The organism is Thiorhodovibrio litoralis, assembly GCF_033954455.1.
Lineage (GTDB): Bacteria > Pseudomonadota > Gammaproteobacteria > Chromatiales > Chromatiaceae > Thiorhodovibrio > Thiorhodovibrio litoralis.
In genome coordinates, this window is the sequence record NZ_CP121473.1 from 3526871 (window position 1) to 3753083 (window position 226213).

Sequence of the window (226213 nt, forward strand, 5' to 3'; positions counted from 1 at the left end):
AGCAGGATCGGGCGGAAACGTACCGCGCCGGCTTCAATCACTGCCTCGCGCACCCTGGCGCCAGCCTGCCGGCGTGACTCGATAAACTCGATCAAGAGCACGGAGTTGCGCACGACGATCCCGGCCAGAGCAATGAAGCCGATCATCGAGGTCGCGGTGAATTTGGCGCCGATGACCCAGTGACCGACCACGATGCCAAGCAGGGTCAAGGGCACGGGCAGCATGATCACCAGCGGCAGCTTGAACCGACCGAAGTGACCGACCACCAGGGCATAAATCAGCACAAAGGCGCCGAGGAAGGCCAGCCCCATATCGCGGAAGGTGGTGTAAGTGATCTCCCATTCGCCGTGCCAGAGCAGCACCGGACGCTCGGGCGACACCGGCTGGCCGCGCAGCCGGACCGCGATATCGACATCGGCCGCCCGCAGTGCCTGCTGCACCTGCAGCATGCCGTAGAGCGGCGCCTCGCGCTTGCCGGCCAGCGTCGCCTGCACCATCACCAGGCTGCGCCCGTTGCGCCGAAACACCGGCCGCTCGGTCTGCGCGGACTCCAGGTTGACCACCTGAGCGAGTTCGACCAGCCCCTCGGCCGCGGCAACCGGGGCGGATAGCAGCGTGTCCAACTGGCCCCGATCACGGCGCCCTAGTTCAATGATGACAGGCCAAGCGCCGTGGGCCGCGCGCTCGGTGGTCGGCTCCAACGCGCGGCCGCCGAGCAGCAGGTCGAGTTCACGCAAGACCGCTCGCTCGGAGACGCCGAGGCGCTCCAAGGCCGCCTGATCGGGCCGCAGGTGCAGGCGCTCACGCCGCACGCCGATGCTGTCGTCGATATCGACGATGAAATCGACCTCGTTAAAGGCCGCGCGCACCGCGCGCGCGGCCGTGCGCCGGCTCTGTGGATCGGGACCATAGACCTCGGCCAACAGGGTCGCAAACACCGGTGGTCCTGGCGGCACCTCGACCACCTGGATCGCCGTGCCCCGCGGCGCCGGCACATCAGCGATGCGCTCGCGGATCGCCAAGGCGATGGCGTGGCTGCTGCGCTTGCGCTCGGCGGCCGGTGACAGGTTGACCTTGATGTCGCCCTGAAACGGCAGCTCGCGCAGATAGTACTGCCGGATCAGGCCATTAAAGTTAAACGGCGCCGAGGTGGCCACATAGCGCTGCAGGCTGGTGATCTCCGGCATCGGCGCCAGGCGGTTGCCGATAGCGCGCAGGACGCGGTCGGTCTGCTCGGCGGTGGCGTTCTCCGGCAAATCGACCACCACCTGGATCTCACGCTTGTCATCGAACGGCAGCAGCTTGACCGTCACCGCGGATACGGCGAACAGCGCGAAGGAAGCCAGGGTGGCGAGCAGCACGACCAGCAGGAACAGCGCCGCGCGCCGGCGGGTGCGCAGCACGGGCGCCGCCATACGTCGGTAAAGGGCGCCTAAGGGATCGCCGTCACCACGACCGGGTTGAGACTGGCGCAGCGGCAGACGCAGCCCGCGCAAGCGCAGTAGTAGCCAGGGCGTGGCGGTTAATGCCACCGCCGTCGAGAAGATCACCGCCGCCGACGCATTGGCCGGGATCGGCGCCATATAGGGCCCCATCAGACCGGTTACCGCCAGCATCGGCAGCAGCGCCGCGATGATGGTCAGGGTCGAGATGAGGGTCGGGTTACCGACCTCATCGACAGCGCGCACCGCCATGGCCGCAGCCCGCGCGTGATCATCGGGGGGCTGTCCGCCCCAGTGCCGGGTGATGTTCTCCACCACCACGATGGCGTCGTCAACGAGGATGCCAATGGCAAAGATCAGCGCGAACAGACTGACCCGGTTGATGGTGTCGCCGAAGGCCCAGAGGGCGAAGAAGGTCAGCAAGATCGTGGTCGGGATCACCAGGGCGACAACAAGCGCCTCGCGCACCCCGACCGCCGCTGCGATCAGCACGACAATGGTTAGGGTCGCGCCGACCAGCTGCCACAGCAGCGCGCGGGCGTTGTCGCTGGCGCTTTGGCCATAGTTGCGGGTGATGCTCACCTCCATGCCGGCGGGGATGATGTCCTTGCGCGCGGTCTCCAAGACCTGCAGCGCCGCCTCGGCCACCGCGACACCATTGGCCCCCGGGCGCTTGCCGATCGCCAGCACCGCCGCCGGCCGCGCGGGCTGCAATGCGCCGTCCTCGGTGGTCTCCTGATGCCAAACCAGCGGTCCCGGCTGCGGCGGCGCGATCAGGGTCCGGGCCAGGTCGCGCACATAGACCGGGCGGCCGTCGCGGGTGGTGACCACCAGGTTGCCGAGGGTGCTGGGGTCGGCGAGTCCGCCGCCGAGCTTCAGTGCCTGACGCCCGGCCTGCGGCGAGAGCAGATCGCCGGGCGCCAGGGTCTCGTTGGCGGCGGCGATGCGCTCGACGAGTTCGCTGGCACTCACGCCCCAGCGGGCCAGTGCACTCGGGTCCGGTTCCACCCGCAGCTGCGTGCCGCCGGCGCCGACCAGGTAGGTCAGGCCCACGCGGTCGATGGTGGCCATGCGCCAGCGCAGCTCCTCGGCGATGTCCCAGGCATCGGCTCGGCTGTAACGCTCGGCGGCCGCTGCGGTTGGTGCGACGGTGAGCGTCACCACGGCCACGTCCTCAATGCCGCGAGCGACGATCAAGGGCTCGGGGATACCGGCCGGTCGGCGCTCGCCGTTGGCGCCGATGCGCTCGATCACGCGCAAGGCCGCATCATCGCTGCTGGTGCCGGGATAGAAGCGCAGCGAAATCACCGCCTGGCCTTCGCGGCTGCGCGAGTAGACGTGGTCCACGCCCGCGATTCCGGTGACGATGTCCTCGACCGGGCGCGTGATCGCCTCCACCACATCCTGCGCCGACAGTCCCGGCGCCGGCACGATCACCTCAACCAACGGCACCGGGATCTGCGGCTCCTCTTCGCGCGGCACCAGCGTGATACCCACGACACCGAGCACCACCGCAATCAGAATCAGGATCGGCGTCACCGGGTTGTCGATGAAAAAGGCGCTGATGCGCCCCGCCAGGCCCAAGGCGCCTGCCGACGGCTGCTCCTGATCCGATGGCTGAGGCTGGTCGCGTGCCGTCATGGCGCAACCAGACGGTCGCCGGTGCGCAGACCCGAGAGGACGGTCATCCGCGCACCCCGGCGCGCGCCGAGCTGGATCAAGGTTCGCCCGTGATCGGCACGCTCAACAAAGGTCAGACCATGGCGGACGCTGATCAGCCGCTCGGGCACCAGGAACCGCTCGACCTCCTCCAGTCTCAGCCGGACTGCCACCCGACGCCCAAGCGGCAGCGGGGGTTGATCCTCGGGCAAGCGCAGGTCAGCCTCGACCCGGCCTTGGTGCACTTGCGGATACAGGTGCACAAGTTCGGCCTCTTGCGGACCCGAGGCCGTCTCCAGGGTCAGCGCCATGGCTTCCTGAAGCCGGTCCAGGTGGCGCTCCGGCACGGCGACGCGAATCACCGCCGGCGCTGCGGCAATGCGCGCGATCAGAGCACCGGGCTGCATCTGACTGCCATTGGCGGGCATCACCTCCATGACCCAGCCGGTGGCCGGCGCCGGGATGTCGCCGCGCCGGCGGCGCGCAAGCAGGGTGTCGACCTCGGAGTCGGCGGCGTCGACCGCGTTGTCAGCCGAGACGGCTGCCTCGCGGGCGTCGTCGAGATCAGCCTGACTCATCACCTGGTCGGCGTGAAGCTCCTCGGCGCGGGCCAGCGCCCGACGCGTGCGGTTTTGCCGGGTTTCGGCTTGGGCACGCTTCGCCTTGGCCACGGCAAGGCGCGCGTCGAGCTTCACCGGCTCCACCCGCGCGATGATCTGGCCATCCTCAACCGGATCACCCTCATCGACAGCGAGATCGCGCAACAGACCGGCGATGCGCGCCCGCGCTTCCGGGCGCTCCACCGCACGCACCTGCGCATGCACGACACGGCTCACAGCGACCCGTTCCGCCGCGACGAGGTAGCCTGTTTGATCGCTCTTGTCACCGCCCGTGCCGGCTTCTCCGCCAGCTTCTCCGCCAGCTTCTCCGCCAGTTTCGCTCCCAGCTTCTCTCCCAATTTCTCTCGCAGCCCCACTGCCGGAACCAGCGCCGTCCGTCGCGTCCGCCATGGCGGGCGCGACCATGACCAAGCCGGTCAGCAGCAGCGCCAGCCCGAGTAGGCGACATCCTGTCGCGCAAGGCTGACCAGGCTGCCGCTGCCTGGCTTGAGGCGGTATGGTTCGCATTGGGGTTGCTCCTTGTCTTGATTGCGGATTGGGTCTTGACTCCGGATGGGTCGTGACTGCTGATGGGTCTTAAAGGCGGATAGCTCTCGACTTCCCCGTAATCACGGGGCTTGGTGCTGGCGTGATGCTAAAGGGTGTACGCATTCAGCGAGCCGAGACCCGATGATCCGAAGGCTTCGCCCGACTGCAAGCAGACACCGTGCCAGTTGACTATGCCGCCGGACGCCGAGCAGCCGGATCGTCGTGCGCCCGCGCTTGAGTAGTTCATAACAACCCGAATACGGTTTAAATCAACCGGGCTTTATCAACCCATTCGGCGCTGATTAACCAGCAACGCGAGACAGCGCGTGGTCGGATCGCTCGGCAAGCCGAACGGCGCCGTCTCAGATCAAAAATGATTCGCAAGAGGAGCCTAGGACGCAGACTGGGGGGTTTGAACCATCACCGGGGCATTTGCACCCGGTCGCTAGGAAGCAGCACCCGAACCCGGGCCGAGTGGATCGCTGCGGCGGCGACAGCCCATGCTAGCCTGGCTTGGCCTGAGCCGTGGCGCCGGCCTTTCTCACCACTGGCACCCGACGCGTTTTCGCCATCCGGCAACATCGGCATCCTCTTTGCAGAGACTGGGTCGGCGCGGGCGCGTCCGATCAATTAAGGGACGCCGCCCGCGCCGCGACAATCCATGCATTCCGCTAAAGAAGGAGCCGAATCCCATGGCCGATTCGACCAATGGTCTTCACGAAGACCCTGCTGAACTCAGCGCACTGACCCGCGATATGCACCGCGCCCTGGTCTCTCTGCAGGAGGAGCTCGAGGCAGTCGACTGGTATCGCCAGCGCGCCGAGGCCTGTCGCGACGGTGAGTTGCGCGAGGTCCTGCTGCACAACATGCGCGAGGAGATCGAGCACAGCGCCATGGTGCTGGAGTGGCTGCGCCGCCGCGATGGGGAGTTCGACAACCAGCTGCGCACCTATCTGTTTAGCCAGGTGCCGATCACCGAGGCCGAGGACGCCGCCACCGAAAGCGAAGCCCCAGCGGGCGAAGCACCGGCGGGCGACGACGCTGGCGCACCCGCGTCACTGACCCTTGGCAGCCTGAAATAACCCAACAGGGAGGAGCACTGATGAGCGATTTGAACCGCAACGCCGCCGGACTGCCCGAATCGGTGTGGGAACGCATTGACGCGAGCGCGCTTGAAGCCGCCTCCGAGGTGCTGACCGGGCGCCGTTTCCTTGATCTTGATGGTCCTTATGGCATTGGCCTCACCAGCCTGGAGATCGGCCCGGAAGCGCGGGTCGATGCCGATGATGACGTCGACCTGGCCGCCACAATCGGCAGCCGCGCGCTGCCGGTGCCCATGGTGCAGCGCGCTTTCCACCTGAGCCGCCGCCGCGTCGAGGGCCATCTTGGACTGGGCCTGCCGCTCGACCTTCGCGCCGCCGAGGACGCGGCCGAGGCAGTCGCGCGGCGCGAGGAGCACATTATCTATCAGGGTGTCCCGGAGCTGGGACTCGAGGGGCTGCTGACGGCCAAGGGCCGCGCCAGCGCCAACTGCGGCGACTGGGTGCAGGTCGAGCAGGCCATCGATGATGTCCTGGGCGCCGTGAATCAGCTCGATGCGAACGGCTTCGGTGGCCCCTATGCGCTGGCACTTTCCCCGGCGCGTTATAACGCACTCTTTCGCCGTTACCAGGGCAGCGACATGCTCCAGGTCGACCACCTGCGCCGCCTCTGCGAGGCCGGTGTCTACAAGGCCGCGATCAACGGCGCGGTGCTGGTCGACCCACGGGTCGGCGAGCTGAAGCTCGGCCAGGACCTGCGGGTCGGCTTCGCCGCCAGCGATGGAATTCACCTGCAATTGTTCATTTCCGAAAGCCTGGTCTTTCTGCTCGATGACCCGCAGGCCATTTGCACGCTGGAAGAGACGAGCTGACCGCCATGAGCCGCCGAGCGGCGGTGGCCCGGGCACCTTGATGGCTGCTGGCCTGGCCTCTGCTCGGGTCGCCAGTATCGGTTTTTAGTATCAATCCTTTGTATCCGGAGGCCAGTTGTGATGACCTCACTTCTCTCTTATCCCTGGATTCTGACGGCTTGGCTGTTACTCGCGGGTGCGTCGCTGGTCACGCTGGCCGTCGATCTGCGTCGTGCCAATCCCGAGATCGCCGGCTTGATGCAATGGGTCTGGCTGCTGACAGTGGCCTACTCCGGCCCGCTCGGCTTGGCCCTGTATTACTGGTCCGGGCGCAAACAGATCCCGCGCGATGATCTATGGCGACGCGCCTGCCGCTCCACCGCCCATTGCTATTCCGGCTGTGGAGGCGGGGAAATCGCCGGCGTTTTGATCGCCGCGGGTCTCCTGAGTCTTGGGAATCTGTGGGTCGCGGGGCTAAGCTTCCTGCTCGCCTATGTGGCCGGGTTCGCGCTCACCGCAGGCCCCTTGATCCAAGAGGGGGTGGCGACACGCCAAGCTCTGCGCGATGCCTTTATCACGGAAAGCGCCAGCATCACAGTGATGGAAATCACGGCAATCAGCGTCGATCTCGCCCTTGCCGGAAAGGCCACCATCGCCGAGCCCTTGTTCTGGAATTCCCTGATCATCTCGCTCAGTCTTGGCTTCGCTGCCGCCTATCCGGTCAACGCGCTGCTGATTCGCCTCGGCGTCAAGCAGGGGATGCATGATCCGAGGGCCATGGCGGCGCACGCCCATTGACCGGCGCCATAACCAGGAGCACCCCATTCGATGTCGCAGCAAGCCGTGAGTCTCTTCGCTGGTATCGGCGCGCTTTCCCTGGCGGCACACTGGCTCGCCTGGCGCCTGCGTCTGCCGGCCATTGTTTTTCTGCTCGCCGCCGGCATCGTCGCCGGCCCCCTCACGGGCTGGTTGAATCCGGATGCCCTGTTCGGCGAACTGTTGTTTCCCATCGTGTCCCTGGCGGTGGCGATCATCCTGTTCGAGGGCGGTCTGAGCCTGCATCTGCACGAGGTCCGCGGGCTGGAAGCGCCCGTGCGACGGCTGTTGACGCTCGGAGTGATAGTCACCTGGGCCAGCACCACGGCACTGGCCTGGTTCTTCGTCGATCTCTCACTCCCGCTGGCGGTGCTCTTCGGCGCCATGACCGTAGTCACCGGCCCCACCGTCATCGGGCCGCTGCTGCGCAGCGTGCGTCCGAGCCAAAAAGTCGCACGCGTGCTGCGTTGGGAGGGCATCGTCATCGACCCCATCGGGGCCTTGATCGCGGTGCTGGTGTTCGAGTTCGTGCTGAGCACCGGCGGCCAGGTCAGTCTGGGAGCTTCCCTGCTGACCTTCGGGCTGCTGCTGATGGTCGGCCTGCTGATCGGCGCCTTGGCCGGCTGGGTCACCGGGGAGGTGCTGCGGCGCTTCTGGCTGCCTGGCTATCTGCACATTCTCGCCACTCTGGTTGCGGCCATCGGCGTGTTTTATCTCGCCAACCAGATTCACGCCGAATCCGGGCTGCTGGCGGTCACGGTGATGGGCATCTGGCTGGCGAACATGCAAGGCGTTCCCCTGGACGACATCCTGCCGTTCAAGGAGAACCTCAGCCTGATGCTGATCTCCGGGCTCTTCGTGCTGCTGGCGGCGCGGCTGAACCCGGCGGCCATTCCGGCCCTGGGATGGGGTGTGGTCGGCTTGCTCTTCGGGATGCAGCTGCTCGGTCGGCCATTGGCGGTGCTGGCAAGCACCTGGGGCACGTCGCTATCCTGGCCGGAGCGCGGACTGCTCGCCTGGATCGCGCCGCGCGGTATCGTGGCCGCCGCGGTCTCGGCACTGTTCGCGCTGCGCCTCGACGAAGCGGGCCACGCGGGCGCCGAGGCATTGGTTCCCCTGACCTTCCTGGTAATTTTGTTCACGGTCATCCTGCAAAGCGCCACGGCCAAGCCGCTCGCGGCCTTGCTCGGCGTGCGCGAGCCTCCACCGCGTGGCGTCTTGATTGTGGGAGCCAACCTGGTCGCGCGCGCGATCGGAGACGCCTTGCAGCGGCTGAACATCCCGGTGTTGCTCACCGACCCCAACTGGGACCAGATCGCGGAGGCGCGACTACAGGGCTTGCCCGCCTATTATGGCAACCCGACCTCCGAGCACGCCGAGCTGAATCTGGAGCTGACCGGCCTGGGGCTGTTGTTCGCCCTCTCGCCGCGCGCTGATCTCAATACGCTGACCAGCCTGGAGTTCGGCAAGGTGTTCGGCCGCAACAAGGTCTATCGGCTGCCGCCGGGCGAGCGCGACCCGCGTTTGCCGGCGGAAATCCGCCGCCGCCATCGCCGCGACCAAACGCTGTTCGGAACCCAGATCACTTACGCCAAGCTCGCCAGCCTGCTAGGACAAGGGGCCGAGATCCGCATCACGACGCTCACCGCCATGTTCGCCTGGGAGGACTATCTCAAGGAACATCGGGGACAGGTGACCCCGTTGTTCGCGGTCAATCCACAGGGCAATATCCTGCCCTTTGATGGCAGTGACCAACCCCGACCGCACGCCGACTGGAAGGTGGTCGGGCTGGTTGGCTCGAGCGAGTCGGCAGATCAGGACGCTGACTGAATGATTGATGCCTGGCGAACAGCTGACCACAATCACCAGCTGACCAGGGTCACGACGCCAGCCAGGTAAAAGACAAGCACGGCGACACTCTCGAAACCGATATTGGCAATCCCACGGCGCTCGCGCCGGACCAGGCCCAGCAGCAGGAAGGCTGTGAGCAGGATGGTGAGGCTGATGATGAACAGCGGCTGATCGCTGACCGCGTGGTAGATTGAGCCGTCGCGATAGGCCAGGTCGGCAAACACCAGAAACAGCACGTCGAAGGTATTGCCGCCAATGATGCCGCCAACAGCGAGCGTCAGTGCGCCTTGACGCACCGCAGCCACTGCTGTCACCAGTTCCGGCAGCGAGGTCGCCACCGCCGTAAACAGGCTACCAACCACGGTCTGCGAGAGTCCTGTGTGACGCACCAGCCCGATACCAGAGGCGCCGACAGCCCAACCGGCCACGCCGATAATTGCGACCAGGACCAGAAACCATCGCCATGCCCGCCACGCCTCCCGCACGCCGGCCTGGGCTTCCTGGGGCGCATCCTCGCGCGTCTGTGCGGTCACTACCGGCTGCCACCCCGGCGCCGCGTTGGTGGCCGAGGCGAGCCTGAGCCCGAAGAGATAGATGACGAGGATTAGCACGGATGCGGGATGAACGCCCCACAGGGAAACGGCGGGTCCGGTCGCCGCCAGCAGGGGAAGTGCGAGCAAAGCGCACAGCAAGGCACCGTTGATCAGATTCGCCACCGAGGCCGCCGCATGCTCAAGATTCGCCGGCCGGTAGACCTTGTCGGCGATGACCAAGAAGGCCGTTTGCGCCGCGATGCCACCCACCGCGTTGCCCACCGCCAGGTCGGCACGACCGGCAAGGGCGGTGGTGATGGTTGCCACACTGCCGGGCAGCGAGGTCGCCGCGCCCAAGAGCACGGCGCCAAAGACCGCTTCGCCAAGGCCGGTGATATCAGCAAGTCGATCAGCGATGCGGGTGAGCCGCGTGCCAAGTAGCGCGATGACCAAGGTGCCGCCGCAGAACATCAGCAGCGTCAATGGCAGCGAAAACTGTTCTGGGTTCATGTCAATGGAATACGACGGAAGTAGTCACCCGGCCAGCGCCGCGCCGGGCAATGCCAACACCAGGTCCGGAATCGCGCATTGGTGCAACAATCGCTTGTCCGAGAACCGCATGGTCATATCCTTATGATGCTGGTGAAACAGTTGAGGTTTTTCGGGTGTCGTCGCCTTCACCGGCATCCCAACTCAGAGAGGCCGCAAGCCCGAAGTGGTCCGATGGAAACAGCGCCAGCTGATCCGCGTCGATCGGCCGGGTTCCGATGAGTCGGATCGACTCCGGCGCCCAGCCCGGACGCGAGGCGCGCAACAGAACGCGATCGAAGCGAACCTGTTTTTCCTTGTTCTTGTGCAGCAGGCGCATGCGGTTGACGTCTGTGTTCTCGGTATAGCCCGGGTCATCGCCTCGCAGCTCGGCCCACAGGTCGCGGAAGTGGGCCTCGACGCGCGACTGTTCGCGCCGTTGCAAAGGATCAAAGTTGAAATCCCCCATCAGCACGGCATGTTGAGCGTCGTGCAGACGGGGTAGCACGGTATCGAGTTGTTGCAGGCGCACCGGTGTCGCGCCTCCCGAGCTCTCGAGGTGCAGGTTGCCGATGCGCAGCGCCCGCTCGCCCGATCCGATCTCGGCGATCAGCAGCTTCCTCGCCTTCGCGCTGGGCAAGGGGTATAGGCCAAATCCGCGCACCGGCAGTCGCGACAGGGTCAGCACCCCGTGCGGCTGCAGCGTCTCACCAGCAACGTCGGAAACGCCGAACTCATCACGGACCCAATCCGCCCTCAGGATCCTCTCGAGGTGTCGCGGCATAACCTCTTGCAAGGTGATCACGTCCGCACGGCAGTCCCGAATGATGTCGAGCAGGGCGGCGAGGCGCTCGCGCCAGCGGAACTCCCCGAACCAGATGTTGAAGGTCACCAAGGTCAGGCGATCCGGGATCGCTGCTTGCTCATCCCGCTCCGGTTGCCAGGTGCCGCGGGCAGGATTGAAGCGGTAAGGCGCCAGGGTCTGAAACCGCGGCTCGGCCGGGTCCGCATCGGGCACGCCGGCAAGGCGCTTTATGATGCGCCTCCAGATCATGCGGGGGCCGCCGGCTCGCTCTGAGGCCGGTCGGGGTCAGGCCAGTCGAGATGGAAAAAGCGCCCGCGCGCCTGATCAACCCGCTCATAGGTGTGGGCACCGAAATAATCGCGCTGGGCCTGGAGCAGATTCTGCGGCAGGCGCGCGCAGCGGTAGCTGTCGTAATAGGCCAGCGAGGCGCTAAAGGTCGGCACCGGCACGCCGTGCTGAGCGGCCAAGGCGACCACCTTGCGCCAGTTGGATTGGGCGCGATCGATCGCGTCTTTGAAGTAGGGATCCAATAGCAGATTGGGCAGATCGGGGTCGCGCCGATAGGCCTCGGTGATCTTCTGCAGGAAGACCGCACGAATGATGCAGCCCCCGCGCCAGATCTGCGCGATCTCGCCAAAGTCGAGCGACCAGCCATACTCGGCCTGGGCCGCGCGCATCAGTTGGAAGCCCTGGGCGTAGGAGCAGATCTTAGCGCAGTAGAGTGCGTCCTGGATCGCCTCCAGCAAGGCGTTGCGATCATCCTCTGACACCTCGCTGAGCGGATGGCCAACTGGACCGGCGAGCCTCTCGGCGGCGGCGGTGCGCTCGTCCTTGAAAGCGCTGATGCAGCGAGCGAACACCGCCTCGGCAATGGTGGGTGCCGCTACGCCCAGATCCAGCGCATTGATGCTGGTCCACTTGCCGGTACCCTTCTGGCCGGCCGCGTCGAGCACGATATTGACCAAGGGCGCGCCTGTAACGGGGTCGGTTTGCTGGAGGATATCGGCGGTGATCTCCACGAGGTAGGAGTCGAGCACGCCTTTGTTCCAACGGGCGAAGGTCTCGCCGATCGCAGCCGGACGCATGCCAAGGAGGCGCTGCATCAGGTCATAAGCCTCGCAGATCATCTGCATGTCGCCATATTCGATGCCGTTGTGCACCATTTTGACGTAATGGCCGGCACCGTCTGGTCCGATGTAAGCGGCACAGGGCTCGCCCCCTGCGACCGGCTTGCCGGGTTGAGCGCCGAGCAGCGGCTTGCCGGTGTCGGGATCGACCTTGGCGGCGATCGCTCTCCAGATCGGCGCAATCTCGCGCCAGGCATCTTCCCGTCCGCCCGGCATCAGCGAGGGACCGAAACGCGCGCCCTCCTCGCCTCCGGAAACCCCGCTGCCGATGAAACGCAGATCGCGCTCGGCGAGCTGCTGCTCGCGTGCGATGGTATCGGTCCATTTGGAATTGCCGCCGTCGATGAGAATGTCGCCGTCCTCAAGCAATGGCGCGAGTTGGTCGATCACGGCATCGGTGCCGCTCCCCGCCTTGACCATCAGAATGATCTTGCGCGGCCGTGCGAGGGATTGCACCAGTGCCTCAAGCGTTGCGCAGCCGACCAGCCCTCCCGGGGTGTCCGGATGGGTGTCAACAAACGCCTGCATCTTCTCGGTGGTGCGGTTGTAGACCGAGACGCGAAAGCCATGATCGGCAATATTCAGGGCCAGATTCTGGCCCATGACGGCCAGGCCTACGAGGCCGATCGCGGAGGGTTGAGCGTTGACTGTCATCATGCGTTTGCCTGGAGGCTCTGCCTCGGTTGTTGATCCCTGAACGAACGCGCTTTCACACGGGGCCACGCCAATGCGAGCGCAGCACTTGAATCACACTCATGGCCTCACCCCTGTTTGGTTGGTGTCGGATGGGCTTCAGCGCCTGATCCCAGGCGCTCGAGCGCCTGCAGCACGGCGGCGAGCTGCTCGCTGGCCTGGCAGGGATCATCGGCCGCCAGGTCACTGGTCATGGATTCTTCATCCGCCACCAATTTTTCGCGCAGGTCGAGCTCCCATTGATGCAGATGGGTGATCTTGTCCTCCCGGCTCAAATCCTCGCGCGCCAACAGCACATCGGGATTCGGGCAGGGCATCGCATTTGTATCGCTTTGGGTGGCGTGCATCGCCGTCATAGGTCCTCCGTTGCGTTTTGGTTGAATCGACTTTCCGACACTCCGCCTTCGCTGCACTAGCCATCGCCCAGCAGACAATAGAGCCGGGCGTGGATACCGTCGCAGCGATTGGCCAGAGCCAGGCCATTGACGATGGACAGCCCCTGGCCGAGGGATCCTGTCAGAGCGGGCACCCAGGGGTTGCGCGGGTAAGAATGCCCTTCGATCGTGCTGTCGAGTTGGCGCAAGCTCTCGCGGGATTCGTCGAGGGCGCCGCTCTAACAGGTGGCCTGCAAGGATCAAAGGCAAAGGACATGCCAGCAAAAGCGCAAGCGGCAGAACAGTGCGATCAGGCGCAGCCAACACCCCGCTGAGGCAGCCCGTTGGGCTTCAACCACCGGGGCATCTCAACCGTCGCCGGGGGAAAAGCCCCGTCTGCTCCCTGCGGCGTGAACCGCCGAAGAAAGCCGCCGTGCCAGCGCCGCGCCGGTTTGCGTGACTCTGCGGTGCCTTCGCGGGGCAGTCCCGAGTCTCGGCATGGGGTTTGCTTAGTTCCCAGAAATCGTTGACTGCATCGCGCGCAGTCGTACATTCATCTGCTCTCGATGATCGCGCGACGGCGCCATGAACCACTCATTTCGATCGATTCATTTCATCTTTCAGGAGAAATCCTATGCGCGCACTCACCATCAGCGCCGACCAATTCGAAGATACCGAGCTCACCGCCCCGGTCTCCGCACTGCGGCTGGGAGGCGTTGAGGTGGATGTCGCCTGTCCTGGCGGCGGCACCATCACCGGCAAGGAGGGAACCGCCATCGCCAGCGATTTCGATATCACCGAGGTTGACCCGAACGACTACGCACTCCTACTGCTGCCCGGTGGACGAGCCCCGGCGGCCTTGCGTAAGGATCCGACAGTGCTCGATCTCGCTCGCCACTGGATGGATGCGGACAAACCCGTCGCCGCGATCTGTCACGGACCGCAGATCCTGATCTCGGCCGAACGTGTGCACAAACGTGAGATGACCTGCTATCCCGCCGTCGCCGACGAACTCCAGGCCGCCGGCGCGCATTATCGCGACGAGCCGGTGGTCACCGACGGCAAGCTCGTCACCTCGCGCGAGCCCGGCGATCTGCCGATGTTCATCACCCAAATGCTGCGCGTCCTGGATGTCCCCTCGACCGCCGCTTAGCGCCCGGGCAGCCACTCCGCCCATTCATTCCCCGGTCTCGTTTGCGACGCGATGGGGAGGATCAGCGCACCGCGTTCCCTAACCCGGAACGATCCCAAGACCCAAACAATCCCACGAACGGAGCATCACCATGACCCATCAACTTCCTGATCTACCCTACCCCACCGATGCCCTGGCGCCGCACATCTCGGCCGAAACCCTATCGCTGCACCACGGCAAGCATCATGCGACCTATGTCAACAAGCTCAATGGACTGATCGACGGCACCGAATGGGCTGATCGACCGCTGCACGAGATTGCGGCCACGGCCTCAGGCGGCATTTTCAACAACGGCGCCCAGGCGTGGAATCATGCCTTTTACTGGCAATGCCTGAGTCCAAACGGCGGCGGCGAGCCCGAAGGAGAACTGGCCGGCGCCATCACGCGCGACTTCGGCGATATCGGGAGTTTGCGCGAACAGTTCTCCAATGCCCTGACCACCCTGTTCGGCTCCGGCTGGGTCTGGCTCGCGCGCGATGCCGATGGCCGGCTGCACATTCAAGCCACCAGCAATGCCGGTAATCCGCTAACCGAGGGCCACCAGCCGATCCTGACCTGCGACATGTGGGAACACGCCTACTACGTCGATTACCGCAACGAGAAGGCGCGCTACGTCGAGGCATTCTGGAACCTGGTGAACTGGGAATTCGCTGCCAAGAACATGGGCGCCGACGAGCCTTTCAGTCCGTGATGCCCGCACGGTCGCCGGCGCCAGGCGCGATACTGATGGCGCCGGTGCCAGGCACTGAGATGGCGTTTGGAGTGGTGAATTGACACCAGCACCGGGGCATAAGCCCCAATCACCCCGGCGTTGCGCTTCCGCCTGCGCGCCGGCCTGCGCACCGAGCCGCCAACTCGTCATCTGGCGCGATCCCTGCATCCGCCGTTCCATCGGTCTTACTACAGGAGCGCGAATACGGTGTTCAGCGATCATTCCTTGCTTGGGCGTCGGCTTTTGTCGGCAGTCTTACTGACTCTGTTGGTACTGACTCTGTTGGCCTTCTCGCCAGCGGATATCTTTCAACTGGGCCCAAGCGGGGCGCGGGCCAGCCAGACCTCCGCTGACGAGTCCACTGACGGTGCCTTGGGCAAGCAGGCATCGCAGGGGCGCCCGCCGGCCCCAGTCGAGGTCGTCCCGGTCGAGCGCGCCCGGGTCGAAAGTCGCCTAGACGCGACTGGCACCCTGCGCGCACCGGAGGAGCTGATGCTCAAATCGCGCGGACGCGGCCGGGTCGCCGAGTTGCGCTTCCGCGAGGGCAAGCCGGTTTCAGCCGGCGACACCTTGCTGCGTCTGGAGCGTGATCGCGCCGAGGCGGCGGTGCGGGAAGCGGCCGCGACCCTGAGCCAGGCCGAGAACGCCCAGGCGCGGTTGCAGGAACTCAGCGGGCGCGACTTCGTCTCCACCCAGGAACAGGAGCAAGCTGCCGCGACCACCGCACAGGCGCTGGCGGCCTTACAGCTGGCGCGCGAGGATCTGCGCGACCGCACGCTGATCGCACCCTTCGACGGGGTGATGGGCGAGCGCCTGGTCAGCCCCGGGGAATTGCTTGAGCCAAGCACCCCGATCGCGCGCTTGCAGCAGCTTGATCCGCTCGACCTCGCGCTCGACCTGCCCGGCACCGTGTTGGGCCAAGTCGCCCATGGCGCCGAGGTGCGCGCGACCACGCCGGCCTTTCCTGACGAGACCTTCCGTGGCGCCGTGCGTTTCATCACCCCGCGCGTCGACCCAGATACCGGCACCCTCAGGCTCGAGGCGCGCTTTCCAAACCCAGAGCGCCGGCTGAAACCCGGGTTGTTCATGCGCGCACGCCTGATCACCGGGCGCCGAGACCTGTTGCGGGTGCCTGAGCAAGCCGTGGTCGCCGAGGGGCCAAGCGAGCATCTGTTCGTCCTCCAAGCCGGCGCGGGCGAATCGACCCGCGTCGCGCGTCGCACGGTCGCAACGGGTCTGCGCCGTGACGGCTGGGTGGAGATTCGCGACGGAGTCAATGAGGGTGAACGGGCGGTCGTCGCCGGTGTGCAAAGCCTGCGCGACGGGCGCGCGGTGCGCGTCGCCAAACCCGATGCGCCCATGCCGGCGGGAGCGGACCAATGAAACTCACCACCCTCGCCGTCACCCGTCCGGTGGTGGCCAGCGTGCTGTCGCTGCTGATTCTGTTGATCGGCACGGCGGCGGTGTTGAATCTGCCGGTGCGCGAATATCCGGATGTCGATGATCCCACGGTGACCGTCACTGTGCGCTACCCCGGGGCCTCGGCGGCGGTGGTGGAGCGCGAGGTCGGCGAGCCGATCGAGGAAGCGGTCAGCGGCATCGACGGCGTGCGCCAGCTTCGCGCCAATGCGCGTGACGGGCGCGCGCGCATCGAGGTGGAGTTCGCGCTCGATCGCGACCTGGATCTGGCCGCCGCCGATGTGCGCGAGCGGGTCAGCTCGGTGCGCAACAGCCTGCCGGATCAGGCCGAGGCGCCGCGCATCGCCCAGCGCTCGCTGAGCGCCCAGGTGGTGATGTGGCTGGTGCTGACCAGCGACAGCCTCGATCGGCTCCAGCTCTCGGATCTGGCCGAGCGCCACCTGGTCGACAGCCTTTCGACCGTTCCGGGCGTGGCGCGGGTGTTGTTCGGCGGGGAGCGCCGCTATGCGCTGCGCGTGCATTTGGATGTCAGCAAGCTGAACGCCCATGAGGTCACGGTGCTGGATGTCGAGCGCGCCCTGCGCGCGCGCAATCTGGAGCTGCCCGCCGGGCGGTTGATCTCCGAGGGACGGGAGATGACCCTGCGCACCCTGACCGAGCTGAAACGCCCCGAGGCCTTTCGCGATTTGATCCTGGCCGAGCGCGACGGCGCCGAGATCCGCCTCGGCGAGGTCGCCGAAATTGAGTACGGCCCCGAGACCGAGCGCACCGCCGTGCGCCTGAACGGCGAGCCGGGCATCGGGCTGGGCATTGTGCGCCAGTCGGGAGCCAACCTGGTGGCCGTTTCCCATGGCGTGCGCGCCAAGCTGGAAACGCTCAAGAACCGGCTCCCCGACGCGGTGGCGCTCGACATTCCCTATGATGCCGCGACCTTCGTCGAGGCATCCATCCGCCAGATTCTCTCGACCCTGCTGCTGACCATTGCGTTGGTCATCGCGGTGGTCTTTCTGACACTCGGCTCGTGGCGTGCGACCCTGGTGCCGGCAGTAACCCTGCCCGCCTCAGTGGTCGGTGCCTTCATCCTGCTGTGGGCGCTGGGCTTTTCCATCAATGTGCTGAGTCTGCTGGCGCTGATTCTGGCCATCGGCCTGCTGGTGGATGATGCCATTGTGGTCGGCGAGAATGTGTTTCGCTTCTCCGAGCAGGGCAAACCGCGGCTGCTGGCGGCCGATCTGGGCGCCGGCGAGGTGGCCTTCGCGGTCATCGCCACCACCACGGTGCTGCTGGCGGTGATCGCCCCGCTCGGCTTTCTCGGTGGCGATGCCGGGCGGCTGTTCGGGGAATTCGCGGCCGGACTGGGCGGCGCACTGGCGCTGTCCTCGCTGGTGGCCCTGACCGCTGGGGTCAGCGTAGCGGCGCGGCTAATCGATGCCGAGCGCATCGCCGCCAGCGGGTTGCGCATGCGGGTCGGCGGAGTAATCGAGCGGCTCGGCGGCGGCTATCAACGGATGCTGGGTGTCACGCTCAAGGCACGTTGGCTGGTGCTGGCCGTGGCTCTGGCACTAATCGCCGCGCTGGTTGGACTCTATCGCGAGCTGCCGCGAGAATTGTCGCCGCGCGAGGACCGCGGCACCATCTTTATCCCGGTCAGCGCGCCCGAGGGCACCACGCTGGATGGCATGCTGGAGGTGCTGCGCGAGATCGAGGGGCTGGTGCAACCGCTGCTCGGTCCCGATGGTCCCGGGCGCCATGTGATCTCCCTGGTCGCCCCGCGCAGCGCGGGTCAGGGACCGGTGAATTCCGGCATTGTCATCCTCAAGCTCAAGGACTGGAGCGAACGCGCGCTGAGCCAATTCGCGGTCACCGAGCAACTGCTGCCTAAGCTGGCGAGCGTGGCCGGCGCCCAGGCCTTCGCGATCAATCCACCCAGTCTGGGCGGCGGCAGTTTCGAGCAGCCGATTCAAATGGCGCTGACCGGCGCCGACCTCGATGAGGTCCATGCACTGGCCCAGCAGGTGCTGGCCGAAGCGCGGAAAATGCCCGAGATTGCCCAGGCGCGGCTGGATTATCAGCCGACCAATCCGCAACTGCGCATTCGCGTCGACCGTGACCGCGCGGCGGCGCTCGGGGTGTCGCTCGTCGACATCGGGCGCAGCCTGCAAATTCTGATCGGCGGTGAGGACATCACCGACTTTGCCATCGATGCCGAGACCTATGAGGTGATGGTGCGCGCGCGCGACGCCGACCGCGCGGTGCCGAACGACCTGGATCGGGTTGAGGTGCGCGCCGACGACGGCACCCTGGTGCGGCTGTCCGGGTTGATCGACACCGAGCTGGTCGGCCGTGCCGCCGAGCGACTGCGCATCGACCGGCGCGCGGCGGTGACCCTGAAGGCCTCGCTGGCGGGCGGCGCGGCCCTCGGCGATGTGCTCGATGAACTGCAAGCCCGGGCCAAGCCGCTGCTGCCGGCGGATGTGGAAATTCGCTGGCTGTCGGTCAGTCAGGACTATCAGCGCTCGGGCCGAACCTTCCTGCTCGCGTTCGCGCTGGCGCTGGGGATCGTCTACCTGGTGCTGGCGGCGCAGTTCGAGAGCTTCGTACAACCGCTGGTGTTGCTGGCCGGAGTGCCCCTGGCGCTGCTCGGCGCCCTGGTCGCGCTCTGGCTCGGCGGCGGCTCGATTAACCTCTATGCGCAGATCGGCTTCATTCTGGTGATCGGACTGATGGCGAAGAATGCCATCCTGCTGGTGGAGTTCGTCAATCAGCTGCGCGACCGCGGTGAATCCTTGGAACAGGCGCTGATGCAAGCCGCGCGGGTGCGCTTTCGGCCGATTTTAATGACCTCAGTGGCCACCCTGTTCGGCGCCCTGCCCTTGGCGCTGGCGGTGGGTCCGGGCGCCGAGAGCCGGCGCATCATTGGGCTGACCATTCTCGGCGGCATCCTGGCCGCGACACTGCTGACGCTCTTTCTGGTGCCGGTGCTCTATCGGCTGCTGGTTCGGCACAGCCGCCCGCGTGAGGCGCTGGCGCGGGAGCTGGCAGCACAGCGGCAGGCGGCGGAGGCGGACTGAATGGACATTGCCGTGATCGCGCCGGCGCTGCTGCTGACCTTTCTGGCCGGGCTGGCGACAGCAATCGGCATTGTCATTGCCTTCTTCGCGCCGCCAACCAACCTGCGGTTCCTGTCGGTGGCGCTGGGCTTTTCCGCCGGCGTGATGATCTATGTGTCCTTCGTGGAGCTCTTTCCCTCCGCCAGCACGGCGCTCGAAGGCCTGGTCAGTTCCGCGCACAGCATTGCCGTCGCCGCCCTCTTTGCCGGCATGCTGGTGGCCGCCGCCCTGGATCGTCTGGTGCCGCTCGGCTACAACCCGCACGAGATGCGCGTGCCCGACGCCAGCCCGACCCAGGCAGGCAAGGCCGACCAGTTGATGCGCGTTGGCCTGCTGAGCGCACTCAGCATCACGCTGCACAACCTACCCGAGGGGCTGGCCACCTTCCTGACCTCGCTTGAGGATCTGCATCTTGGCCTGCCGGTGGCGATCGCGGTGGGCATTCACAATATCCCCGAAGGCATCGCCATCTCGGTGCCGGTCTATTACGCGACCGCAAGCCGCGCGCAAGCCTTCGGGTGGTCTGCGCTCTCGGGATTGTCAGAACCGCTCGGCGCCTTGCTCGGCCTGCTGGTAGTCGCCACTGTCTGGTCGGATATCCTGCTTGGCTTGTCGTTGGCCGCAGTCGCCGGGATCATGATTTTCATCGCCTTCGATGTGCTGCTGCCGGCGGCCGAGACCTACGGCGAGCACCATCTGGCCGTCTACGCCCTGGTCGCCGGCATGGCTGTGATGGCGCTCAGTCTGCTGTTGCTATAGACAAAGAGCCGCCAACACGAAAGCTCGCCGATACCGACAGCCGAGCTTCCCGTGAAAGCTCCTCGGCTACTGCCGACCGGGTTGTTGTTGCTGTGTCTGCTCGGCGAGCCGATCGCTGCGGCTGACTCGGTCGGCCTAGCGCCGCCCGATCGCCGCGTTGCCCTTGGCGACTATCGCGATGGCGAGACGCCGCCGCGCGCGTGACCAGGCCGCCGCTGGGCAGCTGTTAGCGGCTGAACAAACCTGCGGATAAACGGGTTGGGTAGCCCAGTCAGGGTGTCGAAGTTGGCCTGGCGCCAGACCAGCTCCTCGGTTTTCTTGCGATCGGTGATATCGGAGAACACCGAGACGTATTGATTGAGCGCACCCTGGCTATCGTGAATGGCGTTGATGCTGAGCCATTTGGGGTACAGGGTACCGTCCTTGCGCCGATCCCAGATTTCGCCCTCCCAGTGTCAGGAACAATGCAAGGACGCCCACATGACGTCATAGAAGGTGCGATCATGACGCCCGGAGGCGAAGACCTTGGGGTCCTTTCCACGCACGTCTTCGACGGTGTAACCCGTGATCTGCACGGCGGCCGGGTTGATCGTAACGATGCGGTTGTCGGCATCCGTGACCACCACCGCCTGATCCATGGTGTCAAACACCTGGGCGGCCAACTCCAGGCGACTTTCCTGAATCACCCGCTCGCTGATATCTTCAACGAAGACAAATAATCGCCCTCCCTGCACGCGCGAGTAGCTGGTCACCACCTCCACCGACCACAGGCTGCCGTCCTTGCGACGATGTTTGCTGCGAAAGCGGTCGGAGCCATTGTGGATGATCCAGGCGATATGGCTGGCGGTTTCCCCCGGTTGCTCCGCAGCCTCGATAGCGGGGATACTCATCGTCAAAAACTCATCGCGACTGTAGCCGGACAGCTTCAGATAGGCCGCGTTGACTTCCAGGAAACGCCCGCCCATGTCCACCATCCAATACCCCAGAGTCGTGGTCTTGATGGCGGCCTCATAGGTCTCGACACCTTCGTGCAGCTGCGCCTCCAGCTGCTTGCGCTCGGTGATGTCGCGCACCACGCCGAAGAACATCAACTCGCCAGCGACTTGGAAGCAGCGGGAATTGAGTTCGACCGGCATGACCGAACCGTCCTTGCGATAGTGGGCGGTCTCAAAGGTGGCCTGCCCCTGTTGCTCGATCGCAGCCAACCGCTGCGGTACCTGAAGCGCGAATTGCGGAGAATCGAGCGCGGCGACCGACTGCCCAATGAGTTCGTCCTTGCGATAGCCCAGGCGGTGATGAAACACAGGATTGCAGTCGACAATCAGGCCCTGGCGATTCACCACCAGCACGCCATCGGTCATGGCTGAGCGTAATCACGATAATTGCGGGACCCATTTCCAAGCCATTTGAAGGACATGGAATGCGTGTGGGATCACGGGGGCCGTTACTGGCCGACAGCGGGAAGCCGGAATCGTGAACCACGCTCCCCCCCTGAGGGGGGAGAGACGCAGCGGGTTCAGTTGCCTCTAGCGCTCTGGCGAATGGCGCGAGCGAGGGTGTAGCGGGCATAGCGCTCGGCATCGGCTCCGCGACGCGGGGACGCGCGCTCGAGCAAGCGCTGGTAGACCGTGGTCGGTGCAAGGCCCGCCTCAAGAGCGCCGCAGACCCAGCCCCATTCGCGGGCGGATTCGGACGGATCCCCGGTGGATAAGCGCGCCCGTGGAGCGCAGTTGACGACTGGCGGCGGAGCCGGAGCCATCGTTGGCAAGGCCGGAGTTGGATCCCAGACGCGCTCCTGCGGGCTTGGTCGCCGAAGGACATTGACCCACTCCCCGCCACGCTTGGCATTCTTCATCCCGGCGAGCCGACCGAGGTGCTCACCGGAGACCGAGCCCGGATCGGCGCCAACGCGCGGGATCAGCCAACGCTGCACATCACAGCGCTGCGCCTCATCGAGCGCGCGGGTCAGCCGTAGCCACAGGTGGCAGCCCCCGAGCGTCGAAGTCTGCACCACCAGGGCCGCATAGTGCCGAGCGATGCGCTGCGCCATCGGCCGTGCGACATCATCGAGAAACACCATTGGCCAGGGATAGCCGCGGGCTGGACGGATATAAATATCGGCCTGTTGGACATTGCGCGCTCTGGCCAGCCCCAACGGAAGCTGATCCAAAGAGCGATCATGGAACCACAGCATCGTCGCCTTGGCGGTGCGCACCGCCAAATCGGCACGCACGATGCCAGCGTCGTGCCATGCCTCAAGCATCACGGCGGTGTGTCTTGCCGCTGTCATGGCCTGGTGCGGGCGCTCAGCGCTCAAGCGGCTCATCAGGCGCCCGCCCTGGCACTCGGGCGTTGGCGGGCGTTGCCCGCCGCTGAACCAAACACCTCAAGGTAGAGTTGTTCATCGAGCTGCGCGCGTTCGAGCCGAGCAGCCTGCGCCAGCAATTCTGCCGCCATGGTCGTGAGCACGCGATAATTGCCCAACGCATGCTCAGCGAGCGTCTTCATCAGCCCTGCGCTCATCAGACTCGCATTGCCGGCACTGTGTTGTAAATGCTCCAGGCAGGCGACCAGCGCCTCGCGACTGGCATACTCCATACTCAGGCGCGTACGGATACGACTGCCCAGCGGCAGCAACTCCTCACGGCGCAGCTTGGTCGCCAGGCGGCCATCGCCGGCCAGGATCACGCTCAACAACGTGCGCGAATCGAACTGCATGGAGGTCAGCAGACGCAGCTCATTGAGCACCGTCGGATGCATCTCCTGCGCCTCGTCGATGAGCAACACCGGGCGCAACAGCGTCGTCTCCAGATGCGCCAGCCAGCGCTCGCGCAGGATCTTGAAGCCACCCCAGCGGTTATGGGGCTTGAGGTCAACGGCGAACAGATCGCCCATCTCGCGGTAGAAGTCCGCCACCTTCGAGCTGGGATGCGTGAGCGCCCCAACGCTGATATCGGGCAGCTGGCGCAGACGCTCATCGAGCAGGCGCAGTACCGCACTCTTGCCGGTACCCGGATCACCTTGAATGAGCGCAAAACCGCCTTCGCGGATCAGGCTCTGCTCGATGCGCCAGCAAAACTGCTCCACCGGCGCGCTGCGATGCAGTGCCGCCGTCGGCAGCTCCGGGGAGAACGGATTGAACTTCAGTCCATAGAGGGCCAGCAGGGTCTTGTTCATCGACTGGATTCCAGGTCATCGTGTTTTGGCAGATAGGCCGGCGGCAGACCGGTGGCGGCATACTCGGCGAGCAAGTCGCGCAGCAACGGTGGCAGCGTCGTGGCGCGTTGTGATGGCGGTGGCGGTGCGCCGGCGGGCTCAAGGCGCCGACGCTGCCCGGAGGCATTGGCGGCTTTATCGAGGGGATAGAGGCGGCAGAGGATGGCGCCCGAGTGGGGATCAACCACGTCCACAGCACTCAGATCCCAGCGGGCATAAGCGATATGCAGTTGCTCAAGGTGACGCAAGCGCGCCGGCACCTCGAAGCGCTTGCCCGCCAGGCTGAGCGTCCCATCGCTGCGGCGCTGACGGCGTTGGACGCGACAACGAAAAGCGGCGCGGACCTGCTCGCTGTCCGGACAGGGGCGCCCCACGTTGGGCGCATCGAGAAGACGCGCAAGCGGCGTGGCGGCGGTCTCACTGTGGACCTTGCGGTGGTACTCCTGCTCCACCCACGCCTGAGTGAGGGTGTTGAGCCGCTGCAGGCTCAGCTCCTCCAGCCCCTTAAGCATCGCCATCAGGCGGCCTTCCAGCGTGGCCCAGAAGCGCTCCTGCTTGGCGTTCTGATACGGGCTGTACGGCAGGGTCGGCTCGTGGAGGATGCCCAGCGCATGCAATCCGGCGGTGAATTCCTCGGCCTGCATTGCCGCGCCGTTATCGCTCATCAGGGCGCGCGGCAGCCCGCGCTTGTGCAACGCCTGTCCCAGACCATGCACCAAGGTCTCGGTGGTCTCATCGAGGTACCACTGCAGATGGCAGATCAGGCGCGAGTGATCGTCGATGACCGCCAGCAGCAGGGGCTTGACCCAGACGCCACCCCGGGTGAGGACGTTGCGCGAGCCATGATGAAAGTCCAGATGCCACAAGGCATGGACATACTGGGCTTCATAGCTGCGCACCTCGCAGGCCTCCAGGCGCCGCGCGGCCTGCTCGGCCCCGGGTGTCTTGCGCGCCGGGACACGCCGGCGGTGCAGGCCCGCGCGCTTCATGAAGCGGCGCACGGTGGCATAGGAGGGCAGCGGCCCCAGGGTTTCATCGCCCGCGCACAAGGCGGCGAGGTTGTCGTAATGCAGCTGCACCGTCCAACCGGGGTAGTCGCGGTATTGCGCCTGTACGGCCTCCATCAGGCGCGGGCTCAGCGCGCGCTGCTCCCCGGCATCGCTGCGCCGGCGCGGGCGCAGTGCGGTCACCGGGTCTTGGGCATCGCGTGCGAGGTAATACCAGCGCTCCAAGGTCCCAAAGCTAAAACTGACCGCCCGCCCAGTCACCGGATGACGCCATGACTTGGCCGCCAGCGCCTTCAGCCGCGCGCCCAGCGCGTTCGCCGGCGCAGGATCAGCCAATAAAGGACCAATAATGGCAAAGCGCAACCGCGCCCAACCATCGGGATCACCGAGGCCGTTGTCATCGGACATTCGTCTTCACCTCCCAGTTGTTTCACACATCACCGGGAGTCTAGAAGGCGCCGCCCAGCGGCGCGATGAGGTCTTCTGCGGGTTGGCGTTGCCCTACAGCAAGCCTGTCGCTGTCGTGCTCGGGGCGATCAATATCAGCAGTTGCACGACGCGCTCGGACAACGCTTTTGCGCTCAATTTTTCCAGCAGGGATCCTGGCAGGTGCTCGGTGGCGATCGGCGGCATCAACAGACCAGCCAAGGATCGAAAGCAGCGGGTTTGCACAAACTGCTCACGCCACCAGTGCTGCCACCGCCGCAGGGTTTGGACGGTGACACCAAGCGTCTTGATCAAGCGCCGGCGACGCGATGCGCTCAGTCCGTCATGCAGGGCCGAAATCAGCACGACGATGACCCCGAGATAGACCTTGCGGCCCAGAAACCGAACGGAAGGCGGGGTGCTGCGCCGCCGGCACCCGTCCGCGGCACAGCAGAAACTCAGACGGCTCTGGTAGCTCTCATCCAAGACGCCACGCACAACACCTCGGGGCTTACGCGGATAACGGGCGCTGTGCAACGCACCACCGCAGTCACAGCCGCCCGCGCGGACTTCCTCGGCAATCGACTCGTCGATCCGGGTGAGCAGTTGGTAAAAGTTCGTGTCGGCAAGAAAGGCGTGACACACTGGGACTGTCTCCTGGTTTTTGGCGAAATTCGGAGACAGCCCTCTCGGACAACTTGCGTCAAGTTGTTTGAGGGGGTTTTTTGTTTTCCCTCACTGAATTTGCTCAGAATCGCGGCCGATTCCCGCAAATAGTCTGCTCAGGCTCATCATGGCATTGAACAAAATGGCATGGAGGTCGTGCGTTGAGTCCAGATTGAGAAGCGTTGTCGGAGTGAACAAGCAAGGGACTCCTTGGCTGACTGGAGTCACCGACGATCGACAGAAGCCATTCCAAGGGCAAGCAGCTGAGTGCCTCAAAAACCCTGCAAATCACCAGGGCTTAGGTTTACTGTTTGATCGACAGCCAAATTGAGTGGCAGCCGAAGGATCTTCCCGGCGTCTTTGCGCAAGCCTCACCGCTGCGAGATGTCTAGCACTCTTGCACCTGGTCACGAGCAGATGAAAGGCAGAAGTCAGGCCAGCCTGGAGAGACCTGCTGGCACCGGGCATCCGCAAGGTTCGAGGGCGCCCCCCCGGGGATGCTGGCGCCCAAGCGAGATCGGTTGTTCTGCCCCAATGCCCGGGGCATTTACACCAAGCCGAACGGCTGCCCCTTGACTGTCGAGAAGTTAGGCGAGCCGCCCATGCTTCATCTTCCGGCCTTTGATCCACTGCGCCATGAGGAATGCCGCGCGTCGGCCGGTGCGCAATCCATGCGGCGCGGCGATGTCGGAATCGAAAAAGAAACGGCATGGCGGTTGCTGAATCGGCATGGCGGTTGCTGAATCGGCATGGCGGTTGCTATAGGTTGCTCAGCACGCAGTCGCAACTGGCGACTGCACCGGCCTACTCTGGCCGACTCGCGCAATGTTCAACAGCCAATTTTCAACATCTTCCGGGAGTCCGAACGATGACCAAGCACAACCTTCACCATGACAAGACCAACGCCGTGCTCGCCACCGCCCTGCTCGCGGGGCTATCCCTGACCTCAACACTGCAGGCCGAAAGCCGGCTGCCGGAGACCGGCAAGCGCATTCCAGGCACGGACATCGCGCTGGAAGCGCGTCTGAGCACAGCCTACGCATTGAATGAATACCTCAATCCTTTCGACCTGCGCGTCGATGTGGAAAAAGGCCGCGTGACCTTGCGCGGCTCGGTGCCGAGCGATGTCCAGCGCTGGCTGGCTGAGCGCTTGGCGCAAAATTTTGGGCCCGCCGCAGGCGTCGACAGCCAACTCAAGGTGGAGCCGGTCATCGGCGACGCCACGCCGAGCGAACTCTATCGCCTCGTCGAGGACACCAATATCACCACACGTGTGCAGCTGCGACTGTTGTGGAATCAAACCACCGGGGATCAGCCGATTCGGGTCAGCACCTCGGATGGTCGCGTACAGTTGACCGGCAGCGCGAGCAGCGAGAAGGCACGCGCGAGTGCTGAGACTCTGGCGGCCATGACCACCGGGGTGCGCGCGGTGGAGAATGCCCTTGAGGTCAAGCCTGAAGCCGAGGCTTCGGCGTCAGACACCCAGGCGCACTTGACGCTCGACCGAACCGATGCCGGCATCGCCCAGCGCTTGCGCAACAGCCTGCACTTCGACACCCGCGTGCCAGCGCGCGACATTGACGCCGAGGTGCGCGACGGCGCCGCCATCCTCAAAGGTCAGGTCGAAAGCGAGGCCCAGCGCGCGCAGGCCGGCACCATCGCCAGCCGTCTGATTGGCGTCAACAGCGTGGATAATCGGCTGTTGGTGGAGACCCAGCGGGAGCAACAGGGCTAGATCAGGGCTTTTCATCGCCTATGCAAAGGTCCGGCGAGACCCTGCGGGTGCAGGCCGAAGAGGCCGATACCCGCTTCGCGCAGGTCGCTGGCTTGGACAACGCCAAGACCGATCTGCGCGAGATTGTCCACTATCTCGCCGAGCCAGAGCGCTTCAGCGTGCTCCTCGGCACTACCTTGCCTAAGGGGGTCATGCTGGTGTGGCCGCCCGGCACCGGCAAGACCTTGCTCGCGCGGGCGGTGGCTGGCGAGACGGGCGTGCCCTTCTTTAGCACCAGCGGCTCGGAGTTCGTGGAGATGTTCGTCGGTGTGGGCGCCTCGCGGGCGGGTGCGCGATCTACTCAAGGACGCCAAGGAGCAACGCCCGTGTGTAATCTTTATTTGAATTGAATCGCAGTGATTGACGCCCAGGAGAAACCGATGCCCTACGAAGACAAAACCGATCTGCCCGATACAGTGCGCGGCGCGAGGAGCTCGTCATTTACCAGGGTGTCCCGGAACAGGGACTGGAGGGGCTGCTGACGGCCCAGGGCCGCGCCAGCGCCAACTGCGGCGACTGGGTGCAGACTGCGGCGACTGGGTGCAGGTCGAGCAGGCCATTGATGATGTCCTGACCGCCGTGAATCGGCTCGACGCGAACGGCTTCGGTGGACCCTAAGCCCTGGCGCTTTCTCCGGTTCATGTGGAGGAATTCGATTCGCCGCCAGGGCGCGGGGGCTGTTCCGCGCGCCTCCCCGCGCGCCATAGGTCATGACAGCGCGCTGAGCAGAACGCCAGGGTGTAGTCAGCCCCTTCCGGGTGGAGCACTTCATCCGGGGGTATCTCGTGGCGGCAATGTGTGCAGGACAGCGTCTGCGGCCAGCGGGGCTGGTCGGGGCTGTGGTCGTCAGTCGGGATCATCATTTGTTCCTCTTCCCTCCTTTGCTTCATTGCCTCGCGCGTTCATCGGCAGGTCTTCGGCCTCCCATCCGGTCATGCCGCCCAGCACGTTGTAGACCTCCCGATGGCCGCGCGCCTTGAGCACGCTGGCCGCGACCGAGGAGCGAAAACCGCTGCCGCAGATGGCCGCGACCGGGCGGTCTTTGGGCAGTTCGCCGGCGCGGACGGTCAGTTCGGCACCGGTGAGGTGGTGGGCACCGGCGATATGACCGGCGCTCCATTCGCCCGGCTGGCGCACGTCGAGCACCAGCAGTTGCTTGTCCTGGGCTAACGCACGGGCCAGTTGGCGAACCGTCCACTGCGGTAGCACCTCAATGGATTTGCCGGCCGTGCGCCACGCCAACATCCCGCCGGCGAGCCAGCCGCGCGGCAGCGGGTAGCCGATGCGCAACAACTGCCAGCAAACCTCCCACAGATCCTCGGCGCGATCAAGCACCAACACGAGCTCGGACTCGGGTGCCAGGACGCTGCCCGCCCAGGTGGCAAAACTGTTACCGACCCCAACATTGATGGCCCTAGGAATGTGCGCCGAGAAGGCTTCGGGCGCGCGGCAATCGAGCACGGTGGCGCCCTGGGCGCGCGCCTGCTCGAACTCCTCGACGCCGAGCGGCGGCGGGTCGGCCAATACGCCGAGCAGCGGCGGCCCGGCGCTGTTGAGCTGACGCATCCGCGGCCAATAAGGTGGGACGGCGGGCAAGTCGGTGAGATCCATGCACTGATGCACGAAGTCGTCGGCGGACGACAGGTTACTCAGTAGTTGGTTCATGCGCCGCTCGTAGCCGATCGTAGTCGACAGTCGGCTGCCGATGTTGCCCCCGCACAGCGAGCCGGCCACATGGGTGGGGAATACCTCGACAAAATCAGGCAGCGGCAGGATTTTGTGCTGCAGGGTTTGGCAGAAGGCTTCGGCCCCACGGCGGGTTTCGTCTTCACCGCCGAGCAAATCGGGCCGCGCCAGATCCCCGACCAGCAAGGCGCCGCCGGAGAACAGCATGGCCGGTTCCTCGCCGCGCGAGCGGTCGGTGACCAGCAGACTGATATGCTCGGGCGTATGCCCTGGGGTGTGCATCAGCTCAAAGCGCACCTCGCCCATGTCGAGCCGCTCGCCGTCATCCATGGAACGCACCGGATAGCCGACCTCGGCACGGGCGCCGGCCAGCAGTTGCACCTCGCCGCGCTCGGGCAGCTCGCAAATGCCGCTCAGGTAGTCGTTGTGCTGATGGCTGTCGCAGGCATAGCGAATGCGCATGCCCTGCTCGCGTGCTGCGGCGAAATAGGTCTCAACGTCGCGGCGCACGTCGAGCACCAAGGCCTCACCGGTGTCCTCGGAACCCACCAGGTAGGAGGCATGGCCGAGACTGGGAAGATAGAACTGTTTGAAAAACATCGCAGGGCTCCCTGTGGTTGGACCAATTGCACCGGCAGCTGGGGCAAATACCCCAACTCGTTCGGTTGATCGCGTCAGCGGGCGACGCCAAAGCCCTCATCTTCGGTGTAGGGCGGAATCGGCAAACCAGCAATCTTCAGGCCCTGTAACACCGGCCCTTGAGGAAACAGGCGACGCAGATGCCGGCGCCCACCCTGCTCGGCGAATGCGGCGTCAAGGTGATCGGACAGATCCCGCCCGCTCGTGGGCATGCCCTGTTCGAGGTAATGGGCGCGCAAGATTTCAATCACCCGCCAATGGTCGTCGCTCATCGTGATCCCGAGCGACTCGGCGGTGCGCTGGCCGTCGGCGGGACTCCAGTGCGCAAGCTCGACCTCGCGGTCGGCGGGGCGCGGGCTTGAGGTATCCGGGTTGTCGATGACCTTATTCACATCTGTCATAGGTTGTCTCCTCAGTCTTTCTGGAACAATGGGTTGATCGACTTGCAAGAAGCAACCGCCGTGCCGTTCCCGGGACGCCCACCCGCGCAAGCTTGCGCTTGGGCGACCGGACAATCTTGGCATCTGAGTTGCAAAAACCGCTGAAGGAAACCGCTTCGTCCGTTTTTTCGTTGCCTTGTTCTCCGGCGGGCGCGCGTCCCGCACTCGCCGCTGATGCCTGCGCCGCTGATCCAACCGGGTCCGACCCCAAGGAGTTTCGCCGCTGCATGCCCCCTGCGTGCAGTTCCACCTCAGTGATATCCATTTCGGACTGGAGGGCCAGTGCGCATGATTGGCCCCGGCACCCTGTCGCGGCGGGTGCATTGAACCAGTGACGGTGGATATGCCCCGCCATCAGGGCGACGCGTGGCGTGGTTTGAGCCCTGACGGGTTCTGGCACGGCTTCTGCAGCGCTTTCCGCTATCTTTGGTCCATTCCGCATCGAGCGGTATTGCCTTCCATCCCACCGGGATGAGGTTCAAGGAAGGCTTTCAGGGCCTGTGGGGCTCGCCGCGCAACACACAAAATCGGGAGGTCGCTGATGAGTACCTATGTTCTCTCCACCGCTCACCTGCCTCAACGCAGGTTTCAGATTCACCACAAGCCCTGGCGCCAGCCCTTCCAATGGCTTGAGGACGGCTGGGCGGATCTCCGCGCCGCGCCGGTCATCAGCCTGGTCCATGGGCTGATCATCGGCTTGCTGGTGGCCGCACTCGGTCGTTGGTTGGGTGCGAGCGAGCCGTTTTATCTGGTGCCCTTCGCCTTTGGCGGATTCTTGATCATCGCGCCGGTGCTCGCGCTGAGTTTGTTGGCGCTGGCCAAACAACGCGAGGATGGCCCGGGCGAGGATGCCGCCAAACCACCACTGTCGGCGCTCGCGCTGCTCTCCCGCAATGCCTCGGCGCTTGGCCTCTTTGGCCTGTTTCTGCTGCTGGTGTTCATCAATTGGGTCATGCTGTCCAATCTGCTGTTCGGCGGTGTCTTTCATGAGCTGATGCCGACCTACGAACAGGTACGACCCTTGCCGGTGATGTTCGCCGAGAGTTGGCCTTTCGCGCTGGTCTTCGGCGGTTTGGCGCTGATCCTCGCGGCCTTGGTGTTTCGCGCCAGCGCCCTGGCGCTGCCGCTGATGGTGGACCACAAGATCGACCCGTTCAATGCCGCTTTCGCCAGTTGGCGGGCAGTGGGTGAGAACGCGGCCAGCATGGCCCTGTGGGCCTTGCTTCTGGCGCTGCTCACCGGCCTTGGTCTGCTGACGTTTGGCCTGGGATTCATTGTGCTCATGCCTTGGATGGCCAATGCATCCTGGCACGGGTACCGCGATATCATCAGGCTCCAGGCGGGCGAGGATGGGAACCAGCAGCGCGCTTCCGAGCCCAGTTAGCATGTCTGGCTTCTCTCCCTTGATGACGCGTGCCGGCAGGCTGCAAATGGAGCCGACTGCGAGCGGCTCTCACACAACAGCCTCGGCGGCTCGCTTTGGGCAAAAGCCCCACCCCCGGTGCAAGCGCCCCACTCCCTCGCCACTTCACCAGGTCGCGACCCTCCTTGGATCTGACCAATCACCATCACGGGCACCAGCAGCCAAGCCCGCCCTGACGGGCCTCTCGGCGCGCTTGGCGAAGGCGATCAGAGAAATTGGCACGCGTTCTGCTGCCAAGTCGGCGAGTGCCCCGACCCTTGCCGACGACCGTGCAAAGGTCGGGGGGAAACCGCAAAAACCAAACAGGAGCTGTTTTATGCCTAAGACGCGCCAGACACGCCTGCAATCACTCATCACCGCGACACTGACCACTAGCACCCTCGCCGCCGGTCTGCTCGGCGCGGCCGGGGCCGCACAGGCGATGAATCCCTACGCGCAGCCCGATGAGGCCTGGATCAGCCTGAGCGGCACGGTGGATTCGGTGTCCCCAGATATCTTCACGCTTGATTATGGCGACGGCAGCATCTTCGTTGAAATGGATGACGGTGACCGCGATGGCGATGCCTACAAGCTGATCCCGGGCGATAAGGTCACGGTGACCGGGCGCATCGACGATGATCTGTTCGAGTCGACCTCCATTGAGGCCAGCAGCGTCTATCTTGAAAAGCTCGGCTCCACCTTTTATGCCAGCGCGGCGGATGAAGAGGATCTGTTCATCACCGTCACCACGCCGATCGTGATTGCTCAAACCACGGTGGTCGGCACCGTCGAGAAGGTGGGCGACAATCAGTTCCGCGTCGATACCGGCCAGCAGGATGTCAATGTGATGACCGCTGGCATGGGCTATGACCCGCTTGATGATGAAGGCTATCAGAAGGTCGAGGCCGGCGATCGCGTGCATGTCACCGGCCAGCTGGACGAGGACTTCTTCACCGCGCCCGAACTGATGGCTGAGAGCATCGTGGTGCTGGAGGATGCCAGCAAGCAGCCGGGCCAGCAGAGCAAGCAGAAAGCGGACACGACCGATCAGGGCAGCGATCAAAGCTGATCGGCTGCTGGCTGGCGACGGCCAATAACAACAGGGGCGGCGCTGGCCACGGGCGCCGACCCGGATGCATCCGCATGCATTCCGCTACCTTCTCTTTGACAGGCTCCTTGACAGGCGCCCTGCTGTGGTTCGGTCTCGGCGAAGCGGTGTTCGGTGCTGTGCTGCTGGGCGCCACCACCCCTCTGCCGGGCAGTGTCGCCTCCCTGGCCGGTGATCCGGATCTGGCGGTGAGTAATACCGTCGGTGGCATTGCCGCCCAGACCGTTTTTTGTGCTGGTTGCGGATGTTGTCGACCGCCGGGCCAATCTTGAGCACGCCGCCGCCTAGGTGACTCTTGATGGACGGTGCATTTGCAGAGCCTATCCGGGTATTCGAACCAAGGTGCCGGCAGACGCTGAGGCTTTCGGCTCAAGGAAAGCGCTGGCATCTCCCTTGCTTTCGTTCAAGTGTACAAGGCGATCGCAGGCTCACGATTCAACCAGTCCAGCCACCCTCGGAGAAACAGGAGAACCACCCATGCAAGTCCAAGATGTCATGACCTCGAATGTTCGCGCCATCTCCCACAACGCCTCCATAGGCGAAGCCGCCACGCTGATGCGTGATCAAAATGTCGGCTTTCTGCCGGTGACCGATGAGAACCCCGATGGGAACCAGGTGGTCGGCACCCTGACCGACCGCGACATCACGGTACGCGGCCTCGCCGCCGGTTTTCCGCCGGAGACGGCCGTCGGCGAGGTGATGAGCGCCGGGGTGGATTTCCAATACGCCGATGCCGATCTGCAAGCCGCAGCTCAGTTGATGCAAGCGCGCCAGGTGCGCCGCTTGGTGGTCTTGGATCAGTCCAACCGCTGCGTCGGTGTGGTGTCGCTCGGTGATATCAGTGTTGGCAGCGGCGACCCGGTACTCGGCGGGGCCACGCTCAAGGGGATTTCCGAGGACAGTCCCACGTCCCCGGCGTCGGCGCAGCCCAGCCCGGCGGCCCCCGTGGCTTAGCGTAGCGGTCCACGCGCGGCTAGGCCACGACGCCCATCGCAGTCTCGCGCCACCGCCTCGCATCGCAGGCGGCGCGCGCCCCTTTCTCACCACCAGGAGTTCCCTATGTTTGTGAAGGACGCCCCCAGCGACAAGCTCGTCGAAGTACTCAGCTTGCGCGATCTGTTCAACCCACTGCACCCCCAGGTGATTGGCCGCTTTCACGTCGGCGAGGAAGCCCAGGATCCGGAGAAATTCAACAAGGAGACACTGTGTTTTCTCTCTGGCGAGCCATTCCCGCGCTGCTGGACCGACCCCCATTACCGCGATGCGGAGGTCGAGCGCGTCAGTCAGGCCACCAGCGTTTGATTCAGGAGGTCTTCCATGCTAAAGCGATTGACCAACCGTCTCTTTCTTTTCATTGCGCTGCTGCTCGTGCTGGTCCCTGCGGTGATGGCGCTCTCCTGGATCGGCACCGAGACGGTCTTACAGGAAACCGCCGATGCTGAGTTCTGCGGCAGCTGTCACAGTATGACGCCCTTTGTTGAAACCCATGCCGAGGATGTGCATGGCGGTAACAACGCCGGCGGCGTGGTCGCCAACTGCGCCGACTGTCATTTACCGCATACGCGAGCGCAGGATTATCTGCACGCTAAGATCCGCACCGGCGTGCATGATGTGCTTGCGCAAGGCACCGCCTGGCTGCACCCGGTCGATTGGCTCGCCAAGCGCGAGGAACGCGATCAGTTCGTCTATGATTCCGGCTGCCTGACCTGCCATAGCGCACTGAAGAATGCCTCCAAGGGCGATCCAGCCGCGCTCGCTGCGCACAAAGGTTATTTTTCCGACCAAGCGCTCGGCAGTTGCGTGAGCTGCCATGCCCAGGTTGGCCACAAGGATCTGCGCGCCGCCCTCGCGGAGCATTTCGATCATGTACCGCCCGCCCGCGCTTTTGCTGAACAATGACCCAGACCGAATCCAACAAGGACAAGATGAGGGCGCACCCGCCCGCACCGGAGCGCCGCAGTGCAACCGCGACTGAAGAATCCGGGTTTTGGTCCCAGTGGACCAGCGGCGATTCTCGATCCGGGCGGGTGCTGGCGATCTTCAATCCGACCGCCGGCGACACCCCGGCCGCACGCGACGCGCAGACCGCCCTGCTCGAGCGCCTGCGAACCGATCTGTCCACCCATGGCCTGGGACTCGAGCCCATGGCCTTCGAGCCCACGCATTTGCGCCACGCCATGCAAGCGCGCTTGTGCGGCGATCTGCGCGCCATCTTCGTCTTCGGTGGCGATGGCACCGTGCTGGCCGTTGTCGAGGCACTGGAAGGTGCCCAAGTTCCGCTGGCCATCCTGCCGCAGGGCACCATGAACTGGCTTGCACGCGACCTCGGGCTCCCTCCCGATCCCGAACAGGCGTTGGCGGCACTAATGAACCCTACCCAGCGCCAGATTGACATCGGTCAGGTCAATGGCCACCCCTTCCTCTGTGCCTGCATGGTAGGCGTTGCCGCGCTACTGGCGCGTTATCGCGAGCAACGCCGGCAACAATCCCGCTGGCGGCGTTGGCCGGCACTCTTCGTCAAGGCACTCAGGCTGTGGGGGCGTTATCCGCACTTGCGCCTGAACCTGGTCGCGGAAGGCAAGAGCCAGCGGCTGCGCTCGCGCACCCTGGTGGTGGTGAACAACCGCCTGGAGCCGGCCTTGCGTCTGTTGCCGGCTCGCCCTCACCTGGACGAAGGCGTTCTTGCGCTTTATGCCATGCGCCGTGCCACTCTGAAGCGCCTGCGCTTGTTGCTCGCGCGTTTGATGACCGGAGCCTGGAGCATGGAGGATGTGCTCCTGAGCGAGACGGGCAAGACGCTGTGCGTTGAGTTGCCCGGCATCACCCGTCTGCCGGTGCTCTTGGATGGTGAAATTCGGCGGCTCAACCCACCCTTAAACTTCAACATCAAGGCCCGCGCGATACCCGTGCTCGTGCCCGCCTGTCCAAACTCGACCAATCCTCTCGCGTGACTCTCAGTCCGGCGCATTTATAAACCCGAGCAGCCGGTACGCGGTCGGCTCACAGCTCGCTTTGCCGAAAGACAGAACTGTTGAAGTCGGCACGCCAACGCCGTATTACTCCGCTTCGCCCCCCAAAATTTCGACAGGGTTGAACATGACGACGGTCTGCTTGTTGCCGCCAGTCCGATGGCCTGAGGCGGGTCACACCCTCCAAGCGTTCTCGCATGGCGGCGCGACCCTGGTCGAGGCATTCCCCGCTAAGGCGCCAGGCCTTGGTGGAGAGCACCCGGGGTATTTGCACCGCTACCGGGGCATTTGCACCGCCTCGGGCGGATTGAACCGACCGGGACGACTGCGCTTGCAGCAGGAGACGACTGAGGTTGCAGCAGAACCTGTGTCAGTTGCTGGCGCGCATTGCTCTTCACGCTGTCGCGTCACGCTTTAACCCGGCTTTGGCGCGATGCTTGCTTTTCCCTTCGACATGGACTTGCCCATCGCCAGTCGCCACGCAGGGATTCTCGGATGCGCGATTCCTCCAATCAGCTCTCGCGACTGCTCGCGCACATGCAGCCGACCGTCTTCCTCGGCTCGGCGGCGCTGGTGTTGGGCTTTGTCATTTTTGGCACTGCCTGGCCGCAGGCGGCGCAAAGCGCCTTCGGCGCCGTTCAGCGCGGAATCATCACCAACTTTGGCTGGCTCTATATTCTCGGTGCCACGGGGTTGTTGGTCTTTGTACTGGAGCTGTTGATCAGTCCCTATCGCCACATTCGCCTCGGCGGCGACCAGACCGAGCCGGAGTTCGGCAATCTGGCCTGGTTCGCCATGCTGTTTAGCGCCGGCATGGGCACCGGGTTGGTGTTCGGCCCGACCGTGTTTCAGATCAAGCTGCTCATTTCATCCACCGGTGCCTACTTGGAGGAGCTGATCGACACCAGCCTATGGCTGGAGCTGCGCCCGGACACCAACCCGGACAGTCGCTGGCAGGCGGATTGGACGCTGTTCTATTGGAGCTGGTGGATGATATGGTCACCTCGGGGCTGCCGATGACGGTATTGCTCTTGGTGACGGCCTGGGGCCTGCTCCGTGCCTTGCGCGCGGATGCCGCGGCGCATGGGGTTCCGAGAAAATCCGCGCTGCGCGGGGAGTAATGCAATGCGCTATGCGTATTTATTGCACTCACGCCTCGGCCACCGAGGCGCGCGAGACAATGACCAAGTTCTTGGTCATCATCGTGATCGCGGTGAGTCTGGAAGCGCTGGTGTTCATCCTCGGCGCGGCCAATGATCATCTCAGCCTGTTGGTTTACCCGGCCATCTTGCTGACGACAGCAGCTGGGCTGGTGGCCGCTTTAGCGCTGTATCTGCGCCTGAGCAGTTCCGCGGAGCAACGCTTGCCACGGCGATGATGGTCGCAATGCAGGGCTTGCCCCGTTGACCTTGACCAACGCCTGACTGTGTCGATACGCCAGCAAAGGTGGGAAGCCAATTGCTGGTCCCCGGCCGGCTCATCAACCAATTCCGCACCACAAGCAGACTTGCAGGAGGAAGCGATGTTTGAGATCAGATCAGCAGCTAAGGGCTGGCTGCTTGCGCTCCTCGTATCGGCGCCGTTTGGTGCCGCAGCGGCCGCGGATGCCCCCTGGGGACCGGCCGCTCGCGCGAGCAAAGCAAACTATGCGCCGCAGAAGGTTGTCTACGACGTCGCGGTCTCCGATAGAGATGCGCTCGAGGGCGTGATCGACCGGGTCAGCTATCTGAACAACCTCTACGGCGCCGACCCATTCAATGCCTCGATCGTGGTCATTCTCCACGGTGACGAAATCCCGTTCTTTGCGATCGCGAACTTTCCCAAAAATGAAGAGTTGGTGCGCCGGGCGCAGAGCCTCACGCTCGCCGCGCAGGCACATGGGTTCAAGCCCAAAGACATCCATGGGTTCGTCAAGATGGTGCCCATGGCAGACGCGGAACTGATCACACTGCAGCAGGAGGATGGCTATGCCTACATGCGTTGACCCAATTCGAAGCGCCACCCTGGCACTGGCCACCGCGGCGGTGACCACCGCGCCAATGCCGATGGCCGAGGCGGTTGAGACCCCGTACGGTGCCGTCAGTCTGCCATTTGAGCTGCGCCGGGTTCCAGACAGCCCGGTCTACTATGTTGTTGGCCGCTCTGGCGTGCCGGATACCGTCAATGAGGGCCATACCTCGAATGCCGGATTCGTCGTCACCGACGACGGAGTTGTGGTGTTCGACGCCCTCGGCACGCCCGCGCTCGGCTATCGACTGCTCCAGCGAATTCAGGCGATCACGGACCAACCTATTGCGCGCATCATCGTCAGCCATTACCACGCAGATCATATTTACGGCCTGCAGGCATTCGCGGAGCACGCCGGCGATCCAGAAGTCTGGGCCCAACTTCACGCGCTCGACTACCTCGGCGGCACCCGCGCCAGTCAGGGCGAAGCCGCGCAGCGCCGGCTCGCGCAGCGCCGGGAGGCGCTGTTTCCCTGGGTGGATGAGACGACCCACATCGTCGCACCGGATGTTGTCTTCGAACAGGCAGTCCGGTTCGAGCTCGGCGGAGTCAACTTCGAGGTTCGGCACATGGGCCCAGCGCATGCGCCGGGTGACTCGGCGATGTTCGTCGAGGATTACGGTGTTTTCTTTAGCGGCGACGTCATCTACGACGGGCGTATTCCGTTTCTCGACAGTCCCGAAACGGATATCGAGCAGTGGGTCGCAGGATTGGACGCCATCGCGGCGCTCGACGACGAGGTCCGCGCGATCATTCCGGGCCATGGCTCCTTATCCAAAAAGCCGCAGGAAGCAGTTGCCTTTACCCGTGGGTATATCACCGACGTTAAGGACGCGATGCGATCAGCCGTCGAGGATTTCGTGCCGTTCGACCAGGCCTACTCAGACACTGACTGGTCAAAGTACGCCGACATGCCCGCGTTCGACGCGAGTCACCGTGGGAATGCCTATCGCGTTTACCTGGAGCAAGAAGCAGAATTGCTTCAGTAACGTCATCCGGTCTTGGCGTGCTTCCCTGCCCGCTACGCGAGCGCTAACCACATCTGGCGAGAAGGCCCCTTCTGCCCGTGGTCACACTTGCGCACCCGATAGCGCAGCGTCTCGCGGGTAGTGCCGAGCATGCGCGCGGCAGCGGTAACGTTGCGCGCGCTGCGCTCGAGCGCGGTCTGGATGATATACCGATCCATGTCCTCGAGCGCCATGGAGCCGTTGAGCGGGATGATCAGTCGGTCACCTTCCACGCCGGGTCCGGAGCTCGCCCGTGAGCTTGGCGCTGGCACGCAGAATCACCTGCAAGCGCTCGGCGATCTCGGAATCCGGCTGTTCCAGGACCAGGCTTTCACAGACCAGATCAATGGCACCAAGGGGGCTGCGCTGTCGGTGTGCTAACTCCCGTGCCTGCTCGGTCACCAGTGCCAGGCATTCGAGATCGGCGAGACAGCCATGCGAGCGCCGCCAGTCACGATCAGGGCCCGCGCCAGCGACTTGCCCTTGGGTTTGTTCGCAACGCACCGATTCGCGCCCCGGGCCTCGCCTTGGATCGCGCCCTACCGGCGCCGACCGCTCGGCGGTACCGTCTCCTCTCATGTGTGTTTTGGGCTCCATCGGTTCAATTTCATCAAGACTGATCTGCTCCTGTAGGTGATCTTAGAGCCCAGTTTTCCGCGCGCTTTCATGGTGGTTTGCCATCTGCTGAGCCACTTCGAGTTGACCGCCATTTCTGAGGTATTCGGTGATTCCTGTCACGCGAACGCGGCACTTAAACACCGGCGTAGTCGGCAGGCTCCTGGAACTCGCGCTTCTGCCCGCAAAAGCTGTTGTACAGCTGCCGATGTCGCGCGAGTCCATACTCATCCTCCCTTGTCTCATAGGCGCGAACCCAGTCGATCAGGTTGTCCAGGTTCGCGTTCTGCGCCGCTGGAGAGGGATATTTTTCCGGCTCCCAAGGACGCGAGCGGCAATGCGCGACACAGACCTCGATACCGGGGTTAAGGAAAATCAGTTCCTCGCATTCAGCCAAGATGGGCGCGAGAATATCGGCGTAGCAGCCTTCGATAATCCAGCTCTCATGCGTGGCGATAAAGCGGCGCACGTCCGCGATACTGTCCGCGAGCGGACGCCGTGCCGGGCCATCCGCGAAGGCGACGGTATCGAGCGACAGGCAAGCAGCCGGCTCGCGGGCGAGTCGTTTCCTGGAGAAGGTGCTCTTGCCGGAACCGGCATTACCCAGAAGAATGATTTTCACGTTTATCCTCAACAGCTAAGGTCCGCGAGACAGCGGCGCTGATGCGGTCTCGTCGACATCGGGAAGCAATCATGGCGGTTATTCTCTGGCTTGTCATCGCCGCCTGGTCCTTTCACTGCATGGATCTGGTTTCGAGTGATTGGCTCAGGTGCGCCTTCTGTCCAATTCTGTTCGGAATAGCCATCCTTGCGCTGCTGGTCAAGCTCGTCTCCCGCTTGGGGCCGGGAGCTGGCGACGGATTCGGCGGCGATGGTGGGGATTGGTTCGACGGCGGCGGTGATGGAGGCGATGGCGGCGGTGATTGAGAACCCATCCACCTCACCGCCTTGCTTGGCTCATCCCTTCACGCACACCACCTGCTTCAAGGTATGCACCACCTCGACCAGGTCGCTCTGGTTTGCCATGACCTGGTCGATGTCCTTGTAGGCGCCAGGGATTTCATCGAGCACGCCTTTGTCCTTGCGGCAGACCACGCCTTGGGTTTGGGCTTCCAGGTCGGCTGGCTTGAACTGTTTTTCGGCGGCGGTCCGGCTCATCCGCCGCCCCGCTCCGTGGGCACAGGAGCAGAAGCTCTCGGGGTTGCCCTTGCCGCGCACGATGTAGCTCTTCGCGCCCATGCTGCCGGGGATGATGCCAAGATCGCCTTCGCGCGCACGGATGGCGCCCTTGCGGGTGACCCAGACATTGGCGCCGAAGTGGTTCTCGCGATCCACATAGTTGTGGTGGCAGTTGACCACTTCCTCGGTCACGCGAAACTCGGGCAGATGCCGCGCCAGCGCAGCGAGTACCAGGCGCATCATCTGGTCGCGATTCTCGCGCGCATAGGCCTGCGCCCAGGAGACCGCCTCGACATAGTCGTCGAAGTGCTCGGTGCCCTCGGGCAGATAGGCCAGGTCCCGGTCCGGCAGCTGAATCATCCAGCGCTCCATGTCGCGCCGGGCCAGCTCGATGAAGTAATGGCCGATGGCGTTGCCAATCCCGCGACTGCCAGAATGCAGCATCACCCAGACGCGGTTGGACTCATCCAGACAGACCTCGATGAAGTGATTGCCCCCACCCAGGGTCCCGATCTGGTTGACCCAGTTGGAGAAGCGCCCGAAGGCCTTGAGCAGTTGCGGGTGCTTGTCGGTCATCGCCTTGAGCGGCGCGGCGAAGGGCTCGGCGGCGTCGTTCAGCGCGCGGTCGTCTTTGTGCTGCGCGCGCCCGACCGGCACATCGCGGCTGATCTGGTCGAAGAGCTTCTTTAGTCCCTTCTCGTCGATCTGCTCGGCGGTCAACGAGGTGCGTGCGGCGGCCATGCCGCAGCCGATATCGACACCGACGGCGGCTGGGATGATGGCCTTGTCGGTCGCGATGACGCTACCGATGGTGGCGCCGATACCCAGATGCACATCGGGCATGGCGGCGACATGATGGTGGATGAAGGGCAGGGTCGAGATATTGACGAGCTGCGCTTGCGAGCGCGCATCGATATCGTCGGTCCAGACCTTGACGGGCTTCTCGCCCTCGGTGAATACCTGCCGGATGGGCATATTGTCCTCCTCGCCGCCTGTGAACGGCCTGGTTGATCCGGCGCATCTTGGAACAAGATCGACGCCGAGATCACATGACCGCCATTGGCTATGATGGGCCAAGACAGCCAAACCAAGGCGGGGATGGCGTTGCGAACAGCAGGTTTCGGGATGGAAGCCTGGACACTCCGGTGTTGCTCAACCCCGCCAGATCGGCTGACGGGGTGACCGGTCAGGCGATCAGCACGTGCGCGCTGGTGTTTTGCCGAAGGATCGGCGGTTGAATGGGCAGCGACGCCGTGATGTGCGGGGGTGATGGACAGGGAAGGCGCCGGACACATCATGCGCGCGCCGGAGCACCGCGCCGCCTGATATCGAATCGGTGACGGTCGATGGGATGGCGACGGTGAGCATGGTGAGACGCAAGGCGTTATCCTGACATCGGAGCATCATGTAAACGGCTGCCTGGAGACATCCGCGAGAGCGGAAGTCTAGACCCGATGTCTTTGCCCCGCAAGCGGCGAAGAACCGGGAGCATCAGGCTCTTATTCATCGATAGGATTTGGCTCGCGCGCATCCGCCTGTGATGGGGATAAGGAGACACAGCCATGACCGACCCGCGACTGATTCTTTATCACACCCAAGCAATCAGCGCGCGCACGCGCTTTGTGCGCTTCGATCATGGCGGCATCTGCGGGTTTCGCGTCCTGCCCGTGGGAATCAGCCTGGCCGATCCCGGCAACCAAGCCTCGCGGACGCTGGTCTCGCATCCAGCCTTCTTGCTGCGCGCGGCTGAGAAACAACTGCGCTTGCCCAGGGATACTGTAGAAGTGCATCCCCGTTTTCGTGCCGAGTTGCCGTCACCGCACGGCACCATCGAGGTCATGCTGGCCCGGTTTACCACCCTGGACCCACCCTTCGCGGAGGTTGAGGCCATCGGCGGCACCTTCATCGCTTTGACCGAAGCGCGCGGACTGCCGCCGGTGGAGTTGGAATTGCTGCGACGGGCCTATGAACAGGTTCTCGGTTAGCGGGCAATGTGCGCCGGATTTTGCAAACGGCTGCCAAACGCGGGGTAAGGCGCCATCTCAGTCGCACGCCTGTCGGCGCGCATAGTCATGCAAGGCCACCTCAATCGGCTCGTTGGCATAATCGGATACCGCCCGAACCCCCATCGCCGCCAGCTTCGCCCGAGGGGGCTCGCCGATCATGGCGACCAGCACTGCCTGACAGTCGGCGAGCGCATTGAGAATGCCTCCAAGGGCTGACTTCATGGATTGGCCGGCCACACAGTATTGCTCGATGCCGCGCCTTTCCAGGAAGGTTGTCGTCTCGCCGCTGAGGTCGTAGACCCAAAATTCCCTGGCATGGCCAAAATGCGTATCAATGGTCAGGCCATCGTTGGTGGCAATAGCAACTTTCATTGGTTTCTCTGCATCTTCATGCCCTTTTCAGTCGACCCGGCCGATACGCGGAACGGCTGCCATGCAAGGTCTCGACCCGACGACGAGCAACCGTGCAGGCGGTTCCTCAGCGCCGTAGAAGTCGCCCGTCGACTCCGGCATTCAACGTATCTTGCTGGCGGAAGGCCTCGGTCACCATATCCAACACAAGACGTCCGGTCGCGGTGGCATCCGAGAGATCCTTGAGCTCGGCATAGCCGTCGCCGCCGGCGGCAAGGAAATCCGGCATCACCAGTCGATACTTGGCCGTGATGTCCAGCGGCTCACCACCGACCTGCACCGATTGGGCCTGGCCGTCTGCGATCACCAGACGGATTCCGGAAACCTGGAGAAAGCCTCCTGGGTCATCCTGCGGATCGAGCGCGGCGGAACGGTTCAGCACCTGCTGGAGCGTGGCACCGCTGAGGGTGGCGGTGACCAGTTCGTTGCCGAACGGGAAAGCCTCATGGATGTCGCGAATGCGGACCTCACCGGCCGGGAGGCTAGCACGGAAGGTACCAGCGTTGAACAAGGCCACGTCGGCCCCGGTCAGGGCGCGGGCCAGGTCGCCCACCCAATCGCCAAAGTTGCTCTCGGTGCGGCGAATGACCGCACGGCTGGCGTCGAGCACCTGGGCGTTGTGCCCAACGACCACCTCGATCTCCTCGGCCAGGCGCGCATTCAGTTCAGCCACGCCGGTGGCGATCCTGGCGTCCTCCGGGATGCTGTTGTCGACCGGGATTACCCGGTAGTCTTGGATGTCGATCTGTCCGTCTTGAACCACGAGGTCCATCCGACCCAGATACTGTCCGCGCGAACCGGCTTGGACAATCGCCACCCCATGTTCAATTTCCGGCTGCCTGAGCAGGCGATGATTGTGGCCACCAACGATGAGGTCGATCCCGGGGACGCTGTGGGCGAGTTGGCGGTCTGCTTTGAGACCCAGATGCGACAACACGACCACCAGATCGGCGCGCGCGCGCAGCCAGGGCAGCCAGCCGGCGGCGATGTCGGCGGGCGGCATCATGCGAATCCCGCTGGTGTTGCGCGGATGGGTGGTGGTGGTCAATTCCTCCGTCACCAAGCCAAGGATGCCGATGCGCGGGCCGCCAGCTGGGTGCAGCACCACAGTCGCGGGCGTCGGAAAAGGCACTGGGGAGGCATCGAGGTTGGCGGCCAGGATCGGAAAGCCGGCGGTGTCTAGGCGCTCGCGGAATACTGCCTGACCGTAGTCCAGTTCATGATTGCCCATAACGGCGGCATCCACGCCCATGTCGGTCAGGAACTCGATGTCTGGCGCGCCGAGGAAGATCGTCGAGGTGACCGTCCCCTGGAGTAGGTCACCGCCAAACAGCAGGATCACCGGCCGGGTCGGTTCCTCGGCGCGGATGGACTGCACCAGCCAGGCAAGACGCGCGATGCCTCCCAGTTGCTTGCGGCTGGCCCCATCCCCTGTCGGATCGTCCACCGGATCCAGCTGACCGTGGAAGTCATTGAAATGCAGAATGGTCAGTGGCAACGCCTCATCGGCCCAGGTTGGTCTCGCGGCCAGCGTGAGCGCGACGATCAGGGCAATGATGAGATGCCGGGGCATTGGGTTTCGGGCGGTTGACAGGATCATGGGTTCATTCAGTGACAGCTTCGATCTGAGCCGAACGCAATTTCCGATAGGCGCCGAGCGCAATGAGAAAATTGCTGACTGACAGCAGACTTTCGCTCGCCCCGTGCAGCGCGTCAGCGTGGGACAGGCTCGGCAGGCCGAGTTGGACGGTCGCCAGCCGCATTGCGGCAATCGCCCCGGCGACGAACACCAGCAGGAACCAGAAGCCCGCGATGCTCAATGGCGAGAACAGACCGGGCGTTTGGCGGTGCACCACCACCAGCAGCGCCAGAAAGCCGAGATAGGCCAGGTTCGCGCCGGGTAGCAAGGCGGTCATGCCATCAGCCACCCACAGCCGGCTGACGCCCCACATCATACCAATCACGAACACCATAGCGGCGAACCAACCCACCCGGACTCGTTCGGTGCGCACCATCAGAAAGGTTGCCGATAGCAGCGCAAGACTGCCGAGGAAGGTCATCAGACGCGCCCCTTCCAGCAGCCAATGGGCACGATCGCCACTGGCATGGAAACTTAGGACCATGAGCCCTGCGGCCAGGTGCGGGAGCATGGCGTAGGCAAAGCGCCGAACCTGCGGAAAGCCTGCCACGACCGCATAGCGATGAAAGAACAGCAGGGCCGCCAGCCATTCGCTGACCGTCAGCAGATGAATGATGGCCGTGGGCAGTGACAGCAGCATGATTGCGCATTAAGGTCGCTGATCAGACGCGCCAGTCTAGCATCCACGTTGCACGCCGAATGGGACCGTCAGCATGCGATGGGCGAATGCAGCCACCTTCTCCTGAGCACGGATGAATCCATGATCGACCCGCATCGCTCTGCGCCCTCCCCCGCCGAACGCTCCCTCGCCGCTGGCGACAACCGCCGCTTCCTCGGTCATCCGAGCGGGCTGGCGATGCTGTTCAATGTCGAGTTGTGGGAGCGTTTCTCCTACTACGGCATGCGGGCCATTTTGGCCTACTACCTCTATGCCGCCATGGCCGAAGGCGGGCTGGGGCTGGATCAGACCACCGCCGCCGTGGTGGTGGCCACCTATGGCGCGTCGGTCTATCTGCTGGCGGTGGTCGGCGGCTTTCTCGCCGATCGCCTGCTCGGCGCGCGGCGCACGACGCTCTATGGCGGCATTGTCATCATGGCCGGCCACCTGTGCATGGCGGTGCCGGGCATTCCGGCCTTCTCCTGGCTCGGACTTGCCCTGATCGCGCTGGGCACTGGGTTTCTCAAGCCGAACATCTCGACCATGGTCGGTGCGCTCTATACCGCCTCTGACCCGCGTCGTGACGCCGGCTTTCAGTTGTTCTACATGGCAATCAACATCGGCGGCCTGCTGGCGCCGCTGGTGGTGGCCTTTTTGCGGCACCGCTGGGGCTTTCATGCCGGTTTTGCCACCGCAGCGGCTGGGATGGGCGTGGCCTTGCTGGTCTATGTCCTGTTTACTCGCACTCTACATGGTGCGGGGAACGCCGTGCCCAATCCACTCCCGCCCGCCGCGCGGCGACGCTTGCCTTGGCTGGCCGGGGCGCTCTTGCTGGGGACCGGGCTGCTCTACCTGCTGACCGGCCTCTGGCATGGCGGGGAGGCGAGCGCCCAGGCCGCGCGCGTCAATGATGTGGTCTTCGTGATGGCGATTGCGGCCTCCCTTTACTATTTCCGTGCGATGCTGCGCCATCCCCTGTCCAGCGCGACGGATCGGCGGCATGTGCGGGCCTATCTCCCGCTGTTCATTGGCGCCTGCTTCTTCTGGATGGTCTTTGAGCAAGCCGCCGGCTACATGGCGCTCTTTGCCGAGGCCAATACAAAGTTGGCGCTCGGTTCCTTCCAGATTGATCCCGAGTGGTACCAGTCGGTCAATCCGGTCAGCATCCTGCTGCTCGCGCCGTTGTTTGGCTGGCTCTTCACCCGCCGCGCCGGGCGTTTTCCCTCGACGCCGATGAAGTTCGCCAGCGCGGTGCTGTTGATCGGGCTCTCAGCGGGGATCATGTCTTGGCTGTTTGCCGCTTACCCCGCCGATGGGCCGGTGAAAGCCGCCTTTTGGATGCTGGCCGGGGTCTTCGTGCTGCAAACGCTGGCGGAGTTGATGCTCTCCCCGGTCGGGCTTTCGGCGACCACCGCCCTGGCCCCGGCGCATTTCGCCAGCCAGGTGATGAGTCTGTGGTTTCTGACTCTGGCGGTCGGTCAAGGACTGGCCGGGCAGATTATCCAGTTCACCCATGGCCAATCGCCGGCGCAGTCCTATCTGATCAATGCGGTGCTGACCCTCGGCATCGCCCTGGTGCTCTTTGCCGTTGTGCCCTGGACGCGCCGGCAGATGCAGGATATCGAGGAGGCGCGGCGGTTGGTGGTGCGGGGTTGACCAATCAGGGGACTGGCAGGCGTCGGTGGAGCGCTTGATCTTGCCGGACGCTTGATCCTAGCGATGCCAAATGAATTGGAGTGCCTTGGTCGTGGTCGAAAATCTTGCCACTGTGAGTTCTTTTTGGTTCGAGATCGCCAGAAGGAGACGTTTCGTACATCCCCCATTGGGGGATATACGCTCTGTCTGCATCTACTTAGCGAGTGGATACCGAGGTTGCATCAGGCCGACCGGGCGGCTCAAGGATGGCGCGCCCTAGGTTGAGAATCCAAGGGGGACGGTTTCGCCGTACCCCTACAGCTCGGCGTCTCAATCTTGGGCACGGCTCATTGCGATGTCACTTGCAGGCTGGCGGTGACTGAGTCGTCGATGGCTACCCAATCCCTCGGCCATAATTCAATCAGGCCGGTGAAGGAGGCGGGAAGCCCGCTGTTCGAAGAACGGACCAAGCTGTCGTCCGCAACGAAGGTACTCAGGGATGGCCACGGTTTCGCCGTGGGCATGGCCGGGGGATGGGCGAAGCGCCGGTCTTCTAACAAGGCGTAATCGACAAGCTTGACGCACATTGGTGAAACATCAGATCGAGCGCAGAGCCTCTATCGTTGCTTCTCTCGATAAGGCATTGAAGTTAAATATGATTCATTATTGGATCATCTCGACGTCCGCGAAGAACCTCAGGCTGGCGTCGTTCGAGATTAACGCACGGAGCTTTGATTTTTTTGGCCAACCCCGTGAGTCACCGCCAGCGAAGCTCCTTGTTCCCGGCAAAACGGCCAGGGCGCAGAATGCGCCGCTGCGTAGAAGGTGACCGGCAGCGGCAGGAAATGATTGTCTGGCCGCACGGTTGCCCCCGAGCGATACCAGACCATGTAGTGCCAGAGTGGACGCGCCATGGTCTTGATCATGCAAGGTCCATGCAAGGACAGCCTTCTTGGCTGCGAATCGGCGCACAGCTTTCGCGCCTCTCGATCAAAGCGCGCCCGACGACAGATCAGCGCGCAAGCGGCCCCTCATGCGGGGTAGACGTGAGTAACCAATCGAAGTGGTTGTCCTCGGCGATCCGACACAGTGCCATGTTTCCGGCGCTGTCGATCCGCAAACCAGCGGAGTTGATGGCCCCTCTGGCGGCCGCCGTGATCGCGGGATTGAGCGATTTCCTCGCCGCTTGCGCGCGGCGCTGTCACAATTCTGACAGGCAGGCGTTAGCCCGCAAGCGAGAACACCTCATCCAGCACATCGATGGGGTAACTGTTGACCGAACCAAAGCGCTCGTCTGGAATACTGCCGATACGCTCACCGCGCTCCCGCGCGAGTTTGGCGGCGACAATCCCTTTCTGGCGCGATTCCGAGATCGGCAGCCGAATACCCTGTTGCTTCATGTAGGCGGTGATGGTCCGATAGCCCGTATCGCTGCCCATCAAATCGACCCGCTGTTCGAGTCTCGCGATCCGCTCCGCTTGTTCGGCTTGCTCGCGCTCCACTGCCAACATGGCCTCACCGTGCGCAATGAGGATCTCGGCTGGCGAGCGCGGGCCGGCCTGCTGCTGCTCAAGCTCCTGCCAGCGATCCACCAGACGGCCAGTAAACTCGGGAGAGAGTTGCGCGACGACGACAAAGCTATCACGCTTCTGTTCGGTCGTGAAAATGTAGGCGCGACTCTTTCGTTGGTGTCCAGCGGCATTCACAAAGGGGACTTCCCCCAATGGGGGAAGTCGAATTACACCCCGCTTGGCGATGCGTTCAATGCTCTGCATCACCTTGTCATGTCGGGATTCGACCAGGGCGGCGATCTCACGGCTATTCATGGATGGACCCTGGACGTGCAGAATCGAGAGTGGCTGATTCATGTTGGTATCTCGTTCGTTTCTCAATCGTCGACTATTCGCCAAGGATGTTTCGATTCCAGAGTGGGCCGCTGCGGTGAACGGGTTCGACGCAGATCCATGCGCTTACTGAAGCTTCAGCCCCACGCCCCGGTTCAAAATGACCTCCACCCCGCGCCCGGCATCGACCTCAAGCACCGGGAAGATGGTCTCGGCCAGATCCAGGTAATACTCGGCCAGGCGATCCAGCGCCTTGCCGGTCCCTGAAATGGCCGCGCCTTGCAGGGCCTGTCCGGAGAAGACTTGCTGGTAGGGCATGGTGGTTCCACCAGTGGCGACCGAGGCGACCGGCACGGTGCTGAACAGTTGGCTGAAGCCCTGCATGAAACTCACCTGCATGGCCCGTCCGATGACCTGGCCTTGCTTGTTGACCAGTCGCCCGCGCACGCCGACCTTGCCGTCCTCGCCGACGGCATAGCCATCGATGGCGACCTCAATGGTTCGCCCGTCGCGGCGCACGCAGTTGATCGACTCGGCGCGCAGATAAACCCGTTCGGAGCCCAGATCCCCGTAGCCGCCGACCAGCAGGAAGCATTCGCGGATATCGGCGCGGAAGCGGTTGGGCAGGATGGCGTTGTCTTTCAGCCGCAGCAGCGCTGGATAGGGATCCTGACGCGCGGTGCGACCGTTGGGGGCATCCATGCCGGAGAGCAAGACGCCTTGCAGAATGCTGCCGGCGGGAATGCGCACCTCGGGGATGGCGTCCTCGGGGGTGTTGGCCTTGCCGGCAGCGGCTTCAGCCCTGACGCATAACCACTCGCCCCCACAGGTGGCAAGGCCTGAGGGGCGGGCGGAAAAAATGTTTTCGCAAAAGCGGCTAGACAAAGCCCGCGCGTGATGCCAGAATCGATCCTGAGTCACTCCCGCGAAGAGATTGTCAGCGCATGCACGATGAAGCTCGAACAACTTGGCGGCAAGGAGGTCGGGACATCACGCCCGAGGATCTGGCCTACATTCGCACCTTCGCCGAACGTTTCCCCGGATTATCGCGCACGGAGCTCACTGCCACCCTGTGCGAACACCTCGATTGGCTCACGCCCGCGGGCCGGCCAAAGTTTCAGGCCTGCTCCAAGCTGCTCGCGCGTCTGGAAGCGGCCGGGCAGTTGCGCCGCCCGGCTCTGGATGAACGCTTCAGTCATCCCGGCCCGCACGCGCGGGCCGCACCGGTCGCTCGCGCTCCCCGGCAGCGCCGATCCGTGGTGAGTTCCCTGTCGGCGCTTGCACCGGTGCACCTGCGCCTGGTCAGTGACCGAGCCGATGAGCACCGCTTCAATGACGCCCTCGCGCAGTGTCATCCTCTGGGCTATAAAAAACCCTTCGGCTATTGGGCACGCTACTTGATCGAATCCAGCGAGCATTGGCTGGGCTGCGTGCTTCTGAGCGGTGCCGCCAAAGCCCTGACGGCGCGCGACCATTGGATTGGGTGGAGCGAGCGCCAGCGCCTGGCGAATCTGCCCTGGGTGGTCAACAACAGCCGTTTTCTCATCTTCCCAGGCGTTGAGGTGCCCCATCTTGCCAGTCATGTGCTTGGGCAACTGGCTCGGCAGATCGGTGAGGACTGGCACGCCTGTTGGGGCTACCGCCCGCTGCTGCTGGAGACCTTCGTCGACCCCGAGCGCTTTCGCGGCAGCTGTTACCGCGCCGCCGGTTGGACGCTGCTGGGACACACCAGCGGCAGAGGCCTGGTGCGGCCGGGGAAAACCTACCACACCCGCCCCAAGCTGATGTTTGCCAAGCCCTTGCAGGCGGAGTTTCGAACCCTGTTGTGCTCCCATCAACTGCGAGGTCAAAGCGCGCCATGAGCAAACCCAGCCGGCGTCCGGGACGCGAGGAAATCAAAGCGCACGCGAGAAAAAAAAAGACCAACACAAGCGCTTGCGCCAACAGCAGCGTGAAGCGGGACTGAGTCCGCCGCCGAGCGCTACCCCGTCCAATCGCACCTGCCCTTTCCGCGACAACACCGAGGAACGCGCGGCGCGCACCGAGGCGGTGACGACACTGATCTTGATCATGCGCCAGATGCTGCCGATCCTGCTCAAACGCTTCGGCAAGATCCCCGATCCACGTCACCCCAAGAAGGTCAAACACAAACTCACCGTCCTGATGCTCTATGGGATCCTGGTGTTTGTGTTTCAGTATGGCTCACGACGCGCGAGCAATGGGGAGCTTACCCGGCCGATGTTCGAGGCCAACCTGCGGTTGCTCTTCCCGCAACTCGACGCCCTTCCTCACGCCGATACGCTGTTTCGCCTGCTCGCGCGCATCGATGTCAACGCCATCGCCCACGCGCATCTTGAGCTCATCCAGCGCCTGATCCGCAACAAGACCTTCTCGCGCTACCTGATCAATAATTGTTACCCCATCGGGATCGATGGCTCGCAGAAACTCGCTTTTCCCACGCTGTGGGATGAGCATTTATCCCAACGCCGTGTCGGTCCCAAGGTGGACCCCGACAGCGACGAGGAGCAGGACTATCAGTACTACGTCTATGTGCTGGAGGCGAGCCTGTGCTTCCGTAACGGGATGGTGATTCCGTTGATGAGCGAGTTCCTTGAGTTTGCCCCAGAGCAGGGCGAGCAGCGCAAGCAGGACTGCGAGACCAAGGCCTTTCACCGTCTGGCCGAACGCATCAAAAACGCCTTTCCCCGTCTGCCGGTGATGGTGTTGCTCGATGGGCTCTATGCCAATGGCCCGATCATGGAACGCTGTCGTTCCTACCACTGGGATTTTATGATCGTGCTTAAGGATGGCTCGCTGCCAACTGTCTGGGAAGAGTATCGCAGCTTGGCCCACGAGCACCCGGAGCATCGCTGCGAACAGACATGGGGCGAGCGCCAGCAGCAATTTCAGTGGGTCAACGCGATTCGCTACGAGTATGGACCCAATGGCAAGAAGTTCCTTGAGGTCCATGTGGTGAGTTGCCACGAACACTGGCAGGTGGTGGACCCCAAGACTGCGGAGATCATCACCAAGCACGCCTGCCATGTCTGGCTCTCCTCGCGCCCCCTCAGCCGGCTCAATGTGCATACCCGCTGCAACCTCGGGGCGCGCTACCGCTGGGGCATCGAAGGGGCGTTTTTGGTCGAAAAGCACCAGGGCTACGGCTACGAACATGCCTTCGCCAAGCAGTGGAACGCGATGAAGGGCTATCATTTGCTGATGCGTCTGGCGCATCTGATCAACACCCTGGCACGCTTCTCCAAGGCGCTCGCGGCGCTATTCGTGGAGCTTGGGGTGCAGGCCACCATCGGCTTCATCCGCAATACCCTCACCGGCCCTTGGCTCGATCCCCAAGAGGTGGAGCAGCGCCTGCAACGACCGTTTCGATTACGCTTGCTCTGAGCTCAATATCGCCAGGAGTCTACCGCTTGCTCACAGCGCAGGCGGCGGCCCCCTATGGCCAAGAGGTCCTGCGGCAGCGATTTTTTCTCCGGCAGGCTCCGTCACACGGGCGCCAATGTTCGGTTTTCACCCCACTCGGCGCGAAATCTTCTCGAAATTCCTGGTCCAGCGCCTTGGTCTGGTAAGTCGTGCGTCAGGGCTGTCCCGGTGCTCGCAAACTTGACTGAGGCGTCTTTTGTTCCGCCCCTGTCTCTGGGACATGCCGGTTTTGTCCACAGACATAGCATCTCAGCATTTTGCCGCGCATTCGCATGACCGGGGACGGTTGCTCGAATGCGGCTTCCTCGACCTCTAGCCAGCCGGCCAGTGTGGGGAGATCGCTACATCGCACAAAACCTCCACACATGAATCAGACGCCTTCCGTTTACTGTTGACGCACGAGCTTACCAGCGCCGCACCCGTGCTATTGTGGCGGCCCGCAATACCGCGACTGACTGGTTAGGAGGGTCGATTTCATGCGTATTGCTCTGTTTGGTGCAACCGGCGGGACCGGGCGCGAGGTACTTTCACAGGCCCTAGCGCAGGGCCATAGCATCCAAGCCTTGGTGCGCGATCCAACCCGCGTGCCTGCGCCGAGTGGTCTCACGCTGATTCCCGGTGATGTCCTGGATGCGACCGCGACCCGGCAGTGCATTACGGGGACAGATGCTGTGATTTGCGTGCTGGGCTCCAAGCCGAAACAGCCGCCGATCGAGGCGCGCGGCACGGCGGTCATTCTCGAGGCCATGAAAGCGAGTGCTGTTCGCCGGCTGATTGCCGTCACATCCATGGGCGTCGGCGACAGTCGTCGTCAGCTCAATCCGCTGTTTCGCTGGATCATGGACCTGAGTCTCAAGGCCATCATGCAGGCGAAAGCGGAGCAGGAGCAGCTGATCCGCGCCAGTGGTCTTGACTGGACCATTGTGCGCCCAGGCGGGCTCACCAATGGTCCGCGCACCGGGACCTATCGCCATGGTCTGGATAAATCCATCAAGGGTAGGCGTATCAGTCGCGCGGATGTCGCCGAGTTCGTCCTCGCCCAGCTAGATGATCGCCACTACTGGCAGAAGACGCCGGCAGTGACTTGAATCCCCGGTGGGCGATCGACCAACTTGGAGCGGGTTAACCAGTGTTTCCTCAGGACCGTCCTGGCGTTAAAGCCTGACAGTGCAGGTGTTGCCAGTGCTCGGGCGCGCCGGGTCACGCAGAGGGTTAACCATTTCGCCAGATCACCAATAGGCTCCCGGCGTCCTTGCTCATAGTCTTGCGTAATTACATAATCACCCCGCTCACGATCCCCCTGTCTCTGGCCAGTTCTCCACTAGGCGCTCAAGCTCGGCTGGCGTAACGGCTGGTGCGTACAGATACCCCTGGCATTCGTCGCAGCCGGCGGCGCGGAGGAACTGGCGCTGGCCTTCGTTCTCCACGCCTTCGGCGATGACCCGCAGGTTGAGTGAATGGGCTAGGTTGATGACGGCTGTGGCGATGGCGGCATCGCTTTCATCCTCCGGAATATCGCGCACGAAGGATTGGTCGATCTTGAGCCGGTGGATGGGAAAACGCTTGAGATAGCCAAGGCTGGAGTAGCCGGTGCCGAAATCGTCGATCGCGAGCTTGATGCCAAGCTCCGCGAGGGCGTTGAGTCTGAGCAGGGTATCGTCGGCATGCTGGATGAGAATCGACTCGGTAAGCTCAAGCTCGAGTTGTTCCGGCGGCAGTGTGCTGGTCTCGAGCAGTTCCATCAGTGACTCGACGAAGCCAGCCTGATGGAACTGTAGCGCTGACACATTCACGGACAAGGTCAGCTTGAGTCCGAGTGCGTTCCAGTGCTCGCCCTGGCGAATGGCCTCGCGCAGCACCCAGGCCCCGAGTGGGATGATGAAACCGGTTTCTTCGGCAATTGGGATGAACTGATCGGGCGGGACCACCCCCATCACCGGATCGGTCCAGCGCAGCAGGGCCTCGGCACCGATGACCTCGCCGTTGCGCAGATCAATCTGCGGCTGATAGGCCAGGTGAATCCGCTGCTGACCGAGCGCCTCGCGCAGCGCATGCTCGACCTTCACCCGAGTGAGCAGATCAAGGTTCATCTGCCGCCGGTAGAAGCGGAAATCCCCGCGCCCGCGCTCTTTGACGTGGTACATGGCGCTGTCGGCGTTCTTGATCAGGTCATCCAGGGTTTCGCCGTCCTCCGGGTAGATTGCCACGCCAATGCTGCACCCCATGGAGAATTCCATGCCGTCGATCGCGAACGGCCGTGCCATGACTTCCAACAGCCGCCGCGCGGTGCGCTCTGCACCATAGCTGTCGGTCTGATGCAACAGCAGGACGAATTCATCGCCACCAATGCGCGCGGTGGTATCGACCCGGCGCAGGCAGCTGGTGATGCGCTGCGCGACTTCGATCAGCACCTGATCACCAAACATGTGCCCGAGCGAGTCGTTGATCTGCTTGAAGCGGTCGAGGTCGATGAAAAGCACCGCGAAGCGCGAGCTATCGCGGCGGGCGAGACTGATGGCGAACTCGATGCGCTCGCTCAGGCGCACGCGGTTGGGCAGACCGGTGAGCGCATCGTTGTAGGCCAGTTGCTCAATGCGCTCGCGCGCGGCGACTGTTTCTGACAAATCTTTCGCGAAGCTGACGTAATTCGCCGGCCTGCCCTGGCTGTCCGGTACCCGCACAATGGACACCAGACAGGGAAGGGTCTTGCCATCCTTGCGCTGCAGTAGGTTCTCTCCCTGCCAGTATCCTTCTTGAGCGAGCGCGCGCGAGACGGTATTGGAGGAATCCTGATCGCGCCACAACGGCAGGATGCGGTTCAGCGGCTGTCCGATCAGTTCGTTCGCGCCGAAGCCGCTGGAATGTGCACAGACCGGGTTCACCGCTTCGATCACCAAGCCGGGGTTGGTGACAAAAATGGCATCCAGGCTGGCATCAAACACCCGCGCGGCAAGCTTTAGCCGCTTCTCATCCGCCAACTGCTGGGTAATATCGCGGAAGGAGTACACCCGGCCAATGGGATTGCCACGCGCGAACTGCGGCAAGGTCACGCGCTCAAGCACGCGCTCCTGCGACAGCGCGATGATGTCGGTCGCCTCAAGCAGCGGGTCTTCGTTGATGGCAAGGATGCGCGCGGTATAGGTCGCGGCGTCCTGCACCATGCGCGCCATCCAGTCGTAGATGCCGGCGTCGTTGCGCTCGGTCAACAACGCCTCGGGCAGGCGCCACAGTTCGGCAAAGCGCTGGTTGAAACTGCGGATACCGCCTTGAAGGTCAGTGACCAGAATGCCGTCGGCGGTGGACTCAAGCGTTGCGCGCAGTTCCGCGACCAGCTTTTCGAGCTCGGTCTCGACGGCCTGACGCTCGCTTTGATCGGTCATGCCGACAAAATAATGCGTCGCCTGCTCGCGGCAGCGTACCTGACTCACGCGCCGCAGCACTGTCACCACAGCGCCATCCGCGCGCCGCACCAAGGTCTCCGAAAGCAGATCCTGGGGTCGGCCGGCGGCCACGTCCTCCCAGAAAAAGACGTCTTCCGGCGTCGCGGCCAGATCGATGATGGGTCGCCCGATCAGCTGCTGGACAGCACTACCGAACAAGCGCGCAGCGGCCTCATTGGCAGCAACAATCCGCAGCGCGAACGGGCTGACCACCAGGACGGCTTCGATCAGACCATCGATCGCGCTTTGCCACATGGCGACACAATCCATCGAACTGGCGTCGTCTGGCGGCGAAGGCACGGCGGGCGGCATCATGCGCCCTTGGTGCCTTGTTCTGGCTGGCGCGCGCGCTCGAAAAAGTAGCACATGCGCTGGCGGGGAGAGAGATAATCAAACACATTTCGCGGCAACTGCACCGGCTTAATGCTAGCGCGAATGCCAAGCTCGGGCTGGTCCTCGAGGTCAACCGCCAGCGCTACTTCTGGCGGCACCCGCGACTCGTAGATGATCACCCTCGGCTTGAGCGGCCTGGCGGCATTGACCGACACTACCAGGGCATAGCGATCATCGGTCAGCTGGACCACGGACCCGGGCGGATACACGCCCATCATGCGAACAAAAACACCCAGGATGGCCGGGTCGAATTTCTCCCGCGCCTGCGCGAACATCAACGACAGCGCCCGGTGCGGTGTCATCGCCGCAACCGGGTTCGCCGGATTGCACAAGGCATCGTAATGATTCACCAGACTGACGATGCGCGCAGAGTAAAGCAAGGCGTCACCTTGCAGGCGTTTGGGGTAGCCGCTCCCATCCATGTATTCGTGATGTTGGGCGATGATGGCGCGTGCCTGCGTGCCCACTTGCATCCGCGCGGCCAGATCGGCGCCGAATTCAACGTGCTGCTGCAGCAGGCTGCGCTCGGTCGGCGTCAGGTGCTCGTCACGCCAACGAATGCGCGGCGGGAGTTCCATCTTGCCGATATCGTGCAGCAACGCCCCGACTCCCAGGCATTGCAGCGCCTTGGCATCGAGGCCAAGCCGCTGGCCGAGCAGCAACGAGATCACCATGACATTGACGGCATGCAGGGACGAGCTCTCGCCGGCATTTTCCGACAGCAGGCGAATCATCGACTCACCCTGATCGAGCAGATTCTCCACCAGGCCACCGACCATGGCCTCGGTTTGCGCTTTCGCCTCCTGAGGCCGGTCTTTGGCCTGCTTGAGAATGTCCCGATAGGCGCGCGAGGCCTGGCTGAACTCCCGGTCGCAGCGCGCCAGACTGGCGCGCTCGGCAAGCAGCAACTCTCGTTCCGGATCATGTGCCGGCTCCGCTGCCGCTGCCGGCTGCACCGCGGCTTCGGCCAGTTCACTGTGCTCCGGCGACCAGCGCAGGCGCTTCAGCCCCAGGCCCTGAATAGTCTCGATCTGGCTCTGTGAGATAATTTTGAAGTTGTTCAGCGCGAAAGGATGGCCCATCCATCCGAGATCGAGATAGACGTACATCCCGACGCGCAACTGATCAACCTCGATGAATTTTGCCTGTTGCTCGCTCACAGCGCGGGTGGGTCTCCCAAATTTTTCGTGAATCTCACAATGACGAACCCGCATCAGGCGATCGGGACCAATCGACCCAAAAAACGTCCTACCGGTATTTTATGATATCAGCCAAAACCCGCACTGGACTACATGCGCGGCGGCAAGCCCGGTTTCACCTGACCTCAGGTAAACTGGCGCTGATGCGGGCGACTTGCAGGAACTTCACCTATGAATCTTTTTGATGTTATCGCGGTACTGATTTCCCTGTCGGCGGTTTTCAGCTGGTTCAATGCGCGATTTTTGAAACTGCCAACCGCCATCGGTTTGATGATGATGGCACTGGCGCTATCGCTCGTTTTGCTGCTGCCGTTGCCACTGAGCGAATATATCGCGCTGGACGCGCGGGCACTCCTTGCAAGCGTGGATTTCAATGCAACCTTGTTGCATGGCATGCTGAGTTTTCTGCTTTTTGCCGGCGCGCTGCATGTTGATATCCACGACCTGACCCAATACCGCAGATCCATTGCCACCTTAGCCACGCTTGGCGTTTTTTTGGCCACCCTGATCATTGGCGTATCTGCTTATCTGGTCTTCCTGCTGCTCGGCTTCGACATCCCCTTCATCTACTGCCTCTTGTTCGGCGCGCTCATTTCTCCAACGGACCCGATCGCCGTGCTCGGCGTACTCAAAAGCGCTGGGGCACCGAAAAGCCTTGAGACCAAGATTACCGGGGAGTCCTTGTTCAACGACGGTGTCGCCGTCGTGCTTTTCATGGTGCTGTTCGAGATCGCCATCGGCGGCCAGGAGATGCGAGCGCGTGACGTCCTGGCACTCTTCGCCCAGGAGGCAGTCGGTGGCGCGCTCTTCGGCTTGATCGTCGGTCAAGTTGCGTTCGAAATGCTCAAGCGCATCGACAGTTACCAAGTAGAGGTTTTGGTGACACTCGCCGTCGCCAGTGGCGGCTATGCACTTGCCGAGCATGTCCATCTGTCCGCTCCCATCGCGGTCGTGGTGGCCGGACTGATGATCGGCAACAAAGGCCGCAGCGGGGCCATGTCGAGCAAGACACGAGAGCACATGGATTCGTTCTGGGAACTCGTGGATGAATCCCTGAACGCCGTCCTCTTCGTGCTCATCGGACTCGAGGTTTTGGCGCTGACGCTCAGCGAAAACTTCCTGATTGCTGGCGCCCTTTTGATTCCGCTGGTCTTATTGGCGCGGGCGGTCAGCGTGGGTGTTCCGCTTGGCGTTTACCGCGGTTTTCGCAACCTCTCGGCGGGCACCGTCACGGTGCTGACCTGGGGAGGAATTCGCGGCGGCATATCGGTTGCCCTGGCCCTATCCTTCCCCCCCGGAGCCACCCGCGACCTGATTGTCACAGTCACCTATATAATCGTGGTGTTCTCGATCATGGTGCAGGGACTGACTCTCGCCCCAGTGATTCGCGCATTCGATCAAAGTACAAACCGCGAGTTCGGTACGCCACCACCCGACGACGACACCTTGTCACCATAACAGCGCGCCTTGCGAGGATGAAGGAGCATGAGTTGGGCTTTGCCCTATTTTTATTCTCAAACTGTTAGCAATAATGGCTTGTAAATATTCGGCCAACCCTTTCTTTTAATCATCTAAAGAACGACTCCTGATCATCAGTGCCGACGGTAAGACCATCGTGATGCACCCCGGCGCCCTGCTCGAGGCGACCCGCAAGGCGCGCCCGAACGTGGTGGTGGATGCCCTGCATCAGCTTTTGTCAGCGCATCTTACGGCCAGCGACAAATGCGCCAACAAGGCCAACAATGGTTGTACCACCAACGGTGCCGGCCGCCCCAGGGTGCCCAAGGTAAGCAAGCCAAGCGACCGTTCCGAAAGCGGCAATGGTGGCAATCAGCCCGAACAACTGCCCCAGGAATGCCTCGCGCGCGTCTTGACGCTGTAGCTTCGCAGTCACCTCGCGCCGGTGGGCTGACTCCCGCTCGGTTTCCGCCACCAGTCGATCAAAAAAGCCCGGGGAAATCGCTTCAAACCGCTCGACCTCGGCCGGCGGTGGAAAGGGACTTGAGCGGTATTCTGTGTGCTGCTGAATTATCGCGCCACTTTGCGATTGTGGTGCGTGGCGGCGGTTATCGCGACGTCTGGCTGGTGTTTTTGGCATCTTGGCCGCGTCGCTCATAGACGCGCATCATATCGGCCCCGATGCGCTCGGCATCGGCGCGTAAGCGCTCGCCGTCTGATTCTTGAAAATAGTCGCGATGGCGTGGTGCTGGCGCGATATCAATCACACTGCCGACACCGCGCAGAAATTGCTTGATGTGTCGAGTCATAGCCTCGCTTCCAAGTGCCGCCTATCACTAGATGTTGTGATTCAAGCGCGTATAAAAACAATATGTTGTATTAAGACGTTGCGCTAACAGGCAGATTCTTATCGGCCTTTTACGTCAGTCTAGCACACGCGCTTGCCGCACAAAAAACCGACACCTACCCTGCCTGCTTCACCTTACTGCCCTTCAACCCCAAGGCAGTTGCGGGTGCTTCAGTCAGATACCCCTTAAGGCCAATCCAAACTGGAGCAGCTGTCGTTCGTCCGGAATTTCTGCGCAGCCAAGACCCGAACAAAACCGCTCGGATTTTTGCGCGAGTTTCACCCAAAGAAAAACGGGCTAGCCCACTTCTGAGCTAACCCGTTGTCTTTATTGGCGTCCCCACGGGGATTCGAACCCCGGTTGCCGCCGTGAAAGGGCGGTGTCCTAGGCCTCTAGACGATGGGGACCTGACTTGGTATTGCGCGGTGCTAGGGTAGAGGATTGCGCCGCAATTAGCAGGCCGGTGCAAGGTGACCGGTCGCAGCTGATTGATGGAAATTTAAAGCTCATTGGTGGAGCCAGGCGGGATCGAACCGCCGACCTCAACACTGCCAGTGTTGCGCTCTCCCAGCTGAGCTATGGCCCCGTCGAAAGCCCGCTACTATATAACGCACGCTGAACCTTGTCCAGACCATTTTTTCCTCATCGCGGGCGTGTCGGCCTCTGCTAGGGCTTGTCGAGCGGCCCTCTCAGTCCTATCTTGATACGGTGGAAAATCCATTTGAATTTTGGAGTTATTAACCATGATGCGAATTTTGCTTTTTCTTGGGACCAACCTGGCCGTACTGGTGGTGCTGAGTATTGTCTTCAGCCTGTTCGGGCTCGGTAATGTTCAAACCGAGACCGGGGGTCTGGATCTCGGGGCGCTGCTGGTGATGGCCGCGGTGATTGGTTTCAGCGGGTCGCTGATCTCGCTGTTTCTGTCGAAGTGGATGGCCAAGCGATCCATGGGCGTGCGGATCATCGACCAACCGAGAACGCCCTTTGAGCGCTGGCTGGTGGAACTTGTGCGCCAGCAGTCGCAGCGCGCCGGTATAGGGATGCCCGAGGTCGGGATTTTCGACCAGCCGGACCCGAACGCCTTTGCGACAGGGTGGAATCGGAACAATGCGTTGGTGGCGGTGAGCACCGGACTGCTCGAGCGCATGACCAAGGACGAGGTGGAAGCCGTGGTTGGGCATGAGATCAGCCACGTGGCCAATGGGGACATGGTCACCCTGTCGCTGATCCAGGGGGTGGTGAATACTTTTGTGGTCTTCCTCGCCCGGGTGATCGGCCATTTTGTCGACCGTGTCATTCTGAAGAACGAGCGGGGTTATGGCTTGGGCTATTTCGTGGTGACCATCATCGCGGAAATCTGTCTGTCCATCCTGGCCAGCATGATTGTGATGTGGTTCTCGCGCTATCGTGAGTACCGCGCGGATGCTGGTGGTGCCAACCTGGCCGGACGCCAGAATATGATCGGCGCGCTGCGCGCTCTGCAGCGGGTGCATGAGCCCCAGGATCTGCCGGCCGGTGAATTTGCTGCTTTTGGCATCTCGGGCAAAATCGCCGATGGCTTCAAGGCGGCATTCGCCAGCCACCCGCCGCTCGAACGCCGCATCGCCGCTCTCGAGCAGGCGCGCGGTTAATCAGCCTTGCCAGACAAGCCGGGTGCGGGAGCAGGGGCTGCCCTCTCCTTCCCGCACCCGTCTATCTAATAGAGCGGCAATCCTGGTGAGAAAACCGCACTGCCGGCGCAAATTATTCCGTTGTCGCTTCGGACTCAGCCGGGGCCGAGCTGAATTCCGAAATATCGACGCCCTTCCCTTTGAAGACCATGCGCAGCGTCATGTTCTGCAGCTTTGACAGCACCGTTGGGTCTTCATCGACATCAAACACCCACGAGGCTTCGCGGCCATCGCTCTCGGTGGCGTTGGACTCGATAACTTCGCTCGGCGCAACCACAGTGGTAGCGATGCGCATGCCAGCAAACATGGCAGCCATCTGCTGCATCATGGCGTTCTGCGCGGCGTCACTTCCATCGGGCGGGGTTGGCGGCATTGCCTCGCCGGCACCGGTCGACTGCACCAGCACATAGTTCCCATCGGCGTTCTTGGTGAGGCTCAGCTCGCTGTCGGAGAAGAAATCAGTCTGCTGCAGCGCCGCCAGGTCATCGAAGGTCAGTTTCAGGTTCATGTACTTCCAGCCGTCGACGCTTTCCGAACTCAGACTGACCAGCTCGATGCCTTCCGGAGCTTCGGTCTCGAACTGCTCGCGCACTTCGGCCTCATCGAAGTCAAACGGGGGCTCGGAGCCCGAGTCCTCAGCAGCTTCCTGCCCCATGCTCTCGGTCATCTGCTGCATGGCTTCCATCTGCGCGATGGTCTGTTCGGACATGCCGTAGCGCACGTCCAGCGTGCCAGAGCCGTCCTTTTCCAAGGTCAGGGTTTGCTCCACCTTGACGCAGCCGCCAAGAACCAGCGCAGCGACCAGGACAAGCATCCAGCGCGATGGGTTTTTCATTCGCTTCATTTCGCGTTACCTCAGGTGTCATCAGTCAAAAATGACTGGCATTCGGGCCAAAAACGAAGGTCGCCTGATGGCGGACGGCGCTCACCTTGTCTTGTTCGCCCCGGAAAAGCAAGCCTGAGGTCTAGTGGCGATAGTGCAAAAGCGGGGCCTGTTTCAAGGCGGGCTTTGTGAAATGCAAACCAGTTCACAGTCAGGTAGGGAAGCATCCGCTAGCCTTATAAGTGTGCGAAGGGATCATTCAACACCGCCAACATAGGGCGGAGAACAGTGGACGTTTCGGCAGCCAAGGATGGCCGCCATGGAGTCGACACCAAAGGGATTTCGGTCATTTAGGTGCTTTTTCTGGGGGTTTAGCTTGCGGTTTTTTCAAGCTCTTGGGCGGGCTTGAAGCGGGTTTATGACATTTCCCGACCCAATTACCGGGTGAGAGCCGACGGCTCGATACCCGGTTTTTTTTGCCCGAGCAGAACGCATCGAGAACTCCCTGCCCGTCGCTTGGCTGGCGTCAATCTTCCTCCAACTGCAGCCGCAACGCGACTTTCTGTGTCAGTGCTAGCGCCAAAGGTGCTTGCCGAGCCTCCTCGCACAAGATGGTGCGTTGATGCTCGCTCAGGTCACCGGTCAGGCGCAGACGACACCGCATCTCCTGCTCTGGCTCTGGCTCTGGCTCTGGATCTGACCTTGACTCTGGCCGCGACCGCACGTGCCCCTTGGCTGCGTCGGCCTCCGGCAAATTGAGCGGGACATCAACGCGCACTTCGACATCGTCGAGGGCATAGCCCGCTTGCGCGGCATGCCCCCGCAGCCATCGGCACAGATCCGCGGCCAGCGCCATCCGCAACAGCGTGGCGGGCGTCGGCGCCAGTGCTTGGTGCGGCGGATCATCCGCGCAGGGCAGGCCCGCCGCTGCGAGTTGGTGGTGGTCACTATAGAGCCCGAGCAGCCCGGAGTCGCCAAGCTCGCGGGCCAGCACCTCGTCTGTGGCAAGCTGCGGTATGGTTCCCATACTCGGCTCGCTCGGGCTTTGCGGCAGGCGCAGATAGCGGCTCGCCCAGGCGACCAGGGTGTCGGCCACATAGACGGCGTCGGCTGGATCGGTCAGCAGGTGGTCGGCTTGATCAAGCGAGATGAAGCTCTTCGGATGCTTGGCGGCTTGATAGATGCTAAAGGCCTCGGAGATGGCCACCACCGCATCGAGCGGCGAATGAAACAGCAGCAGCGGCCGGCGCAGGCGCCCGATATGCTCAGGGGTCGCATGCTGCTCAAGGTCATCGAGAAACTGCTTTTTGATGCGGAAACGGCGCCGGGCAATGCGCACTTCGGCCTCGCCGCGCGCGCTGAGTTCGGACTCGGCTCCGCTGAACAGGTGGCGCACATGGGTCGCGGTGGCCGGCGCGGCGATGGTCACCAGCGCATCGACCTTGGGTAACCGATGGGCGGCCACCAGAATGGCCGCGCCGCCCAGGCTGTGCCCGATCAGCAGACGCGGCGCCGCGTAGTCCCGCCCCAGCATCTCCGCCGCGGCAAGTAGATCGGCCACATTGGACGAGAAACTGGTGTTGGCAAAGTCGCCATCGCTGTTACCCAGCCCGGTGAAATCAAACCGCAGCACTGCGATGCCCCGGGCCGCCAGCGCGCGACTAATGCGGCTTGCGGCGGCAATATCCTTACCGCAGGTAAAGCAGTGCGCGAACAGCGCATAGGCCAAAGTGCTAGTGCCAGCTGACGGCGTCTCGAGCAAACCGGCCAGGAGCTCGCCGCGTTGATTGGGAAATTCGAGCCGAATGCGGGCCATGCGAAAACGCTTATCCCTGGTTCGTTGAATGCACTGACTGTCGCATTATTGCAGCATGGGTGGCTAAACTGGTAGCTCGGCTGGTAGCTAGGCTGGCGGCTGGGCACCCAAGACTGCCTGGCGCTCGCGTTCATGCAGCTGCAGCTCCCACATGGCGGCATAGGCGCCGCCGGCGTCGAGCAGCCCGTGGTGATCGCCCTGCTCAATGATACGCCCACCGTCCATCACCAGAATGCGATCAGCATCGACAATGGTCGAGAGCCGATGGGCGATGACCAGGGTGCTGTGATTCTCGGCGACTTCGGCCAGCGTTTGCTGAATGGCCTGCTCGGTGCGGCTGTCGAGTGATGAGGTTGCCTCGTCGAAAATCAGGATGCGCGGGCGCTTGAGAATGGCGCGGGCGATGGCGACGCGCTGCTTCTCCCCACCGGAGAGCTTGAGCCCGCGCTCGCCGACGACCGTCTGCCAGCCATTCGGCAGACTCTCGATGAAGGCACGGATGTGGGCCAGCTCGGCGGCGCGCTCGATCTCCTCGCGGGTGGCTTGCGGGCGACCATAGTTCAGATTGTACAAAATACTGTCATTGAACAGCACCGTATCCTGGGGCACGATACCAATGGCCGCGCGCAGGCTCTGCTGGGTGACCTCACGGACATCCTGCCCGTCGACCAGGATGCGCCCGTCTGTCACCTCATAAAAGCGGCACAGCAGCCGCGCAAGGGTCGACTTGCCGGCGCCGCTGTGCCCAACCACGGCGACCTTCTCGCCCGGGGCGATGGTGAAATCCACCGCACGCAAAATCGGCCGCTCCCGCTGATAATCGAAGCTCACCTGCTCAAAGCGCACGCCACCGGCGCTCAGCCTCAGCGACTGAGCGCTCGGGGCATCCTGCACCTCCGGCACGCGCGCGAGCAGCTTGACCACCAAATCCATGTCGGCCAGGGCGTATTTGATCTGCCGATAGACGATACCGAGAAAGCCGAGCGGAATGAACAACTGCAGCATCAGCGCATTGACCAGCACCAGATCGCCGATGCTCATGCGCCCGGAGACCACGCCCTGGGCGGCGAAGAACATGATCCCCGTCACCCCGAGCGCGATAATGCTGCCCTGGCCAAAGTTCAGCAGCGACATGGAGCTCTGGCTTTTCACCGCATAGTCTTCCCACTCCGACAGGGTGCCGTCGTAGCGCTCCAACTCCATGCGCTCGTTGCCGAAATACTTGACGGTCTCGTAGTTCAGCAGGCTGTCGAACGCTTGGGAATTGGCATGGGAATCGAGCCTGTTCATCTGGTGGCGATAGTCCATGCGCCATTCGGTGATCGCAAAGGTGAAGGCCACGTAGACCAGCACGGTGCCAAAAGTTACCAGGGTGAACACCAGCTCGTATTTGGTCAGCAGCACAGCGGCGACCAAGGAGAATTCCACCAGCACCGGGATGACGCTGAAGACCATGTAGTTCAGAATGGTCGACACCGAGCGGGTGCCTCGCTCCAGGTCGCGGCTGATGGCGCCGCTCTGGCGCTCGAGGTGATAGCGCAGCGACAAACGGTGCAGGTGCTCCAGCACCCGGGTCGAAAGCCGACGCATGGCTCGAAAGCGCACCCGCGCGAAGACCACATCGCGCAGCTCATTGAACAGGGCGCTCGAGAGCTTGAGCGACCCATAAAGCAGCAGCAGGCTGACCGGCAACACCAGCAGTTGCGCCTGCGGCCCCTCGAAGGCATCGACGATGTCCTTGAACACCATGGGCACGCCGACATTGGCGAACTTCGCCAGCACCAACGCGCCCAGCGCCAGCAGCGCGCGCCCACGAAACTCCAACAGATAGGGCAGCATCTGGCGCAGGTTCTGCCAGTCGCGGCGGTCGCCGTGGATGCGTTCGGTAGCCATGATTCGTCCCGGACCTAACATGAGCGATTGAGTCTCAACGGTAGTGGTCCCATCTCAAGGGACTTTAAACGGGCATGCTTTGGCTGAACGGGCTTTGGAGAATGGACGCCATCATGATGGACCCCCTATGAAATATCTGGTCCTGGCAGACTCCGCAGTGCAAAGCAGCCGCCCAGAAGTGGATCAACGATGCGCGAACAGGGGGCAACAGCGATGTCGGACATGGATATGGGAATGGACAACGGTGGCTGCGCCCTGCAGGAGCCATTTGCCCTGCAAGTCCTGGGCCCGGACATGGAGCCGGAATTCCCGGATCGCTGCGTGGTGGTCATCGAGCCCGTCAATCGGGCCGAGGATGGTATGTATGTCTTTGTCGAGGTCGAAGGCGTGCGTTGGTTAAGGCAATACAAACGCGACCCACAGGGCCAACAATGGCTTGTCGCCCTGGACCCAAATTTCCCCGCTATCGCACTCGACGGACTGCAGTGGCAAGTGCTCGGCGTGGTGATTCAGCGCAACATCCGGCGCAAGGTCAAGCATTATGAGTATGACCAGGGAAATCACGACAAGGACGCCGCACCAGAGCTAGGTGGTGATCCTGCACCCTCGCCCGCCTCGCCCCTCATTACCGACCTGACTGGGACCTGACCGGGACTTAAGACGCGCGCGCACCCAGACGGCTTGCAAAGGCCCGCGCTGAAATATGGAAGCAAAAACTGCTGCCGGACAGCGCCCGGACGCACTATGGAATGCCTCTAGGGCGTTCGGGCGACCCGCCTCGCGGCGAGCCGCCCGTGCCTGACGCCGGATTCAGTTACCGGTATGGATACTGGCGCGGAGGCATGGGGACGTTCTGCTGCATCCATCCGGGCATGACCGGGCGCTGCGGCATCCGCGGGCGCATCGGCGGTTGCGCCTGATGGGCCGGGGCTGGAGTTGGGGCCTGAGCAGGGGCGGCAGGTGCTGCCTGCTTGGGTGCGCTCGGCGCTGGCGCTTTAGCCGCTGGTGCAGGCTTAGCGACCGGTGCGGGCTTGGCTGCCGGTGCAGGCTTAGCCGCTGGCGCCGGTGCCGGCTTTGGAGCTGCGGCCCGAGCAGTCTGCCCTGGCTTCGGCGCAAATGGCTTGGCCGGCTCTGGCGCGGCCGCCGGTTTGGGCGCGGAGCTTGGTGATTTGGACGCCGCAGCGGCGCTTGCGGCAGCGGCAGATCCGGCTGCGGCCTTGTCGCCGGCGCCAGCTTGCGCGTCCCCACCCTCGCTTGCGCTAGGCGCTGAGCTGCTTGAGGGGCTAGCAGACGCGCTGGTCGACCCGCTGGTCGATCCACTGGCGGAGGCAGCAGCATCCGAGCCCTCCTCAGGAGCCGCTTCTGCCACCACGACCCGACCGATGGGGCTTAGGCGCTGATCGACGGATTCCTCGCTATGGTGGCCGGCACTTTGGTGCGGACCATAGGGGTCGCCGAGCATGAAAATAGAACCGAATATCAACGCGAGGGCGGCGCTAACAGTCGCAACCTTGTTGACGCCAAGGGTTGCTAACATGCCTCCGGACTTTTTTGTGGTTTGATCTGCGTCCACGGACTTACTCATTCATATCTCCTGTTGTTCCGTTGCACAGTGGCGAGAAATTATTAGGGTCAATTGGTGCGCTAATTGATCAAAGTTGGGTCACCGGTGTCAATCAGGGAAGCTGGCCCAGTGATGCCTGACCCACTGATGCTGGACCCAGTCCTGCTGGACCCGTTCACGCTGGGCCCAGCGGTGCATGGCCAAACAGCCATTGGTGCACCCAGAACAGGAACAGCACATAGACCACCACGCCGGCGATCACGGCAATCCAGTCGTTCCTGCTGCTTCCAACCGGGCTCCCAAGGGCTCCCGCCGGTGCGGAATCTGCTCCCTGGGGACGGCGCTTGAGCGAAATGCGGTCAGCAACTGCCCAGGCAAGAAAACTGCCGAATAAAAGCACATCGGCCAGGGACCCATTCGCGAGAAGATGCGCGAAGGCCCAGATCTTGACCGCTGCCAGCATCGGATGCTTGGTAGCGCGCTGGATGCGCCCAGGCAAATAAGTCGCGAACAGCAGCGGAAAAACCGGCAGCATCAACAGCAGCACCAGGTGACGCAACCAGGTCGGCGGCTGATACAAGACAATCGGATCGATACTCGCGCGGGCATCGCCATACCCCTGAACGATCAGCCACAGACCGAGCACCGACAAGAGCGCATAGCCCAGCTTCCACGCCGGCTCCCCCAGACGATCAATGGTGCGGGAGCGCCAGGCTGGACGCACCATGGCGAAGGAATGCGTTCCCAGAAACAACAGCAGGCCGGCGATCAGTTGAAGCATGGCAATCGAGGCAGCAAACACTCGTGAGGCGATAAAATTGTTGCGGCAGTGAGATTGGTTCGATCAGGCAAATGGCAAGCGCTCGCACCGGGGCTAGAACGTGCACTTTCAGCCCGTCATTCTAACCCATCCAATCCGTTCATGTGCGGCGGCATTCAGGCGTCAGAGTTGGTTGGACCCTGGGACTGCATCCTTTCCGGCGGCCAGGCACAGAGCACGGCCTGCACCAGGGTTGCGAGCGGAATTGCAAAGAAAACACCCCAAAAACCCCAGATCCCGCCGAACACCAGGATGGCCACAATGATGGCGACCGGATGCAGATCAACAACCTCGGAAAATAGCAGTGGAACCAGCACGTTGCCGTCAATCGCCTGAATGACCAGGTACACGCTCAACAGCCACAGCAACTGCGGCGCCCATCCCCACTGAAACCAGGCGATCAGCACCACCGGTATGGTAACGACCGACGCCCCGATGTAGGGCACGATGACCGACACCCCAACCAGCACCGCCAGCAGCAGCGCGTAATTGAGCCCGAAGGCCCAAAAAGCCGCGAAGCTGACGGCCCAGACGATCAGAATCTCCCATACCTTGCCACGCACATAGTTGTAGATCTGGCGGTCCACCTCGCGCCAGACGGTGCTGGCGACACCACGATGCTTGGGAAGATAGCGTTTGAACCAGCTGAGGATCAGATCTTTGTCCTTGAGGAAAAAGAACACCAACAGCGGCATCAAAATGACGTAGACGATGACTGTGATCACGCCCACCACGGATGACATCGACAGCGACAGTAACTTCTGGCCGAAGTAACCGATCTCGTTGCGGATGGCGGTGATCAGCGCGCGAATCTGCTCGCTGGTGATCAACTCGGGGTAGCGCTCCGGCAGCCGCATCAGTGCCTGTTGCCACATGGTCAGCATGCCCGGCAGTTGCTGCAGCAGGTCGGTGGCCTGACGCCACAGCAACGGCATTACCAGCAACAAAAGCGATGCCAGAAACAGCATAAAAACCAGCAGCACCATCAGCGAACCGATCAGCCGCGGCCAGCCCCTGCGCTCGAGAAACCCCACCATGCCCTCAAGCAAATAGGCGATCACAATGCTCGCCAGCACGGGCGTGAGCATGTTGCCGAGGGTGACCACAACCACCAGAAGCGACAACAGGAAAAACGCCAGAAAAAGAATCTGGGGATCGGAGAAGTTGCGGCGGAACCAGTTGCTGAGGACTTGCATGGGCGGGGGTCTCAAGCGCGCTCGCGCGCATGGCGCGCGAACAGATCCTCGAGCTCGTCGATCACCTCGCCGGCCGGGCGCCCCTGTAACATATGTGACGACGTCAGCAATGAGACTTCATTGAGTAGCTCGCTGGCATCGAGCTGGGGATAATTGCGCCGCAGGCGCTTGATCGCGGCGATGACGCTTTCCTGCGCTGGTCGTGGCTCGTGCGCAGCCACTTCGCTCTGGCCAGTGGCACTCTCGCGCGCGGACTTGGCAGACGTGCGCCGCTTAACGAGAAATTCCGCAAAAGACTCCAGGGTCTCGCGCTCTGAGGCGTCAAGCGCGCGAAAATGCTTGATCAAACGCCTCTCGCGGGCGTCTTTACGATCGGGGACTAACATCAGAGACCCGCTGATCCAGCCGCTCGATCGGCGCCGGACGCAAGTGCGCCAGATGCCAGATCGAAGACAACTGGATCTCTAGGGGCTTGATATGGGGCAAGGTAGAGGGGCTAGATATACAGGCAGATGTCGCTCTCGCCAGCAAACTCAAAGAAAGCGGCCGCGCCGGCATAGTCAACGCCGTCGATGAAGGCGCTCGTGTCCATGTCGAACAGGTCCACTGTCATCTGGCAGGCGATCAACCTGACCTCTGCCTCCTGGCACAGATCGCGCAATTCCTCGACACTGGCCACGCCCTTGTCCTTCATTTTCTTCTTCATCATGGCGGTCATCATCGCCTGCATGCCGGGCAGGGTCATGCCGAGAATCGGGAACCACTTATCCATCCCCATCGGCATCGGCATGCCCGGATTACCGAGCGGTGTGACCTCAAGCGAGAGCTTCTTTTTCAGCAACTGCAGGCCGTAGAAGGTGAAAAACACCTGTACCTCATACCCCAGGGCGGAGGCGGTGGATGCCAGGATGAAGGGCGGATAGGCCCAGTCGAGTGAGCCCTTGGTGGCGATGATCGCGAGTTTCTTTTGTTCCATCGGTTCCTCTCAAGCGGTTCCTGATCAGTCGGTTCCTGTCAATGGGTTCATCGCAGTCGGCTCGCCTCCTCTGGATGCAAGGGCATGCCAGGGATGTCGGCCGCTGCATGGAGTGCGCTCGGCGTAACGCGCGTGGCGCTCGTTCAGATTCCGGCGCCCCTCGGGACGCGCCGCTTAAAGTCAGGATTTCTTGATGAGAAACAGAAACTTACCGCCCTCTTCTTGAGAATCCATCAGCTCGTTACCGGTCTGTTTGGCGAAGGCGTCGAAGTCCTTGACGGAGCCTGGGTCCGTGGCGATGACGTGCAGCACCTGGCCCGACTCCATGCCAGCAAGGGTTTTTTTCGCGCGCAGAATCGGCAGTGGGCAATTGAGTCCGCTCGCGTCCAGTTCTTGATCAAAATCGGCCATCTTCAACCTCCGAGATTGTGGCCAACCCCCGAGCCCGGCCCGGGGATTGAGTTTAGTATTTAACAAAACGCAAAGATGCTGATTTATATGCGAAGCGGGCGCAAAACGCAAGTCGCGAGACCCGCGTGCGGGTCTTGCAGGCACGTCAAAAACAAACCCAGTCAGGCGCTTGCACGCAAAAAACCGAGTCCTTTAGTGCGCCATCGTGAGGCGCGCTGCTTAGCATTAGCCGAGTCAATCGGATCTCGCGAGGGTCCCGATCTCGAACCCTTGCCGCGCCCAGTCGATGATGCCGCCACGCAGGTTGATGGCGTTTTCAAAGCCCTGCCCGATCAAAAACTGGCAGGCGTGGTAGGAGCGCGCGCCACTGCGACAGTAGATCACCAGATCGCGATCGCGCGGCAACTCCGCATGGCGCAGTGGCAAAAGATGCATCGGCAGATGGGTCGCGTCCGGAATAATGCCCTGCGCCACCTCCTCCGGCGTGCGAATATCCACTAGCACCAAGTCGTTGGACGACTCAAGACGCGTCTTGAGGGAATCGGAATCGATTTCTTGAACCACTGTTTCTCCTACCCGTCGAGCTCAATTCTTCGTACTATTGTTGTAGCTTGCCAGCCACAGCTCAAGCGGCCGGTGTCTTTCGGGGTCTCTCAGCGCTCCGGTTCCGGGTCGTGAATACCGGTTCATGAGTCCCAAGTGTCATTCCCTCCATCGGCCAAGTTTCTCTAGCATTGCACCTCACCAAGCAACAACCACCCGCATCCAGTCAGTACCCAAACCCGCACCCGATATGGAACAACTGCCCATTTTTCTTGATGTCAAAACCCGCCCCTGCCTGGTGGTCGGCGGCGGTCGCGTGGCACTGCGCAAGCTTGGCCACCTGCTAAACGCAGCCGCCAGCGTGCGCGTGATCGCGCTTGAAGTGGTCGACGAAATTCAGGCTCTGGCGGATGCGGGGGACATTCAGCTCGACAGACGCTCTTTTTACGCCGGCGACCTTGATGGCGTGGCAGTGGTGATCGCCGCCACCGACAGCCGGGAGCTGAACCGCCAGATTGCCGAGCAGGCCAAGGCACGCCAGCTGTTGGTTAATGTGGCCGACCAGCCCGACGACTGCAATTTTCTGATGCCTGCCATCATCGACCGCTCACCAGTGGTGGTCGCAGTCTCCACCGGCAGTGCTTCCCCAGTGCTGGCGCGCATGATCCGCGCGCGGCTCGAATCCCTGGTGCCGGCCGGCTATGGGCGCCTCGCCGAGCTCTGCGCGCGTTATCGCAACCGGGTCAAGGAGCACTTTGGCGAGCAGCGCGACCGACGCCGGTTCTGGGACCGGGTGCTTCAGGGTGGGGTGGCGGAGCGTGTGTTCTCGGGTCACATGGATGAGGCCGATCAAGCCATGGAACGCGAGTTTGCCATCGGCGCGAGAGACTCTGGCATGGGCGAGGTCTACCTGGTGGGTGCCGGCCCCGGCGACCCCGATCTGCTCACATTTCGCGCGCTGCGCCTGCTCCAGCAAGCCGATGTCGTGGTCTACGACAGATTGGTCGCCAAGCCAATCCTTGCCATGGCGCGACGCGACGCCCACCATATCTACGTTGGCAAGCAACGCAACCACCATGCCATGCGCCAGGAGGAGATCAACGCCTTGCTGGCAAAACTGGCACGCGAAGGACATCGGGTACTGCGCCTGAAAGGCGGCGACCCCTTCATCTTTGGCCGCGGCGGCGAGGAGATCGACACACTCGCGGCTCAGGGCGTGCCCTTTCAAGTCGTTCCCGGCATCACCGCCGCATCCGGCTGCGCCAGCTATGCTGGCATTCCACTCACGCACCGCGATCATGCGCAATCAGTCACCTTTGTGACCGGGCACCTAAAGGATGGCAGCATCGATCTCAATTGGCCACAGCTTGCGCAACCGCGTCAGACAATCGTGTTCTATATGGGACTGGTAGGGCTGCCCGTCATTGTCGCCAAGCTGGTCGAGCATGGCGTCTCGCCTGAGATGCCGGTGGCACTGGTGCAGCAAGGCACCACTCACATGCAAAAGGTGTATGTCGGCACCCTGGCCAACATTCTCAGCAAGGTCGAGCAGGACCCGCCCGAGCCGCCAACCCTGGTGATTGTCGGCGAAGTGGTTGAGCTGCGCGAACAATTGGCCTGGTTCGACGCGACGCCCGATCCCGAGCGCGGCGCCACCACACCGATTCTGCCGGACGACTGAGTTGCACCGGCCCGCCGTTAGTTTCGCCGTTAGTGTCTGGCTAGCCACGCTTCTGAGTCTTTCCGTCACACCGGCGGTCGCGGGCAACGATCTCGAGCTGCATGTCGGTATCGCCCGCGAGTCCTCCCTGCCAATGGCAACCGCCAACAATGGCGTACTCATCGGCTTGGCTGTCGATCTCTCCCGCCTGCTAACGGAGCAGTTGGGCATGGAGCTCAGACTGAGTGAATTACCGGAACGCGACCTGATCCCGGCACTCAAGGGGGGGCGCATCGATGTAATGCTCAGCACCCTGCCCGAGCCAGAACTGCGGGCTCTGCGACTGCTGCCAAGTCAACCGCTGTTGCAGACCGGTCAGCTGGCGCTGATTCAAGAGAAAGACATGGACCGCTACCCGCGCCAGGTTGACGTGCTCTCAACTAGCGGAAAGGTCGGCTACGAGCGTGGAACCACCGCCGCCCGCGTGGTGCATCAACGCATACCACAGGCCGAGCGCATCCCCTTCCCAGATGCTTGGCAGGCGCTGTCGGCGCTCAAGCGCGGGGAAATCGACCTGCTGGTGCTCGATGCGCTGCGCGCCTGGAATCTGCTCGCGGACCCGGCGGAGTCCAAGCTCACGGCCCTGCTTGATCCGCTGCTCAGCGAGCGTCTGGTGTGGGCCGTGCGGGAGAAGGATGTCCATCTGCTCGCCCGCATCAATACCGCCATCGCCCAATGGCAGTCGGACGGCACCCTCGCCCGCCAGATCGGCCGGTGGATTCCACTGCGGATTGAAGCGACCCGCTGAAAGCCACCGACGATCGGAGTCAGTCGCCAGCCCAGTTATCCGCCCAAGTGACCCGCCCAAAGTTGTTCGGCAGTCTCCGCCTGCTGGGGTTGCCAACGTCCATCCGGCACGCGCCGGGCCTGGCTCAGGTCGCGAGCGTACCGATAACACCAGGCTAGCACCTCGCCACCTGCGCGAGATCTCGCCCGCAGCAGCACCCGGTGGTAATGCGAGTCTGCGCCGTAACCGACGAAATCCTCGGCGGCGTCCGTGCGCTCTAGCACAGAGGCTGGCGCGGTGAAACGCAGTAGTTCGCCGCTGACGCGCTCATGCGGCGCCTGCGCGGGCTGCCAGGCAGGGTATGCTCCAAGGTCGTAAACGCGTCCTGGCGCGGTTGCTGGCTCGCGCCGGCATTGACCGTCGAGAAAGCGGCCAAATACGTAGCCGGACTGCAACAGGCCATAGACAAACAGGTGTTGCACCAGCGGTGCAGGCACATCGCCCGCTGCGGCTTGCTTATGTGCCTCGCCCGTTAGATCCCATTGCGCCAGCGCATCCCGCACCAGCGCCAGGTATTCAGATGTCGGCGGCACAAAGTCTGATTCCCGCCGTTCTGGTACGACTTGATAGGTAAACGCTGAGCACACCCCGCCGTCTTCCGTCAGCAGAGCGATCGGCGTGCGCTGGTAATACCCAGGCGCGCCTTCCTTGCGATCGAGCAGCTCCCAGCCGGGTTCGCTCACCTGAAAGAGCATCCCCGGCGTAACCTGTCCCAGATCCCCCACGACATCTAGCGCGCCACCCTCGCGCGACACGGAATAATAGTGATAGACCGGACGATGGTCCGGCAGCCAGGCCGGTCCAAGGGGCGTCAACGGATCATCGGCTTGGCCATGGCGCCGACAAAATTTTCGCCAATCGGCACGGTGCAGGTTTGAGCCGTAGGCGAAATACAGCATCGCCTGATTACTGCTCATCATCACCGCTCAAATCTTGCCTTCCAGCCATTGCTGACATTTCCGTTCGATAGCAATTCGTCCTGGCGCTTGGCTGTCGATTGCTGGGCACCGGTCTGCACGGGGGGATTAGACGTCGAGCCTGCAGCCCGCTCTGCGATCGCCGCGCGGGAGGCCAGCGAGGCGGTGGCCCTGCTTGCGCAGTCCGCCGGCGGGGAAAAGTCCCGGCAGCCAGCGCGGCTGGCCACAGGCGCGCGGCCAGCAGGCACGAAAATGCAGAATGGTGTCCAGGTCGGCGCAGCTCACCGGAACACTGTGCTCGGTGACATAATCACGCAGGTAGCGAATGACCGCCCAGTGCCGCGGGGTGAGCCTCAAGCCTTCCTGCTCGGCGACCGCGCAGGCGTAATCCTCAGACCAATCCGCAGGGTTGCGCAGATAGCCTTGTTCGTCGGTGGGCACCACCCGACCTCTGACAGCGACGCCGGCAGGGGCAGCCTTGCGCTGGATTGGATGTTGGGATGGCTTTGGGAATGACTGCTGGCGCCTCGAGGAAGCGTTACCAGGCATGGCGAACCTCCGTATCCGATGGTCCAGATCGATGTCTTGCGAACGCTGAATCATCCGGCTAAGAACAGATGACGAATAATGCGTTATGAACGATCAGCTCAGGGCGAACCGGGGAGACATCCTTAACTTTTCATCCAGCCGCCGCGTGTTTCGTTCCTGATCGCGAACCACAAGTTTACCCCTCGTAGCAAAGGAAACAAGCCTTGATCTGTCCGGACCGTGACCTTCATCGCATTTGATTGATAGATCAGGTCCCGACTTCGGCATGCAACTGCGGACCTCCCGACTCACTTTAGGAATTGATCAAGACCGCAGTTTGGGCTTCGCGATGATTCAGGTATGCTGACAACAAACAACTGGAGCCCTCGGAGCCCTTTCATGTGCCTCGCAATTCCCGCCCAGGTGCTGGACATCGACAGCGCCACAGACATGGCCAGCGTCTCACTCGATGGCGTGCGCAAGGACATCTCCCTCGCCTTGGTCGAAAATGTCCAGATTGGCGACTATGTGCTCGTCCACGTCGGCTATGCGCTCAACCGCATCAGCCCCGAGGAGGCCGAAGAAACCCTGCGGCTTATGCGAAGCTTTAGCGAATTCACCGAGAACCCGCCCGGCCAGCCAGCTACCAGCCGAGCAACCGCAGCAATAGCTGCCGAAACAACCACTGGGGAAACCGACGGACCCCAACGATGAAATTCGTCGACGAATACCGCGACAGCGGCCTTGCCCGCGATCTCGCCCGCGCCATCCGCGACGAGATCAGTGAAGATCGCGACTACCGGCTAATGGAATTCTGCGGCGGCCATACCCACGCCATTTTCCGCTATGGCGTGCAGGACCTGATGCCCGAGAACCTGCGCTTCGTCCATGGACCCGGCTGCCCCGTCTGCGTGCTCCCCATGGCGCGCATCGACCAGGCCATCGCCATGGCCACCGAGCACCAGGTAACCCTCTGCACCTACGGCGACCTGATGCGGGTGCCCGCCAGCGAGCGCCAAAGCCTGCTCAAGGCCAAGGCCGCCGGCGCCGACATCCGCATGGTCTACTCCACTCAAGACGCACTCCGCCTAGCCCGAGAAGATGCCGCACGCCAGGTGGTTTTCTTCGCCATCGGCTTCGAAACCACCACGCCGCCCACCGCGGTCGCCTTAAAGGCCGCCCGCGCCGAAGGACTCCGCAATTTTTCGGTCTTCTGCAACCATGTGCTCACCCCGCCCGCACTGCGCGCTATTCTGGGCAGCGGCAGCGGCAACGGCCAAGGTGGCGACGCCGGCAGTACTTACAGTGGCAACGGCAGTGACGATGAAAGAGTCCAGATCGACGGCATCCTCGGCCCTTCCCATGTCAGCACGGTGATCGGCAGCGACGCCTATGCCTTCGTCGCCAAGGATCACGGCATCCCGCTGGTCATCGCCGGCTTCGAACCGCTCGACGTAATGCAAAGCGCGCTCATGCTGGTGCGCTTGATCAACCAGGGGAAAAGCGATCTGCAAAACCAGTACAGCCGCGCCGTCAGCCCAGAGGGCAACACCAAAGCCCAAGCCCTGATGCGTGAGACCCTGGCCCCGCGCGACACCTTCGAGTGGCGCGGTCTCGGTTGGCTACCCAACAGCGCTCTGCGGGTCGCCGATGCCTATGCCGACTGGGACGCCGAGCGACGCTTCCCGGTCACGGCCGGTCCAAGCCGCGAGATCAAAGGCTGCGAATGCCCCAAGGTCCTGCGGGGACTGATGGAACCGACCGACTGCAAGCTGTTCGGCACCGTCTGTTCACCAGAAAACCCCATGGGCGCCTGCATGGTCTCCTCCGAAGGCGCCTGCGCCGCCTACTGGAGCTATGGCCGCTCGCGCCAGCCAAGTAGACCGATATCCCAACCATGACTGACTCCGCCGCACTACACAGAGGCTTCAGCAGCCGGCTCGACTTGCGCACCGGCCGGGTCGATCTCAGCCACGGCGGCGGCGGGCGCGCCATGGCGCAGCTCATCACAGAGCTCTTTCACCGCCATCTGGATAACGATCTGCTGCGCCAGGGCAACGACCAGGCCCTGTTCGGTCCGCTCAGCGGCCGGCTGGTCATGAGCACCGACGGCCATGTCATTTCCCCGCTCTTTTTCAACGGCGGCAACATTGGCAGCCTGGCGGTGCATGGCACCATCAACGATGTCGCCATGGCCGGCGCCCGACCGCTCTATCTGGCCGCTGGTTTCATTCTTGAGGAAGGCCTGCCGCTGGCTGACCTTGAGCGCATCGTCATCGCCATGGCCGAGGCTGCCACAGCCGCCGGCGTGCCCATCGTTACCGGCGACACCAAAGTAGTCGAGCGCGGCAAGGCCGACGGCTGCTTTATCACCACCACAGGCATCGGCGAGGTGCCGGATGGCATTGAGATATCAGGCGACCGCGCCCAGCCCGGCGATGCGGTGCTGGTCAGCGGCACCCTAGGCGACCATGGCGTTGCGATCATGTCGCAGCGCGAGAATCTGGGCTTCGGCACCGAGCTTGCCTCCGACAGCGCTGCCCTGCATGGATTGGTCGCGGACATGATCGCCGCCGTTGAGGACATCCACTGCCTGCGCGACCCAACCCGCGGCGGCCTGGCCGCGACCCTGAACGAGCTCGCCGTCCAGTCAGGCGTCGGCATGCTAATCCGCGAGGCGGACATTCCGCTCAAGCCCGAAGTGCGCGGCGCCTGCGAGCTGCTCGGCCTCGACCCGCTGCACATCGCTAACGAGGGCAAGCTGATCGCCATCTGCCCCGCCGAGCATGCCGACTCCCTGCTGAAGGCCATGCACGGCCACCCGCTAGGCCGCGATGCCGCCATCATCGGCGCGGTGACCGAAGATGCTGATCAACTGATCGAGCTGGAAACGCCCTTTGGCGGCCGCCGCCTGCTCGACTGGCTGACCGGCGAGCAATTGCCTCGCATCTGCTAACAAGGCATAGCTCAACCACCTGCTTTGGCTACCGAAAACCAAGTAGCAAGCGCGTCAGGTGACTGATACCGCCCAGATAACCAGCACCCCGAGCGTCACGCTCAGCGTCCAGGGCGCGATGCGCCGACTGGTTAGCAGGCCTGGGACCGCGGCCAGCACATCCATCAGCCAGGCGACTAGGGGCTGCAGCTTTGGCATGCGCAAGCCATCAACGCGGTCCCTGGGCTTTGGTTGAATCAAAGCCCGGCCGGCTCGCGAGCTTTCGACAACCCGCCAAAAGCCGGCGCTAGCGCCCTGCCCCTGCGCACGCCCCTGGCGCCACACCCACCAGAGCACGGCCAGGGCCGGCACCAGCACCAGCAGTTGCCCAAAGGTTAGCCACAACATATCGAAGCGGCCGTCGACACCGCCCAGAGTCCAGTTGAGCGCCGGCACGCCGATCGCCTGCTGCATGGCGGCGACCCAGCCCATGGCGGGCCCGGGCACAATACCCGCGAGCAGGGTCAGACTGCTCAGCCCCAGCACGGGCGCCATAATCCCATAAGGCCGTCCGTGGCAGCCGGGCACCGGGGAGGCGCGCATGATGGCAGCCAAACGCATGAGTGCGAGCAGCGCGAGCAGACTGCCGATCAGGGCCAGCAACAGCATGGGCCAGCGTCCCCAGCCCAGCATTGGCGCTGTCCAGATCGCATCGTAGAGCACCCACTTGGAGACGAAGCCGAGCGTCGGCGGCAGCCCCACCACACTGGCCCCGGCAAGCAGCGCCGCGCCCAGCGCCAGCCGGCGCAAGCCAACCTCAACACGATTGGTTGCCGTCATGATGGGAGTGGCGACCAGGCAGAGCCCGGCCAAAACCGCCTCAGCCAAGCCAAGACTGAACAGCTGCAACAAGCCACTGGCGGTGCCGAAAACGCCGCCTACCATCAAAGCCAAGAGCACGAAACCGGTCTGGCTCAGCGCCAGCCAGCCCAGCACGGCATCCGCCCGCGTCTGTCGCCAGGCCCGCCAGCCGGCGTAAAGCACCAGGGCCAGCGCCATCCAACACAGCGCCCCACGCGGATTGAGCCAGCCGCCGCTCTGCGCCAAGCCCATCGGTGTCAGCCAGTCCACGCCGATCATTCGCGACAGCATCAACAAGAGCGCGAAAAACCCGATCCGCGCCGCGATGCCATGCCAGAACACCGCTACCGGCGGACGACCAGATTCAGCCTGCCAGGCAAACAGCGGCAAGGCTCCCAGTCTCAGCCCCAGCGCGACCAGCAACAGCACGCCCAATAGCGACTCTTGAACCAGCCCCAGCGCCGGCAGAAAGGCGCTGACCCGCTCGAAGTCGAACGAGCCGGCGGCGCGAAACAGCAGCACCAGCGCGCCGAGCAAAAACATACCCCCGGCAAAAGAGTAAGCGGCATAGCGGATCGCCGTGCTCAGCACCAAACCGCCGCCAAGCCCGAGCAACAGGAACAGCGCCCAGACTGTCAGCTCCCAGCTCATGTAAAGCGCGAGCAGATTGCCGCTGCCAAAAAGGCACAGACTGCTCAGCACCGAGAGGGCCAGCGCGACATGAAACAAATGCCAGATACCGGGTCCGGCGCCGGTCATAGCAGCCGCTGGGGAACCGGTTCCTTGGACCAAAGCCCGTCGCCGCGGGCCAGGGAGCCCCAGCGCAAAAAGGCTGCACACGAAGGCCGCACCGATGGTGAGCATCGCGAAGAACCAAGACAGGCTGTCATAGCGCCAGATGACGGGCTGGCGCAGCACCCGCAACACCAGGGACGCAACCAGCGGTTTTCCGGTAAGCAAATCTGTATGCGCCAATGCCCAGAATTGCACTCCATAACCAACCGCGAACAAAGGCGTGAACAGGCGCCAGCGCCCAAGCGCCAGCGCAAGCAGCAAGGTCACGAGACTTGCCAGAAACATCAAGTCCAGCGGCGACAGCGCTTGCCACGACCAAGTGCGGATCACCACCGCAATGGGCGCCGTGGGCCAGGGCAGGTTGAGGATTGACGCCGTCATGCAATCGCCTCCGGACTCACGCAATCTCGAACTCCGACTGCGCCCTTTGCTGGCGTGGCCCTCTGGTCAAGCGCCGCAAGCTGCGGGCCGGCTGCGAGCGGCCGCTGCGGCCGTGGTATCACCAATTGGTTCAGGTGCTCGGCCACGGGCACAACAGCCAGGGTCACAATCAGCAGCAGCGACGCCACCAGCAACAAATAGGCCCGCGCCAGGCGGCCTGGCACCAGCAAACGCGGCAATAGGTCGGCGCGCAAAGGGGGAGCCTGGCCAGCAGAGTTAGGCTGCTCAGTTGACGCCAACTCATCCTGAGGTCGCACATAGAGCTCACGGATCAGCCGCAGCCAGGCCGCAGCCTCCACCGCCGCGGCCAACAGAACAGCAAAGAGCGCCACCATCACCAAGCTGCCCTCTTGTTCGGCAAGACTCAGCACCAGCATCAGCTTTGCCCAAAAGCCCGGCAGAGGCGGCACGCCCACCATGGATGCAGCTAGCAGCAGCAAAACTGCGGAGGTCAACGGCAGGCGCCAGCCAATGCCGGCTAGGTCTGCGATACGACCACGCCAGCGATGCGCGAGAACGAAAAGCGCCGAATGGATCAGCAGGAAATGCAGCAGCAACGCCAGCGCCGAAAACACACCGGCCGGTCCAGGCAAGGAGAATCCAATTGCCATGGAACCGATGGCAGCCAGGCTGAGCGACACCAGAAAAGCTGGAAACTCAAGCGCACGCCACATGCCGAAAGCACCAGCAAGCACCGACAGCATGCCGAGCGCCATCAGCACATCGGCGTCGGGTCTCGGCATGTCCCCCAACCACAGCAATCTGGCCAGGCTCGCCAGGGCAAGCGCCGGCAAGGCGCCGGTCATCACGGCCAGCAACCGTGGCTGAGCGGCCCGCGCCGCGCCCGCGACCCAGGCATTCAGCGGGAACAGGCCGATTTTCACGCCAAAGCCAAGGACCACAAGTCCATATCCCAGTCGACTCGCCATGCCCCAGCCCGCATCCGCAGCCGCCTGCAGCTCGCCTGGCGCCAGCGAATCGACAGACACCATCGCCAGCCCCAGACCAAAGACCGCGATTGCAGAGCCCAAAGCGCCCCAACGCAAGAAGCCGACAACTGCGGTCAGCGAGCGCAGCGTGCCCCCAAACAGCAGCAGCACCGCGGCTGACATCGCGCTCAACTCCAGAAACAGCCAGCTTGTGAGCAGATCCCCGGCGAACGCGAGCCCGGTCAGCCCGCCCGCCAGCAGCAGCATGGCCGTATCCTGACGCGCCGGGTCGGGATGATCCTCGCCGCGCGTCCAGCTCAGCAACACTAGCACGGTACCCGCGAGAGCAAGCACCAACGCGAGGCCATCCACTCTGAGAATGAGCCCGAGCGGGGCGCCCGCAGCGCCGAGTCTGATCAGTTCAGGAGCCGCGTCCGGGCGAAAGAGGAGAGCCAGCCCGAGGCCTATGCAGGCCGCCAGCACAACAGGCCCGATCAGCCGCGCCGCGCGAAGCGAGATCGCCGCAACTGGCCGGACGCCAAGCGCAGCGAGCATGGGCAATACCAGCATCGCCAGTTCAGGGGCGTGGGAGCCGCCGGCCGCTTGAGGCAGCAAGTTCACTTCTTTTGCCCTCCGCTTGCGCTGGATTTCCCCGCGCTTGCGCTGGATTTCCCTTCGCTTGCGCTGCCCTTCCCTCCGCTTGTGCTGGCATTCCCGCCGGCTGCCCTGGATTTCTCGCCGGTTTCCCTGGGGTTCCCTGCGCTTGCACTGGGACGCCGTGAAACAGCCGGATCATCACCCAGCGCTGTCCGCCACTCGGCCGCCGACAGCTCTTCGAGATCAGCTGGCTGCACTGACCCGGCGCGCTGTTTGAGCGCGATCAAGGTCGCGGCCAAGGCGACCTGAAAGGCAAAACCCAGCACCAGCACAGCCAGAGCCAGGCCATACAGACGAGCGGTTGCATCCCCGTGTAGGCCCACGAGAGCAGTGACATGCAGACGCGCCGCGACATCGCCGCGCAGTCCTTCCGCGACCTTGCCACCGTCGGCATCGCCAAGAGTCCAGGCCAAAACCACCAGTAACAGAATAATTCCGCCATACAGCAGCGCCAGACCATTGAGCTCTAGAGCGGGACGCGGCATCGATAAGCCCACAAACTGCCCGGCGATCTCGATGAGGCTCGCACCCAAGAGCAAGCCAGCCAGCCATCCCGCAAGGGGGCTGGACAGCATCCATCGGCTGACCGGGCCGAGCAGGCCGCTCAGGGTCCCGGCGCCCATCGGCATGGCCGCCGCGAGCGCCAGCGACGCGGCAGCCGCGGCAGCCACAAGCACTAGCGCCTGCACCCAAAGCCCTGGCATCGCCGTCAAGCGTGCGCGCCAATTCGCCCCGCCCCAGAGCACCCAGGCGAGCGCCACTAGAGCTCCGCCCAGCAATCCGGCGACAAAAAACTTGGCCGTCAGCGCCAGAGAAAGAATTCCGAGCATCCCCACCAGCAGGGCTGCCTTGCGATTGCCAAGGAAGCGAGCGCTGCCAAGAGGGCTCTTGGCAAGGGAACCATCGAGATTTGAATCCTCGCCACGCAAACTGGCCTGCCAGCCTTGCAGCATCAACGCAACGGCCAGACCTGCCGCGCAGACCAGCAGCACCAGCACCCAGATACCGTCAATCCCTTCCATCATCAATCGCAAGAACGCCGCATGGCAGCCATCAAAATAGCCAAGAGTGAATCACCCGGGCAATGCTAACCCGAAAAATACTGAGATGTCTTAACCGGACACCTTGGCAGCGCGCTGGAACTCAGTTCAAATAGCGTCGGACTCGAGCAAGCCGGCAGGCGCTCCGGGGCGCGTTACGCCAAAGCTCAACCGGGCCCAACGAGACAGCGAGGCACCGGACACAATAATGGGCGCGACGCTGGCGCGGCACTACAATCACAAACATCACCATCACCACTATGATCGGGGAGAACCACATGTCAACAACTAACAAATGGGTCTTTGCCTTTGAAGACGGCGACGGCAAGAACAAAAAGCTGCTCGGCGGCAAGGGCGCGAATCTGTGCGAGATGACCCAGATTGGCCTGAATGTGCCGCCCGGCTTCGTGATTTCCACCGATGCCTGCCTGGCCTATCTCGACGACGAGAAGCATGCGCTGCCCGCCGGGGTAATGGACCAGGTGCGCGCCGAGATGACAGCTCTGGAGCAGAAAACCGGCAAGGGCTTTGGCAATCCTGAAAAACCTCTGCTGGTCTCGGTACGCTCGGGCTCGGCCATGTCCATGCCTGGCATGATGGATACCATTCTGAATCTGGGCCTGAACCAGGACACCCTGCAGGGCGAAATTCGGGCGACCGGCGATGCGCGCTTTGGCTATGACGCTTATCGGCGCTTCATTCAGCTATTCGGCAAGGTCGCGCTCGGAGTGTCGGATGAAAAGTTTGACCAAGAATTCAACCAAGTCAAACAGGCTGCGCACGCCAAGCATGATGTGGATCTCACGGCGGCGGATCTGAAAGACATTAGCGAGCGCTTTTTGAAGGTGGTCGAGGAGGCCACCGGCCACCCCTTCCCGAGCGACCCCTACCAGCAACTCGAGATCGCCATCAAGGCCGTCTTCAACTCCTGGTCAGGCAAGCGCGCGGTCGATTATCGCACCCAGTTCAAGATCACCCCGGACATGGCCAATGGCACCGCAGTGAACGTGGTCACCATGGTCTTTGGCAACCGCGGCGATGATTCCGCCACCGGCGTGGGCTTCACCCGCAACCCGGGCACGGGCGAGAACAAACTGTTTGGTGAGTATCTTGTCAACGCCCAGGGCGAGGACGTGGTCGCCGGCATTCGCACGCCCAAGCCGCTCGATCGTCTGCGCGTCGAGATGCCACAAATGGCCACGGAGCTTGACGAACTGCGCGACAAACTCGAGAGCCATTACAAAGAGATCCAGGACTTCGAGTTCACTATTGAGCGCGGTCAGCTCTACTGCCTGCAAACCCGCAACGGCAAAATGAACGCCGTCTCCCTGGTGCGCACTTCAGTCGAGATGGAGCAGGAAGGACTGATCACCAAGGATCAGGCGCTGCTGCGTATCGACCCCACCGCGCTCGAGCAAATGCTCTTCCCCCGGCTCGACCCGGCATTCAAGGCGGATGCCGTGGCCACCGGCCTGCCCGCCTCACCGGGTGCTGCTTCCGGTATCGCAGTGTTCGACGCCGACCGCGCCGAGCAGATGGGCCGTGACATGGGCCAGAAAGTCATCCTGGTGCGCGAGGAGACCAAACCCGAGGACATTCATGGCTTCTTCGCCGCCCAAGGCATTCTCACCTCGCGCGGTGGTAAGACCTCCCACGCTGCTGTGGTCGCACGCGGCATGGGCAAGCCCTGCGTGGCGGGAGCCGAGGGCATCAGCGTCGATGTCAGCCGGCGCGAGGCCATCGTCGGCGACACCCATTTCAAGGAAGGCGACACCATCACCATCGACGGCTCCACCGGTCGGGTCTATCTCGGCGCCATTCCTACAGTCGAGCCCGAGTTCACCGAGGAACTATCCGTGCTGCTGTCCTGGGCGGATGAGAAAGCGCGCCTGAAGGTCATGGCCAATGCCGACACCCCGGACGATGCCCGCACTGCGCTCAAATACGGCGCCGTCGGCATCGGCCTGGCGCGCACCGAACGGATGTTCAACGCGATTGATCGCCTGCCCATCGTCATCGAAATGATCGTCGCCGAAACACCCGACACCCGCCAGGCCGCGCTCGACCGGCTGCTACCCTTGCAGCGCGAGGACTTCCGGCAGCTGTTCGAGGTCATGGCCCCGCATCCGGTCACCATCCGCCTGCTCGACCCGCCAATCCATGAATTCCTGCCCGACGAGCATCAGCTCGAACAGGACATCGCCGATCTGCGCGGCCTCGCCCAGTCCACCCGCGGCATGACGGCGCTGGCCGGCGCCATGGGCCTGCTGCATGCGGCTGAAGAAACCCGCCGGGAGTTCGATACGCTGCGCCACACCCTCGATCCCATGCTGGTCGAGGAGGCCATCGTCAAGAAAGAGGCCATGCTGCGAAAGGTTCGTGTGCTCTACGAAACCAACCCCATGCTCGGCCATCGCGGCGTGCGCTTAGGCATCACCTTCCCCGAAATCTACCAGATGCAAATTCGCGCCATCCTCGAAGCCGCCGCAGAATGCCAGAAAGCCGGCCTGGACGCGCACCCGCAGATCAAAGTCCCCCAGGTCTGCACCGTGCAGGAATTGCTCAAAGTCAAAGCCTATGTGGACGAACTGCACGAACAGGTTAAGGCCGATTATGGCTTCCCGGTCCAATTCAAGTTCGGCACCATGATCGAAGTCGTCCGCGCCTGCATGCGCGCCGAATCCCTGGCCGAAGAAGCCGAGTTCTTCTCCTTCGGCACCAACGACCTGACCCAAGCGGCCTTCTCCTTCTCGCGCGAGGACGCCGAAAACAAGTTCCTGCCGCTCTACAACCAGAGCAACGTCCTGCATGACAACCCCTTCGAGGTGTTGGATGTCAAAGGCGTTGGCAAACTCATGGAACTGGCCGTTGAATGGGGCCGCAAAGTCAAGCCGGACCTACACGTCGGCATCTGCGGCGAACACGGCGGCCACCCCGCATCCATCGCCTTCTGCGACCAGGCCGGGCTTGATTATGTGAGCTGCTCGGGACCGCGCGTGCCGGTGGCGCGTCTGGCCGCAGCGCAGGCAGCGCTGCAGCAGGCGGGGCGCAAGGATCTCTAAGCCGCGCCTGCCTGACCCGCTGATCCTGACGTGCCGTCAGGATCAGCGCATTGCCCGTATTTCAGCCTGATCCACCAAACTCGAAAGGGTTGAAAAGGGGAACACCGAATGAGGCGAAATCGGCTAGGTTTCGGGTCACAACCGTGAGGCCCTTTACTGTTGCAATCGCGGCGATCATGGCGTCCTCATACAAGGTATCTGATCTCCGATGCATCAGCTTCGCCCAGCAGCGGAATGCTGGACCATCCATCGGCAACAGGTTGTAAGTGTCGGCCACGAGGTTCAGCCAAGCTTCGATTTCCTTGGCTTTCTCGGCATCCTGTTCACGGGTCAGTTCGATGCCGGCCTGAATTTCGCCGAGCGTGACAGTAGCCAGGTGGAGCTTGGCGTCATCAATGGACTCGATCCATTCAATGACAGCGCCATGCGGTCGTCGCTTGCGTAGCTCGGAGACAACATTGGTATCGATCAAGTACACGGAGGTTAGCGCAGAGTAGTGGCTTGACGGCGCTGGGCCTTGCCGCGCTCGGGCACCAGTGTGTCAATGCGGGCGGTGTCGGTTAGGAGCAATTGCTTGAGAGAAGGACGGGCTTCGACCTTGAGTCGCCGCCACTCGTCGATAGGCACCAGCACAGCGGTTTCGGTGCCGCGACGGGTCACCACCTGCGGACCCTCGCTCACACAAGCGTCCAGCAGCTCGCTAAATCGCGCTTTGGCATCTTGAACGGGCCAACGAAGCATGGGTTGCCTCCCAAATTATGACTAGGTATCTGACTAGTCTATTGGTGGAGTGAGCTTAAATCAAGATGGACATTCTGTTTCTAGATGAGGTACTGATCGCGGTGCACAAACCAGCCGGCTTGCTGGTGCACCGCAGCCTGATCGACAAGGGCGCGAAGACCTTTGCGTTGCAGTTGGTGCGCGATCTGATCGGCCAGCGGGTTTACCCGGTGCATCGCCTTGATCGGCCGACCTCCGGCGTCCTGCTGTTCGCGCGCGACCCGGCGACGGCGCGCGCCCTGGTCGCCCAGTTCACTGCCGGCCGGGTGAGCAAGACCTACCAGGCCATTGTGCGCGGACACACCGATGCCGCCGGAACCATCGACCATGCCTTGCCCGAGGAAGTCGACCGCATCGCCGATCCGCTAGCTGATCCGCACAAGCCCCCGCAGCCAGCGGTGACCGGCTATCGGCGCCTCGCCACCGTGGAATTGCCATTTCCGGTGGGCCGCTACCGCACGGCGCGCTATTCCCTGCTCGAACTCTCGCCACAGACCGGCCGCCGCCACCAGCTGCGCCGGCACCTGAAACATATTTTTCATCCCATCATCGGCGATACCACCCATGGCGACGGACGGCACAATTGCTTCTTTCGCGAGCAATTCGGCAATGCACGCCTGCTTTTGGTCGCAACCCGGGTCTGCCTGGATCACCCAACGACAGGTCAGCGCCTGCGCATCGAGGCACCGCCGGCGGAGGATTTTGCCAGCACGGCGCGGGCGCTGGGGTGGAATCTCGCAACGCAATCGCTGCGCGAATCGCCGAGTTTAATGTGCTGCAACCCTGATCCCAATGCCGCGTCATAAGCGCCGCATGATTTCCCTGGTGGGCTCGAGTTTCATCCGCAAACGCTGGCAGCGATGCTCACGCGCCGGGTGAGCCGGTAGGCGGGTGGCGTAGCCGAGGGCGCGGTGCGGGTCGTGCGCGATGTGCTCGTGAAACTTGGCCAGCGCCTCCAGTGCGTCGGGATGGTTGTCCCGCGCTAGCGTCTCCCACAGCTGCACCGCCCGCGGCCAATTGCGGGCGCGGCGATGCAGATGCGCGAGTAGCCAGATCGCCTCGGGTTCGGCTGATTGCCCGTGGACGCAAGACTCCAGCAGCGCGAGCGCCTGTTCCACCTCTCCCCGCTTGATCCAATGCGCGGCCACGCCGGCGCTGTCGGCACCATGGCGCAGCGGTTGCCGATAAGCGCTGGCCAAGGCCGGAATCAGCGCCGCAAGAGACAACAGGTCCTTGCGATTGTGCTCGACCACGCCCGGCAGTCGGGTCAAATCGCCCTGGCGCAGCCAGTCGAGCCAGGCGGCGGGGGCTTCGCTGCCGGGCAGGTCGTGACCGCGGTCGAAGGCCAGTAGGCGGGCTTCCACGGTCGCCAGACGGCAGTCGGGCCAGCGTCGGGCATAGGCGCGGCGCACCGGGTGCAGCAGATCGAGATGCGCCAGGCTCTCGAGTCGCCGGCCCAGGTTGCGGATAGTCGGCGAGCCGCCCATCCCCGCCAACCGGCAACGGGTCGCGAGCAAGGGAACGTCGAAGGATTTGCCGTTGTAGCTGACCAGCTGCGAAGTATCCGCCAGGGACGCGGCAATCTGCTCGAGCATCAGGGCTTCGGCGTCCAGGCGGGTCAGCAGATACTGCTCCAGTTCCAGGACACCCTCGCCTGGCCTGGATGAGAAACGGGCGGCGCCAAACAGAAACACCCAGGTGCCGGTGCCGCCGGCCAGGCCGCTGGTTTCGGTGTCCAGAAAGCACCAGCTCTCGGGTGGGCCTGGCGCCAGGTCGGTCAGCTCGCTCAGTTGGTCCGAAGCACCGGCCGCGGCCTGCGCCGGCGCAAACCGGCCATGCTGCCGCGTCGCGTCCAGCCTTTGATGCAAACGCAAGAGTCCGGGCGCCACTTGCTCGGCTCCCAGAGCATCAGCCAGGGTTTGTTCATCGCCATGGCGGGCGGCTGGCAGGGGTTGATGGGGACGCAGCCGCGCGAGCCGCTCGGCAAGACCTTGCTCGCGTCCTTCCTTCTTGCCAGGGTCATCCAAGGATTCCGGCTGCTGGGATGGGACGCTTTGGGCCGAACCAAGCTGATCCTGGTCAGTCGGATTCGAATCCACCGTATCCGAATCAACCGTATCCGAATCGACCGGTGATGAGCTGGCTGGCATCAGCGCCGAGCGCTGGCGCAGCCGGCCAAGCCGGGATTTAAGGCTCATGCCCTGCATTGCCATTGGTTCCGATCAGCGCCCAGGGCCAGTCGACTCACTCGGGTCGCCACACAGAAAATCGAGTCCTTCATCCGACCCGAGTGACTCGGAAAACGCTTCTCGCACACGAAGACAGATTTCTCGTTCCATCCTGACACCAGCGTCGGCTTGCTCGAGAGCTGCACGCTGATCCTTCTCGAGAGGAACGACCACGCTGTGCCGGTCCGGCGCAGCGATGGCAACCCCAAAACCCAAGCCCGTCGCAAAACCGAGCATGTACCAAGCCGAACCGTCGTCGTCCATTGCTCACTCCACAAATCCGAAAGTCCGCCGCCCAAGCGCCCGGCTTGGCAAAACCCAGCAACGGTCGTAGACTACATTTGTCGCAGATCGCCACAGGATTATCACGATGAGCGTCTCCATCCGCATTGACGAGAGGCTGTATGCCGCTGCCAAGTCACAAGCAAGCGCCGAAATGCGCTCGATCCCAAAACAGATCGCTTACTGGGCCAAGGTGGGCCGCGCCGCGCTCGACAATCCAGACCTGCCCATTGAGTTTGTGCGCGATACGCTGCAGGCGCTTGAGGAACCCTCCGAGCCCTTCGACTTGCCGGAGCAATGACCGCGCGACTCGCCCAACGACCTGCCTTCAAGCGCGCGTATAAGCGGCTTCATCCCAATCAACGTGAGGCCGTGAATGACGCCATTCGCACCATCCTTGCCGACCCGACCAGTGGCGAGGAGAAGAAGGGCGACCTCGCTGGGGTTCGCGTATTCAAATTCGATTGTATCCATCAAAGCTTCCTTCTTGCCTACACCCAGGATGACGCCCGGTGCACCTTGCTGAGCCTGGGGCCGCATGAGAATTTCTACCGCGACTTAAAGCGCTAAGCGCCTGTCGCTTTATTCGGTCTCCCGGCACTCATTGGTTTTCTCCTGCCAGCGCGTCACAAGAGGCGACAACTCAAGACGCCAGCACCCGATCCGGCCACTTGGCATCGTCGGTCCCGCCAAGCAAATCCAACACCAACAAGGCAACGGCCTTGGGATGCTGCTCGCGTTCTTCATCCCCCGGCAGGATGGGGCCGACGCAGGCTGGGCAGCCGCCGGCGCAGTCGCAGGCGGCGACCAGGGCGCGCGCGTCGGCGACCAGCATGGCCGCATCGCGATAGAGGGGCTCGGACAGACCGACGCCGCCGGGGAAGTTGTCGTAGAGAAAGAGCGTCGGCTCGAAGCGACCGCCGGGGGCCAGCTCGACCGGCTCGTTGTCGGGGCCGCGCAGCTGACCGCGACCGTCGTTGCCGACGGCGGCGAACCAAGTGCCCTGCCCGTCTCCGACCGCGCGGCCGAGATCGCTGACCTCTGCCATGGCTCGCAGCGCGGCGACATGGTGCAACGCATGGGCGGCGCCGAGGAAGCCCTCGATGGCGCGCTCGCGCTGAGGTAGGGCTTGGGCTAGCGCCTCGGGATGCACCTGCCACCAGACCGAGGTGGTGTGCATTTCCTGATCCGGCAGGTTGATGTTGCCGTAGCCGATGTTGTCGTGGCTGTAGTAGCGAATTTTCTTGTAGCCGGGATAGCGGCGCACCAGATGCACTTCGCCATTGGAGCTGGCGGCTTGGTCAAGGCGCTGCTGATCGAAGCGGTCGAGAATTTTCAGGCGCGTATAGTCAATCGCATCGGTGTAATAATCCGCGCGGGTCTTGCGCACGAAGGCCTTGCGCCCGGTCCAGTCGAGTTTTTCGACCTGATAGGGCTGGGACTGCACCATGTAGATGGCGCCTTCATAAATCGTACCTGGCGCGCTGCTGTAGTCGACCTCGGCGATGATGGTCTGCTTGCCGGCGTCGATGTCGATGACCACGAAATTGCCCTCGGCGACCGATCGCAGTGAGACCGCATTGGCCGGATAGCTGTCGGCGATCCAATACCAGCGCCCGCTCTGGTATTGCAGCAGGCCCTGGTCGCGCAGATAGCCGAGCATTTCGGCGAGGTCTTCATTGCCGAAGCTCTCGCCCTCCTGAAACGGCAATTCAAAGGCCGCGCAGCGCACATGGTCCATCAAAATCAATAACTGATCGGGATGGATGCGCGCCTGCTCGGGCGAACGGCCGAGAAAAAACTCAGGATGGCGCACAATGTACTGATCGATGGGCGCGCTGCTCGCGACCAGCACGCCGAGGCTGGGGCGATTGCGCCGCCCTGCCCGTCCGAGCCGCTGCCAGGTCGCGGCCACGGTGCCGGGATAGCCATTGAGCACTGAGACATCCAGACTGCCGATGTCCACGCCCAGCTCCAGCGCCGAGGTACTGACCACCACATCCACCCGGCTCGCGCGCAGGTCGCGCTCGATGCCGCGGCGCTCGCTCGGCAGATAGCCGCCGCGATAGGCGCGCACCCGCGGCGGGCGGCGTGGATCGCGGTCGAAGACGTCTTTCAGATACTTGGTGATCACCTCAACCATCAGCCGCGAGCGCGCGAAGACAATGGTCTTGAACCCGGCCTTGATCGCCGAGCGCGCGACCCTGGTGGTCTGGGAGCGCGCCGAGGCGCGAATGCCGAGATCCGGGTTGATGACGGGCGGATTCCACAGCAGCAGATGCCCGGCCCCGCGCGGCGCGCCGCTCTCGGTCACCGCAGCGACCGGCGCGCCGATCAGCCGCTCGGCGAGTTCTTGCGGATTTCCGATAGTGGCCGAGGCCATGATGAATTGCGGCTGCACGCCGTAGAAGGCACAGACGCGATTCAGACGGCGGAACACATTCGCCACATGAGCACCGAAGACGCCTCGGTAGCTGTGCAGCTCATCGACCACGATAAAGGCGAGCGACTCGAAGAACTGCGCCCATTTGGTGTGGTGCGGCAGGATGGCCTGGTGCAGCATGTCCGGGTTCGACAGCACGATGTCGCCGCGGGTGCGTACCGCCTTGCGCGCGTCGCCCGGGGTGTCGCCGTCGAAGGTGAAGGCTTTGATGCCAAGCGTTGTGCCCTCGCCGCTAGCGCCGATGGTCTCGGCACGGGCGTTTTGATTCCCACCGCGCTGATCACCGCGGGTTTGGGCTCCCTTGCTGCCGTGCGCACCAGCCCCATTGGGGTCGAACTGGCCAAGCCCGCCCTTGAGCCCAGCTTGATTAAGCTCAGAAAGCTCCGCCACCTGGTCCTGCGCCAGCGCCTTGGTCGGGAACAGATAGAGCGCCTTGGCCTGGCGCGAAAGCACGGCATCAATGACCGGCAGGTTGTAGCACAGGGTCTTGCCGGAGGCCGTTGGCGTGGCGATGACCAGATGCTGGCCGGCGCGCGCCAAGTCCCAGGCCTCGCGCTGGTGGGTGTAGAGTGCGTTGAGACCGCGCGCATTGAGTGAATCGCGCAGGCGCGGATGCACATCTGGCGGCAGATCGGCCATCCGCGCACGCGCCGCCGGCAACGCCAGTTCGCCGGTGATGCGATCCTGGTAGCGGCGCTTCAGGCCGTTGAGAAAGCGCGCGAAATCCGCTGCTTGATGCGACGCATGGGGTGCGGCTTTGGCTGCGGCTTCCGGTGCAGATTGTGGCGCCAAGCTTTGCGTGAATTCAGGCATGGTTTGCGGCAGGGGCGAAGTCTCTATGATGCGTGCCCATCTGATCGCAGCGCATGAATCCGAGGCATTAGTAAACGACTGACGCGCCGGGAACCAGAATCTCGAACACCTCCACCACTTGCAGACTGATATCGCCAGGCAATTCGCTCAAGGCATCCGATGACAGGGCAAGCCGCTCGGCGAGCGCGGACAGATAATCCGAGGCGCTGGTGGCCAGGGCCTCACCGCCGTCGATGGCGGTGGACTGCACGATACCGGCAACCTGCTCCGCTCCCTGCACAATGGCGGCCTCGAGCTTAAAATCCGGTGCCGCATCCGGATTGAGTTGATAGGCCACGGCTTTCCAGATCGACTCGGGAAATCTCCAGGTGCGCAACAATTCGGCGCCAAGTTCTGCGTAGTTGAACCCGAAAACCTTCTCCTCGGCAGCAACAACCGGCTGTCGGTCCTCGTCCACCAGTCGCAACACCTCGGTGTAGTCTTCCGCGCACTGGCTAAAGAACACCAGCTTGCCGATGCTGTGCAGAAGACCGGCCAGAAACAAGCGCTCGCCCTCGCGCACGCCGCGGCGCTTGGCCAGCTCGCGCGCGGCGAGTCCGGTGGCAACACCATGAAACCAAAAGCGCTCCATATTGACGCGCTCCGGCGGTAAACCGCGAAACCGCTCCACCGCGAAAGTGGCGATCACCAAATCGCGCAGCGGCCGAAAACCAATCATCGAAATCGCCTGGGTGACCGTCTCGATCGCTCGTGGACGCGCGTAGTAAGCACTGTTGACCAGGCGCAGCAGGCGCGCGGACAGCGCGGCATCGTACAAAATCACCTCGGCCAGGTCCGCGGGACGCGTGCTTGGCTCGTCAATGAGCTGATTCACCCGCAACGCCACGTCCGGCAGCGAGAACAAATGTTCAGTTTCTTTGATCAGGGCTTCTGGTGTCATGGCTTCAGTATCATCAAGACTGCCGAGGTTTGAGCGCGGCCCGAGTGTGGGGATCCGGATGGGGCTTTCCCCTCTCCATTCTTAATGACTATCATAGTGCAGTCACAATGGCGTTGATGGAATCCCTTAGCAAAAAACGCCGCCAATCCACGCTCGCGATCACCAGAGCCGAGCCGTTTTCCGCATCCGAGCTGTTATCAGAGGCACCCGCATGGCCTACTGGCTAATGAAATCCGAGCCCGAAGTCTTCGGCATTGAGCATCTTCTTGCCCGTCCCGACCGCACCGAGCCCTGGGATGGGGTCAGGAACTACCAGGCGCGCAACATGATGCGCGACCAGATGCAGCCCGGCGATCAGGCGTTCTTTTATCACTCCAACTGCAAGGAGCCGGGTATCGTCGGGCTGATGGAGATCGTCACCGCCGGCTACCCAGACCCCACAGCGTTCGACCCGCAGCACAGATACTTCGACCCCAAAAGCGACCCGGAAAATCCGCGCTGGTTTCTCGTCGATGTGCGCTACATCCGGCATTTGACGCGGACCATCACTTTGGCCGAACTGAAAAGCGAACCGCACGCCGCCGCGCTCGGAGACTTTCCGCTCATCCGCAAAGGCAGCCGGCTTTCGATCATGCCGGTAACGGCTGATCAATGGAAGCTGATTCTGTCGCTTGAGAACTGATTGAAGCCTCGCGCTGAAGCCTACAGCAGCTTCACAATCTGCTGCTTCGACAGCCCAAGCGCCTGGACGCCCAGCTCCAGCGCCTGCTCGGCGAAAAGATCGGCATCCGCCCAACGCTCGCTGCTGTCGACCACCTCCGAGAGCGCCTCGCTAACCACCCGCAGTTCGCACAGCCGCGGGTTGGCCGGGTCTGCCGACGACTCGCAGCAGACATAAAATCGCGGCTCGCGCTGACCATCGGCAACGAAAGCCAGAATGTAGCGATAGCGGCGCGCATCCGGGCTTTGGACCTCCGTCAGCAAGGTCGCGGAAAAATCACCAATCTGATAGCGCCCCTTGGGGATCGCGGTGGTAATGGTTGGTCGATCCTGCATCTGTCCCTCCTGAATCGAAAGCCGGTTGAGCCTGATTCACAATCGGCATTCGCAATCTGCATTCACAATCGTTGCTCACACGGGCTAGCCCAGCGCCGAATCAGCGCGTGCGCACATAGCGCATCACGGGCAAGATCAGATAACTCGCCAGCGCGGTGAATAGCGCCATTGCGACCACGACTCGTCCCGGCCAGAGCGCCTCCGGATAGCCGCGCCCGACCAAGGCCAGGGCCACCGCCATGATCGCCGCCAATGTGACCAGTGCAAGATGGATACTGCTCTCTGTCATGCCCCAGGACAAGCGCCGGGCCAGAGCCGCCCCCAGCCAGGCTGCCAGCAGACCGCCCGCCAAGCCTGCCGCCACATCCACTGGCCAATGCACGCCCAAGGCCACCCGGCTCAGGCCCGCAAGCAGCGCGAGCAGCAGGAACAACAGCCGCCACTCACCCCTGCGAGCGTAATAGATCAGCACGCCAAAAAAAACGGCAGCCGTCACACTATGCCCGGACGGGAAGCTGTGATGCCGGTGGCCAGGCCCGATCAGATTGAAGCTCCCTGCCTCCAGCACCCCCGGTGGGCGGAGCGCATCCACCAGCGGCTTAAGCCCGCTCGCATAGGCCGCACCGACCAGGGCCGCGCACATCAACGCCCAGAACACCCGTGGATGACGACGCGAGAAAAATAGCGCCAGCGTAAAGGCCAGATGCTCATCGCCCAAGAGGGTCAGGTTCTGCCACAGCCAGGACGGATAATCTCGCGTCCAGGTATTCACCGCGAGAAAACCGGTGTGATAGCCAGCGGAGAGAAACATCCCCATTGCCAGCAAGCCGAGCAACAGCGAGGCCAGCAGCAGCTCCCGGGCCGCAGCGGGATTGGACGGCGAATCGCGCTCCAGCCCGCGCGTCAGCGCGGCCTGGAGATCTCTGCGCAAAAAACCGAGCAGTCCTTCAGTCATGATCAGGCAAGTCTTTCACCCAAGTCTTTCACCATGGCATCAGCCATGATCAGGCACCACAGCTGGCGTTGATGGACGTCCGCCAACCCGCAACAAGGCAACAGCGCCACGTTGGTAAAGGGTCTCGAGCTGCTCTGGTGGATAAAGCTCATGCAGGCGCGCGAGTTTGTCGATGCGCAAAAACACCAGTTCGCCTGGCTCGGGCTCACGCTCCGGCGTGATGGCCTGCCGGTAGACGCTGAAGCTCGGCATGCTGGTACGATACACCACTGTGGGCGCATCAAGCTGGCGCGCAAGCAACGCGGCTTCCTTGACCGGCGCCTGCATCACATCGAACACGCGCGGCACCAGGAGCCCGAAGACCACCAGGGTTTGAATCACACCTGCCAGCATCAGGCGCTGCCAGACCGCGACCCGCTGAGCCAGAAACAGGCTGACCAGCAGGACGAGAGCTGACAGCACGCCCAGCAGATAATAGCCATCAAGCACCTGCCCGCCCAGCTCAAAAAGCGCGATTTCATGCTCCTTCTCGGTTTGCTCGGCCAGCGGCCCCAGCGCCAACGGCAGTGCCAGCAAGAGCAGCAGGAACAGCAGCGGTGGTAACAGCGCCAGCCAGCGGTTAGTCAGGCGCTCGCGATAGCGCGCCAGCAAAATAAACAGCGGCGTCAACCCATAAACCAGGTAATGCGGCAGCTTGGTGCTGGAGAACGAAAACACCACCAGCACGGTGAAAAACCACAGCAGCAGGAAACGATCGAGCGGATCGGCCCAGATGCGCCGCGCTGCCGGAATCACAGCCAGCAGCCAACCACTGAAGGGCAGCATGATCAGCGGCAGCATGGCCAGATAGTAGCCTGGAAAGCCCTCATGACCATGGATCACCCCGCCAAAGCGCCCAAGGTTATGTTTTAAGAAAAAGCTCTGAAAAAATCCCAGGCCGTTGTCGAGATAAATCGCCAGATACCAGGGCGCCGCCACGGCCAAAAACACCAGCCAGCCGCGCGGCTCGAACACCGCGCCCAGCCAGAGTTTGATCTCGCGCCAGCCCATGGTGAGCGCATAGAGCAGGCTGACCAACAGCGGAAAGAACACCGCCACCGGACCCTTGGTGAGAAACCCAATCCCCAGCCACAGATAAACCCGCCAAAGCAGTCCACGCGCCCGCGGAGAATCCTCAGCGCGCGCGAGCCGATAGCGATAGGTATCGAAAAAGGCGAGCGCGATGAAAAGATTGAGCACCGCATCAGCCACCGCCGCCTTGCCGATCAGGCCAATCTCCAGCGATAGCGCCATCACCAGCGCGGCCACAGTGGCCGTCGCCCGATCGAGTCGCTGGCGCACGAACACCCAGAGCGCGAACAACCAGAGGCTCGCGGCGATGGCCGAGGGCAAACGCAGCGCGAATTCATTCAGGCCGAGCAACGCCACCGAGCCGGCCTGCAGCCAGTAGATCAGCACCGGCTTGTCGTAACGCGGCTCGCCATCCTTATAGGGAGTGATGAAATTCCCGCTCGCCAGCATCTCGCGGGTCGCCTCGGTAAAGGCGCCCTCGTCGAGATCGTAGAGCGGCGGCCCGCCAAGCTGCCAGAAAAACGCAAGCCACAGGATCAGTGGCAGGACCCAGGGCGAGACCAGCAAGCCCTCGGGCAGACGCAGTCGCAATGCCAAGGCTGATCCGCTCATATCAGCATCAATCCGGGCGCTAGCAATCCGCTCAGCATCCATCTGACCGCTATCAAACGCACCGACTCCCATTTGGCCAGCATCAATCCAAACACCGTCATTTGGGCCGCCATCAATCCGCCCTCTTCCAGCCAGGCCGAGCATGGGAATCGTCCGGCAGGACGCCATAGTGCGTGCGCCTGGAGGAGGCAAAAAAGGTCCGCACCAGCATCTCCGCCAGCACACCGGTGGTCAGCAACTGCACCGAGGCGACGAGCAGCAGGATGGCGACAAACAACAGCGGACGCTGACCGATGTCCTCGCCGAAAGAAAACTTGACCACCAGCAGATGCGCCATCAACAACGAGCCCAGCGCGCCAAAGGAAAGCCCGATGGAACCAAAAAAATGCCCCGGCCGCCCACCAAAGCGCAGAAAGAAAAACGCCACCAGAAGATCGAGCAGCACCCGGAAAGTGCGCGAAATGCCATACTTCGACTCGCCAAACTGCCGCGCCTGATGCCCAACCGCGGTTTCACCAATGCGCGCAGGCGATGTCACGGACGCGACCCACACCGGAATGAACCGATGCATCTCCCCATACAGCCGCACATCTTTGATCACCTCCGCGCGATAGACCTTGAGCGAGCAGCCATAGTCGTGCAGTCGCACGCCGGTCACTTTCCCGATCAGCCGATTGGCGATGCGCGAGGGAATTTTGCGAATAAGCAGCGCATCCTGCCGGTGCTGGCGCCAGCCTTGCAGCAGATCAAGATCACGTTCGACCAGTTCATCAAGCAAGCGCGGAATTTCGGCCGGATCGTTCTGAAGATCGCCGTCCAGCGTCGCAATAAAGGTCCCACGCGCGGCATCGAAGCCCGCCTGCATCGCCGCCGTCTGACCAAAATTGCGCCGCAAGCGAATCACGCGGACATGCTCCCCATAATGCGCTCTACCCTCTTCAAGCCGCGCTGGCGTCGCGTCCCGACTGCCGTCATCGACCAGAATCAGTTCCCAGGGGTTGGGATAGCTGGCCAGCCCCTCGTGCACACGCTCAAGCAACGGTGCCACATTCTCGGCTTCCTGATACAGCGGGATGACAACAGACAGCGAGCGATGAGACGTTGGACTGCCGGTTGGCAATTGTGCAACGGGTAACTGGGCGGCCGCTGACTGGCTGCCTACAGATTGGGCAACTGCGGACTGGGCGGTTGGGGATTGGGATGGCATCATTCGAGCCTGTGCGAAAACATCGGGTCCGGCACAAAGCCGAGGCGCGGATTATAGCGCAAGTGCCGGGAGCAACTGTCGACGGGGCCAAGATTCACAGGCCCGGCCCGGGAACGGAATGCATAAGCGCGATTTCCCTTGCGACGAACACCCCGACCTAGCGACAATGACGGGTTTTCCGATGTGCCGGCTAGATTGATGATTGATCGTCATCTTGTCAGGCAGGCAGAACAAACTGAGGACGGCTCCAGGGGAGAAGCTCCATGACAGGCGCGATGAAAAGAGACATTCTGCTAGGCGTGGTCGCGGCGACCGCTGGGCTGCTATCCGGCTCCTTGATTCAACCCGCCATTGTCGGCACTCTGCCGGCGATTGGCTGGAGCACCATTGTCACCATGTTTGTAATCGCCGCGCTGGCATTACCCGGCACACTGGTATTGTTATCGATGGGTGAGCGTTATGAGGCCATGGCGCTCAGCTGGACAGTGTTTTTCCTGATCGGCGTGTTTTTCCTCAGCGCCGGCGCCGGGGCCTTGGCCTTGGCGGCGAGCCCGCCGTGGGCGATTCCGTCCTCCTACCTGCTGCTCGCCTGGGGAGCTGGCGCGCTCTCGAGTCTGACGCTGCTAAAGCTCTGGCTGGCTCGCCTCGGTGCGAAAAAGGCCGCGCGAGCGGCCGCGTCATCTGATGAAGCGGACTGAGGGGCTTTTCCACCACCCGCGCGCATTCAAGCAAACCCGAACGGATTCGGTCCCGCCGTCCCAAGACGCTTGCCGCGGACCCTGTGCCGATTTTATGGACCCTAACTCATCATGCTGCGTCGCATTCTGATTGTTTTCATCGTGGTCGCTGTCATCGTCGGCGGCTTGGGCTTTTTGAAATATCGCCAGATTCAGGGCGAGATTGCCATGTTCTCCAAGCCGCAGCCGCCGGCGACGGTCGAGGCCGCGCGGGTTGAGACAGCGTCCTGGCAGCCGGAGCTGCGCGCGGTCGGCTCGTTGCAGGCTGTGCAGGGTGTGATGGTGGCCAACCAGGTGCCCGGGCAAGTGGAACAGATTCTGTTTGAATCCGGCGACATGGTCGAACAAGGCCAGGCGTTGGTGCAGCTCGACACCGAGGTGGACGAGGCCGATCTGGCCGGTTTGGAAGCCGCACGCGACCTGGCCAAGACGCAGCTTGAGCGCAACCGCCGTCTGCTGAAGGATCGCGCCGTGTCTCAGGGCGATTTCGACGAGGCCAGCGCCAGCTTGCAGCAGACCGAGGCTGAGGTCGCATCAAAGCGCGCGGTCATCGAGAAAAAAACCATCCGCGCGCCCTTTGCCGGGCAGCTCGGCATTCGCCAGGTCAATCTTGGGCAATATCTGGCCGCCGGATCGAGCATCGCAGCCTTGGAAGCGCTTGATCCGGTCTATGTCGACTATGCTCTGCCGGAGCGCGAACTGGCCAAAATCGCGACGGGTCAGCCGGTGGAAATCCAGGTTGCCGCTTATCCGCAGCAGCGCTTCAGCGGCACCATTCAGGCCATCAGCCCCGCGGTCGATCAGGCCACGCGCAACGTGCGGGTGCGCGGGTTGCTGAAAAATTCCGAGCATCTGCTGCGACCCGGCATGTTCGCCAAGGTCACCACCCTGCTGCCGCAGCAGGATAAGGTGCTGACACTGCCGCGCTCGGCCATTACCTTTAATACCTATGGCGATTCGGTTTTTCTGATCACCGATGGCGAGGGCGAGCAGGCGGGGCAGAAAGTCGTGCAACGGCGCCAGGTGCAAACCGGCGCGGTGCGCAGCGAGCGGGTGTCGGTGGTGTCCGGCCTCAAGGATGGCGATGTGGTCGTCGCCGCCGGTCAGGTCAAACTGCGCAATGGCGTCGCTGTCAGCATTGCCGCAGGCGGTGACAACAGCGAACAAGAGCCAGCTGAACCAAACACCGATGAGGCAGCGGCTCAGACCAGTAAGCAGGCGAGCGACAAGAATGCCGAGCAGCCCGCACCGGCAGCCAACAACGGCGCCAAGGACTAGAGGCGCAGCACCGTGAAATTCACCGACATATTCGTCTACCGCCCGGTGCTGGCCAGCGTCGTGAGCCTGCTGATTCTGGTGCTTGGGTTGCGTGCCATCGTCGAGATGGAAGTGCGCCAGTTCCCCAAGACGCAGAACACCGTGGTCACTGTGACCACCGCTTACCCGGGTGCCAGCGCGGAGTTGGTCAAGGGCTTTATCACCACACCGCTGCAACAGGCCATTGCCCAGGCCGAGGGGATCGATTTCCTCTCTGCCACCAGCAGCCAGGGCGTGTCGGTGATTGAGGCCAACATGGAGCTCAACTACCCGGCCAATGATGCCGTCTCGGAGATCCAGGCCAAGGTCGCGAGCCAGCTGAATGTGCTGCCGGATTCGGCGCAGAATCCGGTGATTGACTCCACCACCGGCAGCACCACGGCACTGATGTATCTGGCGCTCTACAGCCGCGAGATGTCGCTGTCGCAGATTACCGACTACCTCATCCGGGTGGTACAGCCACAGCTGCAGGCACTTGAGGGCGTCGCTCAGGCGGAAATCATCGGCAACCAGACCTTTGCCATGCGCGTGTGGCTCGACCCGGATCGCATGGCCGCGCTCGGCATTTCCGGTCAGCAGGTTGAGGCCGCGCTGCGCCGCAACAATTACCTGGCCGGCATCGGCCAGCTGCGCGGCGAGATGGTGCAGATCGACCTCAGCACCACCACGGATCTCAGCGATGTCGAGGACTTCCGCAAGCTGGTCATCCGCCAGGATGGCGGCACCCTGGTGCGGCTCAACGACATCGCCCGCGTGGAACTCGGCCCCGCCGACGACAACTCACGCACGCTCTACAAGGGCATCCCGGCCATTTTTATTGGCATTGAGCAGTCGCCGGGCGCCAACCCGCTGACGGTCGCGAATCGAGTGCATGAGCTCATGCCCAGCCTGGAGGCCCAGTTCCCGGAAGGGCTCGAGGCGCACATCCCCTACGACGCGAGCGAGTTCATCGAGGAGTCTATCAAGGAGGTCTTCACCACCCTGGCCGAGGCGGTGCTGATCGTGCTCTTCGTGATCTTCATGTCGCTGGGCTCGATCCGCGCGGCGCTGATCCCGTCGGTGGTGGTGCCGCTTGCCATCATCGGCGGCGCCTTTCTGATGCTGCTGATGGGCTTCTCCATCAATCTGCTGACGCTGCTCGCCATGGTACTCGCCATCGGCTTGGTGGTGGATGACGCTATCGTGGTGGTGGAGAACGTCCATCGCCATCTGGAGATGGGCAAGGACGGCATCACCGCCGCGGTGGATGCCGCGCGCGAGCTTGGCCTGCCAATTCTCGCCATGACCACCACCCTGGTCGCGGTCTATGCACCGATTGGCTTCATGGGCGGGCTGGTCGGCTCGCTCTTCACCGAGTTTGCCTTCACTCTGGCCGGCGCGGTGCTGATCTCCGGCGTCGTGGCGCTCACCCTGTCGCCGATGATCGCCGGGCGGGTGCTGCATTCAAGCAAGGATTCCTCGCGCTTCGAGCATCTGGTCGAGCGGTTCTTTACGTCTCTGGCGAACATCTACGGTCGCGCACTGGCGAATTGGCTCAAATATCCGACGGTCACCATACTGGTCGCCATTGTCGTGGTCGGCGCCATTTACGCCATGTACGGCATGACCAAGAAAGAGCTGGCCCCGACCGAGGACCAGAGCATTCTGTTTGTGATGGGCACCGCCCCCCAGACCGCCACCATCGACTATGACGTGGGCTATGTGCGCCAGATACAGGGCATCTTCGAGACCTTCCCGGAATACCAGGAAAGCTTCCTGCTCGCGGGCATGGGTGGCGACACCACCACCAGCTTCGGCGGTTTCAAGATGGCGCCTCCCTCGCAACGTGAGCGCTCGCAGATGGACGTCCAGCCCCAACTGCAGGGCGCGCTCGGGCAGATCGCCGGCCTGCAAACCGTGGCTTTCCCGCGCCCGAGTCTGCCAACGCCAGGCCGTGGCATTCCGATTGAGTTCGTGATCCTGTCCGACAGCGAGATCGAACAAATCAACAGCTTTGCCGATCAACTCCTCGGCGCGGCCATGGCCAGCGGCAAGTTCATGTTCTTGAAAAAAGAAGTGGAATACACCCGTCCGCGCACCGTGATTGAGATCGACCGTGACCTGGCCGGGGATCTCGGCATCGGCATGCAGGAGCTCGGCCGCAGCCTGTCGGTGATGCTCAATCAGGACTATGTGAACTGGTTCAGCCTGGAGGGACGCAGCTATAAGGTCATCCCGCAGGTGGAGCAAAACACCCGTGCCACCACCGAGTTGATCGAGAATTACCACATTCCCACTGCCAGCGGCAAACTTGTGCCCCTGTCCACGCTGGTGACCCTGAGCAATCAAGTGGTGCCGTCCAAGCGCACCCAGTTCCAGCAGTTGAACTCCATCGCATTGTCCGGAGTGATGATGCCCGGTGTTTCACTTGGCGAAGCGCTGAACTTCCTGGACGAGAAAGCCGCTGAGATCTTCCCGCGCAATCTGCGCTGGGACTACAAGGGTGAGTCGCGCCAATTCAAGACCGAGGGCGGCGCGCTGGAGGCGACCTTCTTCCTGTCGCTGCTGATCATCTACCTGGTGCTGGCCGCGCAGTTCGAGAGCTGGCGTGATCCTTTTGTTATCCTGATGTCGGTGCCTCTGTCCATCGCCGGAGCCATGGTGTTTCTGTTCCTGGGTTTTGCCAGCATTAACATCTACACCCAGGTGGGGCTTATCACCCTGATCGGCCTGATCGCCAAGAACGGCATTTTGATCGTGGAGTTCGCCAACCAACTGCGTGAAAACGAGGGCCTGGACAAGTCCGCCGCCGTTCAGCGCGCCTCGGCCATTCGCCTGCGTCCCATTCTGATGACCACGGTCGCCATGCTGGTGGCCATGATTCCGCTGCTCACCGCCAGCGGCCCGGGCGCGGTCAGCCGCTTCGACATTGGGCTGGTGATTGCCACAGGTCTTGGCATCGGCACCCTGTTCACGCTCTTTGTGGTGCCGGCGGTCTATGTGCTGGTCGCGGCACCGGATGCCCACCTACGCCATGCGCCCGGCGGGCCGGCACCGTCAGGCAAGGGGGCGATCAGTCCCGCCACCTAGCCGTTGCTCGCCGAGCTCTTGCTCTCAGGGACATGGCATGCTTGGGTAACATCGGAAACTGATTGGATTCCGGCCTGTAAATTCGAACTTTCGCCATGAGTGCCTTTCGCGATTTCATTCTGCAGGCAGAGACCTTGGAGTTCTGGTTGCTTGCCGGCGGCGCAATGGCCGTTGCGCTCGCGGCCTTCGTCTACGGGCTGCGCAGCTTCTGGAAGATGCGCATCATTCTCGACACACCGACGGCAAAAATTCGCTCAGCCGCTCAGGGTTATGTCGAGCTATTCGGCTTCGCCCGCGTGCGCCGTGAGCCGCTCATCGCGCCGCTGACCCAAATCCCCTGCGTCTGGTACCGCTTCACAGTGGAGGAAGAACGCGGCAGCAGCCGCAACCAGAAATGGCAAACCGTCGACCGAGGCGAAAGCGAGCTGCCATTCCTGCTTGATGATAGCACCGGCGAGTGCTTGGTCGACCCGACCGGCGCCGCACTCAAATTGCGCAACAAACAAGTCTGGCGCACCCGCAAGCCGGCCGGCCATTACGGCTCGCGCACCTCCCCAACCCAATCGATTAGTTCATTCTTCGGCTTTGAGCACAATTACCGTCTGACCGAGGAGCGCATCCACGCCGACGAGCCGGTCTATCTGCTCGGCCACTTCGAGACGCCCAGACGCGGCGAGCAGGAACGCCGCCGCCTAGCCAACCAGTTGCTGCGCCAATGGAAGCGCGACCCGGAGCGGATGCAGCAGTTCGATCACAACCAGGACGGCGAAATCGACCTGCAGGAATGGCAGGCAGCACAGGCGCAAGCTGACAGGCTCGCCGAACAGGCCGAGGAACGTCTGGCCGCCAAACCGCCGCTGCCGCGCTTGGGCAACACCAACACCATGAGTCAGCCGTTCATCATCTCAACCCTGGGCGAGGACGCGCTGGCTTCTGGCCTGCGCTGGCAGACCATCGGCGCCACCGCCGCGACCCTGATTCTCGGCGTGCTCTCAGGCGCCGCCATCGCCATCCGGCTCGGCTGAAGCAGCAACTCCCTCTGTATATTCCCTTATCTGATGCTTTTTCGATCCGTTGTAATCATTGTTTTCGCCACACTTCTCGGCCGCACCGAGTCAGCGTTTGCCGCCACGCCGCCGGCAGACTCTTCTGACGACGCTCGAGAATCAGTTTCCTTTCCACTTCCACCAAAGTACGCGAAAGAGCCCAATGGCTCAGTCAGGCTGCGCATCTGCTTTAACTGGTCATGTTCTAGCAGAGCGAATGTCACTTTTACGCCCGAGGACATGGCGCTTTTAACAGAGCGCATGACGGCTTGTTCGGGCCAAAGTCTTAACGATCGATTGCAGCGCCTGCGTATCGGAATCTGGCAAATGGAATTGCTGGCACAAAAATATCTGCCGATCTTGGCAAACGACCGTGCAATCAATGATTTTGAGGTAGGAGTCAAGGGGCGGATGGATTGCATCGACAACTCCACCAACACCACCAATTATTTGCATGTTCTCAAGGATATGGGAGCACTGACAGGTTGGATCGTCTCATCACCAAAGGTGCGCAACCGTTTCGATCTCAACGGGGTTCACTGGACAGCCGTCATCATGGACACCAAAACCGGACTCCTTTGGAGCCTGGACTCCTGGTACCGTCCGAACGGCCATCTGCCAATGGTCATGCCCTTAGAGAGTTGGATTCAGGGGAAGAAGGGCTGGGAACCGCCCTTCGAGCGCCTCAATGCAACCCCGCACTCAGTCGATGATCTATGTGACACGCCGTCCCCCTTAGAGCCTCTTCCGCCCACTGGGAAGAAAGTACTTGAACCCTAGTGCAAGCGGCGAAAATCTATGGTTAAGGTCGCCGCGAGATGTCAAGTCTTGCGCGTTGCTGCTTTCGCTTTTCCGAACTCGCTCGTTTCCGGCAATACATAAACAATCCCGCCGCTTCCCGAAAACTTTTCTTTCACTATATCCTTGAAGAAATCCCGTGGAACATTGATGCACCCAAAGGAAATGCGGTTATCACTCGATGTCAGGCTGGCTAAGCGTTCTGCCCGGCGATCCCGGGGTATGCCCTTGACGACCGCGTGCATGGAGAGGGCTTGGTCGTAGTCCAGCCAAAGTATGTCCGTACCCTTGTGATTCTGACCCATCGCTGAGACGAAACGACCGGCCGGTGTGATGCGATCCCCGGGCGGGATGCGTGACAAAGGCTTATCGCCGATGCCGGGAGGGGAGTAATCACCTTTCGCAAGTCCAAGCAGCACGGGCGCTGCCCCGTAAAATTCTCCATCCGCGCCGAACATGTAGAGTCTAGCGTTGACTTTATCGACAATAGCAAAGGGCATATTCAGATTGTCTTTGGAAGTAACAATCCAGTGCGCCATGTCCCTTGTCCGACGCGATGCGCTCTCTGACCCAAATTTGACCTTCCCGGACAGATGGGCGACGGCCATTTTCGGCTCCAAAACGACGGCGACATCCGCGTCTTCAGAGTAGCTGGCATTGAGCATTGGGTTCGTTGCACCAGCACCGTCTGACCTGGTCGCTTGAATCGGGACGCAGCCGACGCCCAACACCCCGAGCGCGAGACAAAGTGCCAGGCCAGCTACATTGAACCGCGAGGAAGCTGCAGGTCGGCCCTGCGCGCAGTCCGGGTTGGCTAGGTCGCCCCGGTTGTCTAGGCAGTCCGGATTGTCTAGAAGGTTCCGGCTCCCGCTGATGGCTGCGGTTTTGCTCGGCTCCAGGCAATGTTTGCCTCTTGTCAAATTACAGTTAGTCACCGGCTTGTTCATCGTGTACATGGCAGTCATGGATTTAGGTCAAACCAAGGGTAGGCATAATGCTAGCAAATTCAAATGTCTGTAACAAAGCATTTATCGACGCGAGAGCGCTTCCCCAAGCGCAGCATGCAGAAGCAAGGGTCAAAGCGAGGGACCGAGCGCGGTAACATATCGTGGAATATCGCCACGGTAGAGCGCAAGTGCAGGATAGAGGAAACTTTTTGGTCTTGACAGCAAACGCCAGAAAGTGGATATTTCCAAGGTGACCGCTAAACAAGTCTGTTTTGATGATGTTCGGCGTCGCAAATTACAATGGATGCCGTGCCATCGGCAGCGTTAATTTCTGAACCAACAAGCAGGCCACGAAAATGATGAACAAAACAAACCGATCTATTCTCGCCATCCTTGCTGTGATGATGGTGCTTGGGCTTTCAGCTTGCAGCACCACCAAGCACGAGCCAGCGCCAGCAGCCCCAGCGCCAATGGCCCCGAAACCAGACCGCGGTTAACCAGTTACGGTTCCTCCACCCCCTCCCTAACAGCTTCTCCCCTGCTATCTTCACGTCCGGGTTCTGTAGCTCCTCCGGATTCTATAGCCCGTCCGGATTCCATAGCTCAGGCGAGTTCGATAGCACCCCAAACCGCGCAATCCCATCCGTTTGCGCCGATTGGGCTAAGGATCGGGTGAGAGGAACCAACTATCCGGCCAGCCAGCGGAGGTCACCCGCCCTGGCTCGCTGGGTTGCACACGCGCATCACTTCGCTGAAGAACCCCTACCCGCTGGGCATCGGGCGCACTGCACTAGCATCCAGTGTTACCACGACACGTCCTTATTGTTACTGACGACTCTCCGCCGAATGAACCTTGGCGCGCACGGCGGACAGGCTGGCTGCCCGTCCCCTGACCAAGCTTCCAAGCCAGCGGCGGACTGAGCCCGAGTTTGCTTGGGTCCAGCTCCAGCTGGTACCTGTTCCATCGTGCCAGCGCATTGTCAGCTTCTCGGCCTGATGGTCTCGGTGATTGAGTATCCAGTCCATCATGGGCTGAAGTTTCCGGTCGAGTTGCTGCAGCGCCTCGGACCATGCCGTCAGATCGCGCCGTCGCAATGCATCGCCTAGATGCTGTTCAACTAACAGGACACGCCCGGCAGGGATACCAGCAAGCTGCTTGGTTAAATCACTGGTCTCCAGGCTAGCCGTTGGCAGGTCGCCGGCGTGAGCTAGGCCGAGTGCGAGCGGGTCTTCGGAAATCACCAGTCTTAGGTCCGGCGCCAGCTTGAGCGGTGCATGGGCCCCTGCCCCGGACAACCACAGCCCATTGATCGCCGCTCGGCCGGCCTCGGCGCGCGCATGATTGACGGCGGACTGATGCATCAGCATCTGCGCTTCGTTCATCAGCGCATTCCAGCGCTTGGCATCCGCACCGCTTGGCATGGCCTCCGCCAGGGTCGCCCCTATGACCGAGCGCAGCGACCGGGTGCGCAAATCGACCGGCTCGGGAGCGCGCAGATACCAGCGTTCCGGCACGGTTGCGTGCAGTCGGATGCCATCGGCGGAAAAATGCGCGTTCAGCTCAGCGACCAGCTCCCGCGCTTCTTCTGGGCTGATTGCGAGCATGCCGCCATCAAACAAGCGCAGCTGGTCCCGATCCGCACGCAGATGGACCGGATCTGCATGCAGCCAGAAGCCGCTGCGGTCCCAGGCGGGATCATCGACGCTTAGACAATACGCAGCGGTTGGCCAGTGCTCGGCAGAAGCCGCGTCCAGTCCGAACGAATCGGCCAAAGCCTCAGTGCCCGCGCGTTGCTGCGGATTGTCAGCACCGGAAGCAGCAACAGAGTTTGGCTGAGAAATTCTCCCCCGCGCGGCCGAAAAGAACCGATCAAACGCCGGTGTGGGGAGCTCAGCGGGCAATTCCACCCCCTTCAGCCCGAGCAACCCGGGGATGAACAGCTCGATCTCGAGCCCCTTTGACGTGGTCATTTACAAGCCATCTGAAATACTGCCTGTTCTCTGCCGGAAATCCGTCCCCGCCGGAACTCGTCTCGGCAAGGGAGATGCGGCCCCATGCAGATTAAGAGGAACCGAGACGGTTAAACCCCGGCACAATGGCAGGCAGATTCAGCGAACAAAGGCTGCGGTGCAGATCCCAAGCAGGGATGCGGGGAAAATGCCGAAAAAGAGCACCGCGAGGCCATTGACGGAGATGGCGATTCTGGCATCGCCGGCGAGCTGAAGGGGCGTGCTGTCTTCGGCAGGCTTGTCGAAGTAGATGAACTTCACCACGCGCAGGTAGTAGAAGGCGCCGATGATGGAGAAGACCACGGCGACCACCGCGAGCCAGGTGAGCCCGATGCTGACCACGGCATCAAGTACCAGCAGCTTGGCGAAGAAGCCCACCGCCGGCGGCACACCGGCCATGGAGAACATCATCAGCGCCAGCATGGCGGCGAGCCAGGCGTCGCGGTCATTCAACCCTTTCAGGTCATCGAGGTTCTCGATCTCGACCCCGTTGACTGAGATCATCGCCAGCACGCCGAAGGCGCCGGCAGCCATCAAGGCATAGACCACGGTGTAGAACATGGCCGCAGCATAGCCCTCCTGAGTGCCGGCGAGCAGCCCGAGGAAGATGAAACCGACATGGGAGATGGTGGAGTACGCCAACATGCGCTTGATGTTGGTCTGGGCGATGGCGACGATATTCCCCAAGCCCATCGAAAGGATGGAGAGGATGATCAGTATCTCGCCCCAATCCGACTGCAAGGCACCAAGACTGTCGATCAGAATGCGGCTGGCCATGGCGAAGGCGGCGATCTTGGGCGCGCTCGACAGGAATAGCACAATGGGCATGGGTGCGCCCTGGTAGACGTCGGGCAGCCACATGTGAAAAGGCACAGCGCCGAACTTGAAAGCCACGCCGATGAGCACGAACACCAGGCCAAAGACCAGGATTTTGTTATCCATGCCCTGACTCGCGACTGCCTCGGCCACCTGCGCGAAGTTGAAGCTGCCGGTTGCGCCGTAAAGCATGGAGATTCCATAGAGCAGCATACCTGAGCCCAGGGCGCCAAGGACGAAGTATTTCATCGCCGCCTCGGCACCCGGCTTGGAGTCCCGATCCATGGCCACCAGCGGATACAGGCACAGCGCCAGCAGCTCGAGCCCGAGGTAGAGCGTCAGGAAGCTGTGAGCTGAGACCATGATCAGCATGCCCAGGGCGGCAAAGAGCACGAGAACATGGTATTCGCCCACCCAAAGTCCGCGCTCACGCATGTAATCGCGCGAATAGACGAAGGTCAAAATGGTCAGAATCAGGATGACGCCTTTTAGCAGGTCGCCGAAAGGATCGCGGATGAAGCTGTCGCTGAAGGCGAAGGTCACATCATTCCCGCCGAGCATTCCGACGCAACCGAGGGTGGCGGCCAGGCCAAGGATGGCCAGATTATGGTTCCAACCGCGCTGCTCCTCATTGATGTAAAGATCGACGATCAGCACCGTGCAGGCCGTCGACAGTAGAATCAGCTCGGGCAGAATGGTCGCGAGAAAGGCGGGTTCGAACGGCATAATCGAAAATCCGTTGGGACGGCGGTAACGGGCGAAGCGTCAGTCAGCCCGATGTTGATTGGTTTGGGCTTGATCGGCCAGGGCAGGATCGGCACCCGGCAGCTTGCTGACCTGAATCTGGGTCACCAGCTTCTCGATGGTCGGCTCCATCACGTCGATCAGCGGCTTGGGCCAGATGCCGAGCGCCAGCACGACAACCGCCAGCGCGCCGAGGTTGAAGGTCTCGCGCCGGTTGAGGTCTTTGAGCTCGGCGACGCGTTCGTTACCGACCTCGCCAAAGATCACTCGCTTGACCATCCACAAAGTAAAGGCGGCCGCCAGAATCAGCGTGGTCGCGGCCAGGAATGCGTACCAGAAATCGGCGCGGAAGGCGGCCAGGATGACCATCAGCTCGCCGACAAAGCCGGAGGTCCCGGGCAAACCGGCATTGGCCATCGCGAAAAACACCATGAAACCGCCAAACCAGGGCATGACGTTGATCACGCCACCATAGTCGCCAATCTCGCGGCTATGCAAGCGGTCATAGAGCACGCCCACGCAGAGGAAGAGCGCCCCCGAGATGAAGCCATGGGAGATCATCTGCACCATGCCGCCCTCGATGCCCATCACGGCGCCACTGGCGACCTCCGGCTGGCGGAAAATGGCAAACACCAGGAAAAACCCGAGCGTAACGAAGCCCATGTGCGCGATGGACGAGTAAGCGATGAGCTTTTTCATGTCTTTCTGCACCAGGGCAACAAAGCCGATATAGACAATCGCGATCAGAGACAGCGCGATAATGAACCCATCGAGCGCGGCGCTGGCATCCGGCGTGATCGGCAAACTGAAGCGCAGGAAGCCATAGCCGCCAATCTTCAGCATGATCGCGGCCAGGATCACCGAGCCACCGGTCGGCGCCTCGACATGCGCGTCCGGCAGCCAGGTATGCACCGGAAACATCGGCACCTTGACCGCAAACGCCAGCAGGAAGGCGATGAAGATCAGAACCTGGGCGGTCATGCCAAGCGGCAGCGTGTGGTAGTCGAGAATGCTGAAGCTGCCGGACTGGAAGTACATGTAGATCAGCGCCACCAGCATGAACACTGACCCAAAGAAGGTGTAGAGAAAGAACTTAATGGTGGCGTAAACCCGGTTTGGCCCGCCCCAGATGCCGATCACGATGAACATCGGGATCAGCATGGCCTCCCAGAAGACGTAGAACAGAATGGCATCTAGCGCCGAGAACACCCCGACCATAATGCCCTCCATAATCAGGAAGGCAGCCATGTAAAGCGACGGCTTGTAGGTAATCACATCCCAGCCAGCGACCACCACGAAAATGGTGATGAAGGTGGTAAGGATGATCAGCGGCATCGAAATGCCATCGACGCCCAGCGAGTAGAAAACGTCAAAAGCCGGCACCCAAGGCACATGCTCGACGAACTGCATGCTGGTGTCGGCCGAATTGAACCCAAACCACAGCGGCAGGCTGACCAGGAAGGTCGCAACCGACACGCCCAGGGCCAGCTTCTTACTCGACTCGGGCGCCTTGTCGCCACTGACGATGACGCCAATGCCACCCAGAATGGGCAGCCAGATCGTCAAGCTCAGCCAGGGAAAATCAGTCATCGTCCTTCATTCTCCAATTTCGCGATCGCCGCGGCGCCGCGAGCCAATTCTTGCAAGTGTCAGAAGGCAACATAAGCGGTCAGCATGCCCACCAGGCCGATAATCATGGCGATGGCGTAATGGTAAAGCATGCCGGATTGCAGCCAGCGCATCTGCCCTGCCAGTCGACCGACCAAGCCCGCCGAGCCATTGACCACGGCGCCGTCGATCAGGGCTCGATCGCCGGTATTCCATAGCAGACGACCAATATTGAGCCCACCGCCAGCGAAGACCCGCTGGTTGAAGTCATCGAAGCCGTATTTATTCTCAAGCAGCCGGGTCAGCGGCCCACCGGCGCGGAGCAGCAGTAGATCGAGGTTCGGCAGCAGTTTGACACCGAACCACCAGAGCAAGGTCGCAAGCCCAAGACCGGTCATGGCCAGCTTAAAGGGCCAGCCGTGCATCCCGTGCTCGATAAAGGCCATCTGCCCATGCCAGTGCTCGGCCAGCGCATGCAGGCTATCATGCTCGTGCGCCACATGGATGGCATCGCCCAGCCAGTTGCTGACCAGCAGCGGCTCGACCGCCAGCCAGCCGATGAACATAGACGGCACCGCCAGCGCGATCAGCGGCCCGGTCACCACCCAGGGCGTCTCGTGCAGGTGTGAGCGGGTATGCTCATCCATGCGCGGCTTGCCATGGAACACCAGGTAATACATGCGGAAGCTGTAAAGCGCGGTAACCAAGGCACCACAGGTGAGCAGCACCCAGGCGACATTGGCGCCGAAAACATGGGAATGGCCTACCGCCTCGATGATCGCATCCTTGGAGAAAAAGCCTGAAAAACCGGGGAAGGCGATCAACGCCAGCGAGCCGATCAGCGCCGTTAGCCAGGTGATGGGCATCTTTTTCCACAGGCCACCCATGTTGCGGATGTCCTGGTCATGGTGCATGGCGATGATCACCGAGCCCGCGGCCAGGAACAGCAGCGCCTTGAAGAATGCGTGCGTCATGAGATGGAAAATGCCGGCGGCATAGGCCGAAGCTCCGAGCGCGGCCACCATGTAGCCAAGCTGCGACAGAGTCGAATACGCCACCACGCGCTTAATGTCGTTCTGCACTAGGCCAATCAGCCCCATAAAGAAGGCCGTCACCGCCCCAACCAAGAGCACAAAGGACAGCGCCGTGGTGGAGAGCTCATAGAGCGGCGACATGCGCGCCACCATGAAGATACCTGCGGTAACCATGGTCGCGGCATGGATGAGCGCGGAGATGGGAGTCGGGCCTTCCATTGAGTCCGGCAGCCACACATGCAGCGGCACCTGCGCCGATTTGCCCATGGCGCCGATGAACAGCAGGATGCAGATCAGAGTCATCAGCGACACACCGCCGAAGAGCGCGACCTCAATGTCCGCAAGCTCCGGGGCCTGGGCGAAGACCTCGGTGTAATTCATGGAACCGAAGTACATGCCGATGGCGGCGATGCCGAGCAAAAACCCGAAGTCCCCCACCCGGTTGACCAGAAAGGCCTTGAGGTTGGCATAAACGGCCGACTCGCGCGTAGCCCAGAAGCCGATCAGCAGATAGGACACCAGGCCGACCGCCTCCCAGCCGAAAAACAGCTGGATGAAGTTATTCGACATGACCAGCATCAGCATCGAGAAGGTAAAGAGCGAGATGTAGCTGAAGAAGCGCTGGTAGCTGTTCTTGCCGGCGAGCGAGCCATCGGGCCAGTTGTGCTCGTCATCGGCCATGTAGCCGATGGTATAGACATGCACCATGAGCGACACGAAGGTCACCGTGGCCATCATCAGCGAGGTCAGGCGGTCGACCAGAAAGCCGATCTCGAAGCGAATGCCATCGGCGATCATCCAGGTGTAGACCGTGTCGTTAAAAGCGGCCAGATCGCCCCAGATAAAGCCGGCCAGCACCCCCAGCGACAGAGCACAAGAGATTCCGACACCGATGATGGTGGCCCGGTGTGCCCCGACACGACCGATGCGCGCGCCGAAAAAGCCCGCGATGATGGCACCCGCGAGCGGGGCGAGAACAATGAGCAGATAGACCAGTGCCATGCGTCAGCCTTTGAGCAGATCGAGATCGTCGACGTTAATGGTCTGGCGCCCGCGGAAGAGCACGACCAGGATAGCCAGGCCGATGGCGGCCTCGGCCGCCGCCACCGTCAGGATGAAAAAGACGAACACCTGCCCCGCCGTATCACCAAGGAAATGCGAGAAGGCGACGAAGTTGATGTTCACCGCCAAGAGCATCAGCTCGATGCACATCAGCAGGATGATGACATTCTTGCGATTGATAAAAATACCGGCCACGGCAATCGCGAACATCAGGCCGGCGAGCAGCAGGTAATCGGATAACGCGATCATCACTCTTCTCCCTTGTCGCTCGAGCCTTTGTTCGCGTTCTGTTGCGGGCTCTGACTGGAATCCGCCTGCGGTACCGGCTCAGACGCCATCTTGACGATGCGAATCCGGTCCGGCCCCTTGCGCACGCGCACCTGCGCCGAGGGGTCGAGATACTTGGTCTCGGGCCGCCGCCGCAGCGTCAGGCGAATGGCCGCGACAATGGCCACCAGCAGAATCACCGCCGCGATCTCAAACTGATACAGGTAGGTTGTGTAGAGCTCGAGGCCCAGCTCAGCGGTGTTGTTGTAGCCGATTGCCTTAGCCGCCGGCTTGGCGAATTCATCCAGCCCGAAATTCCCCGGCCCCAGCACCAGAATCATGTTGAACACCATCAGGCCGACAACCACCAGCCCGAGCGGCAAATAGCGGATGAACTGCGCGCGCATGGCGGCGATATCGACGTCCAGCATCATCACCACGAACAAGAACAGCACCATGACCGCGCCGACATAGACCAGCACCAGAACGATGCCGAGGAATTCCGCCTCGATCAGCAGCCACAGCGCCGCGGTTGCCACGAAGGTGAGCACCAGATACAGCGCGGCATGCACCGGATTGCGTCGCGTGACGACCATCCCTGCACTGAACAGGGTTATCGCTGCGAAAACAAAGAAAAAAAACTTCTCAAAGCCCATGAATTCTCTATCCGGTCGTTGAGTGCAGCCGAAAGCTTGCCAGCGCCGTCCCTAAGGGTCCAACGCAGCCCCTAGCGATAGGGCGCGTCCGCCGCCCGTGCTGCGGCAATACGCTGCTCGTATTGATCTCCAATCGCGAGCAACTTCTCTTTGGTCATGATGTTATCGCCGCGATTCTCGAAGTGATATTCATAGATATCCGTCTCGACGATGGAATCGACCGGACAGGACTCCTCGCAAAAACCGCAGTAAATGCATTTGAACAAATCGATGTCATAGCGGGTTGTGCGCCGCGAGCCATCCGCGCGCGGCTCGGCCTCGATGGTGATGGCCAATGCCGGGCACACCGCCTCGCACAGTTTGCAGGCAATGCAACGCTCCTCACCGTTCGGGTAGCGGCGCAGCGCATGCAGACCACGAAAGCGCGGCGAAATCGGCGCCTTCTCCTCCGGGTACTGTATGGTGAACTTGCGCTTGAACAGATAGCCGCCGGTCAGTCGCAGGCCTTTTAGCACCTCGACCAGCATCAGGCTGTTCAGGTATTCGCGCGCACGTTGCAGCATGTCGGTTCTCGAGATCTCGTTCAGTCAGTGCTGTTGCAGGTTTAAGTTTGGTGCAGGTTTAAGTTTGGTGCAGGTTTGAATTCAGCTCTCAGGTCGCGGACCACCAGGGCGGAACCTCCAGCACCACGCCAAGTGCCACCACCAGAATCCAGACGATGGTAATCGGAATGAACACCTTCCACCCCAGGCGCATGATCTGGTCGTATCTGTAGCGCGGCAGGGTCGCGCGCAGCCACAGGAAGACGAACATAAAGAAAAACGTCTTGAGCACCAGCCAGATAGTGCCAGGAATCCAGGCAAACAGGGGCTCCAGCACCGGGATGCCCTGGAAGGGCGACAGCCAACCGCCGAAGAACAAGAGTGCGGTCAGCATCGCGATCAGCACCATGTTGGCATATTCAGCGAGGAAAAAGACCGCGAATCCCATACCGGAATACTCGACATGGAAACCGGCGACGATCTCCGACTCGCCCTCGGCGACGTCGAAGGGCGCCCGGTTGGTCTCGGCCACGCCGGAGATGTAATAGACGCCGAACAGCGGCAGCAGCGGCAGCCAGAACCAGGTCAGGAGATTGCCGCTTTGGGACTCGACGATGGCGCTCAGATTCAAACTACCGGCGGCAACCAGCACCCCAACCAGCGCAAAGCCCATGGCGATTTCATAGGCGACGATCTGCGCGGCCGCGCGCAGCGCGCCCAAGAACGCGTACTTGGAGTTGGACGCCCAGCCGGCGATGATCACTCCATAGACCCCGAGCGAGGTCAACGCCAGCACGTAGAGCAAGCCGGCGTTGATATCCGCCAGCACCAGCCCGGCATCGAAGGGCACCACGGCCCAGGCAGCGAGTGCCGGCACGATGGCAATCAGCGGCGCGGCCAGGAACAGTACCTTGTTGGCTTGCGTCGGTACGATGATCTCCTTCACCATCAACTTGAGCGCATCGGCGATGGGCTGCAACAAGCCGCGCCAGCCAACCCGGTTGGGCCCGATGCGCACCTGGATGTAACCAATCACCTTGCGCTCGGCGTAGGTGTACCAGGCCACGACCACCAACAACGGGACCAGAATCGCCAGCGTTGCCGTCAGGCTCCGAAGCAGCAGCGGCAATTGCGACCAGAGTTCTGTCATTCGGGCTGTCCTCGTGCCTTGTTCAGCATGGCTTGCTCATAGTGATTGGCTCATAGTGATTGGCTCATAGTGATTGGCTCATAGTGATTGGCTCATAGTGATTGGCTCATAGTGATTGGCTCATCATAATGGGGCCAAATTGACGGGCTCAGACTCTCGGCTCACAGTCAAAGGCTCAGACTCGCGAACTCAGACTTAGGCGCACAAAACTCAAGAGTTCAGACTCACGGGTCCAATCTGGGCGCCCAGAGTTTCGCTGCCCGGCACCGCGGCTGGAATACGCGCGCAGCCGGGCGGAACGGCATCCGTCACGCTGACCTTGGCCGTGGCCGTTGCATCTCCCTGGCGGATGGTGACCTTGTCGCCGTCCGCGAGCCCGAGTTTCTCGACCTGCTCAGGATGCAAACCCACGCTCAAGGACTCCGCCAGCGGCGTGTGTTGCAACGCCGGGGCATGACGGACGATCGAATCGCTCGCATAAATGGGCACCGAGCCAACACGCATCAGCGTCTGCCCGATTTTCGGAACATCAAGACCGGCGCGCTGAGCGCGGGCGGCGTTATCGAAGCCAGCGTCCTTGCACAAGGTCTCGAGCTCGTTGGAAATCTCGCGCGCGCTGTTATAGCCAAAGCCATCCAACTCCAACAGATTACCCAGCACCCGCAGCACCTTCCAGCCCGGCCGCGCATCTCCCGGAGGTGCCACTGCACCTTGAAAGCGTTGCCAGAGCCCGCCTGCGTTGATGAAGGTGCCGGCAGTCTCGGTGAAAGCCCCGATCGGCAGCAAGAGGTTTGCGTATTGCTCGAGCGCCGGCGTAAGAAAGGGCGAACAGGCGATGACCAGCTGCGCTGACGACAGCGCCTGTCGCGCCAAGGCCAGATCGATCAGGTCAACTGAAGGGTCCAGATCCCAGAGCACATAAGCCTGGCGCGGGGTCACGAGCATCTCGCGGGCATTCAGACCGGACTCAGCCAGTGCCATGCCGCCCGGGCCGACATGCGGCAGCGCCCCGGCGAGCGCGGACGCTGTGGCGTTCGCTGCAGGCAAATAGCCGAGCTTGGCGCCACAGCCGCTCGTGATCGTCTCGGCAAGCGCCTTGATCAGGGCGTAATCGGGGTCGGCCGCGGCGAGTGCACCGAGCAGAAGGACGGCGCCGCTCAGATGCGCGTTCGCATCGGATGTCGAACTGGCAGAGGAATGCGCGGCGCGCAATTGCTCGGCGAGTTCCCGATGCCGGTCCTCCGGCTCGGCCATGCCGATCACTTCCTGCACCGCGCTGGCGCCGCGCAGATCGAGCGCCTTGGCCAGCGCCGCCAGTTCCACCAGCAGACAGCCGGGCGGAGCAACGAACTGCCGACTCGGATGGGTCAGTTCCTGGTGGTAGTAATTGAACGCCGCCACGCGCGCGCCCTTGAGTGCGGCCTTGCGGATGCGATGCGCCAGCAATGGCTGCTCGGCGCGGATATCGCTGCCAATCAAGACAATGGTTTGCTGCTGTTCAAGTTCGGCAATTGCCAGCCCGAGCCATGGCCGCAGCGGGTCAGAGGCATCGCCGCGAAAATCCTGCTGACGCAGACGACTATCGATGTGGCCGCTGCCAAGCCCGCGCAGCAGCTTTTGCAGCAGATGCTGTTCCTCGAGCGTGGCCTGTGGCGAAACCAGACAGCCGATGCTATCGGCGTCGATCGCGCGCAGTCCATCGACGGCCAGCTTGAGCGCCGACTCCCAATCGATCTCATGCCAGCTGCCGTCGCGCTTGACCAGTGGACGTTCGAGCCGGGCGTCGCTGTTCAGCCCCTGATAGCCAAAGCGATCACGGTCGGAAATCCAGGTCTCGTTGACGGCCTCGTTGGCGCGCGGATGCACTCGCATCACCTTCTGACCACGCACATGCAGGTGCAAATTGGCGCCGACTGAATCATGTGGCGAAATGCTGTCGCGATCCGTCAGTTCCCAGGCGCGCGCGGTGAACCGATAGGGCTTGGAGGTCAGCGCGCCGACGGGACAGAGGTCGATAATGTTGCCCGAGAGTTCATGGCTGACCGTATGCGCCACAAAGGTGCCGATACGCATATCTTCGCCGCGCCCGGTGGCACCAAGCTCGCGCACACCCGCAATTTCGGCGCCGAAGCGCACGCATCTGGTGCAATGAATACAGCGCGTCATTTCGGTCGCGATCAGCGGGCCGAGGTCTTCGTCCTGCACCACGCGCTTGCGCTCGCTGAAGCGCGAGACGTCCTCACCATAGCCCATGGACACGTCTTGCAACTCGCACTCCCCGCCCTGATCGCAGATCGGGCAGTCGAGCGGATGGTTGATCAGCAGGAACTCCATGGTGCCGCGCTGCGCCTCGAGCGCCTTGTGTGAGCGTGTCAGCACCTTCATGCCATCGCCCACCGGCGTTGCGCAAGCCGGCACCGGCTTGGGGAAAGCCCGTCCGCCCTGCTCCGCCTCGACCAGGCACATGCGGCAGTTGGCCGCGATGGACAGCTTGGGGTGATAGCAAAAACGCGGGATGGCGATGCCCTCGCGGTCGGCGACCGCGATGATCATCTCGCCCGGCGTCGCCTCACAGGAGCGACCATCGATTTCCAGTGTGATCTTCTCGGACATCGCGCCCTTGCTATCTCGCTCGCTGGTCAGTTAATTCGTTCGCCAGTTGGGTCTGCGACCCGGGTTCGCTGGCCCAATTTGCCAGTTCAAGTCGCTGGCCCAATTCGCTGGCCGGTCTTGTTGGCCGAATCGCCCTTTCCTGCTCGCCCGCGCGCATGAGCCTATGTGCGCGCGGGCAAGACTTTGACGGCCAGCTTGCCGCCTCAGGCCGCCTCGACCATCGGTGTGCCATGGTCGATCAGATGCTCGAACTCATGGCGATAATGTTTCAGAAAGCTTTGTACCGGCATGGCGGCTGCATCGCCTAGCGCACAAATGGTGCGCCCGCCGATGCGGCCCGCCACGCTGTCGAGCAGCGCCAGATCCTGCATGCGTCCCTGCCCGTGCAGGATGCGATCGAGCACCCGCGCCAGCCAGCCGGTTCCTTCCCGGCAGGGCGTGCATTGACCGCAGGACTCATGGGCATAAAAGTGCGCCAGATTGGCCAGCACCTTGACCATGCAGGTTCCCTTGGCGATGACAATCACCGCGCCCGAGCCCAGCATGGAGCCGGCCTTGGCGATGGAGTCATAGTCCAGGTCGACGCCCATCATGATATGACCGGGCACCACGGGAACAGAGGAGCCACCGGGGATCACCGCTTTTAGCTCGCGCCCGTCTTTCACGCCACCGGCCAGCGCTAGCAGTTCGCTGAAAGGCGTGCCCAGCGGCACCTCGAAGTTCCCCGGCTTTTCGACATGCCCGGAAACCGAAAACAGTTTGGGTCCGCCATTGTTCGGACGCCCCTGCTCGAGAAACCACTTCCCACCCTTCTCGAGGATGACCGGCACCGAGGCCAATGACTCGGTGTTGTTAATCGTGGTCGGCCGCCCAAACAAGCCGGCCTGGGCCGGGAACGGCGGTTTGTAGCGCGGCTGGCCCTTCTTGCCCTCAATCGACTCGAGCAGCGCAGTCTCCTCGCCGCAGATGTAGGCCCCGGCGCCGAGATGGCTGTAGAGATCGAAATCCACGCCCGAGTCGAGCACATTCTTGCCGAGCAGCCCGGCGGCATAGGCTTCTTCGAGTGCTCCCTCGAAGCGCGCGATGGGCTCGTAGAATTCGCCGCGAGTATAGTTGTAGCCAACGGTTGCGCCGATGCAATAGCCGGCGATGGCCATGCCCTCGATCAGCTGATGCGGGTTGTAGCGCAAAATATCACGGTCCTTGCAGGTACCGGGCTCGCCCTCGTCGGAATTGCACACGATGTATTTCTGCCCGGGCGCCTGGCGCGGCATGAAGCTCCACTTGAGTCCGGTCGGAAAGCCCGCCCCGCCGCGCCCGCGCAGGGCCGAAAGCTTCAACTCCTCGATCAGGTCGTGCGCACTGATTTTTTCGCGCAGAATCCGTTCCCACTGCTGATAGCCGCCCAGCGCGCGGTATTCCTCCAAGCGGTAGCGCCGCTCGGCCGGCAGGTGCATGGTGCGGAAGCAGACAGTGTTCTGGTTTTCAACCATGTTTTACAACCTTCACCGGATCGATACGTCGTGGTCGCTGCTTTAGGGTTCGCTGCTTTGTTTTGGCTGTTCCAGCGATGCCCTAGTCGAGGCCATCGATCAGTTTCTCAAGCGTCGAGGGCGTCAGGCACTCGTGGTAGACCTTGTCGACCAGCACGGCGGGCGCATCCTTGCATGCCCCAAGGCACTCGAATTCTTTCAGGGTGAACTTGCCATCCTCGCTGGTCTGCCCGGGTGCGACGCCAAAACGCTCGCGGACATGTTCAATCAGCTCTTCGCTGCCGTTGAGCATGCAGGAGATGCTGTTGCACACACAGACCTTATGACGTCCGACCGGCTCGAGATCGTACATGCCATAGAAACTGGCCACCTCGTAGACCGCCACCTCGGGCATGTCGAGGTAGGCCGCCACGTCGTCCATCAGCTCGCGCGTCAGCGAGCCGCCGTTGGCATCCTGCACCAGGGTCAGCGCCGGCATGACCGCAGATTGTTTCCATTCCGGCGGATACTTGGCGACCTCCCGATCGATCGCGGCGCGAATGTCGTCGGTGAACAGACTGGATTTGTCGCGCTCATGCATGACCGCCAGCGGAGCATTGCGAAAGCCCATTAGCGGTCGACCTCCCCGAAGACGATATCCATGGTACCGATGATGGCCACCACGTCGGCCAGCATGTGGCCCCGGGACATTTCATCCAACGCCGACAAATGGACGAAGCCGGGCGCGCGCACCTTCAGCCGATAGGGCTTGTTGGCGCCGTCGGCGATGATGTAACAACCGAACTCCCCCTTGGGCGCCTCGACCGCGGCATAGACCTCACCCGGCGGCGGACAGTAGCCCTCGGTGAAGAGCTTGAAGTGGTGAATCAGGGCTTCCATGTCGTCTTTCATGTCGACACGCGCGGGTGGGGTCACCTTGTGATTTTCCACCATCACTGGGCCGGGATTGGCGCGCAGCCAGTCGATGCACTGCTTGATGATGCGATTGGACTGACGCATCTCCTCCACCCGCACCAGATAGCGGTCGTAGCAGTCGCCATTGACGCCGACCGGGATGTCGAAATCCATCTTGTCGTAGGCCGCATAGGGCTGCTTCTTGCGCAAGTCCCACTCAACCCCGGAGCCGCGCAGCATCGGACCGGTGAAGCCCAGCGCCTGCGCACGCTCGCCGTCCACCACGCCGATACCGACGGTGCGCTGCTTCCAGATGCGGTTGTCGGTCAACAGCGTTTCATACTCATCGACCAGCCCTGGGAAGCGCGTTGTGAAATCTTCGATGAAGTCCAGCAGCGAGCCCTCGCGCGCCTTGTTCAGGCTGTGAAAATCGCGCTTGCTGTGCCACTTGGTGCTTTCTTCAGAGAACCGCGGCATCTTGCCGGGCAGATCCCGATAAAGACCACCGGGGCGGTAATAGGTCGCGTGCAGGCGCGCGCCCGAGACTGCCTCGTAGCAGTCCATCAGGTCCTCACGCTCGCGGAAGCAGTACAGAAACACACTCATGGCGCCGACATCAAGCGCATGGGCGCCAAGCCACATCAGATGATTGAGTATCCGCGTGATCTCATCGAACATGGTGCGGATGTACTGTGCCCGCTCCGGCGCCTGAATGCCGAGCAGCTTTTCGATGGCGCGCACATAGCCATGCTCGTTGCACATCATGGACACATAATCGAGGCGGTCCATGTAGCCGATGCTTTGATTGAAAGGCTTGGTCTCGGCCAGTTTTTCAGTGCCACGGTGCAGCAGGCCGATGTGCGGATCAGCCCGCTCGATCACCTCACCCGACATTTCGAGCACTAGGCGCAGCACGCCATGCGCGGCCGGATGCTGGGGGCCGAAATTCAGCGTGTAATTGCGAATCTCAGGCATTGCCGCCTCCGTTACTGCCCGGGCCCTCAGCAAGGTAGCGGCTGTCATCGCGGATCACGCGCGGCACGAGCACGCGCGGATCGATCTTGACCGGCTCATAGACCACGCGCTGCTGTTCTGGATCGTAGCGCATCTCCACCTGGCCGCTGAGCGGGAAATCCTTGCGGAACGGATGACCGACGAAGCCGTAGTCGGTCAGAATCCGGCGCAGATCCGGGTGGCCCTTGAACAGGATGCCGAACAGATCGAACGCCTCGCGTTCGAACCAGTCCGCCACCGGCCAGACTGGCACCACGGAGTCAACCATCGGCTGTGCTCCGGGCGCGAACACTCGCAGCCGCAATCGACGGTTGTGCGTTAGCGACAGCAGGTGGTAGACCACGGCGAAACGCTGGGGGGAATCCAGTTCCAAGTCGGGCTCGCGGTCGACGCCGCGACCGAAGCCGTCCGCCGATGCCAGCTCGGTGTCCCACTCCGAGCGACCGAAGGCGGCGTAATCCACCCCGCACAGATCAATGATCTGCGCGAAAGCAAACTCGGGGCGATCGCGCAATTCGCCACACACCGCCAGCAGATCGGCGGCAGTGACCACCATGGTCACTTCGCCCGATGCAATCAGCACCTCGACAGCGCGCGAGGCGAAAACCTCAGTCAGCGACGCGGCGAGCGCGTCGAGTCGCGCATCACCAGTGCTTGTGCCGGTATGTGTAGAGGGTGCGGTAACAGCAGGCTGATTCACGGCAAATTCAGGACTGATCAACGAGCGATGGTATTGGTGCGACGGATTTTGTTCTGCAGTTGCAGCACACCGTAGAGCAACGCCTCCGCGGTCGGCGGACACCCAGGCACATAGATGTCGACCGGCACGATGCGGTCGCAGCCGCGCACCACAGAATAGGAATAATGGTAGTAACCGCCACCGTTGGCGCAGGAGCCCATGGAGATGACCCAGCGCGGCTCCGCCATCTGGTCATAGACCTTGCGAAGCGCAGGCGCCATCTTGTTCACCAGGGTGCCGGCGACGATCATCACATCCGACTGCCGCGGGCTGGGACGGAAAATCACGCCGTAGCGGTCCAGGTCATAGCGCGCGGCACCAGCGTGCATCATCTCCACCGCGCAGCAGGCGAGCCCGAATGTCATGGGCCACAAGGAACCTGTACGCGCCCAATTGATGAGCTGATCCGCCGTGGTGGTGACGAAGCCTTCTTCGAGGAGGCCTTCTATGCTCATGCCATGCTCCCGTCGTTCAACATCCGGCTCATTCCCATTCGAGCGCGCCCTTCTTCCACTCGTAAATGAAGCCGACCACCAGAATGCCCAGGAAGATCGCCATGGCGACAAAGCCAGTCATTCCGAGCTGATCAAGCACCACTGCCCAGGGAAACAGGAAGGCAATCTCCAGATCGAAAACGATGAAGAGAATGGCGACCAGGTAGTAACGCACGTCGAACTTAATGCGCGCGCTTTCGAACGCATCGAAGCCGCACTCGTAGGGAGAATCCTTTTCAGCATCCGGCTTACGCGGGCCAAGAATACCGCCCAACAGCAACGGACCCACACCGATTGCAAGCGCAACCGCGATAAAGACCAGAATGTGCAGATAGCCCTCGAGCATGCGAGTGCTTCCCTCCCCGGCGCGACAGCGGGCACCGTCACGACTGAGCCGATCCGAAACCCGGACCGCCGATCAGCCGCCAGCGCTCAGACGCTGAGATGATCGAATAAAGAACAGCCTGGCTGTTCCTCCTGTGATGCACCCGGCAGATGGGCCGCCATTCGGCGTCGCGCCACCTAACTACCCGGTGCTCTCTGGCAGTGATGTGCCAGGATATGGTGCCGACGGCCGGACTCGAACCGGCACGGCTTGCGCCACTGCCCCCTCAAGACAGCGTGTCTACCAATTCCACCACGTCGGCGTAACAGTTATTGTTCTTTAGTCTCCGAGCCGGTCGCCCCGGATTGACTCTCCGAGCCGCCATCTTCCCCAGTTGTCCCATCGCCGGCATCCGCGCTCGCCGGCATATCGCCACCCCCAACATCGCCCATGCTCACAGGCGGCATGTCACCGGCGCCATCGGAGGATTCCGACTCGCCGTTGATCGCGTCAGTCGGCGGGCCCGCGGGTGGTAGATCGTCGATTGCATTTTGCCCCGCGTGCTGCTCGCCCGCATCGCTGCCGGCACCGCCATCGGGCTCGGCGACAAAGGGCAGTGCGGAATCGCTCGCAGGCGCATCGGCCGCAGGCAACGAGGCGTCCATCAGTCCAGCGGGCTCCCCAACCTGAGTCGCGTAGTAGGCCAGCGCGATACTAGTCAGGAAGAAGGCCGTGGCGAGAATGGCCGTCGAGCGCGACAGGAAATTGCCCGACCCTTGCGCGCCGAACACGGTCGCAGAAGCACCGCTGCCAAATGCCGCACCGGCATCCGCACCCTTGCCATGCTGGATCAGGACCAGCGCGATCAGCCCGATCGCCAGCAACAGATGAATAATGGTCAGAATCGTTTGCATGAAATACTCACGGCCTTGTGCTTATGAAAGGCGTTATCCTTCTGAAAGATTTTATCCTTCTGAAAGATTTGATCCTTCAGGCGTTCGCCTCAGCGGCCGCGCAGATGGCAAGGAAATCGCTCGCCTTCAGTGCCGCGCCACCAATCAAGCCACCGTCGATGTCGGCCTGACCGATCAGCTCCATCGCGTTGCCAGGCTTCATGCTGCCGCCGTAGAGAATGCGCACCGCATCCGCCTGTGCCTGGCTCTTGGCCGCGATCCGCTGGCGCAGAAAGGCGTGAACCTCTTGGGCCTGCTCCGGGGTGGCTGTCACGCCGGTGCCGATCGCCCAGACCGGCTCATAGGCGATCACACCACGACCGATGGCATCGGCGCCAGCGCCTTCGAGTACGGCGTCGAGATGGCGCGCCACGACCTCTTCGGTCTTGCCATGCTCGCGCTCTTCCAACGACTCACCCACGCACAGGATGGGGGTGAGCCCGACAGCGAGCGCCTGAGCGTACTTCTTGGCAATGACGGCGTCGCTCTCGGCATTGAACATGCGCCGCTCCGAGTGGCCGATGATCGCGTAGGTGCAGCCGAAGTCCTTGAGCATGCGCGCGGAAACCTGCCCGGTGAAGGCGCCATCGGTCTCGTTGGAGACGTCTTGCGAGCCCCAGCGGATGGCTGATCCGGTAAGCAGCTCCTCGGAAATGTGCAGATAAGGAAATGGCGGGCAGACGGCAATTTCCGCCTTCTGGATATTACTGGCTCCGGCCTTGATGCCGTTAACCAAATCAGCAGCGTCTGCCTTGCTGCCGTTCATTTTCCAATTACCCGCGACCAGTGGCTGGCGCATGTTCAACCCCTCCAAAAAAGAGCCGTGCATGTTAGCGATATCGCGCGAGCCGCGCAACCCGGCGCGACACCTGCACCACGATAAAGCCGTAGCGCGCCCGCCGAGCCCAGCCAACGCCCAGATCAATCACAAGCTGATTCAATCATTTGAGCAAGATTACCAATGTTTTGCCACAATTGAGATAATCGTTTGCCAAACGCGCCGCCGCCCAGGAAGTCCGCTCCAATGACCTCGTCATCGAATGCATCCGCTGACCAATCCGCCACGCAGCCCGCCTCCCGGTCTGCCGCCCATTCTGACAGCCAGTCCGCCGGCCAGACTCGGATCACCCTGCGACGCAAAGAAGCCGGCAACCAGGTGCTGGCGCGCGTCATCCCTGGCCAGCAGCCGCTGACCATGGACCAGAGTTGGCTCACGGCCGAGCTTCACCGTGCGCAACTCAGGGGAGCGGTCATCGGCAAAAGCGGCATTATGCAATTGCAGCGGATGCTCGCAAGCGGCGAAGGCGGCGAGATCGAGATCGGCGAATACCATGATGCCACGGTCGGGCTACAACTGAGCGACGACCACCTGGTCGCCAAACTGATTCTGAAAACCGCGCGCGGCGGACAGCCCGCATCCATCGAGCACGTAAAGGAAGTGGTTGAGCACGCTAAAATCGCCGACAATCTTCTCGACCACAAAGCCATCGAGCGGTTGCTCGCCGCGGAGGCCAGCGCCACACCCGGCGCCACGCTGCAAATCGTCATCGCCCGCGGCAAGCCGGCCGTCGACGGCAAGGACAGTCAGTTCGAACCCATCGTCCAGGTCAGTCAAAGACGCCCGGCCGAGCGCGCCGACGGATCATTGGACTATCGCGACCTCGGCGCCATTCCCACCGTCAAGCCCGGCGATATGCTGATGCGTCGCCTTCCACCAACCAAAGGAGTCGATGGCATCAACCTCCAGGGAGAGCCCATCAAAGCCAGGGAGGGCCGCCAACTGCAGTTCAAGCGCCACAAAGGTGTGGCGGTCTCCGAGACCGACCCCGACGTGCTTGTCGCCACCATCAGTGGCCAACCCGTACTGGAGCAGGCGGGCGCATCGGTCGACCCCATCCTCAACGTCAATGAGGTCGACATGCGCTCAGGCCACATCGATTATGACGGTACCCTGGTCGTCAAAGGCAGCGTCAGCCAAGGCATGCGCATTAAGGTCTCAGGCGATGTTCTGATCATGGGCATGATCGAATGCGCCGATGTGGAGGTGGGCGGTAACCTGGACGTCAAAATGGGCATCACCGGACCGAACGACGACGCGCGCGACGAAGGGTTGCGCATGCGCGTTCACTGCGGCGGCAACCTGAGCGCCGGGCACATCGAGAAGGCCGAGCTCGACGTCAAGGGCGACATCACCGTCAAAAGCCAAATCACCCACAGTCAGGTCAGTTGCGACAATCAGGTTATCGTCGGCTCAAGCAACCAGCCACGCAGCGGCATCGTCGGTGGCCATGTGCGCGCCACCAAGCTGATTCGCGCCCAGACCCTAGGCGCGCATGCCGGCATCACCACTGAGGCGACGATTCAGTGCTCGGAAGATGTTATAAACAACCTGCATGATCACAACGACAACGTGGCCTGCAAACAAGCCGATCTCGGGCGCCTGCTCAAGATGATGGTAGATCTGTCCAAATCCAGAGCACCCGACAACGAAGGGCGCCTGAAAAAGATCAACACCACCTGCAACACCTTAAAGGCCGAGCTCAGCACCCTAACCGTCGAACGCGATCAGCTCCAAGCGAGCGTCGATGCCATCGCCGAGAGCTTCATCGAAGTCCCCGGCACTGTCTATCCGCGCGTGATCATCGCCATCGGCAACAAAACCCAGGAAATCACCCAAGCCGCGCAAGCAATCAGCTTCCAACGCATCGAAGATCGGCTGATTCAGCGACCGCTGCAACAGGACGCCAAGAAAAAATAGCCAAAGACGCCGCATCCGCGCCGGCAGAGCACAAAGAATGCCCCAAACGGCGGCGATCTAACGCGGGCAATCTCTGCTCCTGCTCAGGCGGTTGCCTTGAGCGGATGGACTTCCGCAGTACTGGCGTCGGCGGTATTCGCAGCGGCACTAGCACTTTCTTCCCCCCCGTCTTCATTCGCCGATGCTTGAGTGCCCGTCGAGCGCCGGGTGCTTGGCTCCGCTTCCTTGCCCTTGAGGATGCGCTCGACCGCGCGCGCATTGCGTGCGAGGTGAATGGTCAGCTCCTCGAGGTCTTCGTCGGGCAAATTGGGCACCACCTGCTCGTCGCGCAGCCACTGTGAAAGGCGGTCGGCGACTTCCAGCGCCTTGTCATAGGCATCGGCTTCTTTCTTATCAGCGGTCCGCAAGCGTTCAACCCCCTGGTTATCCTTGACGATGTATTCGATTTCAATCACGTTCGATACTCCCGGTCGATGCTGTTTGGGTGTCGGTTGGCGTCAGCGCTTGGAGATCGGCACATAGTCGCGTACCTGGGGACCGTGATAAATCTGCCGCGGCCGGCCGATGCGCATGCTCGGCTCGCTCATCATCTCGGCCCAGTGCGAGACCCAGCCGACGGTGCGCGCCAGTGCGAACATCACGGTAAACATGTTGCGCGGAATCCCCAAGGCCTGGTAAATAATACCCGAGTAGAAATCCACGTTTGGGTAGAGCTTGCGCTCAACAAAGTATTCATCCTCAAGCGCAATGCGCTCCAGCTCGAGCGCAAGATCGAACAGCGGATTTTTCACGTCCGCCAGTTCCTCAAGCACCTGATGGCACACCTCGCGAATGATCTTGGCGCGCGGATCGTAGTTCTTATAGACCCGATGTCCGAAGCCCATGAGCCGGAAGGGATCGTCCTTGTCCTTGGCCTTCTCGATGAATTTGGCTACGTTCTCCACGCTGCCGATCTCGGCGAGCATGTCCAGCACCGCCTCGTTCGCGCCGCCATGAGCCGGTCCCCACAGAGAGGCGACACCGGCGGCAATACAGGCAAAGGGATTGGCCCCCGAGCTGCCGGCTAGCCGCACGGTCGAGGTGCTCGCGTTTTGCTCGTGATCGGCATGCAGGATAAACAGCAGGTTGAGCGCCTTCTCGGCGATCAACCGGGGCTCGTAATCCGCGCAGGGTGTCGCAAACATCATGTAGAGAAAGTTCGCGCAATAGCGCAGATCATTGCGCGGATACATTATGGGCTCGCCAACATTGTGCTTGTAGGTCGCCGCTGCGATGGACGGGATCTTCGCAATCAGCCGATGCGCGGAAATCTCGCGATAGCGCGGATCATGCACATCGATAGAGTCATGATAAAAGGCCGACAGTGAGCCAACCACCCCGCAAAGCACCGCCATGGGGTGGGCGTCGTAGCGGAAGCCGTCGAGAAAGCTCTTGAGGTTTTCATTCAGCATAGTGTGCTGCATGATCACCCCTTCGAATTGATCAAGCTCCTGCTCGCTGGGCAAGTCGCCGTAAAACAGCAGGTAGGCAACCTCAAGAAAACTCGCCTTGGTTGCCAGTTGCTCGATCGGATAGCCGCGATACAGCAGCACGCCCTCCTCGCCGTCGATGAAGGTTATGGCGCTGTGGCAACTTGCGGTTGCCATAAATCCAGGGTCGTAAGTAAAAAAACCGGCGTCGCGATAGAGCGAGGAGATATCTACTGCGGGCGGCCCGAGTGTGCCCTGCTTGAGCGGATACTCGTGGCTGGTGCCATCGATATTATTGGTGACGGTAATGGTCTCGTTGGTCATGACTGACTCCTGGGGGCGGTCTGCTCGTGTGCGAAAAACGGGAGGACACAAGAAGGAGACGACGCTGAGGGCGCGGGACCACAGGCGCAGCACCGCACAATATCGGGGCGCGCTGAGAGGATAGGGCAAGCAAGCAGCACGCACCAGAGCTGGAACGCTCAAGAGCAATGCTAAGCGATAAACGCAATGCTAGGCGATAAACGTATTAGTCAAATGCCGCGTTGGTCAAACGCGATGAGCCTGCGCTCAAGCGAAAACGGCCCCACTTAGAGCGATAACCTCTGGTGCAGCCTCAAAGCGCAATCTAAGCTTAGGATGCTCCAGGGGTCGCTCGCCAGGGGCTGCTCGCAAGAACGCAAACTCCGAACGCCGCCTCAGCGACCGTATTTCCGCCGGAACTTATCGACCCGACCTGCGGTATCAAGGATCTTTTGCTTGCCGGTGTAGAACGGATGACACGCCGAGCAAACCTCGACATGCAATTCCTTGCCGAGAGTCGAGCGCGTGGCAAACTCGTTCCCACAACTGCAGACAACCTTAATGTCTTGATATTCTGGATGGATTCCCGCCTTCATGGAGCACCTTAGCTAGAGAGACAATAAAAGACCACCGGCCGGCTCATGTGCCGGAAAACCGGTAAGTATAACGGGCCTGCAGCCTGAAGAGAATAGCAAAATTTTTCCCACGGACAACCTGTTCAACAAGCGCGCAAAAAAAATGTCATCAAGCAGGCCTCTTCGCGACACCACAACAACCGGCGAGGCCGATGCAGAAAACTGCCACCAGGCCCTGCATCAAGGTGCATGATTCAACCCAATCCAACCGCAAGCCGCATCCGTAAATCACCATGCCTGAAGCAGACAGCCACGCCATCGCACGGGTGATCGATGAGATCACCAGCACCATAACGACGGAGTTCACCAACGAGCCACTTAGCGTCCAAGGCGAGTTGCCTGCGGCGCTCGACGGGGTCTATTTCCGCAACGGTCCCGGGCGCTTCGAGCGCGGCGGGCGCCGCTACGGGCATCCGTTCGACGGCGATGGTCATATCACCCGCCTGGACATCGGGCCAAACGGGGTTCGCTACAGCAACAGGTTTGTGCACACGCAGGAGTTTTTAGCCGAGGAACACAGCGGGCGCATGCGCTACCGGGCGTTCGGCACCAATCGGCCTGGCGGTCTGCTGGGTAACTTCATGCGCATGCGGTTCAAGAACGCGGCCAACACCAGCGTGCGCTGGCACGCAGGGCGCCTGCTCGCGCTTTGGGAAGGCGGCCCGCCCCACCGGCTCAACCCGCGCACGCTCGAGACCCTGGGCATCGAGACCTTCGACGGCGGGCTGCGTAACCCTCATCCACCACCATGGTCGTGGCTGAGCCCTCACCTGCCCTTCTCGGCGCATCTGCGCATTGACCCCGCCACCGGCGCCATGGTGAATTTCGGCGTGGTCGCCGGCTCGCCCAACCGACTGCTGATCTACCATGTCAATGGCGACGGGCGGTTGGCCATAGCCCGCGACCTCGCGTTGCCGCGCTTTAGCTTCATTCACGACTTTGCCGTCACCCAGAAATGGTATGCATTCTTGCTGCCGCGGGCGGATTTTCGCCTGGCGGGCGCCATGCTCGGGTTCACGACACCTGTTGGCTCGCTGCGCATCGACCATCGCCAGCCGATGCAGGCGCTCCTAATCCCGCGCAACCAGAGCACCAGCCAACCGCTACTCATTGATGTCGACCGCGGCGGCTTTGTGTTTCACGTCGCCCAGGCATTCGACCGCGATGACGGCGCCCTGGTGCTAGATGTAATCCGTTTTGCCAAGTATCCGGATTTCACCCGCTTCGACGCCCTGTTTGAAAAAAACGATTCGGACATCATGCCACGCATCGAGCGCATGACCATCGACCCCGCTCGCTCGCGCGCCGAGACCAGTCCTTGGAGCGAACATGCTTTCGAAATGCCGGTCGCTGCCCCAGCTCCGTTCGGGGCACCCAGGCGCTTTCTCTACGGCATTGGCGCGCCGCCGCAACGCCAGGTCCCCTTCCTGACTGCCATTCAGCGTCTGGACACCGAAACGGGCGAGTTACGCGTGCGTGACTTCAACCTCGATGTGCCAAGCGAGCCGATGTGGGTAGCGAACAAAGCCGGCGGCGAAGGCTGGCTGCTGACGCTCGTCGATCGCGCCGGCCAAGCGCACACCGAGTTACTGGTGCTGCGCGCAGAGGATCTGAGCACAGTGGCCACGGCACGGCTGCCGCATCGGCTCCCAATCGGTTTTCATGGCTGCTGGGTGCCGCGCGCTGAGAGCTGATCCGTCGTCCTATTCCCAATGGCGAACAGACAATTGCACCGGCGCTGCTCGAGTGCTCCTCAAGCAGCCTCACCGCGTCTTGACCGACATTCCCGACCTCGTTACCCTCCATGCAGCCAGCTCGACTTGCACGCACAGGGTCGCTCAGATTCCCTATCCCTCATCGAGCAGACGAAAAGAGGACGTCCTTTGCAATACGTGATGGAAGAATTCGCGAACCAGATCCGCGACTACTACGAGGACCCTCTCGACCCGCTGGCAGAACAGTTCCTGTTCCGACGTCCGCCCACTGTGGGCGAGTTGCGTCGCCCGCCGCAGGTCTTGCTCTTGGGCAATCACTCATCTGGGAAGTCCACTTTTGTGAACTATCTCCTGGGCGAAGATGTTCAGAACACCGGGGTTGCCCCCACGGATGACGGGTTCACGATCATCACGTATGGCGCGACCGCGACCGAGCGAGATGGACCTGCTGTCGTGAGCAATCCGGACTTACCCTATGAGGGGCTGCGGCACTTTGGTGACCAATTGGTCTCGCATGTGCGCCTCAAGCTGCGCCCCGCTGAACTTTTGCAAACGGTGACGCTGATCGACAGCCCGGGCATGATCGATCAGGCCAAAGCCGAGAACGGGCGCGGTTTTGACTTCCCCGGCGTGGTGCGTTGGTTCGCCGAACGCGCCGACCTTGTGATGGTCTTCTTTGATCCGGATAAGCCTGGGACGACGGGCGAAACACTTCAAGTCTTCCGCGAGTCCTTGGCAGGCATCGACCATAAGATGTTGATCGTCTTGAACAAGGTGGATCAGTTCCAGAGCTTGCACGACTTCGCGCGGGCCTATGGGGCCCTGTGCTGGAACCTCGGCAAGGTTATCCCGCGCAAAGACTTACCGATGATCTATAACACCTTCGTACCGCTGGCCGACAAGCCGAAGTCGCGCCTGCCGATGGAGGACTTTGATAAGGCGCGCAACGATCTGATCGGTGAGTTACGCCGCACACCGACCCGACGGATGGACAACCAGATCACACAGATCCAGGCCTATGCCGAGAGGCTCCGGATGCACGCGATGGTGATCGACAAGGCTGCCGACACGTTCAAATCGATCCGCGCGCGCTGGCGAGGTCTCTGGTTGCTGCTCTTCGGCGGACTGGGCGCTGCCGCCTTTGGCACGGGCATGCTTGTGGCGTTGCCAGTGATTGCATTGGCTGCAGTCCTGGCTTTCGTTTTCATCGAGTACGTTATTCTCCCGCGGACCAAACGGCGGCTGATTTCTCGCTTCGACCAGATCTTTGAAAAACTGCATGATCGAGAGTTGCTGTTGCGCGATCGGGCCGATGGCTTGCGCATGATGTGGGAAGAGATCAGCCCACGCGCCCGCGAGATTGCTGAAAAGAGCGGCCTCCAGTCGTTCGAGAAGATGCGTTGGCACAAGCGCGAGCATCTTGACGAACTGACCGGCGAACTGATCCCGCAGCTTCGGAGCAAACTCTACGACGCCATGCGTGATAGCGACGCGCCCCCACCCGCGTTGGAGCAGGATCGCCCTGCGACCTTCCCTGCATCAGAGCCGCGCCGCCCGCTGGTCGAAGGTGGCAGGCCCGCGAAACCTAAGCGCAAAACGTTCTTCTGATTTGTGTAGGCTGGGGCGGATTGGCCTGGCCCAAGCCGCGAATGCCTGGACGCGCACGTTCAGCCTATACGCTTGCCAGGCGCATAGCCAATGCAGGGTCGATCCCATAGCGCTCGGCATAGACCGACACCACCGTCTGGGAGCAGTTGCAGCCAGGCACCCGTCATCTGGACGCCGACGGCCAGCCCCGCTTCATCAACCGGCTGATCCACGAGGATGCGCCCTACCTGCTGCAGCACGCGCATAACTCGGTGGACTGGTACCCCTGGGGAGAAGAGGCATTCGCCAAGGCGCGTGCCGAGAACAAACCGGTGTTCCTGTCCATCGGCTATGCCACCTGCCACTGGTGTCATGTGATGGAGCACGAAAGCTTCGAGGATTTAGGCCTAGCCGAGCGGCTCAACCAGGATTTCGTCGCCATCAAAGTCGACCGCGAGATGCGCCCGGATGTCGATGAGACCTACATGCGCGCCGTCTTGCTGATTAACAGCCTGAGCGATGGGTGCCCCTCTGGCAGTCCTCAGTCCGCCGTCGACGCAAGCAGAGAACCACCGGCTGCGAGCAAAAGCGCGCCAGCGCCCCGTTGGACACCCGTTCGCACTCCTGCGCACTGGATTCTCGCAACCAACTCCTGCGCGGCGAGGGCGTAATGACCAGCGCGACGCTGGTGCTAGGCAACGCGGCCAGCGCCAGCATTGCCAAGAAGAGGGTCAAGAGGTCGCCAGGGTTCATGGCCGGTAGCAAAGCTTTCTGTCGCGTTCAGTCATAGCCCTCGCAGGCCTGAAACGGGACATCAACTGCCTGAAGATCAGCGCCGAACCGACAAGTGCCCGGACGCTGATGCTCGAAATATCGACCGGTTTCCTCCACTCCAACAGGCGTGGTGGCCAGCCACACGGGGGTGGCGCCCTGCCCCGAACTCTCGTGCCCGCCGAAGCCGAGTTTTATTGGAGCGACCTGTTAGCCGCCAGTTGGCTTCTCGAAGTGAATGACATAAGCCAATCTGTGGCCATAAAACGCTCGCTCACGAAGGCCAGTGGAAATTGCCAAGCTCGTGACAGAACTTCGGGACTGAAAGTGCGGATCGAAAATGACCTCAACGATCGCTAGAAAACCGCCGGGCTTGAGGGCGTCGAATAATTCAGCAAGAGCGGCAGCTCGATGGGGAATCTCCCCGAGGACGGTGACCAAGACCATACGATCAAAGTGATTCGAGGGAAGCTTACCGTCACCAATCGCCGCAGCGACAAAATCGACGTTTGTGTGACCGGCGGCATCAGTTTTGGTCTTGGCTCGGGCAAGCATTCCCAGTTGAATATCGACCGCAACAACACGACCAACTGAGCCAACACTCTGGGCCAGCGGGACTGTTAGACGTCCAGGGCCGCACCCAGCATCTAGGACCGTCATTCCGCGCGTAATTGCAAGAGTCTCGACAATGAACGCAGCTCGGTTTGTCTTCGTGAATGGGTTGTCTAATTCCACGAGCCAACGCAACCAAACTGGACAGGGAAGGCTGTGGCGACGGGAAGCAAGGCGCCATATGGTTACCACAAGAACAGCCACAACGACGGCCATAAGAACGATGATTGATGCAGTCATGAGTTCCAAAGGTTGATAGCGCTGCTAATCAGTCGCGCGTCTTTATGCGTCGGCCAACGGTGTCCGGTTCAAATTTCCACCATGACGCATAATTCCACCATACAGAAGCGCCATGCAGTCCTGTGCAAGCGTGTTGCAGTTGGAATGCGTTTTTTGTCTCGTTGGACGGGGCCGCTGTAGCGGTCCGCGAAATAGAAAACCGCTGGGAAAAACTGAAAAAAAGACTTGACAAGCACATTGAGCGTGCGAAAGACGTGGGTGTCTCAAAGATACCACACTGGAGTGCTTGTCATGATCCCCAACCGACTCGATGCCCTGATGAATGGCCTGCTTAATGACACTGTTTTCGCCGACCTGGTGGCGCCCGTGCAGCACGCACTGGCGTTTGTGCGCCGGGCAGCCTCGGTGGGGCGGGTGTTGAGCATGGAGCGCTTTATTGCCTTGGGCGTGTGGCGCCAGTTGCAGGGGATGGGGGTGCTGCGCGAGCAGGTGCAAGCGCTCGATCATCTGCGTGATCAGCTGGCCCCGCAGGCAGAGTCGGTGGTGCCCTTGGCGCGCTCGACCTGGTCCGATGCCTTGGCCTCCACTGAACGCCGCGCAGTGCTGCAAGCGATGATTCCGGTGCTGATGCGCGAGGTGGGGGCGGTGCTGCCTGATCGTCTGGCGGGAGTTCCTGGACTGGATGGCCGCCCGGTGCGGGCGATGGATGGCACCTATCAGGAAGAAAGTGCGCATTATCGCCGCTGCACGCCCAAGCAAGGCGGGGAGGATAATCCCAAGGGACATGGCGAACTGGTGTTCTACAACCTGCGCCTGGGGTTGGCCGAGGATGCGTTGGTGGAGACGCGTAGCCGCCATGAGATCAACCTATTGCGGGACTACGATGCGCGCCCGGGCGCGCTGACACAGGAGGCGCGAACGCTGTGGGTGGTTGATCGCGCCTTCATTGATGCCGCCTTCTGGGACCGGAAGAAACGCACCCAGGGCAGTACCCTGATCACGCGCATGAAGTCCAATCTGGTGGTGGGCTCGCGTGCCGCCATGCCCATTGCCAAGACGCCGGAGAACGCCGGGGTGCTGCGCGATGAGCGCATCACCTTGTTGAGTTCCTCCCAGGAGTGGCGGTTGATCACCTTGCGCACCCGCCAGGGCCGGCGCTTGGAGTTTCTGACCAATGATTTCAGTCTCTTGCCCGGTGTTGTCGCGTTTCTTTATGCCCGCAGATGGGATGAGGAAAAATGCTTTGACACCTGGAAAAATGATTTCGCCCATGCCAAAGCCTGGGGCAAAAGCCCGGTGGCCATCGACAATCAGGTCTGCCTGGCGATCATCACCCATGCGTTAGTGACGCTGTTGCTGCACCGCCAGTTCGGTGCCGAGGGCGCGCGTGATCACAAAGCCTTGCGCAAACAGGAGCAACGTCAGCGCAAAGCCCCCAGTGCGCCAGATGGCACCGAGCGACCAGACTGGACGGTCCCGCTGTTCCGCTATACGTCGAAAATCAGCCGTCAGGTGCTGAGGTTTTTCAAACACTCGCTTCTCTCGCCGGCGTCTCCTGCGCTATATGAGGCCAAATTGCGGCCATTATTGGAGGCGTACCTCTGAAAATGAGCCGGACACCGTTGTCTGAGCCTTGGATGCGAAGCTCCACAAACCATCAGGTACCGGAATCAACCACCCTTCCTCTCGAAGGGATCGAAGATACCTAGCTGTTGATCTCTTCGGTTGGTCTGGGTCAGTATTCAGGTCTCCCATGAACGCAATTCGTTGTCCCTTCGTGCTACGGATAATTTGTAGCAGCTTGTTCCAGTAGTCGTGGAGCGCGACTCCGCTGTAGGCCGGCGCACGAACGCCGACAAAGTCGAGGTTCATTGTTGGAATCTGCACATGGAGAAAGTTTGATGCGCCTCCGTGCCCATCAGTAGCTGTTCCAACGATGGACCCAGGCGCAAGGGAATAGCGACTAGCGACAAGTACTTGATTGTGACCATTTAGACGCTGCGATACGGCTAAGTGAGATAGGCCAACACTCTTTAATCGCCCCACCATATTAGCACGCGTTGAGCCGTGGACATACTCGTTCAACGAGAGTACATCAGGTGAGAGAGCTTCGATTGCCGCAAAGAACGTGTTCGGAATTGAATCTTCGCGACACTGATGCCCGAGATTCCAGCTAACAAGACGCATAACGGTACCTGTACTGCCTAACGCCCTGCTCAGCCGCGCGCGCCTTTGGCGCGTCGACTGGTTTTGCCTTGTTAGGGCTGGAATTATAGATATTGCTCATAGTTAGCTATTTTATTAGACAATCTGTCCGCAAGAAATGGACTGGCTTCGCCAAGCCGATCCAAGATGAAACCTGCTTCATTTTTGTAATTTTCTATCTTGATCTTATCCCAGTGCCTTGGGGGTGGCTGCAAATTTGTGATTCGATCACATAACTTGACCATCCAGACCTCTAATGGCTGACTCCGTATTCTTTTAATACTATCTGTCATCTGTTCCAATTTTGATGGTAACATCGTGTTTTTAGTAAGCGACAAGACTCCATCGGCAATTTCTATACCAAATAACTCCTCTATATCTTCATAAGTGGTTGTGGTATCTTCAATTGAGTCATGCAGCAATGCACAAGAAACGAGAAGATCTGCGTTATTAACATTCTCATGAGCTACCGTTGCAGTTGCCTCCATTGCAACTAAGCCAAGATGATTTATGTAGTGCCTGACCGAAAACTCGATTTTTTGACAATCCCTTGCCGGAGCCAGCAGCAGAAAGCACGGTTGGTCTACGACTTTTCTTTGCTGGCAGCGGCGCGGACGCGCTTATTGCGAATAATTCGCATAAAGGTCAAGCTCCAGACAGACAACCCCTTGGGACCGCTTGGCAGCGCCCCGCGGAATCGCTTCAGGCGGCGCGTTTTAGGCGCTCGCGTTTGCGTCGCTGGCGCTCAGCTTCCGCATCGCGGGCAATCAGGACGGCCCCAAGGCGATGGATGTTGCGCCCCAGCACCGCAAGAGCGACATAGCGCTCGAAGCCCTCTTCGCCATGGTCGGGACAGCGATCAAGACCATGGGCTTCCAAGGCGTTGATCGCCGATTCGACCGCCGAGTGCTGGCGTTTGCGCCGGCGGAATTCGGGATCCTGTTCGCGTTCAAGCTCGGCGGCGTTGCACTTGCCTTTCTTGGGCAACACCGGGAAGTCGATGACCTCGGCGAGCTGCTTTTGGTTGCTGGGACTGTGGAAGCCTTTGTCGAAACTGAGGCTTTTGATGCGCGGGTAGCAGGCGCTCAAACGGGTGGCGATGGGCACCGCGACTTGATCGTCGGTTTCGCCGAACATCACCCGATGGTGAAGGATAAAGCCGAACTGATCCTCGCTGATGGCCACACGCACGCCGAGCTCCACCGGGGTGCCGGCCTTGCCTTTAGCGATCCATTCGGTATGGGGCTCAAAGATGGAGAAGACTTTCTCCTCATGAGGAATGCGCTCGCCCTGCAGGACGCGACGCTCGATCTGGTCAATGAGCAGCTCGGCATAGGCGATGCAGTCATCGAGCAGGGTGAATTGTTCAGCCGGGACATGGCAAAACACCGCGAGCTTGTAGCGGGTGTCCTTGGCGCGCGCGAGGAACTGCTCGGCCTGCTCGAGATACGCACGATAGGCGGCGTGAATGTCCTCCAGACGCGCGGCGCGCTTGGCTTCATCCTTGGAGGTGGAGCGCTTGAGTTGCTGCAGGCGCCGATATAGCTTTCTCAGACAACGGATGTTGTAGGCGCTTTGGCGCCAGTCGGTGAGGCCATGGTCTTGGCACAACGATGCCGAGATCTCGATGGCCTTGCGCACGGCGTCCAGCAGCAGATTGATGTCGGTGGGGAAATGTACGTTGGTCTCGACGACAACGGAGTCGCAGCGCGCTTCCAGCGGGGCGTCAGGATGGGGTTTGACTAAATCATGCCCAGCCTTGACCACCACGGCATTGATGCGCTCAAGCACTTCCGGGGTGAACAGGCGCAGGTTGTCTTTGATGGTCTGAAGGCCGTAGCGATACTCATCGGCCCAGTCGCTGTGCCCCAGCATCTGGCGCACCAGGCGGTGCTGGTTGGCCAGTTCCTGCGCCCGGTCGAAGTCAGCATTCAAGCCCAGGCGCAAGGTGCCCAGCACCAGAATGCGCCACTGTGACATGCCAGGACGCCCGGTATCGGCGCTGACGAATTCTTCCCCGTCGGCGCGCACTGGCAGCACATCGGCGAGGATGGCAAAGACCTCTTCGCGCAGCGCCTCGGTGGTGTAGATGTGTTGCAGGCCCCGAAGCAGCCGGGGGATGTCGTCGCGGGAGAAGCAGTCGAACTCAATGGCGGCGATGTCACACTCGCCAAGTTGCATCTGGGCACGGATGATGTCGCGCATGGGAGAAGCTGGAATGAACGAAGTTTGGATTGAACAAGCCCGATGCGCGGAAGGTCCTTGATCCGGCGCTTTCCGATAGTTGCTGAATGTTCAGTGGGTTACAGGATTCCTGGGAGCGTCTTCCGCACAATCTTGAGACGGGGCGATCACGAAATCCACTAAACTTTGGCAATGCCTCTGTATTCTAACGCATTGTCTTTTCAGTTGAAAATCACTTTTCGGCCAGGCACTATGTAAGGAATGTCGCTTCCTGGCAATTTCTGACCATTGTGAATTTTGGAAGCAAAATTCCAGGCTTTCAGATATTTATCCTGGTTCCAAATATTCATTTTTCTCATGTTTTCACGTCCTAACAGCTAACTAGAAGAATCTCGGTCCACCTTCTTCTTTGAGCCTTCGGGAGTTTACCCATCCTTGTTCGAGAAAACCTGAGTCTCCGCGCCCAAACGAAGCCAGCAGGTCGATGCGTCGCCCGTCTCAGCCAGGTCGCTGCCCTTTTCCCTCACGCCGACTGGCTGAAGACTTCGCGGAATGGCCCAAGTGTGGTCCGCTCCGGTGACCAGTCAGTGATGGCAAAGACCACCTGGTCGAAGGCGCGGGGAAAGGCTTGCTCCAGATGCGTGCGGAAGGACTGGGCGGTGCGTCGCGGGTCATTGCCGAAAGCGCCGCAGCCCCAGGCGCCCAGCACCAGGGCATCCGGGTTTTGCATGCTTGTTTAGCCGTTTCCGGCACTGACGCACTTGGCATCTCACCTCCATCGGTTTGGCCTTCTCGGATCAACCTTCCTGATAATCCTCTAGCCGCCTCCTGAATCCGGTGGTACACGTTGGTTTCGACCGACCAACCCACCCGACCAGGAGACGACGATGACACTGTATTGCGGAATCGACCTGCATGCGAACAACAGCGTACTGGCCATCCTTGATGAGCACGATCAGGTGCACTTTGAAAAACGCCTGCCCAACGACCTTGGCATCCTTGTTGGCGCGCTGGAGCCCTTCCGGGAGGCACTGGCGGGATGCGTGGTGGAATCCACCTACAACTGGTACTGGCTCGTGGATGGGTTGATGGAGGCCGGCTTTCGGGTCCATCTGGCGCATACCGGCGGTATCGTCCAGTATGCTGGGCTTAAGCACACCAATGACGAAAGCGATGCGCGCCATCTGGCGCATCTGTTGCGCTTGGGCATCTTGGCGGAAGGTTACATCATGCCCAAGGAGCCACGAGCACTGCGAGATTTGCTGCGCCGGCGCATGTTGTTGGTGCACCAGCGCACCCTCAACCTGTTGAGCTTGCAAAGCCTGATCACGCGCCACACCGGCGAACGCTTGTCGGCGAATCAGATCAAGACCTTGGATGTCGACACCTACCGCGATCGCTTGCCCGAGCCCATTGTCGTTGGTGCACTTGTCACGGCCCAGAGCATGCGCGTGCTCGATCATCTGATCGACCTGCTTGAGCAGGATGTCCACCGGCGCTTGCATGACCAAGAGGACTTTCGGCTGCTGACCACCATTCCCGGGGTCGGCAAAATCCTCGGCGCGACCATCGCCTTGGAGACGGGCACGATCAAACGCTTTCCCGGCCCCGGACAATACGCCTCCTATGCGCGCTGCACCAATACCCAGAAAATCAGCAATGGCAAGACCAAGGGCCGGGGCAACAAAAAGAACGGCAACAAGTATCTCGCTTGGGCGTTCATGGAGGCCGCCCACCATGCGGCCATTTGGAGCCCACGGATCAAACAGTTCTACCACAAGCGTCGGGCCAAGCGGCATATCCTGGTGGCCAAGAAGACGGTGGCCAACAAGCTCGCTCGGGCCTGCTATCACATGTTGAGCAAACAGGAGGCGTTCGACGTGACACGCGCGTTTGGATAAGTTTCGGCCGTGAGCGATGGCGGGAAAGGGGTTGGCGTACAGCCCGGAACGCCTGATTGCTGCGCTCACGGCCACCTGAGTTCACGACCGAGTTGACTGAAACGCCTGCCACATGAGCCCTAACGAGGTTGGCATCCGTCTTGGATAGCCCGGGTTCTGTACAAATGAACTGGCCATGTGTCGGCACTGTGGGTTTTCTGGAGCAACAACGCTTGCTTGGGGCGGGCATGCAGTATCGCCACGCCTAGATCCTGATGGGTGACTGGTGCGTTTCATCTTCCATGAAACAGCACAACCATTGAAGACAACAGGTGCGTATCGGAGCTTGGTGGTTTTTTTTCATGGGCGAGTTGCTCAGAGTCTTACTCGACTGTTGACCCCGAGGCGGCTAATGAACGCCGCTTACAATCTTGCATACTTGAAGCTCCATTGGATTGCTCCGATGGTTTTTCCGGGGTGCCGTTGTCATCCGGGTCGCCGATGTTTGGATCGGGATCAACCCGAAAAACCACCAGGATTTCCTCATGGTAAATCTCGATACGCTTGACAAGCGCGCGAATGATGCCGCGCTTGGTCTCGAAATCCAGGCCGGTTAAACGTTCCTGAATCGCGGCGGCAAATTCCTCCAGCCGATTGATCACCAGAAACAGTTCGGCCTGGCCAGCATCTTGTTGGCGAGCTGTCTCAATCTGAATGTGAAGTTGCTCGAGTTTACTATTGAGCTGCGCCATTTTGGGGTCGAAGTCGCTTTTATCGATTAACCCCTCGGTATAGCTATCGATCAGCCGCGATTTCCCTTGTTTCAGGTGCTGGTGCTGTTTTTCCAGCACATCTGTATCGGTGTGCGACGCATGAGCCTGCTGCAGGCGATTGAGGCGCTGTTCATATTCCTGCTGCAAGCGCTCAGGCTGTTGTAACAACGCCAGGACTTGCTCCCACACCAGGTCATCGAGCCGGCTGGTGCGCACTTGCTTGTTGTCGCAAATACGCTCACCGCCAAAGCGATAGGCATCGGTGCCGACGCAGCGATAATAGGCATAGCATTGTCCACCTTTGGCCGCGCTTTTGCTGACAGGCTTGCCATAATACGCATAGCGGCAGTGCCCGCAAACGATGAGCCCTTGCAGGAGATGGCGCGCGCCGCGCCGGCGTTGTCGGGCGAGGCGGCGATTCTCCTCCAATTGCTCCCCCACGGCGAGAAACAGCGCTTCGCTGACCAACGGCGGGACCGGGATCTCGATCCAGTCCGCGCGCGGGGTGCGCACCACGGAAGTGGCTTTCTTGGGTGTCTCGGCGCTGTGACGGGCTGGGCGCACGCGCGGGCGGTGTGCCGTCGCTTGGGTCTTGCCGAAGGCGGCACGCCCCATATAGGCCGGATTCTGCAGCATTCCCCACACCACACTGCGATCCCAATGCGCTTTGCCGGTGGCGGTGGGAATGCCCTCGGCATCGAGCCGGCGAGTCACCTCGCCGATGCTCAGGCGCTCGACGCCAATCCAATGAAAGATTTGCCGCACGGTGGCGGCTTGGGACAGATCAATCACATACTGCGCCGGTGCGCCATCGAGCTGCTTGCGCTGATAGCGGTAGCCGTAAGGCGCGCCGCCAAGCACATTGACGCGCCCATGACGCGCGCCATGCAATTTCCCGCGACGGTTGCGCTCCATGATCTTCGCCCGTTCGTATTCGGCGATCATGCCTTGCATCTGTAATAACAGGTCTTCTTCCGGGCTGACACCGCCGGCATGATTGAGAAAGACAACGGTGACACCGGTTTGCTGGAACTCTTCCAGCAGCAGGGCCTGATGGGCGTATTTCCGCGCCAGGCGATCCGGGGCCAGCACATAGAGCCGATCAATCAGGCCCATGGCCGCGCGATCGCGCAACCGCTCCAGTTGCGGGCGAATGAGGGTCGCGCCGCTGACACCGGCGTCGATGAAACACTGTTCCTCGGGAAGTTGTTCGCCATCACTGGCGATGCGTGCTTTCAGCGCGGCAACCTGGCTGTCGATGGTGCCGGCCTTGGCCTGACGCTCGGAGGAGACACGGGCATAGAGGGCGACGTTCAGGGGCTGGCTCATCGCGCACCTCGGCGCTGTTTGCGCTGTGGTAGAGCGGTCTTTGCCGCAGCAGGAGCCGTTTCGATTGGGCGTGATTCCGTCGGCTTGAGCTGGGCGTAGATCTCGCTCAAGCGTTCGGCTGAAAACCGGTTCGGTTCAAAGGCAATGCGCACCGACAACGCCCGCTGTGGTCGCTTCATCACTGAGCCTCCCGCGTCGTGGGGACGTCAATGACCAGCCGAATCTCGGCATCCACCGTCCCCTGAAAGCCCCACGAGAGACAGGCTCGCGCGACCCGTAGGCCCCATTGTACGCGGGAGTTTGCTACGTTGTTGGTGGCGTTTGGGTGCTCCCCTTCGCTCACCGCAGTTTTGCTCTCCGCGCCTCTCGTCTGCCCCAGTTTACCCCTCGGCAGGGAATCCTCCCCAGTTCTTCGGATGCGCCGCCTCCACCGCATCGGCCCTAGGGTGCCCGCTGACAAACCTGCACTACTATGAGGGCTCTGACTCCTGTCAGCGCTCACCGGCGCCGACAGGTCTCCCCGCTTCTCTCGCTTCACCTTCTTGTCGTTCAGCCCCCAACCACGTGATATCGCCCTGAAATCGCTTTCCACGCCGTTCGCAGCGTTCCAGGTGGGTTTCAGACTTCGCCGTCTCCGTGCAGGCTCGTCGCCATATCCCGCCGAATCGGGTTCGTTATCCTACGGACTGACCTTTCGCCTCCGGTTGCTCCCCACCCCGCCTCACGGCGACGCAGTTTCCTTTGGCTACGGAGTCTCGGCATACTCCGACACGGACTTTCACCGTGCTGATGAAGCGCCTTTGCGGGCGCACACGGAGCCGCTTCGCAGAGACCCCGGCGGCGAGTCCCGGCTTAAAATATCACCTCACGCCCTCGCGTTGGAGGGGTTGTCTGTCAACAACCATGAGGTGATACCCACATGTCAACAACCTGTCAGGAGCAGTTCACGCGCCAGTACGCGGCGCATCTCAAGCAGTTGCGACTCAAGGGCAGATGTAGTTCGCTGATCGCTTACGGATCTCCGGCGAGTGGGTTGAATGCCGGTCCGCGCTGAATGGCCTCGGCACCGAAACGGTGGCGGATGGCGTCGAGTGTCTCTGTCAAGGTGTTTTCCGCTGGATTTGGTCTAGCATCGGCCGTCTCGAACAGATCAAGCTGCGCAGAGCTGCTGGTTTGCGACCAGCCGGACAGTCCCACGCCGATTAGGCGCACGGGACGGCCAGCCCAGGTGGCTTCAGCGGCAAGCATTGACCGGGCGACGCGAAACACATCTTGCTCGTCCGCCGTCGGCACCTTCAGGGAATGCGAGCGGGTATGGGTCTCGAATGGGAAGAAACGCATCTTCAAGGTCACCACCCGCCCAAAGTGACCCGTCTGCCGCGCTGTCCAAGCGACCTCGCGCGCGGCCCAGTGCTAATGTCGCTTCCAGCACTTGGGGATCAGTCACATCCTCGGGAAAGGTTGTTTCCTTAGAAATAGACTGGCGCGGCCGGTCGGGATGAATCTGGTCGTCGGCGATTCCGCGTGCCTGACATTAGCACTGAGTGCCAGCACGCGCGCCGAGCTGACGGCGCAGGGTCTCGAGCGAGAGTTGGCGCACATCGCCGATCGTTCTGACACCCATACGCGCCAGCCGGGGCGCGGTCTTGGGGCCGATGCCACGCAAGGCATCAAAGGGCATGGGGGCGAGAAACGCGTCCACCTGATCATCGAGCACTACAGTCAAGCCATCCGGCTTGCGACAGTCGGAAGCCAGCTTGGCGATGAGCCGGTTCGGTCCGATGCCGACCGAGGCGCCGCACCGCTTGCGCGATGGGCATGGCCGAATGCACGCCGAACCGACGTGCTTCGTAGGAACAGGTCGCGACCACGCCGCGCCGACCGGGCTGGGCGCCGACCACCACCGGGCGAGCGCGCCACTCGGGATGGTCGCGTTGCTCGATGGCCGCGAAGAAGGCATCGAGATCGACATGCAGGATCAGGCGCGACATCGGGCGGTTGGTCTCTGGTGTTTGGCTGAGCGTTGCGGAGCAAACCATTGGCCTGGCAACTGGAACGACGTTGCCCGCCAGCACCCGTTTCCGAGGAAATTACCAATGCCCGGTGCCTGGCTCGCCTTTGAATGGACCCACGACATCGTCGGTGATCCAGCCGCCGTAATAGCCGCCAGCCTGTGGTCGCACCCGTTCACTGCCGACAACGCAGTCAAGCCGCGCCGGATAGCAGGAAAAATAGCCGGCGATGACGGCTGCGTCATCCCAGGCATGCGGATAGCGCCAGAGCGCATCGCGGATCAGGCCCTTGGGGCCTTTGATGTGAAAATACTCAGCCTCGCCTTTCCATTCGCACAGGGTGCGGCGATCAGAGGGCTCCAGCAACGACTGATCGACGGCTTCTGGCGGCAGGTAGAAACTCGGTGGGCTGCCGGTCTCCAGGGCGCGAATGGCGGATTCGGTGGCAGCAATGCGCAGATCGCCGGCAACAACAGCCACTGGCCGATGATCGTGCTGATAGGTTGGTGGGCGCGGGTAATCCCAAACGGATTCTTGATCTGGCCCCGGACTCTGTGCGAAGAGTGGTCGAGTCTGGCCGCGGTACTGCCAGGCTTCTCGGGCCGCTTGGAGGTTGGGTCGGTTGCTAGGCATGCTACGGAGAGTTTGCTCTAATTGGTGGCCCACTGCCTGCGGATATTGGGGGGATTCTCTGAATGAGCAACACCGAGAGCGAGAAGACTGCACGACCCTGACCAAAGCTGAGGTTCGCGATGGCTAAACCACAAACACCGCTCCTAACAGCGGACATTATCATCGAACTGGCCGACCGGCCCCTCCGGCCCATCGTGCTGATTGAAAGGCGCTTCCCCCCGCCGGGCTGGGCCATACCCGGTGGTTTTGTCGACATTGGCGAGCACATCGAAGCCGCAGCGGTGCGCGAAGCCTTTGAGGAAACGGCGTTGCGCGTGACACTGCGAGCGCTGCTGGGGCTTTACTCCGACCCACAACGCGACCCGCGCGGCCATACCGCCAGCGCGGTCTATGTGGCAGAAGCGAGCGGTGAACCACGGGCGCAAGATGATGCGCGCAATCTGGCAATCTTCCCACCTGATGCGCTGCCCGCGCCGCTGGCATTCGATCATGCACAGATTCTCGAGGACTATCGGCGCTACCGGGAGACGGGCCAAATCAAACCGCTTTGGTCGCCGGACGTTCAAGTGTTGCCTGGTGCTTGATGGCGAAAACGCACATGCGAACTTTGGATGACGTGTTGCAATCGGCTTCGGACGTGTTATTTCCTGCGGAATTGGGCAAGCGGAAAATCAGCGTAACAAGCACCAATAGCGATGGTGATACGCCTCTGCATGTCATGGTGTGGCGCAAGGACCAACAGGCGATCGTGTTTCTGATCAACGCCGGCGCGGACGTGAGAAGGATTAGCGCGGGTTCTACCCGCGGGTATCGATGACCTGCCGCTGGCGGAAGGGTGCTTGCAGCAGTCGCATAAGCATGCGTCGCGGCGGCAGCCACTGAATGCGGGCGCCATGGCATTGGTTTTTGAGCACCCGCTCGGCAAGTCCGGGAGCGACGGTCTCGACCCTGTCGCCGAAGATATTGATGAAACGCCGGATCTGCTTCGCTTGTTCCGGTCGCATGCTGAGCGCGAGCAGGTCGGTCGGCACCACGCCTGGGTTGAGGCTGCTGAGCTTCACCGGTGTGCCGCGCAGTTCGGCGGCGAGTGACTTGGTGAAATACCGCAGCGCCGCCTTGCTGGTGCCGTAGAGGGTGCTACCGTGGCGGCGCTCTCCGCTGCTCCCCCAGCCTTCAAGCGTATAGATATGGCCATGGCCCTGCGCCAACATGCCGCGCGCGGCGGTGCGGCAGCCTTGCATGGTGCCGAGCAAATTGATGCGGATCAGGGTCTCGATGGTGGCCGGGTCGTGCTGCCAGAAGTCGACTTCATGCGAGCCGATGGCGGCATTGTTGATCCAGATATCGATGCGTCCGAAATGACCGACGGCCGCGTCCCAGAGCGCCTGGACCATAGTTGCATCGGCGACATCACAAAGCCGTCCATGCAGCCGGCCTTCGGCTGCGGGGATGGACGCCATGAACTCGGCCAGGGTCTGATCGAGGCGACCGGCATCCCGACCGCAGATCATCACCCGACACTGGCGTTGCAGAAAGTCGCGCGCGAGCCCGCGACCAATGCCACGCGTCCCGCCAGTGATGACGATGACGGATTGATCCAACTCTGACCTCCTGGGTGGTGCCATGTCGGGCTGTAGGCGTGACGCCAACAGATTGACCCGTTTCAGCTAAGATTTCCAGTGACTTTGCCAGGAACATGGACCGGGACTGTAATTACTCCAAGCCTTCGTCTGCAAATCCTGATCATTGCAGATGATCGGTCCCCCGGTCATCCTTCCGGCCGGTCAAGGTCGCCAGCACCACTGGGTAACTCTGCGCCTCCTTGGCCCCCACGCCCTCGGTCAAGCTATCGCCAAAGGCGAGGATGACCGCGTCGGGCGACAATGGACTCAGCGCCGGTTGATCACTGCAAGCCGCGAGCACCAGCAGCAGGACAGCGCTTAGCAGCGTGCGAGTGCGATAGCCCATATTTAACAACTGGTCACAGAATTATCTTGATTTTCAGCAGGATAAGTGTACACAGATATCCGTTACGGCACTACATTTGCGATTTTGCCGCCGGTGCTGCTCATTCAGATCAAAGTCAGCTGTTGTCCACCCGGGCGATCACTCACGCCCAAGGCATCGTAAATGGCTTGCTGGCGCGGCTCCGCCCTTGTGGCTTTGCGAATATGCAGGGTGCGCCCATCGTCGCGCTTGAGCTCAACCGTGACGCGATCTTGCCCATCGAGCTCACGGCGGATGCCCTCCCAGCTCAGATGAATGCCAGCGGCTTTCAGCTGCAAGCGCAGGGTATGAACCAGATGGTAGGCTAGTACCGAGATGAACAGGTGCGCGCTAACCCGGTCGGTTTTATGGTGATAGACTGGGCGCAGGCCGAGTTCCGACTTCAGGGAGCGAAACACCGCTTCCAGATCGGTGAGCATGACAAAGGTGTGCCATAGGCGCGCTTCATCCCATTCGGTTTGATTCGTGCGTAGGCAATAGACACCGGGCAAGGTGTCATCGACCGGGGTGATCCGCGACCATCGGATGGCCTTGGCCTTTTTCCCTTTCTCATCGGGGTCGACGCTGATCTCGTAGTAGCGCGCGGCACGCGGATATTTCTGCTTCAGCCGCCCGATGCGCTCGATGACTTTCTCAAAGCGCTTGACGGTGCCTGGCTTGTGCAACCCATCGGCGAGTTGCTGCAGGGCCTGCTCGAAGCGTTGCGCGAAGCGATCGGCAATGCCGCGATCTTTGAGCTCACGTTGGCTGGAGTGACAATACAGCTCGACTTCGTTGGTTTCTTTCTTGACTACCCGCTGGGCGCGGATGGTCAGTGGGCCGTCTTCTTTGATCAAACAGGCCGCCTCGGGATCGAACTGCAGATGTCGCTTTCGGCTGACCACGACATAGCGGTAGCCCTGCGCCACCAGCCAGGCGATGTTCTCCTCGGTGGCAATGCCGGCATCGAGCACCACCGTCGGTGGGGTGCGTTGTTGCTCGGGCGTCAAGGCACGCAGCATTTTTGCCAGCGTCTCGGCTTCCACGGCGTTCCCAGCGAACACCTCGCTGCGTTTGGGAAAGCCACTGGCATCGAGCGTCAGCGCCAGGGTGACCAGCGGGCAGTCGCTGCGCTTTTCTTTCGAACGGCCAAAGGCGGCGTTGGCGTTATGCTTGGCGCTGCCCTCGAAATAGGTATTGGTCAGGTCGTAGAGCGTAATCACTTCATCAAGTTCGAACAGATCGCGCTCGCGGGCATACAGGAAGGACTCCAATGCCGGTTTGTGGGCGAGCAGCCGATCGGTGATGCGGTAGAGCGCCATCAGATCCAGGTCGGCGAAATCAACGTCGATCAACTCGCCCAGGGCGCTGCGCTGTTGCAACCACTGATGGGTCGCCAACTCGCTACCCGGCACCACCATGCGACCGATCACATTGCCGATGGCCGCCGCGCGTTGCGGGCCGCTGAAGCCCAAAGCCGTGAGTTTTTCATCCAAGCCCATCTGCCCCCAGGCGGCCAAGGCGACATGCTCGACCGCGACACTGCGCGGGCGCACCACATCGACTGTCTCGACATCGACCCGTTGGAAGTTGGGCGCGCTCCCCTCGGAGGGATCCTCCCCCGCGCGGGCGCGAATCACCTGCGCCGCCAACTGTTGCGCCAGCGGCTCCCAACGGGCATCGAGGTCAATGAACAGCTCCGACTGCCCGCCCACCAAGGCCTCAATGCGCCGTGCCAAGGCCGGCCATTGCCCGCGCGGGACCTCGAAGTGACGGCCGAGATTCAGCACCGTGCGCTGGCGCACCCGCCCGGCTTCGCGCACCGACTCCACCAGCCGATAGGTGAAGTACGGCTGACCAGTGCGTCGGCTCTTGATGGTGGTGCGGCGAATGTACATGCACGCATGCTCCGCTGCGCGGGCGCGCGCGTCAATGGGGCTCCGTAATATTATGGCACTACATTTGGGTCGCCAGTTTCAAGTCACTGATCCGGCGGGATATTATTTTCTCTCCAGAGAAAACTTCAATGACTTACGCCGATTTTCGGCGTGGAAATGTTAAATATGGGATAGAGGTTCGTATTGCGCATAATTGGCTTCCGCTTCATCCTTTTGGCCCTGATGCGATGAGCATGACACAAGGCAATCGGATCTGCCTGCGTCGGGTTTCGCAATTCGGGCCTAACGATCCAGGGTTGCTGGCTATGTTGCCGCCAAGCTGCCGCATCTGCCTTTTCCCGCCGGTCGTTTTGATCTGGCCCTGGTGTCCCACCTATTGTTCACCTATTCGGAGCACATCGATGCCGCTGCGCATCGCGAGGCGATCACAGAGCTGATGCGCGTCAGTCGCGAGGTTCGCGTCTTTCCCCTGCTCACGCTCGCAGGCGCGGAATCGGCGCATCTGCCCGCTGTCATCGACCAAGCCGAAGCCAGCGGCTGGATAGCGGAGATCCTGACGGTGGATTATCAGTTTCAGCGCGGTGGCAATCGGATGCTGCGGCTGTCCGCGCCACCGATGTCCGACCTGATTCCGCCGGAGGAAAGTTTGAGCAGCATGCCAATTGATTTCCTCCATGGGCTTCTCCGCATTGCTGCTGAGAGCGTCGCTGGAGGATTAACCATCGACGCGGGGGGGGCATGTCATGCCACCCGATGATGCGCTGCTCTCCTGCCATGGTGCTTTAGGTTCCGTTGCGCCTGCTGGTCTCTTGCTTGTGCGACCAGGCGCCTCGTTGCCCCCCAGCAAAAGAGCAGGCCTTCAGCTAAGTGAACCTAGATGTAGCCTCGCAAACATAGGTTGGAGACGCCGACCTTGTTTCCAGGTTGGGAAGGCCGTTGATTCCGATCCCGGTCCAGTTGCAGGCTTGCACCGATCAGCCTGGCCGCCTGACCCGCTTGACTCGGATCAAGGCCATCTCCCCGAGCCTGGTTGCAGACTGTACTCCGCTGTCGCGCAGCGAAGGCCAATTGCTGGCCTGCGCCGCGCGCGATTGTTCCTGTCTCTCCTCACTGCCACCGGAGTGCGTCCATGTTCTGTAATCAATGCGAGCAAACCTTTCGTCAATCTGCCTGTGTGACCAGCCCCGGCGTCTGCGGCAAGAGCGAAGATGTGCAGTCCTTGCAGGAACTGCTGATTTTCGGCCTCAAAGGCATGGCCGCCTATGCCCACCATGCGCGCCGGCTTGGACAGTCCGATGAGACGGTCTCAGCCTTCATCGAAGAAGCCCTGTTCGCGACCATGACCAACGTGAATTTCGATGAAGACACCCTGCTGCACTATTGTCTGGAATGCGGCGAAAAGAATCTGCGTGTCATGCAACTGCTCGATGAGGGCCATATCGCCACCTTCGGCGCGCCCCGCCCGACCCGGGTCCGCGAGGGCACCTTAGCCGGCCCGGGCATCCTGATCACCGGCCATGATCTGCTCGATCTGTGGCAACTGCTCGAACAGCTCGAAGACACCGACATCAAGGTCTACACCCATGGCGAGATGCTGCCGGCGCACATGTACAGCAAATTTCAGGCGCATCCCAATCTCGCCGGCCACTATGGTGGCGCCTGGCAGGATCAGAAAAAAGAATTCGCCGATTTTCCCGGTCCCATCGTCGGCACCACCAATTGCGTGCTGATCCCCCCCGAGAGCTATCGCGAGCGGCTGTTCACCACCAATGCGGTGGCGGTCCCGGACGGTCAGCACATCAAAAACGGCGATTTCTCCGCCGTAATCGCCGCTGCGCGTACCTGCCCGCCATGCGAACAGCGACTCGGCGTGGAGCAGCCGGTGGGCTACCATCGCCAGGTGCTGCTCGAGCAGGCCGGTACGATTCTCGACGCCATCAAAGCCGGACAGATCAGCCATTTCTTCGTCATCGGCGGCTGTGACGGTGCCGAGAAGGGGCGCAACTATTTCACCGATTATGCCGCCGCCACGCCAGCCGACTCCTTCATTCTCACACTCGGCTGCGGCAAGTATCGCATTCGCGATCACGCCTACGGCGAGCATCTCGGCCTACCGCGGTTACTGGACATGGGCCAGTGCAACGATGCCTATGGCGCCATCATGGTGGCGGTAGCCCTGGCCGAGGCGCTGAAGTGCACGGTCAATGATCTGCCTCTGACTCTGGTCATCAGCTGGTTTGAACAAAAAGCCGTGGCGGTGCTGCTAACGCTGTTGCATCTGGGCGTGAAAGGCATCAACCTCGGCCCTCAGCCGCCGGCATTCATCACCCCGGGCGTATTTGCCCGTCTGCAAGCCGCTTATGATCTGCGCTTGACCAATGGCGATCCGCACGCGGATCTCAAACTCGCACTCGCCGCCTGAACCCAGGCCGAGGAGTTGCCCCATGAACAGCGTCAGCCTGCGCGAACAGCTCATTTCCGCACTGGGCGGTGGTGTTGGCATTTTGGCCACGGCGGCGCTTGCGCTTTGGCTGTTCCCGGCGGTTGACCCCGCCCTGCCCTGGCTGATTGCCTCCATGGGCTCCTCTGCGGTGCTGTTGTTCGCGGTTCCGCACGGGCCACTCTCCCAACCCTGGCCGCTGCTTGGCGGCCATCTTGTTTCGGCGCTGATCGGGGTGGCCTGTGCGCGTTGGCTCGGCACCGATCTCTGGAGCGCGGCCACCGCGGCGGGACTCTCCATCGGCGCCATGCATGCACTGCGCTGTCTTCATCCGCCCGGCGGTGCCACCGCGCTGACGGCCGTCATCGGCGGGCCGTCCATCACGTCGCTCGGCTTTGGCTTTGTGCTGATGCCTGTTGCGGTCAATGCACTCACCTTGCTGTTGCTCGCCGTGGTCTGGAATGCGCCCTGGCACTGGCGGCGTTATCCAGCCAACTGGCCCGCACGTTGGCGGCGAGACCAGGACAGCGGCGCCCCAGTTGCAGAGCCGGCCGCGCCCATGCCGCTGGAACATCGGCATCTTGCCGCCGCGCTGCGCGCGATGGACTCCTTCATCGATGTCTCGGAGCCGGATTTGCAGCGCATTTTTGCTTTGGCGACTGAGGAAGCGCGCCACACCCGCGCCGCAACGCCGCCGATTCGGGTGGGTCAAGCCTACAGTAATGGCAGCTTTGGCCAAGACTGGGAAATCCGCGAAGTCCTGGCGCTCGAGCAAGCTGCAAACGAACCCGTCACCCAGGTGCGCTTCCGCCGCTTGGCGGGCCAAGGCCGTCGCTGCGAGGGGGGATGCAGTCTGGAGACGTTTCGCGCTTGGGCGGTCCATGCGGTCGAGCGCGACGAGAACTCCTGGCGACCGATTGATCGCACGGAGCCGGAAGATTGAGCATCAAGGTGCACGGAGGATGTCATGCCACCCGATGAGGCACTGCGCCAGGCGCCGCTGCTCGCGCAACTGAGCGACCAACAACTCGAGCGTCTGCGCGCGAAGGCGCAGATTGTCCAGGTGCAGGCCGGGCAGTGGCTGTTTACCCAGGATGATCCGGCCGAATGCTTTTATTTTGTTCATTCGGGCCAGATCCGACTGTTTCGCCTCTCGGCCGAGGGCGAAGAGAAGATCATCGAACTGATCAGCGCCGGCCAGACCTTTGCCGAGGCGCTGATGTTCATGGGCACCGGCCGCTACCCTGTCTGCGCGGCCGCGCTGGTGCCGACGGAGCTCGTCGCCATTGACGCGGCGGACTTCACCGCCATGCTGCGCGAGTCGCCCGAGACCTGCTTTGCCTTGCTCGGCAGCTTGAGCCAACGCCTGCACGCGCTGATCGCCGAGATCGACAATCTGGCGCTGCATTCTGCGAGCGTGCGCTTTGCGCGCTGGTTGATTGCAGAATTGCCAATAGACACGGATCAGCTGACGCTCGCCTGGCCAAAATCGACGCTTGCCTCGCGCCTGACGATCAAACCTGAGACCTGGTCGCGCATTACCCGCCGGCTGTCCGAGCAGCAAGTGATCGCGGTCCATGGGCAGGTCATTCGCGTGCTTGATCGCAAGGCCCTGCAGCAACTTGGCGATTCGGGTGACCCGGTGCTGATACCAAGGCGTCAGGCCCGCAAAACCGGTTAGCAGCCAAAAATCATCAGCCGATCTCCAGCCTCACTGCCAGCGATGGCAAGGCAAGCGCCCCCAAACAGGTCAAATTCTGACAATGAATCCGACCGGATACTTGTTCATTCGATTCAACCATCACGGTGATACTCAACCCGCGCATGGCCGGGTCGAAGATATCAAAGACCCGGATGACTCGGTGGCTTCCAGAAAGCCGCGCAGGATGTCGATCAAACACGGCATACAGGCCATCCTGATGGCCTATTTGCTGTCAACGGGACCGGTGTTCGCGCAGGATGCGGCCTGCCATTGGATCCGGCTGACCGGTCTTGAGGTCGGGCAGACAGCAGATTTCCTCAGCTGGGGCGATTACCTGCCACTGATCGCCCTGGAGCCCGGCGAGTTTTACAGTCTGCTGCACGGAACAGAGCCTTCCGTCGAATTGGCGGCCGGACGCCAACACGTCATTGATGGCCATTGGTACTACGTTCCAGAGCACCTGATCAATGTCGGGACCATGACGCTAAGATTCATGCTGTTGGATCGTGACCAGGGCACCGATGACGATCTGGTGCTACCGATGCGCAGCCATGTGGTCCGACTGGATCAGAGCTTCTCCAAATCGGGACCTTTGCAGTTCGAGATACCAGAACTCTTTGTAGTGGATGATCAGCTCAAGAAATCCAACGCAATGCGGTTCCGCTTCGAATTACGGCGCGTGCCGGGCCATTGCGGCAGTGGAGCCGATGCCGCAGCTGAAAACACCCGGTACCGGCGGGAAAACCGCGTCCATCATCTGCGCACCAGGACTTTCAGCTACTTCGACGATCCAGTGATCGCCGGCCGCGAGACGAAGCTTTTCGTGGATGAGAAAACCACGGATGCGGCAGCAGCCTTCGAGATCGCTCGTCGCAATCTGCATGAGTTGCTGACCCTGGGTCGGGAGATCGAGCGGCTGGAAGGGACGCAGGGCTTCGATGAGCTGCGTTTTGAGTTCGCTAGACTGATCGCAACACTAAAGGAAAGGCGTCTGCAATTCAGCCGCGTCGAGCAGGACGGCGATGAGAGGACGACGGTTTGGGTCAGTGTGCCTGCCCTGGCCTCCGAGCCTGAGTGGAAGCAGGTCCTCACGGATGCCGTCATCGAGTCGATCCCCGCGTCATGGCAAGTCGACTGAGCCAGCGATCAGCGGCTAGGCGTTTGCTGCGCTAATCGGCCCACCACGCTTCAGCCAAGGATTTCGGATTCTGAAATTTTCACTGACGACCAGAATGAAAGCAATGATAAAGATCGCCAGCAATTCCCGCTGCTCCCCATTCGGTCGCGCGCCCGTCGATTGAGCGAGCGTTGCGAAACCCCTGGGCAGAGGAAAACCTCACGGGTAAGCCGTGATGGTGCAAGCTGGCTGTTGGTTATCCCCTGAACATCATCACACGAGCGCTCGGTCACGGCGGTCGTCTAGGAAGTATCCCAGGTCAGGACGAGTTTGGGCGGATCGAAGATGGAGCGATACAGGGCCTCCCAATTTGGGATCAGGCAGAGATTGAAGCGATGGCGTAGCTGATCCCACAACCGGATCTTGCTCTGCGCCGCTGTCATTGCGGTTTGAAACAGCCGACAACAGCGTTGTTGGATCTGGTCGATGAGAAACGCCAGCATCATCAGATGCATCAGCACGGTGCTTAAGTGTTGATCGCCGTGACCGAAGTTGTGCTCGAAGTGATAGCCTTGATTTTTCAGGGTGTTAAAGGTTTCGTTCTCGATTTTCCAGCGGGCGCGGGCTCCTCGCATCAAAGTCATCAGGTTGGTGTCGTCGATGGGAATGTCGGTGACCCAGGAGAAATGGGTCACCTTGCCATCCGGGGCGTGCTCCCAGTACTCGAGGAAATTGACCTCCAGGTCAAAATTGGACTCATTCAATGGGGCACCGTTGAGAGAGCGAAAGCGGTGGCGCGTGCCGTCTTCGTCCTTGTACTCGCGCACGATCGTCGTTGGGGTGTTGGCCACCCAGTCGAACAGAAAGCCATGGTCGCTTTCCTTGGCACCGAGGATGAAGCGCATGTTCAACGCCTGAAGATGGCGGATGTGCGGGGCGTTGGACGCCAAGGCATCCTCAATGACGATGAGTTTCAGGTGCGGATGCTCGCGACGCACATCGCTTAACAACCGCTTGCTGGCGTTGCGCTCGCAGTCGTTTTTCTTCGCCCCATCGGCGCGCATAATGGGCTCTGGTGCCAAGGGAAAGACCTCGCGCTGATCGGGGTGGACCAACACCGCCGCCAGCGCCTGATGGTAGTAGGTGATGGTGCCGTCGCGGTGGTGTTTCTCGGCGCAGTGCTGGCAATGGATGCTCTGTGAGGAGAAGTACCCGGTGCCGTCGAGCGAGAGCAGGTAGTGCCCGTGCAGATAGGCAAACCCTTCCAAGCCCTTGCCCCGCTGCAAGGCGGCCAACAACGCCTTGTACAAGGGGCGCAGATGCTTGGGGTCCATCACATCGAGACGTTGGCGAAACCAGGTATCGCTCGGGGCGCGCTCAATGCCGTAGAGCGTGCGCAGATTCGCTCGCTTGGTTGCATCCTTGCGGTCTTGGTCGAATTGCAGCAAGGAGGGGTATTTCAGTCCGAACAGCGCCAGACCGGACATCAGGTGATCGACCAGCGGGATGTCGCTCGCCGCTTCATCCGGGATTTTCCCGAAGACCGATCGCGCGGTGCGCAGCAGTCCGGCGGCACTCAGCGATTGACGACCAAAAGGCGCACTCATCAGTTCTTACCTCGCAACCTGAGCTTTGCGAGATAATACCCTGATTCTGTGAGAAAGTTTACGAAAACATTTTTCCCACAATCATGCAGTGCATTGTTTTTAAAGCAAATAATTCTTCAACGGGAATTGCTGAAAGATCGCCAGGAATCCCTCCAGGAACCAGCCGGGAGCCCCCTTCTAGCACGCTTCACCACCCTTGATACGCCCCTTGCTGAGGTTGAATCGGTCGGTGACACCTTCATCGGCTTCAATTGGTAGTTTGTCACAAGTTTCCAAGATTCCCACCCGATTCCCGGCTAGAATTCACCATTGCGATTCAGGCCGAGTTGCGGTGCGAAGATCCGAACCCCTTGCTGATGCCCAAAACTGATGAAGAATGGCAACAAGCCTGTTCCAGTTTCTAAGGGTGGAGCTTTGCCGTTGCTGTCCTCAGTCGAGTTGATATCCGACGCTCGCCCTGTGCATGAGTTACGTACCATCGCGGCGATGAGGGCCATCGCCAATAAGATCAGCATGATCGAGGAGATTGCGTATAAAACCAACTTGCTGTCACTCAATGCAGCCATTGAGGCCGCACGCGCTGGTGAGCACGGGAAAGGTTTCTCGGTGGTTGCCGCAGAAGTGCAAAAGCTGGCGGAGAACAGTCGGTTAACCGCGCAAGAGATCAATCAATTAGCGACCAACAGTGTGGGCATCGCAGAAGAAGCCGGCAGATTACTGGAACAGATGGTGCCCAATATTCAGAAAACAGCCAGTCTGGTGCAAGAGATCACGGCAGCATCCGAGGAACAACACGGCGGAATCGGCCAAATTAACGACTCGATGACACAGTTGGAGAAGGCAACCCAGCAGAGCGCCGCATCCTCGGAAGAGTTAGCGGCGACCGCCGAAGAATTGAACGGCCAGGCAGATCAGCTGCAGCAGGCCGTTGCCTACTTCACCTTATCCGGGCAAGTAAGTTGATCAGTTTACAGCTTGGTCGCGGTCAGCAGAATATTGCCGTGATCAGGCCGCGTTCCCATAGAAGGTGGCTGGAAACGGCAACAAATGATTGCCTGGCCCGAGGGTGACGGCAGAGCAATACCAGACCATGTAATCTCGGGTTTCACCGGCCAAAGTGCCGCAGCAACGACGCCATTCTGACTGCTCCCAGATGGACGGAAAACCGCACAGATTCTCGAACGCCTTACCAGCAGGGGGTTGCCAGACTAGACGCCAGGCCCATGACGTCCCAGGGCGATGGCATCGGCATCCCGGCCGGGAAGCCACCCGCTTTGAGGCGGATGATCGACTCGGCCCATTGCAACGGACGCGGCAGGCCGCCATGCATCGCCGCCAGCGCATGCAACTCACCCACAAAGGCTCGATCACACGGGGTATCGGAGCGGGGATCTGCGGTGCAAAGATCATGACGCATGCAGGCCGCATCAAAGTCGTCGATCGGCGGCGGGAAGTGGCCGGCTTGGGGCCAGTCGATCCCGCACCAGTTGCCGTAAATGGGCATGCACTTAAATGCCAGGACGCTCTCGCAGCCGCCGGCAAGGCCCACAGCCATGAGTGCAGCCAGAACCGTCTGTCGGGTCATCGAATACCTCCAATCTTTAACCTAGCCTGCTAGAGAGTGTAGCAGTTGCAAGCATTGAATCCGATGGAAGCGGCCAACCGACAACTCGGGGCAACTCCAGGCTCGCCAGCCGAACCATAGCAACCGGCTGCAAATGGCGCATTTCAAAATCGCCCATAGTAACCCGATGCCCAAGGTCATGCAGCGGATGGGGTTCGCCCCAGCAGGGCGGAACCGTTCCAGGCTAAATTAACTGGCTGTAGAAAAACTTACCCTCGATTCTGGACATTTCCTTCCGTCTGGTTCAAACTGCTGGCCATTGCTAACTGGCGAGGCGGCGCGATGAACCTGCACGAGATCACCCTGCGTCTGGTCGCCGCGGATGAAGAGCCGCGCTTCAACGCCCTGCTTGAGGAGCATCACTACCTGGGGGCTTCGGCAAAGATCGGTCACACCCTCTGGTATGTCGCCACCTGGCAGGAGCAGTGGCTGGCGTTGCTGGTGTTCAGCGCGGCCGCATGGAAGTGCGGCGCGCGCGATCGCTGGATCGGCTGGGATCGGCGCTATCAATTCGACCGGCTGCATCTGATCGCCAACAACGCCCGTTTTTTGATCCTGCCCGCGTGGCATGTGCCGAATCTCGCCTCGCGTGTGCTGGGGCTATGCGAGCGCCGGGTCAGCGCCGATTGGCCGGCGCGCTTCGGCTATCCGCTGTGGTTGCTGGAGACCTTCGTCGATCCGCGCCGGTTCGCCGGTACCTGCTATCGCGCCGCCAATTGGCTCGAGGTCGGGCAGACACGCGGGTATCGGCGCACCCGCGCCGGCTACAGCAACCGCGCCGATGGCGCCAAGCGGGTGTTTGTCCGCCCCTTGATCGCGCAGGCTCAAGCACGCTTGTCTCATCCAACACTTGATCCTGTCTATCACCATGGAGTCCCAAGACTGATGTTAAGTGCACAGCAGATGCGTTCGTTGCCCGAGTTCTTCGCCGATGTCCCGGATCCGCGCCGCAGCCAAGGCCGACGGCATCCGTTGCCGGTGGTGCTTGCCATCTCGGCCGCGGCGGTCTTGTGCGGGGCGCGCGGCTACAAGGCCATCGCTGAATGGGCGCAGGACCTCAGTCAGACCGCCCGTGCGCGTTTTGGCTGCCGCTATCGCAATGGCCGCTATGAGGTGCCCAGCCGCACCCGCATCCGCGATGTCCTCACGCGGGCGGACCCCAACGCCGTCGATCGAGCACTGCAGGGTTGGAACGCGCAGATGGCCACCGAGGACGAGGGCTTGGCCCTTGATGGCAAGACGATGTGCAACGCCATCGACGCCGAGGGAAACCAGACCCACATCCTCGGTGTCGTTGGACATGAGTCCAAGCGCTGTCACACCCAAAAAAAGTCGGCTCTCTGCCCGTCAATGGCAGCGATGAGCTGAAACGCACCCCAAAAAAACAGTGGGAGATCGGGATGGCGATCCCGGTGCTCGATTCCCTCGACCTTACCGGCAAAACCCTCACCGCCGACGCGCTCCTCACCTAACGCAAGCTCGCTGCCTACCTGGTCCAACGCGGCGCGCACTACGTTTTTATCGCCAAGGATAACCAACCGACCCTCGCGGCCGATATTCGGTTGAACTTCCAGGATCGTGGCGAACCGGACTTCCGCGAGCGCCCGGAACTCAAGCACGGGCGCATCGAAAGCCGCGCGATTTGGACCTCCACGAAGCTCAACGCGTATCTCGACTTCCCCGCTGTCGGTCAGGTCTTCGTCATTGAGCGGACCATCACGAACAAGAAGACCGGCAAGACGACCATCGAAACGGTCTACGGCCTCACTGATCACACCCCCGAGAGCGCCAGTCCCAAGCGCTTGCTGGCCTTTAACCGTAGCCACTGGGGCGTTGAAGCCCATCACTGGATCCTCGACTGGAACTGGGATGAGGATCGCTGCACGATCCGCACCGGCCATGGACCGGAAAACATGACCCGCCTGCGCCGGTTCGCCACTGGCCTGATCAAGGCGAAATCCACCGACTCCGTCTCGGCAACCATTGATAAACTCGCGCGCAAGGTTCGCCGTGTCTTCGACTATCTGGGGATGACGGCGAACTCAGTGCCACGTGCTGCTCGAGCGGCGCCTGTCAGCTAGAACGGATTTGCCGTGTCATCCAACCGATCGGGCGTTGCAATCCGGCGCGTCGCCAGCTCGGTCAGGATCGCCGCCAGATAGTCCACGCACATCACCCCGGTGGTGGTGTCGTTGATGCTGGGCGACAGGACCTTAACAGCCACGTCAACGATCTGGCGGATACCCAAGGCAACATCCTGCTCCACCGTGCGCTGGCGACTGATGACGTAGACCGCGTTGAGTCTGGCCGCCGTCGCTTGGTCCAGGTCACCCGGATCGAGCAGCGAGACCAGGGGGGTGCCCGCGATGACGAAATCCCCGACGCCGTGCTCCATCCGCCGGAGGGTGTCCTGGGTTCGGGCGATCTCCAGTGAGCCTGAGCAGACTATTTGCGGGAATCGGCCGCGATTCTGAGCAAATTCAGTGAGGGAAAACAAAAAACCCCCTCAAACAACTTGACGCAAGTTGTCCGAGAGGGCTGTCTCCGAATTTCGCCAAAAACCAGGAGACAGTCCCAGTGTGTCACGCCTTTCTTGCCGACACGAACTTTTACCAACTGCTCACCCGGATCGACGAGTCGATTGCCGAGGAAGTCCGCGCGGGCGGCTGTGACTGCGGTGGTGCGTTGCACAGCGCCCGTTATCCGCGTAAGCCCCGAGGTGTTGTGCGTGGCGTCTTGGATGAGAGCTACCAGAGCCGTCTGAGTTTCTGCTGTGCCGCGGACGGGTGCCGGCGGCGCAGCACCCCGCCTTCCGTTCGGTTTCTGGGCCGCAAGGTCTATCTCGGGGTCATCGTCGTGCTGATTTCGGCCCTGCATGACGGACTGAGCGCATCGCGTCGCCAGCGCTTGATCAAGACGCTCGGTGTCACCGTCCAAACCCTGCGGCGGTGGCAGCACTGGTGGCGTGAGCAGTTTGTGCAAACCCGCTGCTTTCGATCCTTGGCTGGTCTGTTGATGCCGCCGATCGCCACCGAGCACCTGCCAGGATCCCTGCTGGAAAAATTGAGCGCAAAAGCGTTGTCCGAGCGCGTCGTGCAACTGCTGATATTGATCGCCCCGAGCACGACAGCGACAGGCTCGCTGTAGGGCAACGCCAACCCGCAGAAGACCTCATCGCGCCGCTGGGCGGCGCCTTCTAGACTCCCGGTGATGTGTGAAACAACTGGGAGGTGAAGACGAATGTCCGATGACAACGGCCTCGGTGATCCCGATGGTTGGGCGCGGTTGCGCTTTGCCATTATTGGTCCTTTATTGGCTGATCCTGCGCCGGCGAACGCGCTGGGCGCGCGGCTGAAGGCGCTAGCGGCCAAGTCATGGCGTCATCCGGTGACTGGGCGGGCGGTCAGTTTTAGCTTTGGGACCTTGGAGCGCTGGTATTACCTCGCACGCGATGCCCAAGACCCGGTGACCGCACTGCGCCCGCGCCGGCGCAGCGATGCCGGGGAGCAGCGCGCGCTGAGTCCGCGCCTGATGGATGCGGTGCAAGCCCAGTACCGCGACTACCCCGGTTGGACGGTGCAGCTGCATTACGACAACCTCGCCGCCTTGTGCGCGGGCGATCAGACCCTGGGGCCGCTGCCCTCCTATGCCACCGTGCGCCGCTTCATGAAGCGCGCGGGCTTGCACCGCCGGCGTGTCCCGGCGCGCAAGACGCCGGGCGCTGAACAGGCCGCGCGGCGCCTGGAGGCCTGCGAGGTGCGCAGCTATGAAGCCCAGTATGTCCATGCCTTGTGGCATCTGGACTTTCATCATGGCTCGCGCAAAGTCCTCACCCGGGGTGGCGTCTGGGTCAAGCCCCTGCTGCTGGCGGTCATTGACGATCACTCCCGCCTGATCTGCCATCTGCAGTGGTACCTCGATGAGACCACCGAGACCTTGGTCCATGGCCTGGGGCAGGCGTTGCACAAGCGCGGGCTGCCGCGCGCCTTGATGAGCGATAACGGCGCGGCAATGCAGGCCGAGGAGTTCACCGCCGGATTGCACGCCCTGGGCATCCTCCATGAGCCGACCCTGCCGTACAGCCCGTATCAGAACGCCAAGCAGGAGCGCTTCTGGGCCACGCTGGAAGGCCGCCTGATGGCGATGCTCAAGGACATCGCGGAGCTGAGTCTGCCTCAGCTCAACACCCTCACTCAGGCGTGGGTGGAGCAGGAGTACCACCGCAAGGTCCACAGTGAGACCGCCGCCACGCCGCTTGCGCGTCTTCTCGATGCGCCCAACGTGGGGCGCCCCTGTCCGGACAGCGAGCAGGTCCGCGCCGCTTTTCGTTGTCGCGTCCAACGCCGTCAGCGCCGCAGCGATGGGACGCTCAGCCTGGCGGGCAAGCGCTTCGAGGTGCCGGCGCGCTTGCGTCACCTTGAGCAACTGCATATCGCTTATGCCCGCTGGGATCTGAGTGCTGTGGACGTGGTTGATCCCCACTCGGGCGCCATCCTCTGCCGCCTCTATCCCCTCGATAAAGCCGCCAATGCCTCCGGGCAGCGTCGGCGCCTTGAGCCCGCCGGCGCACCGCCACCGCCATCACAACGCGCCACGACGCTGCCACCGTTGCTGCGCGACTTGCTCGCCGAGTATGCCGCCACCGGTCTGCCGCCGGCCTATCTGCCAAAACACGATGACCTGGAATCCAGTCGATGAACAAGACCCTGCTGGCCCTCTATGGACTGAAGTTCAATCCGTTCTCCCCGGAGCTGCCGACGGCGGCACTGCATCGCAGCGCGCCGGTGGAGCAGTTTTGCTGGCGCATCGAGCAGAGCCTGATCCGCGAAGGCGGTTTTGCGCTCATTCAAGGTGATCCGGGTACCGGCAAGAGTGCGGTACTGCGCCTGCTCGATGAGCGTCTGCGCCAGCTGCCCGATATCAGCGTTGGGGCGCTCACGCATCCCAGCTCGAAGGTGGCGGACTTCTACCGCGAGATGGGCGATCTGTTCGCCGTTGACCTCAAGCCCCATAACCGCTGGGGTGGCTTCAAGATCCTGCGCGAGCGCTGGCTGGCGCATCTGGAGACGACGCTGTTGCGCCCGGTGTTGCTCATCGACGAGGCGCAGGAGATGCATCCGACGGTGCTCAATGAGCTGCGTCTGCTGACCTCCATGCAGTTCGATTCGCGCACGTTGTTGAGCGTGATCCTGGCCGGCGATGGCCGCCTGGCGACCAAGCTGCGCCGTGAGGAGTTGCTGCCGCTGGGCAGTCGTATCCGTACGCGCCTGAGTATGGAGTATGCCAGTCGCGAGGCGCTGGTCGCCTGCCTGGAGCATTTACAACACAGTGCCGGCAATGCGAGTCTGATGAGCGCAGGGCTGATGAAGACGCTCGCTGAGCATGCGTTGGGCAATTATCGCGTGCTCACGACCATGGCGGCAGAATTGCTGGCGCAGGCTGCTCGGCTCGAACGCGCGCAGCTCGATGAACAACTCTACCTTGAGGTGTTTGGTTCAGCGGCGGGCAACGCCCGCCAACGCCCGAGTGCCAGGGTGAGCCTGAGCAGACTATTTGCGGGAATCGGCCGCGATTCTGAGCAAATTCAGTGAGGGAAAACAAAAAACCCCCTCAAACAACTTGACGCAAGTTGCCCGAGAGGGCTGTCTCCGAATTTCGCCAAAAACCAGGAGACAGTCCCAGTGTGTCACGCCTTTCTTGCCGACACGAACTTTTACCACCTGCTCACCCGGATCGACGAGTCGATTGCCGAGGAAGTCCGCGCGGGCGGCTGTGACTGCGGTGGTGCGTTGCACAGCGCCCGTTATCCGCGTAAGCCCCGAGGTGTTGTGCGTGGCGTCTTGGATGAGAGCTACCAGAGCCGTCTGAGTTTCTGCTGTGCCGCGGACGGGTGCCGGCGGCGCAGCACCCCGCCTTCCGTTCGGTTTCTGGGCCGCAAGGTCTATCTCGGGGTCATCGTCGTGCTGATTTCCGCCCTGCATTGCGGGCTGAGCGCATCGCGTCGCCAGCGCTTGATCAAGACGCTCGGTGTCACCGTCCAAACCCTGCGGCGGTGGCAGCACTGGTGGCGTGAGCAGTTTGTGCAAACCCGCTGCTTTCGATCCTTGGCTGGTCTGTTGATGCCGCCGATCGCCACCGAGCACCTGCCAGGATCCCTGCTGGAAAAATTGAGCGCAAAAGCGTTGTCCGAGCGCGTCGTGCAACTGCTGATATTGATCGCCCCGAGCACGACAGCGACAGGCTCGCTGTAGGGCAACGCCAACCCGCAGAAGACCTCATCGCGCCGCTGGGCGGCGCCTTCTAGACTCCCGGTGATGTGTGAAACAACTGGGAGGTGAAGACGAATGTCCGATGACAACGGCCTCGGTGATCCCGATGGTTGGGCGCGGTTGCGCTTTGCCATTATTGGTCCTTTATTGGCTGATCCTGCGCCGGCGAACGCGCTGGGCGCGCGGCTGAAGGCGCTAGCGGCCAAGTCATGGCGTCATCCGGTGACTGGGCGGGCGGTCAGTTTTAGCTTTGGGACCTTGGAGCGCTGGTATTACCTCGCACGCGATGCCCAAGACCCGGTGACCGCACTGCGCCCGCGCCGGCGCAGCGATGCCGGGGAGCAGCGCGCGCTGAGCCCGCGCCTGATGGAGGCCGTACAGGCGCAATACCGCGACTACCCCGGTTGGACGGTGCAGCTGCATTACGACAACCTCGCCGCCTTGTGCGCGGGCGATGAAACCCTGGGGCCGCTGCCCTCCTATGCCACCGTGCGCCGCTTCATGAAGCGCGCGGGCCTGCACCGCCGGCGTGTCCCGGCGCGCAAGACACCCGGGGCCGAGCAGGCCGCGCGGCGCCTGGAGGCCTGCGAGGTGCGCAGCTATGAAGCCCAGTATGTCCATGCCTTGTGGCATCTGGACTTTCATCATGGCTCGCGCAACGTCCTCACCCGGGGTGGCGTCTGGGTCAAGCCCCTGCTGCTGGCGGTCATCGACGATCACTCGCGCCTGATCTGCCATCTGCAGTGGTACCTCGATGAGACCACCGAGACCTTGGTGCATGGTCTGGGACAGGCGTTGCACAAGCGCGGGCTGCCGCGCGCCCTGATGAGCGATAACGGCGCGGCAATGCAGGCCGAGGAATTCACCGCCGGATTGCATGCGCTGGGCATCCTCCACGAGCCGACCCTGCCGTACAGCCCGTATCAGAACGCCAAGCAGGAGCGCTTCTGGGCCACGCTGGAAGGCCGCCTGATGGCGATGCTTAAGGGGCTGGAGGAGCTGAGCCTGCAGCGGCTCAACACCCTCACTCAGGCGTGGGTGGAGCAGGAGTACCACCGCAAGGTCCACAGTGAGACCGCCGCCACGCCGCTTGCGCGTCTTCTCGATGCGCCCAACGTGGGGCGCCCCTGTCCGGACAGCGAGCAGGTCCGCGCCGCTTTTCGTTGTCGCGTCCAACGCCGTCAGCGCCGCAGCGATGGGACGCTCAGCCTGGCGGGCAAGCGCTTCGAGGTGCCGGCGCGCTTGCGTCACCTTGAGCAACTGCATATCGCTTATGCCCGCTGGGATCTGAGTGCTGTGGACGTGGTTGATCCCCACTCGGGCGCCATCCTCTGCCGCCTCTATCCCCTCGATAAAGCCGCCAATGCCTCCGGGCAGCGTCGGCGCCTTGAGCCCGCCGGCGCACCGCCACCGCCATCACAACGCGCCACGACGCTGCCACCGTTGCTGCGCGACTTGCTCGCCGAGTATGCCGCCACCGGTCTGCCGCCGGCCTATCTGCCAAAACACGATGACCTGGAATCCAGTCGATGAACAAGACCCTGCTGGCCCTCTATGGACTGAAGTTCAATCCGTTCTCCCCGGAGCTGCCGACGGCGGCACTGCATCGCAGCGCGCCGGTGGAGCAGTTTTGCTGGCGCATCGAGCAGAGCCTGATCCGCGAAGGCGGTTTTGCGCTCATTCAAGGTGATCCGGGTACCGGCAAGAGTGCGGTACTGCGCCTGCTCGATGAGCGTCTGCGCCAGCTGCCCGATATCAGCGTTGGGGCGCTCACGCATCCCAGCTCGAAGGTGGCGGACTTCTACCGCGAGATGGGCGATCTGTTCGCCGTTGACCTCAAGCCCCATAACCGCTGGGGTGGCTTCAAGATCCTGCGCGAGCGCTGGCTGGCGCATCTGGAGACGACGCTGTTGCGCCCGGTGTTGCTCATCGACGAGGCGCAGGAGATGCATCCGACGGTGCTCAATGAGCTGCGTCTGCTGACCTCCATGCAGTTCGATTCGCGCACGTTGTTGAGCGTGATCCTGGCCGGCGATGGCCGCCTGGCGACCAAGCTGCGCCGTGAGGAGTTGCTGCCGCTGGGCAGTCGTATCCGTACGCGCCTGAGTATGGAGTATGCCAGTCGCGAGGCGCTGGTCGCCTGCCTGGAGCATTTACAACACAGTGCCGGCAATGCGAGTCTGATGAGCGCAGGGCTGATGAAGACGCTCGCTGAGCATGCGTTGGGCAATTATCGCGTGCTTACGACCATGGCGGCAGAATTGCTGGCGCAGGCTGCTCGGCTCGAACGCGCGCAGCTCGATGAACAACTCTACCTTGAGGTGTTTGGTTCAGCGGCGGGCAACGCCCGCCAACGCCCGAGTGCCAGGGCGGGCGCCTGATGAGCCGCTTGAGCGCTGAGCGCCCGCACCAGGCCATGACAGCGGCAAGACACACCGCCGTGATGCTTGAGGCATGGCACGACGCTGGCATCGTGCGTGCCGATTTGGCGGTGCGCACCGCCAAGGCGACGATGCTGTGGTTCCATGATCGCTCTTTGGATCAGCTTCCGTTGGGGCTGGCCAGAGCGCGCAATGTCCAACAGGCCGATATTTATATCCGTCCAGCCCGCGGCTATCCCTGGCCAATGGTGTTTCTCGATGATGTCGCACGGCCGATGGCGCAGCGCATCGCTCGGCACTATGCGGCCCTGGTGGTGCAGACTTCGACGCTCGGGGGCTGCCACCTGTGGCTACGGCTGACCCGCGCGCTCGATGAGGCGCAGCGCTGTGATGTGCAGCGTTGGCTGATCCCGCGCGTTGGCGCCGATCCGGGCTCGGTCTCCGGTGAGCACCTCGGTCGGCTCGCCGGGATGAAGAATGCCAAGCGTGGCGGGGAGTGGGTCAATGTCCTTCGGCGACCAAGCCCGCAGGAGCGCGTCTGGGATCCAACTCCGGCCTTGCCAACGATGGCTCCGGCTCCGCCGCCAGTCGTCAACTGCGCTCCACGGGCGCGCTTATCCACCGGGGATCCGTCCGAATCCGCCCGCGAATGGGGCTGGGTCTGCGGCGCTCTTGAGGCGGGCCTTGCACCGACCACGGTCTACCAGCGCTTGCTCGAGCGCGCGTCCCCGCGTCGCGGAGCCGATGCCGAGCGCTATGCCCGCTACACCCTCGCTCGCGCCATTCGCCAGAGCGCTAGAGGCAACTGAACCCGCTGCGTCTCTCCCCCCTCAGGGGGGGAGCGTGGTTCACGATTCCGGCTTCCCGCTGTCGGCCAGTAACGGCCCCCGTGATCCCACACGCATTCCATGTCCTTCAAATGGCTTGGAAATGGGTCCCGCAATTATCGTGATTACGCTCACCAGGGCGGGCGCCTGATGAGCCGCTTGAGCGCTGAGCGCCCGCACCAGGCCATGACAGCGGCAAGACACACCGCCGTGATGCTTGAGGCATGGCACGACGCTGGCATCGTGCGTGCCGATTTGGCGGTGCGCACCGCCAAGGCGACGATGCTGTGGTTCCATGATCGCTCTTTGGATCAGCTTCCGTTGGGGCTGGCCAGAGCGCGCAATGTCCAACAGGCCGATATTTATATCCGTCCAGCCCGCGGCTATCCCTGGCCAATGGTGTTTCTCGATGATGTCGCACGGCCGATGGCGCAGCGCATCGCTCGGCACTATGCGGCCCTGGTGGTGCAGACTTCGACGCTCGGGGGCTGCCACCTGTGGCTACGGCTGACCCGCGCGCTCGATGAGGCGCAGCGCTGTGATGTGCAGCGTTGGCTGATCCCGCGCGTTGGCGCCGATCCGGGCTCGGTCTCCGGTGAGCACCTCGGTCGGCTCGCCGGGATGAAGAATGCCAAGCGTGGCGGGGAGTGGGTCAATGTCCTTCGGCGACCAAGCCCGCAGGAGCGCGTCTGGGATCCAACTCCGGCCTTGCCAACGATGGCTCCGGCTCCGCCGCCAGTCGTCAACTGCGCTCCACGGGCGCGCTTATCCACCGGGGATCCGTCCGAATCCGCCCGCGAATGGGGCTGGGTCTGCGGCGCTCTTGAGGCGGGCCTTGCACCGACCACGGTCTACCAGCGCTTGCTCGAGCGCGCGTCCCCGCGTCGCGGAGCCGATGCCGAGCGCTATGCCCGCTACACCCTCGCTCGCGCCATTCGCCAGAGCGCTAGAGGCAACTGAACCCGCTGCGTCTCTCCCCCCTCAGGGGGGAAGCGTGGTTCACGATTCCGGCTTCCCGCTGTCGGCCAGTAACGGCCCCCGTGATCCCACACGCATTCCATGTCCTTCAAATGGCTTGGAAATGGGTCCCGCAATTATCGTGATTACGCTCACTCCAGCAGCACGTCGGCGTCGAGGCTCTCGACGTAGCCGCTCTTGCTGGCCGCAACAGCCAACCAGGGCAGCGTGGCGAGCGCGCTCGCCGGGTCGCCGTCGGCGTTCTCATCGTCATCGGCTCCCAAGGCATCGGGAAACAGATGCTCCACGGCCTCGTGGGTCTCCTCTGTAGCCGTGGAAACGATGCTGGATGCCTGGATGCTGGTGGCAATGTGATGGATGAAGTGGATCAACACCGCGATGCCGAAGAAGGCGAGGATCAGGGCGACCAGGACCGCCAGCGTTGGGACGAAGACCCCTTCGTCACCCCCACGAATCGTCCGCAGAACCACCAAGCAGTAGGCAAAAATGCCGAGAAAGACGCCGAGTACCCACTGGTCGACGCGGTCGCGCATGAAGTTGCGAATGACGCGCGAACTGTACTGACTGGAGGTTAGCGAGAGGGCCACGAGGGTGATCGAGAACACCAGCCCGGCCACCGTGATCATGGAGCTGGCTGCCGGTCAGACGGCAGAGGTGATCGATCGCACCACCGGCGAAATCCGCACCGCCCAGATCTTCGTGGCGGTACTGGGGGCATCGAACGACACCTACGCCGAAGCCACCTGGACGCAGAACCTGTCGGATTGGACCGGCTCCCACGTGCGCGCCTTGGCGTTCCTCGGCGGCGTGCCGGAAGTACTGGTCCCCGACAACCTCGCCAGTGGGGTGAGCAAAGCCCATCGTTACGAGCCCGACATCAACCCCACCTACGCCGAGCTGGCCGCGCATTACGGTGTTGCGGTGGTCCCGGCCCGGGTGCGCAAGCCTCGGGATAAGGCCAAGGTCGAAGTCGGTGTGCAAGTGGTTGAACGCTGGATACTCGCCGCCCTGCGCCGGCGCACGTTTTTCTCCCTGCGCGAGCTCAATGACGCCATCGCCGAACGCCTGGCTTGGCTCAACCAGCGCCCGTTCAAAAAGCTCCCCGGCTCGCGCAAAGAGGCGTTTGAGGCCATCGACCGCCCGGCACTGCGTCCCTTACCCGCCGAGCCCTACGTCTTCGCCACCTGGAAGACAGCGCGGGTGAACATCGACTACCACGTCGAGGTTGAGGGGCATTACTACTCCGTGCCCTACGCCCTGGTGAAGAAGACCCTGGATGTGCGCTTGAGCGAGCGCACCATCGAGTGCTTCCACCGCAACCAGCGCGTCGCCAGCCATGCGCGCTCCTCCCTCAAAGGCCGTCATACCACGGTGACCGCGCACATGCCCAAGGCGCATCAGAAGTACGCCGAATGGACGCCTGAACGCCTGATTCGTTGGGCCGAGGAGACCGGACCGGCAACCGCCGCGGTAGTGGCCAACATCCTCGCCTCCCGTGCCCACCCCCAGCAGGGCTTTCGCTCCTGTTTGGGCTTGCTGCGCCTAGCCGAGCGCTACAGCCCCAAGCGCCTGGAAGCGGCCTGTGAACGCGCTCTGCGCCTGAATGCCTGCCGCTACAAACACATCGCCTCGATGCTCGAGCGCGGTCTGGATCGCCACAACCCGCCCGTTCAACAGTCCCTCGATCTGCCCAGCGCGCATGAGCATCTGCGCGGGGCGGAGTATTTCCACTAATCCCTTCCATCAACAGGAGTGATCACTCATGCTGCATCATCCAACCCTGGATAAACTCCAGCAACTGCGCCTGCATGGCATGCTCGCGGCCTTGCGCGAGCAGCGCCGGCTACAAACCCGTCTGCGCCAGGCCAAGCTCAAGCAACAGGCTTGCCTGGAGGATCTGGACCGCCACAGCCCGCGCGGGCTCGATGCGGCGCTGATGACCCAACTGGGTACCGGGCAGTGGATTCGCGAGGGGCTCAATTGCCTGATCCTCGGCCCCACCGGGGTGGGTAAGACGTGGATTGCTTGTGCCCTGGCGCAGCAGGCGTGCCGCCAGGGCTTCACCACCCGCTATCTGCGCACCCCGCGATTGTTCGAGGAGCTGCGCCTGGCGCATGCCGATGGCACCTTCCCAAAACTCATGCGTTCCCTGGCCAAGACGGATCTGATTGTGCTCGACGACTGGGGGCTGATGAGCCTGGAGGCCGAGGCCCGACGCGATTTGCTTGAACTACTCGATGACCGCCACGGCCAGCGCTCCACGCTGATCACCAGCCAGGTGCCGGTGGAGCATTGGCATGGACTGATCGGTGATCCGACGCTGGCTGACGCGATCCTTGACCGCTTACTGCATAGCGCCTATCGCCAGACCTTGAAGGGGGAGTCGCTGCGCAAACGCCGCGCACCGAACTTGACCCCTGAGACGGTGAGCGAGTAACAATAAAACCCCTGCGTCGCTTCGCTCCGACTGCCCGGCCGGATGGGCCTGGAATCGGTGGCCGGATGACGGTGGAATAGGTGGCCGGATGCTCTGGAATGCGCATGATCTGCGCTTCGCCGGGCGCCTGCACATTGCCGACCAGGGCGAGCGCAGCCGTTGAGCAAAGCGCTAAAAGTCCGACGAAGAAGAGTGCGGACCGGAAACGATTGTGGAAACAGGGTTGGAGCTTGGTCATAACATGTTGCCTTTCATAGGTCAGCACCATGTCCTTCTCGGCTCGTGTGTATTAGGGGGGGAAGCTGGCCTTGGGCCTAGGACGCACTACGATGAATAGATGATAGCATCTGTCCGGACCGGTCAATTGACTGAGCGTCCCATTTCGCTTGACTCAGCGTCCCATTTCGCTTGACTTAGCGTCCCCGCGGCATCGTTCTTCTGGTATCAACCTGTCCCTGCGATCAGGATCAGCCTGTGCGTTGTCCGCGGGCGGTATTCGTCTTTATAGGTCTTGGTCGATCGACGCACCGCCTGTGTCTGATCGGCGCGTCGAGAAGGGGCAAGGGCGGACCCTAGCTGCAAGATCAGCTTAACGTTGCGCTTGCAGAGCGCGTTCGCCTGATCTGAAACTTGAGCTGGAGCTGGATAGGCCTTGGATCAGGCGGCGAATATCGGTCGGATAGTCATTCGAATGGTCTTCCGATCGGCCGCCCGTGCTCACCTCAGCTGCCTCGCTGCGCGCCTGGCCCGGGGTCAAGCCAAAGCGCGCGCGGAATGCGCGGTTGAAATGGGACTCACTGTTGAAGCCGGTCTCGAAGGCAATTGCCCCAATAGAGTGACTACGAAGCAGCCGTGACATCAGCATCTCTCGGCTACGCAACAGCCTTCGCTCTCTGAGATAGCTTGCAATGCCGTTCCAGGGTGCGAAGACACGATAGAGTTGGGTTCGGGAGATCCGAAACTGTTGCGTCAGCTGATCGACGTCAAGCGGCTCGGCCAGATGGCGCTCGATATAGCGGCGGATCACCTCTCCAACCGCGTGATTCGCCGCCGGCTCAAGCGCTTCGGTGACGCTACCATCGACGGATAGCCAGCTATGAAACAAGCCCATGGCCCCGTGAATGGTTGCTTCCGCTTGGACGAGGTTCATCTCGGGCAGCTTCCGCCACAGGGCGACGAGATGCTCTCCGAAGAGGCTCACTAGGGGATCGTCGCCGCTGATCCTTTTCGCGTGCAGTTTCTCCAGACAGGGCAATAGCTTGTCCTTGACGGTGTGCGGGATGACGAGCGTTAGGTTTGAGAAATCGGTGAGCTTGCTATGGATCGGCTGTTCCGTATCGATGATCAGCATATCGCCAGGCACTAATTGAGCCTGTTCGTTGATCAGGCCGCCACCGGAATGAAAGTATTGGATCAAGATCAGGCCGAGCTGGTCCTCGGTGATGCGCCGCTGCGAACGGGAGAAGACCTGGGATTGCGCTTGAGTCAGCCCCAGCGCGGTACCGCTCAGGTCAGAGGCGGCCATGAATGCCTGATGGTCGTTTTCCAGGGGGGAGCTATTGTGCGGTGAAACCTCGAACAGGACGCTGATATTTTCGCGCCAGGCTTGGTAGCGCAAATCGGGGGCAAGCGCTCTGGTATCAAAGTGGGCGAGGGAGACCTGCTGATCTTGATCTGATGCGGGCTCTTAAGTCTGTCGCGCATGCACATTTGCCAGGATGGACATCACGCCTCCCTGCTAAGGCTCGTGTTCTATTAGGCTCCGCGTCAGTATAGGTTCCATTTGCGCAGCTTATAAACCTCGGATTTTGTATGTATCGCTTGATTTCATCTTGTAGGCGATCGCCTGCTGTGAGCGATCTGAATGCTTTTGTCGTGGGTGTGCAGCACGTTCTAAGCGGCGGAAACCGTGACGGCGGCGTGGCTTGTCTTCGAAAGCGCTTGCGCCTGCCGCAGCTGAGTTCATAATGCCCGGCTTTTTGCGGAACGGATAGGAAATCCAAGCCACCCTGAGCGTCCAGGTTGGCCCGAGGAAGGAGGTAAGCGGGGGTGGGGTGCGCGGTCAAAGTCCAACTGCGGTGCTGACGGCCGTCGCGAGCGGGTGCGGTCGATGACATCAGTGATGAAGAAGACGGCTCTTGCAATGCCCGCTGTGTGGTGGATTGCCGCGGCCCTTGTTCGCAGCGCCGACGTCTCCAACGGGTCGTTACCAGCTGTATCGTCGCCGGTTGCTGTTCGAGCGATTAAGTCCGCTCTGCCCGGTTCGCGAGTGAGGTCGAGTTGACTCTCAACCCATCCTCATTCTTGCTTGCTCTTATAGTTCAATTTCGTGCGCACTGTTGAGCGGTCTTGCAGGGCCTCCTGCTCGCGCACCGGGCGCGGGTGTGGGCGATGGACGGCCTCTTTGCCCGCTGCTGAATCAACCGCGCTTTCAGATAGACCGCCTGTGGGACCAGATTCTGGAAGCTGGTCGCATGCAGCAGCACACCGAGGCCATTGTCATACGGGTGCAGATCGCGGTCGTGCCGGTAGAGCCAGTGGACAATGGCCTCGAGCGTAAAGCGGGCATGAAAGCAGGCTGCGCGTGGGTCGAGCCCCTCAGGCGCTAAACACCCAGCGCAACACCAGGGGCAGAATGACGCTGGAGGTCAGTGCCATCAGCCCCATGCCCAAGGCAGCGAAGGCTCCGGCCTCTCCGCTGATTTGCAATGCCCGCGCGGTCCCGATCCCATGGGCGCTGACGCCCATTGCCAAACCGCGCGCGCGATCATCGCGCACCCGCACCGCGCTCAGCACGGCGGGGCCGATCACGGCGCCCAGCACGCCGGTTAACACGACCAACGCCGCGGTCAGTGAGGGCAAACCGCCGACTTTCTCGGCGATACCCATCGCCACGGGCGTGGTGACGGATTTGGGTGCCAGGGAGACCAATGTCTGCTGCGACGCGCCAAGCCCATCGGCGATCAGCACGGCACTGGTGGCTGAGACCAGGGCTCCGGCTGCGATCGCGATCAGGATCGGCAGCCACAGACGTCGGATCAGCCCCAGGTGTCGGTAAAGCGGGACGGCCAGGGCCACGGTCGCGGGCCCAAGGAGAAAGTGGATGAACTGCGCCCCATCGAAATAGGTGTGGTAATCGGTGCCTGTTGCCATCAACAGGCCGACCAGGGTCAGGATGGACACCAGCACCGGGTTGAGCAGGGCTTTGCGCCCGCTGCGTTGAAACAAGGCATCGGCAATCAGATAGACCAAGAGGGTGAGTGTCAGATGCAGCAGCGGACTGGTCGACAGGTACACCCAGAGCGCGTCCAGGCCACCAAGGGGAAGCTTGGAGTCCATGGCTTAGCGCTCCTCCTGTCGGCTGCCTTCCAGCCAGCGGATGAGCGCAGTCATCAGCAAGCCTGTCGTTGCCAGTGTCAGCAGCGTACTCACCACTAGCGCCACAGTGACCGCCAGCAATTCCTCGCGCAGCATGGCCAGATGCACCATAACGCCAACGCCGGCAGGAACAAACAGCAGCGAAAGATGCGCCAGCAGACCATCGGCGACATGACCCAGACCATCGGGAATCCCGCCGCGCAGTACCAGGCCAATAAACAGCAGCGCCATGCCAATGACCGGTCCGGGCACGGGCGCGCCGGTCACCACTACCAGCGCCTCCCCGACCAGCTGGCAAAGCAGAAGCAAAGCAAGAAATCGAAGCATCATGACAGATACGGGAAACGTGAAGCCCATCAATTCGTTCAGGCAGGTTTCACCGCATCATACCTTGAAAACAACCACCAGCTCGTTGAATCGCCCCGATGCGTTCCAAATCGAGATGACAATTGGTGTTGCTGAAAATGGTGATGCCGGCGCTGGCCGGCATCACGCGAGGCAGGTTAGGAGATCAGGAGATCAGGCAGGCAGGGCAGGTCAGCAGGAATGGCAGTAGTAATCCGGCAGACCGGCAATCTGGCAGGCCTGTTTGCAGCCGCCCTCCGGGAACAGGCCCTCAAGCTTGCGCTTGGTGCAGGGGGTGTGAGGTGAGAGCCGCTGGCCAAGCTCGCGAAGGATGACCTTGGGCGTCGGCGGCATTTCATGAAACTCGTAGTATTCGCGCAAAAACTCGATCACCGCCCAGTGGCAGTCGCTGAGCTCCAGCCCCTGCTCGGCCGCCAGCCGGGTGGCGACATCGTGGCTCCAGTGATCGAAATCGGCCATGAAGCCTTTCTTGTTGAACCTGACACCGACTTCAGTTGCGTGAGCGGCATGCATGAGTGAATCCTCCTTTGCTAGTTATTTTCATCTGGCCTCTTGTCTTGAACCACGCGCGGCCCAAGAGATCGGCTCGAAGGCGTCTGTTAGATTATTCGAAAATAACCAAATAGCTGATTAAACAATAGTTTCGCCCTCGCAACCAGCATAGCGCAGGTAACTGAGAAATGCCCGCACAAATCGAATGGATCGAAAAAAAACAGCGCCGGCGTTGCCCTGCGATGACCACACTGGCTTGCGCCTGTGCCAAGCCACCCCAAGTAATTGAGCCGTTAGACGAATGATTGCATCAGCAGGTAGGGACCAACATGCCACGCAAAGAACGTATTGAGGAGATCTTGAGCCAGCAGACCGCGCCCGAGCACCTGGCAGTGATCGACGAGAGCCACATGCACGCTGTGCCGGCGGGGGCGGAGTCGCACTTTAAGCTGGTGGTGGTCAGCGAGGCCTTTGCCGGCGAGTCGCTGATCAAGCGCCATCGCCGCATCAATGGCCTGTTGCGGGAGGAATTCGACCAGGGTCTGCATGCGCTGGCCATCCACGCCTTCACGCCGGCTGAGTGGCGTGAGCGTGGGCAGGACGCGCCAGCGTCACCCAAATGCCGCGGCGGTTCCAAGGCGAAGGTTGCGACTGCAACTCAGGCCGAAGCGGAAGCTCCGGCCTGAGCGCTGCGACCTTACTCCAAAGACTGCAGAGCGTTACCCGGACCCATGGTCGGGGCGCAATCGCACAGACTCAGCCCTCCCCGGTCTCCGCTGGAGCACTGGCTGCTGCATTGGCGAAATACTCCCGCGTGAGCTTGAACACCACTGGGCTCAGCAGTAAGAGCGCGACCAGATTGGGCACCGCCATCAGGGCGTTTAGGGTATCTGCCACCAGCCAGATAAAATCCAGGCTGAGAAAGGCGCCGGCCGGGATGGCCGCGACCCAGAGCACGCGGAACGGCAGAATCGCGCGCACGCCAAATAGATACTCGACACAGCGCTCGCCATAGACGCTCCAGCCAAGCACTGTGGTGAAGGCGAACAGTGCGAGCCCCAGGCTGACGATATAGGCGCCGGCGCCGGGCAACTCGTTGCCAAAAGCGACAGCCGACAGCTCGGCACCGCTATCGCCGCTGGTCCAGGCCCCGGAGGTCACGATGACCAGGCCGGTGATGGTGCAAATGATGATGGTGTCGATGAAGGTCCCGAGCATGGCGACGGTGCCTTGACGCACGGGATTGTCGGTCTGAGCCGCGGCATGCGCGATAGGCGCACTGCCCAGGCCCGCCTCATTGGAGAAGATACCGCGCGCCACGCCCATCTGTATCGCCAGCATCACCGAGGCGCCCGCGAAACCGCCCACACCGGCGGTCGGGGTGAAAGCCTCGCGCACAATGGTCACGAAAGCCGCCGGAATCTCCGTCGCATTCAGCGCAAGCACAATCAGCCCGCACAGCACGTAGGCAATGGCCATGAATGGCACCAGTTTTCCGGCCACCTGCGCAATCCAGCGGATACCGCCGATCAGCACCAGCCCGACCAGTGCGGCCATAACGATGCCGGTCCACAGCGGTGGCACGTTGAATTTGGCCTCGAGCGCATGAGCGACGGAATTGGCCTGCACGGTGTTACCGATGCCGAAGCCCGCAAGGGCGCCGAAAATCGCGAAAGCCACCGCCAGCCAAATCCAGCGCCTTCCGAGGCCGTTGCGGATGTAGTACATGGGCCCGCCGACGTGGTTGTTATTCTCGTCGACCTCGCGATAGCGCACTGCGAGCACCGCCTCGGCATACTTGGTGGCCATGCCGACCAAGGCGGTCATCCACATCCAGAACAGGGCACCGGGACCACCGACTGCGATCGCGGTGCCAACGCCAGCGATGTTGCCGGTGCCGATGGTGGCAGAGAGCGATGTCATCAGCGCATTGAATGAGCTGATGTCGCCCTGCCCGTCGCCCTTGCGCCCGCGCCAAAGCATGCGAAAGCCATAGCCAAGGCGCCGAATTGGCATCGCCCGCAGGCCAACCGAGAGATAAAGTCCGGTGCCGAGAATCAGCACCAGCATTGGCGGCCCCCAGAGCAGACCGTTAACGACGCCGATCCATTCCTGTACTTGTTCCATCTGCGCTTCCCCCGTCTTACAGCAGAAAGCGCGCTAGTCTAGCCGCACAGCTTGCGACTTGTCATGGCCCGTTCGCTTTCTGGTCGCGTTCGGCGAGCTGCGCGAGCTTCTCGCCAATACGCGTCTCGAGCCCACGCGGGACCGGCCGATAATAGCCGCGCCGGGGGAGTTGGTCGGGAAAATACGATTCGCCAGCGGCGTAGGCGTCGGGTTCGTCGTGGGCGTAGCGGTAGCCTTTACCCTTGCCGATGGATTGCATCAGCGCGGTGGGGGCGTTGCACAGGTGGGCTGGGACCGGCAGCGAGCCTTGCTCGCGGGCATCGGCCTGGGCCTGCTTCCAGGCCCGGTAGACGGCGTTGCTCTTGGCCGCGCAGGCGAGATACACCGTTGCCTGCGCCAGCGCCAGCTCACCCTCGGGGCTGCCGAGGCGCTGCATGGTATCCCAGGCGTTGAGGGCCAACTCCAGCGCGCGTGGGTCGGCATTGCCGATATCTTCGCTCGCGATACGCACCAGGCGGCGCGCCAGATAGAGCGGGTCGCAACCGCCATCAATCATACGTGCGAGCCAGTAGAGCGCGGCATCCGGCGCCGAGCCGCGCACCGACTTGTGCAGCGCGGAGATTTGGTCGTAGAAGGCATCGCCACCCTTGTCGAAGCGGCGCGCCTGGGTATCGAGCACCAGGTCGACAACGCTGGTCGTGATTTGCAGTTGGGCGCCCTGCCCTGCCGATTCGGTCCGCTGGGCCGCCAACTCGAGCAGGCTGAGAGCGCGGCGAGCGTCACCATCCGCCACCCGCGCGAGCTGCTGACAGGCATCGGGCGCGATGCTCATGCCAAGCGCACCCAGCCCCCGGTCGGGATCGGCCAGAGCACGCTGGATGAGGGCTTCGAGCGCATCGCTGTCGAGTGGCTCGAGCACATAGACGCGGGCGCGTGAGAGCAGCGCGCTATTGAGGGCGAAGGACGGATTTTCTGTGGTCGCGCCGATGAATGTCAGGGTGCCATCCTCGACATGCGGCAGAAAGGCATCCTGCTGGGCTTTGTTGAAGCGATGCACCTCGTCGATGAACAACAAGGTGGCTTGCGGCGTCAGCCCCTGGCGCAACCGCTTAGCCTCGGCCACGGCCTCGCGGACGTCCTTCACGCCAGCCAGCACGGCCGAGAGCTGAATAAAGTGGGCATCGCCCGCATGGGCGACCAGGCGTGCCAGCGTGGTCTTACCGGTGCCGGGCGGCCCCCAGAGAATCATTGAATGCAGCCGCCCCGAAGCCAGCGCCTGATGCAAGGGCTGGCCGGGTGCGAGCAAATGCGGCTGGCCGACGCAGTCTTCCAGCCGCTGCGGGCGCATGCGCTCGGCGAGGGGAACGTTCGCGGCCAGGCTTGTCATGGCCGAACCCGATCATCTGGCACAAAGAAACGCAAGACGCTTGGCAAGCGTCAATCTATCTGCAGAAAATCGCCACCGGTCGGGCGATCGAACTCAAATAATGCATCGGACAGCTTCGGATTGCGCTCGATTCCAGTGAACATGAAGCGAGTCAGCTGACCGAATCGGTCCTCCATCAGCAGGGTGTCGAGCTGGCCATCAATGAAGGCGATCTGCAGGCGCACGACCTGAGAATCTTCCGCCTTGGGCTCAAGCTCCACCCAGACGCGCCCATCATCGCGCTGCAGTGGTTTTAGCGTGAAGAACTCCTCGACCGGCCGGTCGCTGGCCAGCAGCTGGGCCGGGGTGCCCTCGAGCGCGGACTCCTGCGAGCGGTGGCTGACCTGATCAAGCTCGGTATCCTGCAGATAGACGCGTTTGCCATCAGCGACGATCAGCTGCTCGGAGGGCGTGTCGTATTCCCAGCGAAAGAGTCCCGGCCGGCGCAGAAAGAGCCTTCCTTGGGATTCAAACGCTTGCTCGTCGCCCGATCCGGGCACCAGGGTAACCTGGCGGAAATCGGCGCTCAGGCTGTTTAGGCCCTTGAGGTAGTCTTTCAGGGTCGCAACTGCGTCGGCCCCGGCGGCAATGCTCGCTTGGGGCAACAACACAGCGATCAGCCCCAGCAAGGCGGCGATGCGAAGGGTCCGAAGTGTCATAAGGTGTCCTTTGTTCAATTCATTCATCAACCGGCGGCGGGGCGAGCACGTCACGGTTGCCATTGGTCTCTGCCGGACCAACGACGCCGATGCGCTCCATTTCCTCGATCATGCGCGCGGCACGGTTATAGCCGATTTTCAGGCGCCGCTGCACGCCGGAGATCGAGGCCCGACGGGTTTCGACGACAATCTGCACCGCCTCGTCGAACAAGGCGTCCTGATCCTCGACATCGCCACCGCCGCGAGGTTCCGGATCGATGCCGGTCAAAAATTCTGACGGCTCCTGCACCACGGTGTCGATGAACTCGGCCGGCCCGAACTGCTTGAGATAATCCACCACCTTATGGACCTCATGATCATCAACAAAGGCGCCATGCACGCGCCGCGGGATGCTGCTGCCAGGCGGCTGATAGAGCATATCGCCATGGCCCAGCAGCTGCTCGGCGCCCATCTGATCCAGAATGGTGCGTGAGTCCACTCGCGACGACACCTTAAACGCCAGACGCGTCGGCACATTGGCCTTGATCAGCCCGGTCAGCACATCCACCGAGGGGCGCTGAGTAGCAAGTAGCAGATGAATGCCGGAGGCCCGCGCCTTTTGGGCCAGGCGCACGATCAGCTCCTCGACCTTTTTGCCCACGACCATCATCATGTCCGCCAGCTCGTCGATGATGACGACGATATAGGGCAGATGGCTGAGGGTCGGCGGCTCGATGTCCGGGTCGAATTCCCCGCCGGCCGCGGCCAGGGCGACCGGGTCGATGATGGCCTCGCCAGCATCGGCGGCCTGCTTGATCAGCTTGTTGTAGCCGCGAATGTTGCGCACCTTCAGCTCCGCCATCAGCCGATAGCGCCGCTCCATCTCGGCCACGCACCAACGCAGGGCATTGGCGGCTTCCTTCATGTCTGTCACGACTGGGGTGAGCAGATGCGGGATGCCGTCATAGACCGACAGCTCGAGCATTTTCGGATCGACCATGATCAGACGCACATCCTTGGGCTCGGCCTTGTACAGCAGGCTCAGGATCATGGCATTGATGGCCACCGACTTGCCCGAACCGGTGGTACCGGCGATGAGCGCATGCGGCATGGCACCGAGATCCGCCACCACGGGCTGCCCGCCAATGTCGGTACCCAGGCCGATGGTCAGCGCGGAGTCCTCCTGGCGATAGGCCTCGGAGTTCAGCACTTCGCTCAACACCACCATGTCACGGCTGTCATTAGGGATTTCGAGTCCGATCACCGATTTGCCGGGAATGATCTCGACCACGCGCACGCTCATTTTCGACATCGCACGGGCTATATCCTTGGCCAGACCGGTGATCTTGGCCGCTTTGACGCCAGGCGCCAGTTCAATCTCAAACAGCGCCACCACGGGGCCAGGATGGACCTCGACCACCTGCGCCGCGACGCCGTAGTCGGCCAGACGGGCTTCGAGCTCGCGCGACAGGGCCTCAAGCTGGTCTTTGGTATAACCCCGCCGGCCCGGCCGGGCTGGATCGAGGAGTTCAAACGGCGGGCGCATCGGATCGCCCGGCTTGACTTTCGGCCCCGCGCCGGACGATTCCGGCGAGGCCGAGCGGTAGACCGGACGGGGTGCCTTGGATTTCCCGGCAGCGGGAGGCTCCGCGCGCGCGCCGCCGCGGTCAATCGCAGAAGCAGTCGTCGAGTCGGCTGCTGAATCAGCCTCCCCGTCAGCCTCATCGCCTTGTGCGGAATCAGTCCAGGGCGGGCGGGCTTGGGCATCCGCCAAGCCGTCAGGATCTGCTTCCCATCCCGCGGCTGTCCGCACCATCGAGATGTTTTCCGCCTCGCCGTCAATCGCATCCAAGTCACCGAAGACAGGGTCATGGTCATCGTGCGACCGCGCCCGTTGCAACCGCCGATAAAAGCGGCTGAAGGCACCGTCTGAGGCGGCGGGCAGGTTATCATCACGCTCGTCGGCGTCGAATTCATCGAGCGCAGCCCCGGTCTCCAGGGATGCCCCAGCCGCGTCGCGCTCGCGCCAAGCCGCCAAGGTCACGCCGGTCAGCCAGATCGTCAACTCGCCGACGGAATCGACAATTGCCAGCGGCGACATGCCGGTCATCAGCGAGACGCCAATTAGCAGCATGGCGACCAGGAAAAAAATCCGCCCCGTCGACCCAAACAGGCTCTGCGTCCAGTCCGCACCCAAGCGCCCGAGCCCGCCGCCCAGACCGGTCGGCAACCAGCCGAGCAAGGCATCGAACTGTGCGCTGGCCAGCGCGGTTGCAGCGACCAGGGTCAAGGCCACGCCCAGCCAGTGCAGCGCTAGACGCAGCAGCTTGGTTTCCGGCTCCAGGTCGCGGCAGTGGAACAACAAAAGCGCGCTTGCCACCAGCACCAAGGGGATCAGGTAAGCAAAGATGCCGAACAGAAAAAACGCAATGTCCGCAAACCAGGCTCCGGTGCGCCCGGCAGCATTGCTGACGCTGGACTCAGGCCCTACATAAGACCAGCCCGGGTCGCCGGGTGCATAACTGGCAAGCGACAGGGCCAGAAAGGCAGCGACTGCCACCAGCACCCACACGCCCGCTTCGCGCACAACGCGATCGAGGTAATCACCAACAGATAGTTCGCCAGTCCGAGTCGCCTGCATAAGAATCCTCCGATCATCAGATTTATTATAACCTTATCGGGGGTTTTTCGTGCATTTTCGTAAAACTTTTTGACCATCGGTCGCTTGTGGCGGGTTTACCGCCCCGCACGGCGCTCTTAAACTGGCGGTTTTTCGCCGCCTTCCATCGCTCGCGGGAATCGCTCGCGTGAGCCTTTCCCTCTTCACTGCGAGCTGCGGGGCGGCGGCAACACAGATTCACGGCGAATTTATTAGGAGCTTGTCTGCCATGAGCGACACCAAACACTGCCGGTTGCTGATCCTCGGCTCCGGGCCGGCCGGCTATACGGCAGCGGTCTATGGCGCGCGCGCCAATCTGAATCCGGTGCTGGTCACCGGCATGGAACAGGGTGGGCAGCTGATGACCACCACTGACGTAGACAACTGGCCTGGCGACAACGATGGCGTGCTGGGCCCTGATCTGATGGAGCGGATGCGCAAGCATGCCGAGCGCTTCGATACCGAAATCATCCTCGACCATATCTCAAGCGTGGATTTTTCCAAGCGCCCGCTCGCGCTCAAAGGCGACAGCGCAAGCTACACCTGCGATGCGCTGGTCATCGCCACCGGCGCCAGCGCGAAATATCTCGGACTGCCGTCGGAGCAGGAATTCCGCGGTCGTGGTGTTTCCGCCTGCGCGACCTGCGACGGGTTCTTTTATCGCAACCAGAAGGTCGCCGTGATCGGCGGCGGCAACACAGCGGTTGAAGAGGCGCTTTATCTCTCCAACATCGCCTCCGAGGTGGTGCTGGTGCATCGCCGCGACGCGCTGCGCGCCGAGAAGATCCTGCAGCAAAAGCTCCTCGATAAAGCAGAGAACGGCAATGTCACGGTCAAATGGAACCACGTACTCGATGAGGTGCTGGGGGATAAGAGCGGCGTGACCGGCATGCGCATCAAGCATGCCCAGAACGGAGAAACCAAGGACATCGACCTGCAAGGCGTTTTCATCGCCATTGGTCATCAGCCAAACACCCAGCTGTTCGAAGGCCAACTGGAAATGGCCAACGGTTACCTACGCGTGCAGGGCGGCTTCGACGGCAATGCCACTGCTACCTCGGTACCCGGCGTCTTTGCCGCTGGCGATGTGATGGATCACGTTTACCGCCAGGCCATCACCTCCGCCGGCAGCGGTTGCATGGCCGCACTGGACGCGGAGAAGTTTCTCGACACACTGGAGGCCGGTTGAGCCATCTGCACTGGGCCATCTGCGCTGGGCCATCGACGGCTAGGCCATCAACAGAGCATTCCAAATGACAGACCCGCAACCGCCAGCCGCGCCGCAACCGCCTGATAGCGCCAGCCGCTTCCCGACGCTGGCGCTGGCGACTTCCGGGGTTCTTCTGCTGGCCATGGCAGTCGGTGCGCAACCCGCAGATCAGGGCATGCGTTTCCCCTTGCTCGCGTTGCTGGCCCTGTGCGAGTTCGGAGCCATCATCAATCTCGTCGGAGCTTATCTCGGCTTCCGCAGGGTCCAGGCCCGCGGGTTAAAACCGGGCGCTCTCTTGCCTTTTGCCGCCTCGCTCTGCGCGGCCGGGGTTTTTGTGTGGCTTGGCCTGTGGCTCTGGCCCTTGTGAAAATCCTGACCTGACAGCATTGCGACTGGTGTAGCTTGCGCGACGAGCAGCACATGAAAATCAAGGTCCACTCATCGCTCGCGGAGATTCCCGCCGCGGACTGGAACCGCCTCGCGGGCGATGACACGCCCTTTCTGCGCCATGAATTTCTCGCCGCCATGGAACGCCACGGCTGCGTGGGTGAGCGCTTTGGCTGGATTCCGCAGCATCTCGCACTCTACGACGAGCAGCATCGGCTCACGGCTGCCGCGCCCTGCTATCTGAAGTTCAACTCCTACGGCGAGTTTGTCTTCGACTGGGCCTGGGCCGATGCCTATCAACGTGCCGGTGAGCCTTACTATCCCAAGCTGGTCATCGCCTCGCCCTATACGCCGGCAACAGGTCCGCGACTGCTGACAGCACCCGGCCCCGCGCGCCAGAGCCAGGCACAAGCGCTGATCGCCGGGGCCCGCGAACTGGCCGAGCAGCTATCGCTGTCGAGCATTCACTGGCTGTTTGGCACCGAGGAAGAACTCGCCTGGCAAAAGCAAGCCGGACTCCTGACCCGCCTGGGCTGTCAGTTTCACTGGCGTAACCAGGGTTATCGCGACTTCGATCATCTGCTGGCGCAGTTCTCGGCTGAAAAGCGCAAGAAGATCAAGCGCGAGCGCCGCCGCGTTACTGATGCCGGAGTGACCATCCAGCGGCTGCGCGGCGACCAGGTCAGCGAGGCGCAATGGGCCGTGTTTCATCGATTCTACGAGAACACCTTCGACCGGCGTGGCAGCATCCCCACCCTGAGCCTTAAGTTTTTTCTCGACATCGCCGAAACCATGGGAGAACAGCTACTGCTGATTCTGGCCGAATATCGCGGCCAACCCGTCGCGGCGGCCTTTTGTCTGGCCGGTCGGCACAGCCTTTACGGGCGTCACTGGGGTTGCTTGGCCGACTTCCATAGCCTGCATTTCGAAGCCTGCTATTATCAGGGACTCGAACACTGCATCAGCGAGGGACTGGAACGCTTTGAGCCCGGCGCTCAGGGCGAGCACAAGATCGCCCGCGGCTTTCTGCCCACTGCCACCTGGTCAGCCCACTGGATTGCCGATCCGCGCTTTCGCCAGCCAATCGCTGCGTTTCTGCAACACGAGCACGAAGCCATGCAGGACTATCTCACCGAGATGCACCAGCACAGCCCTTACAAGGAGACCACCCAGCCTTGATGCGTCGCCCACGCAGCCTGCCCTATCTGCTCTCCCCCAACGACCCAAGCGGCGCTTTCCCGACGGTCGATGAGGCGCTGCGCGATCCCGATGGCCTGCTCGCCATCGGCGGCGATTTGAGCGTGCGACGTCTGATCAATGCCTATCGCCACGGTATTTTCCCCTGGTACAACGACGGCGACCCAATCCTCTGGTGGTCGCCCGATCCGCGCACCCTGCTGATCCCCTCAGAGCTGCACATCTCACGCAGCCTGCGCAAATTCTTGCGCAAGCGGCGCTTCGCGCTGACCCTGGATCGCGACTTTCCGCAGGTGATCAATGCCTGCGCCGGGGTGAGCCGCCATGGGGAAACCGGCACTTGGCTGCTGCCAGAGATGATTCGCGCCTACCGGGTGCTGAACATTCACGGCATTGCCCATTCGGTCGAGGTGTGGGAGCAAAATCAGCTGGTCGGCGGGCTCTACGGGGTAGCCATCGGCCGTGCCTTTTTCGGCGAGTCCATGTTCTCGCTCGCGACCAACGCCTCCAAGGTGGCCCTGGTCTACCTGTGCCAACAGCTGGCACAGTGGAATTTCGCGCTCATTGACTGTCAGATTGCGACCGAACATCTGACCGGCATGGGCGCGCGCTCGGTGCCGCGGGCGAACTTCATCGCCGCCCTCGAGGTCTGTCGCGACCAGCCTGGACGCGAGGGTTCCTGGGACGATGGCAGCTGGCACTATCCCGAGCCTGCCGCAGACATCGAGCAGGCCACGCCATGACATCCCCAAGGGGTCTTCGCCAGCAACCAGCTCGCCAGCGGCCAACTCACCGGCCAGCCAACTTTCCAGCGCCAGGCAATCGAGCAGGCTGAACCATGACATCGCAGGTGCCGATTCACCAGAACCTGCAGCTCTTCCTCACCGGCGCTCACGACTGTTCCTACTTGCCGGGGTTGGAAGCGCGCACCCTGTTCGTCGACCCCAATACCCGCGTCGAACCAGGCCATGCGGATTGGCTGCAACAGATTGGCTTTCGCCGCAGCGGCAGCCATTTTTACCGCCCGGCCTGTCGCCACTGCCGGCGCTGCGTGCCGGTGCGCGTTCCGGTAGGCGAGTTCCAGCCCAACCGGTCGCAGCGGCGCAACCTGCGCCGCAACCAGGACTTGCAGCTCATCACGCGCCCGCCCATCTTCGAGCGCGAGCACTATGAGCTCTATCGTGACTATATTCTGGCCCGCCACGGTGAAGGCGACATGGTCGAGGATCTCTCCACCGAAACCTATCAGCAGTTTCTGCTCGCCCCCTGGGCGGGACAAAGCCGGCTGATTGAAATGCGCCATCGCGGCCAGCTCATCGGGGTGGCGGTCAGCGATCTGCTGCGCGGAGGACTCTCGGCGGTCTATACCTTTTTCGATCCCGCGCAGGCCTCACGCGCACCCGGCACCTTCGCGGTGTTGAGTCAGATTATCGAGGCACGCCGGCTGAAACTCGGCTACTTGTATCTCGGCTACTGGATCAGCGAAAGCCGCAAAATGGCCTACAAGGCGAACTTTCGCCCCATCGAGGCCTGGACAGGAAAGGAATGGCGCCGCTTGCCCGCGGGTGAAGCCGGCAGCTGACAGCCCGCTGTGCTATACTTCCGCGGCTTGGGAATTAACCCGTTACCCAATCTCACAACATCATCCAATCACCCGTTATCCTCAATGGCAAAAGAAGACGTCATCCAGATGGAAGGCACGGTCGTCGAGACCCTGCCCAACACCGTATTCCGTGTCGAGCTCGAGAACGGTCATGTCGTGACCGCACATATCTCGGGAAAGATGCGCAAGCACTATATCCGCATCCTGACCGGCGACAAGGTCACGGTTGAGCTAACCCCTTACGACCTGACCAAGGGACGCATCACCTATCGGGTCAGGTAACCAAATCAGGCGGCAACGGATTCGCTGTCGAAGCTGAGGGCCAGCTCGCCGTCCTCTCCCACGCTCACCCTGACACGCCCGCCACCGGCGAGCTCGCCGAACAGCAACTCGTTCGCCAAAGGCTTTTTGATGTGGTTCTGGATCACGCGCGACATTGGGCGCGCGCCCATCTGCTTGTCATAGCCTTTTTCCGCAATCCACAAGCGTGCCTCTTCATCGACGATCAGGTCGACCTTCTTCTCGATGAGCTGCTGCTCAAGCTCGAAGATGAACTTGTTGACCACATTGGCAACGGTCTCTGGTGCAAGATGACCGAACTGCACCACGGCATCGAGCCGGTTGCGAAACTCGGGGGAGAAGAAGCGCTTGAGCGCTTCCATGCCGTCGGATGAATGATCCTGCTCGGAAAAGCCGATGGAGCGGCGACTGGTCGCCTCGGCGCCGGCATTGGTGGTCATCACCAGCACCACATTGCGGAAGTCGGCCTTGCGACCATTGTTGTCGGTCAGGGTGCCGTGATCCATGACCTGCAGCAGCAGATTGAACACGTCCGGGTGGGCCTTTTCGATTTCATCCAATAGCAGGACAGCATGCGGGTGCTTGGTGACTTCCTCAGTCAGCAACCCACCTTGGTCGAAACCAACATAGCCGGGTGGCGCCCCGATCAGGCGCGAGACGGTGTGGCGCTCCATGTACTCCGACATGTCGAAGCGGATCAGCTCCATGCCGAGCACTCGGGCAAGCTGACGGGTGATCTCGGTCTTGCCGACACCGGTTGGGCCGGTGAACAAGAAAGAGCCAATGGGCTTTTCCTCGTTGCCAAGCCCGGAGCGGTTCATGCGGATGGCCGAGGTCATGACATCAATGGCTTCATCCTGTCCGTAGACCACCATTTTGAGATCGCGATCGAGATTACGCAGAGATTCCGAATCCGAAAGACTGACCTTCTTCGGCGGGATGCGCGCGATCTTGGCGACAATGCTCTCGATGTCGTTCACATCGATACGCTTCTTGCGCTTGGCCGCCGGGCGCAGCTGCACATGGGCGCCGGCCTCGTCGATCACGTCGATGGCCTTGTCCGGCAGGTGCCGATCGTTGATGAACTTGGCTGACAGCTCGGCGGCGGCGCGCAGCGCTGTCTGGGTATAGTTGACCTGGTGATGATCTTCGAATCGGGTCTTGAGCCCCTTGAGGATTTCGATGGTCTCCTCAACCGATGGCTCATTGATGTCGATCTTCTGAAAGCGGCGTGCGAGCGCCCGGTCTTTCTCGAAAATGCCGCGAAACTCCTGGTAGGTGGTCGAGCCGATGCAACGCAAGTCGCCTGAGGCCAGCATCGGCTTGATCAGGTTGGAGGCATCCATGACGCCGCCGGACGCGGCACCAGCGCCGATCACGGTATGGATCTCATCGATGAAAAGCACCGCGCTCGGCATCTTCTTGAGCTCGGCCAGCACGGCTTTCAGGCGCTTCTCGAAATCGCCGCGGTATTTGGTACCGGCCACCAGGGAACCGAGGTCGAGTGCGTAAATGGTCGCGTCGGCCAGCACCTCGGGTACCTCGCCATCGACCACCTTCTTTGCCAGGCCCTCGGCAATCGCGGTCTTGCCGACACCAGCCTCACCGACCAGGAGCGGATTGTTCTTGCGCCGTCGGCATAAAATCTGCACCGTGCGTTCCACTTCGAGCGCGCGGCCGATGAGTGGATCGATGCGGCCCTGTCTGGCCAGCTCGTTGAGGTCGGTTGCGAAGCTGCGCAGCGGGCTGGCTGTTTCCTTCTCGTCATGATGGCCGTCATCGCCTTCGGCCGCCGCATCCTCGCCCTGGTCCTCACCCGGCACCTTGGAGATGCCGTGGGAAATGTAATTGACCACATCGAGCCGGGTCACATCCTGCTGGTTGAGTAGAAACACCGCCTGAGAGTCCTGCTCGCTGAAGAGCGCGACCAGCACATTGGCGCCGGTGACTTCTTTCTTGCCAGAGGACTGGACATGGAAGACGGCCCGCTGCAGCACTCGTTGAAAGCCAAGCGTCGGCTGTGTCTCGCGACCGTCGCGCGCGCCGAGCAGCGGTGTGGTTTCCTCGATGAACAGAATGATGTCCTGGCGCAGCTGATCAGGATCGGCACCGCAGGCACGCAGCACCTTGGCCGCTGATGGGTTGTCGAGCAGCCCAAGCAGCAAGTGCTCCACGGTCATGTACTCATGCCGCTTTTCGCGTGCCTGCTTGAAAGCGCTGTTCAGGGTGAGTTCGAGCTCTTTGCTTAACATCGGCAAAACCCGGTGGGTTGGCGTTTAACTGGGCGCATAGCTGGGCGCATGACTGGGCGCATATCTGGGCGCATATCTGGGCGTTAGACCTCTTCCATCGTGCACATCAAAGGATGCTGGTTTTGGCGAGCGTGATCATTGACCTGCGCAACCTTGGTCTCGGCGATATCACGGGTAAAAACGCCGCAAACACCGACTCCTCGCGTGTGCACATGCAGCATGATCTGAGTCGCTTTCTCCCGGCTCATCGAGAAAAAAGCCTCAAGCACATGCACGACGAATTCCATCGGTGTGAAATCATCGTTCAGCAGCAGCACCTTGTAGCGGGGCGGCCGCTTCAGCTTCGGTTTGGATTCCTGCAGCGACAGCCCGGCGCCGCCGTCTGAGTCGTCGCCCGGGTCATGATCGTCTTGATACCACTCGCTCATGACTTTCCTGATCAGTTTACTCTTTCTCGAACCGCTCGACTGCCAGTGGCTCGACTGGTCTTGCCAGAACGCCTTCGCCAAAACAGGGCGGTGATCTTCCCTGCTGCCATGGTGGATGTTGGGTTTACAGAGGGAAAAATACAGCCCTCGGTGCCTCGCGTCCAGCGTCCGCGACCAGCGGCCAGCGGTGAAGCGCCGGCGGCAGCGCGCCGCCCGAGCGCTTTACGCGGTTTGAACTCGGAAATCAACCAACTATACTTAATCAGGGTCAGGGCCAAGGCGCAAACCTCCGACCATCGGCCAGGGTGCCCTGCGCTGACCTGGAAAGACGATATGACAATAACGAGATTTCAACCAACCCAAGGGCGACAATGTCGCGGAGGAGCAGAAGATGACGAAAGGAACAGTGAAGTGGTTTAACAACGCCAAGGGCTATGGCTTTGTCCAACCGGAGGATCGCGATGAGGATGTCTTCGTGCACTTCTCATCGATCAACATGGACGGCTACAAAACTCTGCGCGAGGGGCAGCGCGTCCAGTTCGAGCTTAGCCAGGGCCCCAAAGGCCTGCACGCCGCGGATGTGCAGCGCGACATCTGAAGCCGCGCATCAAACCTCAGCAAAACGCACGGATTCATGCGTGGGAGCATGAATCCGTGCCTATCAGGCGGGCTTTAGGCCGCATCGTCCATGTGGCCGATCACCGCCTCGCCAAAGGCCGAGCAGCTGAGCTTGGTCGCCCCGCTCATCAGCCGTTCGAGATCATAGGTGACCGTCTTGGCTTGAATGGCCCCCTCGACGCCACGGATGACGAGATCGGCCGCCTCGCTCCAGCCCAGATGCCGCAGCAGCATCTCACCCGAGAGCAACAGTGAGCTCGGATTGACCTGATCCTTGCCGGCATATTTGGGCGCGGTGCCATGAGTTGCCTCGAACATGGCGACCTGATCGGAGAGATTCGCGCCCGGGGCCATGCCGATACCACCGACCTGCGCCGCGAGAGCATCGGAGATATAGTCGCCGTTCAGGTTCAGGGTTGCGATCACGTCGTATTCCTTCGGGCGCAGCAGGATCTGCTGCAAAAAGGCGTCCGCAATCACATCCTTGATGATGATTTCCTCGCCAGTGCTGGGGTGCTTGAAGCTGCACCAGGGGCCGCCGTCTATCTCGGTGGCGCCGAACTCGCGCTTGGCCAGCTCATAGCCCCAGGTCTTGAACGCGCCTTCGGTGAACTTCATGATGTTGCCTTTGTGCACCAAGGTCACGGATCGGCGATTATTGTCGATCGCGTATTGGATCGCCTTGCGCACCAAGCGCTCGGTGCCCTCCTCCGACACCGGCTTGATGCCAATGCCTGAGGTGCCGGGGAAGCGAATCTTTTTCACCCCGAGCTCATCCTGGAGAAAGGCGATCAGGCGCTTTGCATCCGCCGAGCCTGCCGGCCACTCAATGCCCGCATAGATATCCTCCGAGTTCTCGCGGAAGATGACCATGTCGGTATGCTCCGGCTCGCGCAGCGGGCTTGGCGTCCCGGCGAAGTAACGCACCGGACGCTGACAGACGTACAGATCGAGCTCCTGGCGCAGGCTGACATTGAGCGAGCGAATGCCGCCGCCAACAGGCGTGGTGAGTGGCCCCTTGATAGAGACCACAAAGTCGCGCACCGCCTCAAACGTCTCCTCCGGCAGCCAGGCGTCAGCGCCATAGACCTGCGTCGCCTTCTCGCCCGCGAAAATTTCCATCCACGCCAGCTTGCGACTGTCACCATAGGCCTTGGCCACGGCGGCATCGAGCACCCGCCGCATCACCGGTGTGATATCCACACCGATACCATCGCCCTCGATGAACGGAATAATCGGCTGGTCCGGCACCGTGAGCCGGCCATCGCCAGCCACGGTGATCTTCTGCCCTGCTGTGGGCACCTGAATCTTTTGATAAGTCATACGCTTCTCGCCATCCAGATTGAAATCCCAAAAGCGCGCGCAGCATTAGCCAGGCGCGCTGCCAATCTCACCGCCGACCGCTTCAAAGCCAGTCAAGCTGCACCCGGCCAAAGTGTCCAACCCGAAAGGGCGCCAGCAGAAGTGGGCACTTTCCTTTCGCGGCTGGCAAGCATCCCCAAACATCCCCAGATCAGCAGGCATCGGCAGATCCGCACGGGCCGGCAGATCCGCACGCACCGGCAAATCATGGAGCGCCGGTTTGGCATCAGGCTCCGTCAGCCCAGGCCACGGGGTCGCCAGCGGATAACCCAAGCAACTGATCCGCGCGCCTTTGGTTGGCTGCGATTTCCACCAGACCGAAGGCATTGCGGTACCAGAAGGCGTCCCCCTGCCCGACCTCGCAAAAGGTGCGTGCTCCACTGAGCACTCGATTCGCGGCACGCAGGCGTGCCCGATCCGGTGCCAGGTCGGCATCCAAGCCGGTGATCAGGTTGCCATAGTGATCGACGTACAGAATTCGTCCCGTTTCGCGCTCGGCCGGGTAGCCGAGCATCTGTTTGGGCTCTATTCTCTGGCATGGTAACGGAAGCTGGCCGCGGGTCAAAGCCAGGGCGATGGGCATGAACAGATCACGCCCGTGAAAGCTGTCCGAGCAGTGCTCAGAACGCCAGTCGATGCGCCAAAGTTGCCTTTCGGCCTCAGGCTGGCGCTCGCCCTTCTGATACACCTCCTGATCTGCCGAGCCGCTTGGCGCGTCGCCGCCCATCAGGGGCGCGAGCAGTCCATTGTCCGGGCCGACAAACCAGTCCTGGCCGCGACGCAACGCCAGCGCAGCGCGCGCTCCGCCAACGCCAGGGTCGACCACGCACAGATAAAGCGCTCGCGCGGGCATGCCGCGGATCAGGGCCGGAATCAGCGCCGCCGCCAAGTCCGGGCGAAACGGCGGCAGGTCATCGAGCAGATTGACCATCGCCAGTCCGGGCGCCAGAGCGGCTGCCAACAGCTGTAACTGTCCGATATAGGGACCGGGACCGAAATCCGTAATCAGCGCAATACGCTCGGGTCTGGGCTCACCGCCTCGATCTAACGCGACGGTTGGCGGCGCCCATTGGGATGACATCACGGGAGCCATGTCACAAAAAAGCCGGGTCTGATGCCCGGCTTTTCGTTTCTTCTTTTTTGTCGATGACTGCTTCGATCGATAACTGTTTTGATCGATCTAAGCCGCCTCGGCCTGCGGCGCGATTTCCGCGTCGATGCCGTCGTCCTCAATCTGCGGCCGGTCCACCAGCTCCACATAGGCCATTGGAGCCGCATCGCCGGTGCGATAACCGCATTTGATGATGCGTAGGTAGCCACCAGGGCGGCTTTCATACCTCGGCCCGAGAACGGTAAACAGCTTGGCAACTATCTCCTTATCGCGCAGGCGGGCAAAAGCCAAACGCCGGGCGTGAACGGAGTCTTCTTTCCCCAAGGTGATCAGCGGCTCGGCCACGCGCCGCAGCTCCTTGGCCTTGGGCACGGTGGTCTTAATCAGTTCGTGACGGAACAGCGAGCTGGCCATGTTACGAAACATGGCCGTGCGATGGGCACTGGTCCGATTGAGCTTCCTTCCTGCTTTGCGGTGACGCATGGTCCAAACCTCGACGACTCGCTTTACTTAACCATTAATTCTTCGACATTGTCCGGCGGCCAGCGCTCAAGGCGCATGCCGAGCGACAGCCCGCGGGTGGCAAGAACATCCTTGATTTCAGTCAGGGACTTCTTGCCAAGATTGGGCGTCTTTAGCAGCTCCACCTCGGTGCGCTGGATCAGATCGCCAATCAGATAGATGTTTTCGGCCTTCAGACAGTTGGCCGAGCGCACTGTGAGCTCGAGCTCGTCGACCGGGCGCACCAGCATCGGGTCGATACCGACTTCTTCGGTGACTTCCTGATCGCTTTCGTCGCCAACGCCAGAGTCTTCAAGCTCCACGAAGAAAGACAACTGGTCGCGCAGGATCAGGGCCGCGCGCTCAATCGCTTCTTTCGGCTCAATGGTGCCATTGGTCTCGATGTCGATGACCAAACGATCAAGGTCGGTGCGCTGCTCGACACGCGCAGACTGGACTTCAATTGCAACGCGGGCAATGGGGCTGTATGACGCATCCAAGGGTAGCTTGCCGATCGGCCGATCTTCCCCACTCTCCATTTCGCGCACGCTTGCAGGCTCGTAGCCGCGACCGCGCCGCACCGTGAGCGTCATGCTGAGCTCGGTGTTGTCGGTCAGATGCGCGATCTCAAGCTCCGGGTTGGCCAGTTCCGCACCGTGATCAAGCGCGATATCCGCCGCCGTGACCGTGCCGGGACCCTTCTTGCTGAGCGTGAAAGTCGCCTCGTCACGACCTTGCAGCGAGAGGGCAAGCTGCTTGAGGTTAAGCAGAATCTCGAGGACATCTTCCTGCACCCCCTCAATGGTCGAATACTCGTGCAAAATCCCCTGAATCTCGACCTCTGTCACCGCGTAGCCGTCCATGGAAGACAGCAGGATACGCCGCAGCGCATTGCCAAGCGTATGGCCGAACCCACGTTCAAGCGGCTCAAGAGAAACTTTCGCGTGACGCCGGCTACCATCAACCGCATCGACGGTGACGATGCGCGGTTTCAGGAACCCACTGGCAACATCGGACATGAAATAGCCTCTTCGTCAGTGCGTTACTTTGAGTACAGCTCAACGATCAGGGATTCGTTGATATCAGCTGGCAAGTCCACACGTTCTGGAATACGTTTGAAAACTCCCTTGAGCCCCTTGGTGTCGACCTCGACCCAATCCGGGAAGCCCGCACCCTCAGCCAGGGCGACAGCACTCTGTACCCGCACCTGCTGTTTGGCCTTTTGGCGGATCTCAATTTCGTCCTCACTGCCGACCTGGAAGGAGGGAATATTGACCGGGTGGCCGTTCACCAGAACAGACTTATGGCTGACGAGCTGCCGTGCCTCGGCGCGCGTCGCACCAAACCCCATTCGGTAAACGACGTTGTCGAGACGTCGCTCGAGCAACTGCAACAGGTTCTCGCCGGTGGCACCCTTGATGCGAGCCGCGCTCTTGTAATAGTTGCGAAACTGCCGCTCCATCACGCCGTAGATCCGGCGGACCTTCTGCTTCTCGCGCAGCTGCAGTCCGTAGTCCGACAGGCGCCGGCGTCGATCCGCCGCTTGCCCGGGCATTTTCTCCAGGTTGCATTTCTGCTCCAGCGGACGCGCGCGACTCTTGAGACCGAGATCAGTCCCCTCTCGACGCGCCAGCTTACACGTTGGTCCGGTATACCTTGCCATGCTGCTACCCTACTCCTCAGACACGCCGCTTCTTGGGCGGACGACAGCCATTGTGCGGAATTGGCGTCACGTCGGTGATGCTGGTCACCTTGAAGCCCGCGCTATTGAGTGCCCGAACGGCGGATTCCCGCCCCGGGCCTGGTCCCTTGACATTGACATCAAGGTTTTTGACGCCAAACTCCTTGGCCACCTGCCCGGCACGACTGGCCGCAACCTGAGCCGCGAATGGCGTACTCTTGCGCGATCCGCGAAAGCCCGAGCCACCGGAGGTCGCCCAAGTTAAGGCATTACCCTGGCGGTCCGTGATGGTGATGATGGTGTTGTTGAAGGATGCGTGGACATGGGCAATCCCATCCGCAACCTGCTTCTTGACTTTCTTTTTGGTGCGTACCTGCTTGGCCATTGGCGTGCAATACTCGCGGTCTTCCGAACTTGAAAAAAAGTCGCTCTAGCTGCCAAACCTGTGTCAGTGATTCGCCCGGGTTAAGAGAACGAGCGGTAACAGAGGGTCGGCGAGCCGTCAGCGCGCGGCTTTGATAATGATCCTGTGGTGTCTGATGTCTCGCGGCCGATGTGGGCTAATAGAAGCGGCGACCGGGGTTCTTATCTGGTCGCTTGGTCTGGCCGCTTGTCTAGCAGGCATCGGTCATCCGCATCAGCGTTTGATCGGACGGCGTGGCCCCTTACGCGTACGCGCATTGGTCCGTGTCCGTTGCCCTCGCAGCGGGAGCCCGCGGCGGTGGCGAATGCCCCGGTTGCATCCCAGGTCCATCAATCGCTTGATGTTCATCGAGACTTCACGACGCAAGTCGCCCTCGACCGAATATTTTGCGACCTCGGTACGAAGACGATCGACTTCCTCTTCGGTCAGGCTCTGGATCTTGGTTTGCTCAGCAACCTTCGCAGCGGCGCAGATCTTCGACGACAAGGTCGGGCCAATGCCGTAAATCGACCTCAACGCGATGACCGCGTGCTTACGATCAGGAATGTTGACACCGGCAATACGGGCCATGGGCATTCAGCTCCTTACAAAAATCTCATGCCGCTTAGGCGTGGCGCGAACTGAAGTGCGCGCTGCTAGTCCTATCGGCGGTTCAAATCATCGATTATTCGCCGCTCAGCCGGAGCGGATTGGCTCCGGAGGGCGCAGGTGCGTTGGGCAAAACCTGCCAACGGCAAACGCACCAGTATACCAATATTTGCCGCTACGTCAACGGCATCAGCCAGACCAGGCTGGCTTTATCCTTGCCGCTGCTTGTGGCGCGGGTCCTTGCAGATGACGCGCACCGTACCGTTGCGCTTAATCAGCTTGCAATGGCGGCAAATCTTTTTCACCGAAGCACGCACTTTCATTGTCGTCTCCTGTTAATGTACTTTCTCAGCAATGCTTGGGCACGCCAATCCTTTGTGGCATTGCCACCTAGGCCGCATCAATGCGTTGAGCATTGCTGCTCTAAATGAAATTCACGCTCGAGCGCACGAATCGCGTCGGGCACTAGCGCATCAGGCCGCCGCCAGGTGCCTTTAGGTTTGCCTTCTTCATCAAACCTTCGTACTGGTGCGACATCAGATGCGCCTGCACCTGCGCCATGAAATCCATCACCACCACCACGACGATCAGCAGCGAGGTGCCGCCGAAATAAAAAGGCACGTTCCAACCAACGATCAGGAACTCGGGCAACAAACAGACCGCCGTAATGTAGAGTGCTCCAGCGGCTGTCAGGCGCGTCATCACGGTGTCGATGTAGCGCGCTGTCTGCTCGCCCGGGCGAATCCCCGGAATAAAGGCACCGGATCGCTTAAGATTGTCCGCCGTATCCTTGGCGTTGAACACCAGCGCGGTGTAGAAGAAGCAGAAGAAGATGATTGCGGACGCATAAAACAGTACATAGACCGGCTCACCTGGCGAGAGCTTGCTGGTAATGTCCGCAATCCAGCGGAAGTCCTCCGACTGACCAAACCACTGTCCGAGTGTCCCTGGGAACAAAATAATGCTCGAGGCGAAAATTGGCGGAATCACGCCGGCCATGTTGAGTTTGAGCGGCAGATGGGTGCTCTGCGCCGCCATCATCTTGCGCCCCTGCTGACGCCGGGCGTAATTGACCGTAATACGCCGTTGGCCGCGCTCGACAAAGACCACGAAGGCTGTTACCACCAACGCCAGCCCAAAGAGTGCTAACACTGCAAGCGCATTCATCTCCCCGGTGCGCACCAGCTCTAGCGTGCCACCAACCGCCGCCGGCAGACCCGCCACGATACCCGCAAAAATAATCAGCGAGATACCATTGCCGATACCGCGCTCGGTGATCTGCTCACCAAGCCACATCAAGAACATAGTCCCCGTTACCAGAGAAACGGCGGAGGTGAAGACAAAGCCAAAGCCCTGGGTCACCACAATGGCCGAGCCACCAGCGGTTTGCCCCTGCAGTGCCATCGAAATCCCGATGGCCTGGAAGCTTGCCAGCACCACGGTTCCATAGCGCGTGTATTGCGTTATCTTGCGCCGTCCGGCTTCACCCTCTTTTTTCAGCTGCTCCAACTGAGGAATCACCGCCGACATCAACTGCATGATGATGCTCGCCGAGATATAAGGCATGATGCCGAGCGCCAAGATACTCGCGCGTTCCAAGGCGCCGCCCGAAAACATGTTGAACATGTCCAGAATGGAGCCCTGGTTTTGATCAAACAGAACAGCCAAGGCCTCGGGATTGACGCCCGGCACCGGAATAAAGGTCCCGATGCGATACACCAGCAGCGCACCCAGCACGAACAGCAGGCGCTGGCGCAGCTCGGTGAGCCGCCCCATACCGCCAAGATTCTGCATCATTGATCCGCTGCTACGCGCCATGATCCGTGCCCGCTAAAATAAAACCCATCAGTCCTCGACCGAACCGCCGGCCGCCTCGATCGCGGCACGCGCGCCTTTGGTCACCGGCAGCCCTTTTAGACGCACCGCCTTGGTGATGTCGCCCGAGAGAACCACCTTGACCTGGCGAACCATGCGATTGATCAGCCCTGCCTCGCGCAGCGCGGCCAAATCGATGGTGTCAGCTGCGACCCGATTGAGCTCGCCGGTACGGATTTCATCGCTCTCGCGGCTCTTGCGCGAGCGAAAGCCAACCTTGGGCAAACGCCGCTGCAAGGGCATCTGACCGCCCTCGAAACCGAGCTTATGAAAGCCGCCCGAGCGGGACTTCTGCCCCTTGTGACCGCGACCGCAGGTCTTGCCATGACCGCTGCCAATCCCACGGCCGACACGCTTGGGCTGCGCCCTGCGGCTTGGCTGTAAGTCATTGAGATGCATTAGATTACCCCTCGACCAGCGCGACCATATAGTTGACTTTATTGAGCATACCCCGGGTAGCCGGCGTGTCTTCCACCTCAACCACCTGATGCATGCGGCGGATGCCCAAGCCGCGAACGCACGCCTGGTGCCGTTTCAGGCGCCCATGAATGCTGCGTACAAGCTTGACTTTCATTGTCTTTTTGGCCATGACTTACCCCAGAATCTCCTCGACCGTCTTGCCGCGCTTGGCCGCAACCGACTCGGCATCGGTCATTTCTTTCAGGCCCTGGATAGTCGCCTGCACGACATTGACCGGGTTGTTGCTGCCGATGCACTTGGCCAGAACGTTCTGAACGCCAAGCACCTCGAAGACTGCGCGCATGGCGCCGCCGGCGATGATGCCGGTACCTTCAGATGCCGGCTGCATGAACACATGGGCCGCGCCATGATGGCCAAGCATCGGATACTGCAAGGTTGAGCCCTTCAGCTTGATCTCTACCATGTTCTTGCGCGCGGATTCCATGGCTTTTTGAATCGCCACCGGCACCTCGCGCGCCTTGCCCGTGCCATAGCCAACGCGGCCCTTGCCGTCACCGACCACAGTGAGCGCGCCGAAGCCGAATACTCGGCCTCCCTTGACCACCTTCGCGACCCGGTTGACGGAAATCAGCTTCTCGAGAAGCTCTTCGCCTTCCGGCTTTTGGTTGTAGCTCGCCATCAGAAATACCTAAAACCTGTTTGCAAAAATGCTGTCGGCCAGTAACTGCTTGCTTGAAACTGTCTGCCAGAAAATGAGCCGGCCCCCAGGCGGGTGTGCCCCAACCTGGATCAGAACCTCAGCCCACCTTCGCGCGCGGCATCCGCCAGCGCCTTGACTCGGCCGTGGTACTTAAAACCGGAACGATCGAAAGCGACCTGCTCCACCCCAGCGGCCTTGGCGCGCTCGGCAATCAGTTCACCGACACGGGCAGCTGCCTTGGCATTACCGGAGTAACCCTCGGCACCCTCGCGCAAGGTTTTTTCGAGCGTTGACGCGCTTGCCACCACCTTGCCACCCGCCGGGTCGATGACCTGGGCATACATGTGGCGGGGCGAGCGATGAACGCACAACCGGTAGGCACGCAGTTCGCGAATCTTGGCGCGGGCACGCATTGCCCGACGCAGACGTGACTGTTTCTTATCCATCTTATCTAGCTTCCCCGGGGCCGTCCCTATTTCTTCTTCGCTTCTTTGCGCAGCACGTCTTCATCGGCATAGCGCACACCCTTACCCTTGTAGGGTTCTGGCGGACGATAGCGACGAATCTTTGCCGCGACCTGGCCAACCTGCTGCTTGTCGGCACCACGCACGATGATCTCGGTCGGCGATGGAGTTTCGATCTCGATGCCCTGAGGCACCGGATAATCGACCGGGTGGGAGAACCCCAGCGCGAGGTTGAGCGTTTTACCTTTCGCCTGCGCCCGGTAGCCAACCCCAACCAGCGCCAGACGCCGTTCGAAGCCGCTACTGACACCGACGACCATATTGTTGATCAAGGCCCGTGTGGTGCCGGCAAGCGCCCAAGCCTTTTTGTCGTCGGCCGTCGGCTGGGTGCGCACCTGCCCGTCGGCCAGTTCGACACTGACCAGCGGATGGACATCCCAGCTCAGGGTGCCTTTGCTGCCTTTGACCGTCACCGACTGGCCCTTGATGTCAACATTGACACCGGATGGCAGGGTAACGGGCCATTTTGCAATTCGAGACATGTATCCGATCCTCTCTATACCTGACCTTCTTAACCGACCTGCTTCGCCGTCTCAAGATCTTTTCTTACTCAAGAGCTTGTCTTGAGAGCGCGCCAAAGGGTCAGGCAACTAACGCAAGCACTTCACCGCCATGGCCGGCCGTGCGCGCCGCCCGATCGGTCATCAGACCCTTGGAGGTGGAAATAATGGCGATACCGAGTCCACCGCGCACCTTCGGGAGATCGTCCTTGCCACGATAAATGCGCAGTCCCGGCCGGGACACCCGTTTAATGAGCTCGATGACCGGCTTACCGCGGAAGTACTTGAGCTTGAGCTCAAGCTCGCGGTGAGCACCTTCACCAGCCACCGAATGCTGGCTAATGTAGCCTTCGTCTTGCAGAAGGGATGCGATGGCAACGCGCTGCTTTGACGCCGGCATGGTGATTGTCACCTTGCCACGCATCTGGCCATTGCGAATACGCGTCAGCATATCCGCGATCGGATCAGACATACTCATGAACAACTCCGTGGGTCAGTCCACCCCGCCCTCTCCAAAGATGGCAAGCAGCATTTGGTGCGATACCCGGTTCTGCCCGCAAACGCAGGCTTTGGGTCTACTAACAATCAGCCAGTTAATGATTAACCGGCGAAATACTTTGCCGCAACAACTGAAGCGGCTGCGGTTACCAGCTTGCTTTGACGACTCCGGGAACATCCCCGCGCATCACGGCCTCGCGCAACTTGTTGCGCCCGAGCCCAAACTTACGATACACCGAATGCGGCCTCCCACTGATGCGGCAACGCCGTTGCTGGCGGGTTGGGCTCGCGTCGCGCGGCAGCTTCTGCAACGCCATCAATGCCGCATCGACTTCTTCAGGATCAGCGCTGCGATTATTGATGATTGCCTTGAGCGCATCCCGCTTGGCAGCATACCGCACTGCGATACGCGTGCGCTTGCGGTCGCGCTCGATCATGCTCTTCTTCGCCATAATGTCACTCTCTCAGATCCAGCCACCGTTTCAGATCCAGTCACCCTTGGCTTATGAACGGAACGGGAACTTAAAGGCCTCAAGCAACGCCCGCCCTTCCTCGTCATTCTTCGCCGTGGTGGTGATCACGATATCGAGGCCACGCAGGGCATCGATTTTGTCGTAATCAATCTCCGGAAAAATAATCTGCTCGCGCACGCCTAACGAAAAGTTCCCGCGCCCGTCGAACGCCTTCGGGCTCAGACCGCGGAAATCGCGAATACGCGGGATCGCGATGTTGATCAGGCGATCAAGGAACTCGTACATGCGCTCGCGTCGCAGCGTCACCTTGCACCCAACCGGCCAGCCCTCGCGAATTTTGAACCCAGCGACGGACTTGCGCGCATTTCTGACGACCGGTTTTTGCGCTGCAATGCGGGTCATATCGGAGACAGCGAAGTCCATGACCTTCTTGTCCGTGACAGCCTCGCCCACACCCATGTTGAGCGTGATTTTTTCGATTCGCGGCACCTGCATCACGCTCTTGAATTGAAAGCGTTGCTGCAGCTCACCGACGAGTTGCTCTTTATAGAGCTGTTGTAACCTAGCCATTGTGCTGAACCTGCTCCGATATCGACCTCGGGTACCGATGCCAAACTTAGCTTCCAAGCATCGACGCCCCGACTGGGCGATGACATTATCTGGCGACGATTTTCTTGGGCGATGACTTTACTTAGGGATGACGCGAATGGGCGACAACGTAATTGTGCGCTCAAACATCGACGACTTCGCCGTCGGACTTGAACACCCGCACTTTGCGGCCGTCCTCGAGCACCTTGAAACCAATCCGGTCGGCCCCGCCCTTGGCCGGATTAAACAACCCGACATTCGAGACATGCAGCGGCATCTCCTTGTCGACGATACCCCCCTCAATGCCGCGCTGCGGATTTCCGCGTTGGTGCTTTTTTGCCATGTTGATATTTTCAACCACCACATGGCCGTCATCGGGAATGCCTAGCACGGTTCCGCGCTTACCGCGGTCCTTGCCGGCGAGCACGATGACGTCGTCTCCTGTCTTGATCTTGCGCATAACTCGTTTCCAATTCGCTAAAGCGGCTATCGCCCTCACCGGCGCCAGAATCGGGCATCTCCGTATCCGAGAAGATCGGATCGGGAGCTCCGGAATCAGGCCTTCCGGGGCTGGGCACCTTAAGTCGAGATCAAACCACCTCGGGTGCGAGCGAAATAATCTTCATGAAGCGGTCACCGCGCAGTTCGCGCGTCACCGGTCCAAAAATGCGGGTTCCGATCGGCTGCAGTTGGTTATTCAGTAGCACAGCGGCATTGCCGTCGAAGCGGATCAGCGAGCCGTCGCCGCGACGTACGCCCTTGCGGGTGCGCACCACAACCGCGTTGAACACGTCACCTTTCTTGACCTTGCCCCGCGGAATGGCATCCTTGACCGTCACCTTGATGACATCTCCGATCCCGGCATAGCGACGATGCGAGCCGCCGAGCACCTTGATGCACTGCACCTCACGCGCCCCGCTGTTATCGGCGACGCTTAACCGAGTTTGCATCTGAATCATCTTCTTATTCCCTACCGATTATGTGTGCTCGATCAACGATCGTATCTGCTCGGGTTTACTCTGTACGTTCTCAAGTCGCGAAAGCCTCAGCGCGCACGCTCGAGAATCTCGACCAGGCGCCAGCTCTTGGTTTTCGACAGCGGACGGCACAACTCGACCCGGACCCAGTCGCCAACGTTGCACTGGTTGTCCTCGTCGTGCGCATGTAGTTTCGTCGAGCGGCGGAGAAACTTGCCGTAGAGCGGGTGCTTGACGCGACGTTCAATCATCACGGTGATGGTCTTCTGCATCGCCGTGCTGAGCACGCGCCCAGTGACGGTACGGTTGCTCGCCGTCTCGTTTTCCGCCGGCTGGATGTTAGTCTCGTCGCTCATTTGGAAGATCCTGCTGCCGCTGATTCAGAACTGGCCCCCTTGCTGGCGGTCACCTTGCTGGCAACATGCCCTGGCGCCATCTCAGTCATTACTGTTTTCACACGGGCAATGTCGCGCCGTACTTCGCGCATCCGCGATGGCCGCGACAGCTGACCCGAGCCCTGCTGCATGCGCAGGTTAAACTCTTCCTTGCGCAGGTCGAGCAACTGCCGTTGCAGCTCGTCAGCCGAATGCTGTCGGAGTTCGTTCGCCTTCATCTTTAGAGCACCGTGCGTTTTTCAAATCTGGTCTGGACCGGCAACTTAGCCGCCGCAAGATGGAAGGCTTCCCGCGCCAATTCCTCGGGCACGCCTTCGATTTCATAGAGCATGCGACCGGGCTGGATCAGCGCCACCCAGTATTCGACATTACCCTTGCCTTTACCCATGCGGACTTCAAGCGGTTTTTTGGAAATCGGCTTGTCCGGAAAAACCCGAATCCACAGCTTGCCGCCGCGCTTGACCCGGCGGGTGATCGCGCGACGTGCCGATTCAATCTGACGTGCTGTCAGCCTGCCACGACCCACGGCTTTGAGCCCGAAGTCGCCGAAGCTGACCTCATTTCCACTCTGGGCCAGCCCGCGATTGCGGCCCTTATGTTGTTTTCTGAATTTGGTCCGTTTCGGTTGCAGCATGGCTCAGCCCTTCTTCGCCCGCGAGCGCTTTTCCGGTTGTGGCTCCTCACTGCGGTCACCAAAGACCTCCCCCCGGAAAATCCAGGTCTTCACACCCAGAATGCCATAGGTTGTCTTAGCTTCCGCGAAGCCGTAGTCGATATCGGCTCTGAGGGTATGCAAAGGAACTCGCCCTTCGCGATACCATTCAGAGCGAGCAATTTCCGCGCCGTTTAGTCGACCGGCGATGTTCACCCGAATCCCCTGGGCACCGACGCGCATCGAGTTCTGCACAGCGCGTTTCATCGCGCGGCGGAACATGATGCGTCGTTCGAGCTGCTGGGCGATGCCCTCGGCCACCAGTTGGGCGTCGAGTTCCGGCTTGCGGATTTCCTCGATGCTGATGTGCACCGGAATTCCCATCATGGCCGCCACTTCGCCGCGCAGTTTGTCGATGTCCTCGCCTTTCTTGCCGATCACGACCCCAGGGCGCGCGGTATGCACCGTAATATGCGCGTTCTTGGCTGGTCGGTCGATCTGAATGCGGCTAACCGACGCATTGGCCAGACGCTTTTTCAGGTACGCTCGCACCTCAAGGTCTTTGTTCAGCAGATCGGGATAATCCTTTGAGCTGGCATACCATTTGGAAGTCCAATCCTTGACAATGCCGAGGCGGATTCCGATCGGGTGTACTTTTTGTCCCATATTTGGCCTCTGTAAGACCGACGCCCACTTAGCTGGGGCCGGCCGCAAAAAACATTCGATGCGCCAGTTCGATGCCGTGTTTCTATGCCGTGACTCAATGCGCCGATGCGCGACTTAGCGGGCCGAGCCCTCGGCCACGGTCAGCGTGATATGGCTCGTTCGCTTCAGGATTCGCGATGCACGGCCTTTCGCCCGCGCGCGAATCCGCTTCATGGTTGGGCCTTCATTGACCTGAATCGCCGCAACCCGCAGTTCGTCGATATCGGCACCGGCGTTGTTCTCCGCATTGGCGATGGCCGACTCGAGCAGCTTTCTGATCATGACCGCGCCTTTCTTGGTACTGAAAGCGAGATCGTTCAGTGCCGTTTCAACGTGCTGGCCCCTGATCTGATCCGCCACCAGACGGGCTTTCTGCGCCGAGATCCGGGCGAATTTCAAGGTTGCTTCCGCTTGCATGATGGCTCCGACTCAATGTTGATTCGGCGAATCGTTTGTTATCGTAATGTCTGAACGACGGCCGTCCGGTTCAGAACGGCCGTTGCAATAATCCTGGTGCTGGTCAAGCAGGGTTCTGGCCAAGCTGGGCGCTGGATAAGCTAGCGCTTCTTGGCCTTGCGATCCGCTGCATGACCGCGAAAGGTGCGGGTCAGCGCGAACTCGCCAAGCTTATGACCGATCATGTTCTCGTTGATCAACACCGGAACATGCTGCTTACCGTTGTAGACAGCGATGGTCAGACCGACCATTTCCGGCAACACCATTGACCGCCGTGACCAGGTCTTAATGGGGCGCTTGCTGTTCTGCGCGACCGCAGCTTCGACCTTTTTGGCCAGGTGCTGGTCGATGAAAGGGCCTTTTCGTACTGAACGTGGCACTTCTCTAAATCCTCGTGTTCCGTAATCGCTGGTAGGCGCTTATTGGCGCATCTGCCGCTTAGGCAGTGGCGCCGACATCAAAGCCCCAAGGTCTGGGTATGCTGCGTCCGTGCGCCCTACTTCTGCCGGCGACGACGCAGAATCATGCCGTCGGTGCGCTTGTTGCGCCGGGTCTTGTGTCCCTTAGTCGGCACGCCCCATGGCGATACCGGATGACGACCGCCCGAGGTGCGGCCCTCGCCGCCGCCGTGCGGGTGATCGACCGGATTCATTACAACGCCGCGGACTGTCGGGCGAACCCCGCGCCAGCGTGTTGCACCGGCTTTACCGAGCTTGCGCAGGCTGTGCTCGCCGTTGCCGACGCTGCCAATGACAGCGCGACAGTCGGAATGCACCCGTCGCATCTCGCCAGAGCGAAGCCGCAGGGTGGCATAGCTACCCTCCCGCGCCACCAGCTGTACCGAAGCACCTGCTGCACGCGCCATTTGCGCACCCTTGCCAGGGCGAAGCTCAATGCAATGCACTTCGGTACCAACCGGCATGTTCCGCAACGGCATACAATTGCCGACACTGATCGGCGCCGTCTCTGAGGCGATCACTTTCTGACCCGCCTTCAGGCCTTTTGGCGCGATCATGTAAGCCCAATCTCCGTCGGCGTACTTCAACAACGCCAGATGAGCGCTGCGGTTCGGGTCGTATTCGAGACGATCCACAACCGCTGGCACGTCGAGCTTACGGCGCTTGAAATCGACAACCCGATAGCGCTGCTTATGACCGCCGCCACGGTGACGCACGCTGATGCGTCCCGCATTATTGCGCCCGCCCGACTTGGTCTTCTTCTCAAGCAGGGGACCAAAGGGCTCGCCCTTATGCAGATCAGGTGGCACGACCTTAACGACGAAGCGTCGACCCGGCGATGTTGGGTTGGTTTTTACGATAGCCATTATCAGTCTCTTGCGATGCCCAAACTTGATCAGGGCGCCGTCAGGTTTTCTGTTAGCAGGTTTTCTGTTAGCAGGTTGTCTGTTGGCAGGCTGTTGTTAGCCGATTTCTGTCAGCCGGGTCCCCAAATTCATGCGGGTCCCAAAATGGTCCAGCGAAGCCACAGTTGAATAAAGCGTTGAGCAATCAAGCGCCACCAACGAAGTCAATATCCTGTCCGGCCTGCAGGCGCACATAAGCTTTGCGCCAATCCGACCGACTGCCTTCGCGGCGTCCGAAGCGCTTGCGCTTGCCGTTGACGTTCAACACCTGAACACCCTCGACCTTGACATCGAACATCAACTCGACAGCGCGGCCAATTTCTTTCTTGGTCGCATCCGGCAGGACTTTGAACGCATATTGATTAGCCATGTCCGCCGCGCGGGTGGATTTCTCCGAAATAATTGGCGCGAGCAAAATACGATGCAGCCGTTCCAAATTCATTGCAGACGTCCCTCCAACTGGCGCACAGCCGCCTCGGTCATCACCACATGGGAAAAGGCGATCAGGCTGACCGGATCGACTTCGGCGGCGGTGATCACATCGACCTGATGCAGATTGCGCGACGCCAACAGCAGCGACTCATCGAAGCCTTCCACAACCAAGAGCACGTCACCGACACCGAGCTCGTCTAAGCGCGCGACCATTGCTTTGGTCTTGGGCTCCGGCAGCTTAAACTCAGCCACCACACTTAGGCGTTCTTGACGCGCAAGCTCTGACAGGATTGAACGCACAGCACCGCGGTACATCTTGCGATTGACTTTCTGCTCAAAGCTGCGCGGGCGCGCCGGGAAGGTCATGCCGCCGCCGCGCCACAGCGGGCTCCGGCTGGTGCCAGCGCGCGCCCGACCCGTGCCTTTCTGGCGATAGGGCTTGGCGCCGCCGCCCTGCACCTGGGCGCGATTTTTCTGTGCCTTGGTGCCTTGACGAGCGCCAGCCATGTAGGCGGTCACGACCTGATGCACTAGGTCGGGCTTGTAATCGACACCAAAGACTTGGTCCGATACCTCAAGCGCGCCAGTGCTGGTGCTGCCTGTGCGAGTGACAAGTTGCATAACCAAATCAGCCTTTGTTCTTATGTTTCACCGAGGGCAGAACCACCAGGCGACCACCGGCAGGTCCGGGGACACTGCCTTTGATCAGCAGCAGGCGACGGTCGGTATCGACGCGCACCACTTCGAGGTTCTGCTGACAGCGATTGACGTTACCCATCTGACCGGCCATGCGCTTGCCCTTAAATACCCGGCCCGGCGTCTGACACTGTCCGATGGAGCCAGGCGCGCGATGCGACAGCGAATTGCCATGGGTCGCGTCCTGACTGCGAAAATGGTGGCGCCGGATCGCGCCGGCAAAGCCCCGCCCCTTGGAAACACCACGCACGTCGACTTTCTGCCCGACCTCGAAGCGGTCGATGCTAATCTCGGTGCCAGCAGCCAAGTCCTCGCCTGGTTCTTCGTCCAAACGAAACTCGCGCAGCGCTGCAGCCGCCTCGACACCCGCCTTGGCGAAATGTCCGCCCATCGGCTTGGTCACCCGCGATGCCTTGCGCGCGCCAGCGCCAACCTGGATAGCGTTGTAGCCGTCGGTCTCCTGCCGCTTGACCTGCGTGATCTGGTTGCTATCCACCTCGATCACGGTCACTGGCAATGACTGACCGTCTTCGGTGAAGATACGCGTCATGCCCGCCTTGCGGCCAATCAATCCAATTGCCATCGAATTTTCCTCAGTTCCTCAACCCGTCGCTCGCATGTGCCTTTAGCGAATCTGCTCGCCTAGCGAATCTGTTTGTCTAAGTTAGGTCGCCTAAGTTAGCTCGCCTAACTGAGGCGAATCTGAACGTCGACACCAGCCGCCAAATCGAGCTTCATCAGCGCATCGACCGTCTTGTCGGTCGGATCGACGATATCCATCAGGCGCTTGTGCGTGCGCAGTTCGTACTGATCGCGCGCGTCCTTGTTGACGTGCGGTGAAATCAGCACGGTGTAGCGCTCGTGCTTCGACGGTAGCGGCACCGGGCCGCGCACCTGCGCTCCCGTGCGCTTTGCGGTCTCGACAATCTCGCGCGCTGACTGGTCGATCAGACGGTGATCGAAGGCCTTCAGGCGGATGCGAATGCGTTGGTTTGCCATATTTCTATTACTCGATGATCTTCGCGACCACGCCAGCGCCGACGGTGCGGCCGCCTTCGCGCACCGCGAAGCGCAGGCCGTCTTCCATGGCGATGGGGGCGATCAGCTTGATGACCATTTTGACGTTGTCACCGGGCATGACCATTTCGATGCCTTCGGGCAGTTCGCAGGCACCGGTCACATCAGTGGTGCGGAAGTAGAACTGCGGGCGGTAGCCGTTGAAGAAGGGGGTGTGACGTCCGCCCTCTTCTTTGCTCAGCACGTAGACTTCCGCCTCGAAGTGGGTGTGCGGGGTGATGCTGCCGGGCTTGGCCAACACTTGACCACGCTCGACGTCGTCGCGCTTGGTGCCGCGCAGTAGGGCGCCGATGTTGTCGCCGGCCTGACCTTGGTCGAGCAGTTTGCGGAACATCTCAACACCGGTGCAGATGGTCTTGACGGTGTCTTTGATGCCGACGATGGCGACTTCTTCGCCGACTTTGACGATGCCGCGCTCAACACGTCCGGTCACGACGGTGCCGCGACCGGAGATGGAGAAGACGTCTTCAATGGGCATCAGGAAGGCGCCGTCGATGGCACGCTCGGGCTCGGGGATGTAGCTGTCGAGGGCGTCGACGAGTTTGGCGATGCTTTGGGTGCCAATTTCGCTGTCGTCGCCTTCGAGCGCTTTGAGCGCGGAGCCGGTGATGATGGGGGTGTCGTCGCCGGGGAAGTCGTAGCTGTCGAGCAGTTCGCGCACTTCCATTTCAACGAGTTCGAGCAGTTCGGCGTCGTCGACCATGTCGGCTTTGTTGAGGTACACCACAATATAGGGCACGCCAACCTGACGCGAGAGTAGGATGTGCTCGCGGGTCTGGGGCATGGGGCCGTCGGCGGCGGATACGACCAGGATAGCGCCGTCCATCTGCGCCGCGCCGGTGATCATGTTCTTGACGTAGTCAGCATGGCCGGGGCAGTCGACGTGGGCGTAGTGACGGTTGTCGCTTTCGTATTCGACGTGGGCGGTGGCAATGGTGATGCCGCGCTCGCGCTCCTCGGGGGCGTTGTCGATCTGGTCGTAGGCGCGCGCTTCACCGCCGAATTTCTTCGCCTGGGTGACGGTAATGGCCGCTGTCAGGGTGGTCTTGCCATGGTCTACATGGCCAATGGTCCCCACGTTGACGTGCGGCTTCTTGCGTTCGAATTTTTCTTTGGACATGGCGATCTACCTTGAAAATCTCTGAATAGATGAAGCGAACCGGCGCTAACGATACTGACTGACAGTGGCCCTAAGGGGAGCGAGTCCTCACTGTTTCTTCGACTGTTTCGTCTACTGTTTCTTCGCTACCGCCTCGGCAATACTGGAAGGCACCTCGGCGTATTTGCTAAATTCCATGCTATAGGTCGCCCGTCCCTGCGTCGCCGAGCGCAGGTCGGTGGCATAGCCGAACATCGACGCCAGCGGCACCTCGGCACGAATGATCTTGCCGGAAGGCGCATCTTCCATGCCCTGGATCATGCCGCGACGGGAGTTCATGTCACCCATCACGTCACCCATGTTTTCCTCGGGTGTGACGATCTCGACCTTCATGATCGGCTCAAGCAATACCGGCTTGGCTTTGGCTGCGCCTTCCTTCAGCCCCATGGAGCCGGCGATCTTGAACGCCATTTCGCTCGAGTCGACTTCGTGGTATGAGCCGTCGTAAAGGGTGACCTTGATATCTACCATCGGGAAGCCGGCGAGGATGCCGTTGGTCATCGCCTCCTTCACCCCTTTATCGACCGCCGGGATGTACTCCTTGGGCACCGCGCCACCGACGATCGCGTTGACAAACTCGTATCCCGTGCCGGCTTCCTGCGGCTCAATGCGCAGATAGACATGACCGTACTGACCACGACCGCCTGATTGACGTGCGAACTTGGTCTCCTGCTCGACCGACTTGCGAATGGTTTCGCGGTAGCTAACCTGAGGCGCTCCAACATTGGCCTCGACGTTGAACTCGCGTTTCATGCGATCGACGATGATCTCGAGATGCAACTCGCCCATGCCGGAGATAATGGTTTGGCCAGATTCCTCGTCCGAGCGCACGCGGAAGGAGGGGTCTTCCTGCGCCAGCTTGGACAGCGCGACGCCCATCTTTTCCTGATCGGCCTTGCTCTTTGGCTCCACCGCGACCGAGATGACCGGCTCGGGGAATTCCATGCGCTCCAGGGTGATTGGCTTGTCGATCGCGCACAGGGTATCGCCTGTGGTGACATCCTTCAGGCCCACCGCAGCAGCGATGTCGCCCGCGCGCACTTCCTTGATCTCTTTACGGTCATTGGAGTGCATCTGCAGGATGCGACCCACTCGCTCCTTCTTGCTCTTGACTGGATTGAATACCGTATCACCGGAACTCAGCACGCCGGAGTAGACACGGAAAAACGTCAGAGTGCCAACATAGGGATCGGTCGCGATCTTGAATGCCAAGGCCGAAAAGGGCGCCTCGTCACGGGAAGCACGGGTTTCGGTTTCCTCATTGTCCAGCACGCCTTGAATCGCGGCGACGTCGCCCGGGGCGGGCATATAGTCGATCACCGCGTCCAGCATGGCCTGAACGCCTTTGTTCTTGAACGCCGAGCCGCACAGCACCGGCACCACCTCGTTGCTGATGGTGCGAGCGCGCAACCCGGCTTTAATCTCATCGATGGAAAGCTCGCCGTTTTCGAGATATTTTTCCATCATCTCGTCGTTGGCCTCGGCCGCGGCCTCCACCATATGCTCGCGCCACTCAGCACACTCATCAGCCATCTCGGCGGGAATGTCTTCCAGGGTGTAGGTCATCCCTTTATTGCTGTCATCCCACAGGATGGCCTTCATGCGCAGCAAGTCGACAACGCCGGTGAAGTTTTCCTCGGCGCCGATTGGCAACTGGACCGGCACGGCATTCGCTTTGAGACGATCCTTAAGCTGGCCGACTACGCGCAGGAAGTTGGCTCCCATGCGGTCCATTTTGTTGACAAAGGCCAGACGCGGAACGCCGTACTTGTCGGCCTGGCGCCAGACGGTTTCCGACTGAGGCTCCACACCGCCGACAGCACAGAATACAGCGCAAGCACCGTCGAGCACGCGCAAGGAGCGCTCCACCTCAATGGTAAAGTCGACGTGTCCCGGCGTATCGATAATGTTGATACGGTGCTCCGGGTACTGCTTGTCCATGCCTTGCCAGAAACAGGTGGTCGCCGCAGAGGTAATGGTGATACCGCGTTCCTGCTCCTGCTCCATCCAGTCCATGGTGGCGGCACCATCATGCACCTCACCGATCTTGTGCGAGAGACCGGTATAGAACAGGATGCGCTCGGTCGTAGTGGTCTTGCCGGCATCAATGTGGGCCATGATGCCGAGATTCCGATACCGATCTAATGGGGTGCTACGTGCCACGACTGTATCCGTCCTATGGGTCTCTTTGAGAGCGAGTCTTTAACGATGACCAGCGAAAAGGATGACTAGCGAATGATTACCAGCGGTAATGGGAGAAGGCCTTGTTGGCTTCCGCCATCCGATGGGTATCTTCTTTCTTCTTCACCGCGGTGCCACGCGCCTCGGCTGCGTCCATCAACTCTCCGGCAAGCCGCAGCGCCATCGACTTTTCCGAGCGTTTGCGCGAGGCATCAATCAACCAGCGCATCGCCAGCGTATTGCGCCGCGACGGGCGAACTTCGATCGGAACTTGATAGGTCGCACCACCGACGCGGCGCGATTTAACCTCGACGACCGGGCGCACATTTTCCATCGCCAGATCCAGCAGTTCGAGCGGCTCCCCACCCTTTTTTGAGGCAACCTGATCGAGCGCGCCGTAAAGAATGCGCTCGGCAACCGACTTTTTGCCGTCTTCCATCACCATGTTGATGAACTTGGCAAGCAACTCGCTACCGTGCTTGGGGTCCGGCAGGATCTGGCGGCGAGCAACAATGCGTCTTCTAGGCATGAGAAAATGACTCCGGATTCAAGGGCGCGGGCGCCGATCTGGTAGGCCGCGGGCTCTTTACTCTCGATTACAACTAAGCGCTCGATTATGACTTCACGCTTTGGCTTAACTCTTCGGCCGTTTGGCGCCGTACTTGGAACGACCCTGGCGGCGCTTCTCGACACCCGAGGTATCTAGGGTGCCGCGCACGGTATGGTAACGCACGCCGGGCAAGTCCTTGACGCGGCCGCCGCGAATCAACACCACCGAGTGCTCCTGCAGGTTATGCCCCTCGCCGCCGATGTAGGAAGCCACCTCAAAGCCATTGGTCAGGCGAACGCGCGCGACTTTACGCAGCGCGGAGTTGGGCTTCTTCGGCGTCGTGGTATAAACACGCGTGCAGACGCCACGCTTTTGCGGGCAGGCCTCAAGCGCCGGAACATTGCTCTTTGCAACCTTGCGCTTGCGCGGATTACGCACCAATTGATTGACGGTAGCCATGCAAAATCTTCTCCGATAAGCGCATCGATTCCGATGCCCCAGTTCCGATGCTCTAGCTCAGGGCGTCGAGGCAATTGTTGCCAAGACACTGTTGTTCCAAAGACACCGTGCAATTCAGTTCGCTGCGACAAAAGCGGCTCGCCGCCAGCACGCACTGAAGGTACCGACAGAGGGGCCTTTGACTGCTTGAAGATCCGACGCGGTGTCGAGCGCCTTAGAGATCGCGAGCAGGTATTGGATGCATCGGACTCTTGCTCATAACAGCGCCCAAAACTATAGGATTGAATCCATTTAGGATCAAACCCATATTAATGGAAGCGACCATTTGACGCTTAGTCTGATGCACTCCCTGCCGCGGATCACGAAGATCCAGTCGCTAAGATAGGCTAGCCGGTTGGTGTCGCTTTGCCGAGACCCTTGCCCGCTGTTGGCCCAGCGCGCGGGAAACGGAAATTCGACATTTAAGGCCAGCCGTCCGCGCCTTCTGGATTAGGTGCCGACGGGTTCGGGAAATAAGCAAGCCGGCATAAATGCCGGCCAACTAAGACGCGGAAGTATAAGATCAGACTTTCAGGCTGTCAAGACCCAGATTACCGTGCGATGACATGACCCGCCCGTGCTGAGTTCCGCCTACTCCCCAGCCGAGGCATTCAGTTCTTCCTTCAGCCGTTGTTCGAGCTCGTCGTTCACGCCCTCAGCGCGTTCCTCCTCACTCAAACCAGACATGTCGATGGCACGCTTGCGCCGCCGCTCGGTGTGATAGGCAAGCCCGGTACCGGCCGGAATCAGGCGACCGACGATGACGTTTTCCTTCAAGCCCGTCAGGCTGTCGTTTGAGCCGCGCACGGCGGCCTCGGTCAGCACGCGGGTGGTCTCCTGGAAGGAAGCAGCCGAGATGAAGGACTCAGTCGCAAGCGATGCCTTGGTGATGCCGAGCAACAGAGGCTCCCACAGCGCCGGATGCTTGCCCTCTTCCTCGACCCGGGCATTCTCCGCCGCCACGGTGGAATAGTCGACCTGCTCGCCGCGCAGCAGGCGGGTATCACCGGCATTGAGAATATTCACCTTGCGCAGCATCTGACGCACGATCACCTCGATGTGCTTGTCGTTAATGCGCACGCCCTGCAGGCGGTAGACGTCCTGGATTTCCTTAACCAGATATTCCGCCAGCGCGGTCACGCCTTTCAGGCGCAGGATGTCGTGTGAGTTCAGCTCACCTTCGGAGATAACCTCGCCCTTCTCGACGCGCTCGCCCTCGAACACATTGACATGGCGCCATTTGGGAATGAGCTCCTCAACCGTCTCGCCATCGTCTGTGGTGATGACCAGGCGCTGTTTGCCCTTAGTGTCCTTGCCGAAGCTGACGGTACCCGTCGCCTGGGCCATGAGCGCCTGATCCTTGGGCTTGCGCGCCTCGAACAGATCCGCCACCCGCGGCAGACCGCCTGTGATGTCGCGGGTCTTGGAGGACTCCTGCGGAATACGCGCAAGAATGTCGCCAACCGCGACATCCGCGCCGTCGGTTACGTTAACGATGGCTCCGGAAGGCAGATAGTAACGCGCGGGCAGATCGGTGCCAGCAATCTTCAGCTCCTCGCCGTTCTCGCCGAGCAGCATGACCATGGGCCGCAGATCCTTGCCGGCGGTCGGGCGCTGCTTGGGGTCGATAACAACCATTGAGGTCAGCCCGGTCTGCTCGTCGACCTGCGACTGCACGGTGTCGTCGTTGAAGTCTTCGAATCTCAAACGCCCGGCCACCTCGGTGACCACCGGGTGGGTATGGGGGTCCCATGTCGCCACCGTCTGACCGCCCTCAACCGCATCGCCATCATTGACGCGCACGGTCGCGCCATAGGGAATCTTGTAGCGTTCCTTCTCAAGCCCTTTGGCATCGAGCACTGTCAGCTCGCCAGAACGCGACACGGCCACCAGGTTGCCGCTGTGATGCTCGACTGTCTTGATGTTATGCAGGCGCACCGAACCGGATGACTTGACCTGCACCGCACTGACGGCTGCCGCGCGCGATGCGGCACCACCAATGTGGAAGGTACGCATGGTCAGCTGGGTGCCAGGCTCGCCGATCGACTGGGCAGCGATAACGCCCACCGCCTCACCCCGATTGACGCGGTGACCGCGGGCCAGATCGCGACCATAGCACTGAGCGCAGACACCAATGCGCGCCTCGCAGGTGATGGGCGAGCGCACCTGCACCTGATCGACGCCTTCGATCTCAAGCCGTTCAACCCAGCCTTCGTCAAGCAGAGTGCCAGACTCGCACAGCACATCGTCGCTGCCGGGCATGAGTACATCGGCCGCGGTCACACGCCCGAGAATGCGCTCGCGCAGCGGCTCGACCACATCACCGCCCTCAATGATGGGCGTCATGCTAAGGCCCTTCTCGGTGCCGCAGTCATCTTCGAGCACCACCATATCCTGGGCGACATCGACCAGACGCCGGGTCAGATAGCCGGAGTTAGCAGTCTTGAGCGCAGTATCGGCGAGACCCTTGCGCGCGCCATGGGTGGAGATGAAGTACTGAATGACGTTCAGCCCTTCGCGGAAGTTCGCGGTGATGGGCGTTTCGATGATGGAGCCGTCCGGCTTGGCCATCAGCCCGCGCATGCCGGCAAGCTGGCGGATCTGTGCCGCCGAGCCACGCGCTCCGGAGTCGGCCATCATGTAAATGGAATTAAAAGAATCCTGCTCGGTCTCGTTGCCCTCGGCATCCTTGACCTTGTCCTTACCGAGCTTGCGCATCATGGACTTGGCGACCTGCTCGTTGGTATGCGACCAGATGTCGACCACCTTGTTATAGCGCTCGCCGTTGGTGACCAGACCCGAGGCGTATTGATCCTCGATCTCCTTCACCTGTGTCTCGGCGGCCGCGAGGATTTCCGGCTTTTCATCCGGCACCTCCATGTCCTCAAGGCCGATGGACACACCGGCGCGGGTGGCCATGCGGAAGCCGAGGTACATGATCTGGTCAGCGAAGACGACAGTGTCCTTAAGCCCTAGCACGCGATAGCAACGGTTGATCAGGCGCGAGATTTGCTTCTTGCCGAGATTCTGGTTAACCAACTCGAAGGGCAGCCCCTCAGGCACGATCTCCCACACCAGCGCGCGGCCGACGGTGGTTTCCTGCACACTGATGATTTCTTTCGAGCTGCCGTCGACCTCGCGGTGGACCTCGCGAATGCGTACCTTCACCCGCGCATGCAGGTCTGCCATTCCGGTCTCATAGGCGCGTCTTGCCTCGACCAGCCCGGACAGGCACAGCCCCTCACCCTGAGCATTGATGCCCTCGCGGGTCATGTAATAGAGCCCGAGCACCACGTCCTGTGAGGGCACGATGATGGGCTCGCCATTGGCCGGCGAGAGAATGTTGTTCGACGCCATCATCAGCGCCCGTGCCTCAAGCTGCGCCTCAAGCGAGAGCGGCACATGCACGGCCATCTGGTCGCCGTCGAAGTCGGCATTAAACGCGGTACAGACCAGCGGATGGAGCTGAATCGCCTTGCCCTCGATCAGCACCGGCTCGAACGCCTGGATGCCCAAGCGGTGAAGGGTCGGCGCGCGGTTGAGCATGACCGGATGCTGGCGGATGACCTCTTCGAGGATGTCCCACACCTCCGGCGTGCCGCGCTCGACCATTTTTTTGGCGGCCTTGATGGTCGCGGCCAGACCGCGCAGCTGCAGCTTACTGAAGATAAAGGGCTTGAACAGCTCCAGCGCCATCAGCTTGGGCAGACCGCACTGATGCAGCTTAAGCGTCGGACCAACCACGATAACCGAGCGGCCGGAATAGTCGACGCGCTTGCCAAGCAGGTTCTGACGAAAACGTCCCTGTTTGCCCTTGATCATGTCCGCCAATGACTTGAGCGGGCGCTTGTTGGTGCCAGTGATGGCTCGCCCGCGCCGGCCGTTATCAAGCAGCGCGTCGACTGACTCCTGCAGCATGCGCTTTTCGTTGCGCACGATGATGTCCGGCGCGATCAGATCGAGCAGGCGCTTCAAGCGGTTGTTGCGGTTGATGACGCGGCGATAGAGATCGTTCAGATCAGAAGTCGCAAAGCGTCCGCCATCAAGCGGCACCAGCGGGCGCAGCTCCGGCGGCAACACCGGCAGCACGGTCAGAATCATCCACTCGGGACGATTGCCGGAGGCCTTGAGCGATTCGATCAGCTTCAGGCGCTTGGTCAGCTTCTTGATTTTGGTCTCGGAGTTGGTCGAGTCCATCTCCTCGCGCATGAGCTGCACCTCGGCATCGAGGTCGATGGTGCGCAGCAGTTCGTAGACGGCCTCGGCACCCATGCGCGCGTCAAACTCGTCACCGTTGGCCTCGAGTGCTTCCAGATACTGCTCATCGGTCAGCAGTTGGTGGCGCGTGAGCTCGGTCATGCCCGGGTCGATGACCACGAAGGACTCGAAGTAGAGCACCCGCTCGATGTCGCGCAGGGTCATATCGAGCAGCAGGCCAATGCGCGAGGGCAAGGACTTGAGGAACCAGATGTGCGCCGTCGGGCTGGCCAGGTCGATGTGCCCCATGCGCTCGCGCCGAACCTTGGCGAGCGTGACCTCGACGCCACACTTCTCGCACACCACGCCGCGGTGTTTCAGGCGCTTATACTTACCGCACAGGCACTCATAGTCGCTGACCGGCCCGAAGATCTTGGCGCAGAACAGCCCCTCGCGCTCGGGTTTGAAGGTCCGGTAGTTGATGGTCTCGGGCTTCTTGACCTCGCCGTAGGACCAGGAGCGGATCATGTCGGGCGACGCCAGACCGATCTTGATCGCGTCGAACTCCAGTGCCTGCCCCTGCTGCTTGATGATTCTCAGTAGATCTTTCAAGACCTTACCTCCTGAATGCGTAAATCCGGTGGCTATCGGGGGCTGTCATGACCCAGCATGCCCGAAGCGCGGGCCCGCGAGAGCCCAAATGGTGCACCATAGGCCTCCAGGGCCCAGTCCCGCGGAGCTAGTCCTGCTCGAGCTCAATATTGATACCGAGCGAACGTATTTCCTTGACCAAGACGTTAAAGGATTCCGGCATACCGGCCTCCATACGGTGGTCGCCGTCAACGATGTTTTTGTACATCTTGGTCCGGCCATTTACGTCGTCGGACTTGACTGTCAACATTTCCTGCAGCGTGTAGGCGGCGCCATAGGCCTCCAATGCCCACACCTCCATCTCGCCGAAGCGTTGTCCGCCGAACTGCGCCTTACCGCCGAGCGGCTGCTGGGTAACCAGACTGTAGGGGCCAGTCGATCGCGCGTGCATCTTGTCGTCGACCAGATGGTTCAGCTTGAGCATGTACATATAGCCGACGGTCACGTGACGGTCGAAGGCGTCGCCGGTGCGCCCGTCGAACAGTTGGGTTTGGCCTGTCTCCGACAACTCGGCCAGGCGGAGCATGGCGCGGATCTCGTCCTCGTTAGCGCCGTCGAACACCGGTGTTGCCAAGGGCACGCCGGCACGCAAGTGACCGGAGAGCTCAAGAATCTCCTCATCCGTTAGCTCATCCAGCGTCTCCTGGCGACCGCTGCTGTTGTAGATCTGATCGAGGAATTCGCGCAACTTCGCGATGTCGGCCTTCGCCTGCAGCATGGCATCAATGCGATGCCCCAGCCCCTTGGCCGCCCATCCAAGATGGGTCTCGAGTACCTGCCCGACATTCATGCGCGAGGGCACGCCGAGCGGATTGAGCACGATATCCACCGGTTCGCCGTCGGCACTGAAGGGCATATCCTCCACCGGCACCACGCGCGAGATGACGCCCTTGTTACCGTGGCGCCCAGCCATTTTGTCGCCTGGCTGAACGCGCCGTTTGACCGCGACATAGGTCTTGACCATCTTGAGTACGCCAGGGGCGAGATCGTCGCCCTGGGTGATCTTCTGCTTCTTGACCTCGAAACGCTCGCGGAACGCCTCGCGCTGCTCTTTGATCTGCTTGGCGACGGCCTCAAGCTGACTGGCGGCTTCCTCACTGCGCAGGCGAATCTCCAGCCATTTGTCGCGCTTGTGTCCCTCGGTGATTTCCACCAGGTAGGTCTTGGTGATCTTGGCGCCGGCCTTGAGCCCACCCGGACCGCCATCGGCCACCTTGCCGATCAGCATCTTCTCGATACGATTGAAGGTGTCCTTTTCCATGATGCGCAGCTGATCGTCGAGGTCCTTGCGCACCCGCTCGAGCTCCATTTCCTCAATCTGCAGCGCGCGCTTATCCTTCTCGACGCCATCGCGCGTGAACACCTGCACGTCCACCACGGTGCCGGACATGCCGGAGGGCAAACGTAGGGAGGTATCCTTCACGTCCGAGGCTTTCTCGCCGAAGATGGCACGCAGCAGTTTTTCCTCCGGCGTGAGCTGGGTCTCGCCCTTGGGCGTGACCTTGCCGACCAGGATGTCGCCATCGCGCACCTCGGCACCAATGTAAATGATGCCAGACTCATCGAGCTTGGCCAGCGCCGACTCGCCCACATTGGGGATGTCGCCGCTGATTTCCTCAGGCCCCAGCTTGGTGTCGCGCGCCAGGCAGGTCAGCTCCTCGATATGGATGCTGGTGAAGCGGTCTTCCTGCACCACCCGCTCGGAGATCAGGATGGAGTCCTCGAAGTTGTAGCCGTTCCAGGGCATGAAGGCGACGCGCAGATTCTGCCCCAGGGCCAGTTCGCCCATGTCCGTCGAGGGGCCGTCGGCCAGCACATCGCCGCGCACGACTTGATTGCCCGGGCGCGCCAGCGGGCGCTGGTTAATGCAGGTGTTCTGGTTGGAACGGGTGTACTTGGTCAGATTATAGATGTCGACACCCGGCTCGCCGGCTTCAGTCTCATCGTCATTGACACGCACGACGATGCGCGCGGCATCGACCGACTCAATCACACCACCACGACGCGCCCACACGACCACGCCGGAATCCTTGGCAACCACCCGCTCCATGCCGGTGCCGACCAGCGGCTTCTCGGCGCGCAGGGTCGGGACCGCCTGGCGTTGCATGTTCGAGCCCATGAGTGCGCGGTTGGCATCATCGTGCTCAAGGAAGGGAATCAGCGAGGCCGCCACCGAGACAATCTGGCGCGGGGAGACGTCCATGTACTGGACTTCCTCCGGCGCCTTCATGGTGAACTCGTTCATGTGGCGGCAGGACACGAGGGCGTCAGTTAGCTGGCCACCATCGTCCAAGGTCGCGTTGGCCTGGGCAATGACATAGTGGCCTTCTTCAATCGCCGAGAGATGATCGATCTGGTCGGTGACCCGGCCGTTCTCGACCTTGCGATAGGGCGTCTCCAGAAAGCCGTATGCATTGGTACGGGCATAGACCGCGAGCGAATTGATCAGACCGATGTTCGGCCCTTCCGGTGTTTCGATCGGACAGACGCGCCCGTAGTGGGTGGGATGCACGTCGCGCACCTCGAAGCCCGCACGCTCGCGCGCCAGACCACCCGGCCCCAAGGCCGAGACGCGGCGCTTGTGGGTGACCTCCGAGAGCGGATTGTTCTGGTCCATGAACTGCGATAGCTGACTCGAGCCGAAGAACTCCTTGATGGCTGCCGAGACCGGCTTGGCGTTAATCAACTCCTGCGGCATCAGGCCTTCGGATTCCGCCAGCGACAGGCGCTCCTTGACCGCGCGCTCCACGCGCACCAGGCCGACGCGGAACTGGTTCTCCGCCATCTCGCCGACGCAGCGAATGCGGCGATTGCCGAGATGGTCGATGTCGTCGACGGTGCCGCGGCCGTTGCGCAACTCCACCAGCACGCGCAAGGCATCGACGATATCCGATGTCTCCCCATTCTCGGCAACCAGCTGCTTTGCGAACTCATCGCCGCGCTGGCTGAAGTAACGTCCGTCGAACAGCACTCCGGCGCCGGTGGTCGCCTCGCGGCCAAGCCGGCGGTTGAACTTCATGCGACCGACCGCCGAGAGATCGTAGCGATCGGGGGTGAAAAACAGGTTATGAAACAGGTTCTGCGCCGCGTCCTTGGTGGGCGGCTCGCCGGGACGCATCATGCGGTAGATTTCAACCTGGGCTTCGAGCTCATTGGTCGTGGTGTCGATGCGCAGGGTCTCGGACATGTAGGGACCATGGTCGAGATCATTCACGAACAGCGTCTCGAGCTCGTTGATGCCCTTCTCGCGCAGCTGCTCGAGCAACTCCGGGGTAATCTCACTGTTGGCCTCGGCAATGATCTCGCCGGTCTCGGCATCGACCTGGGTATGCGCCAAGGTGCGGCCAATCAGAAACTCCTCCGGCACCGTCAAACGCTCCACGCCGGCCTTCTGCAGCTCGCGAATATGTTTCGCGGTGACCCGGCGGCCCGGCTCGACCAGCAGTTGATCACCGATCTTGACCTCAAAGTTGACCGTCTCGCCGCGCAGGCGCTCAGGCACCAACTCGAGCTCGATCTCCTCGCCGAGGTGGAAGCGATCGGTCTCGAAGAACAGCCCGAGGATATCCTCGGTCGAATAGCCGAGCGCGCGCAGCAGAACTGTCGCCGGCAATTTGCGGCGGCGGTCGATGCGCACGAAGACGTTGTCTTTGGGGTCGAACTCGAAATCCAGCCAGGAGCCGCGATACGGGATAACGCGCGCGGAAAACAACAGCTTGCCCGAGGAGTGGGTCTTGCCCTTGTCGTGATCGAAAAACACCCCGGGCGAGCGGTGCAACTGGGAGACGATGACCCGTTCGGTGCCGTTGATGATAAAGGTGCCGGTTTCGGTCATCAGCGGCAGGTCGCCCATGTAGACTTCCTGCTCCTTGATATCCTTCACCACCTTGGTGCCGGCCGGAGCGTCTTTATCGTAGATGACTAGGCGCAGCAGCACCCGCAAGGGCGCGGCATAGGTCGCACCGCGCAGGTGGCACTCACGCACGTCGAAGGCGGGCTCGCCGAGGCGATAGCGTACATATTCCAAAACGGCATTGCCGGAATAACTCTCGATCGGCAATACCGATCGGAAGGCGGCATGCAAACCAACGTCCCCGCGCTCGTCGGGCCGCTGATCGATCTGCAAGAAGTCGCGATAGGACTCGATCTGGGTCGCGAGCAGAAAGGGCACCTCCAAAATAATCGGCCGTTTGCCGAAATCTTTGCGGATGCGCTTCTTTTCAGTGAACATGTAGGCCATGCTGCCTTCCCTCTGGTTTCGCTCAGCCGATTGGCTCGGAGTGATCTATGTTTGCGCTCTTGTGCCAGATGCGCGAAATGCGCGATGCTGGCTTTAGCGCGGGCGACTTCAATCGATAACTATCATGAAATGCCCGGCCTGCCGCGCCAATGGGGGTGATTTGAGTAGATCAACCCCGGGCAAACGGCGAAAGGCCGGTGGCAAAATGCCACCAGCCTCGCTTTTCGCATGCGATTGCCGCGACCTTACTTGATTTCGACAGCAGCGCCGGCCTCTTCAAGCTGCTTCTTGGCTTCCTCGGCATCCGCCTTGGAAACGCCCTCTTTCAGCGTAGTCGGCGCGCCTTCGACTGCCTCCTTGGCTTCCTTCAGACCAAGACCGGTGATGCCACGCACCGCCTTGATGACACCAACCTTGTTGGCGCCAAAGGAGGTCAGCACCACGTCGAATTCGGTCTTCTCCTCGGCCGGAGCCGCGTCGCCGCCGGCTGCCGCCGGAGCCGCAGCGACAGCCGCCGCCGCGGTGACGCCGAATTTCTCTTCCATCTTCTCAATCAGATCGACAACATCCATCACCGACTTTTCGGCGATGGCTTCAAGGATTTCTTCGTTCGATAAAGCCATCTGGGCTCTCCTGAAAATTTGGGGAAATCGATCAGTCCGCTTGGCTCGAAGACCGCCAGACACGCCTAGACCGGGCAACTCCGCGACAGCCGGCGCGGCCAGGGGACCAGCAACCGGGTATCACAGGCAGCGGTCGAAGGATTGCGCGTGTCAAGCCGCCTCTTTTGCGTCGCGAACCGCCGCCAAGGTGCGGACCAGCTTGCCGGGCACCTCGTTCATCGTTGCCGCGAGTTTCTGCACTGGCGCCTTCATCACCGCCATCAACTGGCTGATCGCCTCGTCGTAGGTCGGCATCTTCGCCAGGGCCGACAGTTGCGCAGGCTCGAGCAGCTTGCCGGAGATGGCAATCAGCTTGACCTGGAACTTGTCGTGCGTTTTCGCGAAAGACTCAGCGACACGCGCGACGGAGCCAGGGTCTTCCTGGCCGAACGCGAGCAATAATGGCCCGCGCAACCCGTCGCCCATGCAGGAAAAGTCGGTATCAGCCAACGCGCGCTTGGCGAGCGTATTCTTGACCACCCGGACATAGACACCTGCCTTACGCGCTTCCACGCGCAACGCCGTCATCTCCTCGACCGTGAGGCCTCGATACTCAGCACCAATCGCCGAATAGGCTGTTTTCGCGACTTCCGCAACTTCGGCAACGACTGTTTCTTTCTGGGCGTAAGTCAGCGCCACGTTCGTTACCTCCTAAAAATCAGGTATGGCATTTCCGCCTTCCCCGATCACCAAGCCGGACCCGGTGTCCCTACCCGCTTCCAGCTGTCAGGTTATTGGTGCACTTTTACCAGTATCCCTACACCGGCATCCTCACGGAGTCCAGCACACCGTCTGCGCAGGCCCGAGCATTAAGCTTGCCACCCGACTGATCCTCAAACGGCTTCAATCGGGCGCAAGCACCTGCGGTCTTTGACAGCCGCCGGCCTGCTCGGCAAGCCGGTGCCCCAAAGTCTTGTGCTGCGGCAAAGTTTCGGTCAGAAACTGAGCGCGCTGTGATCGACGATCAGCCCCGGCCCCATGGTCGAAGACACCGTGACCTTTTTCATATAGATGCCCTTGGCGGCGCTCGGCTTGATCTTCATCAGATTAGTGAGCAGCGCCTCAAGGTTTTCTTTCAGCTTGACCGGTTCGAAGTCAATCTTGCCAAGCGGGCAGTGAATAATCCCGCCCTTGTCGGTGCGGAAGCGCACCTGCCCGGCTTTGGCGTTCTCGACGGCCTCGGCGACATTGGGCGTGACAGTGCCGACCTTGGGGTTCGGCATCAGTCCCCGTGGCCCCAGTATCTTGCCGAGCTGGCCGACCACCCGCATCGCGTCCGGAGAGGCGATGACGACGTCGTAGTCAAGATTTCCGCCCTTCATCTCTTCGGCGAGGTCATCCATCCCGACGCGGTCAGCGCCAGCGGCTGTGGCCGCGTCAGCGTTGGCGCCCTGGGTGAAAACAGCCACGCGCACGACCTTGCCAATACCGTGCGGCAACTGCGCTGATCCGCGCACAACCTGGTCAGATTTACGTGGGTCAACACCGAGATTGACCGACACATCAATATTCTCACTGAACTTGACGGCCGAGATATCCTTGAGCAGCGAAAAGGCTTCTTCCGCCTCGTAGACGCGACCGTGTTCTATCTTCTCCGCGATCTTACTCGCGCGTTTCGACAACTTAGCCATTACTCGACCCCCTCCACATTCAGACCCATGGCTCTGGCGCTGCCGGCAATGGTGCGCACAGCAGCATCAAGATCAGCGGCATTGAGGTCGGGCATCTTGGTGTTGGCGATCTCCTCGAGCTGGGCCCGGTTGACGGTACCCACCTTATTGAGATTGGGTATCGGGCTGCCTTTGTCGATACCGGCGGCCTTTTTCAGCAAAATTGAGGCCGGTGGTGTCTTGGTGACGAAGGTAAAGCTGCGATCGGTATAAACGGTAATGACCACCGGAGTCGGCAGTCCTTTCTCGAGCTCCTGCGTCTTGGCGTTGAAGGCCTTGCAGAACTCCATGATGTTCACGCCGTGCTGACCCAGTGCCGGACCAACCGGCGGGCTGGGATTCGCTTCTCCGGCCTTCACCTGCAACTTGATGTAGGCGGATATCTTTTTTGCCATTGATTGTTACTCCTGATGGGTGCAAGCGCCGGCCTCAAGGACCGGCTCCCCGTTAGCGCGCCCAAAGCCATCGGCCGTGAGCGCCTGTTCTGCCATTAAATTCGGTTCATCCCTTTTCGATCTGCGCAAATTCGAGATCGACCGGAGTGGAGCGACCAAAAATCAGTACCGACACCTTGACTCGACTCTTCTCGTAGTCCACTTCCTCGACCACGCCGTTGAAATCGGTGAAAGGCCCGTCGGTAACGCGAACAACTTCGCCGGGCTCGTACAGCACCTTGGGCCGTGGCTTTTCGACGCCTTCCTGCACCCGCTGCAGAATGGCCTCCGCCTGCGAATCCGGGATCGGCGCCGGACGATCGCCCTGGCCGCCAATAAAGCCCATTACCCGAGGAACATCCTTGACGAGATGCCAGGTCTCGTCGGTCATTTCCATTTGGATCAGCACATAGCCTGGGAAGAACTTACGCTCGCTCTTGCGCTGTTGTCCGCCTCGAATCTCGACGACTTCTTCGGTAGGGACCAGAATTTCCCCGAAAAACTCTTCCTTGCCCTCGCGCTTGATGCGGTCGAGCAATGAACGGCGCACCTGGGCCTCGAAGCCGGAAAAGGCATGGATCACATACCAGCGCATAGCCATGACGTCAGCCCCCGTGTCCGGTGAGCAGACGCAGAATCGACATCAACAGGGTATCGAACAGCCACAGGAGAATGCCGAGAATCAGCACCATGACGATCACGACCAGGGTGGTCTGTATGGTTTCCTGCCGTGTGGGCCACACCACCCGACGCACTTCCATGCGCGAATCCGAAGCGAAACGCCATAGCTTGCGCCCAGGCCCCGACGTCAGCCCGATCGCCGAGGCTCCCGCCGCAATGGCAAGCAGGACAATCACCCGCAACAACAGGGAGTAGGTCGCGAAAAAATAGAAGCCCCAGATGCCGGCCACCAAAAGAGTGACCGCCACTGCGAGCTTCAGCGTATCCAGTTTGGACGCGCCTGTCTCGGCTCGTGCATTCATGTAAGAGAAGCGCCCTATTAGCGCGATTGTTTGGCAGGCCAGGAGGGACTCGAACCCCCAACCTGCGGTTTTGGAGACCGCTGCTCTGCCAATTGAGCTACTGGCCTAAATCGATGAGCGCCTTTGCCACTAAGCCGTTACGGCCAGAGCAAAGGCGCGACTAACGGCAAGCGGGGCTCGGCGTCAGCCGTTACCCGCCGCCGCGAGCGAAGATCTCGTTACTCGATGATCTTCGCGACCACGCCAGCGCCGACGGTGCGGCCGCCTTCGCGCACCGCAAAGCGCAGGCCGTCTTCCATGGCGATGGGGGCGATCAGCTTGATGACCATTTTGACGTTGTCACCAGGCATGACCATTTCGATGCCTTCGGGCAGTTCGCAGGCACCGGTCACATCAGTGGTGCGGAAGTAGAACTGCGGACGGTAGCCGTTGAAAAAGGGGGTGTGACGTCCGCCCTCTTCTTTGCTCAGCACGTAGACTTCCGCCTCGAAGTGGGTGTGCGGGGTGATGCTGCCGGGCTTGGCCAACACTTGACCACGCTCGACGTCGTCGCGCTTGGTGCCGCGCAGTAGGGCGCCGATGTTGTCGCCGGCCTGACCTTGGTCGAGCAGTTTGCGGAACATCTCAACACCGGTGCAGATGGTCTTGACGGTGTCTTTGATGCCGACGATGGCGACTTCTTCGCCGACTTTGACGATGCCGCGCTCAACACGTCCGGTCACGACGGTGCCGCGACCGGAGATGGAGAAGACGTCTTCAATGGGCATCAGGAAGGCGCCGTCGATGGCACGCTCGGGCTCGGGGATGTAGCTGTCGAGGGCGTCGACGAGTTTGGCGATGCTTTGGGTGCCAATTTCGCTGTCGTCGCCTTCGAGCGCTTTGAGCGCGGAGCCGGTGATGATGGGGGTGTCGTCGCCGGGGAAGTCGTAGCTGTCGAGCAGTTCGCGCACTTCCATTTCAACGAGTTCGAGCAGTTCGGCGTCGTCGACCATGTCGGCTTTGTTGAGGTACACCACAATATAGGGCACGCCAACCTGACGCGAGAGTAGGATGTGCTCGCGGGTCTGGGGCATGGGGCCGTCGGCGGCGGATACGACCAGGATAGCGCCGTCCATCTGCGCCGCGCCGGTGATCATGTTCTTGACGTAGTCAGCATGGCCGGGGCAGTCGACGTGGGCGTAGTGACGGTTGTCGCTTTCGTATTCGACGTGGGCGGTGGCAATGGTGATGCCGCGCTCGCGCTCCTCGGGGGCGTTGTCGATCTGG

222 protein-coding genes, 4 tRNA genes and 6 pseudogenes (2 of these 232 cut by a window edge) are annotated in these 226213 nt (G+C 61.7%); 84 read left to right on the plus strand and 148 right to left on the minus strand.

All coding sequences use genetic code 11. The features are described from left to right. Together Thiosp_RS15810 and Thiosp_RS15815 are read right to left on the minus strand one after the other, a co-directional pair. Positions 1 to 3083: the 5' portion of an efflux RND transporter permease subunit gene (locus Thiosp_RS15810; protein ID WP_201066766.1), read on the minus strand. The gene continues 184 nt to the left of window position 1, outside the view; the window shows 3083 of its 3267 coding nt (coding positions 1-3083); the start codon lies at positions 3081 to 3083; the stop codon falls past the left edge of the window. Continuing rightward, positions 3080 to 3937: an efflux RND transporter periplasmic adaptor subunit gene (locus Thiosp_RS15815; RefSeq protein WP_201066764.1), complete on the minus strand. Its 858-nt coding sequence runs from the start codon at positions 3935 to 3937 to the stop codon at positions 3080 to 3082. Before Thiosp_RS15815 ends, Thiosp_RS15810 begins: the two co-directional genes overlap by 4 nt. Positions 3938 to 3970: 33 nt before the next feature. On the opposite strand from Thiosp_RS15815, the gene Thiosp_RS15820 reads away from it, so the two are divergent. The 5 genes from Thiosp_RS15820 to Thiosp_RS15840 all read left to right on the plus strand — a co-directional run bounded on the left by Thiosp_RS15820 (position 3971) and on the right by Thiosp_RS15840 (position 8786). Further along, positions 3971 to 4162, plus strand: coding sequence for a hypothetical protein (locus tag Thiosp_RS15820; RefSeq protein ID WP_201066762.1), 192 nt, complete (start codon positions 3971 to 3973; stop codon positions 4160 to 4162). A gap of 779 nt (positions 4163 to 4941) precedes the next feature. After that, entirely contained in the window at positions 4942 to 5331 is a 390-nt protein-coding gene (locus Thiosp_RS15825; protein WP_201066761.1) for an encapsulin-associated ferritin-like protein, read from the plus strand. A 20-nt stretch (positions 5332 to 5351) separates the two neighbouring features. Continuing rightward, positions 5352 to 6161 (plus strand): family 1 encapsulin nanocompartment shell protein, encoded by an 810-nt coding sequence (locus Thiosp_RS15830; RefSeq protein WP_201066758.1) that lies wholly within the window; start codon positions 5352 to 5354, stop codon positions 6159 to 6161. A 120-nt stretch (positions 6162 to 6281) separates the two neighbouring features. Next, positions 6282 to 6938 carry a DUF4396 domain-containing protein gene (locus Thiosp_RS15835; RefSeq protein WP_201066756.1) on the plus strand — a complete coding sequence of 219 codons (657 nt, stop codon included), beginning with the start codon at positions 6282 to 6284 and terminating at the stop codon, positions 6936 to 6938. A 30-nt stretch (positions 6939 to 6968) separates the two neighbouring features. Next, positions 6969 to 8786 carry a cation:proton antiporter gene (locus tag Thiosp_RS15840; protein WP_201066754.1) on the plus strand — a complete coding sequence of 606 codons (1818 nt, stop codon included), beginning with the start codon at positions 6969 to 6971 and terminating at the stop codon, positions 8784 to 8786. A gap of 32 nt (positions 8787 to 8818) precedes the next feature. Here Thiosp_RS15840 and Thiosp_RS15845 read toward each other — a convergent pair whose 3' ends face one another. The 5 genes from Thiosp_RS15845 to Thiosp_RS15865 all read right to left on the minus strand — a co-directional run bounded on the left by Thiosp_RS15845 (position 8819) and on the right by Thiosp_RS15865 (position 13076). After that, positions 8819 to 9850 carry a sodium:calcium antiporter gene (locus tag Thiosp_RS15845; RefSeq protein WP_201066752.1) on the minus strand — a complete coding sequence of 344 codons (1032 nt, stop codon included), beginning with the start codon at positions 9848 to 9850 and terminating at the stop codon, positions 8819 to 8821. 121 nt (positions 9851 to 9971) lie between these two features. After that, positions 9972 to 10760 (minus strand): endonuclease/exonuclease/phosphatase family protein, encoded by a 789-nt coding sequence (locus Thiosp_RS15850; RefSeq protein WP_323697124.1) that lies wholly within the window; start codon positions 10758 to 10760, stop codon positions 9972 to 9974. A gap of 158 nt (positions 10761 to 10918) precedes the next feature. Beyond that, positions 10919 to 12457 (minus strand): NADP-dependent phosphogluconate dehydrogenase, encoded by a 1539-nt coding sequence (gene gndA, locus Thiosp_RS15855; protein WP_242518564.1) that lies wholly within the window; start codon positions 12455 to 12457, stop codon positions 10919 to 10921. Positions 12458 to 12561: 104 nt separating this feature from the next. Continuing rightward, positions 12562 to 12849 carry a hypothetical protein gene (locus Thiosp_RS15860; RefSeq protein WP_242518562.1) on the minus strand — a complete coding sequence of 96 codons (288 nt, stop codon included), beginning with the start codon at positions 12847 to 12849 and terminating at the stop codon, positions 12562 to 12564. 56 nt (positions 12850 to 12905) lie between these two features. Further along, entirely contained in the window at positions 12906 to 13076 is a 171-nt protein-coding gene (locus Thiosp_RS15865) for a thiamine pyrophosphate-dependent enzyme (protein ID WP_201066748.1), read from the minus strand. Positions 13077 to 13501: 425 nt separating this feature from the next. Between Thiosp_RS15865 and Thiosp_RS15870 the strand changes: the two genes are divergently transcribed. From Thiosp_RS15870 to Thiosp_RS15895, 6 genes are all read left to right on the plus strand, one after another. Next, the gene (locus tag Thiosp_RS15870; protein WP_201066745.1) at positions 13502 to 14020 is read left to right on the plus strand and encodes a DJ-1/PfpI/YhbO family deglycase/protease; all 519 of its coding nucleotides are present in this window, start codon (positions 13502 to 13504) and stop codon (positions 14018 to 14020) included. Between the two features lie 130 nt (positions 14021 to 14150). Further along, on the plus strand, positions 14151 to 14750 hold the full coding sequence (locus Thiosp_RS15875) for a superoxide dismutase (RefSeq protein WP_201066743.1): 600 nt from the start codon (positions 14151 to 14153) through the stop codon (positions 14748 to 14750). Positions 14751 to 14978: 228 nt separating this feature from the next. Then, positions 14979 to 16154, plus strand: a complete 1176-nt coding sequence (locus Thiosp_RS15880) for an efflux RND transporter periplasmic adaptor subunit (protein ID WP_201066741.1) — start codon at positions 14979 to 14981, stop codon at positions 16152 to 16154. Further along, complete coding sequence (locus Thiosp_RS15885; protein WP_201066738.1) at positions 16151 to 19261, plus strand: efflux RND transporter permease subunit; 3111 nt, start codon at positions 16151 to 16153, stop codon at positions 19259 to 19261. Before Thiosp_RS15880 ends, Thiosp_RS15885 begins: the two co-directional genes overlap by 4 nt. Continuing rightward, entirely contained in the window at positions 19262 to 20059 is a 798-nt protein-coding gene (zupT, locus tag Thiosp_RS15890) for a zinc transporter ZupT (RefSeq protein ID WP_201066736.1), read from the plus strand. It begins immediately after the preceding gene. Positions 20060 to 20110: 51 nt separating this feature from the next. After that, positions 20111 to 20263 (plus strand): hypothetical protein, encoded by a 153-nt coding sequence (locus tag Thiosp_RS15895; protein WP_201066734.1) that lies wholly within the window; start codon positions 20111 to 20113, stop codon positions 20261 to 20263. On the opposite strand, the pseudogene Thiosp_RS15900 reads toward Thiosp_RS15895, so the two are convergent. From Thiosp_RS15900 to Thiosp_RS15920, 5 genes and pseudogenes are all read right to left on the minus strand, one after another. Beyond that, positions 20230 to 21420, minus strand: a pseudogene (locus Thiosp_RS15900) (PAS domain S-box protein). The gene Thiosp_RS15895 and the pseudogene Thiosp_RS15900 sit on opposite strands and share 34 nt — an antisense overlap. A 155-nt stretch (positions 21421 to 21575) precedes the next feature. Further along, a complete protein-coding gene (locus tag Thiosp_RS15905) occupies positions 21576 to 22385 on the minus strand; it encodes a DNA-primase RepB domain-containing protein (protein WP_323696455.1) in 810 nt (269 codons plus the stop codon). Beyond that, positions 22385 to 23236, minus strand: coding sequence for an ExeA family protein (locus Thiosp_RS15910; RefSeq protein WP_323696456.1), 852 nt, complete (start codon positions 23234 to 23236; stop codon positions 22385 to 22387). The genes Thiosp_RS15905 and Thiosp_RS15910 overlap by 1 nt, the downstream gene beginning before the upstream one ends. After that, positions 23233 to 24690, minus strand: a complete 1458-nt coding sequence (locus tag Thiosp_RS15915; RefSeq protein WP_323696457.1) for a DDE-type integrase/transposase/recombinase — start codon at positions 24688 to 24690, stop codon at positions 23233 to 23235. The genes Thiosp_RS15910 and Thiosp_RS15915 overlap by 4 nt, the downstream gene beginning before the upstream one ends. 93 nt (positions 24691 to 24783) lie before the next feature. Beyond that, positions 24784 to 25353 (minus strand): hypothetical protein, encoded by a 570-nt coding sequence (locus tag Thiosp_RS15920; RefSeq protein ID WP_323696458.1) that lies wholly within the window; start codon positions 25351 to 25353, stop codon positions 24784 to 24786. A gap of 889 nt (positions 25354 to 26242) precedes the next feature. Here Thiosp_RS15920 and Thiosp_RS15925 point away from each other — a divergent pair. Further along, the gene (locus tag Thiosp_RS15925; protein ID WP_201065753.1) at positions 26243 to 27109 is read left to right on the plus strand and encodes a BON domain-containing protein; all 867 of its coding nucleotides are present in this window, start codon (positions 26243 to 26245) and stop codon (positions 27107 to 27109) included. Between the two features lie 74 nt (positions 27110 to 27183). Continuing rightward, positions 27184 to 27490 (plus strand): annotated as a pseudogene (locus Thiosp_RS15930) (AAA family ATPase); the annotation flags it as partial. Between the two features lie 99 nt (positions 27491 to 27589). Here Thiosp_RS15930 and Thiosp_RS15935 read toward each other — a convergent pair. The 4 genes from Thiosp_RS15935 to Thiosp_RS15945 form a co-directional block, all read right to left on the minus strand. Beyond that, positions 27590 to 27790, minus strand: a complete 201-nt coding sequence (locus Thiosp_RS15935) for a hypothetical protein (RefSeq protein ID WP_242518444.1) — start codon at positions 27788 to 27790, stop codon at positions 27590 to 27592. Further along, positions 27787 to 28038 (minus strand): DUF3330 domain-containing protein, encoded by a 252-nt coding sequence (locus Thiosp_RS24755; protein ID WP_407702725.1) that lies wholly within the window; start codon positions 28036 to 28038, stop codon positions 27787 to 27789. Before Thiosp_RS24755 ends, Thiosp_RS15935 begins: the two co-directional genes overlap by 4 nt. After that, positions 27995 to 29434 (minus strand): MBL fold metallo-hydrolase, encoded by a 1440-nt coding sequence (locus Thiosp_RS15940; protein ID WP_201065749.1) that lies wholly within the window; start codon positions 29432 to 29434, stop codon positions 27995 to 27997. The genes Thiosp_RS24755 and Thiosp_RS15940 overlap by 44 nt, the downstream gene beginning before the upstream one ends. A 74-nt stretch (positions 29435 to 29508) precedes the next feature. Then, the gene (locus Thiosp_RS15945; RefSeq protein WP_201065747.1) at positions 29509 to 29874 is read right to left on the minus strand and encodes a TusE/DsrC/DsvC family sulfur relay protein; all 366 of its coding nucleotides are present in this window, start codon (positions 29872 to 29874) and stop codon (positions 29509 to 29511) included. A gap of 580 nt (positions 29875 to 30454) precedes the next feature. On the opposite strand from Thiosp_RS15945, the gene Thiosp_RS15950 reads away from it, so the two are divergent. The 11 genes from Thiosp_RS15950 to Thiosp_RS16000 all read left to right on the plus strand — a co-directional run bounded on the left by Thiosp_RS15950 (position 30455) and on the right by Thiosp_RS16000 (position 38388). Next, a complete protein-coding gene (locus Thiosp_RS15950; protein ID WP_201065745.1) occupies positions 30455 to 31297 on the plus strand; it encodes a DUF2189 domain-containing protein in 843 nt (280 codons plus the stop codon). Between the two features lie 355 nt (positions 31298 to 31652). Continuing rightward, positions 31653 to 32384, plus strand: coding sequence for a hypothetical protein (locus tag Thiosp_RS15955; protein ID WP_201065743.1), 732 nt, complete (start codon positions 31653 to 31655; stop codon positions 32382 to 32384). A gap of 74 nt (positions 32385 to 32458) precedes the next feature. Next, positions 32459 to 32695 (plus strand): hypothetical protein, encoded by a 237-nt coding sequence (locus Thiosp_RS15960; protein ID WP_242518442.1) that lies wholly within the window; start codon positions 32459 to 32461, stop codon positions 32693 to 32695. 205 nt (positions 32696 to 32900) lie between these two features. Beyond that, positions 32901 to 33377 (plus strand): CBS domain-containing protein, encoded by a 477-nt coding sequence (locus tag Thiosp_RS15965; protein WP_201065742.1) that lies wholly within the window; start codon positions 32901 to 32903, stop codon positions 33375 to 33377. Between the two features lie 105 nt (positions 33378 to 33482). Beyond that, the gene (locus tag Thiosp_RS15970; protein WP_201065736.1) at positions 33483 to 33725 is read left to right on the plus strand and encodes an acetyltransferase; all 243 of its coding nucleotides are present in this window, start codon (positions 33483 to 33485) and stop codon (positions 33723 to 33725) included. Between the two features lie 15 nt (positions 33726 to 33740). Further along, on the plus strand, positions 33741 to 34322 hold the full coding sequence (locus Thiosp_RS15975; protein ID WP_201065734.1) for a cytochrome c3 family protein: 582 nt from the start codon (positions 33741 to 33743) through the stop codon (positions 34320 to 34322). Further along, positions 34319 to 35374, plus strand: a complete 1056-nt coding sequence (locus Thiosp_RS15980) for a diacylglycerol/lipid kinase family protein (protein WP_201065726.1) — start codon at positions 34319 to 34321, stop codon at positions 35372 to 35374. The genes Thiosp_RS15975 and Thiosp_RS15980 overlap by 4 nt, the downstream gene beginning before the upstream one ends. A 513-nt stretch (positions 35375 to 35887) precedes the next feature. Beyond that, positions 35888 to 36412 carry a BCCT family transporter gene (locus Thiosp_RS15985; protein ID WP_201065724.1) on the plus strand — a complete coding sequence of 175 codons (525 nt, stop codon included), beginning with the start codon at positions 35888 to 35890 and terminating at the stop codon, positions 36410 to 36412. Between the two features lie 112 nt (positions 36413 to 36524). Next, the gene (locus Thiosp_RS15990; protein ID WP_201065716.1) at positions 36525 to 36770 is read left to right on the plus strand and encodes a hypothetical protein; all 246 of its coding nucleotides are present in this window, start codon (positions 36525 to 36527) and stop codon (positions 36768 to 36770) included. A 144-nt stretch (positions 36771 to 36914) separates the two neighbouring features. Next, on the plus strand, positions 36915 to 37376 hold the full coding sequence (locus tag Thiosp_RS15995) for a DsrE family protein (protein WP_201065714.1): 462 nt from the start codon (positions 36915 to 36917) through the stop codon (positions 37374 to 37376). Positions 37377 to 37437: 61 nt separating this feature from the next. Beyond that, positions 37438 to 38388 carry an MBL fold metallo-hydrolase gene (locus Thiosp_RS16000; RefSeq protein WP_407702795.1) on the plus strand — a complete coding sequence of 317 codons (951 nt, stop codon included), beginning with the start codon at positions 37438 to 37440 and terminating at the stop codon, positions 38386 to 38388. A gap of 32 nt (positions 38389 to 38420) precedes the next feature. On the opposite strand, the gene Thiosp_RS16005 is transcribed toward Thiosp_RS16000, so the two are convergent. The 3 genes from Thiosp_RS16005 to Thiosp_RS16015 all read right to left on the minus strand — a co-directional run bounded on the left by Thiosp_RS16005 (position 38421) and on the right by Thiosp_RS16015 (position 39643). Next, positions 38421 to 38639 carry a helix-turn-helix domain-containing protein gene (locus Thiosp_RS16005; protein ID WP_323696536.1) on the minus strand — a complete coding sequence of 73 codons (219 nt, stop codon included), beginning with the start codon at positions 38637 to 38639 and terminating at the stop codon, positions 38421 to 38423. Then, positions 38629 to 38910, minus strand: coding sequence for a hypothetical protein (locus Thiosp_RS16010; RefSeq protein WP_201065759.1), 282 nt, complete (start codon positions 38908 to 38910; stop codon positions 38629 to 38631). The genes Thiosp_RS16005 and Thiosp_RS16010 overlap by 11 nt, the downstream gene beginning before the upstream one ends. Before the next feature lie 247 nt (positions 38911 to 39157). Then, on the minus strand, positions 39158 to 39643 hold the full coding sequence (locus tag Thiosp_RS16015) for a P-loop NTPase family protein (protein ID WP_201065712.1): 486 nt from the start codon (positions 39641 to 39643) through the stop codon (positions 39158 to 39160). Between the two features lie 71 nt (positions 39644 to 39714). Here Thiosp_RS16015 and Thiosp_RS16020 point away from each other — a divergent pair, with 71 nt between their 5' ends. Then, positions 39715 to 39948, plus strand: a complete 234-nt coding sequence (locus tag Thiosp_RS16020) for a hypothetical protein (RefSeq protein WP_201065709.1) — start codon at positions 39715 to 39717, stop codon at positions 39946 to 39948. Between the two features lie 30 nt (positions 39949 to 39978). Here the strand turns inward: Thiosp_RS16020 and Thiosp_RS16025 are convergent, their stop codons facing one another. Further along, positions 39979 to 41175 carry an RtcB family protein gene (locus Thiosp_RS16025; RefSeq protein WP_201065708.1) on the minus strand — a complete coding sequence of 399 codons (1197 nt, stop codon included), beginning with the start codon at positions 41173 to 41175 and terminating at the stop codon, positions 39979 to 39981. 587 nt (positions 41176 to 41762) lie between these two features. Here Thiosp_RS16025 and Thiosp_RS16030 point away from each other — a divergent pair. Next, a complete protein-coding gene (locus Thiosp_RS16030) occupies positions 41763 to 42185 on the plus strand; it encodes a hypothetical protein (protein ID WP_201065699.1) in 423 nt (140 codons plus the stop codon). Positions 42186 to 42242: 57 nt separating this feature from the next. Here Thiosp_RS16030 and Thiosp_RS16035 read toward each other — a convergent pair whose 3' ends face one another. The 3 genes from Thiosp_RS16035 to Thiosp_RS16045 form a co-directional block, all read right to left on the minus strand. Then, on the minus strand, positions 42243 to 42578 hold the full coding sequence (locus tag Thiosp_RS16035) for a NifB/NifX family molybdenum-iron cluster-binding protein (RefSeq protein WP_201065697.1): 336 nt from the start codon (positions 42576 to 42578) through the stop codon (positions 42243 to 42245). A gap of 106 nt (positions 42579 to 42684) precedes the next feature. Next, entirely contained in the window at positions 42685 to 44190 is a 1506-nt protein-coding gene (locus Thiosp_RS16040; RefSeq protein WP_201065695.1) for a bifunctional metallophosphatase/5'-nucleotidase, read from the minus strand. A gap of 31 nt (positions 44191 to 44221) precedes the next feature. Beyond that, positions 44222 to 44896: a DUF3593 domain-containing protein gene (locus Thiosp_RS16045; RefSeq protein ID WP_201065694.1), complete on the minus strand. Its 675-nt coding sequence runs from the start codon at positions 44894 to 44896 to the stop codon at positions 44222 to 44224. A gap of 120 nt (positions 44897 to 45016) precedes the next feature. On the opposite strand from Thiosp_RS16045, the gene Thiosp_RS16050 reads away from it, so the two are divergent. Beyond that, complete coding sequence (locus tag Thiosp_RS16050; RefSeq protein ID WP_201065693.1) at positions 45017 to 46570, plus strand: peptide MFS transporter; 1554 nt, start codon at positions 45017 to 45019, stop codon at positions 46568 to 46570. Positions 46571 to 47772: 1202 nt separating this feature from the next. On the opposite strand, the gene Thiosp_RS16055 is transcribed toward Thiosp_RS16050, so the two are convergent. Then, complete coding sequence (locus tag Thiosp_RS16055; protein ID WP_201065691.1) at positions 47773 to 48417, minus strand: Rha family transcriptional regulator; 645 nt, start codon at positions 48415 to 48417, stop codon at positions 47773 to 47775. Between the two features lie 102 nt (positions 48418 to 48519). Then, on the minus strand, positions 48520 to 49278 hold the full coding sequence (locus Thiosp_RS16060) for a TraB/VirB10 family protein (protein ID WP_456129266.1): 759 nt from the start codon (positions 49276 to 49278) through the stop codon (positions 48520 to 48522). 59 nt (positions 49279 to 49337) lie between these two features. Between Thiosp_RS16060 and Thiosp_RS16065 the strand changes: the two genes are divergently transcribed. From Thiosp_RS16065 to Thiosp_RS16075, 3 genes are all read left to right on the plus strand, one after another. Then, the gene (locus Thiosp_RS16065) at positions 49338 to 50255 is read left to right on the plus strand and encodes a Druantia anti-phage system protein DruA (RefSeq protein ID WP_201064782.1); all 918 of its coding nucleotides are present in this window, start codon (positions 49338 to 49340) and stop codon (positions 50253 to 50255) included. 73 nt (positions 50256 to 50328) lie between these two features. Further along, on the plus strand, positions 50329 to 51795 hold the full coding sequence (locus Thiosp_RS16070) for a transposase family protein (protein ID WP_201064780.1): 1467 nt from the start codon (positions 50329 to 50331) through the stop codon (positions 51793 to 51795). A 515-nt stretch (positions 51796 to 52310) separates the two neighbouring features. Continuing rightward, positions 52311 to 52922: an NAD(P)-dependent oxidoreductase gene (locus Thiosp_RS16075; RefSeq protein WP_201068100.1), complete on the plus strand. Its 612-nt coding sequence runs from the start codon at positions 52311 to 52313 to the stop codon at positions 52920 to 52922. Between the two features lie 201 nt (positions 52923 to 53123). Here the strand turns inward: Thiosp_RS16075 and Thiosp_RS16080 are convergent, their stop codons facing one another. Next, on the minus strand, positions 53124 to 55529 hold the full coding sequence (locus Thiosp_RS16080; protein WP_242518772.1) for a sensor domain-containing protein: 2406 nt from the start codon (positions 55527 to 55529) through the stop codon (positions 53124 to 53126). Between the two features lie 56 nt (positions 55530 to 55585). Next, positions 55586 to 56827 carry an HD-GYP domain-containing protein gene (locus tag Thiosp_RS16085; protein WP_201068102.1) on the minus strand — a complete coding sequence of 414 codons (1242 nt, stop codon included), beginning with the start codon at positions 56825 to 56827 and terminating at the stop codon, positions 55586 to 55588. Positions 56828 to 57037: 210 nt separating this feature from the next. Here Thiosp_RS16085 and Thiosp_RS16090 point away from each other — a divergent pair, with 210 nt between their 5' ends. Then, entirely contained in the window at positions 57038 to 58324 is a 1287-nt protein-coding gene (locus tag Thiosp_RS16090) for a cation:proton antiporter (RefSeq protein ID WP_201068103.1), read from the plus strand. Positions 58325 to 58562: 238 nt separating this feature from the next. Here Thiosp_RS16090 and Thiosp_RS24760 read toward each other — a convergent pair whose 3' ends face one another. The 4 genes from Thiosp_RS24760 to Thiosp_RS16110 all read right to left on the minus strand — a co-directional run bounded on the left by Thiosp_RS24760 (position 58563) and on the right by Thiosp_RS16110 (position 59758). After that, positions 58563 to 58982 carry a DUF2335 domain-containing protein gene (locus tag Thiosp_RS24760; protein ID WP_407702726.1) on the minus strand — a complete coding sequence of 140 codons (420 nt, stop codon included), beginning with the start codon at positions 58980 to 58982 and terminating at the stop codon, positions 58563 to 58565. Then, on the minus strand, positions 58933 to 59133 hold the full coding sequence (locus tag Thiosp_RS16100; protein WP_201068105.1) for a hypothetical protein: 201 nt from the start codon (positions 59131 to 59133) through the stop codon (positions 58933 to 58935). Before Thiosp_RS16100 ends, Thiosp_RS24760 begins: the two co-directional genes overlap by 50 nt. Before the next feature lie 370 nt (positions 59134 to 59503). Then, positions 59504 to 59579, minus strand: a tRNA-Glu gene (locus tag Thiosp_RS16105). Positions 59580 to 59682: 103 nt separating this feature from the next. Next, positions 59683 to 59758: transfer RNA gene (locus tag Thiosp_RS16110), tRNA-Ala, on the minus strand. Between the two features lie 157 nt (positions 59759 to 59915). Between Thiosp_RS16110 and htpX the strand changes: the two genes are divergently transcribed. After that, complete coding sequence (htpX, locus tag Thiosp_RS16115) at positions 59916 to 60803, plus strand: protease HtpX (RefSeq protein ID WP_201068106.1); 888 nt, start codon at positions 59916 to 59918, stop codon at positions 60801 to 60803. A 112-nt stretch (positions 60804 to 60915) separates the two neighbouring features. Here the strand turns inward: htpX and Thiosp_RS16120 are convergent, their stop codons facing one another. The 3 genes from Thiosp_RS16120 to Thiosp_RS16130 all read right to left on the minus strand — a co-directional run bounded on the left by Thiosp_RS16120 (position 60916) and on the right by Thiosp_RS16130 (position 65374). Further along, entirely contained in the window at positions 60916 to 61677 is a 762-nt protein-coding gene (locus Thiosp_RS16120) for a hypothetical protein (protein WP_201068107.1), read from the minus strand. A gap of 514 nt (positions 61678 to 62191) precedes the next feature. Next, on the minus strand, positions 62192 to 63481 hold the full coding sequence (locus Thiosp_RS16125) for a bifunctional alpha/beta hydrolase/OsmC family protein (RefSeq protein ID WP_201068108.1): 1290 nt from the start codon (positions 63479 to 63481) through the stop codon (positions 62192 to 62194). An 87-nt stretch (positions 63482 to 63568) separates the two neighbouring features. Beyond that, complete coding sequence (locus tag Thiosp_RS16130) at positions 63569 to 65374, minus strand: ABCB family ABC transporter ATP-binding protein/permease (protein WP_407702727.1); 1806 nt, start codon at positions 65372 to 65374, stop codon at positions 63569 to 63571. Positions 65375 to 65587: 213 nt separating this feature from the next. On the opposite strand from Thiosp_RS16130, the gene Thiosp_RS16135 reads away from it, so the two are divergent. Both Thiosp_RS16135 and Thiosp_RS16140 read left to right on the plus strand, forming a co-directional pair. Continuing rightward, complete coding sequence (locus Thiosp_RS16135) at positions 65588 to 66022, plus strand: S24 family peptidase (protein WP_201068110.1); 435 nt, start codon at positions 65588 to 65590, stop codon at positions 66020 to 66022. Between the two features lie 383 nt (positions 66023 to 66405). Beyond that, the gene (locus Thiosp_RS16140; protein WP_201068111.1) at positions 66406 to 66774 is read left to right on the plus strand and encodes a hypothetical protein; all 369 of its coding nucleotides are present in this window, start codon (positions 66406 to 66408) and stop codon (positions 66772 to 66774) included. A gap of 339 nt (positions 66775 to 67113) precedes the next feature. On the opposite strand, the gene Thiosp_RS16145 is transcribed toward Thiosp_RS16140, so the two are convergent. The 6 genes from Thiosp_RS16145 to Thiosp_RS16170 form a co-directional block, all read right to left on the minus strand. Then, positions 67114 to 67719, minus strand: a complete 606-nt coding sequence (locus Thiosp_RS16145; RefSeq protein WP_201068112.1) for an NnrU family protein — start codon at positions 67717 to 67719, stop codon at positions 67114 to 67116. A gap of 155 nt (positions 67720 to 67874) precedes the next feature. Continuing rightward, entirely contained in the window at positions 67875 to 68954 is a 1080-nt protein-coding gene (locus Thiosp_RS16150; RefSeq protein WP_201068113.1) for an AI-2E family transporter, read from the minus strand. A gap of 11 nt (positions 68955 to 68965) precedes the next feature. Beyond that, on the minus strand, positions 68966 to 69340 hold the full coding sequence (locus tag Thiosp_RS16155) for a hypothetical protein (RefSeq protein WP_201068114.1): 375 nt from the start codon (positions 69338 to 69340) through the stop codon (positions 68966 to 68968). Between the two features lie 110 nt (positions 69341 to 69450). Continuing rightward, on the minus strand, positions 69451 to 69930 hold the full coding sequence (gene dsrE2, locus Thiosp_RS16160; protein WP_201068115.1) for a sulfur carrier protein DsrE2: 480 nt from the start codon (positions 69928 to 69930) through the stop codon (positions 69451 to 69453). 180 nt (positions 69931 to 70110) lie between these two features. Beyond that, positions 70111 to 70341, minus strand: coding sequence for a sulfurtransferase TusA family protein (locus Thiosp_RS16165; RefSeq protein ID WP_201068116.1), 231 nt, complete (start codon positions 70339 to 70341; stop codon positions 70111 to 70113). Positions 70342 to 70575: 234 nt separating this feature from the next. Then, positions 70576 to 70905, minus strand: a complete 330-nt coding sequence (locus Thiosp_RS16170) for a rhodanese-like domain-containing protein (RefSeq protein ID WP_201068117.1) — start codon at positions 70903 to 70905, stop codon at positions 70576 to 70578. Positions 70906 to 71134: 229 nt separating this feature from the next. Here Thiosp_RS16170 and cysG point away from each other — a divergent pair, with 229 nt between their 5' ends. Both cysG and Thiosp_RS16180 read left to right on the plus strand, forming a co-directional pair. Further along, positions 71135 to 72565: a siroheme synthase CysG gene (cysG, locus tag Thiosp_RS16175; protein ID WP_201068118.1), complete on the plus strand. Its 1431-nt coding sequence runs from the start codon at positions 71135 to 71137 to the stop codon at positions 72563 to 72565. 1 nt (position 72566) lies between these two features. After that, entirely contained in the window at positions 72567 to 73352 is a 786-nt protein-coding gene (locus Thiosp_RS16180; protein ID WP_201068119.1) for a substrate-binding periplasmic protein, read from the plus strand. Between the two features lie 35 nt (positions 73353 to 73387). Here Thiosp_RS16180 and Thiosp_RS16185 read toward each other — a convergent pair whose 3' ends face one another. Further along, complete coding sequence (locus Thiosp_RS16185; protein WP_201068120.1) at positions 73388 to 74311, minus strand: gamma-glutamylcyclotransferase; 924 nt, start codon at positions 74309 to 74311, stop codon at positions 73388 to 73390. A gap of 105 nt (positions 74312 to 74416) precedes the next feature. Next, complete coding sequence (locus tag Thiosp_RS16190; RefSeq protein WP_201068121.1) at positions 74417 to 74749, minus strand: TusE/DsrC/DsvC family sulfur relay protein; 333 nt, start codon at positions 74747 to 74749, stop codon at positions 74417 to 74419. 486 nt (positions 74750 to 75235) lie between these two features. On the opposite strand from Thiosp_RS16190, the gene Thiosp_RS16195 reads away from it, so the two are divergent. Genes Thiosp_RS16195 through hypE form a run of 3 tightly spaced genes read left to right on the plus strand, consistent with a single transcriptional unit; the run spans position 75236 to position 77792 of the window. Continuing rightward, positions 75236 to 75550: a HypC/HybG/HupF family hydrogenase formation chaperone gene (locus Thiosp_RS16195; protein WP_201068122.1), complete on the plus strand. Its 315-nt coding sequence runs from the start codon at positions 75236 to 75238 to the stop codon at positions 75548 to 75550. Further along, the gene (hypD, locus tag Thiosp_RS16200) at positions 75547 to 76737 is read left to right on the plus strand and encodes a hydrogenase formation protein HypD (protein WP_201068123.1); all 1191 of its coding nucleotides are present in this window, start codon (positions 75547 to 75549) and stop codon (positions 76735 to 76737) included. The genes Thiosp_RS16195 and hypD overlap by 4 nt, the downstream gene beginning before the upstream one ends. Continuing rightward, on the plus strand, positions 76734 to 77792 hold the full coding sequence (gene hypE, locus Thiosp_RS16205; RefSeq protein ID WP_201068124.1) for a hydrogenase expression/formation protein HypE: 1059 nt from the start codon (positions 76734 to 76736) through the stop codon (positions 77790 to 77792). The genes hypD and hypE overlap by 4 nt, the downstream gene beginning before the upstream one ends. A 54-nt stretch (positions 77793 to 77846) precedes the next feature. Here hypE and Thiosp_RS16210 read toward each other — a convergent pair whose 3' ends face one another. From Thiosp_RS16210 to Thiosp_RS16220, 3 genes are read right to left on the minus strand one after another with little or no spacing between them, the layout of a single operon-like run. Further along, positions 77847 to 79808: a proton-conducting transporter transmembrane domain-containing protein gene (locus Thiosp_RS16210; protein WP_201068125.1), complete on the minus strand. Its 1962-nt coding sequence runs from the start codon at positions 79806 to 79808 to the stop codon at positions 77847 to 77849. Next, entirely contained in the window at positions 79805 to 81418 is a 1614-nt protein-coding gene (locus Thiosp_RS16215; RefSeq protein WP_201068126.1) for a proton-conducting transporter transmembrane domain-containing protein, read from the minus strand. Before Thiosp_RS16215 ends, Thiosp_RS16210 begins: the two co-directional genes overlap by 4 nt. After that, positions 81415 to 82479: a hypothetical protein gene (locus Thiosp_RS16220; protein ID WP_201068127.1), complete on the minus strand. Its 1065-nt coding sequence runs from the start codon at positions 82477 to 82479 to the stop codon at positions 81415 to 81417. The genes Thiosp_RS16215 and Thiosp_RS16220 overlap by 4 nt, the downstream gene beginning before the upstream one ends. Positions 82480 to 82772: 293 nt before the next feature. Here Thiosp_RS16220 and ppdK point away from each other — a divergent pair, with 293 nt between their 5' ends. Then, positions 82773 to 85556, plus strand: coding sequence for a pyruvate, phosphate dikinase (ppdK, locus tag Thiosp_RS16225; protein ID WP_201068128.1), 2784 nt, complete (start codon positions 82773 to 82775; stop codon positions 85554 to 85556). A gap of 61 nt (positions 85557 to 85617) precedes the next feature. Here ppdK and Thiosp_RS16230 read toward each other — a convergent pair whose 3' ends face one another. After that, positions 85618 to 86034: a type II toxin-antitoxin system VapC family toxin gene (locus tag Thiosp_RS16230; RefSeq protein ID WP_201068129.1), complete on the minus strand. Its 417-nt coding sequence runs from the start codon at positions 86032 to 86034 to the stop codon at positions 85618 to 85620. Between the two features lie 5 nt (positions 86035 to 86039). After that, positions 86040 to 86297: a type II toxin-antitoxin system Phd/YefM family antitoxin gene (locus tag Thiosp_RS16235; protein WP_201068130.1), complete on the minus strand. Its 258-nt coding sequence runs from the start codon at positions 86295 to 86297 to the stop codon at positions 86040 to 86042. Between the two features lie 65 nt (positions 86298 to 86362). On the opposite strand from Thiosp_RS16235, the gene Thiosp_RS16240 reads away from it, so the two are divergent. Next, a complete protein-coding gene (locus Thiosp_RS16240; RefSeq protein ID WP_201068131.1) occupies positions 86363 to 87142 on the plus strand; it encodes a tRNA pseudouridine(65) synthase TruC in 780 nt (259 codons plus the stop codon). On the opposite strand, the gene Thiosp_RS16245 is transcribed toward Thiosp_RS16240, so the two are convergent. Continuing rightward, positions 87137 to 88534 carry a ribonuclease H-like domain-containing protein gene (locus tag Thiosp_RS16245; RefSeq protein WP_201068132.1) on the minus strand — a complete coding sequence of 466 codons (1398 nt, stop codon included), beginning with the start codon at positions 88532 to 88534 and terminating at the stop codon, positions 87137 to 87139. The two genes, Thiosp_RS16240 and Thiosp_RS16245, sit on opposite strands and share 6 nt — an antisense overlap. Positions 88535 to 88558: 24 nt before the next feature. Continuing rightward, a complete protein-coding gene (locus Thiosp_RS16250) occupies positions 88559 to 88828 on the minus strand; it encodes a hypothetical protein (RefSeq protein ID WP_323696539.1) in 270 nt (89 codons plus the stop codon). Positions 88829 to 88934: 106 nt separating this feature from the next. Between Thiosp_RS16250 and Thiosp_RS16255 the strand changes: the two genes are divergently transcribed. After that, complete coding sequence (locus tag Thiosp_RS16255) at positions 88935 to 89147, plus strand: TA system antitoxin ParD family protein (RefSeq protein WP_201068133.1); 213 nt, start codon at positions 88935 to 88937, stop codon at positions 89145 to 89147. After that, positions 89144 to 89416 carry a type II toxin-antitoxin system RelE/ParE family toxin gene (locus tag Thiosp_RS16260; RefSeq protein WP_201068134.1) on the plus strand — a complete coding sequence of 91 codons (273 nt, stop codon included), beginning with the start codon at positions 89144 to 89146 and terminating at the stop codon, positions 89414 to 89416. The genes Thiosp_RS16255 and Thiosp_RS16260 overlap by 4 nt, the downstream gene beginning before the upstream one ends. 73 nt (positions 89417 to 89489) lie before the next feature. On the opposite strand, the gene Thiosp_RS16265 is transcribed toward Thiosp_RS16260, so the two are convergent. Both Thiosp_RS16265 and Thiosp_RS16270 read right to left on the minus strand, forming a co-directional pair. Continuing rightward, on the minus strand, positions 89490 to 92102 hold the full coding sequence (locus tag Thiosp_RS16265; RefSeq protein ID WP_242518776.1) for a DEAD/DEAH box helicase: 2613 nt from the start codon (positions 92100 to 92102) through the stop codon (positions 89490 to 89492). 67 nt (positions 92103 to 92169) lie between these two features. Next, positions 92170 to 93042 (minus strand): HDOD domain-containing protein, encoded by an 873-nt coding sequence (locus tag Thiosp_RS16270; RefSeq protein ID WP_201068135.1) that lies wholly within the window; start codon positions 93040 to 93042, stop codon positions 92170 to 92172. 211 nt (positions 93043 to 93253) lie between these two features. Between Thiosp_RS16270 and Thiosp_RS16275 the strand changes: the two genes are divergently transcribed. Further along, positions 93254 to 93724, plus strand: coding sequence for an EVE domain-containing protein (locus tag Thiosp_RS16275; protein WP_201068136.1), 471 nt, complete (start codon positions 93254 to 93256; stop codon positions 93722 to 93724). Positions 93725 to 93744: 20 nt separating this feature from the next. On the opposite strand, the gene Thiosp_RS16280 is transcribed toward Thiosp_RS16275, so the two are convergent. From Thiosp_RS16280 to Thiosp_RS16295, 4 genes are all read right to left on the minus strand, one after another. Continuing rightward, positions 93745 to 94098, minus strand: coding sequence for a hypothetical protein (locus tag Thiosp_RS16280; RefSeq protein WP_201068137.1), 354 nt, complete (start codon positions 94096 to 94098; stop codon positions 93745 to 93747). Between the two features lie 100 nt (positions 94099 to 94198). Continuing rightward, positions 94199 to 95053, minus strand: coding sequence for a phosphatase PAP2 family protein (locus Thiosp_RS16285; RefSeq protein WP_201068138.1), 855 nt, complete (start codon positions 95051 to 95053; stop codon positions 94199 to 94201). Between the two features lie 39 nt (positions 95054 to 95092). After that, on the minus strand, positions 95093 to 96736 hold the full coding sequence (locus Thiosp_RS16290) for an ArnT family glycosyltransferase (RefSeq protein WP_201068139.1): 1644 nt from the start codon (positions 96734 to 96736) through the stop codon (positions 95093 to 95095). A 112-nt stretch (positions 96737 to 96848) separates the two neighbouring features. Beyond that, positions 96849 to 97946: a glycosyltransferase family 2 protein gene (locus tag Thiosp_RS16295; protein WP_242518777.1), complete on the minus strand. Its 1098-nt coding sequence runs from the start codon at positions 97944 to 97946 to the stop codon at positions 96849 to 96851. Between the two features lie 272 nt (positions 97947 to 98218). Between Thiosp_RS16295 and Thiosp_RS16300 the strand changes: the two genes are divergently transcribed. The 5 genes from Thiosp_RS16300 (at position 98219) to Thiosp_RS16320 (ending at position 104892) form a co-directional block, all read left to right on the plus strand. Further along, a complete protein-coding gene (locus Thiosp_RS16300) occupies positions 98219 to 98641 on the plus strand; it encodes a hypothetical protein (protein ID WP_201068140.1) in 423 nt (140 codons plus the stop codon). Between the two features lie 111 nt (positions 98642 to 98752). Then, entirely contained in the window at positions 98753 to 99958 is a 1206-nt protein-coding gene (locus Thiosp_RS16305) for an efflux RND transporter periplasmic adaptor subunit (protein WP_201068141.1), read from the plus strand. Positions 99959 to 99970: 12 nt separating this feature from the next. Then, on the plus strand, positions 99971 to 103066 hold the full coding sequence (locus tag Thiosp_RS16310; RefSeq protein WP_323696540.1) for an efflux RND transporter permease subunit: 3096 nt from the start codon (positions 99971 to 99973) through the stop codon (positions 103064 to 103066). Between the two features lie 95 nt (positions 103067 to 103161). Beyond that, positions 103162 to 104091 (plus strand): GIDE domain-containing protein, encoded by a 930-nt coding sequence (locus Thiosp_RS16315; RefSeq protein ID WP_201068142.1) that lies wholly within the window; start codon positions 103162 to 103164, stop codon positions 104089 to 104091. 261 nt (positions 104092 to 104352) lie between these two features. After that, positions 104353 to 104892, plus strand: coding sequence for a hypothetical protein (locus tag Thiosp_RS16320; RefSeq protein ID WP_242518778.1), 540 nt, complete (start codon positions 104353 to 104355; stop codon positions 104890 to 104892). A 41-nt stretch (positions 104893 to 104933) separates the two neighbouring features. Here Thiosp_RS16320 and Thiosp_RS16325 read toward each other — a convergent pair whose 3' ends face one another. From Thiosp_RS16325 to tpiA, 19 genes and pseudogenes are all read right to left on the minus strand, one after another. After that, entirely contained in the window at positions 104934 to 105575 is a 642-nt protein-coding gene (locus tag Thiosp_RS16325) for a L,D-transpeptidase (RefSeq protein ID WP_242518779.1), read from the minus strand. Between the two features lie 1107 nt (positions 105576 to 106682). Beyond that, the gene (locus Thiosp_RS16330; protein ID WP_201068144.1) at positions 106683 to 107828 is read right to left on the minus strand and encodes a phosphoglycerate mutase; all 1146 of its coding nucleotides are present in this window, start codon (positions 107826 to 107828) and stop codon (positions 106683 to 106685) included. Between the two features lie 138 nt (positions 107829 to 107966). Beyond that, positions 107967 to 109409, minus strand: coding sequence for an NADH-quinone oxidoreductase subunit NuoN (gene nuoN, locus Thiosp_RS16335; protein ID WP_201068145.1), 1443 nt, complete (start codon positions 109407 to 109409; stop codon positions 107967 to 107969). Positions 109410 to 109448: 39 nt separating this feature from the next. After that, entirely contained in the window at positions 109449 to 111017 is a 1569-nt protein-coding gene (locus tag Thiosp_RS16340) for an NADH-quinone oxidoreductase subunit M (protein ID WP_201068146.1), read from the minus strand. Positions 111018 to 111076: 59 nt separating this feature from the next. Beyond that, on the minus strand, positions 111077 to 113071 hold the full coding sequence (nuoL, locus tag Thiosp_RS16345; RefSeq protein WP_201068147.1) for an NADH-quinone oxidoreductase subunit L: 1995 nt from the start codon (positions 113069 to 113071) through the stop codon (positions 111077 to 111079). 3 nt (positions 113072 to 113074) lie between these two features. After that, positions 113075 to 113380, minus strand: a complete 306-nt coding sequence (gene nuoK / locus Thiosp_RS16350) for an NADH-quinone oxidoreductase subunit NuoK (RefSeq protein ID WP_009146999.1) — start codon at positions 113378 to 113380, stop codon at positions 113075 to 113077. After that, positions 113380 to 114054, minus strand: a complete 675-nt coding sequence (locus Thiosp_RS16355; protein WP_201068148.1) for an NADH-quinone oxidoreductase subunit J — start codon at positions 114052 to 114054, stop codon at positions 113380 to 113382. The genes nuoK and Thiosp_RS16355 overlap by 1 nt, the downstream gene beginning before the upstream one ends. Positions 114055 to 114125: 71 nt before the next feature. Next, positions 114126 to 114617: an NADH-quinone oxidoreductase subunit NuoI gene (gene nuoI, locus Thiosp_RS16360; RefSeq protein ID WP_201068149.1), complete on the minus strand. Its 492-nt coding sequence runs from the start codon at positions 114615 to 114617 to the stop codon at positions 114126 to 114128. An 88-nt stretch (positions 114618 to 114705) separates the two neighbouring features. Next, a complete protein-coding gene (gene nuoH / locus Thiosp_RS16365) occupies positions 114706 to 115746 on the minus strand; it encodes an NADH-quinone oxidoreductase subunit NuoH (protein ID WP_201068150.1) in 1041 nt (346 codons plus the stop codon). Between the two features lie 210 nt (positions 115747 to 115956). Further along, positions 115957 to 118359, minus strand: coding sequence for an NADH-quinone oxidoreductase subunit NuoG (gene nuoG / locus Thiosp_RS16370; protein ID WP_201068151.1), 2403 nt, complete (start codon positions 118357 to 118359; stop codon positions 115957 to 115959). Between the two features lie 203 nt (positions 118360 to 118562). Beyond that, a complete protein-coding gene (gene nuoF / locus Thiosp_RS16375; RefSeq protein ID WP_201068152.1) occupies positions 118563 to 119852 on the minus strand; it encodes an NADH-quinone oxidoreductase subunit NuoF in 1290 nt (429 codons plus the stop codon). A gap of 82 nt (positions 119853 to 119934) precedes the next feature. After that, positions 119935 to 120462 carry an NADH-quinone oxidoreductase subunit NuoE family protein gene (locus Thiosp_RS16380; protein ID WP_201068153.1) on the minus strand — a complete coding sequence of 176 codons (528 nt, stop codon included), beginning with the start codon at positions 120460 to 120462 and terminating at the stop codon, positions 119935 to 119937. Continuing rightward, a complete protein-coding gene (locus Thiosp_RS16385; RefSeq protein WP_201068154.1) occupies positions 120462 to 121721 on the minus strand; it encodes an NADH-quinone oxidoreductase subunit D in 1260 nt (419 codons plus the stop codon). Before Thiosp_RS16385 ends, Thiosp_RS16380 begins: the two co-directional genes overlap by 1 nt. Then, a complete protein-coding gene (locus tag Thiosp_RS16390) occupies positions 121714 to 122460 on the minus strand; it encodes an NADH-quinone oxidoreductase subunit C (RefSeq protein WP_201068155.1) in 747 nt (248 codons plus the stop codon). Before Thiosp_RS16390 ends, Thiosp_RS16385 begins: the two co-directional genes overlap by 8 nt. A 17-nt stretch (positions 122461 to 122477) precedes the next feature. After that, entirely contained in the window at positions 122478 to 122954 is a 477-nt protein-coding gene (locus Thiosp_RS16395; protein WP_201068156.1) for a NuoB/complex I 20 kDa subunit family protein, read from the minus strand. Positions 122955 to 122982: 28 nt separating this feature from the next. Next, positions 122983 to 123339, minus strand: a complete 357-nt coding sequence (ndhC, locus tag Thiosp_RS16400; protein WP_201068157.1) for an NADH-quinone oxidoreductase subunit A — start codon at positions 123337 to 123339, stop codon at positions 122983 to 122985. 216 nt (positions 123340 to 123555) lie between these two features. Beyond that, a tRNA-Leu gene (locus Thiosp_RS16405) sits at positions 123556 to 123640 on the minus strand. Positions 123641 to 124009: 369 nt separating this feature from the next. Further along, positions 124010 to 124232, minus strand: a pseudogene (gene secG / locus Thiosp_RS16410) (preprotein translocase subunit SecG); the annotation flags it as partial. A 76-nt stretch (positions 124233 to 124308) separates the two neighbouring features. Next, entirely contained in the window at positions 124309 to 125070 is a 762-nt protein-coding gene (gene tpiA / locus Thiosp_RS16415; RefSeq protein WP_201068159.1) for a triose-phosphate isomerase, read from the minus strand. A gap of 225 nt (positions 125071 to 125295) precedes the next feature. Between tpiA and Thiosp_RS16420 the strand changes: the two genes are divergently transcribed. Beyond that, a complete protein-coding gene (locus Thiosp_RS16420; RefSeq protein WP_201068160.1) occupies positions 125296 to 127029 on the plus strand; it encodes a DUF342 domain-containing protein in 1734 nt (577 codons plus the stop codon). Between the two features lie 83 nt (positions 127030 to 127112). Here Thiosp_RS16420 and Thiosp_RS16425 read toward each other — a convergent pair whose 3' ends face one another. The 3 genes from Thiosp_RS16425 to rpmE all read right to left on the minus strand — a co-directional run bounded on the left by Thiosp_RS16425 (position 127113) and on the right by rpmE (position 129397). Then, on the minus strand, positions 127113 to 127484 hold the full coding sequence (locus Thiosp_RS16425) for a YebG family protein (protein WP_201068161.1): 372 nt from the start codon (positions 127482 to 127484) through the stop codon (positions 127113 to 127115). Between the two features lie 42 nt (positions 127485 to 127526). Then, complete coding sequence (locus Thiosp_RS16430) at positions 127527 to 128822, minus strand: citrate synthase (protein ID WP_201068162.1); 1296 nt, start codon at positions 128820 to 128822, stop codon at positions 127527 to 127529. A 374-nt stretch (positions 128823 to 129196) separates the two neighbouring features. Next, positions 129197 to 129397: a 50S ribosomal protein L31 gene (rpmE, locus tag Thiosp_RS16435; RefSeq protein WP_201068163.1), complete on the minus strand. Its 201-nt coding sequence runs from the start codon at positions 129395 to 129397 to the stop codon at positions 129197 to 129199. Between the two features lie 272 nt (positions 129398 to 129669). On the opposite strand from rpmE, the gene Thiosp_RS16440 reads away from it, so the two are divergent. The 3 genes from Thiosp_RS16440 to Thiosp_RS24765 all read left to right on the plus strand — a co-directional run bounded on the left by Thiosp_RS16440 (position 129670) and on the right by Thiosp_RS24765 (position 133409). Continuing rightward, entirely contained in the window at positions 129670 to 131130 is a 1461-nt protein-coding gene (locus tag Thiosp_RS16440; RefSeq protein ID WP_201068164.1) for a carotenoid oxygenase family protein, read from the plus strand. Positions 131131 to 131328: 198 nt separating this feature from the next. Next, a complete protein-coding gene (locus tag Thiosp_RS16445; protein ID WP_323697125.1) occupies positions 131329 to 132759 on the plus strand; it encodes a dynamin family protein in 1431 nt (476 codons plus the stop codon). 146 nt (positions 132760 to 132905) lie between these two features. Continuing rightward, entirely contained in the window at positions 132906 to 133409 is a 504-nt protein-coding gene (locus Thiosp_RS24765) for a DUF255 domain-containing protein (RefSeq protein ID WP_407702728.1), read from the plus strand. A gap of 310 nt (positions 133410 to 133719) precedes the next feature. Here the strand turns inward: Thiosp_RS24765 and Thiosp_RS16455 are convergent, their stop codons facing one another. Then, complete coding sequence (locus Thiosp_RS16455) at positions 133720 to 134361, minus strand: class I SAM-dependent methyltransferase (RefSeq protein WP_201068165.1); 642 nt, start codon at positions 134359 to 134361, stop codon at positions 133720 to 133722. A gap of 291 nt (positions 134362 to 134652) precedes the next feature. On the opposite strand from Thiosp_RS16455, the gene Thiosp_RS16460 reads away from it, so the two are divergent. Then, positions 134653 to 135966, plus strand: a complete 1314-nt coding sequence (locus tag Thiosp_RS16460) for a transposase (protein ID WP_323696542.1) — start codon at positions 134653 to 134655, stop codon at positions 135964 to 135966. Here Thiosp_RS16460 and Thiosp_RS24770 read toward each other — a convergent pair. From Thiosp_RS24770 to Thiosp_RS16475, 4 genes are all read right to left on the minus strand, one after another. Next, positions 135946 to 136548, minus strand: coding sequence for an endonuclease/exonuclease/phosphatase family protein (locus Thiosp_RS24770; protein ID WP_407702729.1), 603 nt, complete (start codon positions 136546 to 136548; stop codon positions 135946 to 135948). The genes Thiosp_RS16460 and Thiosp_RS24770 overlap by 21 nt on opposite strands. A gap of 83 nt (positions 136549 to 136631) precedes the next feature. Beyond that, positions 136632 to 137054, minus strand: a complete 423-nt coding sequence (locus Thiosp_RS16465; RefSeq protein WP_323696543.1) for an HD domain-containing protein — start codon at positions 137052 to 137054, stop codon at positions 136632 to 136634. A 214-nt stretch (positions 137055 to 137268) separates the two neighbouring features. Next, on the minus strand, positions 137269 to 138771 hold the full coding sequence (locus Thiosp_RS16470; protein WP_323696544.1) for an ISNCY family transposase: 1503 nt from the start codon (positions 138769 to 138771) through the stop codon (positions 137269 to 137271). Positions 138772 to 139273: 502 nt separating this feature from the next. Continuing rightward, positions 139274 to 139480 (minus strand): TIGR02452 family protein, encoded by a 207-nt coding sequence (locus tag Thiosp_RS16475; protein ID WP_323696545.1) that lies wholly within the window; start codon positions 139478 to 139480, stop codon positions 139274 to 139276. A 157-nt stretch (positions 139481 to 139637) separates the two neighbouring features. On the opposite strand from Thiosp_RS16475, the gene Thiosp_RS16480 reads away from it, so the two are divergent. Beyond that, the gene (locus Thiosp_RS16480; RefSeq protein ID WP_323696546.1) at positions 139638 to 140651 is read left to right on the plus strand and encodes an IS110 family RNA-guided transposase; all 1014 of its coding nucleotides are present in this window, start codon (positions 139638 to 139640) and stop codon (positions 140649 to 140651) included. 362 nt (positions 140652 to 141013) lie between these two features. Here the strand turns inward: Thiosp_RS16480 and Thiosp_RS16485 are convergent, their stop codons facing one another. The 5 genes from Thiosp_RS16485 to Thiosp_RS16505 form a co-directional block, all read right to left on the minus strand. Next, positions 141014 to 142732: a recombinase family protein gene (locus Thiosp_RS16485; RefSeq protein WP_323696548.1), complete on the minus strand. Its 1719-nt coding sequence runs from the start codon at positions 142730 to 142732 to the stop codon at positions 141014 to 141016. A 1011-nt stretch (positions 142733 to 143743) separates the two neighbouring features. Then, positions 143744 to 144088, minus strand: coding sequence for a DinB/UmuC family translesion DNA polymerase (locus tag Thiosp_RS16490; protein ID WP_323696549.1), 345 nt, complete (start codon positions 144086 to 144088; stop codon positions 143744 to 143746). 178 nt (positions 144089 to 144266) lie between these two features. After that, positions 144267 to 144449, minus strand: coding sequence for a DNA polymerase thumb domain-containing protein (locus tag Thiosp_RS16495; RefSeq protein WP_407702792.1), 183 nt, complete (start codon positions 144447 to 144449; stop codon positions 144267 to 144269). Beyond that, on the minus strand, positions 144439 to 144771 hold the full coding sequence (locus tag Thiosp_RS16500) for a Y-family DNA polymerase (protein WP_323696550.1): 333 nt from the start codon (positions 144769 to 144771) through the stop codon (positions 144439 to 144441). The genes Thiosp_RS16495 and Thiosp_RS16500 overlap by 11 nt, the downstream gene beginning before the upstream one ends. 51 nt (positions 144772 to 144822) lie before the next feature. Then, positions 144823 to 145224, minus strand: coding sequence for a DUF427 domain-containing protein (locus Thiosp_RS16505; RefSeq protein WP_323696551.1), 402 nt, complete (start codon positions 145222 to 145224; stop codon positions 144823 to 144825). 272 nt (positions 145225 to 145496) lie between these two features. On the opposite strand from Thiosp_RS16505, the gene Thiosp_RS16510 reads away from it, so the two are divergent. Next, on the plus strand, positions 145497 to 145961 hold the full coding sequence (locus Thiosp_RS16510; protein ID WP_201069408.1) for an NUDIX domain-containing protein: 465 nt from the start codon (positions 145497 to 145499) through the stop codon (positions 145959 to 145961). A 134-nt stretch (positions 145962 to 146095) separates the two neighbouring features. Continuing rightward, entirely contained in the window at positions 146096 to 146194 is a 99-nt protein-coding gene (locus Thiosp_RS24775) for a hypothetical protein (RefSeq protein ID WP_407702793.1), read from the plus strand. Here Thiosp_RS24775 and Thiosp_RS16515 read toward each other — a convergent pair. The 3 genes from Thiosp_RS16515 to Thiosp_RS16525 all read right to left on the minus strand — a co-directional run bounded on the left by Thiosp_RS16515 (position 146175) and on the right by Thiosp_RS16525 (position 149261). Beyond that, positions 146175 to 146978, minus strand: coding sequence for an SDR family oxidoreductase (locus tag Thiosp_RS16515; protein ID WP_201069407.1), 804 nt, complete (start codon positions 146976 to 146978; stop codon positions 146175 to 146177). The two genes, Thiosp_RS24775 and Thiosp_RS16515, sit on opposite strands and share 20 nt — an antisense overlap. 142 nt (positions 146979 to 147120) lie before the next feature. After that, positions 147121 to 147345: an SGNH/GDSL hydrolase family protein gene (locus Thiosp_RS16520; protein ID WP_323696552.1), complete on the minus strand. Its 225-nt coding sequence runs from the start codon at positions 147343 to 147345 to the stop codon at positions 147121 to 147123. Positions 147346 to 147449: 104 nt separating this feature from the next. Beyond that, on the minus strand, positions 147450 to 149261 hold the full coding sequence (locus Thiosp_RS16525) for an IS1634 family transposase (RefSeq protein ID WP_323696449.1): 1812 nt from the start codon (positions 149259 to 149261) through the stop codon (positions 147450 to 147452). Between the two features lie 364 nt (positions 149262 to 149625). On the opposite strand from Thiosp_RS16525, the gene Thiosp_RS16530 reads away from it, so the two are divergent. From Thiosp_RS16530 to Thiosp_RS16550, 5 genes are all read left to right on the plus strand, one after another. Next, positions 149626 to 150018 (plus strand): hypothetical protein, encoded by a 393-nt coding sequence (locus Thiosp_RS16530; protein ID WP_323696553.1) that lies wholly within the window; start codon positions 149626 to 149628, stop codon positions 150016 to 150018. A gap of 372 nt (positions 150019 to 150390) precedes the next feature. After that, positions 150391 to 151683, plus strand: a complete 1293-nt coding sequence (gene hcp / locus Thiosp_RS16535) for a hydroxylamine reductase (RefSeq protein WP_201069405.1) — start codon at positions 150391 to 150393, stop codon at positions 151681 to 151683. Positions 151684 to 151705: 22 nt separating this feature from the next. After that, positions 151706 to 152644, plus strand: a complete 939-nt coding sequence (locus Thiosp_RS16540) for an HPP family protein (RefSeq protein ID WP_201069404.1) — start codon at positions 151706 to 151708, stop codon at positions 152642 to 152644. Between the two features lie 24 nt (positions 152645 to 152668). After that, complete coding sequence (locus Thiosp_RS16545) at positions 152669 to 153382, plus strand: Crp/Fnr family transcriptional regulator (RefSeq protein ID WP_201069403.1); 714 nt, start codon at positions 152669 to 152671, stop codon at positions 153380 to 153382. 205 nt (positions 153383 to 153587) lie between these two features. After that, a complete protein-coding gene (locus tag Thiosp_RS16550; protein WP_323696555.1) occupies positions 153588 to 154541 on the plus strand; it encodes a hypothetical protein in 954 nt (317 codons plus the stop codon). A gap of 281 nt (positions 154542 to 154822) precedes the next feature. Here Thiosp_RS16550 and Thiosp_RS16555 read toward each other — a convergent pair whose 3' ends face one another. Beyond that, on the minus strand, positions 154823 to 156127 hold the full coding sequence (locus Thiosp_RS16555; protein ID WP_323696447.1) for a hypothetical protein: 1305 nt from the start codon (positions 156125 to 156127) through the stop codon (positions 154823 to 154825). Positions 156128 to 156598: 471 nt separating this feature from the next. Between Thiosp_RS16555 and Thiosp_RS16560 the strand changes: the two are divergent. Next, a pseudogene (locus Thiosp_RS16560) lies at positions 156599 to 157090 on the plus strand (methyl-accepting chemotaxis protein); the annotation flags it as partial. Positions 157091 to 157313: 223 nt separating this feature from the next. On the opposite strand, the gene Thiosp_RS16565 reads toward Thiosp_RS16560, so the two are convergent. Then, entirely contained in the window at positions 157314 to 157712 is a 399-nt protein-coding gene (locus Thiosp_RS16565) for a hypothetical protein (RefSeq protein ID WP_323696556.1), read from the minus strand. A gap of 321 nt (positions 157713 to 158033) precedes the next feature. On the opposite strand from Thiosp_RS16565, the gene Thiosp_RS16570 reads away from it, so the two are divergent. Continuing rightward, on the plus strand, positions 158034 to 159119 hold the full coding sequence (locus tag Thiosp_RS16570) for a Druantia anti-phage system protein DruA (protein WP_323696510.1): 1086 nt from the start codon (positions 158034 to 158036) through the stop codon (positions 159117 to 159119). Between the two features lie 152 nt (positions 159120 to 159271). Further along, the gene (locus tag Thiosp_RS16575) at positions 159272 to 159832 is read left to right on the plus strand and encodes an ISAs1 family transposase (RefSeq protein WP_323697126.1); all 561 of its coding nucleotides are present in this window, start codon (positions 159272 to 159274) and stop codon (positions 159830 to 159832) included. Here Thiosp_RS16575 and Thiosp_RS16580 read toward each other — a convergent pair. After that, complete coding sequence (locus Thiosp_RS16580; protein ID WP_323696557.1) at positions 159829 to 160248, minus strand: DUF2254 family protein; 420 nt, start codon at positions 160246 to 160248, stop codon at positions 159829 to 159831. The two genes, Thiosp_RS16575 and Thiosp_RS16580, sit on opposite strands and share 4 nt — an antisense overlap. A gap of 80 nt (positions 160249 to 160328) precedes the next feature. On the opposite strand from Thiosp_RS16580, the gene Thiosp_RS16585 reads away from it, so the two are divergent. The 8 genes from Thiosp_RS16585 to Thiosp_RS16620 all read left to right on the plus strand — a co-directional run bounded on the left by Thiosp_RS16585 (position 160329) and on the right by Thiosp_RS16620 (position 168188). Next, positions 160329 to 160898, plus strand: a complete 570-nt coding sequence (locus Thiosp_RS16585; RefSeq protein WP_323696558.1) for a hypothetical protein — start codon at positions 160329 to 160331, stop codon at positions 160896 to 160898. 93 nt (positions 160899 to 160991) lie between these two features. Next, positions 160992 to 162449: a DDE-type integrase/transposase/recombinase gene (locus Thiosp_RS16590; protein ID WP_323696559.1), complete on the plus strand. Its 1458-nt coding sequence runs from the start codon at positions 160992 to 160994 to the stop codon at positions 162447 to 162449. Beyond that, positions 162446 to 163342, plus strand: a complete 897-nt coding sequence (locus Thiosp_RS16595) for an ExeA family protein (RefSeq protein ID WP_201066823.1) — start codon at positions 162446 to 162448, stop codon at positions 163340 to 163342. The genes Thiosp_RS16590 and Thiosp_RS16595 overlap by 4 nt, the downstream gene beginning before the upstream one ends. 90 nt (positions 163343 to 163432) lie before the next feature. After that, positions 163433 to 164002 (plus strand): hypothetical protein, encoded by a 570-nt coding sequence (locus Thiosp_RS16600; RefSeq protein WP_323696484.1) that lies wholly within the window; start codon positions 163433 to 163435, stop codon positions 164000 to 164002. Between the two features lie 93 nt (positions 164003 to 164095). Next, on the plus strand, positions 164096 to 165553 hold the full coding sequence (locus tag Thiosp_RS16605; RefSeq protein WP_323696457.1) for a DDE-type integrase/transposase/recombinase: 1458 nt from the start codon (positions 164096 to 164098) through the stop codon (positions 165551 to 165553). Beyond that, a complete protein-coding gene (locus Thiosp_RS16610; RefSeq protein ID WP_323696456.1) occupies positions 165550 to 166401 on the plus strand; it encodes an ExeA family protein in 852 nt (283 codons plus the stop codon). Before Thiosp_RS16605 ends, Thiosp_RS16610 begins: the two co-directional genes overlap by 4 nt. After that, positions 166401 to 167210, plus strand: coding sequence for a DNA-primase RepB domain-containing protein (locus tag Thiosp_RS16615; protein WP_323696455.1), 810 nt, complete (start codon positions 166401 to 166403; stop codon positions 167208 to 167210). The genes Thiosp_RS16610 and Thiosp_RS16615 overlap by 1 nt, the downstream gene beginning before the upstream one ends. A 168-nt stretch (positions 167211 to 167378) precedes the next feature. After that, a complete protein-coding gene (locus Thiosp_RS16620) occupies positions 167379 to 168188 on the plus strand; it encodes a DNA-primase RepB domain-containing protein (RefSeq protein ID WP_323696455.1) in 810 nt (269 codons plus the stop codon). Positions 168189 to 168337: 149 nt separating this feature from the next. Here Thiosp_RS16620 and Thiosp_RS16625 read toward each other — a convergent pair whose 3' ends face one another. Further along, the gene (locus Thiosp_RS16625) at positions 168338 to 168832 is read right to left on the minus strand and encodes a DUF2254 family protein (protein ID WP_201067299.1); all 495 of its coding nucleotides are present in this window, start codon (positions 168830 to 168832) and stop codon (positions 168338 to 168340) included. A 10-nt stretch (positions 168833 to 168842) separates the two neighbouring features. Here Thiosp_RS16625 and istA point away from each other — a divergent pair. Both istA and istB read left to right on the plus strand, forming a co-directional pair. After that, positions 168843 to 169940 (plus strand): annotated as a pseudogene (gene istA, locus Thiosp_RS16630) (IS21 family transposase); the annotation flags it as partial. A gap of 28 nt (positions 169941 to 169968) precedes the next feature. Continuing rightward, entirely contained in the window at positions 169969 to 170643 is a 675-nt protein-coding gene (gene istB / locus Thiosp_RS16635; protein WP_323696560.1) for an IS21-like element helper ATPase IstB, read from the plus strand. Positions 170644 to 171232: 589 nt separating this feature from the next. Here istB and Thiosp_RS16640 read toward each other — a convergent pair. Continuing rightward, on the minus strand, positions 171233 to 172261 hold the full coding sequence (locus Thiosp_RS16640; RefSeq protein ID WP_201063243.1) for a helix-turn-helix domain-containing protein: 1029 nt from the start codon (positions 172259 to 172261) through the stop codon (positions 171233 to 171235). 856 nt (positions 172262 to 173117) lie between these two features. Here Thiosp_RS16640 and Thiosp_RS24780 point away from each other — a divergent pair. Next, on the plus strand, positions 173118 to 173252 hold the full coding sequence (locus Thiosp_RS24780) for a hypothetical protein (protein WP_274607875.1): 135 nt from the start codon (positions 173118 to 173120) through the stop codon (positions 173250 to 173252). On the opposite strand, the gene Thiosp_RS16650 is transcribed toward Thiosp_RS24780, so the two are convergent. From Thiosp_RS16650 to Thiosp_RS16660, 3 genes are all read right to left on the minus strand, one after another. Further along, on the minus strand, positions 173242 to 173982 hold the full coding sequence (locus tag Thiosp_RS16650; RefSeq protein ID WP_201063242.1) for an LrgB family protein: 741 nt from the start codon (positions 173980 to 173982) through the stop codon (positions 173242 to 173244). The two genes, Thiosp_RS24780 and Thiosp_RS16650, sit on opposite strands and share 11 nt — an antisense overlap. 3 nt (positions 173983 to 173985) lie before the next feature. Continuing rightward, positions 173986 to 174330: a CidA/LrgA family protein gene (locus Thiosp_RS16655; RefSeq protein WP_323696561.1), complete on the minus strand. Its 345-nt coding sequence runs from the start codon at positions 174328 to 174330 to the stop codon at positions 173986 to 173988. A gap of 228 nt (positions 174331 to 174558) precedes the next feature. Continuing rightward, positions 174559 to 174900 carry a TusE/DsrC/DsvC family sulfur relay protein gene (locus tag Thiosp_RS16660; RefSeq protein ID WP_201063241.1) on the minus strand — a complete coding sequence of 114 codons (342 nt, stop codon included), beginning with the start codon at positions 174898 to 174900 and terminating at the stop codon, positions 174559 to 174561. A 308-nt stretch (positions 174901 to 175208) separates the two neighbouring features. On the opposite strand from Thiosp_RS16660, the gene Thiosp_RS16665 reads away from it, so the two are divergent. After that, positions 175209 to 175565: a BolA family protein gene (locus Thiosp_RS16665; protein WP_201063240.1), complete on the plus strand. Its 357-nt coding sequence runs from the start codon at positions 175209 to 175211 to the stop codon at positions 175563 to 175565. 70 nt (positions 175566 to 175635) lie between these two features. Here the strand turns inward: Thiosp_RS16665 and Thiosp_RS16670 are convergent, their stop codons facing one another. The 4 genes from Thiosp_RS16670 to Thiosp_RS16685 all read right to left on the minus strand — a co-directional run bounded on the left by Thiosp_RS16670 (position 175636) and on the right by Thiosp_RS16685 (position 181711). Then, positions 175636 to 177006: an alanine/glycine:cation symporter family protein gene (locus tag Thiosp_RS16670; protein WP_201063239.1), complete on the minus strand. Its 1371-nt coding sequence runs from the start codon at positions 177004 to 177006 to the stop codon at positions 175636 to 175638. Positions 177007 to 177067: 61 nt separating this feature from the next. Continuing rightward, positions 177068 to 178393, minus strand: a complete 1326-nt coding sequence (locus tag Thiosp_RS16675; RefSeq protein ID WP_201063238.1) for a replication-associated recombination protein A — start codon at positions 178391 to 178393, stop codon at positions 177068 to 177070. A gap of 50 nt (positions 178394 to 178443) precedes the next feature. Then, the gene (gene lolA / locus Thiosp_RS16680) at positions 178444 to 179091 is read right to left on the minus strand and encodes an outer membrane lipoprotein chaperone LolA (protein ID WP_201063237.1); all 648 of its coding nucleotides are present in this window, start codon (positions 179089 to 179091) and stop codon (positions 178444 to 178446) included. 19 nt (positions 179092 to 179110) lie between these two features. After that, positions 179111 to 181711, minus strand: coding sequence for a DNA translocase FtsK (locus Thiosp_RS16685; RefSeq protein WP_323696562.1), 2601 nt, complete (start codon positions 181709 to 181711; stop codon positions 179111 to 179113). A gap of 247 nt (positions 181712 to 181958) precedes the next feature. On the opposite strand from Thiosp_RS16685, the gene trxB reads away from it, so the two are divergent. The 6 genes from trxB (at position 181959) to infA (ending at position 186408) form a co-directional block, all read left to right on the plus strand. Continuing rightward, a complete protein-coding gene (trxB, locus tag Thiosp_RS16690) occupies positions 181959 to 182918 on the plus strand; it encodes a thioredoxin-disulfide reductase (protein WP_201064742.1) in 960 nt (319 codons plus the stop codon). Positions 182919 to 182982: 64 nt separating this feature from the next. Next, a complete protein-coding gene (locus Thiosp_RS16695) occupies positions 182983 to 183306 on the plus strand; it encodes a hypothetical protein (RefSeq protein WP_201064739.1) in 324 nt (107 codons plus the stop codon). 53 nt (positions 183307 to 183359) lie between these two features. After that, complete coding sequence (locus Thiosp_RS16700; protein ID WP_201064737.1) at positions 183360 to 184505, plus strand: GNAT family N-acetyltransferase; 1146 nt, start codon at positions 183360 to 183362, stop codon at positions 184503 to 184505. Further along, positions 184505 to 185266 carry a leucyl/phenylalanyl-tRNA--protein transferase gene (aat, locus tag Thiosp_RS16705; protein WP_201064735.1) on the plus strand — a complete coding sequence of 254 codons (762 nt, stop codon included), beginning with the start codon at positions 184505 to 184507 and terminating at the stop codon, positions 185264 to 185266. The genes Thiosp_RS16700 and aat overlap by 1 nt, the downstream gene beginning before the upstream one ends. Before the next feature lie 95 nt (positions 185267 to 185361). Further along, the gene (locus tag Thiosp_RS16710) at positions 185362 to 186105 is read left to right on the plus strand and encodes an arginyltransferase (RefSeq protein ID WP_201064733.1); all 744 of its coding nucleotides are present in this window, start codon (positions 185362 to 185364) and stop codon (positions 186103 to 186105) included. Positions 186106 to 186189: 84 nt separating this feature from the next. Beyond that, positions 186190 to 186408 carry a translation initiation factor IF-1 gene (gene infA / locus Thiosp_RS16715; RefSeq protein ID WP_009148344.1) on the plus strand — a complete coding sequence of 73 codons (219 nt, stop codon included), beginning with the start codon at positions 186190 to 186192 and terminating at the stop codon, positions 186406 to 186408. Between the two features lie 5 nt (positions 186409 to 186413). Here infA and clpA read toward each other — a convergent pair whose 3' ends face one another. Together clpA and clpS are read right to left on the minus strand one after the other, a co-directional pair. Further along, entirely contained in the window at positions 186414 to 188678 is a 2265-nt protein-coding gene (clpA, locus tag Thiosp_RS16720; protein WP_201064731.1) for an ATP-dependent Clp protease ATP-binding subunit ClpA, read from the minus strand. Positions 188679 to 188761: 83 nt separating this feature from the next. After that, positions 188762 to 189106 carry an ATP-dependent Clp protease adapter ClpS gene (clpS, locus tag Thiosp_RS16725; protein ID WP_201064729.1) on the minus strand — a complete coding sequence of 115 codons (345 nt, stop codon included), beginning with the start codon at positions 189104 to 189106 and terminating at the stop codon, positions 188762 to 188764. Positions 189107 to 189497: 391 nt separating this feature from the next. Between clpS and Thiosp_RS16730 the strand changes: the two genes are divergently transcribed. After that, positions 189498 to 189704, plus strand: a complete 207-nt coding sequence (locus Thiosp_RS16730; protein ID WP_201064727.1) for a cold-shock protein — start codon at positions 189498 to 189500, stop codon at positions 189702 to 189704. Positions 189705 to 189778: 74 nt separating this feature from the next. On the opposite strand, the gene icd is transcribed toward Thiosp_RS16730, so the two are convergent. The 44 genes and pseudogenes from icd to tuf (Thiosp_RS16950) form a co-directional block, all read right to left on the minus strand. Next, positions 189779 to 191047, minus strand: a complete 1269-nt coding sequence (gene icd, locus Thiosp_RS16735) for an NADP-dependent isocitrate dehydrogenase (RefSeq protein WP_201064724.1) — start codon at positions 191045 to 191047, stop codon at positions 189779 to 189781. A gap of 265 nt (positions 191048 to 191312) precedes the next feature. Continuing rightward, positions 191313 to 192047, minus strand: a complete 735-nt coding sequence (locus tag Thiosp_RS16740; protein WP_323696563.1) for an SAM hydrolase/SAM-dependent halogenase family protein — start codon at positions 192045 to 192047, stop codon at positions 191313 to 191315. Between the two features lie 219 nt (positions 192048 to 192266). Further along, complete coding sequence (rplQ, locus tag Thiosp_RS16745) at positions 192267 to 192680, minus strand: 50S ribosomal protein L17 (protein ID WP_201064717.1); 414 nt, start codon at positions 192678 to 192680, stop codon at positions 192267 to 192269. Positions 192681 to 192703: 23 nt separating this feature from the next. Then, positions 192704 to 193717, minus strand: a complete 1014-nt coding sequence (locus Thiosp_RS16750) for a DNA-directed RNA polymerase subunit alpha (RefSeq protein WP_201064714.1) — start codon at positions 193715 to 193717, stop codon at positions 192704 to 192706. A gap of 23 nt (positions 193718 to 193740) precedes the next feature. Further along, complete coding sequence (gene rpsD, locus Thiosp_RS16755) at positions 193741 to 194361, minus strand: 30S ribosomal protein S4 (RefSeq protein ID WP_201064712.1); 621 nt, start codon at positions 194359 to 194361, stop codon at positions 193741 to 193743. Positions 194362 to 194377: 16 nt separating this feature from the next. Next, positions 194378 to 194764 (minus strand): 30S ribosomal protein S11, encoded by a 387-nt coding sequence (gene rpsK / locus Thiosp_RS16760; RefSeq protein WP_201064698.1) that lies wholly within the window; start codon positions 194762 to 194764, stop codon positions 194378 to 194380. 252 nt (positions 194765 to 195016) lie between these two features. Beyond that, the gene (gene rpsM / locus Thiosp_RS16765) at positions 195017 to 195373 is read right to left on the minus strand and encodes a 30S ribosomal protein S13 (protein ID WP_201064689.1); all 357 of its coding nucleotides are present in this window, start codon (positions 195371 to 195373) and stop codon (positions 195017 to 195019) included. Between the two features lie 227 nt (positions 195374 to 195600). Beyond that, a complete protein-coding gene (rpmJ, locus tag Thiosp_RS16770) occupies positions 195601 to 195714 on the minus strand; it encodes a 50S ribosomal protein L36 (protein ID WP_201064684.1) in 114 nt (37 codons plus the stop codon). A gap of 142 nt (positions 195715 to 195856) precedes the next feature. After that, on the minus strand, positions 195857 to 197209 hold the full coding sequence (secY, locus tag Thiosp_RS16775; RefSeq protein WP_201064681.1) for a preprotein translocase subunit SecY: 1353 nt from the start codon (positions 197207 to 197209) through the stop codon (positions 195857 to 195859). Between the two features lie 27 nt (positions 197210 to 197236). Then, complete coding sequence (rplO, locus tag Thiosp_RS16780; RefSeq protein ID WP_201064678.1) at positions 197237 to 197665, minus strand: 50S ribosomal protein L15; 429 nt, start codon at positions 197663 to 197665, stop codon at positions 197237 to 197239. Between the two features lie 4 nt (positions 197666 to 197669). Then, complete coding sequence (rpmD, locus tag Thiosp_RS16785) at positions 197670 to 197855, minus strand: 50S ribosomal protein L30 (protein ID WP_201064673.1); 186 nt, start codon at positions 197853 to 197855, stop codon at positions 197670 to 197672. 3 nt (positions 197856 to 197858) lie between these two features. Beyond that, positions 197859 to 198365, minus strand: a complete 507-nt coding sequence (gene rpsE, locus Thiosp_RS16790; RefSeq protein WP_201064669.1) for a 30S ribosomal protein S5 — start codon at positions 198363 to 198365, stop codon at positions 197859 to 197861. A 110-nt stretch (positions 198366 to 198475) separates the two neighbouring features. Continuing rightward, a complete protein-coding gene (rplR, locus tag Thiosp_RS16795) occupies positions 198476 to 198832 on the minus strand; it encodes a 50S ribosomal protein L18 (RefSeq protein WP_201064666.1) in 357 nt (118 codons plus the stop codon). Between the two features lie 26 nt (positions 198833 to 198858). Then, complete coding sequence (gene rplF / locus Thiosp_RS16800; protein WP_201064663.1) at positions 198859 to 199392, minus strand: 50S ribosomal protein L6; 534 nt, start codon at positions 199390 to 199392, stop codon at positions 198859 to 198861. A gap of 100 nt (positions 199393 to 199492) precedes the next feature. Continuing rightward, entirely contained in the window at positions 199493 to 199888 is a 396-nt protein-coding gene (gene rpsH, locus Thiosp_RS16805; protein ID WP_201064660.1) for a 30S ribosomal protein S8, read from the minus strand. Between the two features lie 166 nt (positions 199889 to 200054). Then, positions 200055 to 200360: a 30S ribosomal protein S14 gene (gene rpsN, locus Thiosp_RS16810; RefSeq protein WP_201064657.1), complete on the minus strand. Its 306-nt coding sequence runs from the start codon at positions 200358 to 200360 to the stop codon at positions 200055 to 200057. 51 nt (positions 200361 to 200411) lie between these two features. After that, positions 200412 to 200951 carry a 50S ribosomal protein L5 gene (gene rplE / locus Thiosp_RS16815; RefSeq protein WP_201064646.1) on the minus strand — a complete coding sequence of 180 codons (540 nt, stop codon included), beginning with the start codon at positions 200949 to 200951 and terminating at the stop codon, positions 200412 to 200414. A gap of 160 nt (positions 200952 to 201111) precedes the next feature. Further along, positions 201112 to 201429 (minus strand): 50S ribosomal protein L24, encoded by a 318-nt coding sequence (rplX, locus tag Thiosp_RS16820; protein ID WP_201064643.1) that lies wholly within the window; start codon positions 201427 to 201429, stop codon positions 201112 to 201114. 130 nt (positions 201430 to 201559) lie between these two features. Beyond that, complete coding sequence (gene rplN, locus Thiosp_RS16825) at positions 201560 to 201928, minus strand: 50S ribosomal protein L14 (protein WP_201064640.1); 369 nt, start codon at positions 201926 to 201928, stop codon at positions 201560 to 201562. Between the two features lie 86 nt (positions 201929 to 202014). Beyond that, positions 202015 to 202302, minus strand: coding sequence for a 30S ribosomal protein S17 (rpsQ, locus tag Thiosp_RS16830; RefSeq protein WP_201064637.1), 288 nt, complete (start codon positions 202300 to 202302; stop codon positions 202015 to 202017). Positions 202303 to 202370: 68 nt separating this feature from the next. Continuing rightward, positions 202371 to 202559: pseudogene (gene rpmC, locus Thiosp_RS16835) on the minus strand (50S ribosomal protein L29); the annotation flags it as partial. Between the two features lie 2 nt (positions 202560 to 202561). Next, complete coding sequence (rplP, locus tag Thiosp_RS16840) at positions 202562 to 202975, minus strand: 50S ribosomal protein L16 (protein WP_201064631.1); 414 nt, start codon at positions 202973 to 202975, stop codon at positions 202562 to 202564. Positions 202976 to 202978: 3 nt separating this feature from the next. Continuing rightward, positions 202979 to 203659: a 30S ribosomal protein S3 gene (gene rpsC, locus Thiosp_RS16845; RefSeq protein ID WP_201064775.1), complete on the minus strand. Its 681-nt coding sequence runs from the start codon at positions 203657 to 203659 to the stop codon at positions 202979 to 202981. Positions 203660 to 203773: 114 nt separating this feature from the next. Next, positions 203774 to 204115: a 50S ribosomal protein L22 gene (gene rplV, locus Thiosp_RS16850; RefSeq protein WP_201064628.1), complete on the minus strand. Its 342-nt coding sequence runs from the start codon at positions 204113 to 204115 to the stop codon at positions 203774 to 203776. Between the two features lie 140 nt (positions 204116 to 204255). After that, positions 204256 to 204534 carry a 30S ribosomal protein S19 gene (gene rpsS, locus Thiosp_RS16855; RefSeq protein WP_201064619.1) on the minus strand — a complete coding sequence of 93 codons (279 nt, stop codon included), beginning with the start codon at positions 204532 to 204534 and terminating at the stop codon, positions 204256 to 204258. A 116-nt stretch (positions 204535 to 204650) separates the two neighbouring features. Continuing rightward, entirely contained in the window at positions 204651 to 205478 is an 828-nt protein-coding gene (gene rplB, locus Thiosp_RS16860) for a 50S ribosomal protein L2 (RefSeq protein WP_201064617.1), read from the minus strand. A gap of 184 nt (positions 205479 to 205662) precedes the next feature. Next, on the minus strand, positions 205663 to 205959 hold the full coding sequence (gene rplW / locus Thiosp_RS16865) for a 50S ribosomal protein L23 (RefSeq protein ID WP_201064615.1): 297 nt from the start codon (positions 205957 to 205959) through the stop codon (positions 205663 to 205665). After that, positions 205956 to 206570, minus strand: coding sequence for a 50S ribosomal protein L4 (rplD, locus tag Thiosp_RS16870; protein WP_201064612.1), 615 nt, complete (start codon positions 206568 to 206570; stop codon positions 205956 to 205958). Before rplD ends, rplW begins: the two co-directional genes overlap by 4 nt. Before the next feature lie 7 nt (positions 206571 to 206577). Continuing rightward, complete coding sequence (rplC, locus tag Thiosp_RS16875) at positions 206578 to 207228, minus strand: 50S ribosomal protein L3 (protein WP_201064608.1); 651 nt, start codon at positions 207226 to 207228, stop codon at positions 206578 to 206580. Positions 207229 to 207332: 104 nt separating this feature from the next. Then, positions 207333 to 207644, minus strand: a complete 312-nt coding sequence (rpsJ, locus tag Thiosp_RS16880; protein ID WP_200281722.1) for a 30S ribosomal protein S10 — start codon at positions 207642 to 207644, stop codon at positions 207333 to 207335. Between the two features lie 7 nt (positions 207645 to 207651). Beyond that, on the minus strand, positions 207652 to 208842 hold the full coding sequence (tuf, locus tag Thiosp_RS16885; protein ID WP_201064603.1) for an elongation factor Tu: 1191 nt from the start codon (positions 208840 to 208842) through the stop codon (positions 207652 to 207654). A 111-nt stretch (positions 208843 to 208953) separates the two neighbouring features. Further along, positions 208954 to 211044 (minus strand): elongation factor G, encoded by a 2091-nt coding sequence (gene fusA / locus Thiosp_RS16890; protein ID WP_201064600.1) that lies wholly within the window; start codon positions 211042 to 211044, stop codon positions 208954 to 208956. 76 nt (positions 211045 to 211120) lie between these two features. After that, entirely contained in the window at positions 211121 to 211591 is a 471-nt protein-coding gene (rpsG, locus tag Thiosp_RS16895) for a 30S ribosomal protein S7 (RefSeq protein WP_201064597.1), read from the minus strand. 105 nt (positions 211592 to 211696) lie between these two features. Further along, positions 211697 to 212071 carry a 30S ribosomal protein S12 gene (gene rpsL / locus Thiosp_RS16900; protein ID WP_201064594.1) on the minus strand — a complete coding sequence of 125 codons (375 nt, stop codon included), beginning with the start codon at positions 212069 to 212071 and terminating at the stop codon, positions 211697 to 211699. 630 nt (positions 212072 to 212701) lie between these two features. Continuing rightward, positions 212702 to 216919, minus strand: coding sequence for a DNA-directed RNA polymerase subunit beta' (gene rpoC / locus Thiosp_RS16905; protein WP_201064585.1), 4218 nt, complete (start codon positions 216917 to 216919; stop codon positions 212702 to 212704). A gap of 127 nt (positions 216920 to 217046) precedes the next feature. After that, complete coding sequence (gene rpoB / locus Thiosp_RS16910; protein ID WP_201064582.1) at positions 217047 to 221198, minus strand: DNA-directed RNA polymerase subunit beta; 4152 nt, start codon at positions 221196 to 221198, stop codon at positions 217047 to 217049. Positions 221199 to 221443: 245 nt separating this feature from the next. After that, positions 221444 to 221821 carry a 50S ribosomal protein L7/L12 gene (rplL, locus tag Thiosp_RS16915; protein WP_201064773.1) on the minus strand — a complete coding sequence of 126 codons (378 nt, stop codon included), beginning with the start codon at positions 221819 to 221821 and terminating at the stop codon, positions 221444 to 221446. A 150-nt stretch (positions 221822 to 221971) separates the two neighbouring features. Beyond that, positions 221972 to 222499, minus strand: a complete 528-nt coding sequence (gene rplJ / locus Thiosp_RS16920) for a 50S ribosomal protein L10 (protein WP_201064579.1) — start codon at positions 222497 to 222499, stop codon at positions 221972 to 221974. A gap of 296 nt (positions 222500 to 222795) precedes the next feature. Further along, entirely contained in the window at positions 222796 to 223491 is a 696-nt protein-coding gene (gene rplA / locus Thiosp_RS16925; protein WP_201064576.1) for a 50S ribosomal protein L1, read from the minus strand. Next, complete coding sequence (rplK, locus tag Thiosp_RS16930; protein ID WP_201064573.1) at positions 223491 to 223925, minus strand: 50S ribosomal protein L11; 435 nt, start codon at positions 223923 to 223925, stop codon at positions 223491 to 223493. Before rplK ends, rplA begins: the two co-directional genes overlap by 1 nt. 106 nt (positions 223926 to 224031) lie before the next feature. After that, positions 224032 to 224565, minus strand: a complete 534-nt coding sequence (gene nusG, locus Thiosp_RS16935) for a transcription termination/antitermination protein NusG (protein ID WP_201064570.1) — start codon at positions 224563 to 224565, stop codon at positions 224032 to 224034. Positions 224566 to 224569: 4 nt separating this feature from the next. Continuing rightward, positions 224570 to 224947: a preprotein translocase subunit SecE gene (gene secE, locus Thiosp_RS16940; protein WP_201064567.1), complete on the minus strand. Its 378-nt coding sequence runs from the start codon at positions 224945 to 224947 to the stop codon at positions 224570 to 224572. Positions 224948 to 224978: 31 nt separating this feature from the next. Continuing rightward, positions 224979 to 225054, minus strand: a tRNA-Trp gene (locus tag Thiosp_RS16945). A gap of 111 nt (positions 225055 to 225165) precedes the next feature. Further along, positions 225166 to 226213 carry the 3' portion of an elongation factor Tu gene (tuf, locus tag Thiosp_RS16950; RefSeq protein ID WP_201064603.1) on the minus strand. 143 nt of this gene lie beyond the right edge of the window, so 1048 of the gene's 1191 nt are visible here — the last part of the coding sequence; its start codon lies off the right edge, out of view; its stop codon occupies positions 225166 to 225168.

Excerpts from the sequence above, each read along its gene's own strand:
- hypD (WP_201068123.1), top strand. The coding sequence starts at position 75,547 with ATGAAATTCGTCGACGAATACCGCGACAGCGGCCTTGCCCGCGATCTC.
- Thiosp_RS16355 (WP_201068148.1), bottom strand. The coding sequence starts at position 114,054 with ATGGGCTTTGAGAAGTTTTTTTTCTTTGTTTTCGCAGCGATAACCCTG.
- Thiosp_RS15825 (WP_201066761.1), top strand. The coding sequence starts at position 4,942 with ATGGCCGATTCGACCAATGGTCTTCACGAAGACCCTGCTGAACTCAGC.
- Thiosp_RS16040 (WP_201065695.1), bottom strand. The coding sequence starts at position 44,190 with ATGCCCCGGCATCTCATCATTGCCCTGATCGTCGCGCTCACGCTGGCC.
- Thiosp_RS15965 (WP_201065742.1), top strand. The coding sequence starts at position 32,901 with ATGCAAGTCCAAGATGTCATGACCTCGAATGTTCGCGCCATCTCCCAC.
- Thiosp_RS16540 (WP_201069404.1), top strand. The coding sequence starts at position 151,706 with ATGAACAGCGTCAGCCTGCGCGAACAGCTCATTTCCGCACTGGGCGGT.
- Thiosp_RS16210 (WP_201068125.1), bottom strand. The coding sequence starts at position 79,808 with ATGACGGCGTCAATCCTCAACCTGCCCTGGCCCACGGCGCCCATTGCG.
- Thiosp_RS16065 (WP_201064782.1), top strand. The coding sequence starts at position 49,338 with ATGCACGATGAAGCTCGAACAACTTGGCGGCAAGGAGGTCGGGACATC.
- rpsQ (WP_201064637.1), bottom strand. The coding sequence starts at position 202,302 with ATGAGCGACGAGACTAACATCCAGCCGGCGGAAAACGAGACGGCGAGC.
- nuoF (WP_201068152.1), bottom strand. The coding sequence starts at position 119,852 with ATGGTTGAAAACCAGAACACTGTCTGCTTCCGCACCATGCACCTGCCG.
- Thiosp_RS16730 (WP_201064727.1), top strand. The coding sequence starts at position 189,498 with ATGACGAAAGGAACAGTGAAGTGGTTTAACAACGCCAAGGGCTATGGC.
- rpmJ (WP_201064684.1), bottom strand. The coding sequence starts at position 195,714 with ATGAAAGTGCGTGCTTCGGTGAAAAAGATTTGCCGCCATTGCAAGCTG.
- Thiosp_RS16395 (WP_201068156.1), bottom strand. The coding sequence starts at position 122,954 with ATGAGCATAGAAGGCCTCCTCGAAGAAGGCTTCGTCACCACCACGGCG.
- Thiosp_RS16135 (WP_201068110.1), top strand. The coding sequence starts at position 65,588 with ATGTCGGACATGGATATGGGAATGGACAACGGTGGCTGCGCCCTGCAG.
- Thiosp_RS16340 (WP_201068146.1), bottom strand. The coding sequence starts at position 111,017 with ATGACTGATTTTCCCTGGCTGAGCTTGACGATCTGGCTGCCCATTCTG.
- Thiosp_RS15990 (WP_201065716.1), top strand. The coding sequence starts at position 36,525 with ATGCGTATTTATTGCACTCACGCCTCGGCCACCGAGGCGCGCGAGACA.
- rplP (WP_201064631.1), bottom strand. The coding sequence starts at position 202,975 with ATGCTGCAACCGAAACGGACCAAATTCAGAAAACAACATAAGGGCCGC.
- rplQ (WP_201064717.1), bottom strand. The coding sequence starts at position 192,680 with ATGCGTCACCGCAAAGCAGGAAGGAAGCTCAATCGGACCAGTGCCCAT.
- rplD (WP_201064612.1), bottom strand. The coding sequence starts at position 206,570 with ATGCAACTTGTCACTCGCACAGGCAGCACCAGCACTGGCGCGCTTGAG.
- Thiosp_RS16475 (WP_323696545.1), bottom strand. The coding sequence starts at position 139,480 with ATGCAAAACCCGGATGCCCTGGTGCTGGGCGCCTGGGGCTGCGGCGCT.
- Thiosp_RS16305 (WP_201068141.1), top strand. The coding sequence starts at position 98,753 with ATGCTGCGTCGCATTCTGATTGTTTTCATCGTGGTCGCTGTCATCGTC.
- Thiosp_RS16165 (WP_201068116.1), bottom strand. The coding sequence starts at position 70,341 with ATGGCCGATTTTGATCAAGAACTGGACGCGAGCGGACTCAATTGCCCA.
- Thiosp_RS16235 (WP_201068130.1), bottom strand. The coding sequence starts at position 86,297 with ATGCTTCGTTGGCCCGTTCAAGATGCCAAAGCGCGATTTAGCGAGCTG.
- tuf (WP_201064603.1), bottom strand. The coding sequence starts at position 208,842 with ATGTCCAAAGAAAAATTCGAACGCAAGAAGCCGCACGTCAACGTGGGG.
- aat (WP_201064735.1), top strand. The coding sequence starts at position 184,505 with ATGCGTCGCCCACGCAGCCTGCCCTATCTGCTCTCCCCCAACGACCCA.
- rplK (WP_201064573.1), bottom strand. The coding sequence starts at position 223,925 with ATGGCAAAAAAGATATCCGCCTACATCAAGTTGCAGGTGAAGGCCGGA.
- dsrE2 (WP_201068115.1), bottom strand. The coding sequence starts at position 69,930 with ATGGAACAAAAGAAACTCGCGATCATCGCCACCAAGGGCTCACTCGAC.
- Thiosp_RS24775 (WP_407702793.1), top strand. The coding sequence starts at position 146,096 with ATGGTGTGGCGCAAGGACCAACAGGCGATCGTGTTTCTGATCAACGCC.
- rplR (WP_201064666.1), bottom strand. The coding sequence starts at position 198,832 with ATGGATAAGAAACAGTCACGTCTGCGTCGGGCAATGCGTGCCCGCGCC.
- Thiosp_RS15995 (WP_201065714.1), top strand. The coding sequence starts at position 36,915 with ATGTTTGAGATCAGATCAGCAGCTAAGGGCTGGCTGCTTGCGCTCCTC.
- Thiosp_RS16700 (WP_201064737.1), top strand. The coding sequence starts at position 183,360 with ATGAAAATCAAGGTCCACTCATCGCTCGCGGAGATTCCCGCCGCGGAC.
- Thiosp_RS16250 (WP_323696539.1), bottom strand. The coding sequence starts at position 88,828 with ATGGACGACGACGGTTCGGCTTGGTACATGCTCGGTTTTGCGACGGGC.
- Thiosp_RS16455 (WP_201068165.1), bottom strand. The coding sequence starts at position 134,361 with ATGACTGCATCAATCATCGTTCTTATGGCCGTCGTTGTGGCTGTTCTT.
- Thiosp_RS16695 (WP_201064739.1), top strand. The coding sequence starts at position 182,983 with ATGACAGACCCGCAACCGCCAGCCGCGCCGCAACCGCCTGATAGCGCC.
- Thiosp_RS15955 (WP_201065743.1), top strand. The coding sequence starts at position 31,653 with ATGCCTAAGACGCGCCAGACACGCCTGCAATCACTCATCACCGCGACA.
- nuoI (WP_201068149.1), bottom strand. The coding sequence starts at position 114,617 with ATGCTGCAACGTGCGCGCGAATACCTGAACAGCCTGATGCTGGTCGAG.
- rpsD (WP_201064712.1), bottom strand. The coding sequence starts at position 194,361 with ATGGCAAGGTATACCGGACCAACGTGTAAGCTGGCGCGTCGAGAGGGG.
- Thiosp_RS16155 (WP_201068114.1), bottom strand. The coding sequence starts at position 69,340 with ATGTTAGTCCCCGATCGTAAAGACGCCCGCGAGAGGCGTTTGATCAAG.
- Thiosp_RS16685 (WP_323696562.1), bottom strand. The coding sequence starts at position 181,711 with ATGCAGGCGACTCGGACTGGCGAACTATCTGTTGGTGATTACCTCGAT.
- Thiosp_RS16605 (WP_323696457.1), top strand. The coding sequence starts at position 164,096 with ATGTCCGATGACAACGGCCTCGGTGATCCCGATGGTTGGGCGCGGTTG.
- Thiosp_RS16255 (WP_201068133.1), top strand. The coding sequence starts at position 88,935 with ATGAGCGTCTCCATCCGCATTGACGAGAGGCTGTATGCCGCTGCCAAG.
- Thiosp_RS16325 (WP_242518779.1), bottom strand. The coding sequence starts at position 105,575 with ATGCTCAATGCCAGCTACTCTGAAGACGCGGATGTCGCCGTCGTTTTG.
- rplF (WP_201064663.1), bottom strand. The coding sequence starts at position 199,392 with ATGTCTCGAATTGCAAAATGGCCCGTTACCCTGCCATCCGGTGTCAAT.
- Thiosp_RS16590 (WP_323696559.1), top strand. The coding sequence starts at position 160,992 with ATGTCCGATGACAACGGCCTCGGTGATCCCGATGGTTGGGCGCGGTTG.
- Thiosp_RS15915 (WP_323696457.1), bottom strand. The coding sequence starts at position 24,690 with ATGTCCGATGACAACGGCCTCGGTGATCCCGATGGTTGGGCGCGGTTG.
- clpS (WP_201064729.1), bottom strand. The coding sequence starts at position 189,106 with ATGAGCGAGTGGTATCAAGACGATCATGACCCGGGCGACGACTCAGAC.
- Thiosp_RS16185 (WP_201068120.1), bottom strand. The coding sequence starts at position 74,311 with ATGATGAGCAGTAATCAGGCGATGCTGTATTTCGCCTACGGCTCAAAC.
- infA (WP_009148344.1), top strand. The coding sequence starts at position 186,190 with ATGGCAAAAGAAGACGTCATCCAGATGGAAGGCACGGTCGTCGAGACC.
- Thiosp_RS16035 (WP_201065697.1), bottom strand. The coding sequence starts at position 42,578 with ATGAAAGTTGCTATTGCCACCAACGATGGCCTGACCATTGATACGCAT.
- rplV (WP_201064628.1), bottom strand. The coding sequence starts at position 204,115 with ATGCAAGCGGAAGCAACCTTGAAATTCGCCCGGATCTCGGCGCAGAAA.
- Thiosp_RS16675 (WP_201063238.1), bottom strand. The coding sequence starts at position 178,393 with ATGACAAGCCTGGCCGCGAACGTTCCCCTCGCCGAGCGCATGCGCCCG.
- Thiosp_RS15950 (WP_201065745.1), top strand. The coding sequence starts at position 30,455 with ATGAGTACCTATGTTCTCTCCACCGCTCACCTGCCTCAACGCAGGTTT.
- Thiosp_RS15985 (WP_201065724.1), top strand. The coding sequence starts at position 35,888 with ATGCGCGATTCCTCCAATCAGCTCTCGCGACTGCTCGCGCACATGCAG.
- Thiosp_RS16275 (WP_201068136.1), top strand. The coding sequence starts at position 93,254 with ATGGCCTACTGGCTAATGAAATCCGAGCCCGAAGTCTTCGGCATTGAG.
- Thiosp_RS16620 (WP_323696455.1), top strand. The coding sequence starts at position 167,379 with ATGAGCCGCTTGAGCGCTGAGCGCCCGCACCAGGCCATGACAGCGGCA.
- istB (WP_323696560.1), top strand. The coding sequence starts at position 169,969 with ATGCTGCATCATCCAACCCTGGATAAACTCCAGCAACTGCGCCTGCAT.
- Thiosp_RS16000 (WP_407702795.1), top strand. The coding sequence starts at position 37,438 with ATGGCCGAGGCGGTTGAGACCCCGTACGGTGCCGTCAGTCTGCCATTT.
- Thiosp_RS16285 (WP_201068138.1), bottom strand. The coding sequence starts at position 95,053 with ATGACTGAAGGACTGCTCGGTTTTTTGCGCAGAGATCTCCAGGCCGCG.
- Thiosp_RS16430 (WP_201068162.1), bottom strand. The coding sequence starts at position 128,822 with ATGACCAACGAGACCATTACCGTCACCAATAATATCGATGGCACCAGC.
- Thiosp_RS15905 (WP_323696455.1), bottom strand. The coding sequence starts at position 22,385 with ATGAGCCGCTTGAGCGCTGAGCGCCCGCACCAGGCCATGACAGCGGCA.
- Thiosp_RS16460 (WP_323696542.1), top strand. The coding sequence starts at position 134,653 with ATGATCCCCAACCGACTCGATGCCCTGATGAATGGCCTGCTTAATGAC.
- Thiosp_RS16125 (WP_201068108.1), bottom strand. The coding sequence starts at position 63,481 with ATGGCCCGCATTCGGCTCGAATTTCCCAATCAACGCGGCGAGCTCCTG.
- Thiosp_RS16050 (WP_201065693.1), top strand. The coding sequence starts at position 45,017 with ATGATCGACCCGCATCGCTCTGCGCCCTCCCCCGCCGAACGCTCCCTC.
- Thiosp_RS16130 (WP_407702727.1), bottom strand. The coding sequence starts at position 65,374 with ATGGCTACCGAACGCATCCACGGCGACCGCCGCGACTGGCAGAACCTG.
- Thiosp_RS16380 (WP_201068153.1), bottom strand. The coding sequence starts at position 120,462 with ATGGGCTTTCGCAATGCTCCGCTGGCGGTCATGCATGAGCGCGACAAA.
- clpA (WP_201064731.1), bottom strand. The coding sequence starts at position 188,678 with ATGTTAAGCAAAGAGCTCGAACTCACCCTGAACAGCGCTTTCAAGCAG.
- Thiosp_RS24755 (WP_407702725.1), bottom strand. The coding sequence starts at position 28,038 with ATGAAGCAAAGGAGGGAAGAGGAACAAATGATGATCCCGACTGACGAC.
- Thiosp_RS16245 (WP_201068132.1), bottom strand. The coding sequence starts at position 88,534 with ATGAGCCTTAAATCCCGGCTTGGCCGGCTGCGCCAGCGCTCGGCGCTG.
- Thiosp_RS16470 (WP_323696544.1), bottom strand. The coding sequence starts at position 138,771 with ATGCGCGACATCATCCGTGCCCAGATGCAACTTGGCGAGTGTGACATC.
- icd (WP_201064724.1), bottom strand. The coding sequence starts at position 191,047 with ATGACTTATCAAAAGATTCAGGTGCCCACAGCAGGGCAGAAGATCACC.
- Thiosp_RS16055 (WP_201065691.1), bottom strand. The coding sequence starts at position 48,417 with ATGAATCAGCCACTCTCGATTCTGCACGTCCAGGGTCCATCCATGAAT.
- Thiosp_RS16330 (WP_201068144.1), bottom strand. The coding sequence starts at position 107,828 with ATGACCACGTCAAAGGGGCTCGAGATCGAGCTGTTCATCCCCGGGTTG.
- Thiosp_RS15960 (WP_242518442.1), top strand. The coding sequence starts at position 32,459 with ATGCATTCCGCTACCTTCTCTTTGACAGGCTCCTTGACAGGCGCCCTG.
- Thiosp_RS15835 (WP_201066756.1), top strand. The coding sequence starts at position 6,282 with ATGACCTCACTTCTCTCTTATCCCTGGATTCTGACGGCTTGGCTGTTA.
- Thiosp_RS16025 (WP_201065708.1), bottom strand. The coding sequence starts at position 41,175 with ATGCCCATCCGGCAGGTATTCACCGAGGGCGAGAAGCCCGTCAAGGTC.
- Thiosp_RS16665 (WP_201063240.1), top strand. The coding sequence starts at position 175,209 with ATGCCACGCAAAGAACGTATTGAGGAGATCTTGAGCCAGCAGACCGCG.
- Thiosp_RS16220 (WP_201068127.1), bottom strand. The coding sequence starts at position 82,479 with ATGATGGAAGGGATTGACGGTATCTGGGTGCTGGTGCTGCTGGTCTGC.
- Thiosp_RS16090 (WP_201068103.1), top strand. The coding sequence starts at position 57,038 with ATGAATCTTTTTGATGTTATCGCGGTACTGATTTCCCTGTCGGCGGTT.
- ppdK (WP_201068128.1), top strand. The coding sequence starts at position 82,773 with ATGTCAACAACTAACAAATGGGTCTTTGCCTTTGAAGACGGCGACGGC.
- Thiosp_RS15940 (WP_201065749.1), bottom strand. The coding sequence starts at position 29,434 with ATGTTTTTCAAACAGTTCTATCTTCCCAGTCTCGGCCATGCCTCCTAC.
- secE (WP_201064567.1), bottom strand. The coding sequence starts at position 224,947 with ATGAATGCACGAGCCGAGACAGGCGCGTCCAAACTGGATACGCTGAAG.
- Thiosp_RS16625 (WP_201067299.1), bottom strand. The coding sequence starts at position 168,832 with ATGATCACGGTGGCCGGGCTGGTGTTCTCGATCACCCTCGTGGCCCTC.
- nuoL (WP_201068147.1), bottom strand. The coding sequence starts at position 113,071 with ATGGCACTGGTCTATCTGCTCATTGTTCTCGCCCCGCTCGCGGGTGCC.
- Thiosp_RS16520 (WP_323696552.1), bottom strand. The coding sequence starts at position 147,345 with ATGGGCTATCGCACTCGCACGCTGCTAAGCGCTGTCCTGCTGCTGGTG.
- Thiosp_RS16440 (WP_201068164.1), top strand. The coding sequence starts at position 129,670 with ATGCCTGAAGCAGACAGCCACGCCATCGCACGGGTGATCGATGAGATC.
- Thiosp_RS15840 (WP_201066754.1), top strand. The coding sequence starts at position 6,969 with ATGTCGCAGCAAGCCGTGAGTCTCTTCGCTGGTATCGGCGCGCTTTCC.
- Thiosp_RS15830 (WP_201066758.1), top strand. The coding sequence starts at position 5,352 with ATGAGCGATTTGAACCGCAACGCCGCCGGACTGCCCGAATCGGTGTGG.
- Thiosp_RS16045 (WP_201065694.1), bottom strand. The coding sequence starts at position 44,896 with ATGCTGCTGTCACTGCCCACGGCCATCATTCATCTGCTGACGGTCAGC.
- rpsJ (WP_200281722.1), bottom strand. The coding sequence starts at position 207,644 with ATGGCAAACCAACGCATTCGCATCCGCCTGAAGGCCTTCGATCACCGT.
- Thiosp_RS16150 (WP_201068113.1), bottom strand. The coding sequence starts at position 68,954 with ATGCAAGTCCTCAGCAACTGGTTCCGCCGCAACTTCTCCGATCCCCAG.
- Thiosp_RS16660 (WP_201063241.1), bottom strand. The coding sequence starts at position 174,900 with ATGCATGCCGCTCACGCAACTGAAGTCGGTGTCAGGTTCAACAAGAAA.
- Thiosp_RS15845 (WP_201066752.1), bottom strand. The coding sequence starts at position 9,850 with ATGAACCCAGAACAGTTTTCGCTGCCATTGACGCTGCTGATGTTCTGC.
- Thiosp_RS16550 (WP_323696555.1), top strand. The coding sequence starts at position 153,588 with ATGTCGATCAAACACGGCATACAGGCCATCCTGATGGCCTATTTGCTG.
- Thiosp_RS16485 (WP_323696548.1), bottom strand. The coding sequence starts at position 142,732 with ATGAGCCAGCCCCTGAACGTCGCCCTCTATGCCCGTGTCTCCTCCGAG.
- Thiosp_RS15975 (WP_201065734.1), top strand. The coding sequence starts at position 33,741 with ATGCTAAAGCGATTGACCAACCGTCTCTTTCTTTTCATTGCGCTGCTG.
- rpsH (WP_201064660.1), bottom strand. The coding sequence starts at position 199,888 with ATGAGTATGTCTGATCCGATCGCGGATATGCTGACGCGTATTCGCAAT.
- rpsE (WP_201064669.1), bottom strand. The coding sequence starts at position 198,365 with ATGGCGAGCTACAACCAAAAGCCGGAAGGCGAAGAGCTTCTCGAGAAG.
- Thiosp_RS16385 (WP_201068154.1), bottom strand. The coding sequence starts at position 121,721 with ATGCCTGAGATTCGCAATTACACGCTGAATTTCGGCCCCCAGCATCCG.
- Thiosp_RS24770 (WP_407702729.1), bottom strand. The coding sequence starts at position 136,548 with ATGCGTCTTGTTAGCTGGAATCTCGGGCATCAGTGTCGCGAAGATTCA.
- Thiosp_RS15860 (WP_242518562.1), bottom strand. The coding sequence starts at position 12,849 with ATGACGGCGATGCACGCCACCCAAAGCGATACAAATGCGATGCCCTGC.
- Thiosp_RS16145 (WP_201068112.1), bottom strand. The coding sequence starts at position 67,719 with ATGCTTCAACTGATCGCCGGCCTGCTGTTGTTTCTGGGAACGCATTCC.
- Thiosp_RS16195 (WP_201068122.1), top strand. The coding sequence starts at position 75,236 with ATGTGCCTCGCAATTCCCGCCCAGGTGCTGGACATCGACAGCGCCACA.
- Thiosp_RS15980 (WP_201065726.1), top strand. The coding sequence starts at position 34,319 with ATGACCCAGACCGAATCCAACAAGGACAAGATGAGGGCGCACCCGCCC.
- ndhC (WP_201068157.1), bottom strand. The coding sequence starts at position 123,339 with ATGCTCGAGGGCTATCTGCACATTCTGGTCTTTATCGCGGTTGCGCTT.
- secY (WP_201064681.1), bottom strand. The coding sequence starts at position 197,209 with ATGGCGCGTAGCAGCGGATCAATGATGCAGAATCTTGGCGGTATGGGG.
- Thiosp_RS16510 (WP_201069408.1), top strand. The coding sequence starts at position 145,497 with ATGGCTAAACCACAAACACCGCTCCTAACAGCGGACATTATCATCGAA.
- Thiosp_RS16030 (WP_201065699.1), top strand. The coding sequence starts at position 41,763 with ATGACCGACCCGCGACTGATTCTTTATCACACCCAAGCAATCAGCGCG.
- cysG (WP_201068118.1), top strand. The coding sequence starts at position 71,135 with ATGGAACAACTGCCCATTTTTCTTGATGTCAAAACCCGCCCCTGCCTG.
- Thiosp_RS16080 (WP_242518772.1), bottom strand. The coding sequence starts at position 55,529 with ATGTGGCAAAGCGCGATCGATGGTCTGATCGAAGCCGTCCTGGTGGTC.
- Thiosp_RS16265 (WP_242518776.1), bottom strand. The coding sequence starts at position 92,102 with ATGCCTGAATTCACGCAAAGCTTGGCGCCACAATCTGCACCGGAAGCC.
- rpoB (WP_201064582.1), bottom strand. The coding sequence starts at position 221,198 with ATGGCCTACATGTTCACTGAAAAGAAGCGCATCCGCAAAGATTTCGGC.
- Thiosp_RS16650 (WP_201063242.1), bottom strand. The coding sequence starts at position 173,982 with ATGGACTCCAAGCTTCCCCTTGGTGGCCTGGACGCGCTCTGGGTGTAC.
- Thiosp_RS16480 (WP_323696546.1), top strand. The coding sequence starts at position 139,638 with ATGACACTGTATTGCGGAATCGACCTGCATGCGAACAACAGCGTACTG.
- Thiosp_RS16525 (WP_323696449.1), bottom strand. The coding sequence starts at position 149,261 with ATGTACATTCGCCGCACCACCATCAAGAGCCGACGCACTGGTCAGCCG.
- Thiosp_RS24760 (WP_407702726.1), bottom strand. The coding sequence starts at position 58,982 with ATGAGCGACGCGGCCAAGATGCCAAAAACACCAGCCAGACGTCGCGAT.
- rpsL (WP_201064594.1), bottom strand. The coding sequence starts at position 212,071 with ATGGCTACCGTCAATCAATTGGTGCGTAATCCGCGCAAGCGCAAGGTT.
- Thiosp_RS16545 (WP_201069403.1), top strand. The coding sequence starts at position 152,669 with ATGCCACCCGATGAGGCACTGCGCCAGGCGCCGCTGCTCGCGCAACTG.
- rplC (WP_201064608.1), bottom strand. The coding sequence starts at position 207,228 with ATGGCAATTGGATTGATTGGCCGCAAGGCGGGCATGACGCGTATCTTC.
- Thiosp_RS16750 (WP_201064714.1), bottom strand. The coding sequence starts at position 193,717 with ATGTCCGATGTTGCCAGTGGGTTCCTGAAACCGCGCATCGTCACCGTC.
- Thiosp_RS15945 (WP_201065747.1), bottom strand. The coding sequence starts at position 29,874 with ATGACAGATGTGAATAAGGTCATCGACAACCCGGATACCTCAAGCCCG.
- hypE (WP_201068124.1), top strand. The coding sequence starts at position 76,734 with ATGACTGACTCCGCCGCACTACACAGAGGCTTCAGCAGCCGGCTCGAC.
- Thiosp_RS24780 (WP_274607875.1), top strand. The coding sequence starts at position 173,118 with ATGCAGCAGCACACCGAGGCCATTGTCATACGGGTGCAGATCGCGGTC.
- Thiosp_RS15870 (WP_201066745.1), top strand. The coding sequence starts at position 13,502 with ATGCGCGCACTCACCATCAGCGCCGACCAATTCGAAGATACCGAGCTC.
- rpmE (WP_201068163.1), bottom strand. The coding sequence starts at position 129,397 with ATGAAGGCGGGAATCCATCCAGAATATCAAGACATTAAGGTTGTCTGC.
- nuoK (WP_009146999.1), bottom strand. The coding sequence starts at position 113,380 with ATGATCGCGTTATCCGATTACCTGCTGCTCGCCGGCCTGATGTTCGCG.
- Thiosp_RS16270 (WP_201068135.1), bottom strand. The coding sequence starts at position 93,042 with ATGACACCAGAAGCCCTGATCAAAGAAACTGAACATTTGTTCTCGCTG.
- Thiosp_RS16075 (WP_201068100.1), top strand. The coding sequence starts at position 52,311 with ATGCGTATTGCTCTGTTTGGTGCAACCGGCGGGACCGGGCGCGAGGTA.
- Thiosp_RS16420 (WP_201068160.1), top strand. The coding sequence starts at position 125,296 with ATGACCTCGTCATCGAATGCATCCGCTGACCAATCCGCCACGCAGCCC.
- Thiosp_RS16020 (WP_201065709.1), top strand. The coding sequence starts at position 39,715 with ATGGCGGTTATTCTCTGGCTTGTCATCGCCGCCTGGTCCTTTCACTGC.
- lolA (WP_201063237.1), bottom strand. The coding sequence starts at position 179,091 with ATGACACTTCGGACCCTTCGCATCGCCGCCTTGCTGGGGCTGATCGCT.
- Thiosp_RS16570 (WP_323696510.1), top strand. The coding sequence starts at position 158,034 with ATGAACCTGCACGAGATCACCCTGCGTCTGGTCGCCGCGGATGAAGAG.
- nusG (WP_201064570.1), bottom strand. The coding sequence starts at position 224,565 with ATGGCTATGCGCTGGTATGTGATCCATGCCTTTTCCGGCTTCGAGGCC.
- rpsM (WP_201064689.1), bottom strand. The coding sequence starts at position 195,373 with ATGGCCCGTATTGCCGGTGTCAACATTCCTGATCGTAAGCACGCGGTC.
- rpsK (WP_201064698.1), bottom strand. The coding sequence starts at position 194,764 with ATGGCCAAGCAGGTACGCACCAAAAAGAAAGTCAAGAAGCAGGTTGCG.
- Thiosp_RS16120 (WP_201068107.1), bottom strand. The coding sequence starts at position 61,677 with ATGAAAAACCCATCGCGCTGGATGCTTGTCCTGGTCGCTGCGCTGGTT.
- Thiosp_RS16290 (WP_201068139.1), bottom strand. The coding sequence starts at position 96,736 with ATGAGCGGATCAGCCTTGGCATTGCGACTGCGTCTGCCCGAGGGCTTG.
- nuoH (WP_201068150.1), bottom strand. The coding sequence starts at position 115,746 with ATGACAGAACTCTGGTCGCAATTGCCGCTGCTGCTTCGGAGCCTGACG.
- rplL (WP_201064773.1), bottom strand. The coding sequence starts at position 221,821 with ATGGCTTTATCGAACGAAGAAATCCTTGAAGCCATCGCCGAAAAGTCG.
- Thiosp_RS16610 (WP_323696456.1), top strand. The coding sequence starts at position 165,550 with ATGAACAAGACCCTGCTGGCCCTCTATGGACTGAAGTTCAATCCGTTC.
- Thiosp_RS16465 (WP_323696543.1), bottom strand. The coding sequence starts at position 137,054 with ATGGAGGCAACTGCAACGGTAGCTCATGAGAATGTTAATAACGCAGAT.
- rplX (WP_201064643.1), bottom strand. The coding sequence starts at position 201,429 with ATGCGCAAGATCAAGACAGGAGACGACGTCATCGTGCTCGCCGGCAAG.
- htpX (WP_201068106.1), top strand. The coding sequence starts at position 59,916 with ATGATGCGAATTTTGCTTTTTCTTGGGACCAACCTGGCCGTACTGGTG.
- rpmD (WP_201064673.1), bottom strand. The coding sequence starts at position 197,855 with ATGGCCAAAAAGACAATGAAAGTCAAGCTTGTACGCAGCATTCATGGG.
- rplN (WP_201064640.1), bottom strand. The coding sequence starts at position 201,928 with ATGATTCAGATGCAAACTCGGTTAAGCGTCGCCGATAACAGCGGGGCG.
- Thiosp_RS15885 (WP_201066738.1), top strand. The coding sequence starts at position 16,151 with ATGAAACTCACCACCCTCGCCGTCACCCGTCCGGTGGTGGCCAGCGTG.
- rplW (WP_201064615.1), bottom strand. The coding sequence starts at position 205,959 with ATGAATTTGGAACGGCTGCATCGTATTTTGCTCGCGCCAATTATTTCG.
- Thiosp_RS15875 (WP_201066743.1), top strand. The coding sequence starts at position 14,151 with ATGACCCATCAACTTCCTGATCTACCCTACCCCACCGATGCCCTGGCG.
- Thiosp_RS16595 (WP_201066823.1), top strand. The coding sequence starts at position 162,446 with ATGAACAAGACCCTGCTGGCCCTCTATGGACTGAAGTTCAATCCGTTC.
- rplB (WP_201064617.1), bottom strand. The coding sequence starts at position 205,478 with ATGGCTATCGTAAAAACCAACCCAACATCGCCGGGTCGACGCTTCGTC.
- Thiosp_RS16320 (WP_242518778.1), top strand. The coding sequence starts at position 104,353 with ATGGCGCTTTTAACAGAGCGCATGACGGCTTGTTCGGGCCAAAGTCTT.
- Thiosp_RS16565 (WP_323696556.1), bottom strand. The coding sequence starts at position 157,712 with ATGACCCGACAGACGGTTCTGGCTGCACTCATGGCTGTGGGCCTTGCC.
- Thiosp_RS16295 (WP_242518777.1), bottom strand. The coding sequence starts at position 97,946 with ATGATGCCATCCCAATCCCCAACCGCCCAGTCCGCAGTTGCCCAATCT.
- trxB (WP_201064742.1), top strand. The coding sequence starts at position 181,959 with ATGAGCGACACCAAACACTGCCGGTTGCTGATCCTCGGCTCCGGGCCG.
- zupT (WP_201066736.1), top strand. The coding sequence starts at position 19,262 with ATGGACATTGCCGTGATCGCGCCGGCGCTGCTGCTGACCTTTCTGGCC.
- nuoN (WP_201068145.1), bottom strand. The coding sequence starts at position 109,409 with ATGCCGTTCGAACCCGCCTTTCTCGCGACCATTCTGCCCGAGCTGATT.
- Thiosp_RS16280 (WP_201068137.1), bottom strand. The coding sequence starts at position 94,098 with ATGCAGGATCGACCAACCATTACCACCGCGATCCCCAAGGGGCGCTAT.
- Thiosp_RS15925 (WP_201065753.1), top strand. The coding sequence starts at position 26,243 with ATGACCAAGCACAACCTTCACCATGACAAGACCAACGCCGTGCTCGCC.
- Thiosp_RS16500 (WP_323696550.1), bottom strand. The coding sequence starts at position 144,771 with ATGGTTTGCTCCGCAACGCTCAGCCAAACACCAGAGACCAACCGCCCG.
- tpiA (WP_201068159.1), bottom strand. The coding sequence starts at position 125,070 with ATGCGCCAGCCACTGGTCGCGGGTAATTGGAAAATGAACGGCAGCAAG.
- rplO (WP_201064678.1), bottom strand. The coding sequence starts at position 197,665 with ATGCATCTCAATGACTTACAGCCAAGCCGCAGGGCGCAGCCCAAGCGT.
- rplA (WP_201064576.1), bottom strand. The coding sequence starts at position 223,491 with ATGGCTAAGTTGTCGAAACGCGCGAGTAAGATCGCGGAGAAGATAGAA.
- Thiosp_RS16100 (WP_201068105.1), bottom strand. The coding sequence starts at position 59,133 with ATGACTCGACACATCAAGCAATTTCTGCGCGGTGTCGGCAGTGTGATT.
- Thiosp_RS16260 (WP_201068134.1), top strand. The coding sequence starts at position 89,144 with ATGACCGCGCGACTCGCCCAACGACCTGCCTTCAAGCGCGCGTATAAG.
- Thiosp_RS16315 (WP_201068142.1), top strand. The coding sequence starts at position 103,162 with ATGAGTGCCTTTCGCGATTTCATTCTGCAGGCAGAGACCTTGGAGTTC.
- rpsC (WP_201064775.1), bottom strand. The coding sequence starts at position 203,659 with ATGGGACAAAAAGTACACCCGATCGGAATCCGCCTCGGCATTGTCAAG.
- hcp (WP_201069405.1), top strand. The coding sequence starts at position 150,391 with ATGTTCTGTAATCAATGCGAGCAAACCTTTCGTCAATCTGCCTGTGTG.
- nuoG (WP_201068151.1), bottom strand. The coding sequence starts at position 118,359 with ATGTCCGAGAAGATCACACTGGAAATCGATGGTCGCTCCTGTGAGGCG.
- Thiosp_RS15970 (WP_201065736.1), top strand. The coding sequence starts at position 33,483 with ATGTTTGTGAAGGACGCCCCCAGCGACAAGCTCGTCGAAGTACTCAGC.
- gndA (WP_242518564.1), bottom strand. The coding sequence starts at position 12,457 with ATGATGACAGTCAACGCTCAACCCTCCGCGATCGGCCTCGTAGGCCTG.
- rpsN (WP_201064657.1), bottom strand. The coding sequence starts at position 200,360 with ATGGCGAAGAAGAGCATGATCGAGCGCGACCGCAAGCGCACGCGTATC.
- Thiosp_RS16710 (WP_201064733.1), top strand. The coding sequence starts at position 185,362 with ATGACATCGCAGGTGCCGATTCACCAGAACCTGCAGCTCTTCCTCACC.
- Thiosp_RS15910 (WP_323696456.1), bottom strand. The coding sequence starts at position 23,236 with ATGAACAAGACCCTGCTGGCCCTCTATGGACTGAAGTTCAATCCGTTC.
- Thiosp_RS16300 (WP_201068140.1), top strand. The coding sequence starts at position 98,219 with ATGAAAAGAGACATTCTGCTAGGCGTGGTCGCGGCGACCGCTGGGCTG.
- rpsG (WP_201064597.1), bottom strand. The coding sequence starts at position 211,591 with ATGCCTAGAAGACGCATTGTTGCTCGCCGCCAGATCCTGCCGGACCCC.
- Thiosp_RS16615 (WP_323696455.1), top strand. The coding sequence starts at position 166,401 with ATGAGCCGCTTGAGCGCTGAGCGCCCGCACCAGGCCATGACAGCGGCA.
- rplE (WP_201064646.1), bottom strand. The coding sequence starts at position 200,951 with ATGGCTAGGTTACAACAGCTCTATAAAGAGCAACTCGTCGGTGAGCTG.
- Thiosp_RS15935 (WP_242518444.1), bottom strand. The coding sequence starts at position 27,790 with ATGAACCGGAGAAAGCGCCAGGGCTTAGGGTCCACCGAAGCCGTTCGC.
- Thiosp_RS16670 (WP_201063239.1), bottom strand. The coding sequence starts at position 177,006 with ATGGAACAAGTACAGGAATGGATCGGCGTCGTTAACGGTCTGCTCTGG.
- Thiosp_RS16240 (WP_201068131.1), top strand. The coding sequence starts at position 86,363 with ATGGACATTCTGTTTCTAGATGAGGTACTGATCGCGGTGCACAAACCA.
- Thiosp_RS16555 (WP_323696447.1), bottom strand. The coding sequence starts at position 156,127 with ATGAGTGCGCCTTTTGGTCGTCAATCGCTGAGTGCCGCCGGACTGCTG.